The sequence below is a fragment of the Actinomadura fulvescens genome, assembly GCF_039533225.1.
Taxonomy (GTDB): Bacteria; Actinomycetota; Actinomycetes; order Streptosporangiales; family Streptosporangiaceae; genus Spirillospora; species Spirillospora fulvescens.
The window spans coordinates 290,835-521,520 of record NZ_BAAATD010000002.1 but is presented as its reverse complement, the minus strand read 5'-3'; the positions used below and the strand labels follow the sequence as shown (position 1 = coordinate 521,520).

At 71.8% G+C, this 230,686-nt stretch carries 181 protein-coding genes, 1 tRNA gene and 1 other RNA gene (1 of these 183 running past the window's edge); 68 read left to right on the top strand and 115 right to left on the bottom strand.

Features of this window, described 5'->3' with window-relative positions; translation table 11 throughout:
• From ABD333_RS09275 to ABD333_RS09265, 3 genes are all read right to left on the bottom strand, one after another.
• A protein-coding gene (locus ABD333_RS09275) for a 3' terminal RNA ribose 2'-O-methyltransferase Hen1 (protein ID WP_344539646.1) crosses the window boundary here: on the bottom strand, nucleotides 1-466 show its beginning. The gene continues 989 nt to the left of window position 1, outside the view; the window shows 466 of its 1,455 coding nt (coding positions 1-466); its start codon is at nucleotides 464-466; its stop codon lies beyond the left edge, outside the window.
• Between the two features lie 57 nt (nucleotides 467-523).
• Entirely contained in the window at nucleotides 524-1,642 is a 1,119-nt protein-coding gene (locus tag ABD333_RS09270) for a DUF3152 domain-containing protein (RefSeq protein WP_344539645.1), read from the bottom strand.
• Nucleotides 1,643-1,711: 69 nt separating this feature from the next.
• Nucleotides 1,712-2,485, bottom strand: a complete 774-nt coding sequence (locus tag ABD333_RS09265; RefSeq protein ID WP_344539644.1) for a hypothetical protein — start codon at nucleotides 2,483-2,485, stop codon at nucleotides 1,712-1,714.
• A gap of 112 nt (nucleotides 2,486-2,597) precedes the next feature.
• On the opposite strand from ABD333_RS09265, the gene ABD333_RS09260 reads away from it, so the two are divergent.
• Nucleotides 2,598-3,449: a TIGR02452 family protein gene (locus tag ABD333_RS09260; RefSeq protein ID WP_344539642.1), complete on the top strand. Its 852-nt coding sequence runs from the start codon at nucleotides 2,598-2,600 to the stop codon at nucleotides 3,447-3,449.
• A 7-nt stretch (nucleotides 3,450-3,456) separates the two neighbouring features.
• Here the strand turns inward: ABD333_RS09260 and ABD333_RS09255 are convergent, their stop codons facing one another.
• Nucleotides 3,457-4,209, bottom strand: a complete 753-nt coding sequence (locus ABD333_RS09255; protein WP_344539640.1) for a TetR/AcrR family transcriptional regulator — start codon at nucleotides 4,207-4,209, stop codon at nucleotides 3,457-3,459.
• A gap of 120 nt (nucleotides 4,210-4,329) precedes the next feature.
• Here ABD333_RS09255 and ABD333_RS09250 point away from each other — a divergent pair, with 120 nt between their 5' ends.
• Nucleotides 4,330-5,796 (top strand): MFS transporter, encoded by a 1,467-nt coding sequence (locus ABD333_RS09250; RefSeq protein WP_344539638.1) that lies wholly within the window; start codon nucleotides 4,330-4,332, stop codon nucleotides 5,794-5,796.
• A gap of 62 nt (nucleotides 5,797-5,858) precedes the next feature.
• On the opposite strand, the gene ABD333_RS09245 is transcribed toward ABD333_RS09250, so the two are convergent.
• The gene (locus ABD333_RS09245) at nucleotides 5,859-6,785 is read right to left on the bottom strand and encodes an LLM class F420-dependent oxidoreductase (RefSeq protein ID WP_344539636.1); all 927 of its coding nucleotides are present in this window, start codon (nucleotides 6,783-6,785) and stop codon (nucleotides 5,859-5,861) included.
• A gap of 186 nt (nucleotides 6,786-6,971) precedes the next feature.
• On the opposite strand from ABD333_RS09245, the gene ABD333_RS09240 reads away from it, so the two are divergent.
• The gene (locus ABD333_RS09240) at nucleotides 6,972-7,994 is read left to right on the top strand and encodes a DUF1906 domain-containing protein (RefSeq protein WP_344539634.1); all 1,023 of its coding nucleotides are present in this window, start codon (nucleotides 6,972-6,974) and stop codon (nucleotides 7,992-7,994) included.
• A gap of 110 nt (nucleotides 7,995-8,104) precedes the next feature.
• Here ABD333_RS09240 and ABD333_RS09235 read toward each other — a convergent pair whose 3' ends face one another.
• Both ABD333_RS09235 and ABD333_RS09230 read right to left on the bottom strand, forming a co-directional pair.
• The gene (locus ABD333_RS09235) at nucleotides 8,105-8,374 is read right to left on the bottom strand and encodes a hypothetical protein (protein WP_344539632.1); all 270 of its coding nucleotides are present in this window, start codon (nucleotides 8,372-8,374) and stop codon (nucleotides 8,105-8,107) included.
• Between the two features lie 112 nt (nucleotides 8,375-8,486).
• Nucleotides 8,487-8,867, bottom strand: a complete 381-nt coding sequence (locus tag ABD333_RS09230) for a helix-turn-helix domain-containing protein (RefSeq protein WP_344539630.1) — start codon at nucleotides 8,865-8,867, stop codon at nucleotides 8,487-8,489.
• A 152-nt stretch (nucleotides 8,868-9,019) separates the two neighbouring features.
• On the opposite strand from ABD333_RS09230, the gene ABD333_RS09225 reads away from it, so the two are divergent.
• The 3 genes from ABD333_RS09225 (at nucleotide 9,020) to ABD333_RS09215 (ending at nucleotide 10,891) form a co-directional block, all read left to right on the top strand.
• Nucleotides 9,020-9,331 (top strand): hypothetical protein, encoded by a 312-nt coding sequence (locus tag ABD333_RS09225; protein ID WP_344539628.1) that lies wholly within the window; start codon nucleotides 9,020-9,022, stop codon nucleotides 9,329-9,331.
• 132 nt (nucleotides 9,332-9,463) lie between these two features.
• Nucleotides 9,464-10,222: a class I SAM-dependent methyltransferase gene (locus tag ABD333_RS09220; RefSeq protein WP_344539626.1), complete on the top strand. Its 759-nt coding sequence runs from the start codon at nucleotides 9,464-9,466 to the stop codon at nucleotides 10,220-10,222.
• A 108-nt stretch (nucleotides 10,223-10,330) separates the two neighbouring features.
• A complete protein-coding gene (locus ABD333_RS09215) occupies nucleotides 10,331-10,891 on the top strand; it encodes a dihydrofolate reductase family protein (protein ID WP_344539624.1) in 561 nt (186 codons plus the stop codon).
• 5 nt (nucleotides 10,892-10,896) lie between these two features.
• On the opposite strand, the gene ABD333_RS09210 is transcribed toward ABD333_RS09215, so the two are convergent.
• Together ABD333_RS09210 and ABD333_RS09205 are read right to left on the bottom strand one after the other, a co-directional pair.
• On the bottom strand, nucleotides 10,897-12,243 hold the full coding sequence (locus ABD333_RS09210) for a class I SAM-dependent RNA methyltransferase (RefSeq protein ID WP_344539622.1): 1,347 nt from the start codon (nucleotides 12,241-12,243) through the stop codon (nucleotides 10,897-10,899).
• Complete coding sequence (locus ABD333_RS09205) at nucleotides 12,236-14,284, bottom strand: APC family permease (protein ID WP_344539621.1); 2,049 nt, start codon at nucleotides 14,282-14,284, stop codon at nucleotides 12,236-12,238. Before ABD333_RS09205 ends, ABD333_RS09210 begins: the two co-directional genes overlap by 8 nt.
• 248 nt (nucleotides 14,285-14,532) lie before the next feature.
• Between ABD333_RS09205 and ABD333_RS09200 the strand changes: the two genes are divergently transcribed.
• Nucleotides 14,533-15,198 (top strand): potassium channel family protein, encoded by a 666-nt coding sequence (locus tag ABD333_RS09200; RefSeq protein ID WP_344539619.1) that lies wholly within the window; start codon nucleotides 14,533-14,535, stop codon nucleotides 15,196-15,198.
• Nucleotides 15,198-15,857 (top strand): potassium channel family protein, encoded by a 660-nt coding sequence (locus tag ABD333_RS09195; RefSeq protein WP_344539617.1) that lies wholly within the window; start codon nucleotides 15,198-15,200, stop codon nucleotides 15,855-15,857. The genes ABD333_RS09200 and ABD333_RS09195 overlap by 1 nt, the downstream gene beginning before the upstream one ends.
• Nucleotides 15,858-15,880: 23 nt before the next feature.
• On the opposite strand, the gene ABD333_RS09190 is transcribed toward ABD333_RS09195, so the two are convergent.
• The 5 genes from ABD333_RS09190 to ABD333_RS09170 form a co-directional block, all read right to left on the bottom strand.
• Nucleotides 15,881-16,651, bottom strand: coding sequence for a DUF3159 domain-containing protein (locus tag ABD333_RS09190; protein ID WP_410557689.1), 771 nt, complete (start codon nucleotides 16,649-16,651; stop codon nucleotides 15,881-15,883).
• Nucleotides 16,652-16,729: 78 nt separating this feature from the next.
• Nucleotides 16,730-17,152, bottom strand: a complete 423-nt coding sequence (locus ABD333_RS09185) for an OB-fold nucleic acid binding domain-containing protein (RefSeq protein ID WP_425546903.1) — start codon at nucleotides 17,150-17,152, stop codon at nucleotides 16,730-16,732.
• 101 nt (nucleotides 17,153-17,253) lie between these two features.
• Nucleotides 17,254-17,586, bottom strand: coding sequence for a YnfA family protein (locus ABD333_RS09180; RefSeq protein ID WP_344539616.1), 333 nt, complete (start codon nucleotides 17,584-17,586; stop codon nucleotides 17,254-17,256).
• Between the two features lie 23 nt (nucleotides 17,587-17,609).
• Nucleotides 17,610-18,284 carry a response regulator gene (locus tag ABD333_RS09175; RefSeq protein WP_344539614.1) on the bottom strand — a complete coding sequence of 225 codons (675 nt, stop codon included), beginning with the start codon at nucleotides 18,282-18,284 and terminating at the stop codon, nucleotides 17,610-17,612.
• A complete protein-coding gene (locus tag ABD333_RS09170) occupies nucleotides 18,281-20,800 on the bottom strand; it encodes a sensor histidine kinase (protein ID WP_344539612.1) in 2,520 nt (839 codons plus the stop codon). The genes ABD333_RS09175 and ABD333_RS09170 overlap by 4 nt, the downstream gene beginning before the upstream one ends.
• Nucleotides 20,801-20,968: 168 nt before the next feature.
• Between ABD333_RS09170 and ABD333_RS09165 the strand changes: the two genes are divergently transcribed.
• Nucleotides 20,969-22,261, top strand: coding sequence for a L,D-transpeptidase (locus tag ABD333_RS09165; protein WP_344539611.1), 1,293 nt, complete (start codon nucleotides 20,969-20,971; stop codon nucleotides 22,259-22,261).
• Between the two features lie 5 nt (nucleotides 22,262-22,266).
• Here the strand turns inward: ABD333_RS09165 and ABD333_RS09160 are convergent, their stop codons facing one another.
• A complete protein-coding gene (locus ABD333_RS09160; protein ID WP_344539609.1) occupies nucleotides 22,267-23,118 on the bottom strand; it encodes an oxygenase MpaB family protein in 852 nt (283 codons plus the stop codon).
• Nucleotides 23,119-23,295: 177 nt separating this feature from the next.
• Between ABD333_RS09160 and ABD333_RS09155 the strand changes: the two genes are divergently transcribed.
• Nucleotides 23,296-24,198 carry a TIGR03619 family F420-dependent LLM class oxidoreductase gene (locus tag ABD333_RS09155; protein ID WP_344539607.1) on the top strand — a complete coding sequence of 301 codons (903 nt, stop codon included), beginning with the start codon at nucleotides 23,296-23,298 and terminating at the stop codon, nucleotides 24,196-24,198.
• Between the two features lie 204 nt (nucleotides 24,199-24,402).
• Nucleotides 24,403-25,449, top strand: coding sequence for a DUF2637 domain-containing protein (locus ABD333_RS09150; protein ID WP_344539605.1), 1,047 nt, complete (start codon nucleotides 24,403-24,405; stop codon nucleotides 25,447-25,449).
• On the opposite strand, the gene murJ is transcribed toward ABD333_RS09150, so the two are convergent.
• Nucleotides 25,446-27,284: a murein biosynthesis integral membrane protein MurJ gene (gene murJ / locus ABD333_RS09145; RefSeq protein ID WP_410557686.1), complete on the bottom strand. Its 1,839-nt coding sequence runs from the start codon at nucleotides 27,282-27,284 to the stop codon at nucleotides 25,446-25,448. The two genes, ABD333_RS09150 and murJ, sit on opposite strands and share 4 nt — an antisense overlap.
• Before the next feature lie 40 nt (nucleotides 27,285-27,324).
• Nucleotides 27,325-28,092: a TetR/AcrR family transcriptional regulator gene (locus tag ABD333_RS09140; protein ID WP_344539602.1), complete on the bottom strand. Its 768-nt coding sequence runs from the start codon at nucleotides 28,090-28,092 to the stop codon at nucleotides 27,325-27,327.
• A gap of 142 nt (nucleotides 28,093-28,234) precedes the next feature.
• On the opposite strand from ABD333_RS09140, the gene ABD333_RS09135 reads away from it, so the two are divergent.
• Nucleotides 28,235-28,759, top strand: a complete 525-nt coding sequence (locus ABD333_RS09135; protein WP_344539600.1) for a GbsR/MarR family transcriptional regulator — start codon at nucleotides 28,235-28,237, stop codon at nucleotides 28,757-28,759.
• A 52-nt stretch (nucleotides 28,760-28,811) separates the two neighbouring features.
• Here the strand turns inward: ABD333_RS09135 and ABD333_RS09130 are convergent, their stop codons facing one another.
• From ABD333_RS09130 to ABD333_RS09120, 3 genes are all read right to left on the bottom strand, one after another.
• A complete protein-coding gene (locus ABD333_RS09130; RefSeq protein ID WP_344539598.1) occupies nucleotides 28,812-30,170 on the bottom strand; it encodes an FtsX-like permease family protein in 1,359 nt (452 codons plus the stop codon).
• A gap of 1 nt (nucleotide 30,171) precedes the next feature.
• Nucleotides 30,172-30,951, bottom strand: coding sequence for an ABC transporter ATP-binding protein (locus tag ABD333_RS09125; protein ID WP_344539596.1), 780 nt, complete (start codon nucleotides 30,949-30,951; stop codon nucleotides 30,172-30,174).
• A gap of 115 nt (nucleotides 30,952-31,066) precedes the next feature.
• The gene (locus ABD333_RS09120; protein WP_344539594.1) at nucleotides 31,067-31,516 is read right to left on the bottom strand and encodes a hypothetical protein; all 450 of its coding nucleotides are present in this window, start codon (nucleotides 31,514-31,516) and stop codon (nucleotides 31,067-31,069) included.
• Between the two features lie 336 nt (nucleotides 31,517-31,852).
• Here ABD333_RS09120 and ABD333_RS09115 point away from each other — a divergent pair, with 336 nt between their 5' ends.
• Nucleotides 31,853-32,551 carry a PIG-L deacetylase family protein gene (locus tag ABD333_RS09115; RefSeq protein WP_344539592.1) on the top strand — a complete coding sequence of 233 codons (699 nt, stop codon included), beginning with the start codon at nucleotides 31,853-31,855 and terminating at the stop codon, nucleotides 32,549-32,551.
• A 30-nt stretch (nucleotides 32,552-32,581) separates the two neighbouring features.
• Here the strand turns inward: ABD333_RS09115 and ABD333_RS47820 are convergent, their stop codons facing one another.
• The 5 genes from ABD333_RS47820 to dut all read right to left on the bottom strand — a co-directional run bounded on the left by ABD333_RS47820 (nucleotide 32,582) and on the right by dut (nucleotide 35,196).
• Complete coding sequence (locus tag ABD333_RS47820; RefSeq protein ID WP_486303483.1) at nucleotides 32,582-32,662, bottom strand: hypothetical protein; 81 nt, start codon at nucleotides 32,660-32,662, stop codon at nucleotides 32,582-32,584.
• Between the two features lie 60 nt (nucleotides 32,663-32,722).
• The gene (locus ABD333_RS09110; protein ID WP_344539590.1) at nucleotides 32,723-33,031 is read right to left on the bottom strand and encodes an AzlD domain-containing protein; all 309 of its coding nucleotides are present in this window, start codon (nucleotides 33,029-33,031) and stop codon (nucleotides 32,723-32,725) included.
• Complete coding sequence (locus ABD333_RS09105; protein WP_344539588.1) at nucleotides 33,028-33,720, bottom strand: AzlC family ABC transporter permease; 693 nt, start codon at nucleotides 33,718-33,720, stop codon at nucleotides 33,028-33,030. The genes ABD333_RS09110 and ABD333_RS09105 overlap by 4 nt, the downstream gene beginning before the upstream one ends.
• Before the next feature lie 174 nt (nucleotides 33,721-33,894).
• Entirely contained in the window at nucleotides 33,895-34,719 is an 825-nt protein-coding gene (locus tag ABD333_RS09100; RefSeq protein WP_344539587.1) for a DUF3710 domain-containing protein, read from the bottom strand.
• A 3-nt stretch (nucleotides 34,720-34,722) separates the two neighbouring features.
• Nucleotides 34,723-35,196 (bottom strand): dUTP diphosphatase, encoded by a 474-nt coding sequence (gene dut, locus ABD333_RS09095; RefSeq protein WP_344539585.1) that lies wholly within the window; start codon nucleotides 35,194-35,196, stop codon nucleotides 34,723-34,725.
• 261 nt (nucleotides 35,197-35,457) lie between these two features.
• On the opposite strand from dut, the gene ABD333_RS09090 reads away from it, so the two are divergent.
• From ABD333_RS09090 to ABD333_RS09045, 10 genes are all read left to right on the top strand, one after another.
• A complete protein-coding gene (locus ABD333_RS09090; protein WP_344539583.1) occupies nucleotides 35,458-36,150 on the top strand; it encodes a hypothetical protein in 693 nt (230 codons plus the stop codon).
• A complete protein-coding gene (locus ABD333_RS09085) occupies nucleotides 36,150-36,683 on the top strand; it encodes a MauE/DoxX family redox-associated membrane protein (RefSeq protein ID WP_344539581.1) in 534 nt (177 codons plus the stop codon). Before ABD333_RS09090 ends, ABD333_RS09085 begins: the two co-directional genes overlap by 1 nt.
• A complete protein-coding gene (locus ABD333_RS09080) occupies nucleotides 36,680-37,162 on the top strand; it encodes a hypothetical protein (RefSeq protein ID WP_344539579.1) in 483 nt (160 codons plus the stop codon). Before ABD333_RS09085 ends, ABD333_RS09080 begins: the two co-directional genes overlap by 4 nt.
• The gene (locus tag ABD333_RS09075; protein ID WP_344539577.1) at nucleotides 37,159-37,737 is read left to right on the top strand and encodes a hypothetical protein; all 579 of its coding nucleotides are present in this window, start codon (nucleotides 37,159-37,161) and stop codon (nucleotides 37,735-37,737) included. Before ABD333_RS09080 ends, ABD333_RS09075 begins: the two co-directional genes overlap by 4 nt.
• On the top strand, nucleotides 37,725-37,895 hold the full coding sequence (locus ABD333_RS09070) for a hypothetical protein (protein WP_344539575.1): 171 nt from the start codon (nucleotides 37,725-37,727) through the stop codon (nucleotides 37,893-37,895). Before ABD333_RS09075 ends, ABD333_RS09070 begins: the two co-directional genes overlap by 13 nt.
• A gap of 120 nt (nucleotides 37,896-38,015) precedes the next feature.
• Entirely contained in the window at nucleotides 38,016-38,471 is a 456-nt protein-coding gene (locus ABD333_RS09065; RefSeq protein ID WP_344539573.1) for a hypothetical protein, read from the top strand.
• Between the two features lie 131 nt (nucleotides 38,472-38,602).
• A complete protein-coding gene (locus ABD333_RS09060) occupies nucleotides 38,603-38,887 on the top strand; it encodes a DUF6412 domain-containing protein (protein ID WP_344539571.1) in 285 nt (94 codons plus the stop codon).
• A 34-nt stretch (nucleotides 38,888-38,921) separates the two neighbouring features.
• A complete protein-coding gene (locus tag ABD333_RS09055; RefSeq protein ID WP_344539569.1) occupies nucleotides 38,922-39,617 on the top strand; it encodes a YidC/Oxa1 family membrane protein insertase in 696 nt (231 codons plus the stop codon).
• 94 nt (nucleotides 39,618-39,711) lie between these two features.
• The gene (locus ABD333_RS09050; RefSeq protein ID WP_344539567.1) at nucleotides 39,712-40,995 is read left to right on the top strand and encodes a cytochrome P450; all 1,284 of its coding nucleotides are present in this window, start codon (nucleotides 39,712-39,714) and stop codon (nucleotides 40,993-40,995) included.
• A 73-nt stretch (nucleotides 40,996-41,068) separates the two neighbouring features.
• Entirely contained in the window at nucleotides 41,069-42,703 is a 1,635-nt protein-coding gene (locus ABD333_RS09045) for a serine/threonine-protein kinase (protein ID WP_344539565.1), read from the top strand.
• Here ABD333_RS09045 and ABD333_RS09040 read toward each other — a convergent pair.
• Genes ABD333_RS09040 through ABD333_RS09030 form a run of 3 tightly spaced genes read right to left on the bottom strand, consistent with a single transcriptional unit; the run spans nucleotide 42,690 to nucleotide 45,716 of the window.
• Nucleotides 42,690-43,376, bottom strand: a complete 687-nt coding sequence (locus ABD333_RS09040; protein ID WP_344539563.1) for an HAD family hydrolase — start codon at nucleotides 43,374-43,376, stop codon at nucleotides 42,690-42,692. The genes ABD333_RS09045 and ABD333_RS09040 overlap by 14 nt on opposite strands.
• Nucleotides 43,377-43,410: 34 nt before the next feature.
• Nucleotides 43,411-44,532, bottom strand: coding sequence for an acyl-CoA dehydrogenase family protein (locus ABD333_RS09035; RefSeq protein WP_344539561.1), 1,122 nt, complete (start codon nucleotides 44,530-44,532; stop codon nucleotides 43,411-43,413).
• Nucleotides 44,529-45,716, bottom strand: coding sequence for an acyl-CoA dehydrogenase family protein (locus tag ABD333_RS09030; protein WP_344539559.1), 1,188 nt, complete (start codon nucleotides 45,714-45,716; stop codon nucleotides 44,529-44,531). The genes ABD333_RS09035 and ABD333_RS09030 overlap by 4 nt, the downstream gene beginning before the upstream one ends.
• A gap of 362 nt (nucleotides 45,717-46,078) precedes the next feature.
• Here ABD333_RS09030 and ABD333_RS09025 point away from each other — a divergent pair, with 362 nt between their 5' ends.
• Entirely contained in the window at nucleotides 46,079-46,828 is a 750-nt protein-coding gene (locus tag ABD333_RS09025; RefSeq protein WP_344539557.1) for an AfsR/SARP family transcriptional regulator, read from the top strand.
• 119 nt (nucleotides 46,829-46,947) lie between these two features.
• Here the strand turns inward: ABD333_RS09025 and ABD333_RS09020 are convergent, their stop codons facing one another.
• Nucleotides 46,948-48,408 carry an MFS transporter gene (locus tag ABD333_RS09020; RefSeq protein ID WP_344539556.1) on the bottom strand — a complete coding sequence of 487 codons (1,461 nt, stop codon included), beginning with the start codon at nucleotides 48,406-48,408 and terminating at the stop codon, nucleotides 46,948-46,950.
• 136 nt (nucleotides 48,409-48,544) lie between these two features.
• On the opposite strand from ABD333_RS09020, the gene ABD333_RS09015 reads away from it, so the two are divergent.
• From ABD333_RS09015 to ABD333_RS09000, 4 genes are all read left to right on the top strand, one after another.
• Complete coding sequence (locus ABD333_RS09015) at nucleotides 48,545-49,126, top strand: TetR/AcrR family transcriptional regulator (RefSeq protein ID WP_344539554.1); 582 nt, start codon at nucleotides 48,545-48,547, stop codon at nucleotides 49,124-49,126.
• A gap of 176 nt (nucleotides 49,127-49,302) precedes the next feature.
• Nucleotides 49,303-52,068, top strand: a complete 2,766-nt coding sequence (locus ABD333_RS09010) for a LuxR C-terminal-related transcriptional regulator (protein WP_344539552.1) — start codon at nucleotides 49,303-49,305, stop codon at nucleotides 52,066-52,068.
• An 80-nt stretch (nucleotides 52,069-52,148) separates the two neighbouring features.
• Complete coding sequence (locus ABD333_RS09005; RefSeq protein ID WP_344539551.1) at nucleotides 52,149-52,721, top strand: allene oxide cyclase barrel-like domain-containing protein; 573 nt, start codon at nucleotides 52,149-52,151, stop codon at nucleotides 52,719-52,721.
• A 19-nt stretch (nucleotides 52,722-52,740) separates the two neighbouring features.
• Nucleotides 52,741-53,739 carry an aldo/keto reductase gene (locus tag ABD333_RS09000; RefSeq protein WP_344539549.1) on the top strand — a complete coding sequence of 333 codons (999 nt, stop codon included), beginning with the start codon at nucleotides 52,741-52,743 and terminating at the stop codon, nucleotides 53,737-53,739.
• A 76-nt stretch (nucleotides 53,740-53,815) separates the two neighbouring features.
• Here the strand turns inward: ABD333_RS09000 and ABD333_RS08995 are convergent, their stop codons facing one another.
• The 19 genes from ABD333_RS08995 to ABD333_RS08905 form a co-directional block, all read right to left on the bottom strand.
• Nucleotides 53,816-54,034 (bottom strand): ferredoxin, encoded by a 219-nt coding sequence (locus tag ABD333_RS08995; protein WP_344539547.1) that lies wholly within the window; start codon nucleotides 54,032-54,034, stop codon nucleotides 53,816-53,818.
• A gap of 46 nt (nucleotides 54,035-54,080) precedes the next feature.
• Nucleotides 54,081-55,316 (bottom strand): cytochrome P450, encoded by a 1,236-nt coding sequence (locus ABD333_RS08990; RefSeq protein ID WP_344539545.1) that lies wholly within the window; start codon nucleotides 55,314-55,316, stop codon nucleotides 54,081-54,083.
• Between the two features lie 33 nt (nucleotides 55,317-55,349).
• Nucleotides 55,350-56,504, bottom strand: coding sequence for an acyltransferase family protein (locus ABD333_RS08985; RefSeq protein WP_344539543.1), 1,155 nt, complete (start codon nucleotides 56,502-56,504; stop codon nucleotides 55,350-55,352).
• A 19-nt stretch (nucleotides 56,505-56,523) separates the two neighbouring features.
• Nucleotides 56,524-56,730, bottom strand: a complete 207-nt coding sequence (locus ABD333_RS08980; RefSeq protein ID WP_344539542.1) for a ferredoxin — start codon at nucleotides 56,728-56,730, stop codon at nucleotides 56,524-56,526.
• 5 nt (nucleotides 56,731-56,735) lie between these two features.
• Nucleotides 56,736-57,923 carry a cytochrome P450 gene (locus ABD333_RS08975; RefSeq protein WP_344539541.1) on the bottom strand — a complete coding sequence of 396 codons (1,188 nt, stop codon included), beginning with the start codon at nucleotides 57,921-57,923 and terminating at the stop codon, nucleotides 56,736-56,738.
• A 155-nt stretch (nucleotides 57,924-58,078) separates the two neighbouring features.
• Nucleotides 58,079-59,725, bottom strand: a complete 1,647-nt coding sequence (locus ABD333_RS08970; protein WP_344539539.1) for a dipeptide ABC transporter ATP-binding protein — start codon at nucleotides 59,723-59,725, stop codon at nucleotides 58,079-58,081.
• Entirely contained in the window at nucleotides 59,722-60,597 is an 876-nt protein-coding gene (locus tag ABD333_RS08965) for an ABC transporter permease (protein ID WP_344539537.1), read from the bottom strand. The genes ABD333_RS08970 and ABD333_RS08965 overlap by 4 nt, the downstream gene beginning before the upstream one ends.
• A gap of 2 nt (nucleotides 60,598-60,599) precedes the next feature.
• Nucleotides 60,600-61,604 (bottom strand): ABC transporter permease, encoded by a 1,005-nt coding sequence (locus ABD333_RS08960; protein WP_344539535.1) that lies wholly within the window; start codon nucleotides 61,602-61,604, stop codon nucleotides 60,600-60,602.
• A 1-nt stretch (nucleotide 61,605) separates the two neighbouring features.
• A complete protein-coding gene (locus tag ABD333_RS08955; RefSeq protein WP_344539533.1) occupies nucleotides 61,606-63,261 on the bottom strand; it encodes an ABC transporter substrate-binding protein in 1,656 nt (551 codons plus the stop codon).
• Nucleotides 63,262-63,393: 132 nt separating this feature from the next.
• On the bottom strand, nucleotides 63,394-64,380 hold the full coding sequence (locus ABD333_RS08950; RefSeq protein WP_344539531.1) for an LLM class flavin-dependent oxidoreductase: 987 nt from the start codon (nucleotides 64,378-64,380) through the stop codon (nucleotides 63,394-63,396).
• Between the two features lie 66 nt (nucleotides 64,381-64,446).
• Nucleotides 64,447-66,381, bottom strand: coding sequence for an HAD-IIIC family phosphatase (locus ABD333_RS08945; RefSeq protein ID WP_344539529.1), 1,935 nt, complete (start codon nucleotides 66,379-66,381; stop codon nucleotides 64,447-64,449).
• A 16-nt stretch (nucleotides 66,382-66,397) separates the two neighbouring features.
• Nucleotides 66,398-69,646, bottom strand: coding sequence for a type I polyketide synthase (locus ABD333_RS08940; protein WP_344539527.1), 3,249 nt, complete (start codon nucleotides 69,644-69,646; stop codon nucleotides 66,398-66,400).
• A 7-nt stretch (nucleotides 69,647-69,653) separates the two neighbouring features.
• Complete coding sequence (locus ABD333_RS08935; protein WP_344539525.1) at nucleotides 69,654-79,988, bottom strand: SDR family NAD(P)-dependent oxidoreductase; 10,335 nt, start codon at nucleotides 79,986-79,988, stop codon at nucleotides 69,654-69,656.
• Nucleotides 79,989-80,005: 17 nt separating this feature from the next.
• Entirely contained in the window at nucleotides 80,006-93,337 is a 13,332-nt protein-coding gene (locus tag ABD333_RS08930) for an SDR family NAD(P)-dependent oxidoreductase (RefSeq protein WP_344539523.1), read from the bottom strand.
• A complete protein-coding gene (locus ABD333_RS08925) occupies nucleotides 93,334-94,119 on the bottom strand; it encodes a thioesterase II family protein (protein WP_344539521.1) in 786 nt (261 codons plus the stop codon). Before ABD333_RS08925 ends, ABD333_RS08930 begins: the two co-directional genes overlap by 4 nt.
• Entirely contained in the window at nucleotides 94,116-95,201 is a 1,086-nt protein-coding gene (locus ABD333_RS08920; RefSeq protein WP_344539520.1) for an alpha/beta fold hydrolase, read from the bottom strand. Before ABD333_RS08920 ends, ABD333_RS08925 begins: the two co-directional genes overlap by 4 nt.
• Complete coding sequence (locus ABD333_RS08915; protein ID WP_344539519.1) at nucleotides 95,198-95,959, bottom strand: 2-oxo acid dehydrogenase subunit E2; 762 nt, start codon at nucleotides 95,957-95,959, stop codon at nucleotides 95,198-95,200. The genes ABD333_RS08920 and ABD333_RS08915 overlap by 4 nt, the downstream gene beginning before the upstream one ends.
• Nucleotides 95,956-96,189 carry a phosphopantetheine-binding protein gene (locus tag ABD333_RS08910; protein WP_344539517.1) on the bottom strand — a complete coding sequence of 78 codons (234 nt, stop codon included), beginning with the start codon at nucleotides 96,187-96,189 and terminating at the stop codon, nucleotides 95,956-95,958. The genes ABD333_RS08915 and ABD333_RS08910 overlap by 4 nt, the downstream gene beginning before the upstream one ends.
• Nucleotides 96,179-97,228 carry a 3-oxoacyl-ACP synthase III family protein gene (locus tag ABD333_RS08905; RefSeq protein WP_344539515.1) on the bottom strand — a complete coding sequence of 350 codons (1,050 nt, stop codon included), beginning with the start codon at nucleotides 97,226-97,228 and terminating at the stop codon, nucleotides 96,179-96,181. Before ABD333_RS08905 ends, ABD333_RS08910 begins: the two co-directional genes overlap by 11 nt.
• Before the next feature lie 168 nt (nucleotides 97,229-97,396).
• On the opposite strand from ABD333_RS08905, the gene ABD333_RS08900 reads away from it, so the two are divergent.
• Nucleotides 97,397-97,921, top strand: coding sequence for a flavin reductase family protein (locus ABD333_RS08900; protein WP_344539513.1), 525 nt, complete (start codon nucleotides 97,397-97,399; stop codon nucleotides 97,919-97,921).
• 53 nt (nucleotides 97,922-97,974) lie between these two features.
• Here the strand turns inward: ABD333_RS08900 and ABD333_RS08895 are convergent, their stop codons facing one another.
• Nucleotides 97,975-98,874, bottom strand: coding sequence for a metal-dependent hydrolase (locus tag ABD333_RS08895; protein WP_344539511.1), 900 nt, complete (start codon nucleotides 98,872-98,874; stop codon nucleotides 97,975-97,977).
• 25 nt (nucleotides 98,875-98,899) lie between these two features.
• Nucleotides 98,900-99,847, bottom strand: a complete 948-nt coding sequence (locus ABD333_RS08890) for an alpha/beta fold hydrolase (RefSeq protein WP_344539510.1) — start codon at nucleotides 99,845-99,847, stop codon at nucleotides 98,900-98,902.
• Between the two features lie 195 nt (nucleotides 99,848-100,042).
• On the opposite strand from ABD333_RS08890, the gene ABD333_RS08885 reads away from it, so the two are divergent.
• A complete protein-coding gene (locus ABD333_RS08885) occupies nucleotides 100,043-100,690 on the top strand; it encodes a TetR/AcrR family transcriptional regulator (RefSeq protein WP_344539509.1) in 648 nt (215 codons plus the stop codon).
• 4 nt (nucleotides 100,691-100,694) lie between these two features.
• Here the strand turns inward: ABD333_RS08885 and valS are convergent, their stop codons facing one another.
• A complete protein-coding gene (gene valS, locus ABD333_RS08880; RefSeq protein WP_344539507.1) occupies nucleotides 100,695-103,220 on the bottom strand; it encodes a valine--tRNA ligase in 2,526 nt (841 codons plus the stop codon).
• Nucleotides 103,221-103,320: 100 nt separating this feature from the next.
• On the opposite strand from valS, the gene ABD333_RS08875 reads away from it, so the two are divergent.
• Together ABD333_RS08875 and ABD333_RS08870 are read left to right on the top strand one after the other, a co-directional pair.
• Nucleotides 103,321-103,608 carry a DUF4235 domain-containing protein gene (locus ABD333_RS08875; RefSeq protein ID WP_344539505.1) on the top strand — a complete coding sequence of 96 codons (288 nt, stop codon included), beginning with the start codon at nucleotides 103,321-103,323 and terminating at the stop codon, nucleotides 103,606-103,608.
• Between the two features lie 90 nt (nucleotides 103,609-103,698).
• Nucleotides 103,699-104,295 (top strand): maleylpyruvate isomerase family mycothiol-dependent enzyme, encoded by a 597-nt coding sequence (locus tag ABD333_RS08870; protein WP_344539503.1) that lies wholly within the window; start codon nucleotides 103,699-103,701, stop codon nucleotides 104,293-104,295.
• A gap of 156 nt (nucleotides 104,296-104,451) precedes the next feature.
• Here ABD333_RS08870 and ABD333_RS08865 read toward each other — a convergent pair whose 3' ends face one another.
• Together ABD333_RS08865 and ABD333_RS08860 are read right to left on the bottom strand one after the other, a co-directional pair.
• Nucleotides 104,452-105,264, bottom strand: a complete 813-nt coding sequence (locus tag ABD333_RS08865) for a hypothetical protein (protein WP_344539501.1) — start codon at nucleotides 105,262-105,264, stop codon at nucleotides 104,452-104,454.
• Nucleotides 105,265-105,277: 13 nt separating this feature from the next.
• Entirely contained in the window at nucleotides 105,278-105,574 is a 297-nt protein-coding gene (locus tag ABD333_RS08860) for a DUF4193 domain-containing protein (protein ID WP_131740700.1), read from the bottom strand.
• Between the two features lie 647 nt (nucleotides 105,575-106,221).
• Between ABD333_RS08860 and ABD333_RS08855 the strand changes: the two genes are divergently transcribed.
• Nucleotides 106,222-107,895: a serine/threonine-protein kinase gene (locus tag ABD333_RS08855; RefSeq protein ID WP_344539496.1), complete on the top strand. Its 1,674-nt coding sequence runs from the start codon at nucleotides 106,222-106,224 to the stop codon at nucleotides 107,893-107,895.
• Nucleotides 107,896-107,913: 18 nt separating this feature from the next.
• The gene (locus ABD333_RS08850; RefSeq protein ID WP_344539494.1) at nucleotides 107,914-110,760 is read left to right on the top strand and encodes an ABC transporter substrate-binding protein; all 2,847 of its coding nucleotides are present in this window, start codon (nucleotides 107,914-107,916) and stop codon (nucleotides 110,758-110,760) included.
• 61 nt (nucleotides 110,761-110,821) lie between these two features.
• Here ABD333_RS08850 and ABD333_RS08845 read toward each other — a convergent pair whose 3' ends face one another.
• Complete coding sequence (locus ABD333_RS08845; protein ID WP_410555878.1) at nucleotides 110,822-112,069, bottom strand: sensor histidine kinase; 1,248 nt, start codon at nucleotides 112,067-112,069, stop codon at nucleotides 110,822-110,824.
• Between the two features lie 224 nt (nucleotides 112,070-112,293).
• A complete protein-coding gene (locus tag ABD333_RS08840; protein WP_344539490.1) occupies nucleotides 112,294-112,947 on the bottom strand; it encodes a response regulator transcription factor in 654 nt (217 codons plus the stop codon).
• 280 nt (nucleotides 112,948-113,227) lie between these two features.
• On the opposite strand from ABD333_RS08840, the gene ABD333_RS08835 reads away from it, so the two are divergent.
• Nucleotides 113,228-113,404, top strand: coding sequence for a hypothetical protein (locus ABD333_RS08835; protein WP_344539489.1), 177 nt, complete (start codon nucleotides 113,228-113,230; stop codon nucleotides 113,402-113,404).
• Nucleotides 113,405-113,518: 114 nt separating this feature from the next.
• On the opposite strand, the gene ABD333_RS08830 is transcribed toward ABD333_RS08835, so the two are convergent.
• The 3 genes from ABD333_RS08830 to ABD333_RS08820 all read right to left on the bottom strand — a co-directional run bounded on the left by ABD333_RS08830 (nucleotide 113,519) and on the right by ABD333_RS08820 (nucleotide 116,778).
• Complete coding sequence (locus ABD333_RS08830) at nucleotides 113,519-114,328, bottom strand: inositol monophosphatase family protein (protein ID WP_344539488.1); 810 nt, start codon at nucleotides 114,326-114,328, stop codon at nucleotides 113,519-113,521.
• Nucleotides 114,325-115,254, bottom strand: a complete 930-nt coding sequence (locus tag ABD333_RS08825; protein WP_344539487.1) for a ferrochelatase — start codon at nucleotides 115,252-115,254, stop codon at nucleotides 114,325-114,327. Before ABD333_RS08825 ends, ABD333_RS08830 begins: the two co-directional genes overlap by 4 nt.
• Before the next feature lie 81 nt (nucleotides 115,255-115,335).
• Entirely contained in the window at nucleotides 115,336-116,778 is a 1,443-nt protein-coding gene (locus ABD333_RS08820) for a lytic transglycosylase domain-containing protein (RefSeq protein WP_344539486.1), read from the bottom strand.
• A 183-nt stretch (nucleotides 116,779-116,961) separates the two neighbouring features.
• Here ABD333_RS08820 and ABD333_RS08815 point away from each other — a divergent pair, with 183 nt between their 5' ends.
• Both ABD333_RS08815 and ABD333_RS08810 read left to right on the top strand, forming a co-directional pair.
• Nucleotides 116,962-118,140, top strand: coding sequence for an MFS transporter (locus ABD333_RS08815; protein WP_344539485.1), 1,179 nt, complete (start codon nucleotides 116,962-116,964; stop codon nucleotides 118,138-118,140).
• Between the two features lie 44 nt (nucleotides 118,141-118,184).
• Nucleotides 118,185-119,495, top strand: coding sequence for a D-arabinono-1,4-lactone oxidase (locus tag ABD333_RS08810; RefSeq protein WP_344539483.1), 1,311 nt, complete (start codon nucleotides 118,185-118,187; stop codon nucleotides 119,493-119,495).
• Nucleotides 119,496-119,502: 7 nt separating this feature from the next.
• On the opposite strand, the gene ABD333_RS08805 is transcribed toward ABD333_RS08810, so the two are convergent.
• Entirely contained in the window at nucleotides 119,503-120,420 is a 918-nt protein-coding gene (locus ABD333_RS08805; RefSeq protein WP_344539481.1) for a hypothetical protein, read from the bottom strand.
• A 444-nt stretch (nucleotides 120,421-120,864) separates the two neighbouring features.
• Between ABD333_RS08805 and sepH the strand changes: the two genes are divergently transcribed.
• Nucleotides 120,865-123,516 (top strand): septation protein SepH, encoded by a 2,652-nt coding sequence (gene sepH, locus ABD333_RS47470; protein ID WP_410555816.1) that lies wholly within the window; start codon nucleotides 120,865-120,867, stop codon nucleotides 123,514-123,516.
• A 21-nt stretch (nucleotides 123,517-123,537) separates the two neighbouring features.
• On the opposite strand, the gene ABD333_RS08795 is transcribed toward sepH, so the two are convergent.
• The 3 genes from ABD333_RS08795 to ABD333_RS08785 are packed head-to-tail and all read right to left on the bottom strand — an operon-like array spanning nucleotide 123,538 to nucleotide 127,014.
• Nucleotides 123,538-125,073, bottom strand: a complete 1,536-nt coding sequence (locus ABD333_RS08795; RefSeq protein ID WP_344539479.1) for a PH domain-containing protein — start codon at nucleotides 125,071-125,073, stop codon at nucleotides 123,538-123,540.
• Nucleotides 125,070-125,621, bottom strand: a complete 552-nt coding sequence (locus ABD333_RS08790) for a PH domain-containing protein (protein ID WP_344539477.1) — start codon at nucleotides 125,619-125,621, stop codon at nucleotides 125,070-125,072. The genes ABD333_RS08795 and ABD333_RS08790 overlap by 4 nt, the downstream gene beginning before the upstream one ends.
• Before the next feature lie 10 nt (nucleotides 125,622-125,631).
• On the bottom strand, nucleotides 125,632-127,014 hold the full coding sequence (locus ABD333_RS08785; protein WP_344539475.1) for a cytochrome P450: 1,383 nt from the start codon (nucleotides 127,012-127,014) through the stop codon (nucleotides 125,632-125,634).
• 216 nt (nucleotides 127,015-127,230) lie between these two features.
• On the opposite strand from ABD333_RS08785, the gene ABD333_RS08780 reads away from it, so the two are divergent.
• Both ABD333_RS08780 and ABD333_RS08775 read left to right on the top strand, forming a co-directional pair.
• Nucleotides 127,231-128,214 carry an ATP-binding cassette domain-containing protein gene (locus ABD333_RS08780; protein WP_344539473.1) on the top strand — a complete coding sequence of 328 codons (984 nt, stop codon included), beginning with the start codon at nucleotides 127,231-127,233 and terminating at the stop codon, nucleotides 128,212-128,214.
• The gene (locus ABD333_RS08775; RefSeq protein WP_344539471.1) at nucleotides 128,211-129,044 is read left to right on the top strand and encodes an ABC transporter permease; all 834 of its coding nucleotides are present in this window, start codon (nucleotides 128,211-128,213) and stop codon (nucleotides 129,042-129,044) included. Before ABD333_RS08780 ends, ABD333_RS08775 begins: the two co-directional genes overlap by 4 nt.
• A 778-nt stretch (nucleotides 129,045-129,822) precedes the next feature.
• On the opposite strand, the gene ABD333_RS08770 is transcribed toward ABD333_RS08775, so the two are convergent.
• Together ABD333_RS08770 and ABD333_RS08765 are read right to left on the bottom strand one after the other, a co-directional pair.
• Nucleotides 129,823-130,959 carry an MFS transporter gene (locus tag ABD333_RS08770; protein WP_344540452.1) on the bottom strand — a complete coding sequence of 379 codons (1,137 nt, stop codon included), beginning with the start codon at nucleotides 130,957-130,959 and terminating at the stop codon, nucleotides 129,823-129,825.
• 75 nt (nucleotides 130,960-131,034) lie between these two features.
• Nucleotides 131,035-131,637: a LysE family translocator gene (locus tag ABD333_RS08765; protein WP_344539469.1), complete on the bottom strand. Its 603-nt coding sequence runs from the start codon at nucleotides 131,635-131,637 to the stop codon at nucleotides 131,035-131,037.
• A 106-nt stretch (nucleotides 131,638-131,743) separates the two neighbouring features.
• On the opposite strand from ABD333_RS08765, the gene ABD333_RS08760 reads away from it, so the two are divergent.
• Nucleotides 131,744-132,196, top strand: a complete 453-nt coding sequence (locus ABD333_RS08760) for an Lrp/AsnC family transcriptional regulator (RefSeq protein WP_344539467.1) — start codon at nucleotides 131,744-131,746, stop codon at nucleotides 132,194-132,196.
• Nucleotides 132,197-132,267: 71 nt separating this feature from the next.
• Nucleotides 132,268-132,921: an RICIN domain-containing protein gene (locus ABD333_RS08755; protein WP_344539465.1), complete on the top strand. Its 654-nt coding sequence runs from the start codon at nucleotides 132,268-132,270 to the stop codon at nucleotides 132,919-132,921.
• Here ABD333_RS08755 and ABD333_RS08750 read toward each other — a convergent pair.
• Both ABD333_RS08750 and ABD333_RS08745 read right to left on the bottom strand, forming a co-directional pair.
• Nucleotides 132,914-136,288 carry an AfsR/SARP family transcriptional regulator gene (locus ABD333_RS08750; protein WP_344539463.1) on the bottom strand — a complete coding sequence of 1,125 codons (3,375 nt, stop codon included), beginning with the start codon at nucleotides 136,286-136,288 and terminating at the stop codon, nucleotides 132,914-132,916. The genes ABD333_RS08755 and ABD333_RS08750 overlap by 8 nt on opposite strands.
• 88 nt (nucleotides 136,289-136,376) lie before the next feature.
• Nucleotides 136,377-137,747, bottom strand: a complete 1,371-nt coding sequence (locus tag ABD333_RS08745; RefSeq protein ID WP_344539461.1) for an NAD(P)/FAD-dependent oxidoreductase — start codon at nucleotides 137,745-137,747, stop codon at nucleotides 136,377-136,379.
• Between the two features lie 549 nt (nucleotides 137,748-138,296).
• Here ABD333_RS08745 and ABD333_RS08740 point away from each other — a divergent pair.
• The 3 genes from ABD333_RS08740 (at nucleotide 138,297) to ABD333_RS08730 (ending at nucleotide 143,859) form a co-directional block, all read left to right on the top strand.
• Nucleotides 138,297-138,878, top strand: coding sequence for a YbhB/YbcL family Raf kinase inhibitor-like protein (locus tag ABD333_RS08740; RefSeq protein WP_344539460.1), 582 nt, complete (start codon nucleotides 138,297-138,299; stop codon nucleotides 138,876-138,878).
• Nucleotides 138,879-139,128: 250 nt separating this feature from the next.
• Nucleotides 139,129-141,399, top strand: a complete 2,271-nt coding sequence (locus ABD333_RS08735; RefSeq protein WP_344539459.1) for a hypothetical protein — start codon at nucleotides 139,129-139,131, stop codon at nucleotides 141,397-141,399.
• A 153-nt stretch (nucleotides 141,400-141,552) separates the two neighbouring features.
• Nucleotides 141,553-143,859, top strand: coding sequence for a SulP family inorganic anion transporter (locus ABD333_RS08730; RefSeq protein WP_344539458.1), 2,307 nt, complete (start codon nucleotides 141,553-141,555; stop codon nucleotides 143,857-143,859).
• Nucleotides 143,860-144,108: 249 nt separating this feature from the next.
• On the opposite strand, the gene ABD333_RS08725 is transcribed toward ABD333_RS08730, so the two are convergent.
• From ABD333_RS08725 to ABD333_RS08705, 5 genes are all read right to left on the bottom strand, one after another.
• Nucleotides 144,109-144,366: a hypothetical protein gene (locus ABD333_RS08725; protein WP_344539456.1), complete on the bottom strand. Its 258-nt coding sequence runs from the start codon at nucleotides 144,364-144,366 to the stop codon at nucleotides 144,109-144,111.
• Nucleotides 144,367-144,553: 187 nt separating this feature from the next.
• An RNA gene (gene rnpB / locus ABD333_RS08720) (RNase P RNA component class A) lies at nucleotides 144,554-144,942 on the bottom strand.
• A 48-nt stretch (nucleotides 144,943-144,990) separates the two neighbouring features.
• The gene (locus ABD333_RS08715; protein ID WP_344539455.1) at nucleotides 144,991-146,106 is read right to left on the bottom strand and encodes a bifunctional RNase H/acid phosphatase; all 1,116 of its coding nucleotides are present in this window, start codon (nucleotides 146,104-146,106) and stop codon (nucleotides 144,991-144,993) included.
• Nucleotides 146,107-146,108: 2 nt separating this feature from the next.
• On the bottom strand, nucleotides 146,109-146,852 hold the full coding sequence (locus tag ABD333_RS08710) for a zinc ribbon domain-containing protein (protein ID WP_344539453.1): 744 nt from the start codon (nucleotides 146,850-146,852) through the stop codon (nucleotides 146,109-146,111).
• Nucleotides 146,849-147,742, bottom strand: a complete 894-nt coding sequence (locus ABD333_RS08705; RefSeq protein WP_344539451.1) for a Nif3-like dinuclear metal center hexameric protein — start codon at nucleotides 147,740-147,742, stop codon at nucleotides 146,849-146,851. The genes ABD333_RS08710 and ABD333_RS08705 overlap by 4 nt, the downstream gene beginning before the upstream one ends.
• 109 nt (nucleotides 147,743-147,851) lie before the next feature.
• Between ABD333_RS08705 and ABD333_RS08700 the strand changes: the two genes are divergently transcribed.
• The 3 genes from ABD333_RS08700 (at nucleotide 147,852) to ABD333_RS08690 (ending at nucleotide 149,260) form a co-directional block, all read left to right on the top strand.
• Entirely contained in the window at nucleotides 147,852-148,376 is a 525-nt protein-coding gene (locus tag ABD333_RS08700; RefSeq protein ID WP_344539449.1) for a pyridoxamine 5'-phosphate oxidase family protein, read from the top strand.
• A 46-nt stretch (nucleotides 148,377-148,422) separates the two neighbouring features.
• Entirely contained in the window at nucleotides 148,423-148,779 is a 357-nt protein-coding gene (locus ABD333_RS08695; protein ID WP_344539448.1) for a DUF6191 domain-containing protein, read from the top strand.
• Nucleotides 148,780-148,861: 82 nt separating this feature from the next.
• Entirely contained in the window at nucleotides 148,862-149,260 is a 399-nt protein-coding gene (locus tag ABD333_RS08690) for a hypothetical protein (RefSeq protein WP_344539446.1), read from the top strand.
• An 88-nt stretch (nucleotides 149,261-149,348) separates the two neighbouring features.
• Here ABD333_RS08690 and ABD333_RS08685 read toward each other — a convergent pair whose 3' ends face one another.
• The 9 genes from ABD333_RS08685 to ABD333_RS08645 all read right to left on the bottom strand — a co-directional run bounded on the left by ABD333_RS08685 (nucleotide 149,349) and on the right by ABD333_RS08645 (nucleotide 168,733).
• Nucleotides 149,349-150,281 carry a hypothetical protein gene (locus ABD333_RS08685; protein WP_344539444.1) on the bottom strand — a complete coding sequence of 311 codons (933 nt, stop codon included), beginning with the start codon at nucleotides 150,279-150,281 and terminating at the stop codon, nucleotides 149,349-149,351.
• On the bottom strand, nucleotides 150,278-152,146 hold the full coding sequence (locus ABD333_RS08680) for a class I SAM-dependent methyltransferase (protein ID WP_344540450.1): 1,869 nt from the start codon (nucleotides 152,144-152,146) through the stop codon (nucleotides 150,278-150,280). The genes ABD333_RS08685 and ABD333_RS08680 overlap by 4 nt, the downstream gene beginning before the upstream one ends.
• On the bottom strand, nucleotides 152,146-153,420 hold the full coding sequence (locus ABD333_RS08675; protein WP_344539442.1) for a glycosyltransferase: 1,275 nt from the start codon (nucleotides 153,418-153,420) through the stop codon (nucleotides 152,146-152,148). The genes ABD333_RS08680 and ABD333_RS08675 overlap by 1 nt, the downstream gene beginning before the upstream one ends.
• Nucleotides 153,417-154,271, bottom strand: a complete 855-nt coding sequence (locus tag ABD333_RS08670; RefSeq protein WP_344539441.1) for an alpha/beta fold hydrolase — start codon at nucleotides 154,269-154,271, stop codon at nucleotides 153,417-153,419. The genes ABD333_RS08675 and ABD333_RS08670 overlap by 4 nt, the downstream gene beginning before the upstream one ends.
• Before the next feature lie 4 nt (nucleotides 154,272-154,275).
• The gene (locus tag ABD333_RS08665; RefSeq protein WP_344539439.1) at nucleotides 154,276-154,596 is read right to left on the bottom strand and encodes an acyl carrier protein; all 321 of its coding nucleotides are present in this window, start codon (nucleotides 154,594-154,596) and stop codon (nucleotides 154,276-154,278) included.
• Nucleotides 154,593-159,185 (bottom strand): beta-ketoacyl synthase N-terminal-like domain-containing protein, encoded by a 4,593-nt coding sequence (locus ABD333_RS08660; RefSeq protein ID WP_344539437.1) that lies wholly within the window; start codon nucleotides 159,183-159,185, stop codon nucleotides 154,593-154,595. The genes ABD333_RS08665 and ABD333_RS08660 overlap by 4 nt, the downstream gene beginning before the upstream one ends.
• A gap of 112 nt (nucleotides 159,186-159,297) precedes the next feature.
• Nucleotides 159,298-166,500: an SDR family NAD(P)-dependent oxidoreductase gene (locus ABD333_RS08655; protein ID WP_344539436.1), complete on the bottom strand. Its 7,203-nt coding sequence runs from the start codon at nucleotides 166,498-166,500 to the stop codon at nucleotides 159,298-159,300.
• Between the two features lie 271 nt (nucleotides 166,501-166,771).
• Nucleotides 166,772-167,791: an alpha/beta fold hydrolase gene (locus ABD333_RS08650; protein ID WP_344539434.1), complete on the bottom strand. Its 1,020-nt coding sequence runs from the start codon at nucleotides 167,789-167,791 to the stop codon at nucleotides 166,772-166,774.
• A 453-nt stretch (nucleotides 167,792-168,244) separates the two neighbouring features.
• Nucleotides 168,245-168,733: a hypothetical protein gene (locus tag ABD333_RS08645; RefSeq protein WP_344539432.1), complete on the bottom strand. Its 489-nt coding sequence runs from the start codon at nucleotides 168,731-168,733 to the stop codon at nucleotides 168,245-168,247.
• 339 nt (nucleotides 168,734-169,072) lie between these two features.
• Between ABD333_RS08645 and ABD333_RS08640 the strand changes: the two genes are divergently transcribed.
• On the top strand, nucleotides 169,073-169,909 hold the full coding sequence (locus ABD333_RS08640) for a hypothetical protein (RefSeq protein ID WP_344539430.1): 837 nt from the start codon (nucleotides 169,073-169,075) through the stop codon (nucleotides 169,907-169,909).
• Nucleotides 169,910-169,917: 8 nt separating this feature from the next.
• Here ABD333_RS08640 and ABD333_RS08635 read toward each other — a convergent pair whose 3' ends face one another.
• Nucleotides 169,918-170,586: a hypothetical protein gene (locus ABD333_RS08635; RefSeq protein ID WP_344539429.1), complete on the bottom strand. Its 669-nt coding sequence runs from the start codon at nucleotides 170,584-170,586 to the stop codon at nucleotides 169,918-169,920.
• 141 nt (nucleotides 170,587-170,727) lie between these two features.
• Between ABD333_RS08635 and ABD333_RS08630 the strand changes: the two genes are divergently transcribed.
• The gene (locus ABD333_RS08630) at nucleotides 170,728-171,210 is read left to right on the top strand and encodes an ArsR/SmtB family transcription factor (protein WP_344539427.1); all 483 of its coding nucleotides are present in this window, start codon (nucleotides 170,728-170,730) and stop codon (nucleotides 171,208-171,210) included.
• 70 nt (nucleotides 171,211-171,280) lie between these two features.
• On the opposite strand, the gene ABD333_RS08625 is transcribed toward ABD333_RS08630, so the two are convergent.
• From ABD333_RS08625 to ABD333_RS08615, 3 genes are all read right to left on the bottom strand, one after another.
• Complete coding sequence (locus ABD333_RS08625) at nucleotides 171,281-172,027, bottom strand: hypothetical protein (protein ID WP_344539426.1); 747 nt, start codon at nucleotides 172,025-172,027, stop codon at nucleotides 171,281-171,283.
• A gap of 165 nt (nucleotides 172,028-172,192) precedes the next feature.
• On the bottom strand, nucleotides 172,193-173,212 hold the full coding sequence (gene glnII / locus ABD333_RS08620) for a glutamine synthetase GlnII (protein WP_344539424.1): 1,020 nt from the start codon (nucleotides 173,210-173,212) through the stop codon (nucleotides 172,193-172,195).
• A gap of 687 nt (nucleotides 173,213-173,899) precedes the next feature.
• Nucleotides 173,900-173,971: transfer RNA gene (locus ABD333_RS08615), tRNA-Val, on the bottom strand.
• A 368-nt stretch (nucleotides 173,972-174,339) separates the two neighbouring features.
• On the opposite strand from ABD333_RS08615, the gene ABD333_RS08610 reads away from it, so the two are divergent.
• Nucleotides 174,340-175,251, top strand: coding sequence for an alpha/beta fold hydrolase (locus tag ABD333_RS08610; protein WP_344539422.1), 912 nt, complete (start codon nucleotides 174,340-174,342; stop codon nucleotides 175,249-175,251).
• A gap of 17 nt (nucleotides 175,252-175,268) precedes the next feature.
• On the opposite strand, the gene fxsT is transcribed toward ABD333_RS08610, so the two are convergent.
• The 9 genes from fxsT to ABD333_RS08565 form a co-directional block, all read right to left on the bottom strand.
• Nucleotides 175,269-179,126 carry an FxSxx-COOH system tetratricopeptide repeat protein gene (gene fxsT, locus ABD333_RS08605; protein WP_344539420.1) on the bottom strand — a complete coding sequence of 1,286 codons (3,858 nt, stop codon included), beginning with the start codon at nucleotides 179,124-179,126 and terminating at the stop codon, nucleotides 175,269-175,271.
• Nucleotides 179,113-180,423: a TIR-like protein FxsC gene (locus ABD333_RS08600; protein WP_344539418.1), complete on the bottom strand. Its 1,311-nt coding sequence runs from the start codon at nucleotides 180,421-180,423 to the stop codon at nucleotides 179,113-179,115. Before ABD333_RS08600 ends, fxsT begins: the two co-directional genes overlap by 14 nt.
• Nucleotides 180,420-181,031: a TIR-like protein FxsC gene (locus ABD333_RS08595; protein WP_344539416.1), complete on the bottom strand. Its 612-nt coding sequence runs from the start codon at nucleotides 181,029-181,031 to the stop codon at nucleotides 180,420-180,422. Before ABD333_RS08595 ends, ABD333_RS08600 begins: the two co-directional genes overlap by 4 nt.
• Nucleotides 181,032-181,113: 82 nt before the next feature.
• Nucleotides 181,114-183,375 carry an FxsB family cyclophane-forming radical SAM/SPASM peptide maturase gene (locus ABD333_RS08590; RefSeq protein WP_344540448.1) on the bottom strand — a complete coding sequence of 754 codons (2,262 nt, stop codon included), beginning with the start codon at nucleotides 183,373-183,375 and terminating at the stop codon, nucleotides 181,114-181,116.
• A gap of 329 nt (nucleotides 183,376-183,704) precedes the next feature.
• Nucleotides 183,705-184,595, bottom strand: coding sequence for a DUF4231 domain-containing protein (locus ABD333_RS08585; protein WP_344539415.1), 891 nt, complete (start codon nucleotides 184,593-184,595; stop codon nucleotides 183,705-183,707).
• A 92-nt stretch (nucleotides 184,596-184,687) separates the two neighbouring features.
• Nucleotides 184,688-185,596 (bottom strand): proteasome assembly chaperone family protein, encoded by a 909-nt coding sequence (locus ABD333_RS08580; RefSeq protein WP_344539414.1) that lies wholly within the window; start codon nucleotides 185,594-185,596, stop codon nucleotides 184,688-184,690.
• 73 nt (nucleotides 185,597-185,669) lie between these two features.
• Complete coding sequence (cbbX, locus tag ABD333_RS08575) at nucleotides 185,670-186,659, bottom strand: CbbX protein (protein WP_344539412.1); 990 nt, start codon at nucleotides 186,657-186,659, stop codon at nucleotides 185,670-185,672.
• Nucleotides 186,660-186,756: 97 nt separating this feature from the next.
• Nucleotides 186,757-187,176, bottom strand: coding sequence for a ribulose bisphosphate carboxylase small subunit (locus ABD333_RS08570; protein ID WP_344539410.1), 420 nt, complete (start codon nucleotides 187,174-187,176; stop codon nucleotides 186,757-186,759).
• A complete protein-coding gene (locus tag ABD333_RS08565; protein ID WP_344539408.1) occupies nucleotides 187,176-188,609 on the bottom strand; it encodes a form I ribulose bisphosphate carboxylase large subunit in 1,434 nt (477 codons plus the stop codon). The genes ABD333_RS08570 and ABD333_RS08565 overlap by 1 nt, the downstream gene beginning before the upstream one ends.
• Before the next feature lie 171 nt (nucleotides 188,610-188,780).
• Between ABD333_RS08565 and ABD333_RS08560 the strand changes: the two genes are divergently transcribed.
• Both ABD333_RS08560 and ABD333_RS08555 read left to right on the top strand, forming a co-directional pair.
• Complete coding sequence (locus ABD333_RS08560; RefSeq protein WP_344539406.1) at nucleotides 188,781-189,746, top strand: LysR family transcriptional regulator; 966 nt, start codon at nucleotides 188,781-188,783, stop codon at nucleotides 189,744-189,746.
• 96 nt (nucleotides 189,747-189,842) lie between these two features.
• Nucleotides 189,843-191,024, top strand: a complete 1,182-nt coding sequence (locus ABD333_RS08555; protein ID WP_344539404.1) for a saccharopine dehydrogenase family protein — start codon at nucleotides 189,843-189,845, stop codon at nucleotides 191,022-191,024.
• On the opposite strand, the gene ABD333_RS08550 is transcribed toward ABD333_RS08555, so the two are convergent.
• Nucleotides 190,990-192,126, bottom strand: a complete 1,137-nt coding sequence (locus tag ABD333_RS08550) for a GAF domain-containing sensor histidine kinase (RefSeq protein WP_344539403.1) — start codon at nucleotides 192,124-192,126, stop codon at nucleotides 190,990-190,992. The genes ABD333_RS08555 and ABD333_RS08550 overlap by 35 nt on opposite strands.
• Nucleotides 192,123-192,779, bottom strand: a complete 657-nt coding sequence (locus ABD333_RS08545) for a response regulator (RefSeq protein WP_344539402.1) — start codon at nucleotides 192,777-192,779, stop codon at nucleotides 192,123-192,125. Before ABD333_RS08545 ends, ABD333_RS08550 begins: the two co-directional genes overlap by 4 nt.
• A gap of 172 nt (nucleotides 192,780-192,951) precedes the next feature.
• On the opposite strand from ABD333_RS08545, the gene ABD333_RS08540 reads away from it, so the two are divergent.
• On the top strand, nucleotides 192,952-193,926 hold the full coding sequence (locus tag ABD333_RS08540) for a phosphoribulokinase (RefSeq protein ID WP_344539400.1): 975 nt from the start codon (nucleotides 192,952-192,954) through the stop codon (nucleotides 193,924-193,926).
• A gap of 273 nt (nucleotides 193,927-194,199) precedes the next feature.
• Here ABD333_RS08540 and ABD333_RS08535 read toward each other — a convergent pair whose 3' ends face one another.
• The 6 genes from ABD333_RS08535 to ABD333_RS08510 all read right to left on the bottom strand — a co-directional run bounded on the left by ABD333_RS08535 (nucleotide 194,200) and on the right by ABD333_RS08510 (nucleotide 197,828).
• Nucleotides 194,200-195,279, bottom strand: a complete 1,080-nt coding sequence (locus tag ABD333_RS08535) for a potassium channel family protein (protein ID WP_344539399.1) — start codon at nucleotides 195,277-195,279, stop codon at nucleotides 194,200-194,202.
• Nucleotides 195,280-195,389: 110 nt separating this feature from the next.
• Nucleotides 195,390-195,749, bottom strand: a complete 360-nt coding sequence (locus ABD333_RS08530) for a hypothetical protein (RefSeq protein WP_344539398.1) — start codon at nucleotides 195,747-195,749, stop codon at nucleotides 195,390-195,392.
• A complete protein-coding gene (locus ABD333_RS08525; protein ID WP_344539397.1) occupies nucleotides 195,749-196,273 on the bottom strand; it encodes a peroxiredoxin in 525 nt (174 codons plus the stop codon). Before ABD333_RS08525 ends, ABD333_RS08530 begins: the two co-directional genes overlap by 1 nt.
• 213 nt (nucleotides 196,274-196,486) lie before the next feature.
• Nucleotides 196,487-196,915: a DUF3052 domain-containing protein gene (locus ABD333_RS08520; RefSeq protein ID WP_344539396.1), complete on the bottom strand. Its 429-nt coding sequence runs from the start codon at nucleotides 196,913-196,915 to the stop codon at nucleotides 196,487-196,489.
• A gap of 201 nt (nucleotides 196,916-197,116) precedes the next feature.
• Complete coding sequence (locus ABD333_RS08515; RefSeq protein WP_344539395.1) at nucleotides 197,117-197,524, bottom strand: secondary thiamine-phosphate synthase enzyme YjbQ; 408 nt, start codon at nucleotides 197,522-197,524, stop codon at nucleotides 197,117-197,119.
• A gap of 121 nt (nucleotides 197,525-197,645) precedes the next feature.
• Nucleotides 197,646-197,828, bottom strand: a complete 183-nt coding sequence (locus tag ABD333_RS08510; RefSeq protein ID WP_344539393.1) for a DUF1918 domain-containing protein — start codon at nucleotides 197,826-197,828, stop codon at nucleotides 197,646-197,648.
• Nucleotides 197,829-198,043: 215 nt separating this feature from the next.
• On the opposite strand from ABD333_RS08510, the gene aceE reads away from it, so the two are divergent.
• Entirely contained in the window at nucleotides 198,044-200,821 is a 2,778-nt protein-coding gene (gene aceE, locus ABD333_RS08505) for a pyruvate dehydrogenase (acetyl-transferring), homodimeric type (protein WP_344539391.1), read from the top strand.
• 178 nt (nucleotides 200,822-200,999) lie between these two features.
• Nucleotides 201,000-201,542: a G5 domain-containing protein gene (locus ABD333_RS08500; protein WP_344539389.1), complete on the top strand. Its 543-nt coding sequence runs from the start codon at nucleotides 201,000-201,002 to the stop codon at nucleotides 201,540-201,542.
• A gap of 130 nt (nucleotides 201,543-201,672) precedes the next feature.
• Here the strand turns inward: ABD333_RS08500 and ABD333_RS08495 are convergent, their stop codons facing one another.
• Nucleotides 201,673-202,122 carry a MarR family winged helix-turn-helix transcriptional regulator gene (locus ABD333_RS08495; protein WP_344539387.1) on the bottom strand — a complete coding sequence of 150 codons (450 nt, stop codon included), beginning with the start codon at nucleotides 202,120-202,122 and terminating at the stop codon, nucleotides 201,673-201,675.
• An 86-nt stretch (nucleotides 202,123-202,208) separates the two neighbouring features.
• Between ABD333_RS08495 and ABD333_RS08490 the strand changes: the two genes are divergently transcribed.
• Nucleotides 202,209-202,580, top strand: a complete 372-nt coding sequence (locus ABD333_RS08490; RefSeq protein WP_344539385.1) for a hypothetical protein — start codon at nucleotides 202,209-202,211, stop codon at nucleotides 202,578-202,580.
• Here ABD333_RS08490 and ABD333_RS08485 read toward each other — a convergent pair.
• The 9 genes from ABD333_RS08485 to ABD333_RS08445 all read right to left on the bottom strand — a co-directional run bounded on the left by ABD333_RS08485 (nucleotide 202,577) and on the right by ABD333_RS08445 (nucleotide 211,109).
• Nucleotides 202,577-204,445, bottom strand: a complete 1,869-nt coding sequence (locus tag ABD333_RS08485; protein WP_344539383.1) for a helix-turn-helix domain-containing protein — start codon at nucleotides 204,443-204,445, stop codon at nucleotides 202,577-202,579. The two genes, ABD333_RS08490 and ABD333_RS08485, sit on opposite strands and share 4 nt — an antisense overlap.
• 13 nt (nucleotides 204,446-204,458) lie before the next feature.
• Nucleotides 204,459-205,241 (bottom strand): 3-hydroxybutyrate dehydrogenase, encoded by a 783-nt coding sequence (locus ABD333_RS08480; protein ID WP_344539381.1) that lies wholly within the window; start codon nucleotides 205,239-205,241, stop codon nucleotides 204,459-204,461.
• On the bottom strand, nucleotides 205,238-206,257 hold the full coding sequence (locus ABD333_RS08475) for a branched-chain amino acid ABC transporter permease (protein WP_344539379.1): 1,020 nt from the start codon (nucleotides 206,255-206,257) through the stop codon (nucleotides 205,238-205,240). The genes ABD333_RS08480 and ABD333_RS08475 overlap by 4 nt, the downstream gene beginning before the upstream one ends.
• On the bottom strand, nucleotides 206,254-207,117 hold the full coding sequence (locus tag ABD333_RS08470; protein WP_344539377.1) for a branched-chain amino acid ABC transporter permease: 864 nt from the start codon (nucleotides 207,115-207,117) through the stop codon (nucleotides 206,254-206,256). Before ABD333_RS08470 ends, ABD333_RS08475 begins: the two co-directional genes overlap by 4 nt.
• An 18-nt stretch (nucleotides 207,118-207,135) precedes the next feature.
• Entirely contained in the window at nucleotides 207,136-208,383 is a 1,248-nt protein-coding gene (locus ABD333_RS08465; RefSeq protein WP_344539376.1) for an ABC transporter substrate-binding protein, read from the bottom strand.
• 11 nt (nucleotides 208,384-208,394) lie between these two features.
• The gene (locus ABD333_RS08460) at nucleotides 208,395-209,087 is read right to left on the bottom strand and encodes an ABC transporter ATP-binding protein (RefSeq protein WP_344539374.1); all 693 of its coding nucleotides are present in this window, start codon (nucleotides 209,085-209,087) and stop codon (nucleotides 208,395-208,397) included.
• The gene (locus tag ABD333_RS08455) at nucleotides 209,074-209,967 is read right to left on the bottom strand and encodes an ABC transporter ATP-binding protein (protein ID WP_344539372.1); all 894 of its coding nucleotides are present in this window, start codon (nucleotides 209,965-209,967) and stop codon (nucleotides 209,074-209,076) included. Before ABD333_RS08455 ends, ABD333_RS08460 begins: the two co-directional genes overlap by 14 nt.
• Nucleotides 209,968-210,249: 282 nt before the next feature.
• Nucleotides 210,250-210,594, bottom strand: a complete 345-nt coding sequence (locus ABD333_RS08450) for a VOC family protein (protein ID WP_344539370.1) — start codon at nucleotides 210,592-210,594, stop codon at nucleotides 210,250-210,252.
• Between the two features lie 119 nt (nucleotides 210,595-210,713).
• Nucleotides 210,714-211,109, bottom strand: a complete 396-nt coding sequence (locus ABD333_RS08445) for a VOC family protein (RefSeq protein ID WP_344539368.1) — start codon at nucleotides 211,107-211,109, stop codon at nucleotides 210,714-210,716.
• 261 nt (nucleotides 211,110-211,370) lie between these two features.
• Here ABD333_RS08445 and ABD333_RS08440 point away from each other — a divergent pair, with 261 nt between their 5' ends.
• A complete protein-coding gene (locus ABD333_RS08440) occupies nucleotides 211,371-214,469 on the top strand; it encodes a M14 family metallopeptidase (RefSeq protein WP_344539366.1) in 3,099 nt (1,032 codons plus the stop codon).
• 256 nt (nucleotides 214,470-214,725) lie between these two features.
• Here the strand turns inward: ABD333_RS08440 and ABD333_RS08435 are convergent, their stop codons facing one another.
• From ABD333_RS08435 to ABD333_RS08420, 4 genes are all read right to left on the bottom strand, one after another.
• On the bottom strand, nucleotides 214,726-215,430 hold the full coding sequence (locus tag ABD333_RS08435) for a helix-turn-helix transcriptional regulator (RefSeq protein ID WP_344539365.1): 705 nt from the start codon (nucleotides 215,428-215,430) through the stop codon (nucleotides 214,726-214,728).
• 30 nt (nucleotides 215,431-215,460) lie between these two features.
• Nucleotides 215,461-216,417: an alpha/beta fold hydrolase gene (locus ABD333_RS08430; RefSeq protein ID WP_344539364.1), complete on the bottom strand. Its 957-nt coding sequence runs from the start codon at nucleotides 216,415-216,417 to the stop codon at nucleotides 215,461-215,463.
• A gap of 112 nt (nucleotides 216,418-216,529) precedes the next feature.
• The gene (locus tag ABD333_RS08425; RefSeq protein ID WP_344539363.1) at nucleotides 216,530-218,479 is read right to left on the bottom strand and encodes a PhoX family protein; all 1,950 of its coding nucleotides are present in this window, start codon (nucleotides 218,477-218,479) and stop codon (nucleotides 216,530-216,532) included.
• Between the two features lie 158 nt (nucleotides 218,480-218,637).
• Nucleotides 218,638-219,660: a PHP domain-containing protein gene (locus ABD333_RS08420; protein WP_344539361.1), complete on the bottom strand. Its 1,023-nt coding sequence runs from the start codon at nucleotides 219,658-219,660 to the stop codon at nucleotides 218,638-218,640.
• 83 nt (nucleotides 219,661-219,743) lie between these two features.
• On the opposite strand from ABD333_RS08420, the gene ABD333_RS08415 reads away from it, so the two are divergent.
• The 10 genes from ABD333_RS08415 (at nucleotide 219,744) to ABD333_RS08370 (ending at nucleotide 230,382) form a co-directional block, all read left to right on the top strand.
• A complete protein-coding gene (locus ABD333_RS08415) occupies nucleotides 219,744-221,069 on the top strand; it encodes a sensor histidine kinase (protein WP_344539358.1) in 1,326 nt (441 codons plus the stop codon).
• Between the two features lie 36 nt (nucleotides 221,070-221,105).
• Nucleotides 221,106-221,783: a response regulator gene (locus ABD333_RS08410; RefSeq protein WP_344539356.1), complete on the top strand. Its 678-nt coding sequence runs from the start codon at nucleotides 221,106-221,108 to the stop codon at nucleotides 221,781-221,783.
• Between the two features lie 143 nt (nucleotides 221,784-221,926).
• Nucleotides 221,927-222,919, top strand: coding sequence for an alpha/beta hydrolase (locus ABD333_RS08405; protein ID WP_344539354.1), 993 nt, complete (start codon nucleotides 221,927-221,929; stop codon nucleotides 222,917-222,919).
• A complete protein-coding gene (locus tag ABD333_RS08400; RefSeq protein ID WP_344539353.1) occupies nucleotides 222,897-224,111 on the top strand; it encodes an acyltransferase family protein in 1,215 nt (404 codons plus the stop codon). The genes ABD333_RS08405 and ABD333_RS08400 overlap by 23 nt, the downstream gene beginning before the upstream one ends.
• 127 nt (nucleotides 224,112-224,238) lie before the next feature.
• Nucleotides 224,239-225,267, top strand: coding sequence for an alpha/beta hydrolase (locus ABD333_RS08395; protein WP_344539352.1), 1,029 nt, complete (start codon nucleotides 224,239-224,241; stop codon nucleotides 225,265-225,267).
• A 230-nt stretch (nucleotides 225,268-225,497) separates the two neighbouring features.
• Nucleotides 225,498-226,679, top strand: coding sequence for a PucR family transcriptional regulator (locus ABD333_RS08390; protein WP_344539350.1), 1,182 nt, complete (start codon nucleotides 225,498-225,500; stop codon nucleotides 226,677-226,679).
• Between the two features lie 120 nt (nucleotides 226,680-226,799).
• The gene (locus tag ABD333_RS08385; RefSeq protein ID WP_344539349.1) at nucleotides 226,800-227,723 is read left to right on the top strand and encodes an ACP S-malonyltransferase; all 924 of its coding nucleotides are present in this window, start codon (nucleotides 226,800-226,802) and stop codon (nucleotides 227,721-227,723) included.
• Nucleotides 227,720-228,703 (top strand): beta-ketoacyl-ACP synthase III, encoded by a 984-nt coding sequence (locus tag ABD333_RS08380; RefSeq protein WP_344539348.1) that lies wholly within the window; start codon nucleotides 227,720-227,722, stop codon nucleotides 228,701-228,703. The genes ABD333_RS08385 and ABD333_RS08380 overlap by 4 nt, the downstream gene beginning before the upstream one ends.
• 55 nt (nucleotides 228,704-228,758) lie before the next feature.
• A complete protein-coding gene (locus tag ABD333_RS08375; protein ID WP_344539346.1) occupies nucleotides 228,759-229,010 on the top strand; it encodes an acyl carrier protein in 252 nt (83 codons plus the stop codon).
• A gap of 79 nt (nucleotides 229,011-229,089) precedes the next feature.
• The gene (locus ABD333_RS08370) at nucleotides 229,090-230,382 is read left to right on the top strand and encodes a beta-ketoacyl-[acyl-carrier-protein] synthase family protein (protein ID WP_344539344.1); all 1,293 of its coding nucleotides are present in this window, start codon (nucleotides 229,090-229,092) and stop codon (nucleotides 230,380-230,382) included.
• Nucleotides 230,383-230,686 lie beyond the last annotated feature (304 nt).

Below are 230,686 nucleotides of genomic sequence, written 5' to 3'. Positions count from 1 at the left end.
ACTCCGGGTCGAGCGGCACCCGGGTCGCCGTGACCTGCCAGCCGAGCGGCGCGAAGTAGCGTTCGGCGCGGGCCGGGCCGCCCCGGCAGGGCAGCGCGGGCAGCGTGATCTCCAAGGGCAGCGCCGTCTCCGCGAGCTCGGGCCGCAGGTCGCAGCGGCCGCGCATCGCGGTGCGGAAGACGCCCGCCATCGCCGACGCCAGCAGCGACGACGCGGCGTAGGGCCGGTCGTTCACGTACTGGCCGAGCGAGAAGTCGGGCGTGCCCCTGCCACGCGTGCGCACCAGCTTGACCGGGTCGACGTCGAGGAGCAGCGCGGCCGTGCAGCGGTCGGCGTCCGCGTCCGGGTAGAAGACGTGCGCGGTGCCGAAGGCCTGCTCGAACGGCTGCACCCGATCGGGATGCTTGTGCAGCAGAAAGCCCAGGTCGGTGGCAGGGGACAAGGTCGTCGTGATGGTAAGCAGCACGCCTCAAGGATGGCGGACCGGGCCGCCGCGTTCCCAGCGCATTTCCGCTGGAACGATCTAGGGAACGGCCGGGCCGGTGACGAACCGGCCTCGCCGGTCGTACGGCCAGCCGTTGATCCGGCACCCCTTCAGCCCGAAGATCTGCTGCTGCATGACCGGCGCGAGACGGCCCTTCCCGGCGCAGGTCATGTGGTCGTAACCCAGCCTGTGGCCGACCTCGTGGTTGATGACGAGCGCGTGGTAGTGGTCCGGCTGGCCCTTGTAGTAGGTGGTCAGCAGGAGCCAGCGCCGGAGGTTGACCACGACCTGCTTGCCGCCGCTGCAGTTGACCTGCCCCTTGGTCTCCAGGCCGTACGCGCCGCACAGCTTGTCGACCGTTCCAGGCGAGGCCAGCCGCACCACGAAGTCGTACTGGCCGGAGGACACCCGCTGGAACCCCCATTTGCCCCCGGAGGTCCAGCCGCGCGGGTCGGCGAGGATCCTGTCGACGCTCTGCGCGAAGACCACGGGCCGCTGGCGGATGCCGCCCTCCACCTCGACCATGTAGCGCAGCACCTTGCCGCGGCCGTGGACGCGGCCCGTCCCCACCGCCGGGCGGAGGAAACGACCGGTCCCGCGCACCGGGATGTAGAGCGGGCGCCGCGGGGTGATGACGGGCGGGGCGTCGGGAGCCGAGTCGACGTGCCCTTTCGGGCTGTTCTTCGGTCCGGGGTCGGTGCGCGGCGCGGCCAGGCCGCCCGAGCCGCCGGGCGACCCGAAGATGAGGAACCCGAACGCGCCGATCCCGGCCAGCAGGATCAGCCCGACGACGATCACCACCATGATGCGGAACAGCCGGCGGCTGCGCGACGCGCCCACGAACGCCCGGTCCAGGTCCTGTCCCATCCCGCTGGAGCCCTGGTAGGGATCGCGCCGGCGGGGCGGGCCGCCGTAGGTGTCGGTGCCGTAGACATCCGGCCCGTAGGTGTCGGGCCCGTACGTGCTGGACCCGTAACTGTCGGACCCGTACGGCTCGGACCCATACGGGTCGGGTCCGTACGGGTCGGGCCCAGAGGGCTCGGGGCCGCTCTGCTGCCGGCCGGGCCCGGGGGGCGCGGGGTGCCGCCGTGGGGGTTCGGGTCGGCGCCGGCGCCGGCCCGGGCGGGAACGTGGGGGCTGCATGACGCTGGAAAGCATGCCAGAAAGACGCGCCCATTTGATCATTTCGCAACATGCACCCGCCCCCGGGTGCCGGAAATCTACCCGTTAGGGGCGCGACACCACGTTCATCGGCCTCGTGATCGTGACCGGTACGTCGAACCGGTCGAAGTCCAGGAACTGCCGCCCGCCCCGCTCCTGGACGCGCAGCGGGTACGGCTTGCCGGTCGCGGCGACGAAGAGCACCGAGCGGTCGGACATGTCCATCAGCCGGATCACCCGCTGTCCGCGCAGCGTCGCGGGCGCGAGCTTGACCACCCGCCCGCCCGGCTTGAGCGCCCTGGCGAACCCCTTCAGGCTGAGGTTTCCGCCGGCCGGCTGCCGCTTGCCGGGCACGACCATCCACTTGGAGCCCATGCGCCGTGCCGCGGCCTGCCCGCCCGCCGCCAGCCAGAACTGACGGCCCCGCAGGTAGGCCTTGCCGTTGAGGACGATGACCTCAAGGGTGATGTTCTTGCCCCGGATCGGCCCGCGGATCCTGCCCTTGGCGGCGCCCTGCCGGGTGAACGCCATGTCGAAGGCGATCAGGTCACGGCCGTCCTTCATGCTGCCCTTGGCGTGCAGGGCGGTGGCGCCGCGCAGCGCGGCGGAGACCCGGGCGAGGATCACGTTCGGCGGCTTGTTCGCCAGGCCGTTGTCGGCCTCGGCCGGCGTGGTCGTCGCGGGCGTGGCCGCGGGCGACTGCGTGGTCGCGATCCCGTGGGAGCTGGACTTGCGCTTCTTCTTCCCTGCCTTGCAGGCCCCCGTTCCGAGCGACGACACGACGAGGACGACGGCGAGGCCCAGGTACTGAACGCGGCGTACGGATGAGTATTCAGGCATTTCCCGGTATCTACACCACTCCATCCCGCCCGTGCAGGCATATCCGGCATTTCTACTTGAAGGTGATATTGCGTTGTCGCCGGTCGCGGGACGGCGAGACACTCTGCGGGAAATGAGCAGACATCCCAGGCGGCAGACCGCCCAAGAGACCGTGGCCATCCTCGATCGCGGCGGCTACGTCGCGCCGTCGGGCCGCACGGTGACCGTCGCCGGCGCCGTGGACGCGACCGTGCGCGGCACCGTCCTGCACCGGCCTGAAGAGCTGGACGCCCTGCTCGCCGGGCTCCCCGCGTCACCGGGCCTGGAGACCCGTGTCGAGGTCACCGGCGAGACGACCCTGGCCGCGGCGCGGCGGCTGCGCGGTCCGTGCGGCATGCCGGGAAGTGCTCCGGAGGGTGTGCCGCTGGCGCTCAACTTCGCGTCCGCGAAGAACCCGGGCGGCGGCTTCCTGAACGGCGCGCACGCCCAGGAGGAGGGGCTGGCCCGGTCGTCGGCCCTGTACGCGTCGCTGCGCGCGGCCCGCGAGTTCTACGACTTCCACCGCGCGCAGGGCGACCTGCTCTACAGCGACCACATGATCTACTCCCCCGCCGTCCCGGTGTTCCGCGACGACGCGGGGCGGTTGCTGGAGGAGCCGTACGACGTGGCCTTCCTGACCTCGCCGGCGCCCAACCGGGGGGCGATCCGCGACGAGGCCCGGGCCGCCCGGATTCCCGAAGTGCTGCGGCTGCGTGCGCGCAAGGTGCTCGCCGCGGCCGTCGGGCACGGGCACCGGCGGCTGGTGCTGGGCGCGTGGGGGTGCGGCGTCTTCCGCAACGATCCCGCCGAGGTCGCTGAGGCCTTCGCCGAGCCGCTGCGCCCCGGCGGCGAGTTCGCCGGTCGGTTCGAGCACGTCGTCTTCGCGGTCTGGGACACCGCCAAGGGTGCCCCGCGCCACGCCGCGTTCGACCGCGTCCTGGGCTAGCGGGCCGTCAGTCCTTCCCAGCACCCCGCACGTACGACTCCAGGCCGCGCACGAGCAGTTCCAGGCCGAACTCGAACCGGTCCTCGCCGTCGCCGGACATGAGCTCGGGCGCGTGCCGCACGGTCGCCGGGAAACGGTCGGCGGGCAGGCTCGTGAAGAACTCGCGGACCTGGCCGAGGAATCCCGCCATGTACTCCGCGGGCTCCAGGCCACTGGCGCGCTGCTTGGTCACGTGGATGGAGCCCTCGTAGGCGTCGGAGTTGACGTAGAGGTAGATGCGGTCCACCGCCCACGCCGCGATCTGAGGCGGAACCCCGCCCGCCAGCAGGACGCCGAGCAGCCGCTCGTTGAGGCGCAGCGCGTTGGGGCCGGTGGGGATCATGCCGAGCGGCACCCGGGCGATGTCGGCGTGGGCGCTCAGCACCTGGTGGATCTCGTGAGCGACCTCCTTGACCTGCTCGCGCCAGCGCGCGGGGTCAGGCTCGGGCAGGCTCACCTCACCTGACACCCGGTCGAGCAGGAGCTCCAGGAGCTCCTCCTTGTTGGAGACGTGCGCGTACAGCGACGCGGGACCGGTGCCGAGCTCCTGGGCGACCCGGCGCATGCTGACCGCGTCGAGCCCCTCGGCGTCCAGCACCCGCAGCGCGGTGTCGACGATCAGATCCTGGCTGAGCGGCTGCCTGGCCTTCGCCGGGGGGCGGCGGCGCTTCCACGGGGGCGCGGGGATCTCCGCGTCCGGGCCCTGATCGACCGTTGCCATGCGCCCTCCGGCTTCTCTCGTCGTCCTGCGGCACGAACATCGTACTTGACACGAACGCTGTTCGTCCGTAGAACGGTGTTCGTAGCGACGAATGCCGTTCCCTCCCCCTTGGAGCCTCCGATGACCGCCACCGCCGACGCGAACCCCGGAGCCGGGGCCGCGCAGACGCTCTACCGCTGGCGCTGGGCCGCGCTTTTCGTGATCCTGGCCGGCGAGATCCTCGACCTGCTGGACGCGCTGATCACCACGATCGCCGCGCCGACCATCCGCGCCGACATCGGCGGCTCGGCGGGCATGATCCAGTGGCTGGCCGCCGGATACACCCTCGCCATGGCGGTCGGCCTCATCACCGGCGGCCGGCTCGGCGATCTCTACGGCCGCAAACGCATGTTCCTGATCGGCGCGGCCGGCTTCACGGCCGGCTCGCTGCTGTGCGGGCTCGCGGTGTCGCCCGGGATGCTGGTCGGCGCGCGGGTGCTGCAGGGCCTGTTCGGCGCCGTGATGCTGCCCCAGGGCATCGGCATGATCAAGGAGATGTTCCCGCCCAAGGAGATGGGTGCCGCGTTCGGCGCGTTCGGCCCGGTCATGGGCCTGTCGTCGGTCGGCGGCCCGGTGCTGGCGGGCTGGCTCATCGACGCCGACCTCTTCGGCACCGGCTGGCGCATGATCTTTCTGATCAACCTGCCGGTCGGGATCGCCGCCCTGCTGGCCGGGCTGAAGTTCCTGCCCGAGTCGAAGGCGCGGCGCGCCGACCGCCTGGACGTCGTCGGCGCCGCGCTGGCCGCGATCGGCGCCGGCCTGCTGGTCTACCCGCTCGTACAGGGCCGCGAGCTGGGCTGGCCGGCCTGGATGTTCGCCCTGTTCGCCAGCTCGGCCGCGGTGTTCGCCGTCTTCGTCTGGTACGAGCTGCGCAAGCAGCGCGCCGGGGGCGACCCGCTGATCATGCCGAGCCTCTTCCGCAAGCGCGGCTTCAGCGGCGGCCTGGCCGTCGGCATCGTGTTCTTCTCCGGCATGGCCGGCTTCGCCCTCGTCTTCGGGCTCTACACCCAGCTGGGGCTCGGCTACTCGCCCTTCAAGGCGGGTATGGCGCAGATCCCCTGGTCACTGGGCATCGTGGTCGGCTTCGGCCTCGCCCAGGCGGTGACCCGGTTCGGCCGCAAGGTCATCCACGGCGGCACCGTCATCATGGCCGGCGGCGTCCTCGGCGTCGCCGCGACCCTTCAGGCGGCCGGGGTGGGCGTCACCCCGTGGCAGCTCGCCCCCGCCCTCGTCGTCACCGGGATCGGCATGGGCCTGCTGATGGCCCCGTTCTTCGACACCGTCCTCGCCGGGGTCGAGCCGCACGAGACCGGCGCCGCGGGCGGCACGCTCACCGCCGTCCAGCAGCTCGGCAGCGCCCTCGGCGCCGCCGTGCTGGGCACGATCTTCTTCCAGCTGCTCGGCGATCACCTCGCGGCGTCCGGCGCGAACTTCGAGCACGCCATGGACGTGACGCTCTGGGTGGTGGCCGGCATGCTCGCGCTGAGCTTCGCCGTCACGTTCCTGCTGCCGAAACACCCCCGCCCCGATCAGGAGCCCGTCCACTAGCGACGGGCCTGCACGCGGACGAGTCCCGCTCCCGGAGCTCCGGGAGCGGGACTCGTCCGTGGTCAGAGCCGGTTGAGCACCTCGAAGGCCAGCAGCTCCAGGTGGTTGAGGTCGTCCAGGTCGAGCACCTGGAGGTAGACGCACTCGGTCCCGAGCTCGGCGAATCGGCCGATCTTGTCGACCAGCTCGGCGGGCGAACCGGCCAGGCCGTTCTCGCGCAGCTCCGCCACGTCCCGCCCGATGGCGTCGGCGCGGCGTTTGAGCTCCGCCTCGTCGCGGCCGCAGCACACCACCTGGGCGGCGGAGTAGACCATGGGCTTGGTGCGGCCGGCCTCCTCGCAGGCCTTGCGGACCCGCCCGAACGCCGCCTCCGTGTCCTCGATCTTGTGGAACGGCAGGTTGTACTCGTCGGCGAACCGGGCCGCCAGCCGTGGCGTGCGCTTCGCGCCGAAACCGCCGATGATCACCGGCGGGCCGCCGGGCCGTGCCGGCTTGGGCAGCGCGGGCGAACCGGCCAGCCGGTAGTGCGTGCCCTCGAAGTCGTACGTCGCGCCCTGCGGTGTCCCCCAGAGCCCGGTGAGGATCTCCAGCTGCTCCTCCAGCCGTTCGAACCGCTCGTTCAGGCTCGGGAACGGGATGCCGTACGCGGCGTGCTCCTCCTCGAACCAGCCGGTGCCGATGCCGAAGTCGACGCGGCCACCGCTCATCCGGTCCACCTGCGCCACCGAGACGGCGAGCGGGCCGGGCAGCCGGAACGTGGCCGCCGTCATCAGCGTGCCGAGCCGGATGCGGCTGGTCTCGCGGGCCAGCGCGGCCAGCGTGATCCAGGCGTCCGTCGGGCCGGGCTCGCCGGACACGTCGCCCATCTTCAGGTAGTGATCGGACCGGAAGAACCCGTCGAACCCCAGGTCCTCCGTGGCTCTGGCCACTGACGACAATGTCTCGTAACTCGCCCCCTGCTGGGGCTCGGTGAAGATCCGAAGACGCATGGCCCCATCCTCGTACGCGCGTCCGGACGGCGCGACGACGGGTCCCCCGCAGGGACATGAACACCTCCCTGTGGGGCATGCCGTGTGGGCACATATCCCCTACGACTCGAAAATCAGCATCTGTTGCGAATCGGCTGCGTCAGAGCGGACGCACGTGTTGAATCGTCCAGACGAACGGAGCCCGAGATGGCAGTTTTCGGCGTCGACTACGCGTGGGGACGGCCCGGTCCGGCCGCCCTGAAGCGCGCCGGCGCGAAGTTCGTGTGCCGCTATCTCTCGCACGACACCACCGGAAAGAACCTCACCAGGGCCGAAGCCGACCAGCTCTCCGACGCCGGCCTGTGGCTGGTCGTCGTGTGGGAGACCACGGCGTCCCGCGCGCTGTCCGGCAGGACGGGCGGGATCGCCGACGCCCGCGACGCCGACCGGCAGGCCCTCGCGGTCGGCATGCCGTCCGGGCGGCCGATCTACTTCGCCGTCGACTTCGACGCCTCCGCCTCCCAGCAGGCCGCGATCAACGCCTATCTCGACGGCGCGGCGAGCGTCATCGGCCGCGGGCGCGTGGGCGTCTACGCCGGATACGGCCCGCTCAAGCGCGCGTTCGACGCGAAGAAGGTCACCTACGGCTGGCAGACCTACGCCTGGTCGGGTGGCCGCTGGGACGCGCGGGCCCAGCTCCAGCAGTACTCCAACGACCATCAGCTCAACGGCGTGACCGTCGACTACGACCGCGCCGTGAAAGCCGACTACGGGCAGTGGCGCGTCGGCGTCTCACCCGTGGAGGACGATATGCCCGAGTACGTGTCCGTCGGAGCCACCGAGCAGGACCTTCCCCCCGGGGTGTGGACCACCGTCAGGTGGAACGTCGAATACTCCGACACCGAGCACCAGCACGCCGATGAAGGCGGCCCCAGCGTCCTGAACGGGCCGGCCTACTACTCCCTCAGCGCGAACATCAAGCTGCGGGGCGTCCCCTCCGGTACCCGTATCCAGGCACGCGCCATCGAGGTCGAGAACGCCGACCCCGCCAAGTTCGAGAGCGGCGCCGTCCAGGACTTCGCCTCCGTGGGCGACGAGACCAACCTGCTCTACGGCGCCTCGGCCGACTGGATCGGCAAGGATCGCCGGGTCCGCTTCCAGCTCATCCAGCACGGGGCCGCTCCCGCGACCGTCGCCAGCGGGACCGCCAAGCTCCTCTACTGGAGATAGCCGGGCGCGCCGGGGCCGCCCACACCGCGCCGGCAAGACCGGGCGGCCCCGGCCCGCCCACCCGTTCGGTCCTTGGTCTCGCCGAGGCGTTCAGTCCTCAGCCGGGACGTTCAGTCCTTGGTCTCGTCGAGGCGTTCGGCGGCCAGGCGGGCGGCGTTGTGCACGACCCGTGTCTGGATCTCCAGTTGCCGGATGATGCGGCGCTGCTGCTCGCGGATCTCCCGGGACACCCGCACGGCACCGAGGCCGAACACCACGACGGTGAGGACCAGCGCCGCGTCGACGGCGATCGCGAGAACGCCGGTCCGGCCGTGGACGGCGTAGGCCAGCCCGGCGGCCGCCACAAGCAGGAGACACGCCGCGCGTCGCACTGCGCGCATGTGCCGTCCCTCCTTCGCGAACGCTCTTGACCTGGACGGGCACAACCAGTGTGCCCGTTAGTCAGCAGCCGCAACAACCAGTCAGACCCGGAAATCTTTCAGACTTCGACAATCAGCGTCCGTCGGGCTCGCCGTACAGGGCGCGCAGGAAGGCCAGCGCCATCCGGCGCTTGTCGCCCGAGTCGGCCTGCAGGTCGGCGAAGTAGGCGTTGAGCTCCTCCAGCTCGCGCAGCACCACGGTCATGTCGGTCTCCTGCCGCGCCGGCTCCAGCCCCTCGCCCACGCGCACGAGATCACCGGACCGCCACTCCAGCGCGGTCTCGATCGCGCTGCGCGTGCGAGCCTGCGGCCACCGCTCGCCCGCCTCCAGGTTGTAGATCGTCTTGACCGTGACCCCGGCCCGCTCGGCCAGCTGCTCCTGGGTGAGCCCGAGCGATCCACGACGGGCCACCACGTACTTGGCGATCCGTTCCCTGTCCAGCTCTCCAGCCATGCGACCAGCATGACGGAAACATTAAGGAACATCCAGTAACCGGAGGTCGGTGATTTCCTTCAAGCGCGTTACCTGCTCTTACCGCTTAGTCCTTGAAGTATTACCGATACGTACCTATTGTGAGAAACGCACACGTAAGGATGTGGTTCCCCGTGACCGAGGACGGCGCGTTCACCCTGGAGCTCGCCATCTCCGAGCTCCGCCGCGGCATCGATGTCCGGTTGGCGACCCAGGAGGGACAGCTCGCGCTGCTGTGCCAGCGCGACGAATCGCACGAACGCCGGGCCGACGAGCAGGCCAGGCTCATCGAGGACATCGACGCCCGGCTCAGCGCCGCCGAACGCGAGCAGGTGACCCGGGCGCACCTCGACAACCGCTTCCGGCACACCATCGCCCTGCTCTCCCTCCTCGCCGCCACCGCCTCCGTCGCGGCTGGAATCCTCATCGCCCTTCTGGGACGCTGAAACGAGCCGCTCCCGTGGGAACGGCGGGCATTTCACGATCTTGATCTGAGAATTCCGAACGAACACGGTGTTCAGAACGATCTTTAAGAACGAAGGCTTGCCTGCCGGAGGCGGGAGGTCTTCACTGGGGCGATGGTTTCCAAGAATCGTGCGAGCCTCGCGCACAAGGTCCGTTATGCGGCGCGCAATCCGCGGAAGGTCGCGCCGTACGCCCGCCGTCTCGCCCGGGACGCGTGGCTGCGGGTGAAGACGCGTGACCATGTGGGTTACTACCGCGCGGTCATGCGTTCGGACGCCTCGCGCACGCCGTTCGGCGCGGTCGGGACGCCGTCGGAGAGGCGCTGGCTGGCGCTGGGCGAGCTGCAGTTCGAGTACCTGGTCAAACACGGGCTCAAGCCCGGCGACCGGATGCTGGAGATCGGCTGCGGCAACCTGCGGGCGGGCCGGCTGTTCATCGACCATCTGAACCCCGGCGACTACTACGGGATCGACATCTCGCCCGACATTCTGTTCGCGGCCGAGGAGACGATCGTCCGTTTCGACCTTCAGGCGAAGGTGCCGCACCTGACGCCCGTGCGCGATCTGCGGCTGGAGTTCCTGCCGGCGGAGCATTTCAACGTCGTGCACGCGCACAGTGTCTTCTCGCATTCGCCGCTGGACGTCATCGACGAATGTTTCGCCCATATCGGGCGCGTGCTCGCGCCGGGCGGGTTTTTCGACTTCACGTTCAACCGCACCGAGGGCAAAGAGCATCAGGTGCTGCGGGAGGACTTCTACTATCGGACCGAGACGCTCGTCGCCCTGGCCGCCAAGCACAAGCTCGACGCCACGTTCATGGACGACTGGGAGACGGGCGCCCACAAGCAGTCTAAAATCCGCATCACCGCCTGAGGCGCCGCACGACTTTGTCACTGGCGACCAAGGCTCTGGCGCGCACGTACAAGACCGGGCGCGTCCCCGGCTCCCAGACTGAGATCACGCACTCGTCAGGGAGCATCCATGGGCAAGCTCGTCGTCTCCGTCTTCGTCACCATCGACGGCGTCATCGAGCGGCCGGACCGCTGGGCGTTCCAGTACGTCAGCGGCGACTCGGTGGAGCACAGCCTGAAGCAGATCCGGCAAGCCGAGGCGTTACTGCTGGGCCGCTTCACCTACGAGGGTTTCGCTGCGGCGTGGCCATACCTGTCCGACGACGCCGGCTACGCCGACAAGCTGAACGCGATGCCCAAGTACGCCGTCTCGGCCACGCTGGAGCGGGCCGAGTGGAACAACACCACCGTCATCCGCGAGAACGTGCTGCACGAGATCGGCAAGCTCAAGGCCGAGCTGTCCGGTGACCTGCTCGTCTTCGGCAGCGGCGAGCTGGTGCGCCGGCTGCTGCCGCACGACGTCATCGACGAGATCCGCCTGATCACCTGTCCCGTCGTGATGGGCGAGGGCGAGCGCCTCTTCGACGGCGGGATGCCGACGACGTTCGACCTGGTCGACGTCACGGCGTTCCGGTCGGGCGCGATCGTCCTCACCTACGCGCCGACCGGCCACGACCCAGCGCTCCCCTAGCCGCCCTAGCCGCGGACGAGGGTCGCGAGGCACTCCACATGGTGAGTTTGCGGGAAGGCGTCGAAGGCGCGCAGCGACTCCAGCGTCCAGCCGCGCTCGCTGAAGTAGGCCAGGTCGCGGGCCAGCGTGGCGGGGTCGCACGAGACGTAGGCGATCTTGCGGCCCGCCAGCTTGGCGACGCGGTCGACGACCTCCTTGCCCGCGCCCGCCCTGGGCGGGTCGAGGACGACGATGTCGGCGCCGCGGGCGCGGGCGCCGCCGCGGTGGCCCGTGGTGCGCTTGTTCTGGGAACGCTCGGAGCCGTCGGCGCGACCGAACTCCAGGTCGCCGAGGACCTCCTCGACCGGGCCGCGCTCGATGGCGACATTGGGCAGGTCGCGCAGGTTGAACTTGGCGTCGCGGACGGCCTGGGCGTCGGACTCGATGCCGACGACGAGGCCCTCGCGGCCGACCCGTTCGGCGAGACCGGCGGCGAAGAGGCCGACGCCGCAGTAGAGGTCGAGCGCGATCTCGCCCGGCTTGGGTTCGAGGGCTTCGAGAACGGCGTCGAACAGGAGCCGGGCGGCGCCCGGGTGCACCTGCCAGAAGCCGCTGCCGCTGACCTGGAACAACCGGCCCGCGACCTCTTCGCGGACGTAGGGCAGCGACTTGCCGGGCTCGGGCTTGCCGCGCACCAGGCGGACGGGCACCTCCAGGCGGGGCACGCGGGCCCGCTTGCGGCCGCGTTCGCGCAGGACGACGAGGCGGTCGCCGGTGGAGGCCGACACGATGCCCTCGACCGAGGACGCGCCGGGCCAGCGGTGCCGCTCGATGCCCATCAGCTCCACGCCGGGGTGGGCGATCAGGCACTCGTCGACCGGCTCGATGTCGTGGGAGCGGTGCTTGCGGAGCCCGACGACCCCTTCCGACACCGTGAACTGGACGCGGGTGCGCCAGCCGAGGCCCGGGCCGCGGACGTACGCCTCGTCCTCGACCGGCTGCGGCACCTCCTCGACCACGACCGAACGGGTGATCCCGGCGACGCGTTCGAGCTGCTCGGCGACCACCGCCGCCTTCAGCCGGCGCTGGGCGGGCAGGGAGGCGTGCTGCCAGTCGCAGCCGCCGCAGCGGCCGGGACCGGCGAACGGGCAGGGCGCCAGGACCCGGTCCGCGGACGGCTCGATGATCTCGATCGCGTCGGCGCGCAGGAAGTTCTTGGTGCGGTCGGTGACCCAGGCCCGCACCCGCTCGCCCGGCAGGGCGTGCCGCACGAACACCACCCGGCCCTCGTGGCGGGCCACGCAGAAGCCGCCGTTGGCGACGTTGCCGACCTCCAGCTCGAGGTACTCGTCTTCAGATCCGGGATCAGTCACGTTCCGAAACGATACCGCCACCAGCGCGTGCTCCCTCATCTTCGGGGGCCAGCCGCGGCGGGCGGCGGGACGCGCCGGGGCCGAGCGGCTCCGCCCGGCCCTTGAGCCGGTCGGAGGAGTGCAGCTGCCAGGCCACGCTGGTGACCATCACGCCGGGCTGGAAGAGCAGCCGGCCCTTGAGCCGCAGGGCGCTCTGGTTGTGCAGCAGATGCTCCCACCAGTGCCCCACCACGTACTCGGGGATGAAGACGGTGACCACGTCACGCGGGCTCCTGCGGCGCACGCCCTTGACGTAGTCGAGCACCGGCCGCGTGATCTCCCGGTACGGCGAGTCGAGGATCTTGAGCGGCACCGGCACGTCCAGCGCGTCCCACTCGTCCTGGAGCCGCTGGGACTCCTCGGCGTCCACCGCGACCGTGACCGCCTCCAGGGTCGACGGCCGGGTGGCGCGGGCGTAGGCGAGGGCCCGGAGGGTGGGCTTGTGGATCTTGGAGACGAGGACGATGCCGTGGTTGCGGGCGGGCAGCGCCACGTCCTCGCCGGAGGGCACCAGCTCCTCGGCGACCCGGTCGTAGTGCCGCCGGATGCCCTTCATCAGCAGGAAGAGGATCGGCATCGCGATGCAGACGATGTACGCGCCGTGCGTGAACTTGGTGATCAGCACGACGATCAGGACGGTGCCGGTCATGAACAGGCCGAAGGTGTTGATCGCCCGGGCGCGGTGCATCTCGCGCCGCCGCGCCGGGTCGTCCTCGGTCCGCAGCAGCCGGTTCCAGTGCCGGACCATGCCGGTCTGGCTGACGGTGAACGAGACGAACACGCCCACGATGTAGAGCTGGATCAGCTTGGAGACGTCCGCCCCGTACGCGTAGATCAGTAGCCCGGCCGCCGTGGCGAGGATGATGATGCCGTTGCTGAACGCCAGCCGGTCGCCCCGGGTGTGCAGCTGGCGGGGCAGGTAGCGGTTCTGTGCCAGCACCGAGCCGAGCACCGGGAAGCCGTTGTAGGCGGTGTTGGCGGCCAGCACCAGGATCAGGGCCGTCATCAGCGTCACGAAGCCGAACATCGGCGTGAAGTTGCTGAACACCGTGTGCGCGACCTGGGCCACCACCGGATCCTGCTCGGACACGTCCTGGCCGGTCTTGGGGTCGATCAGCGCGCTGCCGTGCGTCGGGTCGGCGAACTTGGCGTCGGTGATGTAGGCCATGGCGGTGACGCCGGCGAACATCGTCATCGCGATCACGCCCAGCGCCAGCAGCGTGGTCGCCGCGTTCTGCCCCTTGGGCTTCTTGAACGCCGGCACGCCGTTGCTGATCGCCTCGACACCGGTCAGCGCGGCGCAGCCGGAGGCGAACGCGCGCATCAGCAGGAACGCCAGCGCGATGCCGCCGACCCCCATGTCCTCGCCGTGCACCTGGAGGTGGGCGGTGTCGGCGCGGAGCTCGGTGCCGAAGGCCATCCGGGTGAAGCCCCAGATCAGCATGCTGAAGATGCCGAACATGAACAGGTAGGTCGGGATCGCGAAGGCGACGCCCGACTCCTTCAGGCCGCGCAGGTTCAGCACGGTCAGGATGGTGACGATGATGATGGCCGAGGCGACCTTGTGGTCGCCCACGAAGCCGACGAAGGCCCCCAGGTTGTCGACGGCCGACGAGACCGACACCGCCACGGTGAGGACGTAGTCGACCAGCAGGGCGCTGGCCACGACCACGCCCCAGTTGCCGCCCAGGTTCTCGGTGGCGACCTCGAAGTCGCCACCGCCGCTCTGGTAGGCGCGGACGTTCTGCCGGTACGAGGCGACGACGGTCAGCAGGATCACCACGACGGCGGCGGCGACCCACGGCGTGTACTGGTAGGCGGCCAGCCCGGCGATGCCGAGCGTGATCAGGATCTCCTGCGGCGCGTACGCGACCGAGGACAGTGCGTCGCTGGCGAAGACCGGGAGCGCGATCCTCTTGGGGAGCAGTTGCTCGTGCTGCTGGGCGCTGCGCAGCGCCCGGCCGAGCAGCAGCCGTTTGACAAGGTCCGAAGCCTTCGACACGGAAGGAGACTCTAGCCCTTCGGTGTGACGGGCCATCGACGCCCCCGGCCGCCTCGCGCGCCGTCGCCGCCCCACGGCCGCTCCAGCAGGTTGATCTTCTGGCCGGAGAAATCTGGGGACCTGCCGGAAACCTCCCCGGGGCTGGACTCGTTGCCGCTTGGGTAGTACTTGCCTGGGCGGATGTGTAGTTTTGCAGCCCGGCAAGGATCTTTCGCAGACGATCCTCGGGCCCCGGGGAAGGATTGGCCGTGCATATCGTGATCATGGGCTGTGGGCGGGTCGGCTCGACACTCGCCCACATCCTTGAGGACAAAGGACATTCGGTGGCCATCATCGACCAGAGCCCCGAAGCCTTCCGCCGGCTCCGGGGCGGGTTCAGGGGCCGCCGCATCACCGGGTTCGGGTTCGACCGCGACGTCATCGCCGAGGCGGGCATCGAGCAGGCGTCCGCCTTCGTGGCCGTGAGCAGCGGCGACAACTCCAACATCATCTCGGCCCGGGTCGCCCGCGAGACGTTCGGCGTCGACAACGTCGTCGCCCGCATCTACGACCCCCGCCGTGCCGAGGTCTACCAGCGCCTGGGCATCCCCACGGTGGCCACCGTGCGCTGGACGGCCGACCAGATCCTGCGGCGCCTGCTTCCCGAGGGCGCCGAGCCGCTGTGGCGCGACCCCACCGGCGAGGTCGTGCTCGCCGAGCTGGAGACGGGCTCGATCTGGGTGGGCGAGAAGGTCGCCCGCCTGGAGGAGGCCGCCGCCACGCGCGTGGCGTTCCTGTCGCGCATGGGCGAGGCGCTCGTGCCGCAGCCCGACACGGTCGTCCAGGACGGCGACATCGTGCACATCATGGCCCGCGCCGACGACCTGGAGCGCATCCACGACGCCGTGGCCACCAGGATCGAGGAGAACCACTGATGCGGGTCGCGATCGCTGGAGCCGGCGCGGTCGGCCGCTCCATCGCGCAGGAACTGCTGGAGAACGGCCACGAGGTGCTCCTCATCGACAAGAGCCCCAAGGCCATCAAGGTCGAGATGGTCCCCCGCGCGGAGTGGCTGCTGGCCGACGCCTGCGAGATCTCCTCACTGGACGACGCCGCGCTCGAACGCTGCCAGGTCGTCGTCGCCTCCTCCGGCGACGACAAGGTCAACCTGGTGGTCTCCCTGCTGGCCAAGACCGAGTACGGCGTGCCGCGCGTGGTCGCCCGCATCAACCACCCCAAGAACGAGTGGCTGTTCAACGAGTCGTGGGGCGTCGACGTGGCCGTGTCGACGCCGCGCCTGCTGTCGGCCCTGGTCGAGGAGGCCGTCAGCGTCGGTGACCTGGTGCGGCTGATGACGTTCCGCCAGGGCGAGGCCAACCTGGTCGAGCTCACGCTCCCCGAGGACGCCCCGCTGGGCGGCGAACGGGTGGGATCGGTCAGCTGGCCCCGCGACACCGCGCTCGTGGCCATCCTGCGCGAGGGCCGGGTGCTGGTGCCCGCCGACGACGACACCCTGGAGCCCGGCGACGAGCTCATGTTCGTGGCCAGCCAGGACGTGGAGGACGAGCTGGCCGAGCTCCTCAGCGCCCGCTGACGGGCCGCGGCGGGCCGGGTGCCTTACGAGGCGGGGGCGGACGATCTCGCGGTGGCGATGGGCGTCCGGCCCCGGGCGAGCAGCCAGGCCATCCCGGCGAACGCGGCGACCTGGAGCGGCCAGCCCATGAAGATCTTGCTCGCGCCGAGCCAGCCGACCTGGCCCGCCAGGTAGAGCGGGTACTGGACCACCACGCGCACGATGCACGGCAGGACCAGCAGCCAGGTGAGGCGCGAGCAGAGCTTGACGATCCCGGGGTCGGCGCGCCACGCGGTGGGGTCGCCGGTGACCGAGCCGATGATGAAGCCCACCACCGGCCAGCGGACCACGATCGAGAAGATCATGGCGACCGCGTAGCCGGAGTTGTAGAGGATGCCGGGCAGGAAGGCGTCCTCGGCCTTGCCCGAGCGCATGGCGAAGAACGCGGCGATCGCGATGCCGAACAGGCTGTTGAGCACGAACTGCGGGTTGGACTTCTGCGCCACCCGGACGATCAGCAGCACCACGGCGGCGGCGACGGCGATGACCAGCGAGAGCTTGAGCTGGTCGGTCAGCAGGTAGGCGAGCGTGAACCCCGCCGTGGGCACGGCGGCCTCGATCACGCCGCGCACGCCGCCCAGCGCCTTGGACAGCTGCTCCCGGACCGCGGCCTCGACGGTCTCGTGAGCGCCCGCGGCGCCGTCCGCGGCCTCGGCGCCGTCGGCGGCGCCCTCTGCGGCATCCGCGGCGTCCGCGGCACCGTCGGGCTTGAGCGCGGCGTCGCCGGCCGCCGATCGGTTCGTCTCAGCGCCCACGCCGTTCGTCTCCAGTTCTCTCACCTGAGGCCTTTCGCCCGCGCCGCATCGGTCCCCGCCGCCGCGAAGGCGTCCGCGTCAGGAGCCACGCAGCTCGTAGCGGGGATTGAACATGACCTTGCGCCCGTCCTGCACGCTCACCAGGCCCTCGGCGCGCAACCGGCGGCCCGGGTCGATCCCGGCGATCTTGCGCCGGCCCAGCCACACCAGGTTGATCACGTCGGTGCCGTCGGAGAGCTCGGCCTCCAGAGCCGGCGCTCCACCACGGGGGCGCAGCGTCACGGTCCGTAGCGTACCCGCGACGCAGTGCCGCTTGCGAGCGGCGCAGGCGGTGATGGGGGTCGCCCCCTCCTCGCCGGAGGTCTTCTGGAGATCCTCGGCCTCCAGCTCGGCCTTGCTCGACGCCATGCGGCGCAGGAAACGCCGCAGGCCACCGCGCTCTTGATGGGGCTCGGAACCGTCACCGCTCTCCGGTGACGCGCCGGCCTGCACCTCGTCCATGATTCGAAGACTAAGGCATCCCGAAGCGAAACGAACCGCCCGGGAATGAACCAATCAGCCCAAGTCCCATCACTTCAGGCGATCACGGGATGTGAGGGATGTCAGCCGCGCGGCGCGTACATGATCAGGAGTACCCCGAGCAGGCATACGGCGGCGCCGGCGACGTCCCACCGGTCCGGCCGGAAGCCGTCCACTAGCATCCCCCACGCCAGCGAACCCGCGACGAAGACGCCACCGTAAGCGGCGAGGACGCGGCCGAAGTTCGGGTCCGGCTGGAAGGTGGCCACGAAGCCGTACGCGCCGAGCGCCAGCACCCCCGCGCCGATGAAGATCACGCCGCGGTGCTCGCGCAGCCCCTGCCAGACGAGCCAGGCGCCACCGATCTCGGCCAGCGCGGCCAGCGCGAACAGCAGGAGCGAACGGAGCACGGTCATGGCCGTGACCGTACCGGCCCGGATCAGACCTCGAACCGGTAGCCCATGCCCGGCTCGGTGATCAGGTGGCGGGGGTGCGCCGGGTCCGGCTCCAGCTTGCGGCGCAGCTGTGCGAGGTAGACGCGCAGGTAGTTGGTCTCCTTCTCGTACGAGGGCCCCCAGACCTCCCGCAGCAGCTGCCGTTGCCCGACCAGGCGCCCGGCCTCGCGGACGAGCACCTCCAGGACGTGCCACTCGGTCGGGGTGAGCCGCACGTCGCGGCCGTCGCGGACCACCTTCCTGGCGGCCAGGTCCACCGAGAACGCCGCCGTCTCGACCACCGCCGCCTCCTCGGCGGGCGTGGCGCGACGGACGGCGGCGCGCAGCCGGGCGAGCAGCTCGTCCATGCCGAACGGCTTGGTCACGTAGTCGTCGGCGCCCTCGTCCAGCGCCTGGACCTTCTCGGCGGAGGCGTGGCGGGCGGACAGGACGATGATCGGCACGCTGAGCCAGCCGCGCAGGCCCCGGATGACGTCGGTGCCGTCCATGTCGGGCAGGCCGAGGTCCAGCAGCACCACGTCGGGACGGTGCCGGGCCGCCAGGTCGAGGGCGGTGCGGCCGTCCGCCGCCGCGTCCACGTCGTAGCCGCGGGCCCGCAGGTTGACCCGCAGTGCCCGCACGAGCTGCGGCTCGTCGTCGACGACCAGGACGCGCGTCACGCCTTCTCCTCGCACGGCAGCGCGAAGACCATCGTCAGCCCTCCCCCGGGTGTGTCCTCGGGCGTCAGCGTCCCGCCCATGGCGTCGGCGAAGCCGCGGGCCACCGCGAGGCCGAGGCCGACCCCGGCGCCCTTCGGCGCGTCGCCGAGCCGCTGGAACGGGGCGAACATGTGATCCTTCATAGTGTCCGGCACGCCGGGCCCTTGATCGACCACCCGGATCTCCACCCGTCCCGGCTCCGCCGCCGGGCGGACCACGCCCGCGGTGACGACGACCTCCGCGCCGCCATGCCGCACCGCGTTCTCGATCACGTTGGCGAGCGCGCGCTCCAGCAGCCCGGCGTCCGCCAGCACCGGCGGCAGCGACTCGGGCACCTCGATCCTGACCTTCGCGCCGGGCACCCCGGCGAGCGCGCCCGGCAGCACCTCCGGCACCGCGACCGCCCGGATCAGCGGCGTGACCACGCCGGTCCGCAGGCGGCTCATGTCGAGCAGGTCGCCGATGAGGCCGTCGAGCCGGTCGGCCGACTCCTCGATGGTGGCCAGCAGCTCGGCCTCGTCCTCGGGCGCCCACGTCACGTCGGTGGCGCGCAGGCCGCTGACCCCGGCCTTGATCGAGGCCAGCGGCGTGCGCAGGTCGTGCGAGACGGCGGCGAGCAGCGCGGTCCGGACCCGGTCGCCCTCGGCCAGGCGCCGCGCCTGCGCGGCCTCCTCGGCGAGCCGCCGCCACTCCAGGACCGTCCCGGCGTGTGAGGCGAAGGCCGAGAGCATGCGGCGGTCGGCGGCCGGCAGGACCCGGCCGCTCAGCGCCAGCACCGAGTTGTCCCCGGCGGGCGCGGTGACCTCGGCGTCGCCCGGGTGCCCGGCCGGCTCGGCGCCGGTCTCGCCGACCGTGCGCCAGCCCTCGCCGGTACGTTCCAGCAGCGCCACCGCCCGTACCCCGAAGGTCTCCCGGACGCGGGCGAGCAGCGCGGGCAGCGCCTGCTCGCCGCGCAGCACGCTGGTCGCGAGCATGCTGAGCGTCTCGGCCTCGGCGTTGCCGCGCGCCGCCTGCCTGCTGCGCCGCGCGGCGAGGTCCACCACCGAGGAGACGGCGACCGCCACCGCGACGAACACCGCCAAGGTGAGGGCGTTCTCCGGCTCAGCGATCGTGAACGTGTGGAGCGGCGGGGTGAAGAACCAGTTGAGCAGCAGGAATCCCGCGACCGCCGCGGCCACCGCGGGCCAGAGCCCGCCGACGAGCGCGACGGCGACCGTGAGCGCCAGGAAGAGCAGCACGTCGGTGCTCAGCCCGGGGTGCGCGCCGCCGGCCTTGAGGGCGAACGTGGCGAGCGTGGGCGCGAGCAGCGCCAGGGCCCAGCCGCACGCACGGCGCCGGACGCTCAGAGGGCTGCCCGCGACCTGGACGAGCCCGCGCCCCTTGCCCGCCCGTTCGTGCGTGACGAGGTGAACGTCGATGTCGCCGGCCTCGCGGGCCACGGTGGCGCCGACGCCCGGCCCGAGGACGAACTGCCGGCCGCGCCGCCGGCTGGAGCCGAGCACGAGCTGGCTCGCGTTGACGCCCCGGGCGAACTCCAGGAGCGCGGTGGCCACATCGTCGCCGATCACCTGGTGGTAGCTGCCGCCGACGCTCTCCACGAGGGTCCGCTGTCGCGCCTGCTCGTGCGGTGAGGTGCCGTCGGCCAGGCCGTCGCTCCTGGCGACGTGGACCGCGAGCAGGTCGGCGTGCCCGGCGCGGGCGGCGATACGGGCGGCGCGCCGGATCAGTGTCTCGCCTTCGGGACCCCCGGTGAGCGCCACGACGACGCGTTCGCGGGCCTCCCAGGGCTCGGTGATGCCGTGCTGCTCGCGGTACTGGGCGAGCCCCTCGTCCACCCGGTCGGCCACCCACAGCAGGGCCAGCTCGCGCAGCGCGGTGAGGTTGCCGACGCGGAAGTAGTCGGCCAGGGCGGCGTCGGTCTTCTCGGGGCCGTAGACGTTGCCGTGCGCCATCCGGCGGCGCAGCGCCTCCGGCGTCATGTCGACGAGCTCGACCTGCTCGGCGCGGCGCACCACCTCGTCGGGGACGGTCTCGCGCTGCGGGACGCCCGCGATCCGTTCGACGACGTCGTTCAGCGACTCCAGGTGCTGGATGTTGACGGTGGAGACGACGTCGATGCCCGCGTCGAGGATCTCCTCGACGTCCTGCCAGCGCTTCTCGTTGCGGCTGCCCGGCACGTTGGTGTGCGCCAGCTCGTCCACCAGCGCCACCCGCGGACGGCGCGCGATCACCTCGTCGACGTCCATCTCCGTGAAGTCGCGGTCCCGGTACGTCAGCGCGCGGCGCGGGACGATCTCCAGTCCCTCCGCCTGCTCGGCGGTCCGGACCCGGCCGTGGGTCTCGACGTAGCCGATGACCACGTCGGTGCCCCGGCCGGCGCGGCGGCGGCCCTCGGCGAGCATCGCGTAGGTCTTGCCCACGCCGGGCGCCGCGCCCAGGTAGACGCGCAGCCTGCCGCGTGCCCCCACAGTGATCATCCTCCTCCGTCATGGACGATGCCCTTCCCGCGCCGCCCGGAATCGCTCGTGACGCCCAATCGAGACATCTCAATTTTCCAAGCCCGGCCCGCGCCGACCGGCGGGCGTCTACTTTGCCGAAGACGAGTCACCGTCCGTAGGCGATCGCTTACGCAGGGAAGGACCACCATGCGGCGCAAGCACAGCGCACAGAACTCCGGAGGGCGGCGCCTCGCCGCGGTCGCCGCGGCGGGGACCGTGGCGCTCACCGCCGCGGGCGCCGCGCTGGTGGCCTGCGGGACCGGCCGCGCGCGTCCCGGCGCCGCACCGGGGCTCGGCGCCGGCGACCAGCCCGGCCCGACGCGGCGGCCCGACGCGATCAGGATCGCGCCGGTCGACGGCGCGGGGCGGGCCCGGCCGGACCGGGGCGTGACCGTCGTCGCCACGCGCGGCACGCTCACCAGGGTCGTCGTCCGCGCGAAGGGCGACGCGACCGCCGAGCCCGGCCGGTTCTCTCCCGACCGGCGGAGCTGGCGGACGCGCTGGCCGCTCCGTCCGGCCACCGCCTACACCGTCGTCGGCACCGGGACGGGCGACGCGGGCGAGCCCACGACGGCGGTCAGCCGGTTCCGGACGCTGAGCCCCGCCGCCACGTTCGCGATCACCGAGGTCACGCCGCGGCCCGGCGAGCGGGTCGGCGTCGGCATGCCGCTCATCGTCACATTCGACCGGGCGATCACCGATCGGGCCGCCGTCGAACGGTCCCTCCGGCTCCGCATGAGCAGGCGCGTGACGGGCGCCTGGAACTGGACCAGCGGACGGCAGGTCGTCTTCAGGCCGCGCCGCTACTGGCCGGCGGGCCATCGGGTCACCCTCGTCGCGCGCACCACCGGCGTACGGGCCGCACCCGGTGTGTACGGGGCCGCCACGGGCACCGGCGACGCGTACACCAGCGAGTTCAGCGTCGGAGCCGCCCGCGTCAGCACCGTCGACGTACGCCGCCACCGCATGTCCGTCCGCGTCAACGGAGTGCTCGTGCGCAAGGCGGGCATCAGCGCGGGCAAGGGTGGGAAGCGCGCCTACACCACCACCAGCGGCGTGCACCTGGCGATGGGGAAGGGCGACCCGGTCGTCATGACATCGGGGTGGATGGGCGTCACCGACCGCAGCGACCCGCGCTACTACAAGCTCAAGGTGCGCCACGCGGTGCAGATCTCCGGCAGCGGCGAGTACGTGCACTCGGCGCCGTGGTCAATCCGCTCGCAGGGACGCGAGAACGTGAGCCACGGCTGCGTGAACGCGCCGCCGTCGTTCGCCCGGTGGTTCTACGATCAGTCACTTCGCGGCGACGTCATCAGCGTGAGCGGCACCGACCGCCCGCTGGAGCCGACGAACGGCTGGGGTTTCTGGCAGGTTCCCTGGAGCCGCTGGGTCGCGGGCAGCGCGCTCAAACGCCCGGCGCCCGTCGAGCGGTCGCGCTGAGGCTGTCAGACGATCGGGCGGCCCGTGCGGATGCGGCGACGCACGTCCCAGCGGTAGACGTTCCAGGGAAACTCGCGCACCGGGCGCGGAAGCACCCGGTTGACCCGGGCGGTCGTACGGACGTACCGGTCGAAACGGGCCTGGTCGCGGGCCGTCCACGGCGCGCCGAGCTCGTCGCGGAACACCTGCGGCAGGAACCCCAGGGTCAGGAGCCGGTTGAGCGGCCCGAGCACCGTCCGCACCGGAGCCGGGAGGAACGCCATGTCGGTGAGGTCCAGCAGATACCGGCGGGTGACCTCGTCCATCCGCACCCGCGCGAGCCCCTCTTGCCAGTACTCCTCGAACGCGGCGCGGTCGGCCGGCCACATGTCCTCGGTGACCTGGAGCGTGGTGCCGAACCGGGCGCCGTGCCGGTAGAACTCGTCCCTCATCCGGGCGCTCGGCTGGCCGTACAGCTTGATGTAGACGTCCTCGGTGCCCCAGTACAGGCAGGCGGCGACCCACAGCTGCAGGTCACGGCTGAACGCGTTGTACTTGACCGGGGCGCCCGGCTCCGACCGCACCTGCCGGTGGGCCTTGTCGACCTCCAGGCGCATCGCCTCGCGCTCGGCCTCGGTGCCCTGCATCGCGATCATGATGTAGCTGAGGGTGGTGCGCAGGCGCTTGACCGGATGCTTGTCCACCCGCCCGCTGTCGACCTTGCTCTCGGCCACGCCGCGGCCGACCGGCAACCGCGACAGCTGCATGATCACATTGGCGTTGGCCGCCGCGAGCGCGAAGCCGTTGACGGCCTCGCGGGCGATCTCCGGGATCTCGGGCACCGCGTGGCGGTGGGTCGCCGCGCCGGTCACTGCCATCGGGCCCTCACTTCCGTTGGGTTGGACGGGCCCACTCTTCCAAAGTAAGTGCTTGCTTGCAAGTCGCCCCGCCGATCGTCTTTCCTCGCCGCGGTCGATGAGTTTCGCTGTCCGGGGAGGTCCACCCCAAGGAAACTCTCCACGCGTCTCCACGCGTCTCTCGCCAAGGAGTGCGACATGAAGCTGGGCCTGCATCTGCCGATCTACGGGAACGACACGTCCCCCGAGGTCATCGCGCATACCGCCGAAGAAGCCGAACGGATCGGGCTCGACTCGGTCTGGACCTGGGAGCGCCTGCTACGGCCGACCGTGCCGATCGCCATGGGCGGCCCGGGCGGCCCCGTGATGGACCCGCCCGAAGCGTTCGGCAGCGTCTACGACGCCCTGGACACGCTCGCGTACGTCGCGGCACGCACCACGCGCGTCACCCTCGGCACCAGCGTGCTGGTCTCGCTCTTCCAGAACCCCGTCATCCTCGCCCGCCGGATCGCCACGATCGACCGGCTCAGCGGCGGCCGCCTCCTGCCCGGCATCGGCCAGGGCTGGATGGAGCAGGAGTTCACGGCCTCCGGCGTGCCGATGAGCCGGCGCGGCGCGGGCTTCGAGGAGCACGTCGCGGCCATGCGCGCCGTCTGGGGTCCGAACCCGGTCCGCTTCGACGGCCGCCGGTACCAGATCCCCGAGTCCGAGATCGGCCCGAAGCCGGTGCGGCCCGGCGGCCCGACGCTGCTGTTCGGAGCCGCCGTGCCGGCCTCGGTCGAACGCGCCGCGCGGCTCGGCGCCGGACTGACCCTCGTGATCTTCGACTGGGACACCATCCGCGAGACGATCGCCGCGTTCCGCCGCGCCGCGGAGGCCGCCGGCCACGATCCGGCCGCACTGCCCATCGCCATCCAGGTGAACGGCAGCATCTCGGCGCGGCCCGTCGACGAACGCGCGCCGGTCACCGGATCGCCCGAACAGGTCGCGACCGACCTGGCGGAGCTGGAAGCGCTGAACGTCGACCATGTCTTCTGGAACGACCCCGTGCAGTCCACGGAGGAACAACTCCACAATCTCCAACAATTGATAGCAAAATAGACAATTCAGACGGCCAACGCGCACATTTTCCGCGATCCGGATAACCGTGTGCAGGTCGTAATAGCGAAAGGCCACGAGACGGCACAGGAATAGGTAGTCTCCCCCATCGATCGCCCAGGCTTGAGTGAGGCAATGAGGGGGAAACGCCGCATGACCGCCGCCAGCCGAGCACAGTCCATCACGCGTTGGTCAGCCATAGCGTTCATGGCCGCCGCCGTCCTGACCGCCACCGCCGGAGGCTTCGCCCAGTCCTACGCCGGCCTCTACCACTGGGCGCTGGAGCACGGGCTGAGCGGCTGGAAGGCCGAGTCCTTCCCCCTGCTCGTCGACCTGTTCATCATCGTCGGCGAGCTGGGGCTGTTCCTGCTGGCAATCGACGCCTTCGTGCTCCACCGCCGCCGGTTCCTGAGCTGGCTCGACTTCGGCCTCCCGCTGTCGATCGCCCTCGCGGGCTGGACGGCCAGCCTGATCTTCAACGTCGGCCACGTCGGCGAGCGGGCGTTCTCGTACCAGGCCACCGCCGCCGTCCCGCCCATCGTCTCGATGCTCGGCCTCTTCGTCCTTCTGCGGACGCTCCATCGCTACGTCGCCGACGAGGACGGTGACGCCGAGCCGAAGCGCGACACTCCCGACATCCGCGCGGTGGCCCTGCACCAGGTCACCCTCACCCCGATCCGCAACACCGGCCCGTTCCTCCAGGTGCGCGCCCGTCCAGAACCCGCTCTGGAGCCAGGTACCTCCAGGCCGGACCAGAACGGCGCCACCGAAGCGAGCACGCCGGAAGAGCCGACCGGACCGGCAGCAACCGCCTCGACCGCAACGACCGCAGCGCCGGCCGCCGCACCGGAGAAGATCACGCCCACGGCCGAGAGTGCCCCGGCCCGGCCGGTCAACGGCACGGGCGCGGCCGTCCTGGCCCCGTCCGTCGTCATGAGCAGCACGAACGGTACGCCCGACGTGGCCGCCCCACAGGTCGATCAGGATGCGCTGCGCGGGGTCGTGATCGAGTCGCTGGAGCGCCACGACGGCGATGTCCCGAGCACGCTGGCCGAGGTCACGGGCAAGGGTTACCGCTGCGACGAGGCCGACGTACGCCGGATCAGCGCGAACCACTGGTTCCCCTACACCGTCTACCGGCTGCTCGCCCGGCACGATGGCGACGGCGACCTTGTCGCAGGCGTGCTCGCCGAGCGCGGTGTCGACTTCGACAAGGCCGCGCTCGACGAACTCGTCCGTTCCTGGCGGGTCTAGGGCGTGCCGCCTTGGCCGCGGCCGGGGAGGCGGGCGCGCGCCAGGTCGTAGAAGTAGCCGAGCTCGGCGATCCTCATGAGCCGGGCGGTGAGGACGTAGAGGAGCCCGCCGCCGATCCCGCCGATGAGCAGGGCCAGGAGCGCCGGCAACTGCTCGCCCGGGAGCCGGCTTGCGGCGAGGACGGTGGCGCCCGCGAACGCCAGGGCGGGCAGGGCCGCCAGGTGCAGCCGGACCAGGGCGCGCATGATCCGGCGGCCGTCCATGCCGCCCAGTCTCCGGCGCAGCACCAGGGCCGCACCCAGGCCTGCGACCAGGTAGAAGAGGCCGTACGACAGAGGCAGGCCGATCACCACCTGGTGGGGCGGGACGAACGCCAGGAGGGCGAAGGCGGTGGCGATCTGGGCGATGCCGGCCGGGACGGCGATCAGGCCGGGCGTCCGGGTGTCGCCGAGCGCGTAGAAGACGCGCATCAGCAGCTGGTGGAACGTGAACGGCAGCACCATCACCGCGAACACCATGAGGATCACGCCGATCCGGCGGGCGCCGTCCGGGGTGGTGCTGCCGTGCGAGAAGATCGCGACCGCGCCCGGGATGCCGAAGGCGAGCATGCCGAGCGACAGCGGCACCAGCAGCGCGCAGGCGAGGCGGAAGCCGCGTGACAGGTCGGCGCGCACGAGGTCGCGGCGCCCGTCGGTCACGTGGGAGCTCATCCGCGGCAGCAGCGCCGTGATCACCGAGACCGCGATGACCGCGTACGGCAGCTGGAAGACGACCAGGGCGAACTTGTAGACCGCCAGGCCGCTGCCCTCCACCTGATGCCCGGCCTCCGCGGCGGCACGTTTGCCGGCCCGCGTCGCCACGTTCGCCGTCACGAGCACCCCGGCCTGCACGACGGCCACGTACACCATCATCCAGACGGCGGTGCGCGCCGCCTCGCCGAAGCCCGACCCTCGCAGGTCCAGCCGGGGCCGCCAGCGGAATCCGGCGGTCCAGAGCGTCCAGCCGAGGATCGCGCTCTGCGCCATCGTGCCGAAGGCCGAGCCCAGCGCCAGCACGGTCAGCTGGCCGTCGGTGACGGTCGCCGCGGTCCGGCCCGCCCCGGCGAGCCACAGGTAGAACAGCGCCGCCGCCATCGTGAGGAGGTTGTTGGCGACCGGCGCCCACATCGCCGCGCCGAACCGGTGCCGGACGTTCAGCATCGTGCCGCTGACGCCGCTCACGCCGATGAAGAAGACCTGGATCAGCAGCAGCCGCGTGAGCAGCACCGTGACCTCGCGCTGGCGCCCCTCGTACTCGCCCGCGTACAACGAGATCAGCCAGTCGGCGGCGAGCACGGCGGCCACCGTCAGCACGAGCAGCGCGAGCAGGACGGCCGTGAAAAGCCGCTGCTCGGTGGCGTCGCCGCCGTCCTGGTCGAGCTTGCGCCGTTTGACGAGGAACGGAACGAAGACGCTGGCCAGCATGCCGCCGAGCAGCAGTTCGTAGACCGTGTAGGGGATCATCTCGGCGGCCTGGTAGGCGTCGCCCAGCAGCGTCGTGCCCAGCGCCGCGCCGATCGTGACCGTGCGCAGGAAGCCGGTGGCGCGGGAGAAGACCGTGCCGATCGCCATGACGGCGCCGGAGTGGGCGACGCCGGGCGGGGGCCGCTGGGCGACGGTGCCGATCTCGTCGCCCTCGGAGCCGGGCCGGTCCGCGGTGCCCGGATCGCCGACGTCGGCGGGATCGTGGACGGTGGTCAGGCCGGACTCGGGCTCGGTGGGAGGCTCCGCGCGTTCGGCCGCGTCCAGGATCTCCGGCATCCGCTGCCGATCGCCGTTCGCACCCCGCACCGGCATCACCCCATAAGCCCGAAAAGCTGAAGTATGCCGGACCGGGTCAGGACTCGGGGGGCAGCGGGGCCGCCAGTATCCCGAGCAGGATCTCGGTGAGCGGGTCCTGAAGTGCCGGGAGGCTCGCGGCGTCGCCCCTGCTCACGTACGAGAGGATCACCTCCGCGACGGCACCGACGGCGGCCAGATAGGTCTGTCGCGGGACGTCCGGCCATTCGGGGTGGCTCTTGGCGGCGTGCTCGCGCCAGCCGCGCATCAGGTCGGCGACCATGCCGTACCCCCGGTTGCGTCCCTTCAGCGCCTTCGAGCCGACGGCGGGCAGCTCGACCAGGATGCAGCGTGCGTACTCGGGCTCCTGCGCGCACAATTCCAGATAGCCGCCCACGCTCCTGCGGAGCAGCTCGCGCGGGGACGAGGCTCCCGGGAGCTTGCCCCGGGGCGACGTCATCAACTCGCGGACGATCGCCTTCTGGGCCTCGGCCATGGCGGCGAGGAAACAGTCCTGCAGATCGGTGAAGTGGTCGTAGAACGCCTTGCGGGACACCCGGGCGCGCGCGACGACCTGTGCGACGGTCGTGTTGGCGTATCCCTTCTCGGCGACCGCGGCGATCACCGCGCGAAGTAGCCGCTGCCGCTGCGCCTCCCGGACGACCGGGGCGGGCAGGCTGCTGCGGCCACGCGGGAGGCCGGGCCGGTTCGGGCCGTAGACCTCGGCGAGGCGCAGCCCGCCGGGTTCCGGTCCGTTAGAAGACGAACCCAGGTCGTCCACCCCCGCACTCAGCTCCCCGCGCTCGCGGCGCCTCCGGTCGGCCATGGCCCATGTCAGGAAAATCCTAGTCGGGCGCGCTCCGCCGGGCCGGTCCGCGATCTTCAGACTGTCGTGAAGCTCCTGAATTTCATTGAGTTGATAGGGTTTTGTAACTTCGCTCGACTCGACCGGCCTTCGGAGGCGCCGCGTGACGACGCCGTCAGATCCGTACGACGAGGCGCTGCTGCGGTTCGTCGAACGGTTCGCGATCGTGCTGGGCGAGAGCGGGATACCGCGCATGCCCGCCCGCGTCTTCGCCTTCGTGCTCGCCGACGACGCCGAGACCTACACCGCCGCCGAACTGGCCGCCGGCCTGCGGGTCAGCTCGGCCGCGATCTCCAGCGCCGTCCGCTACCTGGTGCAGACGGGGCTGCTCGGCCGCGAACGCCGCCCCGGGGAACGCGTCGACCACTACCGGGTCTACGACGACGATGTCTGGTCCGCGATCCTCCGGCAGCGCGAGCCCCTGCTCCGCCGGCACGAGGAGTTCCTGACCGAGGGCGCCGAGATGCTCGATCCGCAACGGCCGGGCGGGCAGCGGGTCCGCGAGACGCTGGAGTTCTACCGGTTCATGCGGGCCGAGTCGCCGCGCATGATCGAGCGCTGGCAGGAGCACCGGCGGCGGCACCGGCTGGGTCCCGAACACCACCACGACCGGCAGGACTCCGCCTGAGCGCATGGCGAGGGCGGGGCGGCCACGGCCGCCCCGCCCTCGTCAGCTCCGCTCAGGTCGCCACCGCCGCGACCGCGGGGGTACGCACCGCGCGGCGGGCGGCGCCGAGGGCCGTCCCCAAGGTCAGTGCCACCGCCAGCGCGACCACCCCGGCGTACACGGCGGGGCCGCCGTCGGGCAGCGCGGAGCCGAGCCGCACACTGGCGTACGGGAGGATCGTGAAGAGCGAGGCCACCGTTCCCAGCAGCACGCCCGTCACCGTCAGCACCGCGCCCTCCAGCGCCACCATGCCCAGCACCTGCCCCGGCGTGGCGCCCGCCAGCCGCTGCTGGCCGAACTCCCGGCCGCGGTACGCGGTGGCCGCGAGCAGCGTGTTGACCAGCATGATCGCGGCGAAGACCACGATCATCCCGATGACCACGAGGTTGAGCGTCTCGATGTTCTTCTGCTCGACGCTCTTGGCCAGGCCCGCGGCCTCCAGCGCGGCGTTCTCGGTGCTCTGCATGTAGAGCGTGCCCGTCGCGATGGCCGTGAACAGGACGATCGGCGTGAGCGCACCGGCCAGCCGGCCCGTCTGGCCGCGCAGGTTGCACACCGCGAGCTGGCCCGTCACCCCGCCCACCCGTTCGACCGTCCCCGCCAGCAGGGCGACGACCCGGCGGATCATGAACGGGCCGAGCAGCGCCAAGCCGACGGCGGCGTAGATGCTGGCCTGCCCGGCGGTGGACATCGCGTCGCTGCCCGCGCCGCGCATCACGGTCGCGGTCACGATCGCCAGGTCGAGCCCGAGGAGCAGGAACACCACCGCGCCGGCGACGCGCTTCCTGCTCATCCGGCCCGGGTCGACTGCCGCGTCCGCCAGCGACTCGGTCACCCGGACCCGGGCCGCCCGCCGCACCGCGACCAGTGCCGCGCCGACGGCCGCGACGAACGTGATGACCAGCCCCATCGGGACCGCGATCGGGCCGTACACGTACGAGACGTCCGCGTTCACCTGACCGGTCGACATCAGCAGCTCCAGCAGGCCGCGGCCCGCCAGCGCGCCCGGCACGACCGCGCACGCGACCGCCGCCACCGCCAGCAGCGCCGCCTCGCCGACGATCATCCGGCGCAGCTGCCCCGGCGTGGCGCCGACGCTCTTCAGCAGGGCGATCTCCTCGGCCCGCTGCCGGACCGACAGCGTCAGCGTGGAGGCGACGGCGAAGACGACCAGCAGCAGGCCCCACCCGCCGACCACGCTCGCCATCGTGACCATCGTCTCCCGCCCGGTCCCCGACGCCCCGCCGAGCAGCGCGGTGTCGTACATCGAGCCGAACGTCATGAGGATCGACGCGCCGAGGAACATCGACAGGAAGGCGGCGGCGAAACCGCCCGCGCGGAACCGCAGCGTCCGCAAGGCCAGTCCGAACATGTCACGCCACCGCCGGAACGAGCCGGTCGGACAGGTGGGTCATGCTCTCGGCGACCGCCTCGGCGGTAGGCGCGGTCATCCGGCCGACGATCCGGCCGTCTGCGAGGAACACCACGGAGTCGGCGTACGAGGCGGCCACCGGGTCGTGGGTCACCATCACCACGGTCTGCCCGTACATGTGCACGGCCTCCCGCAGCAGCGCCAGCACGTCCCGCGCGCTCCGCGTGTCGAGCGCCCCGGTCGGCTCGTCACCGAAGAGCACGCTCGGCCGCGTCACCAGGGCCCGCGCGATCGCCACCCGCTGCTGCTGACCGCCCGACAACTCCGATGGCCGATGGTGCAGCCGCTCCCCCAGCCCCACCCGCGTCAGTACGGCACGGGCCTGCTCAGGGTCGGCCTTGCGCCCGGCCAGTTTCAGCGGCAATGTCACGTTCTGCATGACCGTCAGCGCGGGCAAAAGGTTGAACTGCTGGAAGACGAAGCCGATCCGTGCCCGCCGGAACTTGGTCAGCGCCGCCTCGTTCCGCCCGGCCAGTTCCTCGCCGTCCACGAACACCCGGCCCGCGGTCGGCTGGTCCAGCCCCGCCGCGCAGTGCAGGAACGTGCTCTTGCCCGAGCCGGACGGGCCCATGACCGCCGTGAACGAACCCTTTGGCAGGGCCAGCGAAACGCCGTCGAGCGCGTTCACCCGGTTGCCCTCGGTGCCGTAGACCTTGCGCACCGACTCCAGCCGGAGCGCCTCCGGCGATCCGGTGCGCTCCTCTCCCTTTTGCCTGAACATCCCATACCTCCGAGCCGTCCCGCGCGCCTCTCGCGCCGTCAGGTACGAAGCTATGAGCGGGACAAGCCCGGGCACATGGACCCACCACGCCAATCGGGGTAGGCAAAACCCCACCTCAGGAAAGCACGCGCATCCGGCTCGGGAGCCGCTCGGCCGCACGGCCCGCCCGGCGCCGGTCTTCGGCGAAACGGTGGGCGTTGAGCACCGACAGCACGATGATCGTCGTGTTGCGGAGGGCGTCGCGCGTGGTGGCGCACGCGGCGCTGCCGCAGGTGCCGGGACTCCGGGCCGCGGTGCAGGTCCCGCAGCCCTCGGCCGTGTATTCGATGTTGAGGGCGAGCCTCAGGGCCATCTCGGCGAGAAGGTGCCGGCGTTCCCAGGCCAGCGGCGGCGTTCCGGCGCTGTGCAGGATGACGCGCTGAGCGATCTCACGGCACTCATGAGCGATCTCCAGCAGCTGCCGCGCCGCGACGGCCGAGGTCGCTCCGGTCGGGTGCCCGTCCACGCAGGCCAGCAGCGCCTGTCCAAGATCAGCAAGAGCGAGGGCCTGAGCTTGCTCGTTCATGGCGCCGTCTCCGAATCCTCCCGACACGGCCTGCGAGAGCAGCCTTCCCCGAAAGGTTCTCACACAACCCCGCACCGCGCGGCCCCCAATCATGAACGCTCCGATCGCCCAGCGCCCGGCGCCCGCCGCCCCGGTGAACGCCGACCTGCATGATTGCTGGATACCGGTGGTCATCCCGGAACTCCCCGGTATCGCCGCCGCCACGAAAATGGCGCCGCCCACTCCGCCATTGGCCGGTTCCCAACCGCCCAACGACGGGGACCCGCTGGTCCAAGACGAGGCCGAACCCCAAGACGTCGGCGCTCAAGCCTTCGCAAGATCGGGGAGAATGGGGGCATGGAGGCGGTACCGGAGGACTGGCAGCGGGCGCTGGCGATCGTGGCGCATCCCGACGATCTGGAGTACGGGGCGTCGGCGGCGGTCGCCAGATGGACCGCGCAGGGCAAGACCGTGGCGGAGGTGCTGGCCACGCGCGGCGAGGCCGGGATCGACTCCATGGACGCCGATGACGTGCGCGCCGTACGGACCGAGGAGCAGATCGAGGCGGCCCGGCGGGTCGGCGTCGACACGGTGGAGTTCCTCGATCTGGCCGACGGCATGCTGGAGTACGGGTTGCCGCTGCGGCGCGAGGTCGCCCGCGCGATCCGGCGCCACCGGCCGGACGTGGTGGTCTCGATGAACTTCCGCGAGACCTGGTCCGGCGGCGAGGGCTTCAACATGGCCGACCACCGGGCGCTCGGCCTGGCCGTGGCCGACGGCGTGCGGGACGCGGCCAACCGATGGGTGTTCCGCGACCTCGGCCTGGAGCCCTGGCAGGGGGTGCGCTTCGCGCTGTTCGGCGGTTCGCCGCAGGCCACGCACTACGTGGACGTCACCGGCCATCTCGAGGCGGGCATCGCCTCACTCCAGGCCCACAAGGTCTACTTCGACAACCTGGGCGCCGAGTTCGACGCGGCGGCGTTCCTCACCGAGATGGCCTCGGATCAGGTGGACGGCGTGACCCACGCGATCAGATTCGAGCTCATCGAGCTGTGAGGTCAGTGCCGGGCCATCGGCCCGGCACGGTCAGTGCCGGGCCGTCGGCCGCCGGCCCTTGTTGGACTTGTTGCGCTTGCGGCCACGGCGTTTGCGGGTGCGCTTCGACATGGCTCGATTGAGCACCTGTGCGGCCCGTCCGGCAAGACCCAAATGTGAGGTGGATCACTCTCAGGCCGCGACCAGCCGGGTCAGGGCGGTGACCGCGGCCGCGGCCACCAGCACGACGATCATCGGTGCCCGGAGCGCGACCGCGGCGAGGGCTGCTCCCACGCCGGCCAGCTTGGCGTCGACGTGAAAGCCCTCGGCGCCGCCGAACGTGTCATAGGCCACCAGGGCCGACAACAGCACCGCCGGCAGCAGCGCGATCACCGGCAGGGCCCACCGCGGCAGGTCGTGGCGGCCCAGCGCGGCGGGTCCCGCGCCCTTGATGACGAACGTGCCCACGGTCAGCAGCGCGATGGTCAGCCACACGGTCATCTGGCCGTCTCCTCCTTCTTCTTCCGTGCTCCGGAGTCCTCGCCGGGGATGAGGCCGATCAACGCGACGGCGGACGCCGCGATCACCGGCACGCCGGGCGGCAGGAACGACGCGCCCGCGAGGACGATCCCCACGGCCAGCAGGGCGGCGATCCGCGCCCGGCCGTCGCGCAGTTCCCCGCCGAGCAGCGCGATGTAGAACGCGGGGAAGATCGCGTCGATCCCGAACGCGTCCGGGTCGGGCAGCGCGCTCCCCGCGAGCACGCCCACCGCCGTGCCGCCGACCCAGGCCACGAACTGGACCGCCGTGGAGCCGAAGAGCAGGTTCCGGTCGTAGGTGCCGTCGTCGGCGCGGGCCAGCACGAGCCCCGCGTCCACGATCGCCTGGCCCTGCGCCGCCCGCCACAGCCGTCCGCCCCGGAACGCGGGCGCGAAGCCGAAGCCCATCGGCAGGAACCGGGCGTTCATCAGCAGTCCGGCGCCCGTCGCGGCCAGCGCCCCGCCGCCGCCCGCCAGCACCCCGAGCGCGGCGAACTGCGATCCGCCCGCGAAGACGATCGCGGACATCGCCACGGCGGCGACGCCTCCGATGATGGGCGCGGCCAGCACGCCGAACGAGACCCCGAGCGCCAGGGTCGCCGGGAACACCGGAACGGCGCGGCATGCCCCGCCTCGCAGCGTCGCGGACATGGAAGAGACCTCCGTAACCGGTCATCGCCGATAGGCGGTTATGGTCCCATACTTCCCGCTACGCCCAGAACATGCAAAAAGACCGCCCCCTTTCCGGCGGGCGGTCCGACATCACAAAACGTCACGGCCCGCCACGGGAACGCGGCGGGCCGTGCGAGTCAAGCGGTCGTGCGGTCAGCGCACCTCGGTGATCTCCGGGCCGCGCTCGAAGGGGTTGAAGGTCTCGACGGCCCCCTCGTCCTCATCCTCGCCCGCCTCGGAGAACTCCTTGGGGATCTCCAGCGGCAGCAGGTCACGGGGCGGCATCGGCGACTCGCCGCGGACCACGACGATGTTGCGGAACACGTCCTCCAGGACCTGCCACTGCTCCTCGTCCTCGACCGCGGCGCCCTGCACCACGGCCTGGAGGAACCAGCGGGGGCCGTCCACCCCGATGAAGCGGATCAGCTGCGGGGCCCAGCCCTGCTCGATGAACTCGGCCGGGATCTGTTCCTTGACCTCGTCCGGCATCTCCGCCAGGACCTCTTCGGTCAGCGCCGCGGGGACCATGGCGACGAGCTCGGGACCGAACGGCCCCTCGCCCTCCTGGGTCTGCCCCTGCGCCTCCTCCTCGATGTCCTTGGCGGTCTCGCGCCGGACGTCCTCCCAGATCCCGCTGCGCTTGGGAGCGGCGAACGCCTGCAGCTGCATGGCGCTCTCCTCGTACTGCACCAGGACCGCGACGGGCCGGCCGTCGAGGGGGTTGCCCTCCTCGTCGACCTCGGTGGCCTCGAAGTTGACCTGGAAACCGAGGCCGGGCGCGACCGGGACCTGCATGCACCCGAAGTCCAGGCGCTGCAGCTCGGGGAAGGACTCCTCGGAGTCCCACGGGCCGCCGTCACCCGGCGCGGTGCTCTCGGAAGCCTCAGCCTCGGCCTCGGCGGTCTCGTCCGCCTGCTCGTCGGTCAGCTCGGGCTCCTTAGCGGGCTCCTCAGCCTGCCGGCGACGTCCAAAAGCCACGACTCACGCTCCTTCTTCCCTGTGCTCATTATCCGCGAATCCCCCCGTGGAGCCGAACCCGTCGACTCCGCGGGCCGATCCGGGAAGCTCGGTGACCTCGTGGAACACCGCCTGCTCCACACGCTGCACGACCATCTGCGCGATGCGGTCGCCGCGCCGCAGCCTGACCGTGACGCGGGGGTCGGTGTTCAGCAGGGTCACCTTGATCTCACCCCGATAGCCGGCATCGACCGTACCGGGTGCATTGACAATGGTCACCCCAAACTTAGCGCCCAAACCGGACCGGGGGTGAATGAAAGCGGCATAGCCGTCCGGCAGCGCGATCGAGACCCCGGTCGGGACCACCGCGCGCTCTCCCGGCGGGAGCTCGACGTCGACGGCGGCGACCAGATCCGCGCCCGCGTCACCGGCGTGCGCGTACGACGGTACCGGCAATTCCGGATCGAGGCGCTTGATCAGCACATCCACCTTGCTCACGGTTCACCTCACGGGCTGACTGCAGGGTTGGAGCCGTTGACTGCACGGGCTGCCCGACCCTACCGAGAGCCTGGTGCTTCGCCGGGCCAAAACCGCCGCCGTGGGCGAGTCCGGGCGCCGCCCGGCGCACGTCTTCCTCGCCGTGACCCTACCTTGTCGTCGCAGGTGACCGGATGCGGCATGTTTAGCTGTGCGCAGGCACCGAAGCGCGTAGCGTCACTAGTGTCACTGCTCGTACATCCTGTACGAAGGGGCGCCGCGATGCCGCGTCAGGTCACCCATCGGTCCCTCGACGGCATCCGGGTTCGAATGTCCGGTTCGCACGATCTATCCCGCCCGTACACGTCGGTGGCCAGGATCGCCGTCGGCGACCGCCTGCACGAGATCTCCAGTGGCGGGCGCGCGGACGCCCGCGCGTGGGCGGCGGACCTCGGGGTCCGCGCGTTCGACCAGGAGTTCACGATCCACGGCGGCGTGCTCCGGGTCGGCCGGACCAGCGTCGCCGATCCCGACACCCGGGTCGCCGACGAGATGCTCGCGGCCGTCTGGGAAGGCCGCCGCCACGCGGTCTTCACGCACCTCTACCACGCGCGCCCGGCCGACGCGGTGGTGTTCTTCGCCGGACTGCGCCTGACCGAGCACGCCGACGGCGTCGTGGCGGTGCCGCGCGGGCGGCGCGTGCGCCGGCCCGAGCCCGCCGAGCTGGTCAAGGAGGTCCCGGGCGTGGGCCTCCTGGAGATCACCGCGCTGACCGCGCGGACCCGCGGGCGGCTGCCCAAGTGGCGCGGCGCGCAGGTGGCGAGCGGTGAGCTCTTCCGCGACGACATCGACGGCCAGGGGCCCTACTTCCTGCTGGCCACGCGCTCCCTGCTGGTGACCGTGCTGCCCGACGACGAGCGGGCCCCCGAGGTGCCCCGGCGGCTGGCCGGGCTGTCGATCGAGGCGATCCGCTGATGGGCGATCTGCTGGCCGTCATCGCGCTGGTCGCCGTTCCGCTCGTGCTGCTCGGCTCGCTGGCCGGGCACGTCGCGCGACCCGGCGTGCTCGCCGCCGCGCTGCGCGCGCACCGCACCGTGCCCGGTGCCATGGTCGTCGCGGTCGCGGGGCTGGTGGGGTTGACCGAGGCCCTCCTGCTCGGCGAGGTGGTCGTCGCCCTGGTCTGGTGGGAACCGGCGCTCCTGCGCGCCGGGATGGTGTCGGCAGCGGCGCTGCTGGCCGTCTACGGGTCGTATTCGGCCTTCGTGACGCGCAGAAGGCCCCCCGGGGTGCCGTGCGGCTGTGCGGGGAAAGAGACGCCGATGACGGGCTGGGTCACGGCACGCGCGGTGATGCTGGGTCTCATCGCGGTGGCCGGGGCCGTCTTCGGGCCGCCACAGGAGCTCCAGCCCTACCAGGTCGTCATCGGCTGCTTCGCGGGCCTGGCGTTCACAGTGATCGCGTCGGTCGTGTCGGAGGCCATGATCTACGAAGGAGGCACGGGCCGGTGAGCTTCCAGGACAGCGCCCTGCTGCTCTCGTGGGTGGCGATCGTGCTGCTCGCGCTCGTCGTCGCCGGGCTCGTCCGGCAGGTGCACGCGCTCGGCCAGGCCCGGCCCGTGCCGGGCGGCCGGAGCCCGCTCGGCCTCGCGGCCGGCACCCGGGCGTCCGGCTTCGACCGGCTCGGCCCCGGGCTGATGCTCTTCCTCGACACCGGCTGCGGGGTCTGCGCGAAGGTGCTCGACGCGGCCGGGGCGCTGGACCGCCCCGTACACGCGGTCTTCGCGGGTGCCGCGCCGGCGCCGGCGGCGCCCGGGATCACGGTGCTCACGGACGAACGGGACGGGCTCTTCCTCGACCACGCCGTCCCGGCCACGCCGTTCGCCGTGCTCGTCGACGCGGGCGGCCGGGTGCGCGCCGCGGAGCCGGTCGGCTCCGCCGAGGCGCTGTGCGAGCTGCTGAGCGACAGCGACACGGAGGTGCCACGATGACCGTCGCCGACCTCGACACGTTGCGGCTGGAAGACATCCCGCCGCTGCGCGGGCCGCGGCCGGAGGGCGCCGAACGGGTCCGCCGCCGCGCGCCGCGCGCCGCCGGCGCCGACACCGCCGGGCCGGGCCGTCGCGCCATCCTGCGCGGGCTGGCCGCCACGGGCGCGTCGCTGGGACTGGCCGTGCTCGGGATCTTCCCGCAGGCGCGGCAGGCGATCGCCGCCGGATTCAGCCTCGGCGGCGGCTACCACATCTACGGCCGCTGCCCCTCCTACGCGGCCAACCACAACTGTTCCCCCGGCTGCGGCCCGAGCGTCGTGTGCCCGACCTGCTGCCGTACGTCCGGGCGATACAAGGGCTACCACAAGTCCGGCAAGTCCCACCCCGGCTACTACCGGCTCCGCCCCAACCAGTGTTACCGGGGAACCTGGGACGGCTGGCTCTGGTCGTACTCCAGGCGCTGCGGCAACTGCCGCCGGGGCGTCACCTGGCGCTGCCACGACGGGTGGAAGAAGTCCCGGCGCGGCGCCTGGTACAAGACGATCTGCCGTAAGGCCACGAGTTGCCGCAACTGACGGGCACCCGCCGCGTCCGCGCCGCGTTCACCGACCCGCTGCCGGCCGTCGCGGCACTGGCGCTGCTCGCGGTCGCGGCCGCCGCCCTGCAGGCCACGGTGCTGTGCTGGGCCTCGGTCGGCGCGCTGGCGGGCTTCGCGCTGTCCGGCTCGGTTTGAACCCGCAACTCGGAGGCCGTCCTCTTCTCGCCAGGTTGGCGGGGTCCGGCACGGCAGGGCGAGGTCCTTGCCGTCTTCACCCTCGGGCTGCTGCTCGGGGGCACCGTCAGCGCCCTGGTCGTGTGGCTGCTGTCCGGTCTGGCCGCGCCGTTGCCGCCGCCGGCCCGGACGGCGCTGATCATCATGGTCGCCGCCGTCGGCGCCGCGCGCGAACTCGGCCTGGTGTCCGTCCCGCTGCCGCAGAACGCCCGGCAGATCCCGCAGGAGGTGCTCCGGCTCCGGCTGCGGCGCGGCTCGCTGCGCTTCGGCTTCGAGCTGGGCACCGGCATCCGTACCTACGTCTCGGCGAGCACGCCGTACGTCCTGGCCCTCGGCCTGCTGCTCAGCCGGCAGGACCCGCTCCCGACCGTCCTGGCCGGAACGGCGTTCGGAGCCGGCCGGGCGCTCAGCGCGGCGCTCACGCTCTGGTCGGGCGACCCCGAGCGCGCCGCCACGATCGCCGCCCGGATGCCCTGGATCAAGAACACCGCCGCCCTGACCACCGTGGCCGCCCTCGCCGTCCTTCTGCTCACCTGACGTTCAGCACCGCCTGACGTTCAGCACCGCCTGATGTTCAGCACCGCCTGACGTCCGGCATCGCCTGACGGGAACCTCTGGGCGCTCCCGCCCGTCAACAGAGCGAGAAGGCCGCCGAGAGAGGTCCGCCCGTGTTCTGGTCGCTGCTGGTCGCCGTGCTGCCGCGGCTCCTCGGCATGGCCGACACCGGCGGCGGGCTGCTCACGCTGGCGACGGTCACCGTCGCGGCGTTGCTCCTGCTGGCCGCGGCGCAGATCCCGGCGGCCCGCCGCCACTCCCGCGCGTCCCTGGCCAGGGTCCGTACGACGCTGCGCGAACGTACCCTGCGCACGGCCTTTCTGCCCCAGCGCGACCCCGACGCGGCGGGCCGTCCCCGCCCCCGAGCCCCCGGCTTGAAGATCACTCTCGCTCGTTGATCTTCATTTCTTTCCTGCCGGAGGGTCTTCTCCCATGTTCCTGCTCGACGTACCCGTCTCCGTCGCCTACGACCTCGTCACCGGGCTGGCCGACGCCCTGTCCCCCGTCACCGGCGACCTCGCGACCGTCGCCGCGATCGTCGTCTTCACCGCCGCCGTACGGCTCGTCCTGCTGCCCCTCGCGGTCGCGGCGGCACGCGGCGAACGCACCCGGATGCGCCTCATGCCCGAGCTCCAGGCACTCCAGAAGAAACACTCCCGAGACCCGCAGCGCCTGCGGCGCGAGACCGCCACCCTCTACGAAAAGGAAGGCGCCACGCCGCTGGCCGGATGCCTGCCGATGTTCGCCCAGCTGCCGTTCTTCTTCGTCATGTACCGGCTCTTCATGTCAGCCACGGTCGCCGGCCACCAGAACATCCTGCTCTCGCACACCCTCCTGGCCGCGCCGCTCGGCCAGAACTGGATGAGTGTCCTCGGCGCCGGTCTGTTCTCTCCCGCCTCGCTGGTGTTCCTCGGCCTGTTCGCGCTGCTCGCCGCCGTGGCGTGGTGGTCGTCCCGCCGGGTCATGGCCGAGGGGCCGATGGCGAACGTGGCCAGGCTGCTGCCGTTCGGTACCGTCGTGACGGCGGCGTTCGTGCCGCTCGCCGCCGGGATCTACCTCCTCACTACGACGGTGTGGACGGCCGCCGAACGCGCCGTTCTGCACCGCCGCGTCATCGCCCCCGTTTGAACGGACGTCACCGCTTCCTTGACGGCGGGGCGGCAAGCCGGATTCGATGGAAACCGAACGATATTCGGGCACAACGGCACGAGGACGGTGCGGCGTGGCGACCGAGACACTCGATCCGACCATCGACCTTTCGGACCTGCAGTTCTGGGGCCGGCCGCAACGAGAGCGGCTGGCGGCGTTCGCGGCCCTGCGCGCGCTCGACCGGCCGGCGTTCTTTCCCGAGCTCAAGCTGCCGTTCATCAAGCACGGAGCGGGTTACCACGCCCTCGTCCGGCACGCCGACGTCGTCGAGGCCAGCCGCAACCCGGAGATCTTCAGCAGCGAGCCGTGCTCCAACAGCATCGCCGACCTGCCCCGCTACATGGCCCGCTACTTCGGCTCGATGATCAATATGGACGACCCGCGGCACGCCAAGATCCGGCGGATCGTGTCGCGGGCGTTCACCCCGCGCGTGCTGGCCAAGCTGGAGACCGACCTGCAGGCCAGCGCGACCCGCATCGTCGACGACCTGCTGGCCGGCGGGCCGTGCGACTTCGTGACCGAGGTGGCGGCGCGCCTGCCGGTGCAGGTCATCTGCGACATGATGGGCATCCCCGAACGCGAGCGCCCGATGGTGTACGAGCGGACCAACGTCATCCTGGGCCTGGGCGACCCGGAGTACACCGGCGGCCGGGAGTTCGTCAGCACGGGCATCACCCGCAGCGGCGTCCTCTTCGGCCTGACCAAGGCCATGACCGCGGGATACGAGCTCAACCACCTGGCCATGAAGCTGGCGCGCAGGCGCCGCCGCGAACCCGGCGACGACCTGGTCTCCGCCCTGGTCACCGCCAACGTTGACGGCGAGTCCCTCACCGACCAGGAGATCGGCTCGTTCTTCATCCTGCTCGTCGTGGCGGGCAACGAGACCACGCGCAACGCGATGTCGCACGGCCTCAAGCTGCTGACCGACAACCCCGAGCAGCGCGCGCTGCTCCTGGGGGACTTCGACGCGCACATCGCCGGCGCGATCGAGGAGATCCTGCGGATGGCGACCCCCGTCATCCAGTTCCGCCGGACCGTGACGCGCGACCACGTGATGAACGGGCAGCGATACCGGGCCGGCGACAAGGTCCTGCTCTTCTACAACTCGGCCAACCGTGACGAGGCCGTCTTCGCGGACCCGGACACGTTCGACATCACCCGCTCGCCGAACCCGCACGTCGCCTTCGGCGGCCCCGGCCCGCACTTCTGCCTGGGCGCCAATCTCGCCCGGCGCGAGATCACCGTCATGTTCCGCGAGCTCTTCACCCGCGTGCCCGAGATCCGCGTCGGCGGGCGTCCCGACCGGCTGTTCTCCAACTTCATCAACGGGATCAAGCATCTGCCCTGCACGTGGTGAATCACTGACGGTGGACGATCACATGCACTAAGGTGCAAGTCGCCCCCGTCGTGATCATCAGGAGTCGTCCCCCATGTCCGATCCGCTGCGCCCCGAGGACCCTCAGGCAGTGGGACCGTACCGGCTCTCCGGACGGCTCGGCATGGGTGGTCAGGGCGTGGTCTACCTCGGTGCGGGCGCCGACGGGACGCCGGTCGCCGTGAAGCTCCTGCGCGAGGAGCTCGCCGCCGACGCGCGCGTGCGCGAGCGCTTCATGAAGGAGATCGCCGCGGCGCGCCGGGTCGATCCGTTCTGCATCGCGCAGGTCCTCGACGCCTCGCTCGACGGCCCGCGCCCGTACATCGTCACCGAGTACGTCGAGGGGCCGTCCCTGCAGCAGGCCGGTCCCCGCGCGAACGCGGCGGCCCTCCAGCGGCTCGCCGTCGCCACCGCCACGGCCCTCGCCGCGATCCACCAGGCGGGCATCGTCCACCGCGACTTCAAGCCGTCCAACGTCCTGCTCGGCCCGGACGGCCCGCGCGTCATCGACTTCGGCATCGCCCGCGCGAGCGAGGCGCCGCTGACGATGACCAGCAGCATCATCGGCACCCCCGCGTACATGGCACCGGAGCAGTTCGAGGGCAAGACCGTCGGAGCTCCCGCCGACGTGTTCGCCTGGGGCGTGGTGATGGTCTTCGCCGCGACCGGCGAACCCGCGTTCGGCGCGGACACCCTCCCGGCCGTCATGAAGCGCGTCCTGTCGGACACCCCCGACCTCAGCGGCCTTCCCGAACCGCTGCGCACGACCGTCGGCGCCTGCCTGGCCAAAGACCCCGCCCAGCGGCCGAGCATGCAGGACGTCCTCCTCCGGCTCCTCGGCTCCGCGCAGCAGACGGCCGCTCCTGCGGACGCCGACGCCACTGTCGTCGACCGGCCACGCACCCCCGCTCCCCAAGGACAGCACTTCCAGCAGCCAGGCCCCGGGCAGCAGCCACAGCGGCAGCAGCGGCAGCGCCCGCGGCGGCGGCCCGCGCTCGTCCTCGGCGCCGGCATCGGCGGCGGTCTCCTGGCGGCGGCCGCCGCGGTGGTGCTCGTCGTCACCCAGCTGACCGGCGGCTCCGGCTCCAAGGACCCCGAATCCACCGACGCGGCCGGCGTCTCCGGGAACAACCCCCAGCAGAACGGCGGCGCGCCGAACTCGGCGACCGGCGCCGGCAAGACGGGGAACGGCTCCGGAAAGGCCTCTCCCGGTGCCGGCAACGATCCGAAGGCGGGCGGAGGACGCACCAACCCCTCCCAATCCCCCGGCGCGGGAGGCGGCGGTTCCAACCCGGGAGGCGGCTCGGACGGCGGCGGCAACCCGGACGGCGGCTCCGGGGGGGGCGGTGACGGCGGCGATGGCGGAGGCGGAGGCGGAGGCTCACAGCCCCCGCCGACGGCGAGCGCACGGATCGCGTACTTCAAGGTCGGCAAGTCGGGCTGCAACCCGAAGGGCTACCCCATGGACTTCAAGTACAGCATCGCGACGGACAAGAACCCGACGAAGGTCGAGTACGCCCTCTACTTCGACGGCCGTCTCGGAGTGGGCCACCCCATCAGGACCACCGCCGACCCCAACTGGACCATCTCCAACTCCCAGACCGAGGACACGGCGGGCACCCACACCTACCGGATGGTGCTCCTGAGCCCGGTCCGCGCCGAGCGGACCGTCACCGTCAAGGTGTGCTGACCAGGTCGAGGACCTCCGAGAGGGACGCGATCCGCGGACCGCTCCATTCGACGGGCTCGAAGCGGTGGTGCTCGGTGCCCTCGTCGAGGACGCGCACGGCGGTCATGCCCGCGGCGGTCGCGCCGGCCAGTTCGTCGCTGCCGCCGTCACCGACGAAGAGGCAGTCGGCGGGCTCGACGCCGAGGCCCTCGCAGGCGAGCGCGAAGATGCGCGGGTCGGGCTTCTTGAGCCGGGCGGTGAAGCTGAAGACGGGCACCTGGACGTAGGGCGCGACCTCGACCGTGGACCATTCGTCGGGGAGTTCGTCGGTGCAGTCGCTGATGAGCGCGGTGTTCACGTTCCACTCGCGCAGCGTCCGGAGCGTGCTGACCGCGTCATGGCGCAGGCCGCGGAACGTGCGTTCGCCGGTGCGGCGGATCTCGGTGGCGGCGGCGATCTGCGCGGCGGACGCGGGGACGCCGAGGCGCCCGGCGACGTCCGCGAGGGCGGTGGCGAAGTCGCCCATGGCGCCGACGCAGCGCTCGGGCCAGGTCTGCCACCACAAGGTGCGGAACTCCTCCGGCGGCGCGCCGATCGCCTCGGCGACCGCCGTGATCGCCGCGACGCGCTCCGCGGGCGGGCTGGCCACGGTCAAAGTACCGAAAAAGTCGAAGACCACCGCTTTGTAACGCACGACCGCAGCGTACCGGGGTCTCAGGTCACCGCGACTAGGGCATCAGTCCCAGGCGTTCGGCCAGACGGGCTCGGTGATGGCGCGGCGGGCCGAGAAGGAGCTCACTGCTCTTGGCACGCTTGTAGTAGAGGTGCGCGTCATGCTCCCACGTGAAGCCGATACCGCCGTGGAGCAGCAGGTGGTCCTTGGCCACCTGGAAGTAGGCACGGCCCAGATAGGACTGCGCGAGAGCGGCGGCGACGGGCAGCTCGTCCGGGTTCTCGTCGGCGGCCCAGGCCGCGTGGCGCACGATCGACTCGGCCTGTTCGAGGGTGCAGTGCATGTCCGCGAGCTTGTGCTTCACGCCTTGGAACGAGCCGACGAAACGGCCGAACTGCACCCGCAGCTTCGCGTACTCCACGATCACCTCCAGGCAGCGGCGGAGACCGCCCAGCTGCTCGGCGGCGAGGGCGACCGAGACGAGGTCCAATGCACGGGTGACGGCGTCGTTCGCGTCGTCCGGGCCGAACCGGCGCGCCGGCGTGGCGTCGAACGTCAGCGTCGCCTGCGGGCGCGTCAGGTCGAGGGTGGTGAGGGGCGTACGGGTGAGCCCGGGGGCGCCCGACTCGACCGCGAAGAGCCCGATGGGCGCGAGACCGTCGCGCACCTCGTCGGCGAGCGGGGCGGCGACGAGCACGAGATCGGCGTCCGCCCCGTTCACGACGCGGGGCGCCGGGCCGCTGAGCTCGTGACCGCCGGGGGTCGCGCGGGCGCCCGGCATCGGGTCGCCGAGGACCGGGACGGCGAACGTGGCGACGGCCTGGCCGGCGGCGATGCCGGGAAGGAGATCCTTGATCGCCTCCTCGTCGCCCGACTCCAGGAGGACGTTCGCGGCGAGGACGGCCGAGGCCAGGTAAGGGCTCGGGGTGAGCGCCGCGCCCAGTTCCTCCATGACGACCGCGACCTCGGCATGGCCGGCGCCGGCGCCGCCGAGGGACTCGGGCACCGCGAGCGCGGCGAGGTCGAGCTCGCCCGTCATGCGGGTCCAGACGTCCGGGTCGTACGGGACGGGCGACTCGGCGATCTCGCGCACCCTGGACATCGGAGCGGTGTCGGCGAGGAAGGCCCGCACGGAGGCGGCCAGTTCCTTCTGGTCATCGGTGAGGATCAGCTTCATTCGCCCGCCTCCTTCGCCTGGGTGCCGACCTTGAGCTCGCGGAACGGCAGCGCGCGATCGACCTGCGGCTCGCGCGGCAGCCCGAGGACCCGGTCCCCGATGATGTTGCGCATGATCTCGTTGGTGCCGCCGCCGAGCGCCATGCCGGGAGCCCAGGCGAGCGCGCGGGCGATCTTGCCCTCGTCGTCGTAGGCGACCGCTCCGGGACCGAGGATCTCGCTCGCGACGTCCGCACCGGCCAGCGTCAGGTCGGCGAGCAGCAGCTTGGCGATCGAGCCGCGCGCGCCGGGGAAGATCCCGGCCTTGACCTCCTGGGTGAGGCGGGCGTTGAAAAGCTCGAACGCCCGTTCCTGCGAATACAGGTCGAGCAGCTGGTCCACCACCGCGGGATCGGCGAGCAGCCCGCGATCGCGCGCGGCGGCCGACAGCGCCTCGAACGAGGCGGGACGCTCGGTGCGGGCGGCGCCCATGCCGATCGACACCCGCTCGTGGAGCAGGGTGGTGACGGCGGCGGACCAGCCCTCGTTCACGGTGCCGACCACCTGGTCGGGGGCGACGCGGACGTCATCGAAGAAGATCTCGTTGAAGTGCGACTCGCCGGTCATGTCGCGCAGCGGGCGGACGGTGACGCCCGGGTCGTGCATGTCGATGATGAACATCGTGATGCCCTTGTGCTTGGGCACGTCCACGTCCGTACGGGCGATGAGCAGGCCGTAGTCGGCCTGGCGGGCCACCGAGGTCCACAGCTTCTGCCCGTTGACCACCCAGGCGTCGCCGTCGAGGACGGCCCGCGTCTGCAGCGACGCCACGTCCGACCCGGCGCCGGGCTCGGAGAACATCTGGCACCAGATCTCCTCGCCGCGCAACAGCGGCCGCAGGTAGCGCCTCTTCTGCTCCTCGGTGCCGATCGACACCAGCGTCGGGCCGCACATGCCGAGCCCGATCCCGAAGACCCCGACCGGGAGCGTGACGTCGCGCGCGGCCTGCTGGAACACCCGCTCCTCGGCGGCCGACAGACCCTGCCCGCCGTACTCGGCGGGCCAGGTGATGCCTGAGTATCCGGCGTCGTACAGCTCGGCCATGAACGCGCGGGCGGTGGGCAGATCGGGCTCGCGGGGCAGGTCGCCGGCGTTGGCGTCGAGCCAGGCTCGGGCGCGGCGGCCGTACTCGTCCAGATCCGTCACGGGCGGCTCCTCGATGAGACGCTGTCAGCGGACACTTACGCTAACGCCTGCCCGCGGAAAATGGAATGACGTTCGGTCCCCGCGTACGCCCGGAACCGAGGCGGGAACGCGCAGTGTGACGGGCCCTGGACAAGCAGAAGATGTCGGACGTGTTGCGCCAGCGATTGGTCAACCGGTGGAAATCCCGTGATCCCGGCAGTCCGAAAACGGCCCCGCTAGGGCCACTACGCGGTGGCGGCCGCAGCCCGTACGCACTTCCGCTGATGTGGAGGACACCGGCCCCTGACAAGAATGTCGTCATCGAAGTAAATCGGGCACCATCCGCCCATCCCGGTCATGCCCAGGCTCCCGTGAGGAGGCTCATGAAGTACGAATTGCTCGGGCCACTGCGGCTGGTGGACTGCGAAACGCACACCATCACCGCCCCGAAGATGGAGACGCTGCTCGCCACCCTGCTGATCCGCGCCAACCAGCCGGTTTCCACCGGAGAACTGATCAACGAGCTCTGGGGCGACCGGCCGCCCCGGCGGGCCCGTGCCGCTCTGCACGTGTACGTGTCGCAGCTGCGCAAGAACTTCGTCCGAGGTGACGCGTCGATCAAGACCCACGCCCAGGGCTATCTCATGGAGATCGACGATTCCACCGTCGACGTGTTCCATCTCCAGCGCTTGCACACCGCAGGGCGTGCCGTGCTGGAGGCCGAGCCGGAGAGCGCGCTGGCCTCCCTCCAGGCGGCTGCCCGGCTGTACCGCGGGCCGGTGCTGGCCGGGATCGGCGACGGCTTGATCGTCGGCGCGTTCGCCCGCTGGGCGGAGGAGGTGCGTCTGGAATGCCTGGAAGGGATCGCCGACTGCGCGTTGCGAGTCGGCAGGCACCGGGAACTGGTGGGCGCGTTGTCGGCCTGGGTGAACGAGTACCCGCTGAACGAGACGTTGCGGGAGCATCTGATGCTCGCGCTGCACCGGTCCGGGAGGCGGGCGGAGGCGCTGGAGGCCTATCACTCCGCACGACGCGTCCTGCAGGAGGAGCTCGGGCTGGATCCGCGGGACACCATGCGCAGACTCCAGCTGGCCATCCTCGAAGCCGATACCGACTACGCCATCGCGAGCTGAACCCACAAGAACCGAACCAGCAAGAACCGAACCCGCACCGGGCCGGAAGGGGCGGAGCCGCCACGCGGCTTCGCCCCTTCCGGGTTGCGGGGTCTCGGTGGACCCGGGGATTCCGGGCCTCAGCCCTCCTCGGCCGGGGAAGTCTGGGGCGCGGACGGCCGGGCCGCGGGGGCGGGCTTCCTGGCTCCCGGTCCGTACCAGAAGAGCAGCGTGACGGCGAGAGCGGCGACCGTGATCCCCGACGCCCACACGAACACGTCGGAGATGTTGCCGGCGATGCCGCCGCTGCCGCCGGTGAACGGGATGAGCAGGACCGCCAGCCCCAGGGAACCGCCGATGGTCAGCGCCGTCTGCAGCACACCCGCGGTGACGCCGGCGTGCTCCGGCGGCGCGGTGGTCAGGATGATCATGTTGAACGGGATGATCGCGACGCCCACCCCGAGACCGATCACCACGATGGGCGGCAGGACGTCGGCGGCGTAGCCGCTGCCGCCGTCCAGGCGGGTGAGCCAGGCCACGCCCGCCAGGACGACGACGAGACCCAGGACCGCGCGGGCCTTCAGGTCGATCTTCGAGAGGTACTTGGTGAGAAGCTGCGTGGTGACCAGCAACGCCAGGCCGAAGGGCAGGATGGCGAGCCCGCTCTCCAGCGCGTTCAGCCTGAGCACTCCCTGGAGGTACTGGACCAGGTAGATGAGGAAGCTCGTCAGGACCGCGGCCAGCAGCAGGAGGTTGAGGAAGGCCCCGGCGCGCTCCCTGCTGGCGAAGATCGACAACGGCAGGAGCGGCTCGGCGCTGCGGCCGTCCAGCATCAGCAGCGCCAGCACCAGCACGGCGGACGCCGCCAGCGGGATCACCGTCCAGACGTCGCTCCAGCCTTCTTCGGCGGCGTGCACCAGACCGTAGACGGCGGCGGTGATGGCGGCGGTGACCAGCACCGCGCTGGGCACCCCGAGCGCACGCGACCGAGTGCCGTCGTTCTTCAGCCCGAGCGTCTTGACGGCGACGGCGATGATGAGCAGTCCGATCGGCACGTTCACCAGGAGGCTCCAGCGCCAGTCCCCGGCCCAGGTCAGCACGCCGCCCAGCACCATCCCCGCGGACGCGCCGAGCCCGGTGACGGTGGAGTACAGGCCGAAGGCGCGTTGCTGGCGTTCCCCGTCGAAGACAATCGCCAGCAGCGCCAGCCCGGTGGGCCCGGCGATCGCCGCGCCCGCACCTTGCAGGACCCGGCCGACCAGCAGTGTCTCCAGGTTCTGTGCCAGGCCGGCCACCAGGGAGGCCACGACGACCAGCGCGATCCCGGCGATGAAGACCTTGCGATGCCCCACCACGTCGCCCAGCCGGCCCGCGAACAGCAGCAGGCCGCCGAACGCGAGGAAGAAGCCGTTCGGCACCCACGACCCGGTGGCCACGGAGAGGCCGAGGTCGGATTGCAGCGTCGGCAACGCGACGTTCACGATCGTGCCGTCGAGCTGCAGCATGAACTCGGCGCCGACGATGGCGGCGAGAACGAGGGCCCACGCCCTGGACGAGCCACCCTTCATGGGGACGTCACCGGAGACGGTGTCGGTGCTCATGGAACCTCCGCGGTCAGAGCCTGGGTACTATGCTGAGACAGCCTCAGGTTAAGGGTGTCAGCTAACCTGAGGGTGGCTCGACTTAACTGCCGTCAGTTAACCTGAGGCAGCCTCAGGCAGTCAAGCGGGAGGCCCGATGACCGACGCCAAGCCCTATATCGCCCAACGCCCCAAGCGAGCCGACGGCCGGCGCAACTACGACGCGATCCTGGCCGCCGCCAGGAAGGCCTTCGAGGCGTCGGGCGCTGAGGCCTCACTGGAGGACATCGCCGGACAGGCGGGCGTGGCCATCGGCACCCTCTATCGCCACTTCCCCACTCGCGCCTCGCTCGTCGAGGCGGCGACACGGGACGGCCTGGCCGATCTCGTCGCCCGTGCCGAACGCCTGGCCGAGGAGTCGGAACCGCTGGAGGCGCTGGCGGAGTGGATGCGCCAGGCGGTCCGGCACTTCAGCACGTTCCGCGGACTCGTGGGGATCCTGACCCAGAGCATGTACGACGAGGGCACTTCCTCCCACACGATGTGCAGTGCGATGCACAGCAGCGGCGCGGACCTTCTGCTGGCCGCGCAGACCGCCGGGCGGATCCGGCCGGACCTCACCGCCGACGAACTCTTCGACCTGCTCAGCGGGGCCGCATGGGTCCGCGAGAACTCGACCGCCGACCGCGATGGCAGCCCGCGCTTCCTGGAGCTCATACTGGAAGGGATCAAAGAGTGACCCACTTCACTTGATCACTTCTGGTTCGGTGGGATGTCCTTGTTAATCCCACCAGTTTAGTATGGATTCAGATTCAGTCAGGCCACCCCGCCTGGACCGACGATGCCGTCGGGCCCCAGGGCCTTCGCATCTCTGTCACGCTTGTCCGGTACGAACGCCTGGGGGCCGGTAGAGAAATGAATCCCTACCTGGACAGAATCGACGACTCCGCACCCGTCTCGGTGGTGCGGACACGGGAACTCGACGCACTGCGCAACCTGACCGCCCAGCCGGGCGCCCGCGGACACCTCGTCACGGTGCTCGGCGAACCCGGCTCCGGCAAGACCCATCTGCTCTCCGCCCTGGTCCGGGAACGCCAGTGGACGGCCCTGCCCGCGACCGTCTACCAGTGCTCACGCAACAACCCGGAGCGCGCGATCACCGCCGCGCGGCGGTTGCTCCGCCGCGCCCGGCAGTTCGACGCCGCCCCGGGCTGCGCGCCGGCCGTCACCACGCTGCCGCGGCGCCAGCGGCGGCCCGCGCGTGAGCTGGTGGTCCTTGAGGACGTGCATCTCGCGGACGAGCAGACCATCCACGAGCTGGTCGACATCGCCGACGGGTCGGTGCCCCCGCTGGTCGACGTGGTCGTGTCGCTCCGGCCTCGCCAGACCCCCGCCGAGCTCACCGAGGCGATCGCGCTCGCTGGCTCCTTCCGGCACACCGAGCACATCGAACTGCGGCCGCTGGACGACGAGCAGATGCTCGGCATGTCGGCGACCCCGCCCTCGTACGAGCTGCGCCGCCGCAGCGGCGGCAACCCCTTCAACCTGCGTGCGTTGCAGGCTCTCGACCAGAGCGCGCGTTCGGGCAGCGACGCCGCGGTGGCCCCGTTCGAGTTCGCCGTGCTGCACGAGACCCGCGACCTCACCCAGAACGAACGGCACGTGCTGCACGCCGCCGCCATCCTGCGCAGCAGGTTCGACGTCGAACTGCTCGCGGAGATCGCCGATCTCGACGCGCTCGTGGTCTCGGCGGTGCTGCGCAGCCTGGTGCGGAGCGACCTGATCAGGGTCGAGCCCATCAGCACGCTGTTCTCGATCCGCGACGAGGTCTTCGGCAACCTCCTCCGCCGCACGATCGACCCGTGCTGGGCGACCCGCGCGCACCAGCGCACGATCCACCGCCTCTCCGCCCGCGGCATGGACGGACCCCAGCTCGGCTTCCACCTCGTCAGCTCACTGTCGCGGGCCCGGGCCGGCGAGCTGGCGAAGATCATAGACGCGTCGTACGAGATCATGGAGACCGACGTCACGGAGAGCATCTTCTGGCTCACCCCGGTGCTGGCCGAGGCACCGGTCACCGACGAACTGGGAGTGCGCGCACGGCTGGCACTGAGCACGGCGTTCGCCCGCGTCGGGAGGCTGGCCGAGAGCCGGGAACTGCTCTTCGTCGTTCACGAGTCCGAAGGCGCGGCGGACGAACTCGCGCTCGCCGAACAGATCGCCTTCGTTTCGGTGGCCGAGGGTGTGCTGAGCCAGGACGTGCAGACCATCGACCTGCTGAACGAGCAGCTCACCAAGCCCAGCCTGCGCTCGACGCCGGCCTGGCCGCTGCTGGTGTTCGCCCGCGGCTTCCGGGTGACCATGCTCGGGCGCATCGCCGACCTGGCCGAGATCACCGCGGCGCTCGAAGCCGCCCGCGGCGGCCGGAACGGCCGGGACGGTCTGATCGCCGCGGGCCTGCTCGCGCTGCGCTCCCTGCATCTGACCGCCACCGGAGAGGTGGAGCGCGCCGTCGCCGCGCTGGACGAGGCGGGCGCGATGCTGGACCGCGTGCCCGAGCACCAGGTCGCACGGCACCTGTCCGGCCTCTTCGTGACCGCACTCGCCAACGTCTACCTCGGCCGCTACGTCGAGGCGGAACATCAGATCAAGCGGGCGGTCGATATCGCCCGGCGTGGCCAGCGCCCCTTTCTGCTCCCCACCCTCCTGGTGCTCCTCAGTGAGGTCGAACGCCACCTCGGCCTGCTCAAGCAGGCCCGCGACGCCGCCGACGCCGCCATCGTCGAGTCGAGCTCCGGCAACGCGCTGCGGCACGCGCAAGCGGTGGCGATGAAGTCCGCGGCCGAAGTGTGGGCGCAGCCGGTGAACAGCGGACGGGCCAGGGCGCTGGCGCAACAGGCGCTGGCCAACCAGTCGCCCTCCCGGGCCAACGTCAACGGCAGCGCATCGATCGCCGCCTTCACCATCGCGCAGTGCGCCTGGCTCGACGGCGATCCCAGCCACTGCGTGACCCTCCTGCTGAACGATGGCCAGGGCTCCGATCTCCAGGCCGTTCCCGCGGCGCACCGGCCCACGGTGTGGGAGTTGTTGTGCGCCGCCGGAATGGACGCCGGGATGCCGCTGGAGGAATGGGTCCGCAACAGCCAGGAACACGCCCGCCTGGTGCCGATGCCGCACAACCTGGCGTTCGCCGAGCTCGCGTGCGGCCACCTCGCCCGTGTCGAGGGCAGGTTGGCCGAAGCGGCGCAGTCCTACCAGCGGGCGGCCGAGCGGTTCGCGTCGGTCAGCATGCGGATGGACCAGTGCTACGCGCTCGGCCAGGCCGCGCGCGCCCTCGCCGAGCTGGGCCGGGCCGGGCCCGCGTCCGACGCCCGCGATCTCGCCGGCGAGATCGCCCGCCGCTGCCAGGCGGAGACCATGATCGACTGGCTCGGCCGGCAGCCGCCCGAGCCGACGCCCGTTCCGCTCGGTGCGGCAGGCGGTGAACTGGCGGTGTTCGACCAGCTCACCCATCGCGAGCAGGAGATCGCGCAGTTGGTGTGCGCCGGCATGAAGCGGCGGGACATCGCCGACCGCCTGGCCATCAGCACCCGTACGGTCGACGTCCATCTCACGCGCATCTACCGAAAGGCCGGAGTCAGATCGCGGATGGAGCTCGCACTCGCTTTTAGGACCGCTTGAGCACGGCCTCATAACCTCACCGCACATGAGGCGCCACGATCCGGGTTGGCGGCTCCGTGCGTTCCGTCGAGGAGGCGATCGTGGTTTTTCGTGCGCTGTCGGATCGGCTTTCACCATTCGTCGACCCGCTGCTCGACCCGCTGTTCGACGAGGCGGCCGCGCGGGCGGTGTCGCTGCTCGCGGCGCCGCCGCGGACCACGTCCGACCGGGTCGGCGCGCTGCGCCGCCAGGACCGGGCGCTCATCCTGCACGACCTGACCGAGAAGGTCGTCGCCTACCAGTCCAACAATCCCGATCCCACCGGCAAGACCCCGACCGAGAAGGACTTCGCCACCGTCAAGCTCGAAATCTTCAGCCCCGGCGGCGAACCTCTCGGGCAGACCGAGGGCGCCGGCCGCATGCTCTTCAAACGGGAGGACGACGGGCATTTCATCGCCTACTTCGGCGAGGAGATCCGGCTGCTCGACGGGCACGTCATCAGGTCCGGCGGGCTGGTCGACGACGCCCGGCTGACCGAAGGGGAGGCGGCGTCGTTCCCGGCCGTCGCCGTGGCCGGTCCACTGCGCGGCGCCATCGGCTACCGGCAGTTCCGGCCCTTGGTCAAGGAGGCGCATGACACCTACGTGTCCTCGATCGTCCTGTACAAGAAGTAGCGGAACGGGAGAGCGGGGCATGACCTTGACGCGACTTCCCACGCGCCGGATCGGGTCCCTGACAGTGGGCGCACAGGGCCTCGGCTGCCTCGGCATGTCGGAGTTCTACGGCAGCACGAGCGAGACCGAGGCGGTCGCGACGATCCACCGTGCCCTGGACCTGGGCGCAACACTGCTGGACACCGCGGACGTCTACGGCCACGGCGCCAACGAGGAGCTGATCGGAAAGGCCGTCGCCGGTCGCCGGGACGACGCCGTTCTGGCGACCAAGTTCGGCGTCGTCCGCCCGGGGTCCGGCGTCGGTGCCGCCGTCCGCGGGGACGCCGCCTACGTCCGGCAGGCCTGTGACGACTCGCTGCGGCGGCTCGGCGTGGACCACATCGACCTGTTCTATCTCACCCGGGTCGACACCACGGTTCCCATCGAGGAGACCATGGGCGCGATGGCCGACCTGGTGAAGGCCGGGAAGGTGCGCGAGCTCGGGCTCTGCGAGGCCGCACCGGCCACGATCCGGCGAGCCCACGCGGTCGCCCCGGTCGCGGCCCTGCAGACCGAGTGGTCGCTCTGGTCACGGGACATCGAACGGGAGACCGTCGCGGTGTGCCGGGATCTCGGCGTGGCCGTCGTCCCGTACGCTCCGCTCGGCCGGGGTTTCCTGAGCGGCGAGATCCGTTCGGCGGACCATTTCGATGAGGGTGACTTCCGCCGGTTCGGCCTGCCCAGGTTCACGCCCTCCAACCTGGCCCGCAACCTCGTCCTGGTCGACCGGCTGGTCGGCCTCGCGGAGGGTCTGGGGATCCCGGCGGCGCAGCTCGCCCTCGCCTGGCTGCACCACCGCGGCGGCGACGTGATCCCCATTCCGGGAACCCGGCGGCGGACTCACCTGGAGGAGAACGTGGACGCGGTCTTCCTGAGCCTCGGGCCGGCCGAGCTCGCCGCCGTGGAGGCCGCGCTGCCGCCCGAGGAGGTGCACGGAGCCCGCTGGAACGAACAGAGCATGGAGTACATCGACCGCTGAGACGAACGACGAGGTCGTCCCTGGCCCGGTTGCCGGGGACGACCTCGTCGTTCGTCCTGCTCCGCCGTCGCTCGTCCTACTCTGCGCCGGCCACCTCGGCGCGTTCGGCGGCGACGACGATGGCACGGGACGGACAGAGATCCTCGGCGGTCTCGACGGCCGTACGCAGTTCCTCGCCCGGCTCCGGTTCCAGGAGGACCACCAGGCCGTCCTCGCCGTGGTCGAACACCGCAGGCGCGGTGACCACGCAGTGGCCGGCGGCCATGCACCGGTCACGGTCGGCGGTGACCTTCATGGTGTGTCCCCTCTCCTCGATGGTGTGGTGGACCGGCGGGTTCCGGTCACCATTCGACGGGCAGCCGGTGCACGCCCTGCATCGTGCCGCCGCTGCGGCTGGGCAGCTCACCGGCCGGAACGGCCAGGCGCAGCGTCGGAATGCGCTCGAAGAGCGTCGCGAACGCCACCTCCAGCTCCATCCGCGCCAGGTTCTGGCCGAGACACTGGTGGATGCCGAAGCCGAACGTGAGGTGCTGACGCCCCGAGGCCGTGTTCCGCGTGCTCGTCCGGTGGATGTCGAAGGTGAACGGGTCGTCGTACACGGCCGGGTCACGGTTGACCATGGACGAGGACACCAGCACCCCCTCCCCCGCCCTGATCTCGTATCCGTCGATCTCGATGTCCTCGGTCGCCACCCGCACACCGGAGACGTCGGTGACCGACACCATCCGGAGCAGCTCGTCCACGGCGGCGGGCAGCACGTCCGGTTCCGCGCGCAGCGCGGCCAGCTGGCCGGGGTGCTCCAGCAGGGTGACCACGCCGAGCGCGATCATCTGCGAGGTGGTGTCGTGCCCGCCGATCAGCAGTGCGAGCGCGATGCGGACCAGGTCCACCCGGCTCAGGTCGCGACCGTCGATCCGCCCGGCCAGCCTGCTGAGCACGCCCTCACCGCCCGGCTCGCGCTCCTTGACGGCCAGGAGCCCGTCCAGGTAGTCCCACAGCGCCTGGCCGGCCGCCTCGGCCTCCTCCGGAGTCCTGGCCTGCAGCAGTCCCACCGTCTTGGCTTCGAAGAACTCGTGGTCGTCGTACGGCACGCCGAGCAGCTCAGAGATGACCATGGACGGGATCGGCAGCGCGTAGTCCACGATCAGGTCCGCGGGCGGTCCCTTGGCCAGCATGGCGTCCACGAGCGACCTCGACAGTTCCTCGACGTGCGGCCGCATCTCCCGGACCTGCTTGAGGCTGAAGTCCGGTGCGAGCATCCGCCGGTGCACGTCGTGCACCGGCGGGTCGAACCCGATGATCGCGATGGGCTTGAAGATGGGCGCCTCGAACCGCGGCAGCACCACGGGGAAATCGTCTCTGGACCGGTCGGCGGACAGACGCGGATCAGCGAGCAGCCGGCGAGCCTGCGCGTGCCCGGTCACCATCCAGATCGACCGGCCGTCCCAGAGGGCCACGCGGTGCAGGGGACCCTGCTCGCCGAGGGCCTGGTATCCGAGCGACGGCTGGTAGGGACACTGACGGTCTTGCGGATAACGAAAGAGCTGCTCGGACTCGGCCGAGACCTCAGCGGTCATGGTGTGCCTTCCTTCCACGGGCGGCTCAGATGATCAGCCGGTCCGCTCGGGCGAGCGGACCTGTGGTCGCGGTGTGCTGCCGGAGTCCCGGCGGCGGGGCGCGGCCCAGCGGCGCATGGACGGCAGCTCCACGAACCGGAACAGCGCCCAGGCCAGCACCGTCGTGATGGCGAAGAGCACGGCGAGGAGGCCGACGGCCGGCAGAACGTTCCAGCTACGGTCGGCGCCCAGTGCCACGTGCGCATAACGGAGGACCAGGTAATGCACCAGGTACGAAGCGAACGAGACCGCCCCGAGCCATTGCAGGGTCCGCCCGCGGAACGGGGAGACGGTGTCCCGGACGTCCGCCACCGCCACGGCCGATATCAGGAGCGCGAGGGGCACCACCACCGTGGCCGTGAGCCCGTACACGCTGGGCCACAGGTAAACCTGGAACGCGTACCCCACAGCCAGCAGGCCCAGCCCCTGGCCGATTCCGAGGCCGATCCACCGGCCCTCCCAGACGATGCGCGCCATGATGATCCCGAGCGTGAAGTCCAGAGCCCGGATCGGCGGGAACGACACCAGGAACCAGTTCTGTACCACGGACATGTTCTGACCAGGCAGTTGCGGGGTTCCCGGTAGCGCGAAGTACGCGACCGCGGGGAGCAGCACGATGGTGCCGGCGACGACGGCCGCCGATGTCCACAGGAGGCGTGCCGGGATCTTCCGGACGGCCGCGTACAGGAACGGGAAGGCCAGGTAGAAGAACACGTCGCAGGCGAGCGACCAGGTCACCACATTGATCGGAACGAGGACGTCCAGACGCGGGTACCAGGTGTGCGCCAGCAACAGGTTCGGCAGGAGTTCGACCAGCCCCACGGTCTCGCCCGCCCACACCGCGAGCCCCACGGCGGCCAGCCAGACCAGGACGTGGTTCGGGTAGACCTTCACCAGGCGGCGGCGCCAGAAGCGCACGCGCGTCTGGCCCTCCCGTGCCGACCAGGTCAGCACGAAGCCGCTGAGGATGAAGAAGAACTCCACCCCCATCCAGCCGGAGGTGAAAGCGAGATCACGGAGCGAGGCCTCGGTCTGCTGGTCGAAGAAGCCCAGCACACAGGCGTGGCACAGAAAAACCAGGAATGCCGCGAAGAATCGCATTCCGGTCAGCGAGGGGAGTCTCATGGACCCCGATGACGAACTGGTCATGGTCGCTCCTCTGCGGCGGTCAGCCCGCCGGCGGTCCGGCATCGATCTGGATCGCCCGCGCCGGACACAGGAAGGCCGCCTTACGGGCGCGTTCCTCCTGGTCCGGAGCCGGCCGCGGGGTGAGCACGACAACGAGGCCCTCGTCGTCCTGGTCGAAGACCTCCGAGGTGGCGGCCATGCAACGGCCGCCGCTGATACAGCTCTCGCGATCAGCGGTGACCCACATCGGGGTCACCACTCGACGGGGAGTTCGAGCACCCGCTGCACCGTCCCCGCACCGAGGATGGGCAGCTCGTCCATGCCCACGGCGAGCCGCATCCCCGGAATCCGGGTGAGCAGCTCGTGCAGGGCGACTTCCAGCTCCAGCCGGGCGAGGTTCTGGCCGAGGCACTGGTGGATTCCGAATCCGAACGTCACGTGGTGCGTGTCGTCGCGCAGGATGTCGAAGTCGTCGGCCCGCTGGTGCACCGCGTCGTCCCGGTTCGCCAGCGTGCCCGAGACCAGGACGCCTTCGCCCGCCCGGATGTGATGCCCGGCGATCTCGATGTCGCCCTTGGCCACGCGGGTGGCGACCAGGTCGGTGGTGGCGATGAAGCGCAGGAGCTCCTCGATCGCCCCGGGCAGGCGGGTGATGTCCTCGTGCAGCCTCGCCAGCTCTCGCGGATGTTCCAACAGCGTGATGATCCCGAGGGCCAGTGAGGAGGACGTGGTCTCGTGCGCGGCGATGAGCAGCACCAACGCGATGGACACCAGTTCCTCGTGGCCGATGTCGCCCGGGATCACCCGCTCGCGCACCAGCGTGGCCAGCAGCCCTTCGGTGGGCTCCTTGATCTGCGCGGTGACCAGCCGGTCGATGTAGTCGACCAGATCCTGGGCGGCCGTGCCGGACTCCTCCTCGGTGCCCAGCATCACCTTTCCGCTGGCGTCCTGGAAGAAGTCGTGATCCTCGTACGGGACGCCGAGATGGCGGCAGATCACCAGCGACGGGAGCGGCACCGCGAGCAGCGGCACCAGGTCGGCCGGCGGTCCGTGCTCGATGATCCGGTCGACGTGGCCGGACACGATCGCCTCGATCTCCGGGCGCATCCGGCGGACCTGTTTGAGGCTGAAATGCGGGTTGAGATAACGGCGATAGACGTCGTGTTCGGGCGGATCCATGGCGATGAGAGCCAGACTGCGCGCGATCTGCGACCGAAACCGCGGGGCGACGATCGGAAAATCGGGATGGGTGCGCTGTGACGACAGGTTCGGATGGGTCAGGATCTCGCGCGACTCCTGGTACCCCGTGACCATCCACGCCTCGCGCCCGTCGAAGAGCGTCACCTTGAGCACCGGCCCCCGGTCGCCGATCTCCTTGTACCCCGGCGGCGGCGCGTACGGGCAGGTGCGCTTCTGCGGATACGGCGGAGCTTCCGTCATTGTTCTCGTCCTTTGGCGAAGGAAATCTGCACGCCATCGGCAGCCGAGGCTGAATTCCTTGATGGCGCCAATTGAAGATGGCAATGACGTTAAGCACTTACCAAACGATGAGCAAGGGCGGTTTAGCGTGACTTCAGAGAGGCTTACGAATTGACTTAGAAGCTCGCTATTCCGTCAGTGAGGAAACCGGGTATGGCGTCGAGAAGATCCTTTGTATAGGCGTGTTCCGGCGCCGCGAACACCTTCTCCGTCCCGCCCTCTTCGACCACCCTGCCGTCCTTCATCACCGCGACCCGGTCGCTCAGCCGGCGGACGACACCGAGGTCATGGGAGATGAACACCAGAGCGACACCGAGCCGCCGCTGCACGTCGGCGAGGACGTCGAGGACCTGCGCCTGGATCGAGGCGTCCAGCGCGGACACCGGCTCGTCGCAGACGATGACGTCCGGCCCTGGCGCGAGGGCCCGCGCGATGGCCAGCCGCTGCCGCTGGCCGCCGGACAGCTCGCGGGCCCGCCGCGCGGCGATCTCGGGCGCGAGCCCGACATCGGCCAGCAGCCCGGCCAGCCGTTCCGCGCGTTCACCGCGCCGCGCGCCGACCGCGCGCATCGGCTCCTCCAGGAGCTGTCGCGCGGTGTAGCGGGGGTCGAACGAGCCGAGCGGGTCCTGATAGATCATCTGGACCCGGCGCCGGGCCGCCCGCCGCGCGGCGCCGCTCAGCTCGGTCCACGACCGCCCGTCCAGCTCGACCCGGCCCGCGTCCGGCTCGACCAGCCCCATGAGCATCCGGCCCACGGTGGTCTTCCCGGAGCCGGACTCCCCCACGATGCCGAGTGTCTCCCCCGCCCGGAGCTCCAGCGACACGCCGTCCACGGCCGCGAGCACCCGCTTGCCGGCGAGCCGATAGTGCTTGAACAGTCCCTCGGCCCTGAGCACCACGCCGCCGAGCGGCTCCCCGCCACCGGCCGGAGCCGCCGTGGCCACCGCCTCCGCCGCGGCGGAGGCCGCCGCCGGGACCGCGGCGAGGAGGGTCCTCGTGTACGGATGGGAGGGCGATCGCAGGACCTCACGCGCCGGTCCCTGTTCGACGAAGCGGCCCTCCTTCATCACGTACAGATAGTCGGCGATCTCCGCCACCACGCCGAGGTCGTGGCTGATGAGCAGCACGGCGGTGCCGTTCTCGGCTCGCTCGCGCAGCAGCCGGAGCACCTGGCGTTGCACGGTCGCGTCGAGGGCCGTCGTGGGCTCGTCGGCGATCAGCAGCTCGGGGCGCGCCGCCAGCGCGGACGCGATCAGTGCGCGCTGCCGCAACCCGCCCGACAACTGGTGCGGATACTGCCGCGTCCTGCTCGCCGCGGCGGGGATCCCGGCCTCGCCCAGCAGCCGGACGACCTCGGCGCCGAGCTCGTCCGCCGGCACGATCCGGTGTTCGCGCAGCGGCTCGGCCACCTCGGCGCCGACACGGCGCAACGGATCCAGCGAGCCGAGGGCGTCCTGCAGGACGAAGCCGATCCGCCTGCCCCGCAGGGCACGCCACCGGCGCCCTTGGAACCCCCTCAGATCCGTGCCGGCGAAAAGGAACTCGCTCGCCGACACCTGCGCGCCTTCTCCGGCCAATCCGACCAGGCTGCGCGCCGTGACGCTCTTGCCCGATCCCGACTCGCCCACGATCGCCACCACCTGGCCGGGCCGGATCCGGAACGAGACGCCGCGGACGGCCTCGACCCGCCGCCGGCCCGCGGTGAACACCACCGTGAGGTCCTCGACCGCGACCAGTGGCGCCGCGCCGTCGTCCGGGCTCATCGCCGCCCCCGCTCGATCCGCGCCTGAAGATGCTGACCCACCACCGTGACCGCCAGCACCGCGATGGTGATCGCCGCGCCCGGGAACGCGGCGGTCCACCAGGCCAGCCCGAGGAACTCCCGGCTGCCGGCCAGCATCGCCCCCCACTCCGCCGTGGGCGGGCGCGGCCCGAGGCCCACGAAGCTCAGTGACGAGCCAGCGACGATCATCGCGCCCAGGGTCATCGTGGCCAGCGCGAAGATCGGCCCGAACGCGTTGGGCAGGATGTGCCGGACGATCACCTGGCTCCGTGACCAGCCGAACCCATAGGCGGCCTCCACATAGGGCGAGCCGCGGAGCCTGATCACCTCGGCGCGGGTCACCCGGGCGAAGCCCGGCATCGCCACTACGGCGAGCCCCACGGTCGCGGTGGCGCTCCCGGGTCCCACCACCGCGACGACCAGGAACACCAGCAGCAGCCCGGGCACTGACAGCACGACGTCCAGCGCCCTGCTGAGCACCTGGTCCACCAGCCGGCCGCCCTGTGCGGCCGCGACGCCGATCAGGACGCCCGCGGCGAGCGCCAGCGCGACCGCGCCGGCGCCGATCAGCAGCGAAGGCCGGGCGCCGTGCACGATCCGGGCGTACAGGTCCCGGCCGTTCTGGTCGGTGCCGAGCCAGTGCTCACCATCGGGCGGCCGGAACGTGGCCTCCAGATCGGCTGCGTCGGGATCGGTGCCCGTGAACAACGACGGGACGGCCACCATCGCCGCCAGCAGGATCAGCACGGCGATCCCGAGCCACAGGCCGAAGCCGCGGCGGCCGTACCACCCGGAGCCGGGATTCTTCCACCCGGTGACGGGATCCTCCGGCCGGACGGTGTCGAAGGCCATCTCTACCTCCCCGTGTCCCGCGTCCTGGGATCGATGAGCCAGGTGAGCAAGTCGACCGCGATCGTCACCACCACGAAGACCAGCGCGGCGAGCAGCACGATCGCGACCACCATCGGCATGTCCTTGTTCTCCACCGCCGACAGCGCCAGCCTGCCGATGCCCTGCCGGGAGAACACGATCTCGATGATCACCGCGCCGCCGATCAGCGAGCCGGCGATCCAGCCCAGCAGCGTGGTGGCGGGGAGCAGCGCGTGCCGCAGCACGTGGCGCAGCCGCAGCGCCACTTCACCGATTCCGCGCGCCCGGGCGGTCACGACGAACGGCTCGTCCAGCGCGCGCAGCAGGCCGTCTCGCAGGACCCGCGTCACCACCGCCGTGGGCGCGGCGGCGAGCGCGACGGTGGGGAGCACAAGCCCGGAGAACGACGAGGAGCCGATGGCCGGGAACCAGTGCAGATTGAACGAGAAGACCGTCAGCAACAGCAGCCCCAGCCAGAACGGCGGAAGCGCGACCACCAGCGACTCCACCGCCGCGAACGCCGACCGGACCCACCGCCTCCGGTTGGCGCTCACCACCGCGAGCACGACCGAGGCGACCACGGTGAGCACCAGTGTCGCCGCTATCAGCAGCAGGGTGGCGGGCAGCTGTGACCCGATCGCGTCCCAGACCGGACGGCGCAACACGTACGAGTAGCCGAACTCGCCACGCCCGATCCTGCCCAGGTAGGCCAGGTACTGCACCACGACGGGGTCATCGAAGCGGTATTCGGCGACGAGCCGGTCGCGCACCTCAGGGCTCACCGCCGACCGGGCGAGCAGGACGTCGACCGTGCTGCCCGGCATCAGCTGCAGCAGGAAGAACGTCAAGGTCACCGCGCCCCACAGGACCACCAGCGAGGCCGCCGCACGCACCAGCACGAGGCGGAGCAGCCGCGTGCGCCGCGCGCCGGCGGCGGCCGCGACCACCGCCTCCCCGGCCGCCGGCGGTGACTTCAGCTGGCCCGCCACGTCAGGACGCCAGCCACAGGCCGTAGAAGCTCGGTGACCCGTCGGCGGCGAACTCCACGGCGCGGACCGTGGAGCGCGCCGACAACGTGGAGAGCGGCGCGTAGATCGGGAACACCGCGGCGTCCTCGGTGACGCGCCTCTGCACCTCGGCGTAGACGCGGAACTGCGCCGCCTGGTCGCGGGCCTTGAGCGCGCGATCGAAGGCGGCCTGCACGGCCGGGCTGTCGTAGCGCGCCATGTTGTTGCTGACCCCGCGTTCGGGCGTGGGGATGTTCTCGGCGCCGAACAGCACCCGGAGCACCTCCGGGCCGGGCTGGGAGAAGCTGGTGTCGATCAGCTCGTAGTCGCCGGCGAGCAGGCGCTTGACGAACGTGCCGCCGTCGACGTTCTGCTCGACGAACTCCACGCCCAGCTGCTTGGCGGCCGACTGGACCTGCACGGCGAGATTCGCGATCGACCCGTCGGACCACAGGTGCCGGACGGTGAGCCGCTTGCCGTTCTTGGTGCGGAAGCCCGCGGCGTCCCGGGCCGTCCAGCCGGCCTTGTCCAGGAGCCGTCCGGCGGCGGCCTGGTCGTGGGCGTACGCCCCGGCCAGGGAGGGGTCGCTGCCGGGCGTGGCCGGGGACAGCACGCCGCGTGCCCCCTCGTACACCCCGAAGTAGACGTTCTTGACGATCTGCGCCCAGTTGATGCCGGTGCGCACCGCCTTGCGCACGACCGGGTCGGCGAGCGGACCGTTGGCGGTATTGGGCCAGTAGCTGTAGTTGACGCCGGGATAGGGCACCGAGTGCAAGGTGAACCCGGCCATGTTCTTCATCGTGCGGACGTTGGTCGGCGAGAGCGCGGTGACCGCGTCGACCTGACCGCTGGTGAGCGCCCCGAAGCGGGCCGCGTTGTCCGGCGCGACCTTGACCTCCACCCGGTCCAGCCGGGCCGGGCCGGTATGCGACGACGACCCCGGCGCCCAGTCGTAGGCCGGGTTCTTGACGTACTCGATGCCCTGCTGCGGCACCAGCCCGCGCTCGGTGCGGAACGGCCCGGTACCGACGATCTTGGCGCACAGCGACGCAGCGGAATCCTTGAGCGTCTTCGGCGACTCGATGCCCAGGTTGGGCAGGGCCAGCGCGCCGAGGAAACCCGAGTCCGGCTTCTTCAGGGTGACCTCGACCGTGTGCGCGTCGGCCGCCCGGGCCGAGCGGTAGGAGGAGATCAGGCCGGCGGCCAGCAACGACTTGGTCTCCGGGGCCACGACATGGTCGAGGTTGGCGACGACGGCCGCGGCGTCGAACCTGGTCCCGTCGGTGAACGTGACGTCCCGGCGCAGGTGGAAGGTGTAGGTCAGCTGGTCGGGCGAGACCGTCCACCTGGTCGCGAGCCAGGGGTGGAAGCGGCCCCGGCGGTCCTGGTACACCAGCGAGTCGACCACCGGACGGGCGAGCATCCGCCCAGACTCGGTGGGACTCTGGTGGGGATCCAGGCACTCGGGTTCCTTGTCGATCGCGAGCCGGAGCGTGCCCCCGTTCCGCGGCGGGCCGCCCGCCGCGGCCCCGCCCGTCTCCGCCGAGCACGCGGCGGAGGCCAGCAGCAGCGCGGCCCCCATCGCGACCGCCGTCGTGTTCCAGGCGGGCCTGCCTCGGAAGCTCGTACCTGAACCCATCCTCATCCTCATCGCCTCGGCGTGGCCGTCGAACGGACGCATGGTCCGGCGCCCCGGGCAGGCGCTCGGCCCTCGGCCTGAACACTGCATGGAGGGTCTAAAGCCAGGCTGAAGGTCGCAGGCGGGCGCGGCTCAGAGCGAGGAAACGATCTTGGCGGTCAGCTCGTACGAGCGGACTCTGGCCTCGTGGTCGGGCACCTGGGTCAGCACGAAGAGTTCGTCGGCGCGGGTCTGCCGCAGCAGCCCGCCCAGCCGGGGCGCGATCTCCTCCGGCGTGCCCACGAACTGCGGATCGATCCGTTCCTTGAGGAAACGTTCCTCGGCCGAGCTGAAGCGGTGTGCGGCCGTTTCCTCCTCGGTCGGCAGCACCGTCTCCGGATCCACCGTGCGCATCAGGATCTGACCGTAGACGAACGACCGGGCCAGCCGGTGCGCCCGCTGCCCGCTGTCGGACGCCACGACGATGACCGCCACGCCCGCGTACGGCTCGGTCAGCTGCGAAGAGGGCCGGAAGGCCTTTCGGTAGGCCTCCAGCGCCGCCGGTGCGCCACCGCCCACGATCGCGTGCGCGTAGACGTACGGCAACCCCAGCCTGCCCGCGTTCGCGGCGCTTCCGGGACTCGACCCCACGATCCAGAACTCGGGCGGCTCGACCGGCTCGGGGATCGCCCGGACACCGGCGCTGCCACCGGCGAAGTAATCCCGGAGCTCTGCCAGGGCGTCACCGAAGTCGAGCCTGCGCGGGTCGCCCAGCCGGGCCGCCGACTCGGGCGAGCCGCCCGTCGCGCGCCCGAGCCCGAGGTCGACCCGGCCGGGGAAGAGCCCGCCCAGCACGCCGAACTGTTCGGCGACCACCAGCGGCGAGTGATTGGGCAGCAGCACCGCGCCCGAGCCCACCCGGATCGTTTCGGTGGCGGCCAGGATGGGCCCCGCGAGGACCGCCGGGCTGGAGGTGGCCAAGGCAGGCGTGTTGTGGTGTTCGGCCACCCAGTAGCGCCGATAGCCGAAGCCCTCGACGGCCCTGGCAAGGTCCACCGACCGGCGCAGCGCCTCGCCGGCGGTGTCGCCGCGCCAGACCGGCGCCGTGTCGTGCACGGAGATCGCGATTCCCGCAGCCACAGTCTCTCCTCATTATCCTGAGGTTGCCTCATGTTAATGTTCGTGGACAGTTAAATTGAGGCACCCTCAGGTTGTCAATGCGTTCTCCGCCTCGATCGGGCGGGGCACCAGGTCGGCCGCGGCGTCCAGGGACAGATGGCCGGGCACGTCGACGATCTCCGCCAGTGTGTGGGTGAAGGCCACCTGCTGCGGCGCCGCCTCCACGGTGGTGGCTCCCGCCTCCACGGTGGTGAATCCGTAGTGCGGATACAGGTCCCGTACCTTGGGGTTCTTGGGGGTCGCCCGGTATTCGCCCCGCACGGCGCGGAAACCCGCGTCACGTGCGCCCCGCAGCACCGCGGAGAGCGCGGCCTGCTCGATACCGCGGGCGAAGACCCGGCAACTGAGCAGGAAATTGTCGATGAGCAGAACCTCGCCCTCCGCCCTCAGGAAGAGTGCGCCCACCATCCCGTTGCCGCCGAAGCGGTCGCCGGACGAGATCGCCAGCACGCGCGCCTCCGGGCGCCCGGCACGTGCCCGCACCTCCTCGGCCGTGAGCCGTTCGGTGGTGAGGTTGAACTGGTTCGTGCGCAACGTCAGCTGCGACACCCGGGCGACGTCGGCGGCGGCCACCGGAGCGAGCCGCACCGACACGCGCAGGCCGGCCAGGAACTCCGCGGCCGACCCCGCCGCGGACAGGAAGTCCGTGCGGGCCGTCTCCTCGTGATAGCGCCGGGTCCGCACCCGATCCTCGGCGGTCACCTCCGTGGTCGCGAACCAGCCGTCGGCCAGCAGCCGGGTGGCGTGCAAGGCGGGGTCGCCGTCCAGATGGAGCACGGTGGTCTCCGGCAGCTCCGCCGCCACCGCCGCGCACTCGTGCGCGCTGTCATCGGCGAACACGACGCTGTCGGCGCCGAGGTTCAGATCCCGGACGAGGGCGCGGAGGTGCACCGGCTTGGGCTGCCAGTCGGCCATGATCCGCACGAAGTCCGGCACCCGCAGCCGCATGTGGGGATGTCCGTCCAGCGCCGTGAGCACGGCGTCCTCGTCGTTCTTGCTGACCGCCGCCAGCAGCACGCCCTGCGACTGCAACTGCTTCACCACACCCTGGAAACGCCGGAACGCCTCGCCTTGGCGGCCGTACGCCACCTCGATGCCCTCGAGCCCGTCGTCGCCCAGGACGCCGCCCCACAACGTCTGGTCGAGATCGACGGCGAGCACCTTCTTGGCCTTGCCGGTTCGGGCGCGCACCAGATGGCCCAGCTCGCGCGCGTAAGCGCTCAGCAGTCCGTCGGACAAATGTGTCCCGGCATAGGTCTCCAGGCGCGGATCGACCGGCTCCGCCCCCGCCGCGACAAGCGGATCGAGATCCATCACCACGACAGGTCCCGCGGCCTCCCCGAGCCGCAGCAGCTCGGCGTTGGCCGACCGCCACGCGGCCCCGAGCCGCGCCCTGGCCGGGTAGTCCAGCAGCTGTGCCTGCCACAGCCGGGGCAGCACGATCGTGTTCAGCACGAGCGTCCCCGACCCGGTCTCGCCGAACTGGCCGACCAGCCGCCGCCACAGCGCCAGCTTCTCCTGCAGCACCCGTTCCACGTCCTCGGCCGCGAACGGCACGCCGACCTCGTCGAACACCGTGGCGTGGTCGAGCACGCACACCGTCAGGGCCGGCCGCTCGGCATAGAGCTCGCTGCCCGGATCGCCCAGCTCGAAGACGTACGACCCGAACTCCGCGAGCCGGATGCGCGGCAGATAGCCGTGCCGGGCCAGTGTGCCGGTCAGCGCGGTCCGCAGCGCCTCCAGCGTGCCGTGCCCGGTGATGGTCACCGTGATCTCGGGCAGGCCGGGATGGTGCTCGCGGACCGCCGTCAGGTCCGCCCGGGCGAGGATCCGCGCCGAGCGCGCGGCGTCCTGCTCGGTCATGGCGGCCAGCAGCGGAGCGACCTCGTCGAAACGGCGGGCCAGCACCCCCTCGCGATGCAACGACCGCAGCCTGTCGCGTGCCTCGTCGCTGTTCATCATCGTCCCTTCCGGCGGCCTAGCCGGCCCGGCCCGCGGCGGCGGGCGCAGGCTCGGGTCGCACCGTGGCCGCCACCAGGCCCTGCAGGTGAAGGGCGAGGTCGTGCGCCGTGCGGTGATCGAGCACCACGCCCGGCGACACCTCGACGCCGGTCTGCCGGGACAGCCGCGAGGCGATCTCCAGCGCGCCGAAGGACGTGATGCCGACCTGGGTCAGGTCGTCACCGGGAGCGAGGGAGCCGCGCACGTGGCCCAGCGCGTCCGCCACCGCCTCCAGCACCATCGACGCGAGCAGGCCCGGACGCTCCTCGTCGGGCACGTCCTGCAACGGCGACCCGAGCTCGGAGAGGTCGTCCTCCGGGGGTGGCTGCGGCCGGGCCGAGCGCCATCGCCGCAGCGCGTTGAGCACCTCCCGGACCGCCTCGGGCGGCGCGTCCATATCGCCGACGAGGGCACCGAACCGATCCGGATCGAGGCTGTCCACCGCCTCCCACAGCGCGCGATCCTGCGCCGAACCGCCGGCGCCGCGGACGTCGGCCGCAGCAAGCCAGTAGTGCTCGTGCTGGAACGGGTAGACGGGCACCGTGGCGGGATCCGCAAGCGGTCCCCCACCGAGGACCCTGGCCCAGTCGACGGCCACCCCGCGCGCGTACGCCTGCGCCACCCCGAGCAGGACCGACCGGCCCTCGGCGCTCGGATGGCGCACCAGCGGGACGGCGGCGACCGTGTCCCGGACGTCGGCGAGGCAGTCGCCGATCATGGCGGTCATCGTGGCGTCCGGCCCGATCTCGATGAACGTATCGACGCCCAGCTCGTGGAGAGACCGGACGCCGTCATGGAAGCGGACGGTGCCGCGAACCTGTGCGGCCCAGTAATCCGGTGCGGCGAGCTCCTCCCGGGTGACCGGACGCCCGCTCCGGTTGGAGACCAGCGGGACGGCCGGCGGCGCGACGCCGAGCGAGCCGGCGGCCTCGACGAGCGCCGGGAGGGCGGCGTCCATGTGGGACGCGTGGAACGCATGGCCGACCCGGAGCGCCTTGGTGCGCACGCCATCGGCCCGCCACCGGGCGGCCAGCGCGCGGACGTCCGCCGCGTCACCGGAGATCACCGTCGACCGGGGCCCGTTCACCGCCGCCACCGACACCCGTCCCGCCAGGTCGTGGAGGGCGGCGGTCACCTCGGCCTCCGGCGCCCGAACCGACACCATGCTCCCTCCTCCGGGCGCGGCCTGCATGGCGAGAGCCCGCGAGACGACCAGGCCCGCCGCGTCCTCCAGCGACAACACCCCGGCCACATGCGCCGCGGTGAGCTCCCCGATGGAGTGCCCGAGCAGCGCGTCGGCGACCAGGCCGAAATCCTGGGCGAGCCGGCACAACGCCAGCTGTACCGCGAACAACGCGGGCTGGGTGAACTCGGTGCGCTGCAACAGTTCGGCCTCCGGGCCGCCCGGCGGGGCGAACACGACGTCGCGCAGGCTCGGGCCCGCGGCGCGAGCCCGCCGCGCTCGGTCGAGGGCGGCGCAGGCGGCGTCGAACGTCTCGGCGTAGACCCGATGGTGGTCGTAGAGCTCTCGTCCCATCTCCGGCCGCTGTGTCCCCTGGCCGCTGAAGACGAACGCCACCTTCGGCGCGGCCCGGGCGACCGTGATCGCGCTCGACGGTGAGGTGAGCAGGTCGAGCCTGCGGGCGAGCTCGGTGGCGTCCGCGCCCACGGCGACCGCGCGATGCCGGAACGCCGACCGCCGGGTGACGAGCGTGCGCGCGACGGCGGCCACGTCGACCTCGGCGTCGCCCCGCAGCAGGGCGGCCAGCCGGGCGGCCTGCGCCCGCACCGCGGCGGGCGTCTTGCCGGACACCACCCAGGGCACCGCCACGGGTGGCGGGGCGGCCGGGCCGGCGGTCTCGACCGGGGACATGGCGGGTGGCTCTTCGAGGATGAGGTGGGCGTTGGTCCCGCTGATCCCGAACGACGAGACACCGGCCAGCCGCGGGGTGGCGTCCGTGGCGGGCCAGGGCCGCCGCTCGCTGAGCACCTCGACCCGGCCCTCGTCCCAGTCGACCAGGCCGGACCGTTCGGCCGCGTGCAGGGTCGCCGGGAGCACGCCGTTGCGCATCGCCTGCACCATCTTGATCACACCGGCCACGCCCGCGGCGGCCTGCGTGTGCCCGAGGTTCGACTTGACCGAGCCGAGATAGAGCGGCTCCGAGCGGCCGGCGTCGGCGCCGTACACGGCCAGCAGGGCACCGGCCTCGATCGGATCGCCGAGCACGGTGCCGGTGCCGTGCGCCTCGACCGCGCCGACCTGCGCGGCCGACAGCCCGCCGCCGCGCAGCGCCGCCTCGATGACCTTCCGCTGCGCGATCCCGCTCGGTGCGGTGAGTCCGTTGCTGGCCCCGTCCGAGTTGATCGCCGAGCCGCGCACCACGGCGAGCACCGGATGCCCGTTGCGCACGGCGTCCCCGAGCCGTTCCAGCACGAGCACGCCACCGCCCTCCCCGAACCCGGTGCCGTCGGCCCCGGCGGCGAAGGCCTTGCATCGGCCATCGGCGGCGAGCCCGCCCTGCAGGCCGAACTCGATGAAGACCCGGGGCGTCGACATCACCGTCACCCCGCCCGCGAGCGCGAGGTCGCACTCCGACCGCCGCAGTGATTCGCATGCGAGGTGCAGGGCGACGAGCGAGGAGGAGCACGCGGTGTCGACCGTCAGTGCGGGGCCCTCGAAGCCGAAGGTGTAGGCCAGCCGGCCGGACGCGACACTCACCGCGTTGCCGGTCATGAAATAGCCCTCGAGGTCGGATGGGACCGCGTCGGCCGGCGGTGCGTAGTCCTGGTAGATCACACCGGCGAACACGCCGGTGCGGCTGCCGCGCAGCGACGCCGGCACCAGACCCGCGCGTTCCATGGCCTCCCAGGCGAGTTCCAGCAGGTGCCGTTGCTGCGGGTCCATGGCCAGCGCCTCCTTCGGCGCGATCCCGAAGAAGGCCGCGTCGAACCCCGCTGCGTCGTCCAGGAAAGCACCGGCCTTGGCGTACTCCAGTGCTGTCGGGTCCCAGCCGCGGTCACCTGGCGGTCCGGATACCGTGTCCACGCCCTCGTTCACCACGCGCCAGAGGTCCTCGGGCGTGCGTATCCCGCCGGGGTACCGGCAGGCCATGGAGACGACGGCGATCGGTTCGGGAGCCGACCGCGCGGCCAGTTCCCTCTTCACCTTGGCGAGCTCGCTGGTCGTCCAGTGGAGGTACTCGACCAGCTTCTTCTCGTCAGCCATATGTCCCTCACGTCTGAGTTCTGAGCTCGGAGTCGATGAACCGGAACAGCTCTTCGGCGGTCGGCGGCGCCCCGTCGTGCGCCGGTGTCACGGCGGGTGGTGTCACGGTGGCCGGTGTCACGGCGGCCGGTGCGGCGGCCGTAACGAGCCGGTCGAGCAGGTAACCGGTCAGCGCGGCCGGCGTCGGATGGTCGAACACGATCGTGGCGGGCAGCCGCAGCCCGGCCGCCTTGCCGAGCCGGTTACGCAGTTCCACCGCGGTCAGCGAGTCGAATCCGAGTTCCTTGAAGCTGCGTCCGTCCTGGTCCGCCTCGCCCGGGGGCCGGCCGAGGACCGCCTCCACGTACCGGATGACGGTCCTGTGCACGATCTCCCGCCGGCGCTCCGGGTCCGAGCCGGCGAGCAGGCCCGCCAGGTCGGGGCCGGTGGCCGCCGCCGCCGGCCCGCCCGGGGCGCGAGCGGCCGGCCGGTCCCGCACCAGCGAACGCAATGGCGGCGCGAGGTCCGGGGCGCCGGCCAGCCTGTCCGTGTCCAGCCGTACCGCGACGAGCGCGGGATCCGCGGCCCCGATCGCGGCGTCGAACAGCGCGAGGCTCCGCCCGGCGGACAGGGCCAGCATGCCCGAGCGCGCCAGTCTGGCCCTGTCGGCGCCGGCCAGCGACCCGGTCATCGTGCTGTCTGACTGCCACAGCCCCCAGGCGATCGAGGTGCCGGGCAGTCCGGCGCGGGACCGAACGGTGGCGAGGCCGTCCAGGACCACGTTGGCCGCCGCGTACGCCGCCTGGCCGGGGTTCCCGACGATCCCGGCGGCGGACGAGAACAGCACGAACGCGCTCAGGTCGGCACCTTCGGTGAGGCGGTGCAGGTTCCAGGCACCGTCGACCTTGGGCCGCAGCACCGCCGCCAGCCGTTCCGGCGTGAGGTTCGCGATCGTCGCGTCGTCCAGGACGCCCGCGGCGTGGACCACCGCGGTCAGCGGCCGGGAGCCCGGGATGTCCGCGAGTGCCCGCCCCAGCGCGTCGGCATCGGCGACGTCGACGGCGGCGAACGTCACCGCGGCGCCCAGTCCGGCGAGTTCGTCGCGCAGCGGACCGGCCGCCGCCGCGCGGTCCCCCTGCCGGCTCACCAGCAGGAGGTGACGCACCCCGTGCGCCGCCGCGAGGTGGCGGGCGACGAGCCTGCCCACGCCGCCCGTCGCGCCCGTGACCAGGACCGTGCCGTCCGGATCCAGCGGCCGCGGAATGCGCAGGGCGACCTTGCCGACGTGGCGCGCGAGGCTGAGGTGCCGCATCGCGTCGGGCGCCTTGCCCGCCGGCCAGGCCGTGACCGGCAGCGGTGCGAGGACTCCGGCCTCCAGCAGCCCGACGATGTCGGCGAGCATGTGCCCGAGCCGGTCGGGTCCGGCCTCGACCAGGTCGAACGCCCGGTAGAAGATCCCATGGTCGGCATGGACCGCGGCGGCGTCCCGGACATCGGTCTTGCCCATCTCCACGAACCGCCCGCCGGAGGCCAGCAGCCCGAGCGAGGCGTCCACGAACTCGCGGGCCAGGGAATTCAGCACGATGTCGACACCGCGTCCGCCCGTCGCGTCCCGCACTGCCTCCACGAAGGACAGGTCGCGGGAACCGGCGATGCGGTCGGCAGGCAACCCGGCCTCCACCAGCGCAGGCCACTTGCCCGGGCTGGCCGTACCGAAGACGTTCAGGCCCCAGTGCCGGGCCAGCTGAATCGCCGCACCACCGACGCCGCCCGCGGCGGAGTGGACCAGCAGCCACTCCCCTGGACGCGCCCCGGCCAGATCGTGCAGGGCGTAGTACGCCGTGAGGAACACCGCGGGGACCGTCGCGGCCTGGGCGAACGACATCCCGGTCGGGATCCGGGCGAGGAGGCGATGATCGGTCACGGCCACCGGCCCGATGCCCCCGGTGATGAGGCCCAGCACCCGATCGCCCGGCTCGACGCCGGTGACGCCCGCGCCGACCGCGAGCACCACCCCGGCGCCCTCCGTGCCCAGGTGGGCCTCGCCCGGATACATGGCCAAGGCCAGCATGGCGTCGCGGAAGTTCAAGCCGGCGGCTCTGACGGCGACGCGCACCTCGCCGGGGGCGAGAGCGGACTCCTCGACCGACCGGCAGACCAGATCCTCGATCACCCCTGTCGAACCGGCTTCCAGCCTCCACGGGGAATCCTTCGGGACGGCCAGACCCTGCCTGCGGCGGAGCCTGGGAACGAGGAGGCCGCCGTCCCTCAACGCGACCTGTGGTTCTGCCGCCGCCACGGCGTCCAGCACCTGCTCGACGGGCGGATCGGGGCTCTCGGTGTCGACGATGACCACCCGGCCGGGGTCTTCGGTCTGGATGCTGCGCGTCAGCCCCCAGACGCCCGCCCCGCCGAGTTCGCGGACGCCGTCGCCGGGCAGGGCCTCGACGGCCCGGCAGGTGCGCACGACGAAGAGCGTGTCGCCCAGCCTGGGCTCCGCCAGTCCTTGCCGGAGCGTGTCGAGCACCCGCGACACGGCGTTCCGGACCGCGAGTGGCACCGGCTCACCGGCTGGTCCGTCCACCGGAACGATGAGCACCTCGGGAGGCTCTCCTCCGGCGTCCAGGGAGGCGATCAGACCGGCGAGGTCCTCGTGCCCGCCGCTCCCCAGCGTCCCGACCCGCTCAGGCCGGGGTCCGGTTCCGGGAGCCTTGGGTTCCCAGACGAGCTCGTACAGCAGGTCGTGGCCGGCGCCGTCGGCGACCCGGAACACGACCTCGTCGATCGTCGCGACCGGAGTCCCGTCGACCGCGGCCAGCTCGGCGGACACCGCCTCGGCCCCCGAGCGGCGCAGGCGCACCCGTACCGTGGCGGGCGCCTCGGCGTGCCGCACGAATCCCCGCCAGGCGAACGGCAGGCGGATCATGCCGTCGTCGGGGAAGAGTCCCGCCAAGCCGACCGCGTGCAGCGCCGCATCGAGGACCGTGGGCGCGACGCGGAAACCCCCGACGCCCTCGAGTGACACTTCGGCGAGCACGGTGTCCCCGGAACGGTACGCGCCGCGCAGCCCGCGGAACGCCGGGCCGTACTGGTAACCCTTCGCCGCGAGGTCTTCGTAAAGGTCTTCCGGCTCGACCGGCTCGACCGTGTCCCCAGGCCAACCGGCGTCCCCGGACCAACCGGCCGCGGGCACCGGGGGCGGCGCACCCGCCGGGTCGAGCGAACCGAGGGCATGCACGGTCCAGGGCGCGCCGAGCGGGTCGTCGGTCTCGGCGGCCCGAGCGTGCACGCCCAGCGAACGGAAGCCGTGCGCGTCGGGCTCGCCGACCGACACCTGGATCTCCACCGCGCCGTCCGGATCGAGGACGAGCGGTCGCCGCAGGGCCAGTTCGTCGACCCGCGCCGCGCCGAGCAGCTCCCCGGCGAAGGCCGCCATCTCGGCGAACACCGCGCCGGGGACCAGCACGGCGCCGTCCACCACGTGGTCGGCGAGCCAGGGCTGGTCGGCCAGGGTGAGACGGCCGAGGAGCAGGAGGCCGTCCTCGCCGCCCGGGCGGATCACGGTGGTGAGCAGTGGGTGCCGCACCATGCGGGTACCGGCGGCGGCGGTCTGGCGGGGGGCCGCTTCGAGCCAGTACCGGCGCCGATCGAACGCGTACGTCGGCAGGCGTGGCACGTCCCGCGGCCGTGGCCCGAGATGCGCGGCCCAGTCGACCGGGACGCCGGCCGCCCAGGCCTCGGCCACGGACGCGAGCAGCCGTGCCAGGCCACCGTCGTCCCGGCGGAGAGTGCGCAGGACCGCGGGCCGCTCCAGCCCATCCAGCGAGTCGAGCACGTCCTGGACCCCGATCCCGATCACCGGGTGCGGGCTCACTTCGAGGAACACCTCGTGGCCCGCGTCAACGGCCGCCACCACCGCGTCCTTCAGCAGCACGGGGTTGCGCAGGTTGCGGTACCAGTACGCGGGCCGCCCGAAGCCGACGTCGCCCGCCGGATCGATCCTGGTCCCGGTGACGGTGGAGAAGACGTCGGCGGTGTAGGCGGTGTCCGCCGGGCCTTCCGCGAGCTGCGGCAGGGTGCGCAGCAACTCGGCTTCGAGCGCCTCGACCTGGGGCGAGTGCGAGGCGTAGTCGACCTCGACCAGCCGGACACGCACGCCCTGCTCCTCGAACCGCCGCTGGACCCGGCGCACGGCCTCGACCTCGCCCGCGACGACGGTCGAGGACGGCCCGTTGATCGCGGCGATGCCCGCCGCGTCATCTCCTTCACCGGCGAGCACCGTCCGGACCCGGTCCGCGCCCGCCGCGATCGACACCATCGCGCCGGTCCCGGCCAGCGCCCGCAACGCCTTGGCACGCAGCGCGACGACCCCCGCCGCGTCCGCCGCCGGGAGGGCTCCCGCCGCCACCGCCGCGGCGATCTCGCCCTGGGAGTGCCCGATCACCGCCGCGGGCCGCACGCCGAACGACTCCCAGACCGCGGTCAGCCCGGTCATCATCGCCCAGAGGACCGGCTGCACCACGTCCACCCGTTCCAAATCGGCGTCGCCGCGCAACGCGTCCAGGAGCGACCAGCCGGTGACCGGGTCGAGCACGGCCGCGCACTCTTCGATCCGGGCGGCGAAGATCGGTGACTCGGCGAGAAGCCGCCGGGCCATGCCCTCCCACTGCGAACCCTGACCCGGATAGAGGAACACGGGTGCGCGCGCATCGGTCGTGTGCCCTGTGATCACGATGGGCGAGGGCGTGCCGCCCGCGAGCGCCGCGAGCCCCGCCAGCGCCGCGTCCCGGTCACCGGCGACGACCACCGCACGGTGGTCGAACTCGGCCCTGGTGTGGACCAGTTCCGCCGCGACCCCGGCGAGCGCGACATCCGGATGCCGCCGGAGATGGTCGTGCAGGCGCCGTGCCTCGCCCTGAAGCGCGTTCGCCGACTTGGCCGACAGGACGAGCGGGACCGGGACGGGGGCGGCCGCGGGCGCGGCGTCCTGGGCGGGCACCGGAGCCGGCGGCGAAGCGGACGCCGGAGCGGGCGGCGCCTCCTCGATGACGACGTGCGCGTTGGTGCCGCTCATCCCGAAGGCCGAAACCCCGAACCGTCGAGGCCGGTCCCCGGCGGGCCAGGGCGTGTTCTCGGTGAGCAGGGCGAGGCCGCCGCGGTCCCAGTCGATATGCCGTGACGGTGCGTCGATGTGGAGGGTGCGCGGAAGCGTCCCGTGTTCCAGCGCCAGCACCATTTTGATGATCCCGCCCACGCCCGCGGCGGCCTGCGCGTGCCCGATGTTGGACTTGAGCGAGCCGAGCCACAGCGGCGGCCGATCCGCGCGGGCCACCCCATAGGTGCCCAGGAGCGCCTCCGCCTCCACCGGATCTCCCAGGGTGGTGCCGGTGCCGTGCGCCTCCACCACGTCGACGTCCGAGGGGGAGAGCCCGGCGCTGCGCAGCGCCTCCAGGATCACTCGTTCCTGGGAGGGGCCGTTCGGCGCGGTGAGCCCGTTGCTGGCGCCGTCCTGGTTCACGGCCGCGCCCTTGACCATGGCCAGCACCGGATGACCGTTGCGCCGCGCGTCCGACAACCGCTCCACCAGCAGCAGCCCGACGCCTTCGCTGAACCCGGTGCCGTCGGCCGAGTCCGCGAACGCCCGGCACCGGCCGTCCGGAGAGAGCCCCCGCTGGCGGCTGAACTCCACGAACGTCGAGGGCGTCGCCATGAGCGTCGCCCCACCCGCCAGAGCCAGGTCGCATTCGCCGTTGCGCAGCCCCTGGGCGGCGAGATGGAGCGCCACCAGCGAGGACGAGCACGCGGTGTCGACCGTGACCGCGGGTCCCTCCAGCCCGTAGGTGTAGGCGATCCGGCCGGAGGCGACGCTGCCCGCGCTGCCCGTGCCGAGGTAGCCGCCGTGTTCCCGCGGGTCGTGTTGCGCCCGTCCGCCGTACTCGGTGTAGATGAGACCGACGTAGACGCCGGTGCGCGAGCCCCGCAGCCGGGTGGGATCGATGCCAGCGCGCTGGAACGCCTCCCACGAGGTCTCCAGGAGGAGCCGCTGCTGCGGATCGGTGGCCCGCGCCTCGCGCGGGTTCATCTCGAAGAAGCCGGCGTCGAAGTCGGCGGCGTCATGGACGAAGCCGCCATGGCGGGCGTACGACGTGCCCGGGTTGTCCGGATCATTGTCGAAGAGCGCGTCGAGGTCCCAGCCTCGGTCGGCGGGGAAGGCCCCGATGGCGTCCGTGCCCGATTCGAGCAGCTCCCACAGCTGCTCGGGCGTGCTGACGCCGCCGGGGTAGCGGCAGCTCATGGCCACGATGGCGATCGGCTCGTCGGCCGTCCGCGGCCTGGCCGCCGCGAGCGCCGTCGCACCGGAGGAGCCGCGGGCGAGAAACTCCGCGAGCGAACGCGGGTCGGGATGGTCGAAGACGAGGGTGCTCGGCAGGCGCCGCCCCACGACCCGGCTCAGGTGGTCGCGCAGCTGCACCGCCGTCATGGAGTCGAGGCCGAGCTCCCGGAACGGCCGGTCGGGCCGGATCGTACGCACGGAGTCGTGCCCGAGGATGCCCGCGACCGCCCGGCCGACCACTTCCAGAAGGCGGTCCGCACGTTCGTCCTCGGACGCCCCGGCGAGAGAGTCCGCGAGCCCCGCGTCACCGGCGTCCAGCCGCGCCGGCCCGCGTACCGTCCTTCTGACGCGGCGAGCTCCGGTGGCGGGCTCCACCGCGGGAGCCTCGGCCAGCTCATCGACCGCGTGCACGCGCAGTTCATCGACGGACAGAACGGCCCGGCCGTCATCATCGGCGACGGTCAGCGCCAGCACGTCTTCGGCCGTCCACGTCAGCCGGACGTGGAGCGGCCCGGTCGCCAGGCCGGTGTGCGAACGAGCGCCGCTCCAGGCGAAGGGGACTTTGACCGCGGGAGGCTCGCTCCGGCCGGCAGCGCGGGTCAGCCGGTCGAGGAAGGCCGCTTGCACCAGCCCGTCCAGGACGGCGGGATGCAGCACGAACCCATCGTCACCCCCGGTCGGCGGCGCCACTTCGGCGAACATCTCGTTCTCCCGCCGCCACGCGGCCCGGACGGTGCGCAGCCGCGGGCCGTAGTGCACGCCCAGCTCGGCCAGGGCGGTGTACCCGGCGGCCACGTCCAGCGGCTCCGCGTCCGGCGGCGGCCACTCAGGCGAGGCCGGGAGCCCTGCCGCCGGGAGCCCTGCCGCCGGGAGCCCGGCCGTCGCGCGCTCGGCCGCCGGGCCGGCGGCACCGAGCGCTCCGGTGGCGTGCGACCGCCACGGATCGTCGGTGTCCCCGTCCCCCAGCCTGCTGTGAACGGTGAACGTCGCGCCCGAGCCATCCTCGGCAGGCGAGGCCTCCACCTGGATCTGCACCGGCCCGTCCGGCACGTCCACCGGAGCGAGCAGCGTCAGCTCTTCCACCACGGGCAGTCCCAGCCGCTCGCCGCAAGCCAGGGCCAGCTCAAGCAGGGCGCTCCCTGGCAGCACCGGCCGCTCACCGAGACGATGCTCGCGGGCCCAGCCGCCGGGAAGGGCACCGGTGAACACCACACCGCGACCGTCCGCGGGCTCCACGACCACGCTGAGCACGGGGTGCCCGGCCCGGACCTGCCCGGGCAGCGTCCGGCCGCCCTCGACGTTGGTCTCCAGCCAGAACCGGCGCTCCTGGAACGCGAACGTGGGGAGATCGACGTGGCGCCCGTCGGTCACCGGCCGCCAGTCGACCGCGGCGCCCGTCACGAACAGGCTGCCGGCCGACGTCAGGAACTGGTCCAGCCCGCCGTTGTCGCGACGCAGCGTGGCCACCACATGCCCATGTCCCGGCGGCCCGGCGCTCTCCAAGGTGTCGCGCAGCGCGGCGCCGAGCACCGGATGCGGGCTGACCTCAAGCAGGCGGTGGTGCCCGGCCGCGGCTAGCGCGGTGACGGTCTCGGCCAGGCGCACGGGTTCGCGCAGGTTGGCGTACCAGTAGGCGGCGTCGAGCGAGGTGGTGTCGATCTCGCCCGCGGTGACCGTGGAGAAGAAGCCGACACGCCCGGCCCTCGGCTCGATCGCCGCGAACTCCGCCAGCAGCGGATCCCGCAGAACCTCGACCGCACGCGAGTGGGAGGCGTAGTCCACCGGGATGAGGCGTGCGCGCGCGCCCTCCGTCTCGCATCTGCCGACGAACTCCGCGACGGCCGCGGCTTCGCCGGACACGACGGTGGCGCGCGGCCCGTTGATCGCCGCGACGCCGACGTCCTCCCTGCCCGCGAGCCGGTCCCGTACGTCGTCGGCGGGCAGTTCGATCGATGCCATCGCGCCCGTGCCCGCGATGGCCAGGATCGCACGGCTGCGCCGCGCCACCAGCGCGGCGGCGTCGGCGAGGTCCAGGGCACCCGCGACGTAGGCCGCGGCGATCTCCCCCTGTGAGTGGCCCACGACGGCGGCGGGCTCCACTCCGAACGACCGCCAGACGGCCACCAGCGACACCATCATCGCGAAGAGGGCCGGCTGGACGACGTCGACGCGGCTCAGCATGCTCTCGTCAGCGGCGGAGACCACGTCGATGAGATCCCAGGAGACGTGCGGGGCGAGCGCTTCGGCGCACCGTTCCATCTCAGCGCGGAACGCCGCGGAGGATGCCATCATGTCGCGGCCCATGCCGGCCCACTGGGAGCCCTGCCCGGGGAAGACGAAGACCGGGCCACCGGTCGCTCCCGCCTCGCCCCAGACGGCGCGCTGGGAGGGCAGCCCCTCCTCTACCGCCGCGAGCTCCCGGGTGAGCTGGTCGAGGGTCGATCCGACCGCGACGGCCCGGTGCGCCAGGGTGGCCCGGCCGGTGCGCAGGCTGTAGGCGACGTCCTCAGGTGCCAGGTCAGGGTCGCCCGACACCTGCTTCCTGAGCCTGCCGATCTGGTCGCGCAAGGCGTGTTCTGTGTGCCCGGACACCACCCATGCCACAGGACCGCGTTCGTCCCGTTCCGGCTCGGGCCCGTCCGGCTCGGGCGGTGCCTCGATGATCGCGTGTGCGTTCGTGCCGCTGATGCCGAACGACGAGACCGCGGCACGGCGCGGGCGATCGCGGTCCGGCCACGACCGCGGCTCGGTGAGCAGGGCCAGCCCGCCCGTGTCCCAGTCCACGTGCGGCGTCGGCTCGTCAATGTGAAGGCTGGCGGGCAGCGTGCCGTGCCGCATCGCCAGGGCCATCTTCATCAGGCCGCCGATGCCCGCCGCCGCCTGGGTGTGCCCGAGGTTGGACTTGAGCGAGCCCAGCCAGACCGGGTCCGCCGGCGTGCGGCCACGGCCGTAGACCGCCATGAGCGCACCGGCCTCGATGGGGTCGCCGAGGCCGGTCCCGGTGCCGTGCCCCTCGACGGCGTCCACGTCGGCGGGTCCGATCCCGGCGTCGGCCAGCGCGGCGCGGATCACCCGCTGCTGCGCGGACCCGTTCGGCGCGGACAACTGGCTGCTCGCGCCGTCGGAGTTGACCGCGCTGCCGCGCAGCACGGCGACGATCGGATGGCCGAGCCGCTGGGCGTCCGACAGGCGTTCGACCAGGACCAGGCCGACGCCCTCCGCCCACCCGGTGCCGTCCGCTGCCGCGGCGTAGGCCTTGCACCGGCCGTCCTTGGCGAGCCCGCGCTGCCTGCTGAACTCCACGAAGGTCGCCGGGGTGGCCATGACGGTCGCGCCACCGGCGATCGCCATCTCGCAGTCACCGCGGCGCACCGCCTGGGCGGCATAGTGCAGGGCCACCAGGGAGGACGAGCAGGCGGTGTCGACCGTGACCGCCGGGCCCTGGAGGCCGAAGGTGTAGGCGATGCGTCCCGAGGCGATGCTCCCCGCGCTGCCGGTGCCGATGAATCCCTCGAAACCCTCGGGCGCGCGGGTGTGGCGGGAGCCATAGTCGCTGTACATCACGCCGACGAAGACGCCGACCGGCTTCCCGGCGAGGCCGCGCGGATCCAGTCCGGCACGTTCGAACGTCTCCCACGCGGTCTGGAGGAGCAACCGCTGCTGCGGGTCGATCGTCAGAGCCTCCCGGGGACTGATCCCGAACAGCTCGGCGTCGAAGTCCGCCGCCGCGTGCAGGAAACCGCCCTCGGCCGCGTAGGTGGTGCCCTCCCGTGCCGGATCGGGGTCGACCAGGTCGTCGAGGGGCCACCCCCGGTCGGCCGGGAACGGGGTGATCGCGTCGACCCGCGCCGCGACGAGCCGCCACAGGTCCTCCGGTGACCGCACGTCCCCCGGGTACCGGCAACCCATGGCGACGACCGCCAGCGGTTCCCGCGCCGCCTGCTTCAGCCGTTCCACGGAGGCGCGGGCGCGCAGCAGGTCGGCGGTGGTCCGCCTGAGGTAGTCGCGCAGCCTGTCTTCGTTCGCCATGGATGAACCGCCCCGCATCATTCGCTCAGTTCTCGGTCCAGCAGTCCGAACAGCTCATCATCGGACGCTGAATCCATTCCAAAGGTCGGTCCCCCATCGGCCGCGCCGTCGCGGCCCAGCGCGTCGAGGGCCTCCTTGAGCGCGCGCACCAGCCCGGCCCTGCGTTCCTCGTCACGGCCGGCGTCCGACACCCAGCCCGCCAGCACCGCGGTGTCGAACCCCGGTCCGCCGAGCTCGCACCGGTCCAGCAGGTGCTCGGTCAGCGCCCGCACGGTCGGGTGGTCGAACAACACGGTCGCGGGCAGCCGCTCGCCGAGATCGGAGCTCAGCCGGTTGCGCAGCTCGATCGCGGTGAGCGAGTCCAGGCCCGCGTCGAAGAGGCCGCGGTCGTCGGGCACCGCCGCCGCGCTCGCGAGCCCGAGCACCTCCGCCACCCGGCCGGTGACCACCTCGTGCACCAGCGTGCGCGCACCCGCCTCCGGCATCCCGGCGACCCGCTGCGGCAACGGCACGGCCGCCGCCACCGGAGCCGGCCGGGCCGGGACCAGGTCCGCGAGCACCGCGGGCGGCGTACCCGACCGGCGGGCGAGTGCCGCCTGGTCGAACCAGGCCGGCACCAGCAGCGCCCGGCCGCTCGCGAGCGACCGGTCCAGCAGCTCCAGCCCCGCCGCCACCGGCAGCGCGCGGACGCCGAGACGGTCCAGCCTGGCCCGGGACGCGCCGTCCAGCTCGGCGGCCATGCCGGCGTCGGGACCCGTCTCCCACAGTCCCCACGCCAGCGAGGTCCCCGGCAGGCCCTCGGCACGCCGCCGCTGGGCGAGCGCGTCCAGGAAGGCGTTGCCGGCCGCGTACCCCGCCTGCCCGGCGTTGCCCAGCACACCGGCCACCGACGAGTAGAGCACGAACGCCGTCAGTGGCAGGCCGGAGGTGAGGCGGTGCAGATTCCAGGCCGCGTCGACCTTGGGCCGCAGCACCCGGTCGAGCCGGTCGGACGTGAGGTTCTCCAGCACCGCGTCGTCGAGGGCGCCCGCCGCATGGAACACGGCGGTGAGCGGATGCCTGGAGCCGATGCCCGAGATCAGAGTCTCGACCGCGGCGGCGTCGGCGAGGTCACAGGCGGCGACCTCCACCTCCGCGTCGCCGGCGAGCAGTTCGGCGAGAGCCGGCAGCGCCGGGTCCGCGGCGCCGCGCCGGCTGACCAGCAGGAGCCTGCGGGCGCCGTGCACGGCGACCAGCCGCTGGGCCGTCGCGGCCCCGAGCGCGCCGCCGGCCCCGGTGACCAGGACCGTCCCCGTGCCGAGGTCCGGTGGCCCGGCGGGGGCACCGGTCACGACCCGCAGGCGCGGCCGGAAAACCTTGCCCGCGCGGACGGCGGCCTGGCCGGGTCGCGTGGCGGCCAGCCCCGGCAGCAGCGCCGCGGACTCGGCGTGGCCGTCGACGTCCACGATGCTGACGCGTTCGGGCTGTTCGTGCTGCGCGGTCCTGACCAGGCCCCACAGCGCCGCCTCGGCGAGCCCGGGGAGCCGGTCGGTGTCATCGACCGCGACCGCGCCGCGCGTGACCACGACCAGGTGGGCCCGTTCGGGGAGCGTGAGGATCAGGTCCCGGACCACCTCGATCCCGGCGCGGACGGCGGCTGCCGGCTCGTGGTCCGGGCCGGACGCGACCGTGGCGACGACAAGGTCTTCGGAGCCGTCCAGCGCGCGTACGACCGGGAACGGCAGTGCCAGATCATCGGTGCCCGGCGTCCGGGTGCCGGCGCCGAGAACGAGCGACACCGCGTGCCCTGCCCATGGACCGTCCGCGTGCGCCGCTGCGACCCAGCCCAGCTCGTACGGCTCCACCTTGACCGCACGCCTGGCCGTCAGCTCCGACAGCGCGGCGGCCTCCACGGCACGCAGCCGTACCTCGTCCACCGAGAACACCGGCAGACCGCCGGCATCGATCGCCTCCAGCGCGAACGCCCGTTCTCCGGTGAGGCGGATCTTGACCCGCAACGGCCCGGTGGGCGTGCCGTGCAGGCGTATGCCCTGCCAGCCGTACGGGACGTCGATCCCGGCCTGCTGTGGCGCATCGAGCACACCCGTGAGCCACGAATGAAGCGTCGCGTCGAGCAGGCCGGGGACGAGGTCGCCGCCCGTGTCCACTTCGGCGAACAGCTCGTCCTCCGAGCGCCAGAGCTCGCGCACTCCCTGGAACGCGGGGCCATAGTCGTACCCGCGGTCGGCCAAGCGCGCGTAGAGATCCGCGACGTCGACCGCTTCGGCGCTGGAGGGCCGCGAGCCATGCCAGGTGGGCGCCGGCCCGGGATCGGTTCCGAGCGTGGCCTCGGCGTGCAGTGCCCACTCGCCGGCGCCCGCCGGCCGGACGTGCACCCGCACCGCCGTGCCGGCCACGGTCACCCGCAGCCGAACGTCCTCGTCCTCTGGCACCGGGACGGGCGCGTGGAGCGTCAGTTCCGCCACGGTCTCGCCGCCGTGCCGGGCGGCGAGCCACCCCAGCAGGTCGACCAGCGCGGTGGCGGGCAGCACGGGCACGCCCCGCAGCGCGTGGTCGGCGAGCCACGGCGAACGCCGGTGCGACAGCACGCCGGTGTAGACCGTGCTCGCCTCGCCCGGGACGTCGATCGAGGCGGCCAGCAGCGGATGGTCAGGCTCGTCCGCCCCGATGCCCGCCGCGGTCGCGTCCCCGGCCGGGGGCGGCAGCCACAGCCGTTCGCGATGGAAGGGGTAGGTGGGAAGCGGGACGATGCGAGAGCCGCCGCCGATGAGTTCCCGCCAGTCCCATCCGACGCCGGCGAGGAAGGCCCGCGCCACGAAGGCCCAGAGCGCCGCCAGATCGTCGCGCCTGCGGTCGAGCGCCGCCATCGCGACGCCGTCGTCACCGAGGTCGCACTGCCGCACCATCGCGGTCAGCGCGGCGTCCGGGCCGACCTCCAGGAAGCGGACCGCGCCGAGCTCGCGCAGCCGTCCGACCGCATCGGCGAACCGCACACCGCCGCGCACCTGCTCGACCCAGTGCGCCGCCGAGCCCAGGCTCTCCGCGCCGGCCTCGCGCCCGGTCAGCGTGGACACCACGGTCCGGCTCGGATCGGCGGCGGCGAGCTCGCCGAGTTCGGCACGGAAGGCGTCGAGCATCGGGTCCATGTGCGCCGAGTGGAACGCGTGGCTCACCGTGAGGCGGCGCACGCGGTGCCCGCGCCCGGCGAGGACGGCCAGCAGTTCCTCGACGGCGTCGGCGTCCCCGGAGAGCACCACGGAGCCGGGCGCGTTCACCGCGGCGATGTCCACGCCCTTCCCGGTCTCGGCGACGAGCCGCGCCACCGTCTCCGCGTCGGCCTGGACGGCGGCCATGAGGCCGCCTTCCGGCAGTTCCTGCATCAACCGCCCGCGAGTGGCGACCAGCGCCGCCGCGTCGCCGAGGCTCAGCGCGCCGCTGAGGTGAGCGGCGGCGATCTCGCCGATCGAGTGGCCCGCGAGCAGCTCCGCGGCCAGGCCCCACGACTCCAGCAGGCGGAAGAGCGCCACCTCCACCGCGAAGAGCGCGGCCTGGGTGCCGCGCGTCCGGTCGATCGCGCCCTCCGGCGCCGCACCCGACGCGATCGCCGCGACGTCGGGTCCCGCCACCGCGCGGAACTGCGCGCAGACCTCGTCGAACGCCCTCGCGTACACCGGGAACGCCTCGTACAGCCGGATGCCCATCCCCACGCGCTGGCTGCCCTGTCCGGTGAACAACACCGCGGTCTTCCCGCGCACCGGTGAACCGGTGAACACCGCGGGGAAGGAGCCCGCCGGCGTGGAGGTGCCCTCGATCAGGTGGTCGAGCCCGTCGAGAAGCTCGGCCCGGTCGCGACCGAGGACGACGCCCCGCCGGTCGAACGCGGTCCGCGTGGTCGCCAGCGACAGGGCGACGTCGCCTACCCGGAGCCGGGGGTCGGCGAGCACATGCTCCTTGAGCCGAATGGCCTGCTCCCGGAGCGCGGCCGGGGTGCGGGCGCTGAGCACCCACGGCACCACCCGATCACCGGCGGACCCGGCGTCGGCCTCGGGCGCCGGGTCCGATTCGGGCGCCGGGTCCAGTTCGGGCACCGGGTCCGGATCGGGCGCCGGACCGACCTGCTCCAGAATCACGTGGGCGTTGGTGCCGCTGATGCCGAACGAGGACACGGCCGCGCGCCTCGGCCCGGGCGTGTCCGGCCACGGGCTGAGCCCGGTGGGCACCGCGACGGACCCGGCAGACCAGTCCACATGGCCGGAGAGCCGCTCGGCGTGGAGCGTGCCGGGCACCTGACCGTGCCGCATCGCGAGCACCATCTTGATGATCCCGGCGGCGCCCGCGGCCGCCTGGGTGTGTCCCAGGTTGGATTTCACCGATCCCATCAGCAGCGGGGCACGGTCGTCGCGGTCGGCGCCATAGGTGTTCAGCACCGCCCCCGCCTCGATGGGGTCGCCGAGCGTCGTTCCGGTGCCGTGGGCCTCCAGCACGTCCACGTCGGCGGCGCGCAGCCCCGCGCCGCGCAGGGCACCGCGGATGACCCGTTCCTGGGCCGGGCCGTTGGGCGCGGTGAGCCCGTTGCTCGCACCGTCCTGGTTGACCGCGGAGCCGCGGACGACCGCCAGCACGCGGTGCCCGTTGCGGCGGGCGTCCGACAGCCGTTCCAGCACCAGCAGTCCCGCCCCCTCGGCCCAGGCGGTGCCGTCCGCGGCGGCGGAGAACGGCTTGCAACGGCCGTCCGGCGCCAGCCCGCGCTGGCGGCTGAACTCGATGAACGTGGCCGGGCTCGCCATGACGGTCGCGCCGCCCGCCAGGGCGAGCGAGCACTCGCCGAGCCGCAGCGACTGCGCCGCCTGGTGCACGGCGACGAGCGAGGACGAGCACGCCGTGTCCACGGTGACGGCCGGCCCCTCCAGGCCGAGGCTGTAGGAGATCCGGCCGGAGGCGACGCTGCCCGCGCTGCCGCTGACCAGGTAACCCTCCAGTTCCCCGGCCGCGCCGCGGCGCTGGTGCAGCCGGGCGCCGTAGTCGGAGTACATGACGCCGACGAAGACGCCGGTCTGGCTGCCGCGCAACGTGGCCGGGTCGATGTACGCGTCCTCGGCGGCCTCCCACGCGGTCTGCAGGAGCAGGCGCTGCTGCGGGTCGATCGCCAGCGCCTCGCGCGGGCTGATGCCGAAGAACTCGGGGTCGAACTCCGCGGCGTCGTGCAGGAAGCCGCCATGACGAGTGGAGGAGGTACCGGACCGCTCGGGGTCCGGATCGAACAGATCCAGGTCCCAGCCACGGTCGGCGGGAAACTCGGAGATGGCGTCGGAGCCCTCGGCGAGCAGCTCCCAGAGTGCGGCGGGAGTACGGACTCCGCCGGGGAAGCGACACGCCATTCCCACGATGGCGATCGGATCGTCCGCAGCGCCGGCCGGCTCCTGTTCCGCGTCCTGATCCGCGCCCGGGTCCGTGATCTCCGCCGCGCGCGTCCGGCCCCCCGCCCGGTCCTCGACGAAGCGGATCAGTGCGGCCGGGTTGGGATGATCGAAGACGACCGTGCCGGGCAGCCGGACGCCGAGCCGGTCACTCAGCAGGTTGCGCAGCTCCACCGCGGTCAGCGAGTCGAAGCCGATCTCGCTGAACGCCCGCTCCGGGTCGATCTCGGTCGCGCTCGCATGGCCCAGCACCGCCGCGATCGATTCGAGCACGAGCCCGCTCGTGTCGGCCGGGGAGACGGGCACGGGCGCGGGCACGGGCCGTGCCGTGGGGCGGGGGCGGCGACGGCGTTCCGCGGCACGCAGGTCCAGGCGCGCCGCCACCAACGCCGTCGCGTCGGACCGGATCGCCCGGTCGAACAGCGCGAGCCCGTCGGTGCCGCTCATCGGCCTGATCCCGGCCTGGCCGAGCCTGGCGATGTCACGGTCGGTCAGCTCGGCGGCCAGACCCGCGCCGATGTCCCACAGCCCCCAGTGGACGGTCAGCGCGGGCCGCCCGGACAGCCGCCGGCCGTGCGCGATCGCCTCAAGGGCGGCGTTGGCGGCACAGTAGTTGCCCTGCCCGGCGGTGCCGACGACCGCGGCGACCGAGCCGAACAGCACGAACGCGTCCAGCCCGTGGTCACGGGTCAGCTCGTCCAGGTTGCGCGCGGCGACCGCCTTGGTCGCGACCACCCGGCGCAGCGCCTCGGCGGAGAGCCGCTCGACGACCGCGTCGTCGGTCACGCCGGCGGCGTGCACCACCCCGGTGAGCGGCCCGTCGAGCTCCGCCAGGAGGTCGGCGAGCGCGGTCCTGACGACCGGATCACAGGCACGGACGGTGACTCGTGCGCCGAGGGCGGTCAGCTCCGCCACGGTGCGCGCGGCCTCGGGGTGCCGGTCGCCCCGGCGGCCGGCCAGCAGCAGGTTCCGCACGCCGTGCCGCGTGACGAGATGACGGGCGATCTCCCGGCCGAGCGCGCCGGTGCCACCGGTGATCAGGACCGTGCCGCCCGCGGCGCTGCGCGGCCAGGACGGCTCTTCGGCCACCGGCTCGGCCTCGTTCACCAGGCGGGGAACCCGGAGCGTGTCACCGCGCACCATCGCCTCGGGCAGCCGGGCGCCGATCGCCGCCAGGAGTTCGGCCTGCGCGCCGCCGTCCGCGTCCAGGAGCGAGAACCGCCCGGGGTGCTCAGCCTGTGCCGCCCGCACCAGGCCCCACACCGCGGCGGCCGACGATCGCATGGGCTCGTGCTCGTCGACGGCGAGGCCGTGTGTGACGATCACCAGGCGGTCTCCCGCGCCGTCCTCGCCCTCCGTGCCGGCCAGCCATTCCTGAACGGCGCGGCGCGCGGCCTCGGCCCCGGCCAGCGGGTCGTCGGCGTCCGCGCGGAGGTCGAGCAGCGTGGCACCGGCCGCCTTCGAGCCGGGGACAGGGGCGGGCACGGTCTCCCAGCGCAGCCGGTAGAGCCCGGCGGCGGAGGGCAGCGGGCGCAGCCGCAGACGCTCGATGGTCAGCACCGGGTGCCCGTCGTCGCCGATCACGTCGGCGCGGTAGGCGTCGGCTCCGGCGGGTGTGAGCCGCGCCCTGACGCGGGTGGCGCCCGCGGCGTGCAGCCGCACCCCGTCCAGGGAGTACGGTACGCGGCGCGGGCCGTCGATCCCGTCCAGCGACAACACGTGCAGGACGGCGTCGAGCAGCGCCGGGTGCAGGCCGTATCGCGTGACCTCGGGTTGCAGGTCGGCGGGCAGTTCGGCCTCGGCGAAGAGCGTCTCGCCCTCACGCCAGGCGATGGCCAGGGCCTGGAAGGCGGGACCGTACTCATAACCGTGGTCGGCCAGCAGCCGGTAGGTCTCCTCGACGCCTCCCGCGTCGACCCTTGCCGCCGCTCGTGCGGGCGGCGTGGTCGTCGCCGGCGCGATCTCGCTCGTGGCGAGAACGGCGGTGACATGGACGGTCCACTGCTCGCCGGCGGCGTTGCTCCGTACGGTGAGCTCCCCGTCGCCGGACACCGTCGCCTGCAGCCTGACCTCGGCCGTCTCATCGAGCTCCACGGGCACGTGCACGACGAAGTCGGTCAGCGTGGGACGGCCGGCGGCCACGCCGACCGCGAGCGCGAGATCGACCAACGCGGCCGCCGGGACGAGCACGCGGCCGTCGATGCGGTGGTCGCCGAGCCACGGGTGCCGCCGTACCGACAGCACGCCGGTGTAGAGGCGGCCTCCGGCATCCGGCAGCTCGGCAGCGGCGGCGAGCAGCGGATGCGGCGAGCCGTCCAGCCCGTAGGAGTCCGGCCGTCCGCCGTCGTCGGGTTGCCGGAGCCAGTACCGCCGCGTCTCGAAGGGATAGGTGGGCAGGTCGACGAGGCGGGCGGACGGGAACAGCGGTTCGAAGTCGACCGGTACACCGGCCACGTGCAGCCGGGACAGCGCGTGCCGGACGGTGCCCCGCTCGTCCTTGCCCGGCCGCAGCAACGGCACTGCGAGCACCCCGTCGGCGGTCTCCTGCGCCATCGCGGCGAGCGAGCCGTCCGGTCCCAGCTCGGCGAACCGCGTCACCCCGGCGTCGTGGGCGGCGCGGACCGCGCCTGCGAACCGGACCGGACCGCGCAGCTGCGCGACCCAGTACTCGGGTGTGGACATCTCCAGCTCGCCGGACAGCGCTCCGGTCGCCGTCGAGATGATCGGGATTTCGGGCGCGGCGAAGGTCAGACCGGACACGACGGCGCGGAACTCGTCCAGGACCTCGTCCATGTGCGGGGAATGGAACGCGTGGCTGACCTTCAACCGGGTCGCCCGGTGTCCGGCCTTCTTCCAATCGGCGACGAGGGCGTCGATCGTTTCCGCGTCACCGGAGAGGACGGCGGCCGCGGGGCCGTTGATCGCGGCGATCTCCACGGCGCCGTCGGTGGGCGCGACCAGTTCGGCCGCCTGTGACTCGGTGGCGGCGAAGGCGGCCATCGCGCCGCCCGTCCGTGCGGACTGCATCAGCCTGCCCCGCGCGGCGACCAGCGTACAGGCGTCCTCCAGATCGAAGATTCCCGCGATGTGCGCGGCGGCCAGCTCACCGATGGAGTGGCCGATGAGAAAGTCGGGCCGCAGACCATGGGCCGTCGCGAGCCGGTGGAGGGCCACTTCGACCGCGAACAGCGCGGGCTGGGCGTATCGGGTCTCCCGCAGCCGTTCCGGCGCCTCCGCGAGCAACTCGCGAAGGCCGATGCCGAGCAGGGGTTCCAGGTGGATCCCGACCTCGGCGAAGGCATCGGTGTAGGCGCCCCCGGCCGCCAGCAGCTCCGTGCCCATCCCGATCCGCTGGGCGCCCTGCCCGGAGAACAGGAACGCGAGCCGCTGGTCGGAAGCCGCGCGCCCAGTCAGCACACCAGGATGCCCTTCACCGTCCCGCAGCGCCGCCAGCGCGGCGGGGAGCTCGGCGTCGGCGTCGATGACGGCCCGGTACTCGAATGGTGTTCGCCGGGCGAGGGTGCAGGCGATGTCGCGCGTGTCGGGTGCCGCGTCCGAAGCGAGGACCTTGTGCAACGCCGCGGCCTGCGACCGCAGCGCGGTCTCGGTCTTCGCCGACAGCACCAGTGGTGCCGGGCCGCCCTGGTCACTGGGACGGTCTGGCTCGGCGGGGGGTTGCTGGAGGATGACGTGGGTGTTGGTGCCACTGATCCCGAACGAGGACACCGCCGCCCGCCGCGGCCTGCCACGATCAGGCCACACCCGCCGCCGATCCAGCAACCGCACCCCCGACCCCTCCCACCGCACATGCGGCGACGGCGTCTCAGCATGCAACGTCCGCGGCAACACCCCATGCCGCAGCGCCATCACCATCTTGATGACCCCACCCACCCCCGCAGCCGCCTGAGCATGCCCCAAATTGGACTTCAACGACCCCAACCACAATGGCTCCCCCCGCCCACCCCCATACACATTGATCAACGCCTGCGCCTCGATCGGATCACCCAACCGCGTCCCCGTCCCATGCCCCTCCACCACATCCACATCACCCGCCACCAACCCCGCATCACCCAACGCCCGCACCATCACCCGCTCCTGCGCCCGCCCACTCGGCGCCGTCAACCCATTACTCGCCCCGTCCTGATTCACCGCCGAACCCGCCACCACCGCCAACACCCGATGCCCCAACCCACGAGCCCGCGACAACCGCTCAACCACCACCACCCCCACACCCTCAGCCCACCCCGTCCCATCAGCCCCAGCCCCAAACGCCCGACACCGCCCATCCACCGACAACCCACGCTGCCGCGAAAACTCCACAAACATCCCCGGCGACGCCATCACCGCCACCCCACCCGCCAACGCCAGCGAACACTCCCCCGAACGCACCGCACGCACCGCCAAATCCAACGCCACCAACGACGACGAACACGCCGTATCCACCGTCAACGCCGGACCACCCAAACCCAACACATAAGCAATCCGACCCGACGCCACACTGATGCTGCCGCCCGTGAGGAGATAGCCGTCGGCGCCACCGCCGCCTTCGTGCAACCGGGGTGTGTAGTCCGATGCCGTCGCCCCGATGAAGACACCGGTGTCACTGCCCCTCAGCGAGAGCGGATCGATCCCGGCTCGTTCCAACGCCTCCCAGGAGGTCTGCAGGAGCAGCCGCTGCTGCGGATCGATGGCCAGGGCCTCACGGGGGCTGATGCCGAAGAACTCGGCGTCGAACTCGGCGGCGTCGTGGAGGAAGCCGCCGTACCGCGTGTAGGAGGTCCCCGGACGTTCAGGGTCCGGGTCGAACAACGCGTCCAGATCCCAGCCCCGGTCGCCCGGGAACTCCCCGATCGCGTCGGCGCCCGACGCGACCAGGTCCCACAGGTCGTCCGGCGAGGCCACCCCGCCCGGGTACCGGCAGCCCATGCCCACGATCACCACCGGATCACCGTCGTCGCGGCGCACCACGACCTCGGTCTCCGTGGTCGCCCCCCGTAGGTGGCCGGTGAGCGCGGCGGTGCTCGGGTGGCTGAACAACGTGGCGGTCGGCAGGTCGACGCCCACCGCGGCACCGAGGCGGTCGCGCAGCTCGACCATGCCGAGCGAGTCGAGGCCGAGGTCCTTGAACGTGGCGTCCCGGTCGACGCGTGCCGGGTCGGCGAACCCGAGCACGGCCGCCACCTCGTCGAGGACGAGGCGTTCCACGTCGATATCGGAGGCGGCGGGTGCGAGCGCGGCCGAGGTCGTGCCGGCGCGACCGGACGCGGAGGGAGCGGGGGCGCTTGTGACCGGCTGGGCGCCGACCTGCCCGCTTTCCACCGGCGTGGTGTCCAGCCAGTACCGTTCCCGCTGGAACGGATAGGTGGGCAGAGCGACACGAGGGCCACCGGGCGGGAACACCGTGTCCCAGTCGAGCTCCGTGCCCGCCGTGAAGAGACCGCCGACCGCACGTGCGACGTCGTCGTCCTTGCCGAGCAGGGGAACGAACGACGCGGACCGTCCGAGCATCTCCCGGCCGAGGCCGCTCAGAGCGGCGCCTGGGCCCGCCTCCACGAACGTGCCCGCACCGAGATCGGACAACCGCCGCAGCCCGTCGGCGAACCGTACCGGCTGCCGGGCGTGCGCGACCCAGTAGTCCGGGTCGGTGGTCTCGACGGCCTGGCCGGTGACGGTGGACACGAACGGGATCCGGGCTCTCCCGAACGACAGCCCTTCCAGTACCGATCGGAATTCGGCCAGCATCGGATCCATCAGCGGGGAGTGGAACGCGTGGCTCACCACCAGCCGCCGGCTCCGGAGCCCGCGTTCGGCGGCGCGCGCCGCGATGCCGTCCAGGGCGCGGCTCTCCCCGGAGACGACCACCGCGGCCGGCCCGTTGACGGCGGCGATCGCGGCGACGCCCCCGGCTCCGGCGACCAGCTCCGCGACCTCGTGTTCTCCCGCGGCGACCGCCAGCATGTGACCGCCCTCGGCCAGGTCCCCCATCAGCCGGCCCCGTGCCACGATCAGCTCCGCCGCGGCCGGCAGGTCCAGGATGCCCGCCACGTGCGCGGCGGCGACCTCACCGATGGAGTGGCCGGCCACGAAGGACGGCTTCACGCCCAGCGCCGAGAGCAGCCGGAAGCAGGCCACCTCGATCGCGAAGAGCGCGGGCTGCGTGAAGGCCGTCCGGTCGAGCAGTGCCGGCCGGCCCGCTTGCTCGCCGGCCCAGACGACCTCGCGGACCGGGCGTGGCAGGCGGGCGTCGAGCGCCTCCGCCACCTCGTCGAACGCCGCGCGCCAGGCGGCGAACTCCTGGTAGGCCCGCAGGCCCATGCCAGGACGCTGGCTGCCCTGCCCCGGGAAGAGCACCGCCAGCGGCGCGGCGGCGGCTCGTCCCCTGGCGACACCGGCGGCCGGACGCCCGTCCGCCAGCGCCTCCAGACCCGTGCGCACATCTCCGGTGACGGCCGCGCGCTCGGCGAACGCGGCGCGGTCCGTGGCCAGCGCACGGGCGAGGCCGTCGGGAACATCACCGTGTTCGGCCAGGAGGTCGCGGAGCGCCGCCGCCTGGTCCCGCAGCGCGGGTTCGGTCCTGGCACTGAGCACCAGCGGTGTCGCCGGACCCGGCGCCGGCGGTGGGTCGCCCGGCTCCGGCGGTCCGGGAGGTTCCGCGACCACCAGATGGCAGTTGGTGCCGCCCATGCCGAACGAGCTGACCCCGGCGACCAGACGCCGGTCCCCGCGTGGCCACGCCCCACCCCGGTCCCGTACCGAGAGCCGCCATCCGTCCAGGTCGATGGCCGGATTGGGCTCGGCGTAGTTCAGGCTGGCGGGTAGCGCGCGTTCGGCGACGCTGAGCACGGTCTTCAGCAGGCCCGTGATCCCGGCCGCGCCTTCCAGGTGCCCGACGTTGGTCTTGACGGACCCGACCTCCAGGACCGGACCGGTGTCCCGCGCGAGCCCGAGTGCGCGCGCCTCCACCGGGTCGCCGACCGGCGTCCCGGTGCCGTGCAGCTCGACGTACTGAACGTCGGCGGGTGTCACCCCGGCCGCCCGCCAGGCGCGCCGGAGCACCGCGGCCTGCGCCTCCGCGCTGGGCACGGTGAGGCCATCGGTCGTGCCGTCGTTGTTGACCGCGCCGCCGAGCAGAACGGCGTAGACGGGGTCACCGTCCTCGACCGCCGCGTCCAGCGGCTTGAGCAGGACCAGCCCGGCTCCTTCGCCACGGACGTATCCGTTGGCCCGGCTGTCGAAGGTATGGCATCGCCCGTCCGGGGACAGCCCGCCGAAGCGCGCGACGGCGGTGGTGCCGTGGGGGTCGACGATCAGGTTCACGCCGCCCGCCACCGCGAGCCCGGACTCGCCGCGCCGCAGGCTTTCGCACGCGAGGTGCACGGCGACCAGCGACGAGGACTGGGCGGTGTCGACCGCGATGCTCGGCCCGCGCAGGCCGAGGGTGTAGGAGACGCGGTTGGCGATCATGCCCCGGGTCGTCCCGGTGAGCGTGTGCCGCCCGATCCCGGCGGGCCGCGACAGCGCGGCGTACTCGTCGGCGATGGAGCCGACGAACACGCCGGTCGCGGTGCCGTGCAGCGAGGCCGGCACCACCCCGGCGTCCTCCAGAACCTCCCAGGCCAGCTCCAGGACGAGCCGCTGCTGCGGGTCCATGGCCGCCGCCTCACGCGGCGAGATCCCGAAGAACTCCGGATCGAACGTGTCGATGGCCTCCAGGTAACCGCCGTACCGGATGCCCGGTTCGTCCCGCACGGCGGCCGCCGTGGCGTGCCGTTCGGCGGGCGGCTCGCCCACGGCACTGCGTCCTTCGCTCAGCAGCCGCCACAACGCCCGCGGACTCGGTGCTCCGGGGAGGCGGCACGCCAGCCCGATCACCGCGATCGGCCACGCCGCCCGCTCGTCCTCGCCGTTCAACCGTGCCTCACTCTCGTTCACGAGATGCCGAGCCCCGCCCGTACGGCGTCCGCCACGTCGGCCAGCCGGGGTGTCAGGTAGAAGTGGTCACCGGGAAAGACCCGGAACCGGAACCGGCCGGCGGTGTGATCGCGCCACCGCGCCACCTCGACCGGGTTCGCCACCGGATCGTCCGACCCGGCCAGCGCGATGATCGGACAGCCGATCCGGGTCCCGGGCACGGCCGTATACGCCCGCAGCGCCCGGTAGTCGGCCCGCAGCGCCGGCATGACCAGCTCGCGCAGGTCCGCGCTCTCCAGCAGCGCACGAGAGGTCCCGCCGAGCCGGAGCACCGTCTCGATCAGCGACTCGTCGCTGCGGAGGACGGCCGGATCGACCCGCGACGACCCCGGGGTGCGGCCTCCCGAGACGAACAGCACGTCCGGGGTGTGACCCAGGCCCCGCTCGCCCAGCAGCGCCGCCTCGTAGGCCACCAGCGAGCCCATGCTGTGACCGAAGAACGCCAGCGGCGCGATCCCGGGCCCGTCCTCGGCGATCGCCGCCGCCGTCCGTCGGGCGAGCTCCCGCAGGTCCTCCAGAGGTGGTTCCCCGCGCCGGTCGAGCCGCCCGGGATACTGCACCGCCAGCACCCGTACCGCCGGGGCGAGGGCTTCGGCCAAGGGCGCGAAGAAGCCCGCGGACCCACCCGCGTGCGGAAAGCAGACCACCGTCGGCGCACCGGCGTCGGCCGGGAAGCCCTGCCGCAGCCAGTCGCTGCGGATCGAGACGGCCGGCCCGGCGGTGGATGTCCCGGTCCAGGTCATCGGACCTTCTCCGCCCTGGCCGCCGCCAGCGCACCGGTGAGCGCGGCCTTCACGCGCAGGTCGGCGCCCGGCCGCATCTCCTGCACCGCGAGCAGGCTCCACACGCGGGTCTCGGTCAGGTGCGCGGGGGCGCCGTGCACGTCGTCGTGTTCGAGCAGCCGCAGGTCGCGAACACAGCGCTTGAGGAGGGCGGTGTCCCCCGGTGGGATGATCTCGTCCCGGCGCGCCGTCACGGCGGCGAACGGCACGTCCAGCGCCCGCAGCCGCTCCTCGTCCAGCGCCCAGTCCCGGACGTGGTCGAACACTCCGTCGGACGGCACGCCGGTGAGGTGCGCCAGCGTGTCCCGGGTGACCTTCGGCACCCGCCGCTGCCACGCGGCGTCGACGAAGAAGTCACGGATCGGCGGGCCGTTGCCGACCAGCCCGCGGATCCGCGGGTCGTGCAGCGCGGCCGTGATCGCCAGATGCCCGCTGAAGCTCAGCGCGAGCAGGTAGGTCTCGGCCACCCGTGCCCGGTCCGCGACCGCGTCGAGGATCGCCGGGAACAACCGCCAGGAGTCCCGGTCGTACAGCAGCGGGTTCTCGCCGACGCCGGGCAGTTCGGCCACCACGCTGGCCATCCCGAAGGCCGCGATCTGCGGCAGCACCGGCCCCCACTGCTCCTTGGGGCTCACGATGCCGCCGGTCATCACCAGCAGCGGGCGCGGCTCGGCGGCCGACAGGCCGGCGGACCACACCTTGACCTCAACGCCGCCGACCCGGACCCGCACCGCCTCGATTCCGGGCTGCTCGGCCTGCCGCCACCGGTCGAAAGCGTCGGTGCAACGGGCCAGCGCCCGCTTGCGGCCGGGTCCGTCCACGAACGGGAACCGGCCCATGTTGTAGAACTGGCAGGCCGCGAGCACCTCGCCCGCGGCGTCCAGCTCGGTCCCCGCCCGGACCCACTCGTACGCCCACGATCCCGGCTCGTCGCCCGTGTCGGTGCTGATCCGATCCAGCAGCGGAGCGTAGTGGTCGGCAGGCAGGGACTGCGAGATCGCATGCGCCATCACGAAGCGCTTCAGTTCATCCAGCTCGTTCATGGGGCGGTCTCCTCGTTCTCCAGCGCGTCCTTGATCTCGGTGAGCACATCGGCGGCCTCCGCCCCGTCGATCACCCGGTGGTCGAACGCCAGCGACAGGCGGAGCACCGGCGCGACCGCGACCGCACCGTGCCGGACGACCGGGCGGTCGGCGATGCGGCCGACGCCCAGGGTCACCGTGGTGCCGCCGACCGAGTGGAAGCCGTCCACCGCCCGGTGACCGAGTGAGGTGACGCTGAACGTGCCCGTGACGGCCGGCCTGAGTTCGAGCCGCCCGGCCGCCTCCCGGAACCGGTCCAGCGCCTGCTGCCAGGGGAGCCGCCGGAGGTTCCGAATCGCGGCGAACTCCTCCGCGGTGTCGGGGTCGGCGGCGATCGCCCGGTCGAGGTGGGCCTGGATGTCGTCCAGAGTCGCGCCGCCCAGCTCCGGGATCACGGTGGCGAGCACGACCCTGCGGCCGTCGAGGGTCTTGTCGAGGGTGACCTTCGCCGCGACGGTGTCATAGGCCGCGACGACCGGGTTCAGCCGTCCGTGGATGGCCGCGTTCGCCTCGGGATGCTTGGCCAGCACGCCCGCGGCGGCGTGCACGACATAGGACACGACCGACCGCCGGCGGCCCGCCGCCCGGGCCCGCTCCCGCCCGGCGGTGATCGCCGTCGCGTCGACTTCGGTGTCGAGGTACACCGGCGCGAAGTCGCGGATCTGGTCGAGGAAGAACAATGTGTGGCGGCGCTGTGTGGGAAAGGGTCGTGCGGTCAACGGGTCACCATTTCGTAAATCGTCTCCAAATCCGCCGCGTCCAGGAAGTCGGGCAATGACAACGCGCGGTCCACGCGCTTTTCGAGGAGCACGAGGATCGCCAGCAGCTGCACCGAATCCCAGCCGGGTAGTTCGTCGAGACCACGGGCCAGATCGGCCGTCTCGAGATCGAGTCCGATCTCGTCCCGGAGCAGCTCGACGAAACCGGCCCGGGTGAGCTCAGCGGCCAACGGGCTCACCCCCGCGCTCCAGGGCGATGCCCGCCTTGATCCACTTGCTCGACTCGATGGCCACCGCGATGGCCCGCGCGGACACCGCCATGTCGGCCAGCAGCCGGTCGAGCTGGAAGAAGAGCAGCGCGTTGCCGTTGTTGCCGGTCTCGCCGACGCAGGAGATCTCCTTGGCCGACGTGAAGTCCAGCCGTTTGGCGATCTTTTCGGTCATGGTGACCGACAGCTGGGGCGGCAGCAGATGGTCGACCTCATCGCGGGTCCAGCCGAGATCGTCCAGCAGCTCGTCGGCGGCCTCCTCGGCAAGGACGGGCACCAGCTCCTCGATGGCCTTGTAGTCCTCGCTGGCGGGCGGCCGCGCCGAGCCGCGGTCGGCCAGGCCGTACCACTCCAGAACCTGGCCCGGAGCCCGGTCGAGTCCCGTCAACCGGGTCAGCACCGCGCGGACCACCGGCGCCTCGGGCCGGTCCTCGGTGGTGAGGACGGCCGCTCCGGCACCATCACCGAACAGCACGTAGTTGACCAGTTCGCCGGACGGGAGCGCGCTCAGGTCCGCCGTCACGTCGTAGTGCTTGGCGATCACGTCCCCGCCGATCACCAGCGCACTCCGGTAGCGGCCGGTGCGCAGCAGCGAGACCGCCACGTCGAACGTCTGCACCGCGCCCGAGCACCCGGACTGGAGCTGGAAGGTGGGCACGCCGTCGATCCGCAGCCGGTCGGCGATCACGTTGACCGTGGCCGGCATCAGCTGGTCCGGAGTCGCAGTGCCGAGCACCACGACATCGACGTCCGCGGCCGAGACGCCCGCCCGCGCGAGCGCCACGTTCGCGGCGACGGCGCCGAGATCGGCCAGCGACTCGCGCGGGCGCCCCGACGCCAGATCGACAGCGAGATGGCGTGTTCTGGTACCGATGAAGGTCTCGACCCATTGCCGCCACAGCGTGTCCATCCCGAACCGGTCGGCCAGCGCGGCCGTGTCGATGGGAGGCCCGGGAAGTGCCGTCCCCACAGAGATGAGTCGGATCTGGCGATCCCGCACTGACGCACTCCTTTTCCGGCTGTTGCACCGGGTCGCGTTTTCGGCTTGCGGCGTTGTTCACCCGCATTGAAACGCTAAGGAATCCGTCTAAAGCAGGGCTAAGCCAAGCATCGGCGAATATGTCTGCGCCTTCAGCCTGGCTTTAGCGCGATGCAAAAGACTGGACCGATGCACCGGCCACAGGGAACGCTCACCGGCACCGACGCCGCCACGTTCCGCGCCGTCCTCGGCCACTTCGCCACCGGCGTCGTCGCGGTCACGGGGCTGGCGCGCGGCGAGCCGGCCGGGTTCGCGGTCAACTCGTTCACGTCGGTGTCGCTGGTACCGCCCCTGGTCGCATTCTGCGTCGCCCATACGAGCACCACTTGGCCGGACCTGCGCGGCTCCGGCCGGATCTGCCTCAACATCTTGAGCGAGCACCAGCAGGCCGTCTCCGCCCGGCTGTCCGCCAGCGGCGGGGACAAGTTCCGGGACCTGGACTGGTCGGGGTCACCGGCCGGCCTCCCGGTCCTCGCCGGGTCGCTGGCCTGGCTGGAGTGCTCGGTCGTCGCGGAACATCCCGCCGGAGACCACGACATCACGGTCGCGCACGTCCATCACCTCGGCGCCCATCCCGGCGTACCACAGACGGCCGGGCCGCTCGTCTTCTTCCGGGGCGGCTACGGGAGCTTCACGCCCTCGCCGAACGTGTGAGGCGGTGGACGGGCCCGCAGCGGCGCGGAATGCTGCGGGGCCGCCCACCACGTTCAGGAGGCGGGTTCGTCCGCCCGATAGCCCGCGGCCAGGGCGGCGGGGGAGGTGGCCAGGTAGTCGAGGGCCTTCCGCGTCGAGCACTCCTGCGACGGGTGGAAGTCGCGGCGCAGATAGGTGCGGGCGGCTGAGATCATGAAGCGGTTGCTCGGGAAGATGCCGCGGCGGACCGCCCGGCGGTAGTCGCGGATCCGCGGCCGCACGCCCTTGAGCGTGGGGTCCTTGCGGCACAGGTACGCGGCGCCGAAGTAGACCATCAGCGGCATCGCCAGCACCCCGACGAAGAACGAGACGAAACGGCGCCAGTACGCGCCGGACACGTGCTGGTACACGTCGAACGCGACCGACCGGTGCTCGACCTCCTCCGCGCCGTGCCAGCGCAGCAGGTCCATCATCGTCGGATCCGCGCCCGCGTCGTCCAGCTCGTGGGCGTCCAGGATCCACTGGCCGAGCACCGCCGTGTAGTGCTCGATGCCGGCGATGACGCCGACGCGCAGGTTGAGCCACTGGCGTGCGGGGATCAGCCGGAGCGGCGACCGGTCGCCCAGCAGGTGCCGGAACGTCCACTCGATCGTGGTGGTGAGCGGCCGCGGATCCAGGCCCTGGGCGAGCATCTGGCGGTCGAGCACACCCTGGTGGGAGTAGGCGTGCACGGCCTCCTGGCCCATGAAGCCCTTGACCTCCCTGCGTAGCCGCTCGTCGTCCTCCACCAGCGGCAGCGTCTGCTTGTAGACACGCACGAACCATCGTTCACCGGCGGGGAGGAGCAGGTGCAGCACGTTGATGAAGTGCGTGGCGACCGGCTCGTCCGGGATCCAGTGCAGCGGGGTGTCCGACCAGTCGAAGCTGACCCGCCGCGGCGTGATGACCGGGTGCCGTTCGTCGATCTCGTTCATCGGGTGGTCCTCCGTTCCGGCGCCGTCAGCCGCACAGCGCCCGCTCCTGCGCGGCCTGGAGCCCGGCCGACTCCGGCTCGCCCTCGATGTGGTCGACGAACTCGCCCAGCCAGGCCGCGACGACGGCGGGGTCCTTGCGGACGGCGCCCCAGTGGCCGACGGGCAGTTCCCTCCGCCAGCAGCGGTCCACATAGCGTCCGACGTCCTTGGACTGGTGGGGCGAGACGAACGCGTCCCTGGTCGGGGCGATGACCTGGACGGGCACCCGCGTTCGGCAGAGCTCGCCGGGACGCAGGAACCGCAGGGCGTTGGCCCGGTAGAGCTTCATCCCGTACAGCGCGTCCTGGCGGAACGTGGGCCCCGGCTTGCGCTCGATGCCCTCCATCCGTTCGATGATCACCGGGAACAGCCGTGCTCCGCCGAGCCGCCAGCCGAGCTGCGGGAGCCCGGGGACGGCGCCGAACATCAGGTACCAGGAGCGCGCGAACTGCCCCGCCAGCTCGGCCAGATGCCGCGGCGTGGGCCTGCGCAGCCGGTCCCTGACCCACTGCCCGAAGTGCTCGATGCAGGGGCCCGAGATCGAGGTGAACGAGGCGATCCGCCCGGCCTGCCGCTCGCCGCCCGCCCCGGTGATCGCACCCCAGCCCTGCACCGAACCCCAGTCGTGCCCCACCAGATGCACCGGCCGGTCCGGTGAGACGGCGTCGATCACCGCGCGGAGGTCGCCGCCGAGGTTGTCCATGACGTACGCCTTGGTACGGCGCGGCCTGCCGGACTCGCCGGCGCCCCGCACGTCGTAGGTCACCACGTGGAACCGGGCGGCGAGGATCTCCGCGATCGGCTCCCAGATGGCCTGGTTGTCCGGGTAGCCGTGCACGAGGACGACCGTCGGGGCGTCCCGGGGCCCGTACTGCCGGACGGCCAGCTTGATGCCGTCGCCCTTCACCTTGCGGGTCGTGGGGGTGAGCGTCACGCCTCGCTCCCGTCCGTCGCACCAATTGGAATCGGCCTCTAATATGGAGAACGAGTTGAACGAGAGTCAAGAGCGATCCGGACCCTAATTGGACTTCAGTCGAATATGCTGGCCGCCCGAACCCGAACCCGGGCCCGAACCGAGCCCGGACCCCGAGCCCGAGCCCCGACCCCAACTCAAGCGACAGGGAGCACGATGACCGCCGCGGCCGGTTCCGAGAAGACCGTCCCCGCCTCCACGGGACGCGGGGAGGCCCGGCGCGCCGCGATCCTCGACGTGGCGGCCCGGCTCTTCGCCGACCGCCCGTACGACCTGCTGTCCATCGACGAGATCGCGCGCGCGGCGGGCGTCGCCAAGGGCCTGATCTACTACTACTTCGGCAGCAAGCGCGGGCTGTTCCTGGCGTTGATCGAACGCGCCGCCGGCACGCTCAACGAGCTCGCCGAATCGTTCGACGGCCTGTCCCCCACCGAACGCCTCATCCGGACCCTCGACGGCTTCCTGTGGTGGGCGGACGCGCACCGGTCGGCCTTCCAGACCGTGACCAGCGGCGGCGTCGGCGTGGACGCCGAGGTGATCGCGCTCTACCGGACGGCCCGCAGGCGCCTCCTCGCCGCGATGTCCGAGAGCCTGACCGGCTCACCCACACCGCGCCCGACCCTGCGCGTCGCCCTCGACGGCTGGCTGTCGTTCGTCGAGGGCGCCACGTACTCCTGGCTGGAGGGCCACGACCTCGGCCGCGAGGACGTGCGCGACCTGGCCGTCCGCGTCCTCGGCGGCACCCTCCAGGCCGTGGGCGTCGCGGACCCGGACAGCGACCGGCCCGGCCAGAGCCCGCCCTGACGCGTCAGCCGGCCGGGGCGAGGGTGACGTCGACGACGAGCTCGGCGGGCGCCTCTTCGAGCTCCAGGTCGGCGATGCGGCCCGCCGCGACCAGATCGGGGCCGGCCACACGCCGCACCTCGGCGCCCCGGACGACGGCGCGGGACACGTCGGCGCGCATCGAGGCCTTGGCCTCCGACTTGGCCTTGCGGATCTGGCGCAGCGCCTCGGCGGTCGCCGTCAGCACGACCGGGTCACCGCCGGACGGCAGCTCGGCGGGCTCGGGCCAGGAGGCGCGGTGCACCGAGCCCTCCCGCCACCACGACCAGACCTCCTCGGTGACGTACGGCAGGATCGGCGCGAAGAGCCGCAGCATCACCGAGAGCGCCGTACGGAGCGCGGCCCGGGCCGACTGGGCCTCGGCGCCCTCACCGTAGGCACGGGTCTTGACCAGCTCCAGGTAGTCGTCGCAGAACTCCCAGAAGAAACGTTCCGTCCGTTCCAGCGCCCGCGTGTAGTCGTAGCCCTCGAACGCCCTGGTCGCCTCCTCCACGCCGCCGGAGAGCGCGGCGAGCACCGCCAGGTCGAGCGGCTCGGTGACGGAGGCGCCCGAGTCGACCTCACCGAAGCCGAGCACGAACTTCGACGCGTTCAGGATCTTGATGGCGAGGCGGCGGCCGACCTTGATCTGGCCGGTGTCGAAGGCGGTGTCGGTGCCGGGCCGGCCGTTGGCCGCCCAGTAGCGGACCGCGTCCGAGCCGTACTCCTCCAGCAGCGCGATCGGCGTGACGACGTTGCCCTTGGACTTGGACATCTTCTTGCGGTCCGGGTCGAGGATCCAGCCGGACAGCGCGGTGTCGGTCCACGGCAGCGAGCCGTGCTCCAGGTGCGCGCGGACCACGGTGGAGAACAGCCAGGTCCGGATGATGTCGTGTGCCTGCGGACGCAGGTCGAACGGGAAGACGCGGGCGAACAGGTCGGGGTCGCGTTCCCAGCCGCCGGCGATCTGCGGGCTGAGCGACGACGTGGCCCAGGTGTCCATCACGTCGGGATCGGCCATGAAGCCGTTGGCCTTGCCTCGCTGGTCCTCGTTGTAACCGGGCGGGACGTCGGACGACGGGTCGACCGGAAGGCTGCTCTCGGCCGGGACGATCGGGTCGTCGTAGATGGGCTCGCCCGCGTCGTCCAGCCGGTACCAGACCGGGATCGGCACGCCGAAGAACCGCTGCCGCGAGATCAGCCAGTCGCCCGCCAGCCCCTCGACCCAGTTCTCGTAGCGGGCCCGCATGTAGGGCGGATGCCAGACCAGCTCGCGCCCTCGCGCGAGGAGCTCCGCGCGCGTCTCCGGGTCGCGGCCGCCGTTGCGGATGTACCACTGGCGGGTCGTGACGATCTCCAGCGGCTTGCTGCCCTTCTCGTAGAACTTGACCGGCCGGGTGACCTTGCGCGGCTCACCGTCCAGGTCACTGGACCCGCGCAGCAGCTCGACGATCCGTTCCTTGGCGGAGAAGACGGTCTTGCCCGCGAGCTCGTCGTACGGGTGCGCCGGAACGCCCTGCGGCGGCTCGCTGACCAGCCGCCCGTCCCAGTCGATGATCGCGCGCGTGGGCAGGTCGAGCTCGCGCCACCAGGTGACGTCGTTGACATCGCCGAAGGTGCAGATCATCGCGATGCCCGACCCCTTGTCTGGCTCGGCCAGCCGGTGCGCGACGACCGGGACCTCGACGCCGAACAACGGCGTCCGCACGGTCGTGCCGAACAGCTCCTGGTAACGCTCGTCGTCGGGATGCGCGACCACCGCGACGCACGCGGGCAGCAGCTCCGGACGCGTCGTCTCAATGTAAACCGGACGTTCCTCACCCCGAAAACGCAGCCTGTAGAAGGCACCGGGGTGGTCACGGTCCTCCAGCTCGGCCTGCGCGACCGCCGTCCGGAACGTGACGTCCCAGAGGGTCGGCGCTTCCGAGACGTAGGCCTCACCGCGCGCCAGGTTGCGCAGGAACGCCCGCTGCGACGCAGTGCGCGACTCGTCGCCGATGGTCGTGTAGAGGTGGTTCCAGTCGACCGACAGGCCGACGCGGCGCCACATCTCCTCGAACGCCTTCTCGTCGAGCCGCGTCAGCCGTTCGCACAGCTCGATGAAGTTGCGGCGGCTGACCGGCACCTGCCGCTTGGGGTCGGGCTTGTCCGGAGGCTCGAAGGACGGGTCGTACGAGAGCGACGGATCACACCGGACACCGAAGTAGTTCTGCACGCGACGTTCGGTCGGGAGCCCGTTGTCGTCCCACCCCATCGGGTAGAAGACCTCCCGGCCGCGCATCCGCTGGAAGCGCGCGACGGTGTCGGTGTGGGTGTAGGAGAAGACGTGGCCGACGTGCAGCGAGCCGCTGACCGTGGGGGGCGGCGTGTCGATCGAGTAGACGTCGGCGCGCGGCCGGGTGCGGTCGAACCTGTACGTGCCGGCGTCCTCCCAGGCGCGTACCCACTTGTCCTCCAAGCCGTCCAGAGAGGGCTTGGCGGGGACGTTCGGCGTACGCGGCTGTTCTGTCATGCGCCAATGGTATTGACATCGGGGCGTTCCGCATGCCAATTAACCCGCCGCGGGCCGGTCCGGTAGCGTCGGCGGCAGATTCGGAGTAGTGGAGGACACGATGGCGGACAAGGGTGACATCGGCTGGCGTCTGGTGGCGGGCGCCGCGGCCTTCGCCGGCGGCTTCGTCGCGAAGAAGGCGATCACCATGGCCTGGAAGAAGAGCACCGGCAAGGAGCCGCCGACCAACCCCGAGTCCCCCGACGTCGCGCTGCGCGAGGCGATCGGCTGGGCCGTGATCATGGGTGTGGGCATGGAGGTGGCGCGGCTCCTGGCCACGCGGGCGGCCGCCCGGCAGTGGGCCAAGGGCACGGGCAAGTCGCCCTACGAGCTCAAGTCCGAGGTCTGAGCGCGGTTATTGGATAGGGGGTCCAGTGCCGCCCCCCGTACGACAGGTGCGTATCGTGGTCGATCCCGGCGCGAGAAGGGATCGACCGCGATGCCAGCCTTCCGGCTCCCGTACGAGGACGAGCTCCGAGCCGAACGTTCCCGCCTGATCGACACCGTCGAAGGCCTCTCTGACGACGACTTCGACGCCGGCACGACCCTGTGCACCGAATGGGCTCCGCGCGACGTCCTCGGCCATGTCATCGGCCTGGACTACCTGACGTCCTACCTCCCGTACGGCATCCGCATCAACGCCGCCAACCAGGCACAGGCCGACCGCGCCCGCGCGGTCTCCCGCGAACGCCTCATGGAATGGGCCCGTCACTGGGCGGCCAGCCCCAGCACCACGAGCCGCCTCGGCGCCACCATCCTCCTCGGTGACCTCGGCGTGCACCACCAGGACATCGTCCGCGGCCTCAACCTCAAGCGCGAAGTCCCTGACCCCGTCGCGACGGCCATCTTCCGCGAGGGCCTCCAGCTGAGCCTCTGGCTCAACCGCCGCGTCCTCCGCTACCGGCTCGTCCCGACCGACGGCCACCGCCCCGTCGCCCTTCCCGGCGCCAAGCAGGAGGTCCGGGGCACCCGCGAGGCACTGGGCCTTTGGCTGACCGGCCGTGACTCGGTGAAGTCCGAACTCGACTTCGCCTGACCCGGCGGAAGTCAGGACATCGCCCGCTCGATGCGGCGGGCGCGGTCCATCGCGTCCCGGGCCGCCCGGAGCATGCGGCGGTCGGTGTCTTCCGCGGCACGGCCCGCGTGGTCGTTCCAGGTGGATGAAGGGGATGAGGTTCGGTTTCGGGGACGGTCAGCCGGAGGGAGGCAGGCGGGGTGGCTCGCCCGGGAGCGGAGCCGGGGTGGTGGCTCGCAGATCCTTGCGGATCTCTTCGGCGAGGCGTTTGGTGGCGGTGCGGTTGAGGGCGGCACCGGCGGCTGCGCCGGTCAGGAAGGGACCCATCGTGCTGAGGCTGCGGCCCATGGTGCGCAGCAGCCGCTTGCGGAGGGCGACCTTGGCCGCCGAGCCGAGCGCGCTGGTGAACGTTCCGGTCTCCAGCGGGTTGATGCCGCGCCGCTTGGCCCAGGACGTGAGGAACGCGGCGCCGCGCGTGGCGCCCGAGCCCTCGACGCGGACCTCGTACACCTCGTGCAGCTCAGCGATCATTTTGACCTCGATCGCCGCCACCACGAGAGTCTCGGCGGCGAGCTGGGCCGGAGCGGTGAGCAGCAGCGGCGGCGTGGCGAACTGCACCGCCGCCAGCGCGCCTCCGGCCGCTCCCACGGCGGTCGTGCCGTTGGTCGCCACCCGGACCACGTTCTCGGCGAGCTCCTCGCCCGCCAGCCCGTGATGATGGTCGCGCAGGGTCTCCAGATCACGGATCGGGATGTGCGGCGCGGCGGCGGCCATCAGGTCGGCCAGCCAGCGACCGCGCGCGATGCCCGCGGCGCCTGCCCTGCGTGCACTGTGGCCCAGCAGCCGGGCGAGTCGCCCGAGCAGGCGGCCGCGGGTCTCGCGGTCCATGTCGTCGTCGCCGGAAAGCCGGCCGATCAGCTGGCCGATCTCCGCGTCCTCCGGTACGGCGACCGCAGTGTTCTCCTCGTCGTCGCGTTTGTCTCCTGCCACCGCGCGCCTCCCGTTAGGCGGCGCACTCGCGGCAGATGGGCTGGCCGTTCTTCTCGGTGGCCAGCTGGCTGCGGTGGTGCACCAGGAAGCACCGCGTGCAGGTGAACTCGTCCGCCTGGCGGGGAACCACCCGGAAGGTGAGCTCCTCGTTGGACAGGTCCGCGCCCGGAAGTTCGGCGACCTCGCCGGCGTCCAGGTCCTCGTCGATGATGCTCGCGGCCTTGTCGGCCCGCCGAGCCTGAAGCTCCTGGAGGCTGTCCTCGTTGAGATCGTCGTCTGTCTTACGTGGGCTGTCGTAGTCGGTCGCCATTTTCTATCTCCATCCCCCTCAGTCCTTTATGCGCCCCGTCGCGCGGATCTAACGCTCGGGAGACCGTTCTTGTGCCCGATCCGGGCGGGAAATTCTGTCACGGGCCGTGGCCTGCGACACACAAGGCGCGACTGATCCCACCGGTGACACCGATCACCCCAGATCACTCCCCCGATATGTGTCGTACATCACACGCCCGTGCGGGTATCCCGGAGCGAATCAGGGCCGGAACGCCCCGCCGGGCTTCCCGCGGCGGCGGGATCATATCGGTCCCGGCGGCATTGTGCGCGCCGACCGGCGGGAGCGCGCCCGCCGATCACCAAGTGGGAATCAGCGGGGGGAATCAGCGGGGCTGCGGGATGGCGAGCCAAGCGAAGCTTGTCCGTTGGCAGGGTGGTTGGGTGGGGGCTGCGGGATGGCGAGCCAAGCGAAGCTTGTCCGTTGGCAGGGTGGTTGGGTGGGGGCTGCGGGATGGCGAACCAGACGCTCCGGTGAAACGTCTGAACTAACGCGATATCGTGCCCGCCTAGGTTGGGGCGGGTTCCCTGACAGGGTGTCCCCGCATCGTCATGGTCCGGGGGTGTCCGACGACGGGGGCCGGCGACCGACACTCGCGGCACATTACTGACGGGTCACTGGAGGGTCAGATGCCGGATGCCGCTCCCCTGGAGCCAGGCGATCCCCGCGTATTGGGGCAGTACGAAGTCGTCGGGCGGCTCGGCGCGGGCGGGCAGGGCGCGGTCTTTCTCGGCAAGTCGCCTAGCGGCGAGTACGTCGCCGTCAAGCTGCTGCACGCCCAGATGGCGAGCGACCCGGCCGCGCGGGCCAGGTTCACGCGTGAGGTGAGCGCGGCGCAGAAGGTCGAGCCGTTCTGTACCGCGCGGGTGCTGGAGGCCGACGTCCACGGCGACCAGCCGTACGTCGTCAGCGAGTTCATCGACGGCCCCTCACTGCACGACGTGGTCGCGCACAACGGGCCGCGCGGCGCCGCCGAGCTGGAACGGCTGGCGATCGGCACCGTGACGGCCCTCGCGGCCATCCACGAGGCCGGGATCGTGCACCGCGACTTCAAGCCCAACAACGTCATGCTGGCGTCCGACGGCCCGCGCGTGGTCGACTTCGGCATCGCCCGCACCGTCAACTCCCAGGAGAGCGCGGTCACCGCCACCGGCATGGTGGTCGGCACGCCCGGTTACCTGGCGCCGGAGCAGCTCACCGGGGCGCCGCTCACCCCCGCGGTCGACATCTTCGCGTGGGGCGCGACCATGGTGTTCGCCGCCACCGGGCAGTCGCCGTTCGAGGCCGACACGCTGCCGGTGATCATCAACAAGATCCTGAACGAGGACCCCGACCTGTCGGCGCTCCCCGCCGGGCCGCTGCGCGACCTGGTCGGCCGCTGCCTGTCCAAGGACGCCGGGCTCCGGCCGCCCGCGGCGACGCTGCTGCTGCAGTTGCTCGGCCACGTCGGCGCGGCGCCGTCCAACCCCGGCGCGGGCCAGGAGGACCTGCTCAACCAGGGCACCCGGATCGCCGCGCAGATGCAGGCTCCGCCGCCCGTTCCCCCGGCGCGGCACACGCCTCCGCCGCAGCCGCTCACGCCGCCCCCGATGCCCATGCACCAGGCCGGCGTCGGCCCCAGCACGCCGCCACCGCAGTCGATCACCCCGCCGCCCATGCCCATGTACCAGGGCCAGGGCATGCCGCAGGGGCCGGCCGCGCCGGCGCCGCCCATGCACATGCATCAGGGTCCCGGCGGTCCGCCGCCGCCCGGCTACGGGCCGCCGCCGCGTACGGGCGGCTCGTCCAACGCGCCCGCCATCATCGGCATCGGCTGCGGCGCGCTCCTGCTGGTCGCGATCATTCTCGTGGTCGTGCTGGCGGCCGTCGGCGACGATGACAACGACCCGCCGCCGTTCCGGTCGACCTACACCCCGCCGACCTACAGCCTGCCGTCGCGCACCCCGACCTACGGCACCAGCGGCGGCGAGCTGATGGGCACCTGGGAGGGACCGGCCAGCCAGCCGAGGGCGAAGGAGGCCGACACCCGGAGCTTCACGGCGCGGTTCACGATCTTCCGGAGCAGCGGCGTCGCGCGCTACACCTACAGCAACATCGCCAACAACTGCTACACCAAGCTGTCGTACATCGGCGGAGACAGCACCAAGGCGACGTACCGAGAGGAGGCCCTCGGCAGCAAGGACCGCTGCGCCGACGGCTACCTCACGTTCTTCCTCAGCTCGGGTTCCCTCATGCGCTGGGAATGGCGCCAGTATCAGTCGACGGCCGCCGCCGACGCCTATGGGACAGCCCGCAAGCAATAGCCCGGAGGACCCCCGCACATGGACGTTCTCCCGCTGCGCCCCGGCGACCCCGACCGGCTGAGCGGCTACCGCCTCGTCGGCCTGGTCGGCGAGGGCGGCCAGGGTTCGGTCTTCCTGGGCGAGGGCGACGACGGCGCGAGGGTGGCCGTGAAGCTGCTGCACGCGCGCTTCAGCGGCCACCCGAAGGCCCGTTCCCGGTTCGCCGCCGAGCTGGAGGTGGCCCAACGGGTGGCCGCCTTCTGCACGGCGCGCATCCTGGACGCCGACGTGGAGGGCGACCGGCCGTACATCGTCAGCGAGTACATCGACGGCCCGCCGCTGGCGCGGGTGCTCGCCACCGAGGGACCGCGCGCCGGAGCGGCCCTGGACCGGATCGCGATCGGCACGATCACCGCGCTCGCCGCGATCCACCAGGCCGGCGTCGTGCACCGCGACTTCAAGCCCGCGAACGTGCTGCTGCCGCCGGACGGGCCGCGGGTGATCGACTTCGGTATCGCGCGGGCGCTGGACGCCACCGGCACGCTGTCCAGCACGGCCGTGGGCACGCCCGCCTACATGGCACCCGAGCAGATCTCCGGGGCGCGGGTCGGCCCCGAGGCCGACGTGTTCGCGTGGGGCACCACGATGGTCTACGCGGCCACCGGGCGGCCCGCGTTCGGCCAGGACTCCATCCCGGCGGTCATGCACCGCATCCTGAACCTGCCGCCGGAGCTGGGCGGGCTGACCGAGCCGCTGCGCGACCTCGTCCTCCAGTGCCTGAGCAAGGACCCCGCGGCCCGGCCGTCCTCGCAGCAGGTCCTCGTACGTCTTCTCACTCTGGCGGGCAGCCTTCCGCAGGCGGGCTCCGGGTCCCAGGCGCAACCCGCCGCCGTGCTCACGCAGGGAGCCGCGGCGGCAGAGGCGGATGAGGTACGGCTCCTGCCACCGCCCGTTACTCCGCCCGCCCTCCCGCCAGGCTTCGCCCAGCCCGGCGGCTCCTACCCGCCTCACAGTCCGTACGCGGCGCCAGGACAGCCGTACAACACCCCTCCCCCATCTCCCTATGCGCCCGGTGGCAACGTAGGCGGCGCTTCATGGCCGCACGGGGCCGCCAACCCACCGCCGCACGGGGCCGCCTCACCGCCGCACGGGGCCACCTCACCGGGGAGCCCGCAGGTCACCTCACCTTCCAGCGGGCGCCCTGGGGTTAACGGCTCTGGTGGCCCGCGCAAGCGACCGAACGTCGGCGTGCTCGCCGGGGTGGGCAGCGCCGCGCTCGTGGCGCTCGTCCTGGCGGGCTCGGTGATCGCCGTGAACGTCTTCGGGGACGAGAAGGGCGGCAAGGACGAGACGCCCAAGACCGGCGGCCAGATGAAGATGGTCCTGAGCCGGTTCTACAGCGGTGAGGAGCTCAACCCCTCGCAGGCGGGGTACGGCAGCAGCCGGTTCGTGACCAAGCAGCTGTTCACCGGGTTGACCGAGATCACCCCCGCCGGGGCCGTGCGCAATCTCCTGGCCACCCGCGTCGCCCCGGCCGACTCCATCTGCACGACGTGGCAGATCGACGTCAAGGGCGGCACCACGTTCAGCGACGGCCAGCCGGTGACCGCCGAGGCGTTCGTGCGGGGCTGGATCCGCGCCGCGCAGAACCCCTCCGGCGCGGCGGCTCTCCTGATGTCCAACATCAAGGGCTACGCCGAGGTCAGCGGCGGCCGGGCGACCGCGTTCTCCGGCGTGCAGACCTCCGCCGCGCGGAACAGGATCGACGTCGCCCTCGACAAGCCGGACTGCGAGTTCGACCAGCGGCTGGCCGACCCCGTCTTCTTCCCGGTGCCCCCGAGCGCCCTCAAGATCGACAACAAGCCCTACAACGCCATGCCGGTCGGCAACGGCCCGTTCAAGATCGGCTCCTATGCCCGGGACAAGGAGCTCACCCTGGTCCGCAACGACGCGTGGGGGCTCGGCAAGGCCCGCCTCGACCGCGTCGCCATCGGCTTCGCGGCCGACGCGCCGACCGTGGGCCGCACCGGTTTCGTCGCGGGCGCGTACGACTGGGCGGAGATCGGAGCGGACCGGCTGCCGTCGGCCAGGTCGGAGCGCGGCCTGCTGACCCGGCAGTCGTCGAGCATGAACTACCTCGTCCCGATCACCACGCGCGGCCCGCTCAAGTCCAAGGAGGCCCGGCTGGCCGTCTCGTACGCGCTCGACCGGCGGGCGATGAGCGAGGCGGTGTTCGGCGGTCTGTACGCCCCCGCTGCGGGCCTGGTCTCCTCCGCGGTCCCCGGCTTCGGGCGGCCCGGCGCGTGCCCGTCCTGCGAGAAGCCCGACCCGGCCAAGGCCCGGCAGCTGGCCGAGCAGGCGGGGCTCAGGGCGGGGACCCGGCTGACGATCTACGCTCGCGAACTGCCCGCGTACCAGCGCTGGGCCCAGCTGGTCCGCGAGCGGCTCCAGCAGGTCCTCGGCTGGTCGGTCGAGATCAAGACGGTCGAGATCAGCAAGGACGAGCAGCTGCGCAAGGCCGTGCTCGGCAAGGACTCGCCGGGTGGCCTCCTCACGTACGGCTGGGCTCCCGACATCCCCTCCGGATACGGTGTCCTCCAGCCGCTGCTAGGCGGTGACCAGGTCGCTACAGAGAGCAACCAGATGCTCAACTTCAGCGGCTGGCGCAACCAGCAGTTCGACGAGGCGCTCGCCAACGCGTTGAAGGACCCCCGGCCCGCCACACGGCTCAACAGCCTGCAGCAGGCCGAGAAGCTGGCCCTCGACGACATGGCGCTCATCCCGTTGTGGAGTTACGTCAAGGCGTCGCTGGCGAGCGACAAGTTCACCGGCCTGCAGATGGACTACGACGGTGACCCCACCCTGGCCACGGCGGCCCGCAAGTGACAACGGCCTCAAGTAACAACGGCCTCAAGTAACACGGCCGCGGGTAAGCGGCGAAGCTCGCTCAGGCCAGGGGGAGGCGGACGGTGACGACGAGGCCGCCGCCGGCCCGGGGCGTCGCGTAGACCGTGCCACGGTGCGCCAGCACCACCGAGCGCACGATGGACAGCCCCAGGCCGGCGCCCTTGGCGGACTCGATGCGGTCGGAGTTCAGGCGGCGGAACGGTTCGAAGAGCCGGTCCACCTCGTAGTGGGGCACGACAGGGCCGGTGTTCTCCACCTGGACGGTCGCGAAGCCGTCCAGGACCCCCGTCCGGACCCAGACGTCGCCGCCGTCGTCGTTGTGCTTGATCGCGTTGTCGACCAGGTTGGACACCAGGTGCTCCAGCAGCACCGGGTCGCCGGTCGCGGTGCCGGGGGTCAGCTCCCGGTGGACGGTGACCTCGTTGTCGTGCTCGCGGCGGGCGGCCAGGTCGAGCACGGTCTCCGCCACCTCACCGAGGTCCACCGTCGCCCGCGCCGTCAGCTCCCGCTCGCTGCGGGCGAGGAGCAGGAGGCCCTCGATGAGCCGTTCGTGGCGCGCGTTGGTGGCCAGCAGGGTCTTGCCGACGGTCTTGAGATCGGGGGACACGTCCGGGTCGCCGAGCGCGACCTCCAGCAGCGTCCGGTTGATCGCCAGCGGGGTCCGCAGCTCGTGCGAGGCATTGGCGACGAAGCGGCGCTGGGAGTCGAAGGCCTGGCCGAGCCGCTCCAGCATCGCGTCGAACGTGTCGGCCAGCTCCTTGATCTCGTCGTCCGGGCCTTCGAGCGCGATGCGTTCGTGCAGGGTGCTCTCCGAGAGCCGCCGTGCCGTGGCCGTCACCCGCTGCAACGGGCTCAGCGCCCGGTCGGCGACGAAGTAGCCCAGCACCAGCGCGATGACCCCGACACCGACCAGCGCGAGCAGCGACCGGCCCACGAGCTGCCGCATCGTCTCCTGGACGAACTTGCGCCGCACCTCTTCGAGGACCGCGGGGTTGGTCAGCGGGTCGTTGACGTCGTAGACGGTGATGCCGCTCAGGATGTTGGCCATCAGGACGGACATGACCAGGAGGAGCAGGCCGCCGGCCATGAAGAACAGCAGCCCGTACAGCAGCGTGAGCCGCAGCCGCACGCTCACCCGGCCCGGCAGCGCCTTGAGGTCCTCGGCCAGGGACGATCTGTCCCGCCGGCCTCCCTTGCGCCCGCCGCCGTTCTTGGGCTGGATGACCGGCTGCGTGCCGGGCGACCTGAACGACCCGCGCCGCGGCCCGCCCGGCGGCTCGGACTGCACGATGTCGGCGGACGGCTCCAGGCGGGCGGCGGTGGCGGCCTTCGCCGACGCGCTCGCCTGGTCGGCACCGGACTCGGGTCCGGGCTTGGGGCCTGGCTCAGGGCCGGGACCGGGCGTCGGGCCGGGGCCGGGACCGGGACCGGGCGTCGGGCCGGGGCCGGGGCCGGGCGTCGGGCCGGAGTCGGGCGTGGAGCCGGGGCGGGGGTCGCGGGCGGGCGGGGGGCTCACAGCCGGTACCCCACGCCCGGCACGGTCTCGATCACCGGTGGGTCGCCGAGCTTCTTGCGCAACGTCATCATCGTGACGCGCACCACGTTCGTGAACGGGTCGATGTGCTCGTCCCAGGCCTTCTCCAGCAGCTGCTCCGAGCTCACCACGGCGCCCTCCGCGCCCAGCAGCACCTCCAGGACCGCGAACTCCTTGCGGGTGAGGTCGACCGGACGGCCGTCGCGCAGCACCTCGCGGCGCGACGGGTCGAGGGCGATCCCCGCGCGTTCCAGCACCGGCGGGAGCGGCGCGGCGGCGCGGCGGCCCAGCGCGCGCACCCGGGCGATCAGCTCGGCGAACGCGAACGGCTTGGCCAGGTAGTCGTCGGCCCCGATGGACAGCCCCTCGACCTTGTCGTCCAGCTCGCCGGCCGCCGTCAGCATGATGATCCGCGCGGGATAGCGCTGCGCGACCAGCTGCCTGCAGACGTCGTCGCCGTGGATCCTCGGCAGGTCGCGGTCGAGCACGATCACGTCGTAGTCGTTGACGCCCGCCCGTTCCAGGGCGCCCGCCCCGTCGTAGGCGACGTCCACGGCCAGCGCCTCCCGGCGCAGTCCGGTGGCGATCGCGTCGGCGAGCACCCGCTCGTCCTCGACGACTAGAACACGCACTCCACGTTCCCCTCGTTCAGGATGCTCGCGCGCCGGCGGCACCACCGTCCCGCCGCTCTTGGGGGCCGCCCCCGCAGACCCCCGAGACGGCTCCGACGATCATCCTCGCCTCGCCGCGGTCACCGCTTCCAGATATGACATGGGCCTCGTAAGACGCCCGTAAGGCCCCGTTCAGAATGGCGCCGCACAGCCCTCCGCCGGCCCTGTGAATTGCCGCTTTGGAACAGGTTTACCTTCAGCGTAGGTGTGGGTAGGAGCGGCTCGATCCGGAAGGAGGCCCATGGGCGAGTTGTCACGAACGATCAGACAACGACTCGATGACGCGTACGAGTCGCTGCGCCACGCCCACGCCGACGGCGACACCTACCTGGCGGACATCCGTCAGGAGGAGATCAAGGAACTGCGCCGGATCGCAGCGAACCACGACATCGGCGTCGAACTACCCCGCTGCGACTGAGGACGCCGCCGCGATACCAACGGGGAGACCGGGGCCCACCGGCCCCGGTCTCCCCGCGTTCGCCGTCCTCCAGGCCCTTGAGCCGCGTCCGCGGCCCTGCCAGGCCAGGGGTGTTCAGTCGTGGCCCGGGTCCAGCGGGCGCAGCAGGTCGTGGAGGGCCTCGAAGGTGCCGGGTCCCGCGGCGATGGTGAGTTCCGGGCTCGCGGGCGCGCCGTCCAGGCCGCCGACGAGGCCTCCGGCCTCCTGCACGATCAGGGCCCCGGCGGCGACGTCCCATGCCTGGACGCCGCGTTCGTAGTAGGCGTCCACCCGGCCCGCGGCGAGCGAGCACAGATCAACGCAGCACGACCCGCCCCGCCTGATGTCACGGACCTTGGGCAGCACGCCGGTGAGGACCCGGGCCTGGTGCGCGCGGCGCTGCGCCGCGTACCCGAAACCGGTGGCCACCAGGGCGCGATCGAGTGGCACGCCGGCGTTGACCTGGAGCTCGCGGGCGCCGTGGGGCGTCCGCAGCAGCGCGCCGCCGCCCCGGACGGCGGTGTACGTCTCGCCGCGCCGCGGCATGTCGATCACCCCGGCCACCGCGACGCCGTCCACCTCGGCGGCGACGCTCACCGCCCAGTCGGGCAGGTCGTACAGGTAGTTGACCGTCCCGTCGATCGGGTCGATCACCCATCGCACGTCGCTGTCGCCGGCGTGGGTGCCGCCCTCCTCGCCCAGGAAGCCGTCGCCCGGACGGGCGGCCCGGACACGCTCGACGATCAGGCGTTCGGCGGCCTGGTCCATCTGGGTGACGACGTCGGTCGGGCTCGACTTGGTGTGCACCACGTCCGGCCCGCCCACCGGCCGCTTGTCGACCAGCATGCGGCCCGCCTCGCGGGCGGTCTCCAGGGCCAGTTCCAGCAGGTCTTCGGCCAGGCTCACGCTCGTCCCCCCGTTGTCCGCGCCTCGGTCAGCAGCTCGCGGGCGAGCGCCGCGAACCGCGGGTCCGTCCCCGGCGTCGGGACCCGGACGAACCGCATCCCGAGCTTGTCGGCCTTGGCGGCCGCCTCGTGGTCGAGGTCGTACTTGACCTCCATGTGGTCGGAGACGAATCCGATCGGGACCGTCACCACCGACCGGACGCCCGCGTCGTGCAGCGTCTCCAGGTGATCGCACACGTCCGGCTCCAGCCACGGCTGACTCGGCGGGCCGCTCCGGCTCTGATAGACGAGCGCCCACGGAACGCCCGGCGCCGCCTCGTCCGCCACGGTCGCCGCGACCTCCTCCAGCTCCGCCACGTAGAGCTCGCGATTGGGCTGCGCTAGCGGCACGCTGTGGGCGGTGAAGACGAGGTGGGTGTCCTGCGGCGCGGCGCTTAGGGCCGCCCGGGTGGCGTCGACGAACGGGGCGACGAAACCGGCGCGGCGGCAGTACACGGGCAGCTTGTCGATCTCGGGGGCGCCCGGGACCTCGGCGCGGGCGCGCGCGATGTCCTCCACGTACTGGTCGTTGGTCGAGTAGCCGCTGTAGGCGGAGGTGACGAACGCGGCGGCGTGCCGGACGCCGTCCTGCGTCATCTCCCGGACCGTGTCGGCGAGGTAGGGGGTCCAGTTGCGGTTGCCCCAGTAGACGGGGAGGTCGATCGAGTGGTCTTTGAGGTCCTTCTCGATGGCCGCCTTGAGGTCGCGGCACTGCTGGTTGATCGGGCTGACGCCGCCGAAGAGGTGATAGTGCTCCCCTACGGCCGCCAGGCGCTCACGTGGGATGCCCCTCCCCCGGGTGACGTTCTCCAAGAACGGGAGCACGTCGTCGGGTCCCTCAGGCCCCCCGAAAGACAACAGAAGCAGCGCGTCGTACTGCGTCGTCATGCTTCCATCCAACCAGCCGTCCGCGAGTGACAGGGGCCACCCCCGGACGGCAGGCGGGTTACCGGATGAGCGGATTAGCGATTAGCGGAAGCGGGCGGCGTAGGCCTTCGCCAGCGCCAGCACCTTCTGGACGTACCAGTCGGCATGGTTGTAGTGCCAGATCGCACGGTAGAGCTGCTTGCCGCCCTTGCCGGCCCCGTTGGCGCAGAGGTACTTGGCGGCGGCGGGAACGGCGTCGTAGGGGTTCATGATGTCCGCCTTGCCGTCGCGGTCGCCGTCCACGCCGTACGCCTTCCATGTGGCGGGCATGAACTGCATCGGGCCGAGGGCGCCCGCGCTGGAACGGCCTGCGTTGCGCCCGTGGTCGCTCTCCACCTGGCCGATCGCGGCGAGGACCGTCCACGACAGGCCGGGGCAGGTGGTGGCCGCCTGCCGGTAAAGGTCCATGTAGCTGCCGGGACGGCCGCCGTCGGTGGGTGCCTGGTACTTCCGCTCGTGCAGGTTCACCACGTTCGCGCCCACTCCGAGGATCTTGCCGACGCCCCTGACGACCTTGACGGGATCGGCGCCCGGCGCGTTCACCATCACCGCGACGTTGGGCACCAGGCCGAGGTCGGTGCCGGTCTTGCGGCTGACCAGCATGTCGATGCCGGGAAGGCCGAGGGCGCCGGAGCCGCCCATGGTGAGGCTGGGCATCGTGCGGGCCACGATCGGGTACTGGAAACCGCGGCTGAGCTGCAGCTGCTCGGCCGCCGACGAGGAGACGACGAACTGGTCGGCGGCGAGCGCCGCCCACAGCTCGGTCTTCTTCGCGGTGCCGGGCGGTGTCCAGGAGCGGAACGAGGACGGGTCGACGGCGAACGTGTTGATCGCGCGTCCCTGGAGCTGGACGGCGCCGCCCGCGACCGCCACCACGTCCCGGACCTTGCCCAGCTTGGAGATCTTGGCGATCTGAGCCGTGGTGATCGAGCCGCCTCCGCCGCTCACCGCGAGGACGTCCGGCGGTACGACCCGGCGCAGCGGAGCGACCTGGCCCGCGTCCGCCACGTTCGTCACCGGCCCCTGGGGCGGCGCGGTGGGCGGTGCCTCCGACGCCTTGCCCGAGGTGGTCTTGCCCGAGTCCTTATGGGTGTCGATGGCCGCGTACACGCCTGCGGCGAGGCTGCCCGCGACCAGGAGGGCGATCCCGGTCGTCGCTACCGGCGCCAGCCGTCGCTTGGTCTTGGGCTTGGCCTTGGCTTTGGCCTTGGGCGGCTTCTGCTGCTCTCCCTGCTGACTGCTCGGGGGCAGCGGGCTTTGGACGCCTCCGCCCTGCGGCGGCGTGTCCTGGGGCAGCGGGTCCTGGGGTAGCGGGTCCTGGGGTAGCGGGTCCTGGGCGCGTCCACCCGGGCCTTGGGCACGTCCGCCCGAGGCCGCTGGGGCCGCCGCGTCCGCCACCACGCCGCCGGGGGCCGGGGGCTTCGCAGGGAACGCGGGAGTGCCGTTCAGCTTCCGGCCGTTAGGGCCGGGCTCGGGGTTCGGCATGCCGGAACCGGACGCGCGGGGCGGTGAAGGAGGGGCCACAACCAATCCCAACGAGGGTCGCTACGGGTGGGTTACTTGTCTTTGCAGTTGTTTCGCCCAGGTAACGTGATCTTGGGGGTCTGGGGTCTGAGGTCTGGGTTCGATGACGAGACCGGAGGCCGTCTCCGGGGTGGGGAGACAGATTTGGCCAATCCGTACCGGGAACTGCTGGCCGTTCCCGGGACCCGGACCTTCGTCGCCGCGGGCTTCGTGGGGCGCATGTCGATGTCCATGGTGGGGATCGCCATCGTCCTACTCGTGTCCGCGGTTACCGGATCGTACGGTATCGCCGGTGCGGTGTCGGCGACCCTCTCCCTGGCCTACGCGGTGGGCGCCCCGCTCAGCGCCCGCTTCGCCGACCGGCACGGGCAGCGCCGGGTCCTCGTCCCGCTGGCCCTGGCCAACGCGTCGAGCTTCGCCACACTGATCACCTTCACGCTGCTGCGGTTGCCGACGTGGACGCTGTTCCCCATGGCGGCGCTGGCGGGGCTGACGCAGCCGTCGCTGGGCGCGTGGGTACGGGCCCGCTGGAAGTACGCGCTGCGCGACGCCCCCGCGCGGCTGCACACCGCGTTCTCCTTCGAGTCGGTGGTGGACGAGATGATCTTCGTCTGCGGTCCGATGATCGTCACGGCGGTGGCCACCGGCGTGCATCCGGCCGCGGGCCTGGCCGTCGCCGCCTCGTTCACCCTGGTCGGGTGCCTGGCCCTGGCCGCGCAGCGCGGCACCGAACCGCCGCCCGTGCCGCGCGTGGCGGGCGCGCCGACGAGCGTGCTGCGCAACCCCGCGATCCTGGTCATGGCGCCGGTCTTCCTGATGCTCGGCGCGGTCTTCGGGGCGATCGACGTCAGCGGCATCGCGTTCGCCGAGGAGAAGGGCCATAAGGTGCTCGCCGGCCTGCTCCTCGGCTGCTACGCGCTGGGGAGCGGGAGCGCCGCGCTCTGGTACGGGGCGCGGCGCTGGCGCAGTCCCCTCGGCCGGCGGTTCCGGATCGGGCTGATCCTGCTCGCCGCCGGGCTGGTGCCGCCGCTGCTGATCACCAATCTCTATCTGATGATGTTCGTGGTCTTCTTCTCCGGGCTGGCGATCTCGCCGACGATCATCCCGGGGTACGGGCTGGTCGAGCAGTCCGTACCGGGGCACCAGCTGACGGAGGGCCTCGCGCTGGTGTCGACCACGGTCGGCCTCGGGGTGGCGCTCGGCGCCTCCAGCGCCGGGCGGGTGGTCGACGCCTACGGCGCGCGGGCCGCGTTCTGGCTGCCGCTGGGCGCCGCACTGATCGCGGCGGGCATCGGCTTGGCCGGCACCCGGAAAAATAAGTAAACATGAACTTTCTTCACGTCCACCCGTCCGGGTAGAGTCACCGCATGTCCCCCGCAAGCTCACCAAAGTGGCAGAACTGGGCCGGAAACCAGCAGGCCACGCCACGGCGCGTCACGACTCCCCGGACCACCGACGAGGTGGCCGGAGCGGTGCGCTCGGCCGCCGCCGACGGCCTCACGGTCCGCATGATCGGGACCGGTCACTCGTTCACCGGAGCCGCCGTCGCCGAGGGGACCCTGCTGCGCCCCACCGGCCTGACCGCGGTCCGCTCGGTCGACACCGTCAGCGGGCTCGTCACGGTCGAGGCGGGGTTGCCGCTGCACGCGCTCAACCGCGTCCTGGGCGAGCACGGCCTCGCGCTCGCCAACATGGGTGACATCCAGGAGCAGACGGTCGCGGGCGCGCTCCAGACCGCGACGCACGGCACCGGCCGCGACGCCGCCGGACTCGCGTCCCAGGTCGCCGCGCTCGAACTCGTCCTCGCCGACGGCAGCGTGGTGACCTGCTCACGCGACGAACGGCCGGAACTGTTCGACGCGGCGCGGGCCGGTCTCGGCGCCCTCGGCGTCGTCACCGCGATCACCTGGCGGACCGTGCCCGCCTTCGTCCTGGAGGCGCGCGAGGAGCCGATGAAGTGGGACGAGGTGCTGGCGCGGATCGACGAGTTCGAGGCGGCCAACGAGCACTTCGAGTTCTACTGGTTCCCGCATACGGAGGGCTGCCTCACCAAGCGCAACAACCGCGTCGAGGGCCCGGCCAAGCCGCTCTCCGCGTTCAAGGGCTGGCTGGACGACCGGTTCCTGTCCAACACCGTCTTCGGAGCGTTGCAGCGCGTCACCCACCACGCCCAGGGCACCGTGCCGTTCATCAACGGCGTGTCGGCCAGGGTGCTGGGCGCGCGTACGTTCAGCGACACGTCCTACAAGGTCTTCACCAGCCCGCGTACGGTGCGCTTCAAGGAGCAGGAGTACGCGATCCCGCGTGAGCAGCTCGTTCCTACGCTGCGCGACCTGCGGACGCTGTTCGACAAGCGCGGCTGGCGGATCAGCTTCCCGATCGAGGTGCGGCTCCTGCCGGCCGAGGACGCGTGGCTGTCGATGGCCTACGACCGCCCGACCGCGTTCATCGCGATCCACGTCTACCACCGTGACACCCATGAGGAGTACTTCGAGGGCGTCGAAGAGCTCATGACCGCCGCCGGAGGCCGTCCGCACTGGGGCAAGATGCACACGCGCGACGCCACGTACCTCGAAACGGTCTATCCCCGCTTCAACGACTTTCTGGCGCTGCGGGACCAACTGGACCCAGAACGTCGTTTCCTCAACCCGTACACCCGCCAGGTCTTCGGCGGCTAACCCGTCGTTAGCCGGACCCGTGACCGGTGTTCGGATCGTTCTCCTGCGCGGGAGGCGTTCTCGGGCCGCCACCCTGCTCTCCCCCGCCCGGAGTGGAATTCGACGGGGCAGGGGCGGGGCTCTGCGTCGAAGGCGTAGGACTAGGCGCGGGAGAAGTTGGTGTAGTGGACGGCGTCGACGTGCTGGGCGACGGCTGCGTAGGCTCGCCCGACGGGGTGCCGGACGGGGTGGTGCTGGGCTTGGTGCTCGGCTCGTTCGACTTCCGGGTAGGCCGCTCGCTCGGCTTACCACTGTCGTCACCACCGGTGAACGCCTTGTAGACCCTGCCGTCGCTGTTGCCGAACGCGTCGCCGGTACGCCACTCGAAGACCGTGATGCCGCCGAGCACCAGCGCGAAGACGGCCGCCGAGGAGACGGCGAGCACCATCCAGCGCTGCCGGAGCCACACCTTGGTGTTGCCGAACGCGGCGCGCCAGGCGGCCTCCTTGACCGCCTGGTCGCCTGCCTGGGTGGCGAGCGTGTTCGCCACCGTCTCCGCGGGCGGCCGGTCGACGCGCGTGACGTTCGGATCACCGTCACCGAACGTGGGCAGGCCGTCCACGCGCGTGGCGTTCGGGTCGGCGTCACCGGGCCAGATCATGGTCCGTGTCGGGTCGGCGCTGGTCGCGCGGGCGGCCGCCCCGCGTGCCGCCTCCTGCCCGCGTACCTCGTCCTGGAGGTGCGTCATGTCCTGCAACTGCTGCTTGCCCTGGTCCAGGTAGTGCTTGCAGACCGCCGCCCCGGCCGTGGACGCCACGCTCATGAACGCGGCGCCCAGGATTGTCCCGTACACGCCCAGGTAGGACGCCCCCCAAGCTGCGGCCAGGGTCGCCAGTCCACTCGCGACCACCTGCGTCGTACTGAGATCCGGCAGCCTGCGCCGCATCAACCAATCCCCCTTTTCGGTCCGTCCGTATGTTGCACCGCAATGGAAACTAGTCGGGCCTCTCGGGTGTTCCAGTCCCCGAAGGTGACGTCGGCAACCCAAAACAGTGGAGCTTCCCCTGCCCCTTCAGGCACAGTGTGGAAAAGGATCCACAAGAATCAGGCAGGGCGACCCCAGCCGGACCGCGGCACGGGCAAGCTTGGTCAGGTGCCCTCTTCAGCCTCGTGAGGAGGGCTTCGAGAGCGGCGATGTTCGGACATGCCGGGTACGGTGCTGGCAGCAAGGCGTGTCCGGAAGAGAGACTCAGGAGTCCGGGGGAAGGGCACGCATGCGCCCTCGGTGGGCGCCGAACGACCGATCGTCACGAGCACGAGTGAGGCGGGCTCGCGACCGGACGGTTTTTCGGCACCCTCCGTGCCGTCAGGAAGGGCAGGAAGGACACGCATGCAGGAGCTGCGCCTCGTCGCGGTCAGCGAGGACGGTACGTACCTCGTCCTGGCGACCGCGGGCCGGGGCACCCGGTTCACCCTGCCCGTCGACGACCGGCTGCGTGCAGCGGTACGTGGGCATTTCTCCCGCCTCGGCCAGTTCGAGATCGAAGTGGAGAGTCCCTTGCGTCCCAAGGAGATCCAGGCCCGCATCCGGTCCGGTGAGACGGCGGAGGAAATCGCCGAGTCGGCGGGCATTCCGGTCGAGCGCGTCCGCTGGTTCGAGGGCCCGGTCCTGCAGGAGCGCGAGTACATGGCGCAGCAGGCGCAGCGTGTGGCCGTCCGCCGTCCCGGGGAGTCGACGCCCGGGCCGCCCCTCGGCGAAACGGTCGAAGAACGCCTAGGCCGTGGCGGCGTGGACCTCGAAGAGGTCGAATGGGACTCCTGGAAGTGCGAGGACAGCACCTGGCGGGTGCGCCTGTCGTTCTTCGACAACGGGCGCCCGCACGCGGCGGAGTGGGTCTTCGACCCCCGCCGCCGCCACGTCTCCCCCCTTGACGAGGTCGCCGCCCGCCTCACCGCCGTCGAATGGGACGACTCGCTGAACGACACGGTCACGCCGCTGGTGCCCCGCCGTCCCGCCATGAAGGTGGTCTCCGACCGCGAGCAGCAGCGCCCCGCCGAAGGCCGCCGCGAGTACATCGTCGAACGCGGCCGCATGGTCGACCCCCGCCCGCAACCGACCCCACCCGGCGAGACCCCCGTCACCGCACGTCTCGACCCTCCCACCGTCCGTGTCGCCGACACCTGGGACGACGAACCCCCAGCCATCCACGAGGAACGCCCCACCCGAGAAGACCGCCCGTTCCCCTCCGCACGAGACGAACGCCCAACCACCACACGCGACGAGCGCCCGTCTGCCACGCGCGACGAGCGCTCCTCCGCCGCCGCACAGGATGACCGCCCCACCGCCGCGCGAGACGAACGGCCTTCCGCCGCCGCGCGCGACGAACGACCGTTCCCCTCTGCGCGAGACGACCGCCCAGCCACCACGCGCGACGAGCGCCCCTCCGCCGCCGCACGGGATGACCGCCCCACCGCCGCGCGAGACGAACGGCCTTCTGCCGCCGCGCGAGACGAGCGGCCAACCGCCACGCGCGAGGAGCGGCCTTCCTCCGCTGCACGAGACGAACGACCGTCCGCCGCCGCGCGGGACGAGCGCCCGGCCGCCACGCGCGAGGAGCGGCCCTCCGCCGCCGCGCGGGATGAACGGCCAACCGCCGCGCGGGATGAGCGCCCGTTCCCCTCTGCGCGAGACGAACGCCCAGCCGCTACGCGCGAGGAGCGGACTTCCGCCGCTGCACGAGACGAACGCCTAACCGTCACGCGCGACGAACGACCGTTCCCCTCTGCGCGGGACGAACAGCCAGCCGCCACGCGCGACGAACGACCGTCCGCCGCCGCGCGGGACGAGCGCCCGGCCGCCACGCGCGAGGAGCGGCCTTCCGCCGCCGCACGAGGCGAACGCCCAGCCACCGCGCGAGACGAGCGACCTTCCGCCACCACGCGGGACGAACGCCTAACCGCCGCGCGCGACGAGCGCCCCACCGCCGCTGCACGGGATGACCGCCCAGCCACCGCGGGCGATGAACAACCGTCCGCCACCGCGCGGGACGAGCACCAAACCGCCACGCGCGACGAGCGCCCGGCCGCCGCGCGCGAGGAGCGGCCTTCCGCCGCCGCGCGAGACGAGCGGCCAACCGCCGCGCGGGATGAGCGGCCTTCCGCCGCTGCGCGGGATGAGCGCCCGGCCACCGCACGGGACGGGCGACCGCTCGCCTCTGCGGGGGATGAGCGGTCTTCCCTCTCCGCGCGCGATGAACGACCGTCCGGCTCTGTGCCCGAAGAGCGTCCAGCCGCTACGCGGGACGGCGGGACATCCGCGTCCAGCTCCGCGCGCGACGACGCGACGGTCGGGTCTGCCTCTACGGCACGTGAGGAGCGTCCGGCCTCGTCTGAGCCGGTGTCCGACGAGCGGCCCGGGGCCTCGGCGCGTGACGAACGCCACGAGGCGGCTGCGGCACGCGAAGGCGAGCGCTCGGATGGTGACGAGGAGCGCGCGGCCACAGTTCGTGAGGAGCGCGCTACTGCGGCCCAGGAGGAGCGCGCCACTGTGTTCGCTCGCCCGGAGGAGCCCGCGCCGGCGGACGATGTCGCCGTCCAGGAGGAAGAGCCCTCCCGGGACGTGGATGCCGTTCACGAGGGCCAGGACGAACGCGACGTTCCGTCGGCCGCTGCCGAGACCGCGGAGCAGGAGCCGACCACGGCCGCACCGGCGCAGGAGGCGGCCTCCACGGACGAGCCGGAGAGCTCGGCCGAAGTCGACGAGGCCGCTCCCAAGCCCGCCGAGCCCAAGCCCAAGCAGCAGGCCTCGAAGCCGCAGCGTCACCGCGAGCCCGCGCGTACGCCCGCCAAGAAGAAGCCGGCGGGACGCCCCGCGATGCCCGGTCCCGACAAGCCGGTCACCGAGCCCGCCGCGGCGGCCAACGCCGAGCCACCGGCGGCACCGCAGCGTCCAGCGGCGCGTAACCGCCGCAAGGCCAAGGGCAAGCGCGCCTCCGTCCCGTCGTGGGACGAGATCATGTTCGGCGCCCGCCGACCCGAATAGCGAGCGTAAGTGTCCCTCCGGCTAGCGGAGGGTGAAGGGATCCAGCCAGTCGGGCGTGATCTCGGCGGCGAAGGCGGCGGCGTCCTCCTCGGCCATGTCCACGGCGGGGTAGCCGCCATCGCCCGCGCCTACGGCGACGATGAGCGTGGCCAGGCCGAGGCGGCGCTGGAAGAGCGTCTGGCGGATGCGCCAGCCGACGACGGCGCCGTGTTCCACCACGGCCTGGCGGCGGCGTAGCGATCCGGACCGCACGGTCAGGCGTTCGCCGTCGGAGGCGTGGCCCAGCTGGCGGTAACGGTCGATGCCTAGCGGAACGGCGAGCAGGGCTGCCACCGCGCATCCGTACGCTACCCACGGCTGGCCCGCCACGACGGCCAGCACCCCCACTCCTATCGGCGGCGCGACGGCGCGCGTGATGCGGCGGCTGCGGGCGCCCCGCGGATGCATGGTGAGCGGCGCGGGCAGCGGCCCGAGCACTCCCCGCCCCAGGCTCTCCACGGCGGTACGCGGCGCGGCGGGCAGCAGGCGGCCCCGGTGGGCGGCGTCGCCCAGGCCGGTGACGAGTGCGCCGAGGCGGACGACCCCGGCGAGCCGTTCGAACGGGTTGTCCGCGAGCTCCACGCCCCGGATGCGGCGTCGTTCGAGCGAGACACTGCGCCTGGCCATCAGGCCGCGCTCGGCCACCACTGAGCCGTCCCGCTCGTACACGGTGAAGTCCCAGTTGAACAGCGTGAACACGATCACCGACATCACCGGCATGGCGATCAGGAACAGGATCGCCAGGATGATCACGATGAGGGTCGGGAGGCCGACCACCTCGTGGCCGAGGTTTTCCAGCCGTTCCTGGGTGACCAGGCCGAAGTCGTCGCTCAGGTTGTAGAGCGTGCCGAGGAGACTGCCGGCGAGGGCGAACGGGGTGAGGAGGTAGGCGCCGCTGAGTGGTGCGTACACGTACCAGCGCGACCTCATACGGCCGAGGACGCGCCGCTGGGGATCGGGCTCGTCTCGTTCGGCGACCGGGGCACGGGCTAGCAGCACCTTGCGGAGCCGTTCGGCTTCCTGTAGCGAGACCGCGTTGAGCTCGCCCTCCCCACCGTCCGCCCCGGCGTCGATGTGAACGATCGCCAACCTGAGCAACCGGTGGGCCAGTGTCGCGTTGATGTCCACACCCCGGATGCGGTCACGCGGGATGGTCTTCACCGACCGCGCTATGAGCGCCCGGCGAAGCTCGATGCGGTCCTCCTGGACGGTGTAGGTGAACGTCGCCCAGGTCGCCATGTGGAAAAGGAAGCCGATGCCCAGCCCGACCAACGTGAAGTAGAACGCCGTGGACAGGCCGCCGACCGCCAGCCCCGCCGCACCGGCGGCGAGGAGCGCGATCAGCTCCCGCGCCGCCCCCACGACGAACGTCAGCGGATGCAGTCGCAACGCCACCGGTTCGGTGTCTTTAGGCTCGGCGCCACCGGGGCTTGGCGTCGTCTCCGCTTCCACGTCCGGGACGGGAAGTTCACCTGGGTCGTCCGAGGGCGGCGAGCTCTGGCCCTCCTGCACGTTCACGTCGCGTCGTCTCTGAGGTCGTGGGCACGGCGGGCGAGGTCCTCGGCCAGGCGCGTCGCCACGTCCACCGGAAGGCCTGCGACCTCCGACGATCCGGCGTGCGAGGCGGTGTTGACCTCGATGGTGGCCAGGCCCAGCATGCGCTCGATCCAGCCCTGCTCGGTGTCGACGGTCTGGATACGGCTCACCGGGACCAGCAGCCATTCGCGGCTGAACCATCCCGTACGCGTGTAGACGACGTCCGAGCTGACCTCCCACCGGTGCACTCTGTAGCGCCATACCGGCGCGACCGTCACCATGAGGACTCCGGCAGCGCCGACGAGGAACGGCAGCCACCAGACCCGGCCGATCATCCATCCGGGCAGGCCGTCCCAGTCGGCGTCGTCGATCCAGGCGGCCACGCCCCAGGACAGGCCGAATCCGAGGCCCCAGAGCAGGAAGTACTCGATCGCCCAGTGGGCGATGGCGCGCGGAGAGACCCGATGGGCGGGCGGCCGCAGGCGCGTGCTCCCGCCGTCGGGCTGGTGGGCGCGCCGCACCGACGTCACGGGCACGAGTCTAGATCCCCGGGGGCTCCCGCCAGTGGAGCGTCATCGGCAAGCCATCACGTGGTCGCAGCGTGACGGTGGCCTCGGGCCTGATCCGCGCGCCCGGGAGGAGGTCGAACGTGCAGCGCTGCGCGATCATGGCGGTGAGCAGCACGGCTTCCAGCCGGGCGAAACCCGCGCCGACGCAGATGCGGCGGCCGGCGCCGAACGGGATGTACGCGAGGCGGTGCCGGCCCTCGTCCGCCCCGGGCATGAAACGTTCGGGATCGAAGCCCTCGGGGTTGGGCCAGACGTCGGGATGCCTGTGCACCAGATACGGCGGGACCGTCACAAGGCTGCCCGCGGGTACGTGATGGCCGTCGATCTCGTCGTCCTCGGTGGCCTGGCGTTGCAGGATCCACGCCGGTGGATAGAGCCGCATGGCCTCGCTTACGACCGCGTTCGTCCAGACCAGTCGTTCGACGTCTCCGGCAGTGGGAATCCGCCCGTCCGGTACCTCGGTCACCTCCGCCAAGAGCCGTCGTCTGGCCTCGACATGGAGGGAGAGCAGATACCACGTCCAGTTGAGGGCGTTCGCGGTGGTCTCGTGCCCGGCGAGCAGGAACGTCATCAGCTCGTCACGAATCTGGCAACGGCTCATTCCCCGGCCCGTTTCCGGGTCGCGCGCCGTCAGGAGCAGGCCGAGCAGGTCGTCCCCTGGCTCTGCCGCGCCATGCCGTACGTCGATGAGCTCGGCCACCACGGCGTCGAGTTCTCCTAGCGAATCCCGCAACCGCTTGAACCAGCGGCCTGGCATACGTTCCATCAGCGGCGTCCCGTACGACAGGACGCCGGGCGCTAGCACGACGAGACGCGCGGCCTGGATGGCGCCACGCAGGACCACGGTGAGCGCGGGCCCGATCCGTACAGCCGCCTCTGTCAGGTCCGCGCCGAACAGTGCCCTGCCCACCACGTCGAGGGTCATTTTGTTCATGGCGGCCGCGACGTCCAGCCGTCCGCCGTCCGGAACGTTCTTCCAGCCGGCCAGAGCGTCGGTGGCCGCCGCCGTCATGGGGCCCGCGAAGACGTCCAGATGCCGCTTGGCGAACATCGGCTGGATGAGGCGCCGCTGCCGCGCCCACCGTTCTCCCCCGCTGGTCAGCAGGCCCTCGCCCAGCCCTATCGCCAACAGACGGTATTGAAATGACTTTGCGTATTTGCCCTGATTTGACACGAAGATGTGCTCAACATGCTCAGGACGGCGCAGGATATAGAAGTCGTGCCCGGCGAGCCGGTAACGCACCACGTCACCATAGGTGGCCACCAGGCCCGAGAACAGGCGAAGGGGGTCCTGGCGCTGCCGGACGATCCGCCGGGCGAGTTGCCGCGCGGGCGGCCCGGGAGTCCTCTCCATACCTCTCAATACTGACATTTCGTCCAGCACTGTCCAGCGTCTCAGCGTTTTGTCCGAGGCGGGTGCGAGAGTGGTCTGGACCTCGGCGGGCTGCCAGCGATCTGCCAGAACCGCCGGAAAAACTGGATGCGTTCCCCGACCGGGCGGCTGTAAGTTTGCACGCCGCCGCATCCGGGGCCGCGAGATGTCCGGCGAACACAGTACCTAGGAGATCAGATGTCACACGCCATCCAGGCCGACGGCCTGGTGAAGCACTTCGGTGAGACCAAGGCGTTGTGCGGAGTATCGCTGCAGGTCGATGCCGGGACGGTGCTCGGCGTCCTTGGTCCGAACGGGGCGGGCAAGACGACGACCACGCGGATCCTCGCCACGCTTCTGCGCCCCACAGCCGGCACGGCCCAGGTGGGCGGCTACGACGTGGTCAAGGACGCGCACCGGGTCCGCCAGCTGATCGGCCTGACCGGGCAGTACGCGGGCGTCGACGAGATGCTCACCGGCACCGAGAACCTCGTTCTCATCGGGCGCCTGGTCGGCCTGTCGCGCAGCTCGGCCAAGGCGCGCGCCGCCGAGCTACTCCAACGCTTCGAGCTCACCGAGGCCGCCGAACGCGCCGCCAAGACCTACTCGGGCGGCATGCGCCGCCGCCTCGACCTCGCCGCCAGCCTCGTCGGCCGGCCCGAGATCCTGTTCCTGGACGAGCCCACCACGGGCCTCGACCCCCGCAGCCGCAACGGCCTGTGGGACATCGTCCGGGGCCTCACCGCCGAGGGCGTCACCGTCCTGCTCACCACCCAGTACCTCGAAGAGGCCGACAACCTCGCCGACGACATCATCGTCATCGACCACGGCACCGTGATCGCGCACGGCACGTCCGACCAGCTCAAGGCCCAGGCCGGCGGCCAGGTCCTGCAGCTGCGCCCGGTCAACGCCGCCGACCAGGTGACGGTCACCCGCGTCGTCGCCGACCTCCTCGACGCCACCCCCGAGCAGCGCGACGGCCTGATCTCGGCCCCGGTCACCGACCCGGCCGTGATGGCCGCCGTCGTGCGCAAGCTGGACGACGCGGGCGTCGTCCTCAGCGAGCTCGCCCTGCGCAAGTCGACCCTCGACGAGGTCTTCTTCGCGCTGACCGGACACCACACCGACGACTTCGAGGCCGAAGCCGAGGAGCTCATGTCCCAGGAAGGGGCCAAGGCATGACCACCGCCACCGTCACGCGAGAGCTGCCCCGCCAGGTCGGCCTGCCCACCGGGCTCCGCAACACCATGACGCTGACCTGGCGCAACCTGGTGCAGATCAAGCACAACCCGATGGAACTGGTCGACCTGAGCGTCCAGCCCATCATGTTCGTGCTGCTCTTCGCCTTCGTCTTCGGCCCAGCGATGGCCGGAAGCGTCCAGGACTACCTGCCGATCCTCATCCCGGGGATCATCGTCCAGAACGCCCTGTTCGCCTCGATGACCACGGGCGTCGGCCTCAACAACGACGTCACCAAGGGCGTCTTCGACCGCTTCCGAAGCCTCCCCATCGCCCGTTCCGCCCCCCTGGCCGGCCGGATCATCGCCGACACGGTCAAGCAGGCCTGGTCGATGTTCATCGTCATGGTCGTCGGCTTGATCATCGGCTTCCGCGTCGAGACCAACTGGATCAACCTGCTCCCCGCGTTCCTCCTCCTGCTGGCGTTCTCCCTCCTGTTCGCCTGGGTCTCGGTCTTCGTGGGCCTGGCCGTCGACGAGCCGGAAAAGGTCCAGATCTTCGGCTTCACCATCATTTTCCCGGTCTCGTTCCTCAGCAACGCCTTCATCCCGGTCACCGACAAGTACCCGGGCTGGATCCGCGCCATCATGGAGAACAACCCGGTCTCCCTCCTGGGCGACGCGATCCGCGGCCTCCTGATCGGCCACGACGTCACCAACCCGAGCGTGTCCCAGCCGGTCCTGAGCCCCGCGATCCAAGCCATGATCTGGGGCGTGGCGATCGCCGCGGTCTTCATCCCCCTGTCCATGCGGGCCTTCAAGCGCAAGGTCTAACACCCTCCAGCGGCGGCGCCGCAAAGGCGCCGCCGCCCAGCAAACCCACCACAGCGCGACACCCGCCCCCCACGCGGCAACCAACCGCTGACCACACAGCGAACGCGACATACTCCCGCTGAGCGCGGCCGCACGGCTCTCAGATCTGCCGGGCGCGGCGAACGCGCACGCGAGCGCGCAAGGATGCGCGATCATGACCACAGCCACGCCATCAGCAGCGAGAACGCAGACCCGCGCAGCAGACGACCACCGCGCCTGCGCGCGGGCGGTTCCACACGCACGCGCACGCCCTGCCGGACGCGGCACACGCGCAGAACCAGCACATGCGGGCAGCGCATAGAGGCTGGTGAGCACGGGGACCAGCACGCGCGATAAGACCAGCAGACACGACAGCCCGCCGCCGAACGCAGCACAGGCGCGGAGATCGGCACGTGGGTCGGACCAGCATGCGCGATGAGACCGGCAGGAGTGGCACGTCCGCTGTAGTCGGCAAGTGACACACGCACAGGCGACAAGCGGGTACAGCACGCTTGGAGGCCGGAAGGCGCCGGTGTGGGAACGACACGCGCGATGTGGGTGGGTGCGCAGGAGGCTGGTGGCGCGACGAGACCGGCAGGCGCGACACGCCCGCCACCGAACGTGCACGCGCGCGGAGATTGGGCGCGTGCGGGCGGGCAGTAGGCATGGATCGGCGGGGATCGGCGGGGCGGTGTGGGATTGCGGGTGGATTGTGGCAGGTATGTGGGAGTGGTGGGGGTGTGGGTGTGATTGGTGGGGGTTAGGGGCCTCGGGTTGTTACTGCGGCGATTAGGGCGAAGGCGGATACGGCCAGGAGGGCTGTGGTCGTGCCTGTGGGGTCCTGGTCGAAGAGGCGGCCGATTACCAGGTCGCCCGCGCAGGCGAACATGCCCGAGAAGAACGCCAGGACTCCGTAGTACGAGCCGAAGCGGCCGGCTGGGGCGTGGCGGGCGGCGCGTTGGAAGATCGCGGGCTGGATCAGGCCGTTCGCGATGCCGTTGAGGACGGCGGCGAGCATCAGGAGGTTGGTCTCCGTGCCGTCCAGGGAAGTCAGGATCAGGAAGGTGGCCGCAGCACACAAGAGGCCCAGGCGGAGGACCCAGGGGCGTTCGCCACGGTGGTGCGCGGCTACGAACGGTTGGGCGGCCGCGGCTACCGCGGCCAGTACGGAGAAGGAGAGCGTCGCTGTGCCGCGGGAGAAGCCCAGGAGCGGCACGGCGGTCATGATGTGGTTGGCCAGCAGCGTTGTGGGGGCGGTCGCCAAGGCGAAGAGCACGAAGGTGCGGTCCCGGAGGACCGTTCGGATTCCTGCGATGAGATTGCGCGGGGCCGAGTTCGGGTCGTGGCGGGGCAGGAGGAAGAAGAGGGCCCCGGCGGCCGCCCACAGGACGGCGGCCGTGCCGGCGACAAAGGCGAAGCCGAACGTGAGTAGGGCCAGGCCGATCGGCGGGCCCACCACCGTTCCGATGTGCTGGGTGGCCACGTACGCGGCGAAGCCGGCGGAGCGGCGGGATGGGGTGACGCCCGCCAGCATGGTCTGGGCCGCAGGGTGAAGGAGGGCGCCGCCCGCTCCTACGAGGACGGCTGCGCAGAGCAAGGTCGTCAGGCCTTCGGCGGTGCCGAGGAGGGCGAAGCCCAGTGCGCGGGTGGTGCAGGCGATCGCCCCGGTACGGCGCGCGCCGAGCGTGTCGGTGATCGCCCCGACCGGCAGGAGCAGCGCGTACTGCACGCCGAGCCGGACGCCGAGGACCAGCCCGATCGTTCCGGCCAGCAGTCCCAGGTCGTGCCGCAGGTGCGCGACCAGGTGCGTCATCACGGAGAAGTAGCCCAGGGAGGCGGCGACCTGGAGCGCGACCATGGTCACGATCACCCGGCGGGCGGAGTGGCGGGCGGTCATGAGCACGGGACAGAGCACACCAGAGGGACATCCGGTCGGTCCAATATGGATATGGATGCGGCCCTATAGGCGGATTCATATCGGTAGGAGGAGCCAGGCGCCGAGGGCGACCATGGCGGCTCCGGCGACGCGGCTCGTCAGGCGGGCGGCGGAGGGCCGGGTGTGGAGCGTCGTGCGGGTGAGGGTTCCCAGGCAGAGGTAGAAGAGGCCGCAGGAGACCATGAACGCCAGGCCGAGAATGCCGATCTGCCCGGCGACCGGCCAGGTGCCGTCGGGGTCGGTGAACTGCGGCAGGAGGGCCACGAAGATCAGGAGGCCCTTGGGGTTGAGGCCGCTGACGCCGATCCCGCGGCGGAAGGTCTTCCAGTCGGTGCCGGGTGGCGCGTCGGCGTGCGGTGTGGCCGGGCGGGCGAACGTCATCGCACCGTGCCACATCAGGTAGGCCCCGCCCACGAGGGTGATGGTGTTCAGAAGCGCCGGGGATCCGGCCACTAGCGCACCGACGCCGGCGGCGACGATGAGGGTGACCGCTGCGTAGCCCACTACTAGGCCGCTTACGGCCGGGATGACGGAACGGCCATTGAGGCTCGCGCTGATGGTGAAAGCCCAATCTGCGCCCGGTACGACGATGAGCAGCAGGGCGACCGTCCAGAATGCGAGCACGGAGCTGAGGGCCACGTTTTCCTCTCCCTGGTGGTAGGTGATGGGGAGAGTACGTTCGAATTGCCCGAAAGTGCTTCTAAGTTTGGGCGGGTGAACGGTTGTTTGTGGAAGGATTTTCTCTATGGACGCCGTTGACCGGAAGATCCTTGCTGTCCTCCAGGAGGAGGGGCGGTTGACGATCACAGAGCTGGCGGCGCGGGTGGGGTTGAGCGTGTCCCCGTGTCACCGCCGGCTCCGGGAGCTGGAACGCAGTAAAACGATCACGGGCTACCGGGCGTTCGTGGACCCCGCCGCTCTCGGGTTGACCTTCCAGGCCCTCGTGTTCGTCACCATGCGCCAGGAGGACCGGGAGACCCTGCTCGGTTTCGAGGAGGCGGTCGCGCGGGTGCCGGAGGTCGTACAGGCCCAGCGTCTCTTCGGTGATCCGGACTACCTGTTGCGCATCGTCACCGCTGATCTCACCGCCTACCAGGAACTGGAGGACGACGTGCTGTCCGCGTTGCCGGGCGTACAGCGGCTCAACTCCACCCTGGTCATGAAGCACGTCGTGAACGACCGCCCCCTGCCCACCTGAGCTGGACGAGAGACGGACCGGAGACGCCGGTGGGGTTGGGTCTGGGACGTCACCGAACTCGGGAGAGGCAGATGTCCCATCACCTTCGCGCGCTCGCCGTGATCGGCTCGGCCTGCGCGGTTTCGGCCACGTTGTTCTCTTCGGCGGCTTCGGCTACGCCCGGCCCGGCTACGCCCGGCCCGGCTACGCCCGGCTCGGTTACGCCTAGCCCTGCTACGTCCGGCTCGGCTACGCCTGGCCCGGCTGCCGCAGCAGAGGGTGCCGGTGCTCTTAAGCGCCCCGCGTGGACGCGCCTCCGCGCAGAGCATTCCAAGAAGTGTATTGAGATCCCTGGCTGGTCCAAGCGCCAAGGGGTGCGCGCCGACCAATGGTCTTGCCTGAGGCAGGCCAACATGCAGTGGGCGCTCTGGCTCGTCCAGGCCCCGGGGTCGGGAGGTGTCCGCCACTACATCTACGCGATCCAGAACCGGTACAGCGGGCTGTGCCTGACCGTGGACGGCACGCGCAATGGTTCCGCCGTAACCCAGCGGCAGTGCCGTAACAAGAAGTACGGCGACAACTACACCAGGCAGTTGTTCTGGTACACGCCCGACCACCGGTTGTTCAGCCGGTACGCCAGAGGCAAGTGCCTGGACATCGCGGGTGCCAGCAAGCGCAACAAGGCCCTCACCACCATCTGGAAGTGCAGCACCAAGAAGAACCAGCGGTTCAGAAGCGTCAAATGATCAACGGGGCCGGGCGGTCCAGGGCGAAGGCGCTCAGGACGTCGTCCAGGGTCGCGGCGAGACCTCGTTCGTAAGCGGCTGTGAACGCGGTCTCGCCGAGGACCTTGCGCGTGGCGTCCTCGACCAGCAGGACATCGCGCAACGACTGGTCGCGGCTGCCGCGCAGGCCGTCCGCCGTGCCGAGACAGTAGGCGGAACGTTCCGCGTCGCCTTCGCGGAGGGCCAGCGCGGCCTGCGCCACCAGGACGTGCGCGATGATCGGGTGATCCATCGTGTGGACGGCGGTCTGCACCGACGTGAGCAGCAGCGTCCGGCTTGAGGCGAGCTCGCCGTGCGCGAGGCCGAGGTGTCCCTGCGCGCACAGGACCAGGGCGCGCAGGTGCGGCGGGCCGGCGTTCGCCGAGATCAGTTCGTACGCGCGGTCGAGGTGCCGGGCGGCTCCGGTGAGATCGCCGTCGTGGCGCGCGATCTCGCCGAGCTGGTAGTGCAGAGCCGCCATCCCCTCGGGGCTGCCGGTCCGTTCCGCCTCGCGGAGCGCGACGTTGAGCATCTTGACGGCGCGGTCCTGCTCGCCGAGGAGCGCCAGCTCGTTCGCCAGCTTCACGTGGCTCTGCATGATCGGGACCGGTCCGCAGCCCAGGGCCTCGTTGAGCCGGATCGACTCCTCGTAGAGGGTGACGGCCTCGCGGTGGTCGCCGCGCCGGCCGGCGAGTTCGGCCTGCGCGGTGAGGGTGAACGCGAGCCCCCAGCGGTCGCCGACGAGGCGGAAGTCCTCCAGCGCGCGGGCGAAGTCCACGGCCCCGGCGTCGCCGTGCCCGAAATTGAGCGCGAACTGGCCGCAGATGAAACGGCCCACGCCGCGTACCCACGGATCGTGGTCGCGCAGAAGCGGGTCCATGAGGGTGACGGCCTCCTTGTCCCATCCCCTCTGGTAGATCCTCAGCGCGACGTTCGTCACCCGCAGTACGGGCTGCAGGTCCTCCTCGTCGAACGCATCGCAGATCCGGCGTGCGCGCGACAGCAGGGCGGTGGTGTGCTCGCCCTCGTACTGCGTGTCCATCATGGTCATCGCGCCGAGCGCCAGGGCGACCGCGGTCGTCTGGTCTTCGGGGAGGCCGGGCAGGTTGAGCACCCACATGATGCTGTCGGCGCTCTCCTTGAGCTGCCCGCGCAGGAACCAGTACCAGCCGAGCCCCGCGCAGAATCGCACGGCCAGTGGCGCGTCGCCGGTCGAGATCGCCCACCGCAGCGCGGCGTGCAGGTTGTCGTGCTCGGCGGTGAGCCTGGCGAGCCAGTCCACCTGCTCGGCGCGGTAGAGGTGGGGTTCCGCCGTCTCGGCCAGTTCGACGAAGTACGTGGCGTACGCGCGTCTTGTCTGTTCTTCCTCGCCCGCCTCGGCCAGCCGTTCCAGCCCGTACGCGCGGATCGTCTCCAGCATCCGGTAGCGCGGCCCCTCCTCGCCGTCATCGCCGGCCGTCACGAGCGACTTGTCGACCAAGGCGATCAGCACGTCGAAGACCCGGTGGCGCGGGAGCTCCGGACCGGCGCACACCTCCTCGGCGCTCGCCGTCGTGACGCCGCCGGTGAACACCGCGAGCCGCCGCCACAACGCCCGTTCGGCCGGATCGAGCAGATCCCAGCTCCATTCGACGACGGCGCGCAGCGTCTGGTGGCGCGGCAGCGCGGTCCGGCTGCCCGCCGCCAGGAGACCGAACCGGTCGCTCAGGCGGCCCGCGACCTGGGCGGGCGTCATCGCGCGCAGGCGGGCGGCGGCGAGTTCGATCGCCAGCGGCATCCCGTCCAGCGCCCGGCAGATCTGGACGAGGTCGGCGACGTTGCCCTCGGTCACCGCGAAGCCCCGGGAGACCGCCGCCGCGCGGTCCGCGAGGAGCCGCACCGCGGGATGGTTCAGCGCCTCGACGGCCCGTACGTCGGGTGGCGGCGGCGGAAGCGGGTCGACCGGCCACAGCGACTCCCCCGTGATGCCGAGCGGCTCGCGGCTCGTCGCGAGGATCCGTACCCCCGGGCAGTCCGCCAGCAGCCGGTCCGCCAGGTGCGCGGCGGCGTCGACGAGGTGTTCGCAGTTGTCGAGAACGAGCAGCAGCCGCTTGCGCGCGAGCGCGGCGGCCAGCCGGTCCAGCGGATCGGAGATCTCAAGCTTCACGCGCGCCGTGCCCGCCGCCTGCCAGACCGTCTCCCGCAGGCCCAGCGCCGTGAGAACGGCCTGCGGCACCTCCGCCGGGTCGGTGATCGGCGCGAACTCCACCACCCACACGCCGTCACGCGCCCGGCCCAGCCAGCGTTCGCCCGTCTCCAGCGACAACCGCGTCTTCCCGGCGCCACCGGGCCCGGTCAACGTCACGAGCCGCTGCCCGACGAGCAACTCGCTTACCTGGGCCAGATCGTCATCCCGTCCCACAAAGCTCGTGATCCGCGCCCGCAGGTTCCCGATCCGCCGCTCCTCGCCCGCCGCGTCCGTTCCGGTCGCCGCCGCACCATCGCCGCGAGCGTCAACACCCGCCCTCGCCGTCGTACTGACAGCCTCCGAAGCGTCCGCTGCCTCAGCACCGCCCACGGCACCCGTGGCGAACGTGCCATTCACAGCACCCACACCGTCAGTGGGATTCACGTCACCGATAGCGAGGGCCGGGTCTTGGCGGAGGACGGCTAGGTAGATGTTCTCCAGGTCGGGGGCGGGGTCTACGCCCAATGTCTCGGCCAGGGCGTGCTTCGCGGAGTGGTATTCGGCCAGGGCGTCGGCTTGGTGGCCCGCCGCGTACAGGGCTCGCATCAGTTTGCCGCGGAGCGGCTCACGGAGGGGATCGGCCGCGGTCAGTGCCTTCAGCTCGGGGATGAGGGAGGCGTGACGGCCTAGTGCGAGGTCGGCTTCGATGCGTTCGTCCAGGGCTGTGCGCCGAAGACCTTCGAGTCGTGCTGCGGGGCCCTCGGCGAACGGCATGCCCGCCACGTCTTCCAGTGCGGGGCCGCGCCAGAGCGCGAGGGCCTCTCGCAGGGCGGACGCGCGTTCGGTGGCGTCATCGGTACGGAGGGCACGGGCGACCCTGGTCTCGAAGTCGTACGCGTCCACGGCCGCCGGTGGAACGAGGAGCCGGTAGGTGCCCGGTCTCGACTCCAGACGTTCGCGGCCGATCAGGGGCCGCAGCCGTGACACCAGGGACTGCAGGGCGTTGGCGGCGGCGTTCGGCGGGCGATCCTCCCAGAGGTCGCCGATCAGCCGGTCGGCCGAGACCGTGCGGTCCGCGTGCAGGGCCAGCAGGATCAGCAGGGCACGCAGCCGCGCGCCGCCCACCTCGACCGGGCGGCCGTTGGCGGCCACCTCCAAGGGGCCGAGGATGCCGATCCGCACCCGTCGATTCTCTCCCAAACCCGGCCCGGTTCGCCTATGACGAAAAACCCCGCCGATCCTGGTGGGGATCGGCGGGGCTTGTTCGTCGTCAGGCGACTCGTTCGGTGGCCTCGATCTGCTTGGCGTCGTCGGTCGCCGCCAGCTCGAAGTCGGCCCGCGGCTGCTCGATCGTGCCGAGCGAGATCGTCTCGCGCTTGAAGAACAGCGCGAGCGTCCAGTCGGCGAGCACCCGCATCTTGCGGTTGAACGTCGGCACCATCATCCCGTGGTAGGTGCGGTGGAACCACCAGGCCGGCAGGCCCTTGAGCTTGAAGCCCATCGGGTTGGCCACGCCCTTGTGCAGGCCGAGGCCCGCCACCGCGCCCAGGTTGTTGTGGGCGTACGGCTTGAGCGACTTGCCGCGGAGGGCGCGGATGATGTTGTCACCGAGGACCTTCGACTGCCGCAGCGCGTGCTGGGCGTTCGGCGGGCAGAACATGCCCTCCTGGGTGAGGTCGGGCACCGCGGCGTTGTCGCCCGCGGTCCAGGCGCCCACCACGCCCTCGATGGTGAGGTACTCGGTGGCCTTGATCCGGCCGCGGTCGTCGAGCGGGAGGTCGCTCGCCTTGACGACCGGCGAGGGCTTGACGCCCGCGTTCCAGACCAGCGTGCCCGCAGGGAACGCGCTGCCGTCCGACAGCTCGATGTCGCCGCCGACCGCCGACCGCAGGAACGTCTTCATCTTGACGTCGATGCCCCGGCCGCGCAGCTGCTCGGCGGTCCACTTGCCCATGTCCGGGCCGACCTCGGGCAGGATCCGGTCGGCCGCCTCGACCAGGTAGAAGCGAAGGTCGCGCGGAGTGACCTTGCGCATGTACTTGGTGGCGTCGCGCGTCATGTCCTCGATCTCCGCGACCGCCTCGACGCCCGCGAACCCGCCGCCGACGAAGACGAACGTGAGGGCCTTGCGGCGGATCTCCTCGTCGTCGGTCGACTCGGCGATCTCCAGCTGCGCGAGAACGTGGTTGCGGAGGTGGATGGCCTCGCCGACGGTCTTGAGGCTGATGCCGTTCTCGGCCAGGCCCGGGATCGGCAGGATCCGCGGCACCGCGCCGGCGGCCATGACGATGTAGTCGTAGGAGATCCGCTCCGGCGGCCCGGCCAGCGGCTGCACGATCGCCCAGCGTTCTTCGTGGTTGATCTCGGTGACCCGGGCGTTGCGCACGTTGCAGAGGGGCAGCGTGCGGCGCAGCGGCACCACCACGTGCCGCGGGGAGATGTTCCCTGCGGCGGCTTCGGGGAGGAACGGCTGGTACGTCATGTACGCGTTCGGGTCAACGACGGTGACCTTGACCTCGCCTCGCTTGAGCTCGCGCTTGAGCTTCTTCTGCAGGCGAAGCGCGGTGTACATGCCCACATAGCCGCCACCCACGATCAGGATGTGGGGAGCGCCAGGGGTTCCCTCGGCGGTCCTGGCCATCGCGGCCCTCCAATGTTCACGGTCGGCTTGTGAAGACATTCACAAACTAGCTCATGGAGCAGGTCGAGCGCCAACCAAGAGCCACAAAAGAATCCAAAAAGTTTCCGGATCAGCAATCTGGAACGTTACGAGCCAGCGAACTTCTGCACTCCTTCGCCGCATAACGGACACAGAAGGATAAAGATCCCATGATGAACGTCACAGTGGGACGCTCCGGGAGCGCCGTCGTCCCCGGGGAGAAAAGGCCCGTTCCACCCCCGTCGACCGCCTATGGTTGTGGCCGACGAGGAAGGGTGCACCACCGGCGCGGTGCGCCCACCGCCGAGATGGACCGGATCCGCGGGAGCGCGGCGTACGATCTCGCCCAGGAAAGTCGGCCACGGTCTGTCCCTGACAGGGTGGCCGGGCGTGAGCCGTCTCCGAGGGGTCGGTCGGAGTACGGTTCGCCCTTTTGGCAGGGTGGGCCGGACGAGGACAGTCCCGAAGGTTCAGTCAAGCGCGGCCGGTCCCTGGCGGGGCGGGCGGCGGGGGCTGTGGGAAGGCGTATCGATGATGAGCAGGAAGCGGCGTCCAGGCCTGGCCGCGACCGGCGTTGCACTGCTCGGCGGGGCGCTGAGCGGGTGCGGGCTGATCGGGCTGCCCCAGAACAAGAGCGCCGAGCTCTCCGAGTGGTTCCCCGTGAACAGCCAGGTCTTCCGTGATGGGCAGGACTTGCCCACACGTTACGGCTGCGCGGCGTACTCTGGCGGACAGGGCAAGACCCCTCCGCTGGGATGGCGGGGCAAGCCCGCCGGCACCCGCTCGTACGCGATCGTGGTGGACGACCCGGATGCCGAAAACGGGGCGTACGTGCACTGGGTGATCGCGGGCATCGGCGAGAACACGCAGGACCTCGTCGAGGGCACCCGTATCGACAAGACCTGGGTTCAGGGTCAGAACACCGGCAAGAAGGTGGGATATGAACCGCCTTGCCCGCCACGGGGCGAGAAGCACCGATACCGGTTCACGATCTATGCGCTCGACGACCTGGCGCCGTTCCGGCCCGGCGCGACGCTGAAGGACTCGCTCGGCGCCATCGCCAAGCACACGGTGGGCCGGGGCAGGATCATCGGGAACTTCGGGACAGAGTAGGCGCGTTCAACCCTGAGGCCGTTGGGAAACAGGGACGGACCAGGTCCTGGAGGGGCAGAACAGCCGGGGGTGTACTGGTCGGCCGAATTGGCTGATCGGGGCACGCCGTGTGAGGGTAGATGTGCGCGAAAGGTGTGACAACGGTCATAGCGGTCGGTCAGAATCGGTCTAGGCCCCCATCGGGGACCCGGCCGCTAGCGATAATCAGGACGAACCCGCGGGCCGCAGGGCCAAGGCATTGGGTGGTGGCATGACTTCTTACATCGTGGTCTTCGGCCTCATAGTGGTCGTGGTCCTGGTGGTCGTCCTGGTGGCCTTGGGCATGCGGGCCAGCAGGGCGGCCCGCGAGGACGACGACTGGATGGCCGACGAGCAGCAGCCGTCCCGGGGCTACCGCTCCGCACCGGCCGACGAACAGGCCGAGGACGGTTACGGCACCGGCTACGACAACGCGTCCTACGGGCCCGGCCAGCCCGAGCCGGCGTTCGACCGCCGGGTCGCGGGCGGCCAGCAGGGCGGCGGCCAGCACGCCGCCGGTGCGCAGCTTGCGGGTGGCCAGCACGGTGGCGGTCAGCACGGCGGTGGCCAGCATGGCGGTGCTCAGCACGGTGGCGCGCCGCTCGCCGCCGGTCCGCTCGCCGCGCCCACGCCCGCTCCCGCCCAGGCGGCCCCCGCGCCACCGCCGCCCAGCGGCCAGGCCAGCGACGAGATGGCCGACGACGACTATTGGGCGACCATCACCTTCGACAAGCCCAAATTCCCCTGGCAGCACGACTCCTCCCCGGAGAAGACCGAGGCCGAGCTCGCCGCCGACCCGCTCAAGGCCCAGGGCGGCCCGCAGGGCGCCGTCCCCGAGCCGCAGGTTCCGGCCGAGCGGCCCGCCGCCGGTCTCACCCAGCCGGTCTCCATGAACGACGCGCTCGGTCATGGCCAGGGCGGGCACGGTCCGGGCGCCCCAGGTGCCGGTGCGATCGGGGGGCTCCTCGGCTCCCGCAACGGCACCGACGCGCAGCCGGTACCCACGCCCCCGGCGTCCTTCACCCCGGCCGCCGCGCACTACGCCGCAGACCCCAGTTCCACGGCCGCCGACCTCCAGGCACTCGGCTCGGGCACCGGCCCGCAGGGCACGTTCAGCGTGGGCGACCCGTCGTTCGGCGGCGCGGGCTCCGGCGCGGGTTCCGACCAGCCTTCCTACGGCTCGCCTGAGCACACTCCCTACGGCTCCCCTGAGCAGACTCCCTACGGCTCCTCCGACCAGCCTTCTTACGGCTCCTCCGACCAGCCTTCTTACGGCTCCCCTGAGCAGCCCGCCGCCTACGGCGTCCCCGACCAGTCTCCCTATGGCGCCCCTGAGCAGCAGCAGCCCTTCGGCTCGGGTGCCGAGCAGTCCCCGTACGGGGCGCCCGACCAGCAGCCTGCCTACGGCAACGGCTCCCAGAGCCCGTTCGGCGCGGGCGACCCGCTGGGCACCGCGCTGCCGGCCGCTTCGGCAGGCCCGGCGCGCCAAGACGCCTTCGACCGTTCGCTGTCCTCGGCGCCGCTCTCGGCCGACCCGCGTACCTCCGACCCGCTGGGCCTGCCCCTCGGCCGCGCCGACGAACAGACCGTACGCGGCTACGGCGAGACCCCGCCGCTCCCCTCGGCTCCGGCGATTCCGGCCGTTCCGGCCGCTCCGGCGGCCCACGCCGAGCCCGCGGGCCACGGCGGCTGGGACGGCGGCGGCTCCTCCGGCGGCGACACCGACAGCAACAAGCTCCCCACCGTGGACGAGCTGCTCCAGCGCATCCAGACCGACCGGGCACGTTCCGCGGGCGGCGCCGGTGCTCTCGGCGGCGGACGCTCTGCCGAGCCGGAGACCCCCACGTACGGCAGCGGTCTGAGTGATCCGCTCGGCGACCCGCTCAACACAAGCGGCGGCTCGTCCTCGTACGGCTCCACCGGTCCCTGGTCGACGCCGGCCTCGGCGGGTGGCGGATACGACAGCGACCAGTCCGGCACACCCGGCGGCTTCTCCGGCCTGTCCGGCGGCGGTACGGGCGGCGGCGCCGGCGCGGGTGCGGGTAGTAGCGGTGGCGGTTACGGCCAGAACGAGGGTTATCCGTCTGCACCCGCCTACGGTGAGGCGCCCCGCTACGACGACCCGCTGGGCGGTGGCGGCCGCGAGTCGTACGGCTCGTACGGCACCGGCTCGCCCTCGGGTTCCGGCAATGGCGCGGGCGACACCGCAGAGCCCGGCCGCTACAGCGACTTCAGCGGCAGCAGCTACAACGGCGCGTCCGACCCGCTGTCGGCTCCGACTCCGCCCGACACCGGTTCCCAGGGCGGCGGCTACGGCGATCCGGGTTCCACCCAGCAGTTCGGCAGCGGCTACTTCGGGTCGCAGCAGGGCTACGGCAACTCTGGCCAGGCCGGGGGTTCCGGTAGCGGCGAGACGGGCGGCCAGTACGGCTCTTCCTACGGCACAGGCAACCCGCGCCAGCAGCCGGACGACTGGGAAAGCCACCGAGACTACCGGCGCTGACCGGTCGAGCACCAACGAAACGGAGGGCGCCCCGCCGGGCGACCCTCCGTTTCACTTTTTTGAGGGACGAATCCACCAAGATCTACGGAAACCGGATCTCTCGTTTGTGTCATCCCGGGCGGACATGATCCAGCTCGTGATTGCATACGAGGCGTGACGTTCAAGACACTCAACGTATCCATGATGCGGCGGGACCTGCCCGCCTCGTTCGTCGTCTTCCTCGTCGCGATCCCGTTGTCCTTGGGCATCGCGGTGGCCTCCGGGGCACCGATCGCCGCCGGGCTGATCGCCGCGACCGTCGGCGGCGTCGTGGCCGGGCTGCTGGGCGGCTCGCCACTGCAGGTCAGTGGGCCCGCGGCGGGACTCACGGTGATCGTGGCCTCGCTCGTGCAGACCTATGGCTGGCGGGCGACCTGCACGATCACGGCGCTGGCGGGGCTGCTCCAGCTGGCCCTCGGCGCCGCCCGGGTGGCCCGTACCGCGCTCGCCGTCTCCCCCGCCGTCGTGCACGGGATGCTCGCCGGAGTCGGCGTCGTGCTCGTCCTGGCGCAGGTGCACGTCGTGCTGGGCGGGAGCCCGCAGCATTCGCCGCTGAGCAACGTACGCGAGCTCCCGGGGCAGCTGATCTCGTCCCACTCCCACGCGGTCATGCTCGGCGTGCTCACCATCGCCGTCCTCTTCGTCTGGGACCGGCTTCCCCGGGCCGGGACCGACGCGGGCACGGTGCTGCGCTGGATCCCCGCGCCGCTTCCCGCCGTCGCCCTCGCCACCCTGACGGCCTGGCTGCTCGGCTGGGAGGTCGCGCGCGTCGACCTGCCGGACACGCTGCTGGGCGACTGGCAGCCGCCCGCGCTGCCCCACGGCCCGCTCCCCGGGCTCGTCGGAGCGGTCGCCTCGGTCGCCGTGGTCGCGGCCGTGGAATCGCTGCTGTGCAGCGTCGCCATCGACCGGAAGCGGCCCCAGGGCGTGCCGCGAGCCGACCTCGACCGCGAACTCCTCGGGCAGGGCGCGGCGAACGCGGCGTCGGGCCTGCTGGGCGGCCTGCCCATCGCCGGTGTGATCGTACGGAGCTCCGCGAACGTGGCGGCGGGCGCCCGCTCCCGCGCCTCCACCGTGATGCACGGGGTCTGGGTGCTCGTGCTGGCCCTGTCGTGCGGGCCGGTGATCGAGCAGGTGCCCCTCGCCGCCCTCGCCGCGCTCCTCGTCGTCCTCGGCCTGAAGATGATCGACACCGCCCGGGTCCGTGATCTTCGCCACCACCGCGAGGCGCCCGTCTACTTCGCGACCCTGGTCGGCGTCGTGCTGCTGGGGCTCGGCGAGGGCGTGCTCCTCGGCATCGGCATCACGGCCCTGATGGCGCTGCGGCGGCTCACGAGCCTGTCGGTCCGGGTCGAGCAGGCGCTGCCCGTACCGGCCCAGGCGTCGCCCGACGACCAGCCCGCCGCGGAGCGCTGGCACGTGATCGTCGAGGGCACGCTGACGTTCCTCGGCGTGCCCAAGCTGACCAAGGTGCTGCAGCAGATCCCGGCCGGATCGAGCGTCGATCTGGACCTGAACGTGGACTTCATGGATCACGCCGCGTTCGAGGCGATCCACGAGTGGCGGGTCGCCCACGAACGCCAGGGCGGGAGGGTCGACATCGATGAAGTCCACGAGGGTTGGTATGAAAGAGCTGTGACTGGGGATATGTCGCCGCCGCGTAAATCGTCCCCCAGTGCCCGCTGGTGGGCACCCTGGGCGAATCGACGGCGCCGCACCGAAACACCGGAACTCGACGCGCCGGACGTGTCGCCGAGCGCCCTCCTGCTCGCCGGCGTCCGGGAATACCACGGCCGGACGGCGCGGCTCGTCCGGCCGATCATGGCCGAGCTGGCGTTCGAGCAGAAACCCGAACACCTGTTCATCACCTGCGTGGACTCGCGTGTGGTGCCCAACATCATCACCGCGAGCGGTCCCGGCGACCTGTTCATCAACCGGAACGTCGGCAACCTCGTCCCGCGCTTCGGGTCGCGCACCCACGACGACTCCGTGGCCGCGACGGTCGAGTACGCCACCAACGTGCTCGACATCAGGACCATCACGATCTGCGGCCACTCCAACTGCGGCGCCATGGCGGCGCTGCTGGCGGGCGGCACCGAGGTCGACCATCTGCCGGCCCTGTCGCGCTGGCTGAAGCACGGCAACCACAGCCTCGCCAGGTTCCTGGCCGCCGAGCCCGAGGACGGCGTGCCGCCGCTCACCCGGCTGTGCCAGATCAACGTGATCCAGCAGCTCGACAACCTGCTGACCTATCCCTGGCTGCGCAACCGCGTGGAGGCCGGGAAACTCGAACTGGTCGGCCTCTACCTCGACCTGGAGACCGCCGAGGTCAACGTCCTCGACCGCTCCACCGAGGCCTTCGTCCCCGTTCCGGACGAGGCCCCGGACGACGACACCGACGGCGCCGCGGCCCTCACCTGACCGGAAAGCGATCATGGGTCGTCCCCCGACAGGACGACCCATGATCCACCCGGCCCACGGCACCCGCCTCCGTGGAACCGTGCTCACCCGCGCTCAGTCTCCATAGCTCCGTGACCCCGCCACCACCGCGACCAACCCTTACTGCTTACGGCGACCGGGTTTTGTGTGTGGTCGCTTGTGGCGGTTGGGTTTTGTCTTTGGCCGGTCTTTTGTCTTTGGCCGGTCGCGGTGGGGTCGTGTGTCGGGCTTTCAGCGGCCGACGAGTTCGTCCTCGCCGGTCCGGTTCGGTCGCTCGATCAAGCGGGCGTTGTAGCCCGTGTACTCATCTCTGCGTTCGGTGTAGTCGTCGCGGATGTACATTCCCGCGACCCGGCGCGCCCAGCGCGCCCGGGCACCGGACGCCGGAGCGTAGAGGGCGTCCCGCCGGCTGGCCCGCGAGAACGCTGCCATCATGATCAGTGCCACCAGCAACCCGGTGAGCGCACCGACCGCGATCACGATGAACATCGGCGCTCCTCTCCGCGGGGCGTTTCTTCCGGGGAGCCCCGCCGTTACCGCCGATCTCCCCCAAGGCGATCAGCTGTACCTTGGACGTTAGAGGCGCTCTTTCGGATCCTTTGTGTCGTGTGACCCGAAGCGGCTGAGATGAGACACACTTTCCGTTTCCGTGTGAACGGAAGGGATCGGGGGAAGGCGGACGAGCCGGCCTGTAAGCCGGGTTCTGTGCCCCGCCGTGTGGCGGGCGACGGCCATCCATCTCGGACCGCCGTTGCCGGCGGCCTCCAGCGGCCTACCCGCAGGCTCGGGCGGGCAGCCCTCGAACGCCTGCGCGAAGAGCCTGTCGGCCCTTCTTCTTGACCTTGCTCCAGGTGGGGTTTACCTAGCCGCCCACGTCACCGTGGGCGCTGGTGAGCTCTTACCTCACCGTTTCACCCTTGCCACCGGCGGACCGGTGGCGGTCTGTTTTCTGTGGCACTGTCCCGCGGGTCGCCCCGGGTCGGCGTTACCGACCACCTTGCCCTGTGGAGCCCGGACTTTCCTCGGCGGGAGGCGTGCTCCCGACGCGGCCGTCCGGCCGGCTCGTCCGCCGTACCCAAAGGCTACCGCTCCGGCAGGTACGGCCGGAACCGGTCAGTCCAGCAGGTGGTGGGTGTCGTTGAACGCGCGGAGGCTGGCGGGCCCGTCGTCGTACCAGTGGACGGACGACAGCGACGCCACGTCGAGCTGCATCCGGAACAGCGACGCCATCGGGGCGCCCAGCGCCTCCTTCACGAGGAGCTTGATGGGGGTCACGTGCGACACGATGAGCACGGTCCGGTGCCGATAGCGCACCTTCAGCTTGTCCAGGGCCGTTCGGACGCGGCGTTCGGCCTCCGCGAAGCTCTCACCGCCGGGCGGCGCCACGGACGGGTCGGCCAGCCAGGCTTTGAGCTCGGCGGGCCAGCGTTCGCCGACCTCCCGGAACGTCAGCCCCTCCCACGAGCCGAAGCCGGTCTCACGAAAGCCTTCCTCGACCCGTACGTCGGCCCCGGTCACGGCGGCGACCTCGGCGGCGGTGTCGCGGCACCGGCTCAGCGGCGAGGTCACGATCGCGTCGATGCCCTGATCCTTGAGCGCCACGGCCGTCGCCCGTGCCTGGGCCAGACCGTGGTCTGTGAGGGGAAAGTCGCCCAGTCCGGCGAAGCGCTTCTCGACCGACAACGGCGTCTCGCCGTGCCGCAGCAGCAGCGTCCTGGTCGGCGTGGCCGTGGCCCCCGACCACGCGGGGGCCGCCGGTTCAGGGGCGGGCGGCTCCTCCGTGACCTCGCGGACCCAGTGCTCGCCGCGCGCCGCCGCGTCCATCGCCTCGTTGGCCAGGCGGTCGGCGTGCGCGTTGCGGTTGCGCGGGATCCAGCCGTAGGAGACCGCGCCCAGGCCCTTCGCCGCCTCCCGCGCCTCCAGGGCCAGCGGGATCATGTCCGGGTGCTTGATCTTCCAGCGGCCGGACATCTGCTCGACGACGAGCTTGGAGTCCATCCGCACCTCGACCCGGGCGCCCGGGTCGAGGTCCGCGGCGGCGCGCAGGCCCGCGATCAGCCCGCGGTACTCGGCCACGTTGTTGGTGGCGTGGCCGATCGACTCGGCGACCTCGGCCAGCACCTCGCCCGTGACCGCGTCGCGGACCAGCGCGCCGTAGCCCGCCGGGCCGGGATTGCCGCGCGACCCGCCGTCCGCCTCGACGACCAGCTTCCGCCCCGTGGACGCCACGCCTACAGACCCGATTCGGGCGTACGGATGAGGATGCGGCGGCACTCCTCACAGCGGATGACCTCGTCGGCGTCGGCGGCGCGCATCCGGTTGAGGTCGACGGTGTTGAGCGCCAGGTGGCAGCCCTGGCAGGCGCCCCGGTAGAGCTTGGCGGCGCCCACCCCGCGCAGCTGCCCGCGCAGCTTCTCGTAGAGCGCCAGCAGATCGTCCGGTACGTCCTTGGCCACGGCGGTACGGGCCGTGCTGGTCATGCCGGTCTCTTCGTCGATCTTCTGCTGCGCCTCGTCGCGGCGAGCGCCCGCGGCGGCGAGCTCCTCCTGGGCGGCGGTCTGCTCGGCCCGCAGCGCCGAGACCTTCCCCTCGGCCTCCTCGCGGCGCTCCATGATCTCCAGCACGACCTCCTCCAGGTCGGACTGGCGGCGCTGCAGCGAGGCGATCTCCGCCTGCAGGCTGCTCAGGTCCTTGGCCGAGCCGACCTGCCCGGAGTCGAGCCGCTTCTGGTCGCGGTCCGCCCGGGTCCGGACCTGGTCGACGTCCTGTTCGGCCTTCTTCTGCTCCCGGTCCAGGTCGCCGACCTCGGTCTCGGCCGCCACGATGGCGTCGCGCACCTCGGTCAGACGGGCCTCGAGCCGCTCGATGTCGGCCAGCTCGGGCAGGGTCCGGCGGCGGTGCGCCAGCCGGTCGAGCGAGGTGTCGAGCTCCTGCAGGTCGATCAGGCGCTGCTGGGCTTCGGGTGCGGCTTTCACTTTGCTCCTTCGTAATGCAGGCTCCACGCGTCGGTGACGAGCGTGGACACCCGGGTCTTCACGTCCGGTGCCCGCCGCGTGCGGGGCGACTCCCCGGGTCCCCCGGCGACCGCCTCCCGCAGGCGCCGTTCGGCATCGGCCAGCCAGGGCCACTCGGTCGCCCAGTGCGCCGCGTCGACGAGCGCCGGGCCGTCGTGCTCGGCGAACTCCGACGCGGGATGGTGCCGCAGGTCGGCGGTGAGGTAGACGTCGACGCCCGCCGCGCGGGCGGTGCCGAGCAGCGAGTCCCCCGCGCCGCCGCAGACGGCGACGGTACGGATCGTACGGCCGGGATCGCCCGCGGCGCGCACGCCCCACGCCGTGGCGGGGAGCCCGTCGGCCGCGCGGGCGGTGAACTCGGCCAGCGTGATCGGCTCGGCGAGGTCGCCGATGCGGCCGAGGCCGCGGCCTCCCGCGCGGGGGACGGCCTCGCCCATCGGGTCGGCGGGCGACCCGGCGTCGGCCGCCGGGACCATCGGGCGCAGGGGTCCGGTCAGGCCCACGGCCCGCGCCAGGGCGTCGGACACGCCCGGGTCGGCCACGTCGGCGTTGGTGTGGGCGGTGTAGAGCGCCACCCCGTTCGTGATCAGCCGGTGGATCAGGCGGCCCTTGGGCGTCGTGGCCGCGACGCTGCTGACCCCGCGCAGCAGCAGCGGATGATGGGTGACGACGAGATCGGCGCCCCATTCCAGGGCCTCGTCCACCACGGCGGCCACGGGGTCCACCGCGAACAGCACGCGGCCGACCTCCTGGTCCGGGTCCCCGCAGACCAGCCCGACGGCGTCCCATGACTCGGCCCAGGCCGGGGGGTAGAACTCCTCGAGGACCGCGATGACTTCGGAGAGACGCACGCCCGCAGGCTACCGCCCCGCGACGCCCCAGCCGAGTCACGGACGGCGACCGGCCGTGTCCGCGTCTGGAACGATAGGAAGGGGAGAGCAAGACCGAGGGGAGATCGTCATGCCGGCTTCCGGCGCCGTACCGGGAGTGGTTCCCACCATCAGCCGTCCGTACATGCCCGGTTACGGAATCAGCGGCCCGACGGAGGGCACCGGCCTGCTGCCGTGGTCGTGGGCCGTCGAACGGCTGAACGCCTCGCGCAACTTCTGGCTCAGCACGGTGTGGCCGGACGGGCGCCCGCACACCATGCCCGTGTGGGGGGCCTGGTCGGGCGAGGCGCTGTGGTTCAGCAGCAGCCTGTCGTCCCGCAAGATCGGCAACATCCGGGCCAACACGAACGTCACGATGGCCACCGAGGACGCCGAGAATCCGGTGGTCGTCGAGGGCCGCGCCGAGATCGTCACCGAGCCGGACCGGCTGCAGCGGTTCATCGACATGGTCAACGCCAAGTACGGCACCGGCTATCGTGTGGACTTCCTGGACCCCGCCGTCAACGCGACGGTCGCCGTCTGGCCACAATGGGCGTTCGGGCTGCAACAGGGAGACTTCAGCGGTTCTCCCACCCGCTGGTCGTTCGCACAATGAGCGGCCGGACGGGATCAATTCGGAGACTCATCGCGTTGGAGAGTGTGTGAAGTCACCCTTTCGCCGCCGCAAGCGTGTCAAGGGCCGCCCCATGGGGACGGCTCCCAAGCCGGCCGAGCACGAGCCCGTGGACTGGCCCCAGGAGGGCACCGGCAAGTCGTCCCTGATGGGAGCGATCCGTGGTGACGGCGAGACGGGCGCCGGTTTCGGCGGCGGCATGTTCGAGGATCTGGCCTCGGCCTTCGAGGGCTCCAAGAAGGTCAAGATCGAGGAGCAGGAGCAGCAGAAGCTGCGCAAGGCCGACGACATGCTCCAGGCGGGCGCGGGCGGCCGCGACAACCTCGACTCGGGCAAGATCCGCATCCGCCGCACGTCCGGCGAGTCCGACTCCCGGCCGGAGTAGGACCGGCCCGGAACGGCGGGGATAGAGCTTTGTGGCCGATCTGTATCGAACATAGGTTCGAATATCGGGTTATCGTAGGCGCGTGAGCACGTACGTCCCGCCCGGCTGGCCCGCGCAGGTGCACCCCCCGGGCACCGAACGCTTCGAGGACACGGCGATGACCTGGCTGCTCGAGCTCGTCCCGCCGGAGTATCGCCGTTACGGGGTGCTGCGCCGCTATCCGATCGCGCTGGCCCGCATGGCCCGCCATCACGTCAACGCCTCCGTCGAGGCCGCCCGGGAGGGCTTCCGCACCGCCCGGGTCGAGCTCGCCGAGGCGGTCCCGCCGCACGGCATCGAGGCCGTCCTGGAGACCTACCGCCGCGAGGGCGGCCGCCTGGTCGCCTTGGCGTCGGCGATCGAGCTCGTCGAGTCCGCCCTGCGCAGCCAGGAGCTCCCCGACGACCCCGAATACCGCCGCCCCTTCACCCCCAAACTCTGAGGCCTACCACCGCGCCGGGCTAGCGCCAGGGCGGCCTGCTGCCGGTTTGCCCGGCGCGCGGTTGGCGCGGTGGGGTGGTGGGGGTTGGTCAGTGGGCGCGGGTGGCGTTCTGGGCGGCGGCGACCGCGGTCAGGAAGCGCGGTGGGCGGCGGGCGTGGCCTGCCAGCCTGCCGGTGACGGCCGCCCGGATTCGCGGGACGGCGGCCATCGGCACCAGCGCCACCCCGCAACGGCCGATGACCAGGCCGCCGAGCGCGCCCGCGTCTCGTGCCGCGTCGAGGGCCGCGTCGAGCAGGGGTTCGCCGCGTACGTGTGCCTCGGTGAGCAGCGGACCGAGCGCGGAGAAGTTCCCGGCGCGCAGGGCCGACGCGGCGCGTTCGGCGAGGTTCCCCGCCGGGCGCACGGGCGCCGCCGCCGCGCTGCCGACGTCCATGATGAGGATCCGCAGGCCCACGGCCGCCAGGTCGAACGGCAGATACTCGATCCCGTCCGAGACCAGGAGCGCTTGCTTGGGGCGGGCGTTCTGCGCGGCGGCGTAGCACGGGGACCGGTCGCACGGCCGTACGCCCGTCGCGTACAGCTCCCGGAGGCCCAGCTCGACGGCGCAGGCCGTCTCGGCGCCCGTGAGGAGCCCCATGGCGGCCGGGAGCTCGCGGTTGATCAGCACCCGGGTGCCCGGCCGGCCGTGCGTGAGGAGCGCGCTCGCGGCGGTGCGCGCCCACTCGGGCACGGTGCCCGAGGCGAGCGCCGACCGCAGCGTCCCGGGGCCGGTCGAGAAGCTTTCGGTGTGATGGTTCGTCGAATAGAACGCGGCGGAGCCGTCATCGGTGGCGCCGAGGGCCACGACGACGCCCCAGGGAAGCGCGACCGCCAGCGCGGCCGGCGACGCCGGATTCCCGCCCAGCAGCGTCAGCCCGCCGGGCGCCCGCCACACTCCCCCGGGCGCGGTCCCGTAGGCCCGAGTGAAGACATGCGCGGTGATCCGTACCTCTGGATGGACGGCGGGCTCGGTTTGGATCACCCTTCGTCCTTTCGCGCCAGCACCCGGTAGGTGTTGCTCGTGCCCGGGACCAGCGGCAGCACCATCAGGTCGAGGACCACGGCCACACCGAACAGCGGACCGGCGAAGGCCGCCGCCAGCCCCCGCCTCGCCCAGGCCGCGGCCGTCGGCCGGCCCGGTGCCCAGGGTCGCCGGGGGTCGGGGCCGAACGTCCGGAGCATGCCCAGCACGGCCAGCCGCAGGTCGTTCCGCCGATGCGCGCGGCGCCGCCGGCGGGCCACGATCCGCAGCCCGCGCGCCGTCAGCGCCTCCTCCAGGTTGCCGATCGGGATCAGGTGCCGGTGCCGGGGCTGCGTCCACGGTGACCACCAGCGGCCGCACACCATGCCGAGCGACGACTCGGGATCGGCCAGCTCGATCAGCAGATGCCCGCCCGGCGCGAGGACCTTCGCCGCGGCGTCCAGCTCGGCGAGCGGGTCGGCGGCGTGTTCGAGGTAACGGTGCATGCTGATGACGTCGTACCGCCCGGACAGCTCTCCCATCAGCTCCGTGAACCGCCCTCGGTAGGCCACGCGCAGCCAGCCGCGCCGTACACCTTCCTCGGCCCCGCCCCGGGTGTCCAACCCGTCGAACTCAGTGCCGGGCAGCACCGTGCGAGCCGTACGGCAGAAGTGTCCCTGTCCGCTGCCGACGTCCAGCCACATACGCGGCCGAGGTTCGACGTGGGCGGCCGCAAGCTTCGCGCGTGCCCGGTAGATCCTGCTGCGGCCGGTCAGAGCCCGTCCTCCGGCGCCGTCCGGGACGTCGCGGGTGTAGAAGTGCAGCCCCGCCGCATTCAGCGCGGGGTTCTGGAAGACGTGGCCGCAGTCGCCGCACCGCTCCAGCCTGAACGTGCCCGGCTTGGCCTGCGGCACATCGCCGCTGGTCAGGAGTTTCCGGAACGCGAGCGAGCCGCACCACGGGCAGTCGTCGCGGACCGGTTCAAGGAAGCGCGCCACGCCTCGCGCGATCTGGTTCCCGAACCACTCGCGCTCTTCCCGCGCGTGCTCGGCGGCCCGCCGCTCCCAGCCCGTCTGCGGGCCCGTGAGCGTCTTCCAGCACTGCCAGGGTGTCCGCACGACGCGCAGGAACGCCGACCGGTGCAGGTCGCGGGGCGAGAGCGCCGATCCGATGAACACGACGTAGGGCACCGCGCTGTACGCGGCCACGGCGAGCAAGCCCCACCACAGATCGGCCACCAGCGCCAGCCCGACCGCGCCGTACCCCAGCAGCGCGCCGGTGATCCGCCGTCGTACCGAGATCCCGAGCCCGCGCAGCCAGGCGCGCCGCCCGTCGCACGCCGGCAGCCGGGGCGTCGTGCGGCACGGCGCGACGACCATGGCCGCGCCCGCACCGGCGCCTTCCTGCGGCGGCAGCGCGTACCGCCGCAAGCGGGCGGTGGCGGCGCCGAAGTCGCCGGGCTCCATCGATCCGGCGCGGACCTCCGCCCGGCCGAGCACGTCGCCGGAGACGAGCGTCGCGAACCCGGCACCGCGTCCCGGCGCGCCGGGATCGTTCCGGTACCGGCGAAGGTCGGCGTTCTGGGCGAGGTCGAGCGCCCGCACGACCGGCAGGTCGGCCGGGACCAGGTCGAGAACCTGCACGTCGCGTGCGAAGGCGTGGTCGAACGCGGCGCGGCGCAGCCGTCCCGAGACGATGGCGCCTTCCGCCGTTATCAGCTCGTACGCGTCGGCCGCCCTAAACGCGTCGCCCGGCCCGCACGCGTCGTCCGGCTTGTACGCGTCGTTCTCGATGGGGACGTCGAGGCGGCGGAGCGGGCCCAGCCGTCGCCGCAGGCGGACCGCGTTGGCGGTCACCCCGGCGGCGACCAGCAGGGAGACGAGCATCACGCGAGCTTCTCCAGACGTTCGGCCGCCTGGGCCGCGCCCCCGGCGGCGGTGAAGGAATCCCTGATTCGCCCGGCCGCGATCCGGTAGGCCTCGTCGGTGAGCACCGCCTCCAGCGCGGCGCGCAGTTCCGCCGCCCGCACCCGGGCGAACCGGACCGCCACCCCGGCGCCGGCCGTCTCGACCTGGCGGGCGATCACCGGCTGGTCGTCCCGGATCGGCGCGACGACCAGCGGCAGGCCGTGTGCGAGCGCCTCGCAGACCGTGTTGTGGCCGCCGTGCGACACGACCGCCGACATCCGCTCCAGGAGCGGGAGCTGCGGCACGTGCTCGCGGACCAGCACGTTCGGCGGCGGGTCCGTGACCAGGCCCGCAGGCGCGACGAAGACCGCCTGCAGGTCCAGATCTCGTACGGCCTCGGCCGCGACCTGGAAGAACCGTTCCCCCGCCGGGCCGTTGACCGTCCCCAGCGAGACGAGCACGGCGGGGCGGCGGCCGGTCTCCAGCCAGTCCCAGGGGAAGTCGCCGCCCGGCGGGCGCCCGAGAGCGGGCCCCACGAACGCGAAGTGATCCGGGAAGAACGAGACGTCCCCCATCAGCGCGTCCGTGGAGAACACCAGCACCAGGTGGTCGGAGAACCGCAGGTCGAGCAGGTCCTCGATGCCGTGGTCCAGCTGGAACTCGCCGATCTTGTCGCGCACCCACTCCTCGACCAGCGGCATGCCCGCCAGCGGCCGGGTGAGCTCGGCGGACGTGGTCGCCGACGTCGCCCATGGCAGCCCGCTCAGCCGCGCCGCGACCGGAGCCGCCAGCACCTGCTGGTCGGAGACCACCACGTCCGGGCGGAACCGGGCGATCGCCGTCTCGACGCCCGGCATCATCGCGTGCCCGAGCGGGACGAGGAACTGCTCCCACAGGAACTTCAACGCCGCCGGGCCGCGCAACCCCAGCCACTCCTGCCGGCCGGCCTCCAGCCGTGCCGTGAACGCTTCGTTCCCCGCCGCGTAGACACGCGAACCCGGGCGCAGGAGCGGTTGGAGGCTGCCCGGGTGCCCTGTCCAGGCGACGCGGTGCCCGCGCCGTACGAGCTCGTCCGCCACCGCGACGGTCGGGTTGATGTGCCCGGCCAGCGGCGGTACGGCGAACAGAAACCGGCGCGGAGCCTGCTCCGCCCGTTTCCCTTCGTCGCCGCCGACGGCCTCCTTACCGAGCAGCGGCGGCACCTGTACGCGGCGCGACGCGGCCGAACGTCCCCGGCGCGGCCCCCTCCTCACAGCGCACCTCCGGCCATCGCCATGACCGGAACGCGCGTGCCGGCGTGATGGGCGAGCCAGCGCAACATGACAGCGAGCAATTGCTCGGTCCCTTCTCTGAGCACGGTGTGCGCGTGACCGGACATGATGTGGAGCGTGCATTCGGGTACGGAACGCAGGAGCAGCCTTCCGGCGTCCACGATGTCCGAGTGCTCCCCGTAGACGGCCAGCACCGGGCACGTCACGGCGGCCAGGTCGGCGGGCCGGACGGGTTCGATGGCGGCCAGGTCGTCGAGCAGGCTGGTGCCGTTGACGAGCGCGTCGGCGGTCCGCGCCTGCCTGCCGCGCTGCCGCCAGCCGATCGCGAGCAGCTGATCGGCGAGCCGCTCGTACTCCAGTACGAGCGCCGACTTGCCGAGCGTGTTGAGCATGTTCTCGGTCCATTCGCCCGCGCGCTCGGCCGGGCCGTACGACTCGATCATGACGAGCCCGGCCACCCGCTCCGGCCGGGCGAGCGCCGCGTTCAGCGCGACGACGCCGCCGAAGCTGTTGGCGACCAGGTAGACCGGCCGCCGGTGGCCGAGCGCGTCCAGGACGCCGAAGAGGTCCGCGACGGCGTCGGCCGCGCTGTAGCCGGCCGGGGTGCGCTCCGAGCGGCCGTGGCCGCGCAGGTCGTACAGCACCGCGCGGGCCCCGGCCGCCGAGACCGGTCCGGCCAGCGTGTAGTAGAAGCTCGACAGGTCGTCCACCACCAGCCCGTGGACGAACACCACCACGGGCGGATCGGACGCCGCGCCCCGCGCCGGGTCCGCCGGTGGAGGGTCCATCGTCTGGACGTGGAACCGGATGCCGCGTGCGGTCACCTCGGGCATGCGTTCAGACGCCCGCGGGGTGCAGGCGCGACTCGATGTGCCGCACGAGGTCGCCGACCGTCATCCGCATGATCTGGTCGAGGTCCATTCCCGCGATGAACGCCGGGAGGTCGACGCGCTCCCCGTAGTGCCGCCGCAGCCGCTCGGCGAGCACGACGAACTCGATGCTCTCCAGCGCGAGATCCTCGTTGAACGTGGTGTCCGGCCCCACCTCCAGCTCCAGCAGGAAGTCCTCACCGACCACGTCGACCAGCATCCTGACGACCTCCGCGAGAACGTCTGTGCCGGTGCCCATGTCCATGCTCACGTTCGTGCCCCCGTTCATGTCTGCTTGGCGTCTCTGCTCTGCGACCTGACCGTCCAGGTCACGACGTGTCCGTCCACGAGGCGGGTCTCCACCGCCGTCAGCGAGTCCGGCGCGGCCACCAGTAGCCGGTCGGCGGCGGCCGCGGTGACGACGAAGTCGCGGGGCCGGACGGTGCCGCCGGGCCGGCCGGCCACGGCGGCCTTGGCGGCGGCCTCGCGCGCCGCCGCGCGCTTCGCCGCCAGCAACCGCGCGGTCTCCGTCGTGGGATCGCCGGGCAGCCGCTTGAGCAGCGCCAGCTCGCTCTCGCGTAGCGTGACGCCCTCAGCCGAGTCCCGCTGCGGCATGCCCGCCGAGCCGCCTGCCAACTCGCCCGCTGACGCGCCTGCTGACTCGCCCGCCGACTCGACCGGCGACTCGTGTGCCGGGTTGTCGGCGATCCGCGCGATGTCGATGCCCGCCGGTTCGGCGGCGGGCCGGATGAGCGCCACCCCCAGTTCCGCGGTCTGCGCGATCGACACCGCCACCGGCTGGTCGAAGGGGCCCGCAGCCTCGGGCCGCCCTGACCCGTCCACCCGTACGGTCACCTCCGCGGGGAACAGCGGCCCGTGGCCCTTGCCCCACAGCCAGTGCCGCACGGCGTCCTTGGCCGCGATCCGGCCCAGCAGCCACGGCTCCTGCTCGCGCGGCGTGAGGGCCTGGTACTCGACCCGTTCCGCGGCGCACAGGTACTGGCGCATCAGCAGGTCGCGCGACGCCGTGCCGTCCCAGCGCCTGCGCGCCAGGCACCAGTCGCCGGACTGCGGCTCGCCGATCGCCGAGAACTCGGGCGTGAGCCTCATCCGCCACACCGGCTCGTCGGTGAAGAAGCGGTGCGTGGTCCAGCCGTCGACGCGGCCCCACACCGTGCCGTCCGGGCGGACCAGCTCGGCGTCGCACCTGATCGTCGTGTCGGAGACCGTCCTGTTCCAGACGGTGACGTCGAGCCGTGCTCCTGCGGGCGGCAGCGGCGCGTACCAGGTCACCCGTTCGATGCCGACCGGGAAGACGGTCTGGTCCCTGTCCCCGTACACCTGGATCCAGTGGCCGCACAGGTGCCCGGCGCTGTCCATGAGCGCGCCCGGCGTGGGCAGTGAGGTCAGGGCGGCGCGCAGGCCGTCGCGAGCGAGCGCCGAAATCTCGGTGACGCCCTGGTAGAGCGGGCCGTGGAACATCCAGCGCTCGGCGTAGAACCGCTCGGCCGACACCACCGGCGGTTCCTCGCCGGTGAGCGGCGTACGGTCCGGAGGGGGCGGTTTCGGGTGGCCCGCGGCGAGCAGGGCGGTGCCCTCGGTGTGTCCCTTGATGACCACCCGCACCTTCCGGACGTCCGGCACGTCGCCGGGGCCGACGAGGGCCGCCTCGATGTCGGCGGTGGTCGGCGGGTCGGCGATGACCCACCGGACGGCCCGTACGTCCTCGAAGCCGATCACCACCAGCTCCGGGAAGAGCTCACGGGCGGCCTCGGCCATCACTTCGAGCAGCGTGGTCAGCGGCACGACCGGGAACCGGTCCGACGCCTCCGGCCAGTCGGCGGGCTGCGGGATCACGCAGTGGTCGATGAGGTACGGCATGGCTTCGAGCGAGAACACCCGCGAGGTGGTCAGCTCGGTCACCCGGGGCCTGGGTTCGGCCGGCGGCCGTCCGGTGCCGGTGTGCAGCGCGTCGAGGACGACCTGGGCGCTCTCGGTGGCGTCCCGGAGCAGCGCGTCCAGCTCGGCCATGACCGGACCGGCGTCGGCCAGCGGTGACGCGCCCGGCGGGAAGAGTCCCGTGCCGAGGCCCGTGCCGACGCTCGCGCTGACGTTCAGCGGCGGCACGGCGCCGTCCAGCCGGACGAGCGGAGTGCCGAGGTCGAGGCGCATCCCAGTGCCGTGCGCGGAGCCCTGCCCGAGCGTGCCCTCGTCCTGCGGCGCGGTTCCGTAGCCCTCCGCCCACAACGACGCGACCACGCGTTCGAGCTGGGCGAGGCCGGTCCGTTTGGGAACGTTGGCCGCCATGGCGAGGTGGTCGCGGTCACCGAGGCGGTCGCCCACGAATCCGGTCAGGCTTCCCGGGCCGACCTGGACGAACGCGCGCACGCCCGCGCCGTACAGCTCCTCGATGAGCTCGCTGAACCGGACCGGCTCCAGCAGGTGGCGCACCACCAGCCCGCGGATCTCGTCCACGCCGGACGGGAACGGCGCGACCGTGGTGCCCGACCACAGCGGCACGCGCGGCGGCCGGATCGGCAGCACCTCGAACGAACGGTGCACCGACCCGAGGTAGGCCTCGGCCATCGGGGTGTGGAACCCGGACCGGAACGGCAGCTCCTGGCCCAGCACTCCCTCGGCGCCGAGCCGCGCCAGCACCTCGCGCACGGCGCCCGGCGGCCCGCAGATCACCGACTGGTGCGGGCAGTTGTCGTGGCTGACCACGACCTCGTGCCTCGTGCCGATGGCGTCCAGGGCACGGTCGGCGCCGCAGCCCAGCGCGGCGTACGCGACGTCCGGCACGTCGAGCGTCCCGTGCTCCAGGGCCGCCAGGTACGCCTCGGCCGCTCCCGGCGGGTACATGCCCGAGATGATCATCGCGGTCCACTCGCCGAGGCTGTGCCCTGCGGCCACGTCCGGCTCGATGCCGAGCTCGCCCAGCGCGTCCGCCAGCAAGCGGCCGACGGCGATGACGTCGGCCGCGTGCCCGGGCAGGTCGGTCCGCCCGGTGAGCTCGGGGCGCGCCATCCCGAAGTGGTCGGCGACGTCGTCGACGCGCGGCTCGAAGGCCGGCTCGAACCCCGGGAAGAGGAACGCCGTCTTGCCGCCCGCAGCGAGCAGCGGCCGCGGCGTGAACCAGATGTCGCTCCGGCCGCGCCACGGCGTGCCCCGCAGCACGATGGCCCGGGCCAGGTCCAGCCGCCGGGCGGTCGGTTCCACGATCGCCAGGCGGCAGGGCAGGTCCGGGGGCTGCTCGCTCTTCGCCGCGATGGCGAGCAGTTCGCCGTCCGGCCGGTCGAGCAGCCGGGCCAGTTCCTCGTCCGTCCGTGCCGCCAGCCGCAGCACCCCGGTGCCGCTGCCTATGCCTGTGCCCATGCCTATGCCGGTGCCACAGCCGCCGTCCCCGGCACGCGGCGGGCCGATCATGCGCGGCAGCTCCGGCACACGCGCACGGCCGGCGGGCCGAACGTGTTCGGGCGGCTCTTCGAGGATCACGTGGGCGTTGGTGCCGCCGAACCCGAAGGCGTTGACGACGGCACGGCGCGGCGCGCCCCCGGCCGGCCGTTCCCACGTGGCCGACTCGCGGACGGGCCGCAGCCGGGTGCCCGCGAGCGCCGGATGCGGCTCCTCGACGTGCAGGGTCGGCGGCAGCACGCCGTCGCGCAGCGCGCAGGCCGCCTTGATCAGACCGGCGATGCCCGCCGCGGGCATGGCATGACCGATCATCGACTTCACCGCGCCGAGCGCCAGCGGCGGCCCGCTCGCGCCGAAGACCCGGCGCAACGTCTCCAGCTCCGCCGCGTCGCCCGCCGGGGTCGCGGTGCCGTGCGCCTCGACCAGGCCGAGCGCCTCAGGTGCCGCCGGATCGAGCCCGGCGTCCTGCCAGGCGCGCTCCACGGCGAGCACCTGGCCTTCCACGAGCGGGCTCATGATGCCACCGGCCCGGCCGTCGCTGGACGAGCCGACGCCGCGGATGACCGCGTGGACGCGGTCGCCCGCGCGTTCGGCGTCCGACAGCCGCTTGAGCAGCACGACGCCGGTGCCCTCCGACAACAGCGTGCCGTCGGCGGACCGGTCGAACGGGCGGATGCGCTCGGTCGGGCTCAGCGCCCGCAGCTGGCTGAAGACGCTCCACACCGTCGCGTGGTGCGCGTGGTGCACCGCCCCGGCGAGCATCGCGTCGCACTGCCTCGAACGCAGCGCCCGGACGGCGTGCTCCACCGCCAGCAGCGAGGACGCGCAGGCGGCGTCCAGCGTGTACGCGGGACCGCGCAGGTCGAAACGGTTGGCGATCCGGGACGCCGCGAAGTTGGGCACCAGCCCGACCGAGGCGTCCGGGCCGTCCGGGCCGAGCCGTTCACAGAACGCGTGCCGTATCCGCGCCAGCCGGTCGGCGCCGAGACCGGGGACCAGCTCCATCAGCACGGACGTGAGCTGGTGCGCGGTGCGCACCCGCTGGTCGAAGCGGGCCACCCCCGGCGTGATGTAGCCGCCGCGGCCGATGACGACCCCGATCCGGGTCCGGTCCGGCAGCCGCCCGTCGCCGCCCGCGTCCGCGATCGCCTCGGCCGCGGTGCGCAGCGCGAGCAGCTGGTCGGGCTCCATGCCCGCCACCGCGGCGGGCATGATGCCGAACCGGACCGGGTCGAACGTGGCCAGATCGTCCACGAACCCGCCGCGCCTGCAGTAGAACCGGTCGCTCTCCGGGGGCCGCCCGTACGCCTCCGGGTCGTAGTACAGCGCCGGGTCCCAGCGGTGCGCCGGGACGTCGGTGATCGCGTCGATCCCGGCACGGATGTTGCGCCACAGCTCCGCCGCCGACCCGGCACCGGGGAAGATCGCCCCTACGCCGACGATCGCGATCGGCTCCCCGCTCATGGGCTCGCTCCGCTCACCGGCTCACGGCCGCCTTCACGTGGCGGCTTCCCTCGTCGCTCTGGTCGCAAGCTCCCGACGCTCCTCAGTCCAGCCGCCACGCGGCCGCTCGCGCTCATCGGCCGGTCGTCCCGGTGAAGACCACCTGCACCTCGTCGCCGTAGGCGATCTCACGGAGCAGCGCCGCCACCCCGGCGTCCGGATCGATCAGCGCGAGGCCGCGCCGCGCGTACTCGCGGGCGAGCCCGGCCGAGACCATGCCGCCGCCCGCCCACGGACCCCAGTCGGCGACCAGCACCCTGCCGCGCAGCTCGGTGCGCCATACCCGGGCGAGAGTGCCGCAGGCGTCGTTGGCGGCCGCGTAGTCGGCCTGGCCGCGGTTGCCGTGAACACCGGAGACGCTGCCGAAGACCACGAAGAAGCGCAGGTCCGGCCGCACCGCGGCGGCCAGCGCGGCGGCGCCGTCCACCTTGGTGCGGTAGACCCGGGCGAACGACTCGGGCTCCTTGTCGCGCACGAGCCGGTCCTCCAGGAGGCCCGCCCCGTGGATCACCCCGTCGAGGCGGCCGTGCCGGGCGTAGACGTCCTCGACGATGGCGCGCACGGCCTGCGGATCACGCACGTCCAGCGCGTGGTAGCGGACGGACGCGGCGGGGCCGCGCATCGTCTCCAGGACGGCCCGCACCTCGCGCTCGGCGAGGATCTCGCGGATCGCCGCCTCGATCTGCGCGAGCGTGCGGCCGCCGCGCGCGACCAGCGCGTGGCGCAGCGACACCTCGTCGGGAGCGGCGGCGATCGCCGGGTCCTCCACCGGGCGCGGCTCCAGCGTCCGGCCGATCAGCTCCAGATGGCAGCCGGTGGTGCGGGCGAGTTCGAGGGCGACCCGCGCGGTGATCCCGCGGGCGCCGCCAGTCAGCAGGACCACGCTGCCCGGGCCGAGGTTCAGGCCGTGCGCCGCCGGGCCGGCCGATCCCTCCAGCGCGGGAACGGGAAGCTCGGCCGTCGTCACCGACAGCGTCCGGCGATGGTCGCCCTCGTGGCCGACGTCGACCGGCGACTCGGCGACGAGCATTTCGGCGAGAATCCGCTGCGCCACCGCGCGCGGGCTGTCCTTGGCGTCGACGTCCACGGCGCGGACGAGGACGTCCGGGTACTCCTGCGCGAGCGTGCGGGCGAGGCCGCGCAGACCCGCCCCCGCGGTCGGGTCACCGATGCCGCCGCCCTCGAAGCGGTGCCCGAACGTCCCGTTCGAACCGCTCGCCAGCACGAGCCAGCGCAGGTCGCCGCCGAGCAGCGCGTCGCGGATGCCGCCGTACGCGCCGGGCAGCACCGGGCCGCAGCCGGGCCGCAACGCGGCGAGGTGAACGAGGCCGTCGCAGGGGCCGTCGGGCTCCAGCGGGGTCCGGACCTGGGCTCCCCGCCGTTCCAGCAGGTCGGCCAGCTCCAGCGCGATCCCGCAGCCGTCATCGACGATCACGAACCGCTTCCCGTCGAACGACCCCGGCATCGAAGGGGGCAACGGAGGCAGGTCCACCATCCGGACGAGCTGCCGGACCGGCGGGCTCACGATCGGGACGGCCGGCGCGGCCGCCGCCTTGATCGGGGCGGCGGGCGCGGGTACGAGCACCTCGGCGGTGCGCGGACCGCTGGACGGCGTGCCCCCGGGAACGTCCGCGGCCTCCGGGACCGCGTCGGCGTCGGCGGCGTTCGGAGGCACGTCGGCGGCGTTCGAGGGCGCGTCCATGGCATCAGGAGCCGGGCCAGTGGCCTCGCGCGTCGAGTCCGTGACCTCGGCAGATGCGTCAGTGGCCTCGGCGGACGCGTCCGTGGGCTCAGGGGTCACGTCGTCGGCCCTTGAACGTGCTTCGGGGGCCGGCGCGCCGTCACCGAGGCCCAGCCGGCCGCAGATCCACGAGACGATCTCCCCGATCGTCCTGATCCGGGCGAGCTCCTCGACGACCGGCTCGTCCAGGCGTACCCCGGCGGCGGTCAGGCCGGTCCGCTCCGCCAGCTCCCCGATGATCTCGGTGCGCTTGATGGAGTCGATGGACAGGTCGGCCTCCAGGTCCAGACCGGCGCCGAGCATCTCCTCGGGGTAGCCGGTGCGGGCGCCGATGGCCGCGAGCACGGCGGCGTGGATCTCGTCCGGTCCGGGCCGGACGGCCTCCGGTCCGGCGGGCCGCGCTGGCGCGGGGTCCGCGGTGTCGGCCCCGGCCGTTCCCGTGACGGACGAGGGGCCGGGTGCCGGCAGCACCTCGCCCGCGTCCACCGCTCGCGGAGCGGGGATCGGCGCCGGCGCGGACCTCGGGGGCGCCGCGGCCGGCGGTGCCGCGCCGAGGAAGCCGAGTACGACGTCGCGCTGCGCGGCGACGAGCTCGCGGCTGGTACGCAGGTACTCCAGGACCGCGGCCTCGGACACGCTCGGCGCGGGCCGGGGGTCGGCACCCATGGTTCCTCCTGAGGGCAGCGCGACCCGCTCGGCGGGACGCAGCGCGTTGGTGAGATAGCCGCCGTCGGCGGTGCGGACCAGATGCCCGTTGACGATCCAGCTCGGTGTCCCGCGGCCGTCGGCGGCCGACACCGGGCGTGCGTCGCGTCCGGCGAACAGCGGCAGCGGGTCGACCGGGACGCCCGCCACGGCGAGGCGGGCCAGGGCCTCCAGCAGCCGTTCGAGACCGGCCTCGCCGGGCGTGTCCACGTTGACGGCGGTGTGCGGCCGGTCGCCCAGGATCGCGCCGACGAGCCGGGTCAGCACCCGGCCCGGTCCGGCCTCGACGAAAACGCGCGCGCCCGCCGCGTACATCGCCTCGATCTGCTCGACGAACCGGACCGGCGCGGCGACCTGGCCCGCGAGCGTGGCGCGCAGTTCGACCGGGTCGGTGCCGTACGGCGCGGCGGTGGCGTTGGACCACACCGGGAACGCGGGCGAACGCAGGTCGCGCCCGGCCAGTTCGGCGCGCAGCATGGCCGCCGCCCCGGCGACGAGCGGACTGTGGAACGCGCACGCGACCGGAATCCGCTCGGCGGCGATGCCGCGGTCCGCCAGCGCACCCAGCGCGGTCTGGAGCGCCGCGGTGGAACCTGAGATCACCACCTGGCGTGGCGCGTTGTGACCCGCGACCACGACCTCGGAGACGTCCGCGAGCGCCGTCCGTACCTCCGCCAGGCTCGCGGTCACGGCCGCCATGGCACCCGGGTCTCCGTGGCCGCCGCCGTCCTTGTCCGACGCGGCGGCGAGGATCGCCTCGGCGCGCGCCGCGCTCAGCGCGATCAGGTCGTCGTCGGCGCAGACCCCGGCGGCGCAGAGCGCGACCAGCTCGCCGTAGCTGTGCCCGCCCGCGAGGTCGGGCCGCACGCCCAGCTCGGTGAGGAGCCGGTGCGCGGCCAGTCCGGCGATCCCCAGCGCGGGCTGCGCGACCCTGGTGTCGGTGATCGCCGCGCGCTGCCGCTCGTCCTCCTCCGGGGTGAACGCGGCGGGCGGGAACATCGCCCGCGCGTAGCGGCCGTCCGCCGCCCGCAGCAGCCGCTGCAGCCGCGGGAACGCCACGAAGAGATCGGCGAGCATGCCCGGCCGCTGGCTGCCCTGCCCGGGATAGAGGAACGCGACCTTGCCCGGCTCAGGCCCGTCCTGCCCGGCCACGTGGACGCCGGACGCCGAGCGGAGGCCGAGCGCCGCGTCGAGCTTGCCGCGCAGATCGTCCAGGCTCGTCGCGACCAGCGCCATCTGCACCGGCCCGGACCCCTCGGCGAACGTGCGGGCGAGATCGCGCAGCCGCACTCCGGGGGTGTCGAGCAGGGCGCCGAGGCGGTCCAGCTCGGCGCGGGCGGCGGTGCGGTCGGCGCCGCGGATCAGGAACAGCTCGGCGGGCCACTCGTCGAGCCCGGTCACCGGCTCGGGAGCGCCGTCGTACCCCGCGAGAACGGCGTGGAAGTTGGAGCCGCCGAAGCCGAAGCCGCTCAGCCCCGCGTACCGTTGCGCGGGTGCGGCGGCCCACGGCCGGGCGCCGCCGCCGAAGACGAACGGGCTGGTGGCCGCGTCCCAGGCAGCCGACGGTCTCCTGAGGTGCAGGGTTCCGGGCAGCACTCCGGTGTGCAGCGCGTACGCGGTCTTGATGAGCCCGGCCAGCCCGGCGGCGCACTTGGTGTGGCCGATCTGCGACTTGACCGAGCCGAGCGTGACGCCGCCCGGCTCGGCGCCGGCCCGGGTGAACGTCTCGGTCAGCGTGGTGAGCTCGGTGCGGTCGCCGACCTCGGTACCGGTTCCGTGCGCCTCGACGAGGCCCACGGCGGCGGGCGAGATCCCGGCGCGCTCGTACGCGCGTTCCAGCGCGAGCCGCTGCCCCTCGGCACGCGGCGCGGTGAGGCCGAGCGAACGGCCGTCGCTGGAGGCCGCCACGGACTTGATGACGGCGTAGATCCGGTCGCCGTCGCGTTCGGCGTCCGCGAGCCGTTTGAGCACCACGCAGGCGACGCCCTCGCCCAGCGCGATGCCGTCGGCGCCCGCGTCGAACGAGGCGCACCGGCCGCTCGGCGACAGCGTGTGCACCGACGAGAAGAGCAGGTAGTCGTAGATCCCGTTGTGCAGGTCGGCGCCGCCGCACAGCACCATGTCGCTCGTTCCGGCGACGAGCTCCTTGCAGGCGGAGTCGAGCGCGGCCAGGGACGCGGCGCAGGCGGCGTCGACGGTGTAGGTGGCGCCGCCGAGGTTCAGCCGGTTGGCGATGCGGCCGGCGATCACGTTCGTGAGCACGCCGGGGAACGAGTCCTCGGTCAGCCGCGGTAGTTGCGCGTCCAGTTCCTCGGGGACCTCGCCGAAGTACTTGGGCAGGATCGCCCGGGCGCTGTAGGCGGAGCCCAGATCGGTGCCCGCCTCCGCCCCGAAGAACACCGAGGTCCGGGAGCGATCGAACGCCCTCTCGGCGTAGCCCGCGTCGGCCAGCGCCCGCGCCGCGACCTCCAGCGACAGCAGCTGCATCGGCTCGACGCTGGCGAGCGAGCTGGGCGGGATGCCGTAGGCGTACGCGTCGAACGGGATGTCGGGCAGGAAACCACCCCATTTCGAGGGGGTCTTGGCTCCCGAGTCGTGCCGTGCCGCCGCCGGGTCGTAGTAGACCTCCGGGTCCCAGCGGTCGGCGGGCACCTCGGTGACCGCGTCCACGCCGCCCACGACGTTGGCCCAGTACTCGCCGAGGTCGCGGGCCCCGGGGAAGACACAGGCCATGCCGACGATCGCGATGTCGGCGGGTGCCGCCGCCGCGGGCTCCGCCCGCTCGGCGTCGGCGGCGTCGATGCCGAGCGTGGCGGCCCGCGCCGACAGGAAGGAGGTCGCACCGGTCGTCACCTGCTCGTGCAGGCCGGTGATGCTGGTGGTGGCCGACCTCAGCGCCGCGACCTGGCCGATCATGTACATGCCGTCGCGATGCTGCTCACCGGCCCCGACCACCTCCAGACCACCCGCACCACCCGGGTTGCCCGGGCTCGCTGCTCGGCGCAGGCCCCTGGCGGCGATGCGCAGCCGCCCGAGGTTGAGCTGCTCCAGGCGGGCCCACATCTCCTTGCGTCCGGTGCCGGCGGCCTCCAGCTCCCGCCGGGCCTCCTCGAACTCCCGCACGTAGGGCGTACGCGCGCACCGGGTCGCGTGGCCGGGCGACGTCTCCAGCAGCGTGGTCCGGTCGCAGTCGAGGGCGGCGCGCTGGAACCCCGGCACGATCGCCTCCGCCGCGACGGCCTCGTAGGTGAACAGGTACGCGGTGCCCATCAGGACCCGGATGTCGGCGCCGCGTTCGGCCAGCGGCCCCGCCAGCGCGGAGACCATGGCGGCCGAACGTTCGTCGTGGATGCCGCCCGCGAACAACACCGACAGCCCGGCGGCCGCTCCGGGGTTCTCGTCGGCGAACGTCAGCAGCCGGTCGACCTGCGCGTCCCACAGAGGGAAACTGGCGCGCGGCCCCACATGGCCGCCGCACTCCATCCCCTCGAAGACGAACTTGCGAGCGCCCTCGCTCAGGAAACGTTCCAGCAGTCCCGGCGACGGGACGTGCAGGTAGGTGCTGATCCCGGCCTCCTCCAGCGGGGCCGCCTGGGGAGGCCGCCCGCCCGCGATCAGCGCGTACGGCGGCTTGACCTCGTGCACCGCGGCGAGCTGCGCCTCCCGCAGCCCGGGCGGCGCGAAGCCGAGGACGCCCACGCCCCACGGCCGGTCCCCGAGCCGCTCGGCGGTCTCCAGGAGCAGCTCCCGCACCTCGTCGCCGCTCATCAGGGCGAGCGCGAGGAACGGCAGCCCGCCGTCCTGCGCGATCGCGGCGGCGAACGCGGACCGGTCGCTGACCCGCGTCATCGGCCCCTGCACCACCGGGTAGTCGCGGCTGATGGGGGCGCCCGGCGGGTTGTCACTCGGCGCCAGCGGCTCGGCCCGGACGGCGGCGCGGATGTGCGCGGTGATCTGCTCGCGTACGGCCTGCACGACGCCGCCCGCCGTCTTGTGCCGCTCGGCGAGCGACGCGGCCAGGGCGCCGTCCTGGCCCACCGGGAGCAGCCGCCGCCGCAGTCCGGTGGCGCCCAGGCGGGCGTTGATCCCGGCGAGGTCGAGCCCTTCCAGCGCGATGTCGGGCAGGTCCGGCCGCGTGTAGACCCGGTGCCCGCGGACGACCCTGGTCTCGCTGCCGTCCATCGCGGCCAGCGCGCCGGCGACGTCCGCCGGGAGCTCCATCTCCCGTACGAGCGCGAGCTGGACGTCGAGCACGACGCCCGCCGCGCCGCCGGCCACGGCCGCCGCCGCCGTGTGCGGCCCGATCCCCCCTGCCGCGTGGACCGGCACGGTGACCCGCGCGTCGGCGAGCAGCCGCTGAAGCAGCACGAACGTGGTCAGTTCGCCGACCCGCCCCCCGGCCTCGCAGCCGCGGGCGATGAGCCCCGACAAGCCGGGGAGCCGCGTGGCCGTGGCCACCTCCTCGGGGTCCACGACCTCGACCAGCAGCCTGCGCCGCCCGGCGAACGCCGCCGCCTGCCATTCCGCCGTGTACGGCACCGCCGCGTCCATCACGACCGTGTCGACGGCGTCCGGAAGGTCATCGGGGTGCGCCCCGCAACCGGCGGGTACCCGGACCCCGAACGTGCCCTTCCACCAGCGGCCGACATCGGCGAGGGCGGACCGGGCCCGATCGCGGTCCATGCCGAGGTCGAGCACGCCGAGGCCTCCGGCCCGGGCCACGGCGGCCGTCAGCTGGGGTGCCGGCAGGCCGAACGGGCCGATCCCGATGATCTCTGTCCGCGCACGGTCCCGCACGTCCGGTCCGGTCTGGCCCTTGTCAGCCGTCATCCACTGCCCCCCGACGTCCGCGCGGCCGGATGACCCTTCCGAGCCGCGCGGCTAGAAACCCTGCCGTGCCCCCTCTGCCGAGGGGTCGCGTCGCTGTCGCTGGGTCGCGGGCATGCGTCCCGCGACGCCGGGCAACACTACGGTCGGTGACCATACGATCACCTGGACGACACACCTCGGAGCGCGCCGATTGCGGGCTTCAAAGGCTCCCTTGGACGTTCGTTGACCCGGCGTCACGCGCACCGGCGGACCGGGCGGGCCGAAGGCCAGGTCAGACCGGGAGGAACTCCTTGCGGGACGGGCGGATGCCGTGCCGGACGATGCCTTCGTCCAGCCAGCGGTCCAGGTACGACCAGGTGGAGGAACGGGCCGATCGTCCGGTCAGGACGCCGAGGTGGCCGCCAGGGGCGAGCTCGAAGCGCACCCGCTCCGCGCCGGTGAGCACGCGGGTCAGAGGATGGACCGACGCGGCGGGCGCCAGGGTGTCGCCGCGCCCGGCGATGGCCAGCACCGGTACCCGGACGTCGCTCAGCCGGACGCGGCGACCGCCGATCTCGATCCCCTCCGCCACGGAACCCTCCCGTGACAGGACCGAGTAGAGCTGCCGGGTCGTACGGCCCGGATGGGCGAGCATGGTGGTGGTGAACTGGTCCACCGCTTCGATCTGGGCCAGAAACTCAGCATTGTTGAGATTGGTCAATATCGAGTAAGGGCGCGCCACGTACTTGTCGAGGCCAACGCCCCGGTAAGCGCGTTTGGCCAGGGGCCCGAACCCGCCCGCCGGCCGCGGGCCGGCCGGCGTGGCGATCGCCGCCACCGAGGCGATCGGCAGGCCGGGATCAGCGGCGGCCGTCAGCAACGAGACCATGCCCCCCAGGCACCAGCCCACGAGCTGGACGGGCTGCCCGCCGGCGTCCTCGCTGACCGCGCGGACCGCGCGCGGCACGATCCGCCCGACCCACTCCGCGAGCCCCGGTTCCCGGCCGGTGTAGCCCGCCGGACCGCAATCCAGCAGGTAGCTCCGCCTGCCCGTGGTGACCACGTGCTCGGCGAGGCTGCATCCGCGGCGAAGGTCGTAACAGCGGGCGGGCGCGCCCGGCGGCGGCACGAACAGGACCGGCGGCCCGGCGGCGATGAGCCCCTCGGGTCCCCGGTAGCGGTGGACGGCGTGCTCCGGCCCGTCCTCGATCATGACCGTGGGCATCGGGCGCAGGTCGGCGACGTGCCCGTACACGAGCTTGTGGGTGACGTTGGACGCGGCGGCCCGTAGGCTCCGGGGAGAGAGGATCATCTGCTTTCGTGCACCTCCATTCGAGGGCTGAAGCAAGGGATTCCGACTCGTTCACGTATTTTGTACACCCACTTCGCCGAGACTCATATCACGCGGCCGTGAAGCGTGTGTTAAATCGCCCGGCGACGCCGACCGAAAAACCACGATCGAACGACCGCCCGGTCATTGCTGACGGTCATTGGACGATCGCGGCGCGAGGTTCACCGACGGGTGGTGCCGCGGTCACGTTCCGGGACGTCGATCACGACCCGGGTCAGTCGTGGGCCGGCGGGGCGCCGGGCCGAGCGGCGGCCGTATCGGCCTCGCTCCAGATGAGGGAGGCTCACCGCCGCCCCGCCCCGGCGCCCCGCACTCGGCGCTCATGACACCCCGGCTACCTCACGTTCCAAACGAGAGTCCTCCCGCGAACCGTTATCGACCGTGAAACCACAGGCATCGTTCTTTGAAAGAACGTCAGTACCGGAACACCAGCGACACGGAAGGGATGTCCTGGCCCGCCGCGGCGAGGGTGGCCGCCCGCCACTCCTGACGGCCCTTCGGATTCTTGACCCGCTTGGAAACGATGTGGGCGTCGCCGGCAGCCAGCCATCCGCTCTTCTTGACCGTGCCCCACCTGGGCGAGGTGAGCTTGACCCACGCCCAGGTCCGCTTGCGGCAGGTGACCGAGCCGGTGAACAGAAGCTCGTTGCGCTTGTAGGGAATGGCGTCGATGTAGGTGCGGCACTTCTGCCCGCCGGGGAGCGACTTCCACCGCCCCCACTTCTGCCAGTAGACCTTCTTGCCGACGGTGGTCTTGGCCGCCGGAGCGGCGGCGGACGTGGCCGACGTGGTCGCCGTGGTCGCCGGTGCGTCGGCGGCGCGGGCCGGCGAGCCGAGCGCCGCCAGGCTGCTCGCCGCGAGGGCCAGCACCGCGAGTGATTCCAGCGTTTTACGCATTTTCACAAATCGCTCCTTGCCAGAAAGCCGGCCAGCGTGGCCGGCCACCGAAAACGGTCAGCCGAGCTTGCTGCAGTCGCGCTGGAAGCCGGAGCCGTCATTGACGGTTCCCTTCGTCGCGGCCGGTGCGTTAGTGCGCTCGCGAACGAAAAGGTACGAGGAACCGCGATACGGCACATCGAACGAGCGGTTGAATCGCCCTACCGCGATTGGCTGATCGAAATGCCGGGCGTGCAACCAGTGCCGTACGGCCGTACTCCACGGGGTGGAAGGGGCCGTGGTGCCCTGATTCCCGGGGCGGGATCGCGGGTAGTCGTCAGATGGGCGACGGTTCGGGGGGATGCCGTGCGTGATCCTTTCTTGACGGAGGCCTGCTGGGCGGGTGAGACCGTACGGCTGGCCGGGTGGCTCAAGCGCGAGCCCGCGGCGCCGCGGCACCTCGACCTCCTGCTCCGCGAACGGGACAAGGGCCGGGTCCTCACGTTCCCGGCCATCACCGGGCCGCCGGAGGCCGAACCCGCCGCCGGCGCCGAACGGGTCCGCTTCGAGGCGAGCGTCCACGTGCCGTCCGCCGCGGACGGCGGGCCGCTGCCGAGCGGCCTCTGGGACCTCGAACTCGCCGGCGGTGAGGGCGCCACGACCCCGCTCGGACGCGACCGCGATCCGGCGATCGACGTCTCCCCGCAGCGGCGTTTCCTCGCCGACTCCACGACGGCGACCCTCTACTTCACCGTCAACGGCACCCTCGCGATCGACGTCGGCGGCCAGGCCCACACCGCCGGGACCGCCACCGCACGCGCCGTCGAGTGGAACGCGCGGGACGAGGAGATCACGGTCACCGGCCACCTGGCGTTCCACACCGCCACCATGCCGATCTCGGCGACGCTGACGCTCCGGGAGCACGGCACCGGCCGCGTGTACGAGGTCATCGCCATGCTCGACGCCGACTCCGAGGGGCTCTCCTACAAGGCCGACATCCCCATGACGCGGGCCCTCATCGACGACCCGCTGCCCCGCGGCACCTGGGACGCGTACCTCATCCTGGGGTTCGCGGGCATGCACCGCGAGCTGCGCGTCATGGCTCCCGACCGGTCGGCGGCGACGCAGGTCTGGCGGCGGCTACGGCACGTCCGCGTCAGCACGACCCAGGCCCCCGCCCCGTTGACGATCCAGGTCGGCTGAGACCCGCGTCACCAGCCGCGTGGCAGGCGGGGCGGCCAGGCTGAGGGCGGTGACGGGGGCGGCTCACGACGGCGCAGCGAGATGGCGGTGACGGTGGCCAGCAGGGTGACGATGACCGATCCGCCGACGAGGTTGAGCCCGCCGGTGGCCGCGGCGATGCCGAGCGGACCGCGGAACGTGAGCGGCAGGAGCGACACGACGAGGACGGCGAGACCGGCCATGGCGCAGAACGCGCGGAGGGGACGGGCCGCGACCATGATCATGAGATGCAGGAGGGCGGTCGCCTGGAACGTCGCCACAATGGCGCACACCGCGTAGGCGGCCGCCGCGTGTTCGGGTCCGAGGTCGCTTCCGCCGACCGGGACGGGGACGCCGAAGAGGCCGCGCAGGATGATCGTCCAGGTGAACACCATCGCGGCGGCGATGAACGCCACGCCGAGGCCGCAGGCCCACAGGCGGCGGGGTTCGACGTCCGGCCGGGCGGTCAGCGACTCGTGCAGCGCGACGAACTCGTCGAATCTGCTCATCGGGGCGATGTCGACGGGCGGTGGGATCGAGGTCCGGCACCGGAAGGACCGCTGCCAGGAACGTGAACGAGCGCGGGGCGTCCGGCGGTCGCCGCCGCCCTTCCGGGGCAGGCGGCCATCGAAGAACGGCCCGAACGGCGTCTCGCCCATGTCCCCTCCCCCGGTGCGACGAGAGAGTGCTACCCGGGACCGTTCGGGAAAACTCCCCCTAGTTCATCAATTTGTCGTCATTCGGCAACGTTGTGTGGACGCCTTCTTCGCAATTACGGAATTGCTGGCTACCGTGGGGGCATGTCCACGGCAGACGATCGGCTGAGCGCGCTCGAAGCGCGGGTGGCGGAGCTGGAAGCACGCCTGTCCACCCGGCCGCACCGCGCGGCATCCGGTACCCCCGAAGACACCGGACAGCTGCGGTACGGCGGCGACGCCCGGCTGGGCGGGTACGAGTGGACCTGGGACGTCGTGCGCAGCCCGGGCGAGCTGCTCAAGCTCCCGGCGGGCCCGCTGGCCGCCGTGTTGCAGGCCGCCGGGCACCCCGCCCGCTTCGAGGTGCTGAGGTCACTGCTGACCGGGCCGCGCACCGTGACCGAACTGCAGTCGGAACTGGAGCTCAAGTCGACCGGCCAGCTCTACCACCATCTCAAGGCGCTCTCCGGCGCCGGGCTGGTCGAGCAGACCGAACGGGCGGTCTACCGGCTTCCCGCGCAGGTCGTCTTCCCGGTACTGGCCCTGGCCGCCGCCGCGTACGACGTCACCCAGGCCCGCCGTTCATGAAGCCGCCCCAGCGCGCTCGGCCCGTAGGGCGGCGTGCGCGCTGGAGCGGCCGGATGGGAACGCGTCGTCGTCAGTCCTGCTCGGCGCCGGAGTCGGCCGGGGCGGCCTGCGAGCCGCTGTCGGGCTTGGCCGGGACGGGCTGCGAACCGCTGTCGGGCTTGGCCGGAGCGTCGGCGTCGGGCTGGCCCGGGTCGGCCTGGAGCCCCGCGTCGGGCTGGGCGGAGTCGACCTGAAGGCCGCCCTCGGAGTTGGCCGGGTAGTCCTCGAGTCCGGTGCCCGACTCTGCGGGTTCGAGTTCGAGCAGGCCGTCCGGTCCGAAGACCGCCCGCGTGACGCCGCCCACGAGGCAGAAGAACTCGCCGAAGAGGCCGCCGAGCAGGCCGCTGCCCGCCTCCTCCTTCTCCGGCCCGCAGCCGTTGGCCGCGGCCTCGCCACCCGGGGCCGCGTCCGTCAGCGGAATCGTGTCGGTCAGCGCGGTCGCGCCGCCCTGCGGAGCCGTGTCCGTCAGCGGAGCCGCCGGCTCCGGCCGGTAGGCGATGGGAGCGACCCTGCTGTGCGCGTCGTAGATGACGCCCCCGTTGACCGTCCAGCCGGTGGGCAGTTCCACGGCCTCGTTCTTGCCGTTGTAGAGCGTCGATCCTTGGATGTGATAACCCGGTGGGAGTTTCTGTACGCCACCTTGCGCCGGCGCCGCCTCGGAGACCGCGGCATTGGGCACAGTGGGCGTCTCATCCGCGACCGCCGCGACGGCCGGTGAGAACGACACGGCGCCGGCACCCACGATGATGACGGCCCGCTGCCATCCCTTTATGGTCATGCTTTTCTCCAGTGATCAGGTCCCGCCAAATTGTTCGGAGATTATGTCCGGGCGACCCTGATGGCATAGGCATGACGAGGTAAAGTTACGGCTTTCAAAAACTGGAAGAGGGGACCCCCGAAAGCGCCCCGCTCCGGGAATCCCCTCTGTCTCAGGAGGTCTGGATCAGACCTGGCCCGCCTTCTCCAGCGCGGAGCAGCAGGTGTTGACCAGCAGCCTGGTCACGTTGTACGGGTCGATGTTGGCGTTCGGGCGCCGGTCCTCGATGTAGCCCTTCTTGTCGACCTCGACCTGCCACGGGATGCGCACCGAGGCGCCGCGGTCGGAGACGCCGTAGCTGTAGACGTCGTGCGGGGCGGTCTCGTGCTGGCCGGTGAGGCGCTCCTCGATGCCGTGGCCGTAGCCGGCGATGTGCTCCTCGACCTTGCCCTCGGCGCCGAGCGACTCGCAGGCGGTGACGATCGCGTCGTAGCCCTCGCGCATGGCCTTGGTGGAGAAGTTGGTGTGCGCGCCGGCGCCGTTCCAGTCGCCCTTGGCCGGCTTGGCGTCCAGGGTGGCGGCGACGTCGTACTCCTCGGCGATGCGGTAGAGCAGCCACCGGGCCACCCACAGGTGGTCGGCGGCCTCGATCGGGCCGGCCGGGCCGATCTGGAACTCCCACTGGCCGGGCATGACCTCGGCGTTGATCCCGGAGAGCTTCAGGCCGGCCTCGATGCAGGCGTCCATGTGCTTCTCGACGATCTCGCGGCCGAACACCTCGTCCGCGCCGACGCCGCAGTAGTACGGGCCCTGCGGGGCGGGGAAGCCGACGGCCGGGAAGCCGAGCGGGCGGCCCTCCTGGAAGAAGGTGTACTCCTGCTCGATGCCGAACCAGGAGTCGTGGGCGGCGTACTTCTCGGCGATCGGCCGCAGCTTGGCCCGGTTGTTGGTCGGGTGCGGGGTGCCGTCGACGAGGTAGACCTCGCACAGCACCAGCTTGTGGTCGCCGCCGCGGATCGGGTCGGGACACGAGAAGACCGGCTTGAGGACGCAGTCCGAGTTGTCACCGGGCGCCTGATTGGTGCTGGAGCCGTCGAAGCCCCAGTCCGGCAGCTCGGCGCCGTCGGCGAGGATCTTCGTCTTCGAGCGGAGCCGGGCGCTGGGCTCGGTGCCGTCGATCCAGATGTACTCGGCCTTGTAGGTCAACGTCTGTCCCTTCGTCGCAGCCGACCTGCGTGAGTGTTCCGGCCTCCCTGAGTCGGCCATGAAGAGAGTGACAATTGGGCATTTCGGACCTGTTGCCCACATGTGAACGCCGTGTTACACGCTACCTGAGCTGGGCGAACAGCGATGAGAGACCGGACACACCACCCGCCTTCCGGCCACTCCCAGAGCACGGGAAGCCCGCGGGGGCGGCCCGTGACCGCCGAACGCCAGGGCCCCGTCCTGTGGCCTTCCAGGCTCCCACGCGAACCCTCGCCCACCGGCGCAGCGCCCGCCAACGCGCAAGCACCTCGCGGGTCTAGGGCTCGCCCATCAGCGCAGCGCGCGCCAGCGCGCAAGCACCTCGGAGGTCCGGGGCTCGCCCCATCGGCGCAGCGCGCGCCAGCACCGCAGAGGTCTAGGCCTCGCCCATCAGCGCAGCGCGCGAGCACCTCGCGAGTCTCGAGCTCACCCCATCGCCGCAGCCGCGCGCTAGCGTGAGCACCGCGGGTCTAGGCCTCGCCCCATCGCCGCAGCGCGCGCTAGCACCCCAGGGGTCTAGGGCCCGCCCATTGGCGCAGCGCGCGCTAGCGCGCGAGCACCTCGGGGGTCTGGGGGTCGCCCCCCAGGTAAACACTGCGGCCCTTGGGGAAGCCGACCGAAGGTCGGCGACCACCAAAGACCGGCTCGTGGGCGCGGACGGTTTCGAACCGCCGACCGCTCGGTTGTAAGCCGAGAGCTCTACCCCTGAGCTACGCGCCCTGAACCGGGGATTCGTCCCCGGCGACCGGGCAAGCGTACCCGGTCGGAGGGGGCGTACGCGAAACGGTTAGGGCCGCTGCCCTGCCCCGGCGGGGCGCTTCCGCCTTAGCGCAGGCTTCGGGCCAATTCAAGAGATCATCGTGTCCGATTTGGGACTCGGCGCCAGTACTCCCGACATCGTCCAAATGGATGAGTTCATTCGAATAGGGGAGGACGTAGGGTCGTGAACCTAGAGTCAAACCGGCCCACGGGCAGGTCCGGTGCGGGCTAGGCTGAACTCCGGCACGAGGTATGACCGTTCTACTCTTGGAGACAGCTGCCACACCTGCCACCCGAATTCGCTCGGCTCATCCGCCTGGGAGGTGCACGTGTCCGAGGTGCGAGCTCCCAAGAGGCCGGGCGGGCTGGTGGCCGAGGAGTGGGGCAGCCCCAGCGGCACCCCGGTCATCCTCATTCACGGGACCCCGGGCAGCCGCAACGGTCCCCGGCCGCGTTTCGGTGTGCTCTACCGCCTCGGCATCAAGCTGGTCAGCTATGACCGGCCCGGCTACGGCGGTTCCACGCGAAGCAAGGGACGGACGGTGGCGGACGCCGCCGCCGACGTCGCGGCCGTCGCCGACCATTTCAAGATGGAGCGGTTCTCGGTCGTGGGCCGTTCCGGCGGCGGTCCCCACGCGCTCGCGTGCGCGACGCTGCTGAAGGACCGGGTCGACCGCGTGGCCGCGCTGGTGAGCCTCGCTCCGCCGGACGCCGAGGGGCTCCACTGGTACTCGGAGATGACCGGCACGAACGTCCGGGAGTACAGCCAGGTCGACGACGACCGGAGCAGCATGATCGCACGGATCGTCCGGCAGACGGCGGAGATCCAGGATCATCCCGAGCGCATGCTCAAGATGTTGCAGGCGGAGCTCACCAAGCCCGACCAGCGGGTCGTCGAGGACGTCGCCATCCGCAAGCTGCTGCTGGAAACTTACCGGGAGGCGCTCCGCGCGGGCCCGACCGGCTGGATCGACGACATCCTGGCGCTCAGCTCTCCCTGGGGCTTCGACCCGGCCGACATCACGGTCCCCACCCTCCTCTGGCACGGTGCCGACGACCGGTTCTCCCCTCCCGGGCACACACGATGGCTCGCCGGCAGGATCCCGCACGCCGAGCTCCACGTCATGCCGGGCACCTCGCACTTCAACGCAGTGGAGGTCCTGCCCGACATCCTGGCCTGGATCAAGACGGGCTCCTACCGGCCCCACGCGCTCGAACCGTCCGGCGCCGGTTCGCGCTGACGGCGGGAGCCGCCGGGTCAGAAGGGGTGGGGGTCCACGGCCCGCACCAGGCGCCGGCCGGCGCGCAGCGTCGCGATGTGCGGGTGCCCCTCGTCCAGGAGCTCCGACAGTTCGGCGATGACCTCCGCACGCTCCTGTTCGGCGCGCGCGTCGCCCAGCTCCATCCTCGTCAGCAGCAGGTTGGCGCGGCAGCGCAGAGTATCGGGATGCCGGGGCCCGAGCGCGCTGGCCATCCGCCGTGCCGACAACTCCTCGTACTGCCTGGCCTGGTCCTCCTCGCCCATGTCTGCCAGCAGTACGGCGAGCACCATCGTGGCGGCCAGGGCATAGGGATGCTCGTCGCCGAGGTACTTCTCCAGCGCCTCGTTCGCGGGCCAGACGAGATCCAGCGCCGCCCGCATCTCCTCCTTCAGCCGCAGGGCGCTGGCGAGGTTGACCTGGCAGGACAGCGTGTGCGGATGGGTGTCGCCCAGCCTTGTCCGGTAGACGGCGAGCACCTGCCTGATCTGGCGTTCACCGTCCTCCAGCTGTTCCAGCGCGAGCAGGTTGGCGGCGTTGCTGAGCCGCGCCGACAGGGCGTCGCTGCTGTCGCGGCCGAACCGCAGGGTCAGGCCGTCGAGGGCCTCCTCGAAATACCGCTGCGCGGTCCGCAGGTCGCCGGTGCCCCGGTAGGCCACCCCGAGCAACGCGGTGGCGTTCAGTGTGATCCGGTGTTCGGCGCCGAGCACGTGCTCGGCCTTCTCCCGTACGCCGCGGGCCTGGGACACCGCGTCGGCGTACAGGCCCACCTCCAGCAGGTCACGGGCCACGGCGGCCTCCGAGTCGAGCGTCCGGGGATGGACGGGGCCGAGCCGGACCCGCCGGCGCTCGTAGGTGTCCCTGTCCAGCCGCAGCGACTCGGTGAAGTCCCCGTTGATCCGATAGGACACCGCGAGGTTGTTCGCCGCCGCGAGCGTCTCGGGCATGTCCTCGCCGTACTGCCGCCAGGCCGCGTAGGTCTCGCGGTCCATGTCGAGGGCACGCCGGTAGCGGCCGAGCGCCCGGAGGCTCGCGGCGAGCCCGCCGGCGGTCATCAGGGTCTTCGGATGCTCGGGGCCGAGCAGTTCGCGTTGCGCGGCGAGCACCCGTTCGTCCAGCGCCCGGGACTCCTCGAAATGCGCCATGTCCCGCAGGATGTTGGACAGGTTGGTCTGGAGCCGCAGCAGCTGGCCGGCCAACTGGGGATCGGGTCGCTTCTCCAGCATGTCCTGCCAGACCGCCTCGACCCGGCCGGCCAGCTCCCGGCCTCCCTCCAGGTCACCGCGCTGCCACAGGAACCGCACCCCTTCGATGAACAGATCCCGAACCTTCTCGTTCGGTGAGGTCATCGCCTGGGACCGGTCCAGGTGCGGCCAGATCATGCGGAACTCGGCCTCGTGGCGCGGGTCGTCGATGTCGGCGCCCGGATACTCGGCCAGCAGCACCTGGTGGACGTCGCGCCGGATCTCTTGTTCGGCCTCCGGTGTCAGGCGCGCCCGGACGACGGCCTGGACCAGGCGGTGCATCTCGACCTGCCGCGCGTTGGTGTCGAGCTTGAACAGCCCGAGGTTGTTGATCGCCTGGATCAGCTTGCCGATGACCATCGGCTCGGCGAGGGCGGGATCGAGGGGTTCGAGGACGGCCGCCATCGCCGGGCTGTTGACCAGCTTCAGATGGACCTCCGGGGCGAGGACGGAGCACATCTCCAGCATCCGGGCCGCCGCCGGTGAACGTTCCGCGAGACGGGCCAGGGACAGGTCCCAGGTGCGCGCCACCGTCGCCGGGTAACCGTCCAGCGGGCTGGCCGACAACGCCTCGGGACCCTGCTCCTCCAGCGCGACCAGGTAGTCGTCCACGACCGCGCCCGTCTCGGCGAGCCAGGCGCCCGCCGCCACGACGGCGAGCGGAAGCCGCCCGACCACCTCGGCCACCCGCAGAGCGTCGTCCTCGTCGATGGAGGGAAGCCGCATCCGCAGGTGCGCCACGCTCTCCTCGGGAGTGAACAGGTCCACGGCCAGCGTCGCCGCCCGGCCCTCCCAGCCGCGGTCGGGCGAGGTGATCAGCTTGTGGCCGCGCCCCGCCGGGATGTACCGCTCGATGCGTTCGACGTCCACGGCGTTATCGAAGACGAGCAGCCAGTCGCCCACCGGCTCGTGCCGCGCGAGCGTCCGCAGGACCAGCCCGACCCGCTCGGTCACGTTGGCCCCGGCGGGAGCGATGAGACCGAAGGTCCTCTCGATGTGGTCGGCGAGATCGCTCAGGGTCGCGTCGACGAGCTCGACCTCACCCGCGTTGATCCACCAGACGAGGTCGTAGTCGCAGCGGAACCGGTGCGCGTACTCCAGTGCCAGCTGGCTCTTGCCCATGCCGCCAAGACCTTGCAGGGCGACCGGGAGCACCACGGCCGTGCCCGTTTCGCGCAGGCGCTTGCGGAGCTCGGACAGGTCCCGTTCGCGACCGGTGAACCTGGCGTTGCGCGCGAGCGCCCTGAAGATGCGCGGCTCGGTGCCGGGGAATCCGGTGCCGTCGGGCAACGGCTCGACATCAAGGTTGAGCGCGCGCAGCAGCGCGCCCACCGCTTCCCGCGGCGACACCCCGGCCAGCGGAACGTGTGCCGTGGCGTCGGCGAAGTACGGGGCCAGCCGGGCGTCGGCCACGTAGACCGCGGTGTAGGGCAGGGTCGCCGTCTCGGCGCCCGGCGCCGGCGCCGAGTACGGACTTGAGATGAGCCTGAGCACGCGAGGTCGCGGCTCGTCCGGTCCGGCCGGAGTGGGCACGCTGTCGAGCACCCGCGCACCCGCGCTCTCCAGCAGCCGTCTGATCCAGTCGGCCCACACCTGGTCCTGCGGCGCGTGCTCGATGACCACCGGCGGGCCACCGGCCTGCGAGCGCGAGCCGAACCGGCTGAGGACCTTCTCGCGCACGTCGTCGTCCATGACCGGCAACGAGGTGACCTCGCCATGGGTGATCTCCGCCGTGAGCCGTTCGAACGAGGCGAGCAGCGAGGTGGGCGAACCCGGTGCGTCACCGAAGACCGCCAGAGTCTCCTCGTAGGCGTAGAAGGCCCGGTAGGGGACCTCGACAGCGCTCCAGTACGCGCGTCGTTCCGGCTCCGTCAAGCCCACCGGCAGACCGCTGAACCTGCGCCGCGCGTAGGCGAGCCCCGCCTGCGCCCGCTTCAGCTCCGCCGGGTCGATGCGCATGGGCACCGGGAGGACGCGGATCTCGCGCTCGTGGGAGGTGTGCACGTCCTTGGCGACCTTGGCCGCGCCCTCGATGCCCTGCGTGCTCAACGTGAAGCAGTCGACGAGGACGTCGGGCAGGTGCAACGTGCAGATGTCGGCGACATCGCTGAGGCCGGTACGACTGTCGATCAGCACATAGTTGTAGTTGGCCTTCATGTTGGCGCGCAACTCGTCGAGGAACTGCCCGCCTCCGAGGCGTTCGTAGAAGTTGTCCCAGTCGAGGGCCGCCAGCGTCGCCGCGTAGTAGAAGTTCTGGCGTCCCGCCGGCAGCAGTTGCAGGCTGCCGCCGTCGGCGAAGTCCCAGGAGATCGGCAGCGCGTGCGGCCGTACCTCGGCACTCGCTGACAGCAGCTCCGGTGAGTCGCCGAATTCCTTGGCCTGGTACTCGTAGGTGCGGACCATGTCGATGATGCCTTCGGACCCGTAGACGTCGTCGCGCATGAACGGCTCGAAGAACCGGTGCAGTCCCGGCGACTCCAGGTCCCAGTCGACCGCCAGCACGCGCTTGCCGTTCGCCGCCAGGATCCACGCGACGTTGGCCAGCGCCATCGTCCGGCCCGTGCCGCCCTTGTAGGAGTAGAACGTCACGACCGTGCCCTCAGGCTCCGTCATCGTTCTCCCTCCCGGACGCGGGGGCCTCAGGAGGCATGCCGCCGGACTCAGGGGGCGTGCCGCCGGACTCTGGGGGCATGCCGCCGGGCTCGGGAGGCATGCCGCGAGTGAGCTTCGGCCGGGGCCGTCGTTTCGTGATGGGACGCCGCAGCGGGCTTTTGCGCAGATACTCGCGCTCCGCATCGGCGATCAGAAAGGGCATGAGGGAGACGAACTCCTCGAAAGAACGGATCGTGCGCAATGCCCGCACCGCACGTTCACCGCTCGGCGTACGCGCGCCCCTGAGAATATCCTCGGCCCGCCTGGCGAACTCGATACTCCGCGCATCCGCGGCCGGGTCGACAAGAATGATCGGCAGCACCCACGGCGACAGGCCGCGCGCGAACTCGGCGAGCCTGCCGGCGTCCCGCTCGTTCGCGACGAACCAGGGGTCGACGAGCATGACCCCCGGCTTGCCGGCGAGGTCGTCACCGGCCTTCTCCACTCCGGTCACCAGCACGGCGAAGTCGAGCCGCTCCGCGACCGCCGTGGCGTACGAGACGAGCGACAGTTCCTGGTCGGCGGGGAAGGCACGCCATTGCGCGCTGTCCGCGCCGTACCCGTCGGGCCGCCTGCCGGCGGGAAGCGCGGCGGCGGTCGGCGCCGCGACCGTGACCACGAACTGCTTGGCGGCGGCCTCCGCCCGGAACGGGCTCTCCAGCCGGTCGACGTCGTCCACGCTGGAGGGGCCGATCAGTCCGCTCGCGGAGATGGCGACGATACGTGCCGCCAAACGCTCCAGCGTCGCCAGGTAGGCATCCTGATAGACGGCCAGCCTGCTGAGAGCCTTGAGCCCGTTCTCGGCATAAGCAGGCACGTCGGCCTCGAACAAGGGGGCGTCCTGGGCCCAGGCCCGGTGTTGCTCCTCCATGAGCGGCGTCCACAACACGGGCACGAAACGGCTCATCGGATTGGCCACCCCCGCGCGCTGGACGCGCCGGTGGAAGCACTCCCATTCGCGTCCGCTCTGAGAACGGGAGAAATAGGCCGCCGAGTAGAGGGGAACGAAGACCTCGGCGGTTTCGAGCCCGGCGGTGATGGCCTGCTTCCAGTCCGATCCGAGCGGAACGAGCTGGTCGCAGAAGCCCCGGTCGAGCCGGTGGCCATCGGGAGCGATCTCGGCGACCGCCGCGTCGAGACGCTGGAAGAAGCTTCCCACCCAGCGATCGAGGTCTCCCGGGCGCTGGCCGCTGAGCGGCGGCGAATGGGCGTAGCTGAGCATGAAATACCTGCCGCGGCCGGTCGCGACGCCGGTCATGTGGACTCCTGGAAGATGTCGCGCAGGTGCTCTCGCCGTAGGACGCGGGGCTCGACCGGATGGGTGTAGGCGATGTCGGCGACGCGTCTCGCCAGCCGCCAGACGACCGACTCGTACGCGTCGGGCCGGATGCGTTGCAGGCCGAGCAGTCCCTCGTCCCGGTACAAGGTGGTGATCTCGGCGTCGGGGAGGCCTTCCGGCGAGAAGCGCTGCACCTCGCTGACCGCCGCCGGTATCCGCACGTGGCCCGGCCAGGGCGCCCAGATCACCGGAAGGATCGCGGTCCGGCGCGGGGAGCCGCCCTCCTTGTCGACGACACGGCGCCGCGCGAACGCGTACCACTCCATGCCGCACCACGTGCTGTTCAGGAAGGGCATCGAGAGCAGCGCGACGAAGACATGGCAGCTGCCGACCGCGTGGAGCAGCTCGTCGGTCCAGCGGCCGCCGCCCGGAATGGACTTGTCCATGAATCCCGGCTCCGCGCCCACCTCCGGGTCGACGAGGTCCGCGATGTTGGTGGAGAGGTCGTTGAAGAAGTCGACCACGCGCCGGGAGCCCGCCGTACGCGCGTAGCTGAGGAAGAAGACCGGTTCCCCGTTGCTCGGCACCGCAGTACCCCTCCGGCCGCCCGGATGATGCGCATATCGTACCGGCGAGGTCACCGCCCGGAACAGATTCCTACTCCCGCGGTCAGTCGACGGCCGTGGCCATCTGGCGTACGAACCGTTCGCCGTCCGGGGTGAGCGCGCCGGAGCCCAGCAGTGCGTCGACGCGCCGCGCCAGCCCGTCCCGCTCGTCGCGCGCCCGCCGCGGTGATCCACGTGCTCGCCAGAGTTCGGCGAGCGCGAGCCGGACGTAGGCGTCATGCAGCACATCGTCCGCGCGTTGTGGCTCGGCGCACCATGGCACTCGCAACACTTCACCGTTTCCGCACAGCTCAAGCAGTTCGGAGAGCGCCTGCGACTTGGCTCGCTGGAACGCGCCGACGACGCGTTCGCCGAGAACCAGCGGGTCAGGGTGCGGCCCGACCGCCACCGCACCGTAGGCGTCCTGCGCCGCACCGTAGGCGTCCTGCGCCGCGCCGTAGGTGTCCTGCGCCGTCGCCTCGCGCACCGGCCGCGCCAGCGGAACGACGACGCGGACACCGGCCGCGAGACCCTGGAGGTAGTCCGGCAGTTGTGCCCGCAGGACGCGCATCGCCGCCGCGAACGTCCCGCGCCAGGCGTGCCAGTCCGGACCGCTGAGCCGCCCGGAAGGCACCCATTCCCCGGCGTCCCGGAACGGATCGAGATCGTCCACCGGAAACCGGAGCCCGCCCGCCCTCACCGTGCGAACGGTCTGGCGGACGCCGCCGTGTTCGCAGGTGACGGCATCCGGGGAGATCCGCACCAGCGCGCAGCCGGCCGAGCCGCCGACGTCGATCGCGCCGAGTGCCGGCAGGTGCAGCCGGCCGTCACGGACCGGCAGCCGCAGCTCGGCCGAGATCCCCGCCCGGATCGCCGCCGCTGCCGCCAGCCCGGCCAGATGCGCCTGGTCGAGGCTCGTCCGCGCGCCCGCAGCGGGCCGCAGGCGGCGCACGGCCCAGGTCCGGACGAACGGATGCGACATGACCTTCTGGACGGCGCCCGGATGCGACTCGTCGAGCTCGCACAGAAGGGCCCAGCCCGCGGCGGCGACCCGGGCGAGTTCCCGGTCGTCGCGCCCGCGCCCGCGGGCGCGTTGCGCGGCGGCGACCTCGGCGACGAGGGCGCGGGTGATGGAGAGCTGGGACGCGGCCAGCAGGGCGAGGGCCGCGTCGTCGCCCGGTCCGCGGCCCAGCGAGTCCAGCGCCGCGGCCGGCACCCGGTGCACGGCCTCGTCCGGGGACGCACCGGAACGCGGCGGGGCGGGCACGATCTGCCGGATCAGCGCCTTGAGATCGGCGCAGTAGACCGACGGGTTGTCGAACCCGGAGCCGGCGCGGTAGCGGTGCGCGTACAGGCCTCCGCCGCAGATGCCGACCACCTCGCAGGAACGGCACTGGGCGCACAGATCGTCACGCCCGTTCGACCTGGCGGCGACGCCCGGATGCGCCGCGGCCTCGTCCACCGAGTGCGAGAAGACCGTCATCCCGGTCGACGGCGCGCCGTCGAAGGCGACCTTGAGCGAGTCGGCCTGCTCCCACTGGCCGTCGGTGTCGATGACCAGCAGGTCCACCGGCTCAAGCCCGACGGCCTCGGTCCAGCTCGCGCCGCCGCGGGCCGCCGAGAGGACCGAGTCGAACAGCCGGATCGGCACGGGCCGGCCGTCGGCGTTCCAGCGCCTGTAGATCTCTCCGAGCCAGGCCGCGTACGGAGCGGGGACACCGGCGGGCCGCAGCGGCGGGACCTCCCACGTGGCGTGGGGCAGCAACAGCTCCACCATGGGCGGATCCTCGGCGAGCAGCGCCTCGTACACGGCGATCGGGTCGTTGCCGAGGTCGATCGTGCACAGGATTCCCGCGTACAGGTGCCGCCGCTCGCGCAGGAGCGCCACGGCGCGCAGGACTCCCGCGTGGCTGCTGCGCCCGTCCCGGTATCTGCGGTGGCGGTCGTTCGCGGCGCGGTCGCCGTCCAGCGAGACGCCGACCTTCACGCCGTACTCGGTGAACAACGCGCAGAACCGCTCGTCGAGGCGCATCCCGTTGGTGTGCACCCGCAGGTCGAGGCCGACGACCGGATCGAGCCGGGCACGCAGCGCGTCCAGCACCGCGCGCATGCCGTCGACGCCGAGCAGCAGGGGTTCGCCTCCGTGCAGGATCAGCACCACTCCGCGCTGCCCGTGCGCGCCGGCGTGCTCGGCGATGCGGTCGGCCGCGCGGGCCACGACGTCGGCACCGACCCGGGCCGGCTTGGCCGACCAGCTCTGGTCGGCGTGCTCGTACACGTAACAGTGATCGCAACTCAGATCGCATCGACCGTGCACCTTGAGCACGTACTGGCCGATGGGCCTGGGCGCCGCGCCGGACACCGGTCGCCGGGTCAGTACGAGTTGAAACCGCGGGGCAGGGGGTAAACGGACCTCTCGCCGTCGCCGGGGCCGTCGCCGACAATCCTGCGGATCACTTCTCGGGTGCGGCCGTCGTGGACGAGCGAGGCGAAGGAAAGGTCACGTGTGTCGGGGATGTGCGTACGCTCTGCTTGCCGATCTTCGGGAATTACCGGCATTTCATGCTCCGTTCCAGAACTGCATAATGCTTTGGCTGATAGGAGCTTTCTCCCGCGTCAGAGTAAGCGACGGTCAAGTTCTTGTCATCATCGTCGTCAGTGTGCGCGGACCCGCCACATGGTGTGCTCGCGGGAGACCGCGTACTCGGCGTGTTCACAGAAGGCCCGCCACTCCCCCGGATCGTCTGGGACCTCGCCCGCCTGCTGCTCGATCACGTTCAGTTCGCGCAGCGTGAGCCGGTAGGCGGCGGCATTGGGCCAGTACTGGCGCAGCTCCGACCAGGCCGCGATCGAGGCCAGAAAGGCCGCCGCGAGTCCGAGCGCGTCGACCTCCACCATCCCGCGTGACCGCGCCAGTGCCCCGCAGACTCCCGCGGTGCCGATCACCGCGGTCAGGAGCTGCCAGGCGCGCGCCCTGCGCTCGGCCTGCCCCGCCTTGCCCGAATACCATTCGATCTGATCACGAATGCGTTGTTCGAGGTAGACGGCCCGCCGGACGGTCAGCGGGGCGGCGCGCAGCCGCCGCATCGCCGGGGTGAGCATGGCCGCGGGGGCGAGCGACCGCCGGTCGGCCCGGCCGAGCTGCTCGATCTCGGCACGGACCTGCGTCAGCCGCAGGCAGAACAGCGCGTCGGCCGCCGAGTCGTCGCCCAGCGACCCCGCGCGCATGGTGTACTTCCAGCTCAGCGTCTTGATCGACTCGGCTGCCGCGCGCCCGTCGTACCAGCGGCGGTGCGCCTTGCCGCTGCTCAGCAGCGCCCCGCCGACGGCGGCCGTCGCGAACAACGCCGCGGCCATCGTGTCGGCCCAGGCGTGCCACGACGGCCCGGACCGCCCGCCGAACAGCGCCAGGACGCCCGAGGCGAGCCCCGAGCACAGCAGCACCATCGTCAGCCGCACGACCCGGCGTTGTCCCGTGTGAGCCATCGCGGACGCGACCCGGTAGAGCTCGGGCAGGTCGGCACGGGTCAGACGGATCGGCTCCACGGTGCTCCCCTTCGTCCCGTACACCGATTGTCATCGGGCCCCGGAACGGAGGCAACACGCAGCGCCAGGCACACGGCGTCGTGCACGCAGGGTCAGGTCTGCTGGTCGGGGCCGTCCTGCTCGGCCAGGAACCGTTCGAACTGCGCGCCGAGCTCCTCGGCGGTGGGCATGTCCTGGTCTTCGGCGAGGAGGTTCTCGCGTTCGGCGGCGCCGGCGAACGCGTCGTACTGCTGCTCCAGGGCCTTGACGACCTTCTCGACCTCGTCGTTGCCGGTGACCTGCTCGGCGATCTCGGCGTCGGTCTTGACCGCGGCCTCGCGCAGGGCGTCGGAGGGCAGCACGAGCCCCGTCGTGTTGACGACGGCCTCCATGGCGGCGACGGCCGCCGCCGGGTAGGCCGCCTGCGCCAGGTAGTGCGGCACGTGAACGGCGAAGCCGACGGCGTCGAGGCCCGCCTCGCCCAGCCGTAGCTCCAGCAGCCCGGCGGCGCTCCCCGGCACCTGGACCTTGTCGAACCAGGACGACCGGGTGATCAGCTCGGGCCGGGTGGCGTGCGAGGTCAGGCCGACGGGGCGGGTGTGCGGCACGCCCATCGGGATGCCGTGGAAACCGACCACCAGGCTGATGCCCAGCTTTTCCACCAGCGACCGCACCGCGGCGGTGAAGCCCTCCCAGAGGCGGTCGGGCTCGGGGCCGGTCAGCAGCAGGAACGGGCTGCCGGCCTCGTCCTCCATCAGATGGACGACCAGCTCGGGGGCCTCGTAGGAGGCCCAGTGGTCCCGGTCGTAGGTCATCATCGGCCGGCGGGCCCGGTAGTCGATCAGCGAGTCCACGTCGAACCGGGCGACCACACGGTGTTCGAGAGAGTCGAGCAGGTGCTCACGCACGAGCTGTCCCGTGGACCCCGCGTCCACGAAGCCGTCGAGGCTGTGGAGGAGCACCGGGCCGGAGAGCTCCGGCAGATCGGTGTCCAGTTCGTACAGGTCCTCAGGGTTTCGCACCGTCTCCCCCACATCTTCACGTCGATGTCTCAACACTAGGACATGGGAGTGACCATCCCTCGTTCGAGTGTGATCACCGTCGCAGTCCGAAGACCCGGCTGGCGAGGAAGTCGTCCGGCCGCAGCGTGGTCAGCTCGGGGCGGCCGACGGACGCGCCTCCGGCGAGGAGCCGGTTGGCGTGCCGGAGCCGGGCCCGTTCGATCGCGTTGCGGACGGACCGGGCGTTGGCGAAACGCGGCTGCTCGCGGCGGCGTTCCAGGTACTCGCGGAAGACCGGGACGGCGTCGGGGGCCAGGGCGTAGCCCTCGCGCTCGATCATCAGCCGGCCGATCGCCTCCAGCTCGCCGGCCGAGTAGTCGGGGAAGTCGATGTGGTGCGCGATGCGGGAGCTCATACCGGGATTGGACGCGAAGAACGAATCCATGCGGTCCTTGTAGCCGGCGAGGACGACGACCAGGTCGTCACGCTGGTTCTCCATCACCTGGAGGAGGATCTCGATGGCCTCCTGGCCGTAGTCGCGTTCGTTCTCGGCGCGGTAGAGGTAGTACGCCTCGTCGATGAAGAGCACGCCTCCCATCGCCCTCTTGAGGACCTCCTTGGTCTTGGGCGCCGTGTGGCCCACGTACTGCCCCACCAGGTCGTCCCGGGTCACCGAGACCAGATGGCCGCGCCGGATGTAGCCGAGGCGGTGCAGCAGCTCGGCCAGGCGCACCGCGACCGTCGTCTTGCCGGTGCCGGGGCTGCCGGTGAAGCACATGTGCAGGTTGGGCCGGCCGGAGGCGATGCCGAAACGCGAACGCAGGCGGTCGATGAGCAGCAGCGCGGCGATCTCCCTGATCCGCGTCTTGACGGGAAGCAGGCCGACGAGGTCGTCGTCGAGCGCGTCCAGGACCTCGTCGGCCTGCGAGTCCTTGCGTTCCCGGGCCAGGTCGACGAGCGCGTCCGCCCGAAGGGGTTCCCCGGCGTCGGCCTCAGCGGAAGGGGACGCCGGGGAACCGTCCTTGGACGATTCGTCTGAACCGTTCCCAGCTGGCCGCATGCCGAACCCGGGTCGCTCGTTCATCGAAATTCCTCCTAGGAGCGATTGCCTAAGAACGACTGCTAACGACTGCTCACGAACGACTGCGAGGCCCGGGCCCCGCAGTCGTTCACCCCCCTCGCTAGGCGTAACGCTCGCCTTGGGGGCGGTCGAGTGCGTACGGATGGATGCGGACGCGGACGCGGCGGTCGCTGGTCTCCTCGCGGTCCAGCCGGAAGCCCGGCTCCTCCGGCGGCCGCTGGACGAGGAACGACAGGGCCGTGGTCTGCCGGCCGTAGCGGGCGTCGTAGGCGGTCAACCGGACATAGTGGCCGGGGTAGGCGCGGCGGCACTCGTTGATCTCGTACAGGACCCCGGCGGGGTCGGTCATGTCGAACATCGGCAGGCCCCACATCTCCCAGTACGAGTTGCGCGGGTGCGGGTCGTCGGTGAACTCGACCGAGCAGGGCCAGGCGTTCTCCAGCGCGTACGCGATCTGCGCGGAGATCTCGTCGTCGGTCAGATCCGGCAGGTACGAGAAGGTTCCCTGGGTGATTCTCATCAGATGCTCACAGGTGTCTCGACGACGTCGGGGGTGTCGGTGGACTCGTAGGTGAAGGTGATGTCGCCCCAGGTGGACAGGGCGACGTCCAGCTCGCGGCTCTTCTTGGCGGCGGCGCGCAGGATGTCGGTGCCCTCGGCCAGGAAGTCGCGGCCCTCGTTGCGCGCCTTGATCATCGCCTCCAGGGCGACGCGGTTGGCGGCGGCGCCGGCGGCGATGCCCATCGGGTGGCCGATCGTCCCGCCGCCGAACTGCAGGATCACGTCCTCGCCCAGGTAGTGCAGGAGCTGGTGCATCTGCCCCGCGTGGATGCCGCCCGAGGCCACCGGCATGCAGCCGGGCATGGACGCCCATTCCTGGTCGAAGTACAGCCCCTTGACCGGATCGGCCGCGATCTTGTCCAGGCGCAGCGTGTCGTAGAAGCCGGCCACGCTGTTGGGGTCGCCCTCCAGCTTGCCGACGACCGTGCCCGCGTGGATGTGGTCGACCCCGGCGAGCCGCATCCACTTGGCGATGACGCGGAAGCTGACGCCGTGGGTCTTCTGGCGGGTGTACGTGGAGTGCCCGGCGCGGTGCAGGTGCAGCAGCATCCCGTTGGCCCGCGCCCACCTGGACATCGACTGGATCGCGGTGTAGCCGACGGTCAGGTCGATCATGACGATGACGCTGCCGAGCTCCTTGGCGAACTCGGCCCGCTCGTACATGTCCTCCATCGTCCCGGCGGTGACGTTGAGGTAGTGGCCCTTGATCTCGCCGGTGGCCGCCTGCGCCTTGGCCACCCCCTCCATGCAGAACAGGAAGCGGTCACGCCAGCGCATGAACGGCTGGGAGTTGATGTTCTCGTCGTCCTTGGTGAAGTCGAGCCCGCCGCGCAGCGCCTCGTACACGACCCGGCCGTAGTTGCGCGCCGACAACCCCAGCTTGGGCTTCACCGTCGCGCCGAGCAGCGGCCGGCCGTACTTGTTGAGGTACTCGCGTTCCATGACGATGCCGTGCGCCGGCCCCTGGAACGTCTTCACGTAGTGCGAGGAGATGCGCATGTCCTCCAGGCGCAGGGCCTTCAGCGCCTTGAACCCGAAGACGTTCCCGATGATGGACGAGGTCAGGTTCGCGATCGACCCCTCCTCGAAGAGATCGAGGTCGTAGGCGATGTAGGCGATGAACTCGCCTTCCTTCCCGGGCACGGGCTCCACCCGGTAGCACTTGGCCTGGTAGTTCTCGTACGAGGTCAGCCGGTCGGTCCACACCACCGTCCAGGTGGCGGTGGACGACTCGCCCGCCACGGCCGCGCCGGCCTCCTCCGGCGGCACGCCCGGCTGCGGCGTGATCCGGAAGGCGGCGAGGATGTCGCTGTCCTTCGGCTCGTAGTCCGGCCGCCAGTAACCCATCTCCGCGTACGGGATCACGCCCGCCGACCATCTGCCCGCGCTCATCGCCTGCTCCGCTCCTGTCGTCCGGCGGCGCGGCGGACCGCCCCGAAGGGCGACACCCCAGGGGAACGGGACGGCCCGCCGCACGTCGTCCAGGTGTGTCCGTGGACGTTTCGAGCGTGCCCCGGCGATACTTGCCATGTCCATCAAGTGTTTTGCGGTAAGGCTTGAGCGATGACTGAATCCAGACTGCGGTCGTTCCTGGCGCTGGCGGAGACCGGGTCGGTCCGGGCGGCGGCGCAGCGGCTGTACGTGACCGAGTCGGCGGTGTCGTCGGCGATCACGGCACTGGCGCGTGACCTGGGCGTTCCCCTCGTCCAGCGGGTCGGGCGCGGGGTGGCGCTGACCCCGGCGGGCACCGTGTACGCGGGCTACGCGCGCCAGGTGCTCGGGCTCCTCGAACAGGGCCGGGCGGCGGCGCGCGGCGAGGCCGATCCGGCGCGCGGCACGCTGCGGCTCGCCGCCGTCACCACCGCCGCCGACCAGATCCTGCCCGAGCTCCTCGCGGGGTTCCGCGACCGCTGGCCGGACGTCGAGCTGACCCTGGAGGTCGGCCCGAGCCGCCGGCTGTGGCGGCGGCTCGCCGACCATGACGCCGATCTCGTGCTGGGCGGCCGCCCGCCCGCGGGGGTGCCCTCGCGGGTGCTGGCGACCCGGCCGAACGACCTGGTGATCGTGGCCGCGCCCGCCCTCGCGGCGACGTTCTCGCTCGACACGACGCCGTGGGTCATGCGCGAGCCGGGCTCCGGTACGCGTGCCACGGCCGAGGCCTACCTGGCCGAGCACGCCGGTGAGCCGCCGCAGCTCATGCTCGGCTCGAACGGCGCGGTCATCGCGGGCGCGGCGGCGGGGCTCGGTGCCGCGCTCGTCTCGCGCGACGCGATCAACGACGAGCTCGCCGCCGGGCGGCTCGCCATCATCGACGCGCCCGACACGCCGCTCGACCGGCCGTGGCACGCGACCACCGCGCCCACGCCCACCGCGACCACCCGGCTCTTCGTGGCGCATCTGCTGGACGCCCCGGGCTGGCGCGCCGCCACCCCCGCCGCCACCCCCGCCGCCGCCTCACCCGCTGCCGCACTCGCCGCCGCCCAAACCCGTGCCGCATCCGAACCCGCGCCCGGACCCGCCGTCCGGTGAGGCACGTCACTGTTATCGGATCGGCGGTCTGGTCGACGGCAGGCCGGGCACAGGGACAGAATCGAGTTCGGAATCCGTGATGTGGAGGCGTGGCAAATGGCCGGTGAACGTCCGTACGACATCGTTCTGTTCGGCGCGACAGGCTTCACCGGCGGGCTGACCGCCGAGTATCTGGCCGAGCACGCTCCACCGGCGACCCGCTGGGCCCTCGCCGGGCGCAACCAGGCCAAGCTGGCCGCGGTACGCGACCGGCTGGCGGCGATCAACCCCGCCTGCAAGGAGCTGCCGCTCCTGCACGCCGACACCACCGACGTCCCGTCCATCGAGGCGGTCGCGCGGGCCGCCCGCGTCGTCATCACCACCGTCGGCCCGTACGTCAGGTACGGCGAGCCGCTGGTCGCCGCGTGTGCCCGGTCGGGCACCGACTACCTGGACCTGACCGGCGAGCCGACGTTCGTCGACCGCATGTACGTGCGCCACCACGCCGAGGCGGTCCGCAGCGGCGCCCGGATCGTGCACGCGGCGGGCTTCGACTCCATCCCGCACGACCTGGGCGTCCACTTCACGGTCAGGCGGCTTCCCGAGGGTGTGCCGCTGCGCGTCGAGGGATTCGTGCGGGCCAGCGCCGACGCCTCGGGCGGGACGTGGCACTCGGCGATCGGCATCTTCGCCGACCTGCGCGGGATGGCCCGCGCCGAACGCGACCGCCGCCGGCTGGAGGGGCCGGGACCCGAGGGCCGGAAGGTACGGATCTCGCGGCGGCCCACGCCCCGGGCGCGGGCCCGCTGGACGCTGCCGTTCCCGGCCATCGACGCGCAGATCGTGACGCGTTCGGCCGCCGCGGACGAACGCTACGGGCCCGACTTCTCCTACGGCCACTACATCGCGGTCAAGCGCCTGCCGATCGCGGTCGGGATGGCCCTCGGCGCCGGCGCCGCCGTGGCGCTGGCGCAGCTCCCGCCCACCCGTTCGCTCCTGCTCCGCATGCGCACGCCGGGCGAGGGGCCGTCGGCCGAGCAGCGGGCCAAGCACTGGTTCAGCGTGACGTTCGTCGGCGAGGGCGGCGGCAAGCGCGTCGTCACCGAGGTCAAGGGCGGCGACCCGGGGTACGGGGAGACCGCCAAGATGCTCGCCGAGTCGGCGCTGTGCCTGGCGTTCGACGACCTCCCGGAGACGGCCGGCCAGGTCACGACCGCGACCGCGATGGGCGACGCGCTGATCACCCGGCTCGACCGGGCGGGCGTCACCTTCCGCGTGGTGTCCGAGGACGCGGGATGACGGCCTCGACCGTCGTGCCGACGCCCGGGCGGCTGGTCACCGAGACCCTGCCGCCGAGCAGCTCGGCGCGTTCGGCCATGCCCCGCAACCCGTAGGAGTCCGGGCGGCGGCCGGGCGCGAAGACGTCGTGGATCGAGAAGCCGCTGCCGTCGTCGATCACGCGCAGCCGCACCCGGTCCCGGTCGTGCTCCAGCACCAGGTCCACGCACGACGCCGACGCGTGCCGCAGGCAGTTGCCGACCGCCTCCTGGGCGATCCGGTAGAGCGCCGTCTGCACGTGGTCGGGCAGCGCGGCCTCCAGCTCGCCCTCGACGGTGACCGTGATGTCGAGGGACGACCCGGGCACGTCGGCCTCGCGTGCGAGGGTGGCCAGCGCCGCCGAGAGCCCGAGATCGTCCAGTACGGGCGGCCGGAGACCGCCGATGGCCGCACGCGACTCGGCGGCGGCCAGGTCGCACAGTTCGCGGGCCGCCGCGATCTGGGCGGCGGCCTCGGGATGATGGTCGGGCAGCGCCCGTTGCGCCGCCGAAAGATGGAAGCCGAGCCCGGCCAGGCGCTGCGCGATGCCGTCATGGATCTCCCGGCTCAGGCGTGAACGTTCGGCCTCCTGGGCCTCGACGGCCCGTTCGGCGAACCGTTCGGCCGCGTGCTCGCGTTCCTGCGCGGTCCGCAGCCTGCGGCAGGAGCAGAGCACCGGGGCGAACAGCTCGGCCAGCGCCGCCACCAGCGTGGCGTCCTCGGGCAGTACGGGCCCGGCCGCGCGGACGTCGACCACGGCGATGGTCGCGTTGCCACTGCGCACGGGCACGGCGAGGCCGCGGCCGTCGGCGTGGGCGCGGGGACGGCCGTGCGCGGCGACCCAGCCCGCGTCGCCCTCGCCCAGCGGTACGGCGGGCCCCGACCATTCGAGGGCGCGCTCGTCCTCGTCCAGGACGTACACGTCGCAGAACGTCAGCGCCTTGGCCGACCGGACCACGAGCCCGGCCAGCTCCTCGGCCATCTCCGGCAGTGCCCGGTCCGAGCACGCCACCGTCACGACGCGGATCAGCAGGTCCTGCCCGCGCCCGGCCAGCAGTTCGAGCGGGCTCAGTGCCGCGGTCATCGAAAGAGGCCTTCGCGGAGGGCCACGGCGATGGCCGCGGACCGGTCGGTCACTTCGAGCTTGCGGTACAGGGCCCGCAGGTGGCTCTTGACCGTCTCCTCGCTGAGGACCAGCCGCGCGGCGATCGCCTTGTTGGAGAGCCCGCCGACCAGCAGCGACAGGACCTCGCTCTCTCGCTGGGTGAGGCCGCGCTGGGCGCCCGGCCAGAACTCGCCGCGTGTCAGTCGTGCCGCGGTGACCGCCATCCGGCCCGCCAGCGTCGGGTCGACGACCGTCTCACCCTGGGTGACCTCCTCCAGGCGCCGGACGAGTTCGGGACCGTCGACCCGTTTGAGGAGATAGCCGCCCGCGCCGGCGCGGAGGGCCTCGAAGACGTACTGCTCGTCGTCGTACACCGACAGGAACACCACGCGTGCCTCCGGCACCTGGCGGCACAGCGCCCGGCAGAGGTCGAGCCCGCTCTCCGGGCCGAGCCGTACGTCCAGCAGCACGACGTCAGGACGCAGCGTGGTGACGAGCCGCGTCGCCTCGGCCGAGCTTCCGGCCTGGCCGACGACGCGTACGCGCCCGGTGAATCCCGCCAGCATGGCCTGCAGCCCGGCAAGGATCATCTCGTGGTCGTCGACGAGGACGACGCGTACGGGAGCGCCCATCCCGGCACGATAACAACCGAAGCTACTCACCAGTAGCCCTACCTTCGCGACCCCGGACGGACGTTTCACCCCCATCTCCCCCGAGGTCTCCCCCACTCGGGGGAAGAGCACTCCGCGTACCGGGCCTACCGTCCGTACGGACAACTGAATGCCGCCGGACGGAGGAGCCAGAGTGCCCCATCGGATCGTGCATATGCTCCGGGCGCGCGGATCGGGCCGCCGCCCCGTCATGCTCGCCATCGCCGGGGACAGCGCAGCGGGCAAGACGACCCTGACCAGGGGGCTCGTACGGTGTCTGGGGGCGGACCGGATGACCGCGGTCTGCGTGGACGACTATCACCGCTACGACCGCGGGGAACGCGCCGGGAAACCGTTCACGGCGCTGCATCCCGACTGCAACCACATCGACATCATGGAGCAGCACCTGCAACTGCTGTCGATGGGCGAACCGATCCTCAAGCCGGTGTACGACCACGCCACCGGTGAGCTCGTGCGGCCGGAACTGGTCGAACCACGGGACTTCGTGATCGTCGAAGGCCTGCTGCCGCTGCACACCCGGCTCGCCCGGGCCTGTTTCGACATCACCGTCTACCTCGACCCGCCCGAGCCGCTCCGGCACGGCTGGAAGGTCCAGCGCGATTGCCAGAAGCGCGGCTACACCACCGAGCAGGTGATGGCCGAGCTCGAACGGCGCGAGCAGGAGAGCGCGGCCTACATCCGGCCGCAGCGGCGCTGGGCCGACATCGTGGTGCGCTTCGCGCCCGTCGCCGCGCGGCACGACCCGCCGGACACGCCCCTGTCCGCCGAACTGCTGCTGCGGCCGACGATCGACCATCCGGAGCTCGGTCCGGTCATCGACGAGGCCGCGCCCGCCGGCGGCGAGACGGCGATGCACCTGCGCCTGCACCGCGACACCGACGGGCGCCCGGTGGACGCCCTGCACGTTCACGGATACGTGTCACCGGAGGAGTCGCAGGTCGTCAAGAAGGCGATCTGGGAACGCCTCGGCCCGCGGGCCGGGAACGGCGCCCTCGACCAGGAGGCGCTCGGCCGCTTCGGTGAGGGAGGCATGAGCGACCCGCTGGCGATCACCCAGTTGCTCCTGCTCTACCACCTGCTGGACGCCGACCACCGCCAGGCCGCCTGAGATCGAGACTCCGCGGATCGTGCGGGGAGGCCCCGGAACACCCCTTTCGGGCCGCGCGATACCGCGGCTGCCAGGAGGACACCCCAATTGGGAGCGTGGGTGTCCTCCTGGTCCTGTTTCAGGATCCCGGCCCACGGCGCTCGCCTAGCGGCTCGCACCTAACCGGGATCGGGCGAGCGCGACATCGCTTCGCGATCTGCCCGGCGAAGCTCGCCTTCGGCATCGCTCCACCGGCCAGGTAACGCGCTCGCGCGGTGGCCGAGGCCACGGGCCCTAGGCCTTGGCTTCGGCCAGGGCCAGCTCGTGCCAGGGGATCTCTGGACGGTCGGGGGCCACGATGGCGAGCGACTGCCCGCCCTTGACGACCTCGTCCGGGCGCGGGGTGAGCCGGAACCGCGCGTTCGGGCGATGCGACTCGCCGACGGCCAGCAGCGTGCTGCCCCGCCGCAGCAGGAAGATCGCGATGTCCAGACGTGGCCACTCCCCCACGCCCTCGGGGATGTCCACGCGGAACAGCGACGAGTCGGCGTCGAGCGTGCTGGCCAGATTGTGGTAGATCCCCGCGATTCCCGGGTTGCGGATCGCGACCGCCACCACGGCCGGGTCGTCGATGTCCACCGGCTCGATGTCGCCGCCGATGAGGCCGAGCGCCCGCTCGATCTCGGCCCGGCTGCCGCCGTCGTGCACCCCGGCCAGCTTGTGAATCTGTGGCCGGTCGTGGTCAAGGAGGTAGGCGCTCACGCCGAGCATCACCCGTACCGTCTCGTCGTCCGTCCGCCCCGCCACCAGGACGGTCCGCGCGTCCTCCAGGCAGGCCCGCCGGAACGCGGTCTCGTCGTAGGCGATGACGTCGTACAGTCCGGGATCGGGGTTCTCCCCGCTGAGCTGGTCCTCCCAGAAGACGGTGACCACCGGGGTCTTGACGAACTCGGAGTCGGCGCGCAGCTGCTGGATGATGGCGCGCAGCCCGTTCCGCTCGTACCCGATGATGACGATGTGCCCCTTGTGGTGCAGCCGCGCCTGGCCGTTGGCCTTCAATGTCCTGCCCTTCGCCATCCAGAGCGTCAGCTCCGCGAACAACATCAGACCCGCGGTGAGCCCGGAGATGACGACGATGACGCCGCCCAGCCTCCCGCCGGCCGTGGTGGGGAAGAGATCGCCGTAGCCGACCGTGGTACCGCTGACGAAGAAGTACCAGACGTAGTTCAGCGGTTGCTTGATCTTGGCGCCGGGCTCCTCGAACACCGCGATGAGCACCCAGCCGAGCACCGCGGCACCGAGCAGCACGAGCGCAGGCGCACGCCATGCCCGGGTGCCGATCCGGTGGACCAGGCGCATGAACAACAACGGCATCGGCGGCTTCTCCGTCTCGGCTTACAGATGTTCGACGCAGAGTCGCAGGCCGTAAGGGTGTCGTCAAGCCTCATAAGCCGAGGTCAGGCGCGGATCCCGGCCGGACGTGGTCAGTCCGGGGTGGGGCCGCGCCTGAGCACCCGGCTCAGTGCCGCGGCGACCTCCTCCGACAGGCCGGAGTCGCGGGACTGGGCGCCGGAGCGCACGAGGTCCCGGTCATCGGCCGGGCCGTCCTGGTCGCGTACGGCCTCGCGGGTGTGGCCGCAGTCGCGGCACTCCACCTCGCCGAGCCGGCAGACGAGCGAGGCCGAACCGCAGGCGGCGCAGCGGTCGAGGCCGGCCGTCCAGTCGTGCTCGGTCTGGCAGCGGGGGCAGACCAGCACCTGCCGATCCGCCCGGACCCCACGCCGCCAGGGGCTGGCGCCACGGGCGGGGTCGGTCTGCCGCGCCCCGCACATGAAGCAGGGCATCACACCTCCAGCGGTGCGGGGACCGGACCCGCCCATGTCGCGGGCGGACCCGGCCCGGGAAAGTAGATCTCGGCGAGCGCCTCGCGGTACGCGCCGAAGTCGCGCGCCTCGGCCGGGGAATGCACGACCTTCCAGCGCACGACGCCCTCGGTGTCGATGATGAAGGTACCGCGAACCGCGATGCCCTTGGCGTCGTCGAAGACGCCGTACGACTGTGCCACGCCGCCGTGCGGCCAGAAGTCCGACAGCAGCGGGAACTGGTACTTCTCCTGGTCGGCCCAGGTGCGCAGGGCCCACACCGAGTCGACGGACACGGCGAGGACCTGGACGTCGTCCTCCTCGCCGAGCGTCGGAAGCTCGTCTCGGATGGTGCACAGCTCTCCCGTGCACACACCGCTGAAGGCCAGTGGGTAGAAGACCAGGACGACCTTCTTCTTCCCACGGAAGTCCGACAGCTTCACCGGGGTGCCGTGCTGGTCCTTCAGCTCGAAGTCCGGTGCAGCGTCGCCTACCTCGACCGCCAATGCCTCTCCCGCGGATCATCCCCGCGCGCCGGCGGGGGGAACGTCCGTCCCCCACGGCCGTGAGGAACGCGTGCGCGACCGAGCGCGCAGCGGCGGACCGGGTCCGCCTCGGCCCAGTCTGCCATCACCCGGCGGGGGCGCGACGCGCGCGGGGGCACCGGCGGCGGGCCGCCCTCGGGACGGGCGGCGCCCGGGTGGTCGCGGCGGCCGCCGCTACTTGCGGACCTTGGGCGCGACCAGCAGCGTGCCCGACCACTCCTTGGCGGCGCTGATGCTCTTGGTCTGGCTCAGTCCGGCGGACGTGGCGGCCTCGTCGATGTCGCTCGGCTCGACGTGTCCCTCGCGACCCGCCTTCGGCGTGAGGAGCCAGATGCGACCGGCGTCGTCGAGCGGCACCAACGCGTTGGTGAGCTCGTCGAACAGGTCCCCGTCGTCCTCTCTCCACCAGAGCAGCACGACGTCGACGACGTCCTCGTATTCCTCGTCGGCCAGTTCGGCGCCCATCGCGGCCTCGACGGAGTCGCGGAGCTCCTCGTCGACGTCGTCGTCGTAGCCGATCTCCTGCACCACCAAGCCCGGCTTGATGCCGAGCCGTTCGGCCAGGCTGCGCTCAGACTGCGCCTGACCCGCGGTCGCGCTCACGAAAGTCCTCCCATGATCGAAAATCCGGTGTCGCGGTGTCGGCCCCAGTGGGAGCCTCGATCACAACCCGTCGGTGTTTGCGGGACAGTCCACACAAGTGATGGGCACTCGCGCAAGTGTCTTCCCGGCTTTTGGTGGGCTCATTGGCCCGAATACGGCGATCCTCGTAACAGGACACACGCAGAGCGTAACAACCCACGTTCATCCCGCAAGGAAGGACAATCGGACCTGACGTTCCGGATTGTCGATATTGAGGTCGACGAGCGCCACCGACTGCCAGGTGCCGAGGGCGAGCCTGCCGTTCAGCACGGGGATCGTGGCGTACGGGGGGATCAGGGCGGGCATGACGTGCGAACGCCCGTGCCCGCGCGAACCATGGGCGTGGCGCCAGCGGTCGTCGGCCGGCAGCAGGTCGCGCAGCGCGGCCAGCAGATCGTCGTCGCTGCCGGCGCCGAGCTCGATGATCGCCAGCCCGGCGGTGGCGTGCGGCACGAAGACGTGCAGCAGCCCGTCACCTCCCGCGTCCGCGGCGAATCGTTCGCATTCGCCTGTGATGTCGTGCACGATCTCGCGGGAACCGGTGGTCACCTGAACCACGGTGCTGTTCATGATCCGTGTTTACCCGATCACCGGCCCCGAACGCGCGCCCGGGCACGGAAACCCACTCTCGCGAACGCCGCGGCCGGGCGTTTTCGGACGCTCGAAAAGTGGTCGCGTCATCGAGCCAGGGTCACTGAGGCTCGATGACGGCGTCAGGCCCCGGGTAGCACAGTGTCTCGTGGCCGTCCTCGAAACGTACGACGTACGGAGGCGCGCCATCCGGCCCGCGGACCTCGATGATCTCGCCCTGCTTGTCCGGCTGTCCCACGACATTGCCGTGAACGTGGAGCCGGTCTCCGACGGTAGCCTGCATGATGCCCCCTGCGGTCGGCAGCGGTCGTTGTGCAGTATCACCATCGTACGTCTTCGCCTCCTCGTCGAGAGGCTCGCGCCGTACTCGGCGCTCTGACCGGCCGAAATAGTTACTGGCAAGTAGAGATGCGTTAGCCGTCATTACCGACGACGATGGATCACGTAGACCACGACGAACAGTCGTACAGAAAAGACGGTAAGCACAGAGGGGACCCCGTGGCTTCCGGACGTCAACGCTTTTCGATCATCAGCGACGGGCTGCCGAGCCAGCTCCCGGACATCAATCCGGACGAGACCCGGGAATGGCTGGAATCGCTCGACACGGTCATCAAGACCGAGGGGCGCGGCCGGGCACGCTACGTGATGCTCCGGCTCCTGGAGCGCGCCCGCGAGCTCCAGGTCGGGGTGCCCGGCCTGCGCAGCACCGACTTCATCAACAGCATCCCGCCGGAACACGAACCCTGGTTCCCCGGTGACGAGCACATCGAGCGCCGCATCCGCGCCTACATCCGCTGGAACGCGGCGATCATGGTGTCCCGGGCCAACCGGCCCGAGCTCGGGGTCGGCGGCCACATCGCCACCTACGCCTCGGCGGCGTCGCTCTACGAGGTCGGCTTCAACCACTTCTTCCGCGGCAAGGACCACGGCGAGTCGGGCGACCAGGTCTTCATCCAGGGCCACGCCGCGCCGGGCATCTACGCCCGCGCGTTCCTTGAGGGCAGGCTGCCCGAGGACAAGCTGGACGGCTTCCGGCAGGAGATCTCGCACCCGGGCGGCGGCCTCTCGTCCTACCCGCACCCGCGGCTGATGCCGGACTTCTGGGAGTTCCCCACCGTCTCGATGGGCCTGACGGCGATCGACTCGATCTACCAGGCCCGGTTCAACCGGTACCTCTACAACCGCAAGATCAAGGACACGTCCCGCTCGCACGTGTGGGCGTTCCTCGGCGACGGCGAGATGGGCGAGCCCGAGTCGCTCGGCGCGATCGGGCTGGCCGCGCGCGAGGAGCTCGACAACCTCACCTTCGTGATCAACTGCAACCTGCAGCAGCTGGACGGCCCGGTCCGCGGCAACGGCAAGATCATCCAGGAGCTGGAGTCGTTCTTCCGCGGCGCCGGCTGGAACGTCATCAAGGTGATCTGGGGCCGCGACTGGGACCCCCTGCTCGCGCAGGACGTCGACGGCGTGCTGGTCAACAAGATGAACACCACGCCCGACGGGCAGTTCCAGACGTTCACCGTCGAGTCCGGCGAGTACATCCGCGACAAGTTCTTCGGCGACGACCCGCGGCTGCGCAAGATCGTCCAGCACCTCTCCGACGACGACCTGCGCAAGCTGTCGCGCGGCGGCCACGACTACCGCAAGGTGTACGCCGCGTTCAAGGCGGCCCGCGAGCACGTCGGCCAGCCGACGGTCATCCTCGCCCACACCATCAAGGGCTGGACGCTCGGCACCGACTTCGAGGCCCGCAACGCCACCCACCAGATGAAGAAGCTCACCAAGGCCGAGCTCAAGGAGTTCCGGGACCGCCTCTACCTGGACATCCCCGACTCCGCACTCGAAGCGGACCTGCCGCCCTACTACCACCCGGGCGAGGACTCCGAGGAGATCGAGTACATGCGCGAGCGCCGCGCGGCCCTCGGCGGCTTCCTGCCCAGGCGGATCGTCCGGGCCAAGCCGCTCAAGCTGCCCGGCGACGCGGTCTACGCCGAGCTCAAGAAGGGCTCGGGCAAGCAGAACGTCGCCACCACCATGGCGTTCGTCCGGCTCCTCAAGGACCTGATCAAGGACGAGAACATCGGCTCGCGCTTCGTGCCGATCGCCCCGGACGAGTACCGCACGTTCGGCATGGACTCGCTGTTCCCGACCGCCAAGATCTACTCGCCGCACGGCCAGACCTACGACGCGGTCGACCGCAAGCTGCTGCTCTCCTACAAGGAGTCCGAGCAGGGCCAGATGCTGCACGAGGGCATCAGCGAGGCCGGTTCCATGGCGAGCACGATCGCCGCCGGCAGCTCGTACGCCACGCACGGCGAGCACATGATCCCGATCTACATCTTCTACTCGATGTTCGGGTTCCAGCGGACCGGCGACCAGATGTGGGCGCTCGGCGACCAGATGGGCCGCGGCTTCCTCCTCGGGGCCACCGCCGGCCGCACCACGCTCACCGGTGAGGGCCTCCAGCACGCCGACGGCCACTCGCCCCTGCTCGCCGCGGCCAACCCCGCCTGCGTCCACTACGACCCGACGTGGGCGTTCGAGCTCGCGCACATCACGCAGGACGCCCTGCGCCGGATGTACGGCTCGACCTCCGAGCACCCGCACGGCGAGGACGTCTTCTACTACCTCACGATCTACAACGAGCCCTACCAGCAGCCCGTCGAGCCCGAAGGCCTCGACGTCGACGGCCTCCTCAAGGGCCTCTACCGCTACAAGGAGGCCCCGGCCCTCGACGACGCCCCGCGCGCCAACATCCTCGCCTCCGGCGTGGGCGGCCGCTGGGCCCTCGAAGCCCAGCGCCTCCTGGCCGAGGAGTGGAACGTGGCCGCCGACGTCTGGTCGGCCACCTCGTGGAACGAGCTCACCCGCGAGGCCCAGAAGTGCGACGAGTGGAACCTGCTGCACCCCGACCAGGAGCAGCGCGTCCCCTACGTCACACGAAAACTCCAGGACGCCTCGGGCCCGGTCGTGGCGGTCTCGGACTTCATGCGCGCCGTACCCGACCAGATCGCGCCGTGGGTCCCGGGCGACTACTCGTCCCTGGGCACCGACGGGTTCGGCTTCTCCGACACCCGCGCCGCCGCGCGCCGCTTCTTCCACGTCGACTCGGCGTCCATCGTGCTGGCGGTCCTCACCCGCCTCGTCCGCCAGGGCGAGCTCAAGCCCGAGACCCTCCAGCAGGCGATCGAGCGCTACCAGCTCAACGCCGACGTGAGCACCGTCTTCGCAGGCGGCGTCGGCAGCGCCGAAAGCAACACCGGCGGCGACGCCTAACAGCCCGCCAGAGGCCCCGGGATCGCGAAGGCGCAGGCCGCGACCCGGGGCCTCCGCACGCCCTCCCACGCCCGATGACGACCCGGCTCCTGTCCCGTCAGCGCCCCGAGAGCCGGGACCCGTGCCCCTGTTGGTGTGTTACGCCCGGGATTAGCGTGACTCGCCCGGAAGGGGAATTATGAAACGTGCGACTGTGGCCATATTGGCGGTCAGCGGCCTGTTCACCCTCGGCGCCAAATGCGGAGCGGCCACGGAAGTGGCGAGCACCACGCCTCCCACCGCGGCGAGCGCGACGCCGAAAGCGACGCCGAGCACCGAAACGCGAACCGTCACTGAGACCGAGCCCATCTCCTTCAAGACGAGAAGAGTCCAAGATCCCACGTTGGCCGAGGGCGTGACCAAAGTGAGGACCCGCGGCATCCCAGGCGTCAAGAAGCTCACCTTCCACGTCACTTTCGCCAACGGCGCGCAGGTGACCAAGAAGCTCATCGGTGCGGCGGTCACGAAAAGGCCGGTCACCAAGGTCCTGATCGTCGGAACCAAGCAGGCCTCGCAGTGCGATCCGAACTACAGCGGCGCCTGCGTTCCGATCGCGAGTGACGTCGACTGCGCGGGCGGCAGCGGCGACGGACCCGCATATGTGGACGGGCCCGTGCGCGTCATCGGCACGGATGTCTACGACCTGGATCGCGACGGCGACGGCGTCGCCTGCGACACCTGAGCCTCACGCCGCGGGCCGCCGCGGGCCGCCGCAGAGTCAGAGCGACCGGGCGGCGAAGGCGACGCTTCCCCCTAGCCACCTCCGCGGCGGCGAGGGTGAGGGGTTGTCGTTTGGCGGGGTTGGCGGCCGTTCATGTTGGCGGTAGTGGGGCGCACGGGTCGGGTGGTTGGGCGTACAGGCGGATCAGCAGGGCGTGGAGGCGGTCTCGTTCGGCGGCGGAGAGGGGCGCCAGCAGCTCGTCCTGGGCCTGGGTCAGGAGCACGGCCGACTCGCCGAGGGCGGTGCCGCCGCGTTCGGTCATGGAGACGACGTGCTTGCGCCGGTCGGTGAGGCTGCGCTCGCGCCGCACGCAGCCGAGACGTTCCAGCTCGTCGATCACCGCCACCATCGTCGTGCGGTCCATGCCGGTCTCCTGGCACAGCTCGCTCTGCGATCTGGGGTCGTTCCGCAGGATTTCGAGCACGCGCACATGCCTGCCCTTCATCCCGAGCGGAGCGAGGGCGCGCTCGAAGCGCGCGCCCGCGGAGCCGCCGAGTTTCACCAGGAGATAGCCGGTCTGGCCGTCGATGCGATCGTGCATGCACCAAATCTAGGCGTAGCGGGAACTCCATCATGCAGACTGATCGTCAGTACTGCTGATAGTCCGTATCGCTGAAAGGTACTGGCATGCCCGTTCGTCTGATCCTGATCGGCCTCGGAGCCATCACCGCCACGCCCGTCCTCGCTCTGGTCTGGCCCGGCATGCTCGACCTCGCGTACGGCATCGAGGAGCCGTCCGACCCGATGGTCGCCGCGCTGCTGCAGCACCGAGGGATGCTGCAGGCGGCCCTGGGGGCCGCCCTGGTGTGGGCCGCGCTGCGGCCGTCCTTCCGCGTTCCCGCCGCCGTGGCGGCCATCGTCACCAAGTCGACGTTCATCGTGCTGATGATCTCCCTGCCGGACTCCGGCTGGCGCGACGCGGCGAGCGGGGTGATTTTCGACCTCGTGACCATCGTGATCCTGGCCGCGATCGCCGTCCGCGAAGCGCGGGCGGATTAGAGGGCCTTGCGGAGGCGGTTCAGGCGCAGGGCCAGCTGGAGTTCCAGGGCGCGGTCCGGGGCCTGCCAGTCTTCGCCCAGGAGCTGGGCCACCCGGTCCAGGCGCTGGGTGACGGTGTTGACGTGGATGTGCAGGCGTTCGGCGGCTCTGGCGAGGCTGCAGCCCATGGCGAAATAGGTTTCGAGCGTCTGGATCAGGGCGGTGCCGCGACGTTCGTCATAGGCGAGGACGGGGCCCAGGGCGGAGGAGAGGAAGGCCGGTACGTCGCGGCCGTCGCCGACCAGGAGGCCCACGAAACCGAGCTCGTCGGAGCTGGCGCCGTCGCCGGAGCGGCCCAGGGAGAGGAGCGCTTCAGCGCAGCGTTCGGCTTCGCGGTGGGCGGGGGCGATGTCGGTGGGAGTGCTGAGCGGCCCGGCGGCGCCGGCGGTGGCGGGTCCGCCCAGGGCCGCCGACAGGTCACGGGCCACCTGGCGGGCCTCGGGGCCGGGTGTGGTCCCGGGCAGGAGCAGGATCACCTCGTCTCCCCGGGTGGCCACCAGGCCGTGGCGCAGGGCGGCGTGGGACGTGGCCCAGAACGCCGCGCGCTGGCGGTCGCCGTCGTGGCGCGCCACGACCAGGATGTGCGGGGCGGTGAGGTCCACGCCGACGAGCTTGGCGCGGTCGCGGAGGGCCTCCTGGTCGGCGCGGCTGGTCAGCAGGTCGTTGAGGAGTTCGCCGCGCACCCGGCCCTCGGCCTCGGCGACGCTGCGGCGGAAGAGCAGGAGCAGGGCGGTCACGAGGGCGGCGCGTTCGAGGATGCGCTGGTCGGGGTCGGGCATGTCGTCGGACGTGCGGTGGACGAGGGTGCCCAGGACCTCGGCGCCCGCGGCCATGGACGTCACCCAGAGGCCGCCGCGCTGGACCGTACGGCCGAGGCTCCGGGACGCCGTGGCCGCCGCCTCGACCTCCGCCTCGTTCAGGTCGCCGGCGTCGCCGAGAGCGGCCAGGCGGCGTCCTTCGGCGTCCATGACGACCAGGGCGCCGCCGAGGACGTCGGTGACCACGGCCGCCACGTCCTCGACGCCGCCGCCTCGTACCACCAGCGCCGTCATGCGGTCGTGGGCCTGGGCGGCCCGTTCCACCGCGGCGCTGCGGGCCTGGATGAGCTTGTTGGCCGAGGAGAGCTCCTCCAGGGCGGCCCGGGTCTCCTCCAGGAGGCGCGCGTTGTCGATGGCGATGGCGGCGTGGGCCGCCAGGGAACCCAGGAGGGTGACCTCTTCCTGGACGAAGGGACGCGCGCTGCGGTTGGCCGCGTACAGAACCCCGATGACCTGGGCGCCCAGGCGCATGGGCACGCCAAGGATGGCCACGAGGCCTTCCTCGCCGACGGCGCTGTCGATGAACGACAGGTGGTGGAACCGTTCGTCGGAGGTGTAGTTGCCGCTGGTGTAGGGCGTCGCGGTCTGCGCCACCAGGCCGCCGAGCCCGGCGCCCATGGGGAGGCGGAGGGTCCGGAACGCCGCCGACACCGAGCCGTCGGTCACGCGCATGTACGTGTCGCCGCGTTCGTCGTCGTTCAGCGTCATGTACGAGATGTCGGCGTGCAGCAGACGGCGGGCACGCCGGACGATGGCCTCCAGGACCGCGTCGAGGTCGCGCAGCCCGGCGAGATCGCCCGCGGTGTCGAAGAGGGCCGACAGCTCCGCCTCCCGGCGGGCACGGCGCTCCAGCAGCGTCCGTACCCGCAGGGCGGCGAGCTTGGTGCGTTCGAGCTCGGCCAGGCTCTCCGGCGGCGCGCCGGCGGCCCGGGCCTCCAGCAGGGGTGCCTCGAACTCGACCGCGGAGGCCTCGCGGGCGAGCAGTTCGAGGAAGATGGCGCAGGTCATGGTCCGGCCATTGTCAGTGCGCCGTCCAGCCGCCGTCGATGGCGAACGAGGCGCCGGTCACCATCGCCGCGGCCGGGGAGCACAGGTAGGCGACCATCGCGGCGACCTCGTCCGGCTCGATGAGGCGCCGGACGGCCGCGCGGGCGAGCATGATCGTCTCCAGCACCTCGGCGGGCGGCAGGCCGTGCGCGGCCGCCTGGTCGGCGATCTGGGCCTCGACCAGCGGGGTGCGCACGTACGCCGGGTTCACGCAGTTGGAGGTCACGCCGTGGGCCGCGCCCTCCAGGGCGAAGACCTTGGAGAGCCCTTCGAGGGCGTGCTTGGCGGTCACGTACGCGGCCTTGTAGGGCGAGGCGCGCAGGCCGTGGATCGACGAGATGTTGACGATCCGCCCCCAGCCGCGCGCGTACATGCCGGGGAGCGTCCGGCGGGCCAGCCGGAACGGTGTCTCCACCATGATCCGCATCATCTCGGCGAACGTGTCGGGCGGGAACTCGGTCACCGGCGCCACGTGCTGGAACCCGGCGTTGTTGACCACGATGTCCGCGTCGCCGAAGTCCAGCGCGTCGACCGCCGCCATGTCCGCCAGGTCGGCGGCCAGTGCCGCCGCGCCGATCTCGGCGGCCGTCGCGCGGGCCACGTCGGCCCGGACGTCGACGATGGTCACCCGGGCGCCGGCGGCGGCGAGCCGGGCGGCGCAGGCGCGCCCGATCCCGCTCGCCCCGCCGGTCACCAGCGCCCGCCGTCCGGACAGGTCCAGGCCCTCCGTGGCACGCGCCGTGCTCGTCTCGGTCACCGCGCGGTCACTTCCTGCCGGTCGGGTGCCTGGGCCGGGCCGGCCTCGTCCGTCTCCGCCGCCGCCGGGTCGCCGCGGCGGGCGGTGCGGGCGGCGAGGAGGTCGCGGGCCGTACCCCAGACGCCGCGCCGGAAGACCAGCACGATCACCACGAAGATGCCGCCGGTGACCAGCCCGGTCTCGGTGAAGCCCGCGGTGGCCAGGTAGTCGTTCAGCTCGACGATCAGCGCCGCGCCGATCGCGCCGCCCCACAGCGTGCCGATGCCGCCGAGGACGACCGCCATCACGGCCTGGCCGGACGTCGTCCAGTACACCTCGTGCAACGAGGCGAAGCCGTGGCTGATGGCATAGAGCCCGCCGGCCAGTCCGGACAGCCCTGCCGACAGGACGAACGCCAGCAGCTTGTAGCGTTCGACCGGATAGCCGAGCGCCTGCGCGCGCGCCGGATTGTCGCGGATCGACACCAGAACGCGGCCGAACGGCGAACGCACGACCCGCCATACCGCGAACAAGCCGAGCAGAACGAACGGCAGGCCCGCGTAGTAGAAGAAGAACGGGTCCGACAGATCCACCCCGAAGAACTCCCGGGGCACGCCCTGCAGACCGTTCTCCCCTCCGGTCAGGTCACGCCATTGGTTGACCACGAAATAGACCATCTGGGCGAACGCGAGCGTCACCATGGCGAAGTAGATGCCGCGCAGCCGTACCGACAGGTAGCCGATGGGTACGGCGAGCACCGCCGCGAAAAGCGCACCGCCCAGCACCGCCACCGGGAACGGGACGCCCCAGTGCACCGCCATCAGACCCGCGGCGTACGCGGCGCCGCCCCAGAACGCGGCGTGCCCGAACGACAGCAGCCCGGTGAAGCCGAGCAGCAGGTCGAGCGCCGCCGCGAACAACGCCCAGCAGGCGATGTCCATCGCGACCGGCGGATAGATCACCCACGGCAGCGCGAACGCGGCGAGCAGCCCGAGCAGCAGCAGGACCGGCCGCGCGGCCAGCTTGGAGAGGATCACGACATGGCCTCCTCGCGGCCGAAGAGGCCGGCCGGGCGCCACAGGAGCACGGCGGCCATCAGGATGAAGACGAGCGTCTGCGACAGCGCGGGCACGTACAGGTTGCCGAGCGCCGAGACCAGCCCGATCGCGAAGCCCGCCGTGACCGAGCCGAAGATCGAGCCCAGCCCGCCGATCACGACCACCGCGAACACCGTGATGATCAGGTCGGCGCCCATCAGCGGATTGACCGCGCGCATCGGCGCCGCGAGCACGCCCGCGAGCCCGGCCAGCGCGATGCCGAAGCCGAACACCGGCGTGACCCAGCGGCCGACGTCGATGCCGAGGGCCCGGGTGAGCTCGGGCTTCTCGGTCGCGGCGCGCACGATCATGCCGACCCGGGTGCGGGTGAGCGCGAGCCAGACCAGCGCGCAGACCGCCAGCGACACCGCCAGCACGAAGACCTGGTACGCCGGGTAGGTGAAGAGCCCGAGGTCGAGCGAGCCCGACAGCGCCGACGGACGCGGGTAGGGCTGGGACTGCACCCCGTACCGGCTCTTGATCAGGTCTTGCAGGATCAGCGTGAGGCCGAACGTGAACAGGAAGTTGTAGAGCGGATCGAGCGGTGCGAGGCGCCGGACGAACAGCCGTTCCAGCACGACGCCCACCAGTCCGAGCCCCACCGGCACCGCGACCAGCGCGACCCAGAAGTTCACGCCGAACGAGTCGAGCAGGACGAAGGCGCCGAACGCGCCGAGCATGTAGAACGCGCCGTGGGCGAAGTTGACGACGCCCAGCATCCCGAAGATGACGGCGAGCCCCAGGGCGAGCAGGGCGAAGAACGCCCCGCCCACCAGGCCGTTGAAGGCCTGTTCGAGCATGATGACCTCCCGGACGGGCTAGAGCTTGCAGGCGGGGTCGGGCTTCTGGAACGCCTGGTCGGCCGGGATGGTCTTGAGGATCTTCTCGTAGTCCCAGGGCTCCTTGACCTCGCTGGACGGCTTGACCTGCGCGAGCGCCACGTCGTGCAGGAGCAGGTGGTCCTGGGCGCGGATGGTGGCGTTCTTGGCGAAGACGTCCTGGAATTTGTGGCCTTCGAGCTGTTCGACCACGTCGTCGGCCTTGTCGGTGCCGGCGCGCTGCACGGCGTCGAGGTACTGCAGCGCCGCGCTGTAGTTGGCGGCGTGCGCGAACGTCGGCCGCTTGCCCGTCTTGGCGAGGAACCTGTCGGCCCAGGCGCGGTTGCCCTGGTCGGCGTTCCAGTACCAGGGGTCGGTGAACTTCGTCCCGGCCAGCGCGTCGGCGCCCAGCGAGTGGATGTCGGTGAGGAACATCAGCCCCACCGCGAGCCCGATGCCCTTGTCGCGCAGCTTGTACTCGTTGTACTGCTTCACCAGGTTGACCAGGTCGCCTCCGGCCTGCATGGTGCCGAGCACCTGCGGCTTGGGCTTCAGGCCCGGGGCCTTGAGGAGGAACGTGGAGAAGTTGTCGTTCGGGAACGGCGCCGGGTCGCTCTTGACGATCGTGCCGCCCGCGCCCTTGACCGCCGCGGAGAAGCTCTTGTTCATGTCCTGGCCGAACGCGTAGTCCGGGTAGACGACGTACCAGTTCTTGGCGCCGTCCTTGGTCACCGTGTCGCCGGTGCCGTGCGCCAGCATGTAGGTGTTGTAGCCGTAGTGGAACGTGTACTTGTTGCAGTTGGCGCCCTCCAGCGCGGTGGTCGCGGCGCCGATGTCGAGGAAGACCTTCTTCTTGGTCTTGGCGATGTTGGCCACGGCCAGGGCCGCCGAGGACGTCGGGACGTCCAGGATCGCGTCGGCCTTCTGCCGGTCGTAGAGCTCCTGCGCCTTGGAGTTGGCGATGTCCGGCTTGTTCTGGTGGTCGGCCGCGATCACCTCGATCTTCTCGGCGACCGCCTTGCCGCCGTACTTGGCCTTGTGGTCGGCGACGGCCATCTTGACCGCCTCGACGCTGTTCTTGCCCGACAGGTCGGCGTAGACGGCCGACTGGTCGTTGAGGACGGCGAGCACCACCCTGCCGTCGCTGATCTTGCCGCCGCCCCCGCCCGGCCCGCCCCCGCAGCCGGCCAGCATCGTGCCCGCCGTGGCCACGGCGGCCACGCTGACCACATGTCCCAGCACCTTCATCCGCGTTTCTCCTAAATTCCGAGGTGTTCGAGGAGCTCGCCCTCGCGGGCCTTCATCTCGTCGTTGTCGAGCGATTCGACGATCCGGCCCTCGGCGAGCAGGTAGTGACGGTCGGCGACGGTCGCGGCGAAGTGCACGTTCTGCTCGATGAGCAGCACGGTCACGCCCTGCGCCTTGACCTCGCGGAGGATGTCGCCGATCTGCGAGACGATCAGCGGTGACAGGCCCTCGGTGGGCTCGTCGCACAGCAGCAGCCGCGCGCCCATGCGCAGCACCCGGGCGAGCGCCAGCATCTGCTGCTCGCCGCCGGAGAGCTTGGTGCCGGGGAAGCCGCGACGGTCCTTCAGGGCCGGGAACGTCTCGTACACCCGCTCCAGAGACCAGGGATCAGGCCCGACGCGGGGCGGGAGGGTGAGGTTCTCCTCGACGCTGAGCGTGGCGTAGACGCCGCGGTCGTCCGGCACGTACCCGAGCCCGCGCCGTACCCGCCGGTGCGGCGGCAGCCGCGTGACGTCCTCGCCGAGGAACGAGACGCGGCCCTCGGCGCGCCCGTGCAGTCCCATCACGCACCGCAGCAGCGTGGTCTTGCCCGCGCCGTTGCGCCCGACCAGCGTGACGATCTCGCCTTCGCGCACCTCCAGGCCGGCCTCGCGCAGGACCTGCGCCTCGCCGTACCAAGCCGACAACCCCTCAACCCGCAGCATGGGCGTCCCCTCCCAGGGCCTCGCCTCGCCCGGCCTTGGCTTTCCCGGACCTGGCGTCCCCGGCCCCGACGTCCCCGGCCCTGGCTTCCCCGGCCTTGGCTTCCCCGGCCCTGGCGGCTCCTCCGGCCTGCGCCGGTGCCTCGCCGAGGTAGGCCGCGATGACACGCGGGTCGTCGCGGATCTCGGTGTACGGCCCCTCGGCCAGCACGCGCCCGTTCTGCAGGACGGTGACCCGGTCGGCGAGCCGCGAGACGACGCTCATGTTGTGCTCGACGAGGACGACCGTCCGGCCTTCCCGGACGCGCTGGACGAGGTCCACGGTCCGGTCGATGTCCTCGACGCCCATGCCCGCGGTGGGCTCGTCGAGGAGCAGCACCCGCGGGTCGAGCGCCAGTGCGAGCGCGAGCTCCAGGGCGCGCTTGCGCCCGTACGCCAGCGTGCCCGCCGGAAGATGCCCGTGCGCGGCGAGGCCCACCTGGTCGAGCAGTTCGGCGGCGCGCGCCGAGAAGCGGTCCAGCGCACGCTCCGAACGCCAGAAGCGCCAGGTCAGGCCGGTGCCGCCGGCGAGCGCGAGCTGCAGGTGCTCGCACGGGGTGAGCTGCGCGAACAGGCTGGTGATCTGGAACGAGCGGGCCACGCCGAGCCGCGCCACCTGCTCGGGCCGCCGCCCGGTGAGGTCACGGTCGCCGAGCCGGATCCGGCCCGCGCTCGGTTTGAGAAATCCGGTGAGCAGGTTGAACAGCGTGGTCTTGCCCGCGCCGTTCGGCCCGACCAGCGCGTGCACGCTGCCGTCGGCCACGTCGAGGTCCACGCCGTCCACTGCGCGGAACCCGCGGAATTCCTTGACCAGGCCCTGTGCACGCAGAACAGGACCGTCCATGCGGCCTCCTCCGGGTAGCGGGTGCCCCGGAGCCGGAACGCCGGGGTGGTGTGACGCAGGACACTAAGTCCGCTCCCCGGACCGTTCCATGTGGACGGTCCACACAATCGCGCGGCGCGATGCGGGTGTGACCCACACCACACCCAGGTCAGAACGCGATCCACACCTCGCGCACTCCGGATATGTGGATCAACCACGTATCAGCGGAGCCGCTCGTCTGAGGCCTGGACGTCTCCCACACCCGGACGCGCCGTCTTATGGTGATCGGCCACGTGGCCGGTGTCAGTGGTCTGACGAGACGCAGAACTGGTTACCGTCCGGGTCGGTCAGGACCGTCCAGGTGAGACCGGGGACGGTGTGGGTGCCGACCTCCCGGGCGCCCAAGGCGGTCAGCCGCTCGATCTCCGCGGCACGGTCGGCGGCCTTGAAGTCGGCGTGCCAGCGGTTCTTGCCGGGCGTCGGGTCGTCCACCCGCTGGAAGCCCATGGTCAGACCGCCCGGAGTCGACAGCGCGACATAGAACTCGTAGTCGGCGGCGATCTCGCCGCCGGTCGCCGTCGCCCACCACTCCGCGAGCGTGCGCGGGTCCTGGCAGTCGACCGTCACGGCCACGATGGACATCGGCATCGGGGGTCCCCCGTTCGTCGGTGTTCGCCGGTGTTTCCCCTGGTGACACGATACTCAGCCGGGCCGCGGGGCCTCCGCGCGGGCGGAGGCCCCGTGCCGCGGCGGGTGACCGACTGTGGTCAGGCGGTCGGCAGCGGCGGCGTGAACAAGCCGAACCGGTTGCCCGCCGGATCGACCACGTACGCGTATCTGAGGCCGGAACCGGTCGCGGTGACCGGCCGTTCGACCTTGCCGCCGAGACGCTCAGTGCGTTCGCACATCGCCGCCACGTCCTCGACGAGCACCAGGAACAACGCCTGGTCGTCGACGCCGTCGGCGTACGCCGCCGAGCCGCCGTACGCGAGACCGCCGCTCGGGCCGTCGGCGCCGGGGTAGCTGATCAGGTCATACCCGTCCTCGTCCGGGTCGATCTGGAACCGCCAGCCGAACAGGTCGCCGTAGAACCGCCGGGCGTCCTCGGGCGCGTCGGCCCCCATCTGAAACCACGCGACGGTGTTGAACGTGGGAACTGTCATTGGTCTCCTCCACAACGAGTGACATCGCCGTTCGCGGGACCCACCCTCCAACGCCGTCGCGACAACCCCCTGTCGGTGTTTCTGTCAACGTCTGGCCGTCATGCGAACCACCACCTCGACACTGGCAGATTTGAACAAACCACCCATAAGGCATTGACCACACTTACCGCCTCTAGCACGCTGACGTCGTCTGAGGAGAGCCACGTGCGCCCCCGCTCGGCCAGCGACTCCTCAATCCCCTTGAGTGCCAATGGAGGCGCGATGAGGCGCAGAGTCACCTCATTCTTCGCCGCGTTGACCCTCGGAGCCGGAATGGTGGCGGCCGTGCCCGCCGCCACCGCCGCGCCCGCGGGTCCGACGCGTGCCAACGACCGGATCGAGGTGTTCACCGGCCAGCTGACGGTGGACCATGTCAAGAAGCTGCGCGAACTCGGGCTCGACCACGAGGACATCTCCCTGGGCAAGGCCCAGGGCGGCAAGGTCCCGGTCGAGGTCGTCATGAGCAAGGCGCAGGGCGAGGCCCTGCGCGCCAAGGGCGTGCCGCTCCAGCTGAAGAAGGTCAAGGGCAAGACGGCGAGCGAACGCTCCAGGACCCTGGCCGCCCAGGCCAAGGTGTTCCGGCCGTACTCGGGAGCCGGCAACCTCCGCGAGGAGATCGTCAAGGCGGCGGCCGACCACCCGAACATCGCCAGGTCCGTGGACATCGGCAAGTCCCTCAAGGGCCAGCCGATCACCGCGGTACGGGTCACCAAGGGCGCCCGCACCTACCCGATGCGCGGCAGCCGCCCCTCGGTGGTCTTCCAGGCCGCCCAGCACGCCCGTGAGTGGATCACGCCGGAGCAGGTGCGCCGGACGATGCACCACTTCCTGAACAGCTACGGCACGGACGCCGAGATCACCAAGCTGGTCAACACGACCGACATCTGGTTCATCCCGGTGGTCAACGTCGACGGCTACGACCTCACGTTCAACCCCGACTACCGGATGTGGCGCAAGAACGTGCGCGACAACGACGGGGACGGCCAGATCACCAACGCCGACGGCGTCGACCCCAACCGCAACTTCCCCTACAAGTGGGGCTACGACAACGAGGGCTCGTCGCCGCAGATCGACAGCCAGACCTACCGGGGCAAGGCGCCGGGCTCCGAGCCCGAGACGAAGACGCAGGACGCCTTCATCCGCAAGCTCAAGCCCAAGCTGATGGTCAACTACCACTCGGCCGCGGAGCTGCTGCTCTACGGCGTCGGCTGGCAGCAGCAGACGCCCAGCCCGGACGACAAGGTCTTCGAGGCGCTGCTCGGTGACGACGCGAACCCGGCGGTGCCGGGCTACGACCCCGACCTCGGGGCCGAGCTCTACATCACCAACGGCGACACCGACGGTCACATGGGCGAGCGCCACGGCGTGCTGACCTACACCCCGGAGATGTCGACCTGCCAGACGATCAGCGCCATCGACCCGAACGACCCGTGGCGGCCCGAGGACTGCGCCAGCGTCTTCCACTTCCCGGACGACGAGAAGCTGATCCAGCAGGAGTTCACCAAGAACCTGCCGCTGGCGATCGCGACGGCCAAGTCGTCGCACAGCCCCGACAAGCCGGTGTCCGTGGTCGGCAAGACCACGCCGGACCTGGTCGCCGACGCGTTCCCGGTCTCGCACGGCCGCAACCAGCCGGTCGCGGTCACCGCACGCAAGTCGCTCAGCGCGAAGACCATGCGCTACAGCGTCAACGGCGGCCGCACCGTGACCACCGGGGTCCGCGAGTGGAAGGGCGGCGAACGGTACGGAGACGAAGGCCGCCACTACTACGGCGAGTACCGCGGCACCGTGCGCGGCACCAAGGCCGGTGACAAGGTCGAGGTCTGGTTCGAGGCCCGCAACAAGGGCACGAAGGTGAGCAGCCAGAAGTTCACCTACACGGTCGCCTCCGACATCGGCGGCAAGGTGCTCGTGCTCGCGGCCGAGGACGTCACGGGCGCCAGCCCGGCCCAGGGCGTCACCCAGGCCAAGTACACCGGCGCCTACACCTCCTCGTTGACGGCGGCGGGCCACAGCTCCGACGTCTACGACATCGACAAGAACGGCCGCAAGGCGCCGCACCACCTCGGCGTCCTCAGCCACTACAAGGCGGTCGTCTGGGAGACCGGCGACGACATCATCCCGCGCAACGTCGGCCAGCCGGGCGGCACCGCGGCGAAGCTCGCCTTCGACCTGGAACTCAGCGTCCGCGACTACCTCAACGAGGGCGGCAAGCTCCTGCTCACCGGCAAGTACGCGGGCTTCGCGCAGGGCGCGGACGGCTCGTACTACTACGAGCCGGACGTCCCGGCCCAGCCCGAGTGCGGCACGCCCAGCGACCCGCCGTGCCTGCCGATGTTCAACGACTTCCTGCAGTACTACCTCGGTGCCTACAGCTACATCAGCGACGGCGGCACCGGGCAGGACGGCAAGCCGTACCCGGTCAAGGGAACGGCAGGGAAGTTCAACGGCTTCGCGGCCCCGCTCAACGGCGGCGACTCGGCGAACAACCAGGACCACACCGGGTCGTTCCTGAGCACGTCGAGCTTCCTGCCGAAGAAGCAGTTCCCGCAGTTCGCCTCAAGCGCCCCGATCAAGTGGGAGCGTCCGGGCGGCGCCCCGTACGACCCGCGCACCGGCTCCTGGTACGTCTACAGCGGCCAGGCCGACGTGTCGTACAAGCGGCTCACCCGCACCGTCGACCTGACGGGCAAGACGGACGGGAAGCTGACCTTCCACTCCTCCTACGAGACCGAGCCGAACTGGGACTACCTGTTCGTCGAGGCCCACACCGAGGGCCAGGACGACTGGACGACCCTTCCGGACGCCAACGGCAACACCCAGCAGGGCACGGGTGAGAGCTGCGCCGGCGGCTGGCGCGCGATCCACCCGCACCTGAACCACTACCAGGGCCAGGACTGCTCGCCGACCGGCACCACCGGCACGTGGCACGCCGCCACCGGCAAGTCCAACGGCTACAAGGAATGGTCGATCGACCTGACGCCCTACGCGGGCAAGAAGGTCGAGATCTCCATCTCCTACGTCAGCGACTGGGGCACCCAGGGCCTCGGCGTGTTCCTCGACGACGCCAAGATCACCTCAGGCGGCGCGACCCTCGCGGAGACGTCCTTCGAGTCCGACCTCGGCGGCTGGACCGTCGCGGGACCGCCCACCGGCTCGGCCCCGGCCTCCAACGACTGGGCCCGCAGCCAGCGGGCGTTCGAAGAGGGCGCCGGCGTCACCACCAGGGACAGCGTCTACCTCGGCTTCGGCGCCGAAGGCCTGTCCACCGAAGCCCGCAACGACTTCGTAAAGCGGGCCATGAAGCACCTACTCGGCTGACCTGATAGCCCCAAAGCGGCCCGTCCAGCATCCGGCTGGGCGGGTCGCTTGGCAATGACCGGCTCAGCCGACGCGCGAGCGCGTTACCTGAGCCGGAGCGAGCCGCCAGGCGAAGCTTCGCGCGAAGATCGCGAAGCGATGTCGCGCTCGCCTGCTTTGCGGTTCGGGGACCGAGCCGCCAGGCGAGGTCCCCGAGGCCGCGGAGCCGTGAACACAGCGGCCCGTCCAACAACCAGTTGGGCGGGCCGTTCGACGTTCAGATGAATTCCAGGGCTCTTACTACGGCGTTGGGTGGGGTTTCGGTGATGTCTTCGAAGCTGCGTTCGGGGGCGGTCTCCTCCAGGAGGGCGGCGCGGCGTACGCGGTCGATGCGGAAGACGCGGGCGTCGCCGCGCAGGCGGCACCAGCCGATCAGGTACCAGGCGTGGGTGCCGCCGGTGAAGGCCACCGGCTCGACGTCGCGTTCGGTCTCGGTGCCGTCCTTGTCGATGTAGGCGAGCCGCACCACGCGCCGGGTGGACACCGCCTCCTCCAGGACCGCCGGGACCGAGGCGGGCTCGTCGTCCTCCAGCGGGGCGAGCAGGCGGATGCGTCCGGCGAGCTCGCGCGCGGACGCGCCGTCGGCCGCCGACATGGCGGCGACGATCTTTTGCAGGGCGGTGCGGGCGGAACGCGAGAACGGCGAGCCCTCCGCGCGGCCCAGGCTGATCGCGACCGCCACGGCCTCGGCGGGCGTGAAGTTGAGCGGCGGCAGCGTGCGACTCTTGTCGAGCGTGTAGCCACCCGCCCGGCCCACGTCGGCGTAGATCGGCACGCCGCCCTGCTGGAGAGCGGCGAGGTCGCGTTCGATCGTGCGCACGCTCACCTCGAACCGCGCCGCGAGCGCTCGCGCGCTGACCCGGCGCGGGGCACAGGCTCGCAGGTGTTCCACCAGTGCGTACAGGCGGTCGGTCCGGTTCACCCCGCGACAGTACACCGGGGGTCTGACAGTTCAGAGCGAGCGCAGGAAGCCGATCAGGGCCTCGTTCACCTCGGTGGGGCGTTCCTGCTGGGTCCAGTGGCCGCACCCGGGCAGCCAGATGGTCTCGCGCAGGTTGGGCACGAAGTCGGACATCCGGTCGATGGTCTCGCGTGCGCCCGGCCCGGCCGCGACCATGTCGCGGTCCCCGACGATGTAGAGGGCGGGCGGCGTGATGGGCGCGCGGTGCCAGGCGGCGGTGAGCTCCCAGTTGCGGTCGAGGTTGCGGTACCAGTTGACCGGCCCGGTGAAGCCCGTCCCCTCGTACTCGCGGACGAACGTGTCGACGTCCTCGGCGGTCAGCCAGTCCGGGTACTCCTCCGGTTCCGGGCACACATCGATGAAGCCGCCGCCCTCGGGGACGATCGGGACGAGGGGCGGCGCGTCGCCGGACGCCGCGTACAACATCCGCCGGAACGTCGCGGCGGGGTCGCGCTCGAACTCCACCTCGGGCACCTTGGGCTGCTGGAAGTAGACCATGTAGAAGCCGTCGCCGAGGAGCTTGCGCATGGTGGCGACCGGCGGCTTCGAACCGCGCGGCCGGTGCGGCACCGACAGGCACGCCACGCCTCGTACGAGATCGGGCCGGAGCTGCGCCGTGGCCCAGGCGACCGGGGCGCCCCAGTCGTGGCCGATGACGCCCGCTTGATCCTCGCCCAGCGCCTCGATGAGGCCGACCGCGTCGCCCACCAGGTGCAGGAGCGAATACTTGTCGGTCTCCTCGGGGCCGCCCGTGCGGGCGTAGCCGCGCTGGTCCGGAGCGACCGCGTGGAAACCCGCCTCAGCCAGGGCGGTCAGCTGGTGCCGCCACGAATACCAGCACTCGGGGAAGCCGTGCAGCAGCAGGACCAGCGGCCCTTCACCGGCCTCTGCGACGTGCATCCGCAGGCCGCTGCTCGACTCGACGAACCGGTGGGTGATCTCGGTCATCCGCGCCGTCCTTCCGTACCGGGTGCGACGGTGCCGACGCTACTCCGGCCTGGTGAACGAACCGCGGGCCGGGCGGCTGAACGCTGCCCGGCCCGCGGTGGAACGGCGGGGATCAGGTGCCGATGACCCCGCCGTCCTTCTTGCGGATCACGACGGTGGCGGCGCGGGGACGGCCCTGCGGGTCGTACTCCGGCCAGTTGCTGACCGCCCGCGGGTTCTCGGGGGTCGGCGTGCCCCAGGCGGCGGTGCTCTCACCGGGGTGCTGGACGTTGATGAACAGCGACCGCTGGTCGGGCGAGATCGTCCAGCCGGTGATCTCGGCGCCGCGCGGGCCGACGAGGAAGCGGCGGATCTCGCCGGTCCTCGGGTCGGAGGCCAGCATCATGTTGTTGCCGATGTTGTCGTAGCCCTTGGCGGCGAGGTTCTGCGACGAGTTGGAGATGTCGGTCTGGATCCACAGCCGGCCGGACCGGTCGAAGCCGATGCCGTCCGGGGAGCCGTGGATGGCGTCCGGGCCGAGCTTGACCGTCTTGTCGTACGCCGGGTCGCCCGCGAGCTCGAAGATGTCCCAGTGGAACGTCAGCGCGGTGTTGTCGCCGTGCTTCTCGCGCCAGCGGACGATGCTGCCGTACGGATTGGGCTTGCGCGGATTGACCTTGCCGCCGTTGCCCGAGCCGTTGGTCAGCGTGAGGTAGACGTCCTTGTTGTGCGGGTGGACCGCGACCCATTCGGGCCGGTCGAGCTTGGTGGCGCCCACGGCGTCGGCGGCGGTACGGGTGCGGATCAGGACGTCGGCCTGGTCCTTCCAGCCGTTCGCCGCGGTCAGCGGGCCCTTGCCGAAGACGAGGGGCAGCCAGGTGCCGGTGCCGTCGTCGTTGAACTTGGCGACGTAGAGCGTGCCGTGGTCCAGCGGGCTCTTGCGGCGCGCGCGCAGGCGGCGCCAGGGCTCGCTGCTCACGAACTTGTAGACGTACTCGCCGTCCTGGTCGTCACCGGTGTAGACGACGACGCGGCCGCGCGACTCGGTGACGGTGGCGCTCTCGTGCTTCACACGGCCGAGCGCGGTGCGCTTCACCGGAGTGCTCTTCGGGTCGAACGGGTCGATCTCGACGACCCAGCCGAACCGGTTGGCCTCCTTGGGGTTGGCCGCGATGTCGAAGCGCGGGTCGGCCTTGTGCCAGTTGTACGGCGCGCTGCTCGCCTGCACGCCGTAGCGCTTCTGCTCGGCGTCCGGCGTCCATCCGGCCTTGTCGGTGCCGAAGTAGCTGTTCCAGTTCTCCTCGCAGGTGACGTACGTCCCCCACGGGGTGTAGCCGCTGGAGCAGTTGTTGAGGGTGCCGCGAACCGGCCCGTTGGCGGCCAGCTCGGGGTGGTTGGCCTTGACGGGGCCGGAGAAGGTCATCGGGGTGTTGCCGTGGATGCGGCGGTTGTACTTGGAGTCGCGCAGCCGCCAGCCGCCCCTGTGCCGGGAGACCTTCACGACGCTGACGCCGTGCGCGTGGAGCGCCTTGTCGACCTTCTCCTTGCTGACGGTGGCGCCGCCGTCCTTGTAGAGCAGGGTGGTGTCGACGTATTCGTGGTTGAGCACGAGCAAGCCGCTGTCGCCGCCGCGCGACATCGGGAAGTAGTGCATGCCGTCGTGGTGCATGCCGATCTGCTGCGCCTGGTCGGCCGCGGTGTTGGACGCGTCCTTCTTGAACGCGGGGCCGCCGGCGCGGATCGGGGTGCCCCACGGGATGAGCACCTGGGCGGTGTAGCCCTCCGGCACCGTCAGGGTGTCGGCGGAGTGGGGCGGCACCGCCTTGAAGCGCAGCAGCCCACGGCCCCGGCCGGAGGCGCCGGCGGCGGTCACGGCCTGCGCGCTCTTGCCTCCCGTGGCCTGTGCGACGCCGGCCACGGCACCGGTGCCGAGGAATCCGGCCGCGGCCACGATCCCTCCGGTGCGGAGCACCCCGCGACGGGACAGCCGCCGCTCCACGACGTCCTGGAACGCCTCGTTCCCCGAGGGGTTGGAGGGCAGGTCGTCGGGGTCTACAGGGGAGCCGGCGAATGCTTCGGACATGGCATGACCTCGTTCAGAACGTTCTCGCGGTACGGCGGTCGCCGGACCGAACAGCCGACAGTGTGCCGAGGGAAGACCGTCACTTGAGGGACACACAGGTGAATAATCAGGCATTTCACCCAGACAACCGAGAGTGCTCAGAAGGCGTTCACCTTCTGTTAGCTGCGAGTCCAGCCCAGCAGCTCGTCGGCGCTCAGGGTGTTGACGATCAGGTCCGGGGTCACGCCGCAGCGGGCGGCGCGGTCACAGCCGAACGGCTGCCAGTCGAGCTGGCCGGGCGCGTGCGCGTCGGAGTCGATCGAGAAGCGGCAACCCGCCTCGACCGCGAGGCGCAGCAGCTGCTTGGGCGGGTCGAGCCGCTCCGGCCGCGAGTTGATCTCCACCGCGACGTCGTACGCGGCGCACGCGTCGAACACCAGGGCCGCGTCGAACTCCGACTCCGGCCTGAGCCCGCCCCGCTTGCCCCCTGCCTTGACGATGCGGCCGGTGCAGTGGCCGAGCACGTTCACCCGTGGGTTCCCGATCGCCGCGACCATCCGCTTGGTCATGCCCACCCTGTCCATGCGCAGCTTGGAGTGCACGCTCGCCACGACGACGTCGAGGCGGTCGAGGAGCTCGTCCTCCTGGTCGAGCGAGCCGTCCTCCAGGATGTCGACCTCGATGCCCGTCAGGATCCGGAACGGCGCGAGCTCCTCGTTCAGTTCGGCCACCACGTCCAGCTGACGCCGCAGCCGGTCCGGCGACAGGCCGTTGGCCACCTTCAGCCGGGGCGAATGGTCGGTGAGCGCGAGGTACTCGTGCCCCAGCGAACGAGCCGTCTCGGCCATCTCCCGAATGGGCGAACCACCATCGGACCAATCGCTGTGAGTATGCAGATCCCCCTTGAGCGCAGCCCTCAGCGCCCCCGCAGCCTCGTCCACCGGCTCCCCTTCGGTGGCCTCCAGCCGCCTCAGATAGACGGGCACCTCACCACGCAGCGCCTCCTCGATCACCAGCGCGGTCACCTTGCCGATGCCGGTCAGCCCGGTCAGCGTGCCGTTGCGCGCGTGCCCGGCCAGCTCGTCCGGCGGCATCCGCTCAACCAGGTCGGCCGCCTTGCGGAAGGCACGGACGCGGTAGGTCGGCTCGTGGGCGCGTTCGAGGAAGAACGCGATCCGGCGCAGCGCTTCAACGGGCTCCACGACCGAGACCGTACCCAGGTATGACTCCGGTGTCGCACCACGGTGTCATTCGGCCCCGGCCGATCCCCCTCTAGCCTGGGCATATGTCCAGTGAGAAGTCCGAGGAGCACGGCTTGGCGCAGACCGCCTGGCTCGTGGTGCGGCCGGTCATCACGGCCGCGGTGGCCGGCAAGGCCGATCCTCCGCCCGCGAACCCGCCCTGGCCGGTCGGGTTGCGCTGGACCCGGCGGATCGGGATCGGGCGCCTGCCCTTCGGCGTGCTGGCGCAGCTCACCGACCTGGGCATCGCGATCGCCATCTTCTTCGGCTCGTACTCGGTGCTGACGAACGCGGCCCACCAGAAGGACCCGGGCTACACCAACCCGGCGCTCTTCTTCGTCATCGCGCTGACCGCCGCCCTCCCGCTGGCGCTGCGGCAACGCCATCCGCTCGGCGCCTGGCGCATGATCGCGCTCTCGATACTGTTCGGCACCCCGTACGTCGACGACTGGATGACCACGCCGTACCTGCCGGGCGCCGCCATCGCCGCGATCCTGGTCCTCTACTCGGTGGCGGTGCGCTGCGAGCGGCACATCACCGTCGGCGTCGGGCTGATCTCCATCTTCGGGATGTGGGCGCTGTCCGCCCGGACGGCGGGCGGTGCCACGGTGGTGGCCCTGCTGCCGCTGCTGGCCGGGTTCCTCGTACGGCAGCGCGTGATGGCCCGCCGGGAGCTGCAGGAACGCGAGGCCGCCGCCCGGCGTGAGCTGGCCGAGCAGGAACGCCGCCACCAGGCCACCGAGGCGGTGCTGACCGAGCGGCAGCGCATCGCGCGCGAGCTGCACGACGTCGTCGCCCACCACATGTCCATGATCGCCATCCAGGCGGAGGCGGCGCCCTACAAGGTCACCGAGCTGCCCGACGAGACCCGCCGGGACCTCTCGGAGATCCGCGCCACCGCCCTCGACGCGCTCACCGAATTGCGCCGCATCCTCGGCGTGCTCCGCCAGGAGGAGGGCGCCGAGACCGCGCCGCAGCCCAGTCTCGACCGGCTGAACGAGCTGGTCGGCGGCGCCCGCGGCGCGGGCCTCACCGTGACGGTCACCGAGACCGGCGACCGGCGGCACGTGCCCCCGGGTTACGAGCTGACGGTCTACCGGATCGTTCAGGAGGCGCTCAGCAACGCCATGCGGCACGCGCCCGGCTCCACGGTGGCCGTCGCGATCGACTTCGCGGCGGACGCGCTGCGGGTGAGCGTGGTGAACGAACCGCCGCCGGACGGCCGCAGGCCGCAGGAGCCGCCGCCCGGTGGCGGGCACGGGCTGGTCGGCATGCGCGAGCGTGCTGCCATGCTGGGCGGTGAGCTCAGCGCCGGGCCGACGCTGAACGGGGGCTTCGCCGTGGACGCGACGCTGCCGACCTCACGATGAACGAACGAAGGGATTCTGCGGGATGAGGGCGACACCGTGAGCATCAGGGTCGTGATCGTCGACGACCAGGGCATGGTGCGCACCGGCTTCGGCGTGCTGCTGAACGCCCAGCCCGACATCGAGGTCGTCGGCGAGGCGGTGAACGGCGAGGAGGGACTGCGCCGGATCGCCGAGCTGCGGCCCGACGTCGTTCTCATGGACGTGCGGATGCCCGTCATGGACGGCCTGGAGGCGACGCGGCGCCTGCTGTCCGCGGAGGGCACGGCCGATGGCGAGGCGCTGCCCAAGGTGCTCATGCTCACCACGTTCGACCTGGACGACTACGTGTACGAGGCGCTGCGCGCGGGAGCCAGCGGCTTCCTGCTGAAGGACGCCTCCGCCACCGAGCTGTCCGACGCCGTGCGCGTCGTGGCCGCCGGCGACGCGCTGCTGTCCCCGTCGATCACCAAGCGGCTGATCTCGGAGTTCTCCCGGCTGGGCGGGCCGCGCCCGCCCGGCCGCAAACAGCTCGACGAGCTCACCGAACGCGAGACCGAGGTGCTGGCCCTGGTCGCCCGCGGCCTGTCCAACGGCGAGATCGCGGTCGAGCTGGTGGTGGCGGAGCAGACCGTCAAGACCCACTTCGGCCGCATCCTGATGAAGCTCGGCCTCCGCGACCGGCCCCAGGCGATCGTGTACGCGTACGAGGTCGGCCTCGTCACTCCCGGGTCCTAGGGCTCCCCGCCTCCTCCGGTAGCACCCGTCACCCCTCGGTCGTACGGGCGAAGACGGCTCTCCGGGTTGATCTGCGTTACAACGGCCTCTCCCTACCTTCCTGAGCAGTGGGAAATACCCGCTGACCAGGAAGGACGTGGAAGATGGGCCGCCGCTCGACGCGCCAGGAGAGTTCCGCGCGCAGGATTCTGCTCGTCGCCCTGGCGATCCTGACCGCGTCGACGCTGACCAGCGGCGCGAGCACCCCGGAGCCGTACGCGGCGCCCGTCGCCGCCGTGGCAGAGAGCCTCTCCCCGCCCGCGCTCGAAAGGCGCTACCAGGCCGTTCGCGAGGACATCGGCGCGGCGCTCACCACCGCGCGGCGGCTGGGCGACGACCAGCGGGTCCGCGTCCTGTCGGCCTTCCTCGGCTCCGGCCGCCGCTTCCTCACGTTCGACGGGCGCGGCGACGGCAAGGCCGTCGAGGTCCACGGCGACCTGGCCCGCGCCGGCCGGATCGCGGTCGTGGTCCCCGGCGCGGACGGCGAGCTGGACAACTACGACAGCTGGAAGTTCGCGGGCGGCGGGGCCAAGGCGCTGTACGGCGAGATGCGCAGAACGGCCCCGGGCGAGCGCGTCGCCGTGGTCGCCTGGCTCGGCTACGACTCCCCGTCCGTGCTCAGCCCGGTGATCCTCACTGACGGCCGGGCCGGCGACGCCGCCCGCGGGCTGCGCCGGTTCCTCGCCGAGCTGCGCGAGGTGAACCCCGCCGCCCGGTATTCGCTGCTGGCCCACAGCTACGGCTCGGTCGTCGTCGGCAAGGCCGCCGCGAAGGACGAGCTGGCCGTGGACGAGATCGCCGTGTTCGGCAGCCCCGGCACCTCCGTCGACTCGGCCGCCGACCTGCGGACGCGGGCCCGGGTCTGGGCCGGGCGCTCGGCCGGCGACTGGACCGAGTACGTGCCGAACGTCGAGTTCGCGGGCGTGGGCTTCGGCACGGACCCGACGGACGCGCGGTTCGGCGCCCTCCGCTTCGACGCCGGGAGCGGCTCGCACAGCGAGTACCTCAAGCCCGGCAGCCCCTCACTCCGCACCCTCGCGCTCATCGCGCTCGGCCACGACCCGGAGGCAGGCCATGCTCGACACCAGGACGCGTGACCCGCGCGGCGGGCCCGCCACCACCCGGCCCGCCGGCGGCGACGCCACGCCCGCCGGTCACACCGCCCGGCGGGGGCTGGTGGCCCGGATCAACGCCGCCACCCCGCCCGGCCGCGACCGCGCCGTGGACGCGCTGCGGGCGTTCGCCATTCTCGGTGTGATCCTCGGGCACTGGCTCGTCACGGTGTTCGTGCCGAGCGGCGACGGTCAACTGGCCGTGACCAGCCCGCTCGCGTCGATGCCCGCGTTCGCCCCGGTGTCCTGGGTGCTCCAGACGCTGGCGGTCTTCTTCCTGGTCGGCGGCTACACCGCGGCCAAGGGACACCGGTCCGGCGAACCGTACCTGCCGTGGCTGAGGCGCCGCATGGCACGGCTGCTGCGGCCCGTACCGGTGCTCCTGCTCGCCTGGATTCCGGCGACGGCGGCGCTGTGGCGGGCCGGCTATGAGCCCGAGACCCTGCGGTCGCTGGTGAAGCTCGTGCTCAGCCCGCTGTGGTTCCTGGCGGTGTACGGCGCGCTCACCGCGCTCACGCCCGTGATCATGGTTGTCTGGCGGCGCCTGGGCGTCCGGGGCGCCGCGATCCCGGTGGCGGCCACCGCCGCGATCGACCTGGCCAGGTTCGGGCTGGACGGTCCGGCCTGGCTGGGCTGGGCGACCGTGATCACCGGCTGGCTGGTCCCGTTCTACCTCGGCATCGCCTGGGCGAACGGGCAGGCGACCTCCCGGCGCACCGCCGTGGCCCTGCTGGGCGGAGGCGCGGTCGCCACCGCGGGCCTGATCATGTACGCGGGCTACCCGGCGAGCATGGTCGGGGTGCCGGGCGCCGCGATCTCCAACCTCAACCCGCCGACCCTGGCCGCGGTGGCCTTCGGGATCGCCCAGGCCGGACTGGCGCTGCTGCTGCGGCGTCCGCTGGCTCGCTGGATGGAACGGCCCCGGGCCTGGGCGGCGGTCGCGCTGGCGAACCTCTCGGCCATGACCGTCTTCCTCTGGCACCAGACGGCGATGATGACGATCACGGTCGGTGCCGCCCTCGCCGCCGGCACGCTGCCGGGCCTTCACTCCGTGCCCGACACGCCGGAGTGGCTTCTGGCGCGGCTGCCGTGGCTGCTCGCCTTCGCCGCCGCGCTGGCCGGTTTCTGGGCGCTCGCCCACCGGTTCGAACGGGGCGGCCGCAAGACCCGATCTTGATCCCAACTTCGGGGCCTTCGCGTACATCCAACGAGAAGGCCCCTACGCCATGGGGGCGATCCGAGACACGCACGCCGACCCCCGGTTGCGCGGACCATTCGCCGCCATCCGGTAGAAACGACGGACCATGCCGCCTCGTACGACCGCCCCCCGCGGAGTCTCCCCACGCCGACGACGGCTCAGGCGCGCACTGGCCTGCGCGGTCACCATCACCGGCGTCCTCCTGACGACGGCGGGGACCGGCCACGCCGACCCGTACGCCGCGCCTCCGGAGGTGCCCTCGATGGCGCCCTCGACGCTGGACGCACGGTTCGGCATAGAGCGGCAGGCGATCGAGCAGGCGCTGGAGACCGCCCTCTCCGTGGGCGACCGGGAGCGGGCCAAGGCGCTCGGTGATCTTCTGCGGCCGGGCCGGAGATTCCTGTATTTCGATCCGCGCGGCCGCGGCCGCGCCATCGAGGTCGTCGGGGACCTGACCCGTGCCCGCCGGGTGGCGGTGGTGGTCCCGGGCGCCGACTCCACCCTGTCCGACTTCGACTCCAAGGCGGGCAGACCGTGGTCGGCCCCCGGCGGCGGGGCCCGCGCGATCTACGATCAGGCACACAAGATCAATCCAGCGCCCGGGCTGGCCGTGGTCGCCTGGCTGGGCTACGCCTCGCCCCGGACGTTCAGCAGCGACGTGCTCACCGACGACCGGGCAGGGCAGGGCGCCGTCGAGCTCAGGAGGTTCCTGGCGGGGCTCAACCGGGTCAACCGCACCGCCAGGGTCAGCCTGTTGTGCCACAGCTACGGTTCCGTGGTCTGCGGGCGGGCGGCCAAAACCGGGGCGCGAGCGGCCGGCGACGGCTGGCGGCAGGTCACCGACATCGCCGTGTTCGGCAGTCCCGGCACGACGGCCTGGTCCGCCTCCCGGCTCAGCCGCACCGCCCGGGTATGGGCGGGGCGCGGCACCACCGACTGGATGGAGGACGTCCCGCACGTCCGCATCTTCGGCCTCGGGCTGGGTCCCGACCCGGTCTCGGCCCGCTTCGGCGCCCGCGTCTTCGACGCCGGGTCCGGCGGCCACAGCGACTACCTGGCCCCGGGCTCCCGTTCGCTGAGGAACCTCACGTACATCGCGATGGGTGACGCGTCCCACGTCACCAGATCCGCCTGAAAATGCTCACCTCGTGAGCAGAAAAGCCTGGTGTGGCAGGAATTTTCGGTGTCCGGCCGAGCAGATTCCGGACGTCCGGGCTTCCGACCACTACCGGCCGTGAGCTCGGCGGATTTTCGGCAGGCCGCCCCGGCCGCCGGCCGCCGCCACGGCGTTCGTTCCGGCGTCAGGGACGCCGGAAACGTCGGCGATGGGCCGGGGCAGGCGCGCGATGGTGGCACTCTGGGGGTGTGGACAACGCGAGCGAGGCCGCCATCAGGGAGCAGACCACCGCGCGGCTTGAGAAGGCCATGGGCACGTTCGGCACGGCCGCCCTCGCCAGCATGGAGAAGCAGCTGCCCTGGTTCCGGCGCATGCCGGCCGACCAGCGCTCCTGGATCGGGCTGGTCGCCCAGGCCGGCATCGCCGCGTTCGTGGAGTGGTTCAAGAACGCCGAGGAGTCCCGGCCCGCCATCGCCGGCGAGGTGTTCGGCACCGCGCCCCGCGAGCTCATGCGTTCGATCAAGCTGAAGCACACCATCGACATGGTCCGGGTGATCATCGATGTGGTGGAGACCCGGCTCGACGAGCTCGCCGCCCCCGGCGGCGAGGCCCAGCTGCGCGAGGCGATCCTGCGCTACACCAGGGACGTCGCGTTCGGCGCCGCCCAGGTCTACGCGCAGGCCGCCGAGACCCGCGCCGCCTGGGACGCGCGCCTGGAGGCGCTCGTCGTCAACGCCGTGCTGCGCGGCGAGGTCGACGACGGCATGCACTCGTGGGCGGCCGCGCTGGGCTGGACCTCCAAGCCGGTGACGGTGATCGCCGGCTTCACCCCCGAGGACGAGGAGCCCGAGGTCACCATCGACCAGATGCAACTGGCCGCGCGGCGCGCCCGCGTGGACGTGCTCGCCGGGGTCCAGGGCCACCGCGTGATCGTGATCGTGGGCGGCGCCACCGACCCGCTGGAGGCGGCGCGCCCCGTGGCCGCCAAGTGCGGGCCCGGGCCGGTCGTCGTCGGGCCGCCGGTCGGCGATCTCTACGACTCGACCACCTCGGCGCGCGCGGCGCTGGCCGGGCTGCGGGCCGCGGCCGGCTGGCCCGACGCGCCACGGCCGGTGATGGCGGGCGAGCTGCTGCCCGAACGGGCCCTCGACGGGGACGAGGAGGCCCGCCGCTACCTCGTCGAGCAGGTCTACGACCCGATGTGCGCGGCCGGGGCTCCCCTGCTCGACACCCTCGCGACCTACCTGGAGCAGGGCTCCTCGCTGGAGGCCACCGCCCGGCTTTTGTTCGTTCACCCCAACACGGTGCGTTACCGGCTGCGCCGCGTCAGCGAGCTGACCGGGCTCGCACCGACCGACGGGCGCAACGCCTTCACGCTCCGGATCGCCTTGGTGCTCGGCAGATTCGGCACCCGCTCGCCGAGGACGTGAGCTCGCGTCCCGTGCGATGTCCCGTTTTCCCGCCTTGTAGGTGTCGTACAAACCCCTGCGACGAAAGTTCGTGCTGATCCGCATCGGCACCGCCGACCCGCAGCGGGCAGGCTGGGGGTCGTGATTCTCCTCGCATCGCCCGGGCAGGGCGCCCAAACCCCCGGATTCCTCCAGCCATGGCTTGAGGTACCCGGCGTCGCCGACCGCCTGGCGTGGTGGTCCGCCGTGACCGGGCTGGATCTGGTGCGGTACGGCACGACGGCCGACGCCGAGGAGATCCGTGACACCGCCGTGGCCCAGCCGCTGCTGGTCGCCGCCGCCCTGGCCGCCTACGAGGCCCTCTATCCCGGCGGCTCGCGGCCCGACGCGGTCGCGGGCCACAGCGTCGGCGAGCTGGCCGCCGCGGTGATCGCCGGCGTGCTGTCCCCGGAGGCCGCGCTGGTGCTCGTCCGCGAACGGGGCCGCGCCATGGCCGAGGCCGCCGCGGTCACCGAGACCGGCATGACCGCCGTGCTCGGCGGCGACCCCGACGAGGTGCTCGCCTCGATCGACAAGCACGGCCTCACCCCCGCCAACGTCAACGGCGCCGGTCAGATCGTGGCCGCCGGCACGATCGCCCGGCTGGAGGAGTTCGCGAGCGAGCCACCGCCCAGGGCGCGGCTGCGGTCGCTGTCGGTCGCCGGCGCGTTCCACACCGAGCACATGGCCCCCGCCGTCGATACGCTGCGCCGGCTCGCGCCGGGCGCGCCGGTGGCGGACCCCGCGATCACACTGCTGTCCAACCGCGACGGCGCGGCCGTCGGCACCGGACGCGAGTACGTCGGCCGCATCGTCGAGCAGGTCAGCGCCCCGGTGCGCTGGGACGCCTGCATGACGACCATGCGCGAGCTCGGCGTCACCGCGATCATCGAGCTGCCGCCCGCGGGCACGCTCGTCGGCCTCGCCAAGCGCGAGCTCAAGGACGCCGGCGTGGCGACCCTCGCCCTCAAGACCCCCGAGGACCTCGACAAGGCACACGAGCTGATCGAAGCGCACACCTCATGACCACACCGACCCCCGCACCCCGGCTCCGCGTGCCGGCCGTCACTCCGGGTGCGCGCATCCTCTCGTTCGGCGACTACCAGCCGGCCAAGGTCGTCACCAACCACGACCTGGCCAAGACCGTCGACACCAACGACGAGTGGATCCGCAGCCGCGTCGGCATCGCCGAGCGGCGCATCGCCGGAGACGACGAATCGCTCGTCGACATGGCCGTGCACGCGGGCGGCAAGGCCCTGGCCGGCAGCGGCCTCGGCCCCGGCGACATCGACCTCGTCATCGTCGCCACGGCCTCGCACGACGTGCCGATGCCCAACGTGTCGGCGCCCACCGCGCACCGGCTCGGCATCCACGCGCCCGGCGCGTTCGACCTCAACGCCGCGTGCTCCGGGTTCTGCTACGCGCTAGCCACCGCGAGCTCCGCGGTCCGCGCCGGCAGCGCCCGCAACGTGCTGGTGATCGGCGCTGAGAAGACCTCGCAGTGGATCGACTGGACCGACCGTTCGACCTGCATCATCTTCGCCGACGGTGCGGGCGCCGCCGTGGTGGCCGCCGGCGAGGAGCCCGGGATCGGGCCGGTGGTGTGGGGCAGCGCCGGCGACCACGCCGACAAGATCTCCATCGCCGACCGCACCTCGTTCATCACGCAGGAGGGCCAGGCGGTGTTCCGCTGGGCCACCACCGCCATCGCGCCCGTCGCGCTGGAGGCCTGCGAACGGGCCGGCATCAGCCCCGCCGACCTCGGCGCGATCGTTCCGCACCAGGCCAACCTGCGCATCATCGACTCGATCGCGCGCAAGGTCGGCGCGACCAACGCCGTCGTGGCCGACGACATCGTCACCTCCGGCAACACCATGGCCGCGTCGATCCCGCTCGCCCTCGCCCACATGATCGAACGCGGCGACGTCCGGTCCGGTGCCCCCGCCCTGTTGATCGGGTTCGGCGCCGGGTTGGCCTACGCTGCCCAAGTCATCCAGATCCCGTAGGCGACATCGTCCTGCGCGCAGAGCTCTGGACCAACCAAGGAGGAGAAAGCACACCATGGCAGAAGCCACCGAGCAGCAGATTCTGGACGGCCTCGCGGAGATCATCGATGAGATCGTCGGCATCGACAAGGCCGAAGTGACGCCGGAGAAGAACTTCATCGACGATCTCGACATCGACTCGCTGTCAATGGTAGAGATCGCGGTGGCCGCGCAGGACAAGTTCGGCGTCGAGATCCCCGACGACGAGCTTCGCAACCTCAAGACGGTCAAGGACGTCATCGTCTTCGTCCAGAACCTGCAGGCCTGACGTTGCCGGGGCGCGGCGCGCCACCGGCCGGTCCGAGGCGCGCCGCCTTCCAACCCCCAGTTTGCGAGGAGCACTCACGATGAGCACGAGCCAGACCACAGTCGTCGTCACCGGTATGGGGGCGACCACCCCTCTCGGCGGAGACCTGCCGTCGACCTGGTCCGCGTTGCTCGCCGGCAAGTCCGGGGTGCGCAAGCTCGACTGGGAGAACGTCGAAGAGCTGCCGGTGCGGTTCGCGGCCCAGCTCGCCGTCGACCCGTCCGAGGTGATGCCCAAGCAGGCGCTGCGCCGGCTGGACCGCTGCCAGGCGATCGCGCTGATCGCGGCCAAGGAGGCCTGGGCGAACGCCGGCCTCAAGCCGCGCACCAAGAAGGGCTATGAGGAAGGCGCCGAGGGCTTTGAGATCACCGACGGCGACCGGCTCGGTGTCGTCGTCTCCACCGGCATCGGCGGCCTGCACTCGGCCCTCACCAGCTACGAGGTCGAAAAGGAGAAGGGCTGGACCCGGGTCTCGCCGTTCACCGTCCCCATGCTGATGCCGAACGGCTCGGCCGGGCACGTCGGCATCGAGTACGGCGCCATGGCCGGCTCGCACGGCATGGTCAGCGCCTGCGCCTCCTCCGCCGAGGCCGTCGGCTACGCCATCGACATGATCCGCAACGGCCGCGCCGACATCGTGATCTGCGGCGGCACCGAGGCGTGCATCCACCCGTTGCAGATGGCCTCGTTCGGCGCCATGCGCGCGATGTCGACCCGCAACGAGGAGCCCGAGCGCGCCTCCCGCCCGTACGACAAGAACCGCGACGGCTTCGTCCTCGGTGAGGGCTCCGCCGTGATGATCCTGGAGTCCGAGGAGCACGCCCGCGCCCGCGGCGCCACGATCCACGGCATCGCGGCCGGCTGCGGCTACTCAGGCGACGCCTACGACATCGTGCTCCCCGACCCGACCGGCTCCGGCCAGGCCAAGGCCATGCGCCGCGCCCTGGTGAACGCCGGTCTCCAGCCCGAGGACATCGTGCACGTCAACGCGCACGCCACCTCCACACCGGCCGGCGACGTCGCCGAGCTCGCCTCCATCAAGGCCGCCCTCGGCCCGGAGGTCAGCGCCAAGCTGACCGTGACCGGCACCAAGTCGATGACCGGCCACCTCCTGGGCGGCGCCGGAGCCCTCGAGTCGGTCTTCACGATCCTCACCCTCCGAGAAGGTCTGGTCCCCCCCACCGCCAACCTCGAAGACATCGACGACGACGTGGACCTCGACATCGTCCACGGCGAGCCCCGCCCCCTCCCCGACGGCCCCATGGCCGCCCTCAACAACTCCTTCGGCTTCGGCGGCCACAACGTCTCAGTCGTCTTCCAAAGAGCTGTGTAAATCTCTTTCGCGGCTGTGTTTATGGCTTTCGCGGCCTCGGCGGCCTCGCCTAGCGGCTCGGCCGCCGAACCGCAAAAGCGGCGAGCGCGACATCGCTTCGCGATCTCTCGTGAAGCTTCGCCTTCGGCTCGCTTCACGACCCGTTAGCGCGCTCGCGGTGGCTGAGCTCCGTTAGGGGTTTGCTCCACCGGCTGAGGTCGCCGCGCCCGTTTGTAGCGGCACTTGCGCACGCAGCTCAGCCGGGGGGTAGGACCACGCGACGACCTCAACCGGCGCGAGCGCGTCCGGAGGTCTGAGAGCGAAG

Coding starts and splice junctions, on each gene's coding strand:
- ABD333_RS08995 (WP_344539547.1), bottom strand. CDS start 54,034: ATGAAGGTCACCGCCGACCGTGACCGGTGCATGGCCGCCGGCCACTGC.
- ABD333_RS08900 (WP_344539513.1), top strand. CDS start 97,397: ATGCACCGGCCACAGGGAACGCTCACCGGCACCGACGCCGCCACGTTC.
- ABD333_RS09000 (WP_344539549.1), top strand. CDS start 52,741: ATGACCTTGACGCGACTTCCCACGCGCCGGATCGGGTCCCTGACAGTG.
- ABD333_RS08745 (WP_344539461.1), bottom strand. CDS start 137,747: ATGGCCAGGACCGCCGAGGGAACCCCTGGCGCTCCCCACATCCTGATC.
- cbbX (WP_344539412.1), bottom strand. CDS start 186,659: ATGAACGAGCGACCCGGGTTCGGCATGCGGCCAGCTGGGAACGGTTCA.
- ABD333_RS09120 (WP_344539594.1), bottom strand. CDS start 31,516: ATGAACGAGCAAGCTCAGGCCCTCGCTCTTGCTGATCTTGGACAGGCG.
- ABD333_RS08560 (WP_344539406.1), top strand. CDS start 188,781: ATGACTGAATCCAGACTGCGGTCGTTCCTGGCGCTGGCGGAGACCGGG.
- ABD333_RS08445 (WP_344539368.1), bottom strand. CDS start 211,109: ATGACAGTTCCCACGTTCAACACCGTCGCGTGGTTTCAGATGGGGGCC.
- ABD333_RS47820 (WP_486303483.1), bottom strand. CDS start 32,662: ATGTCGAAGCGCACCCGCAAACGCCGTGGCCGCAAGCGCAACAAGTCC.
- ABD333_RS09240 (WP_344539634.1), top strand. CDS start 6,972: ATGGCAGTTTTCGGCGTCGACTACGCGTGGGGACGGCCCGGTCCGGCC.
- ABD333_RS09265 (WP_344539644.1), bottom strand. CDS start 2,485: ATGCCTGAATACTCATCCGTACGCCGCGTTCAGTACCTGGGCCTCGCC.
- ABD333_RS08985 (WP_344539543.1), bottom strand. CDS start 56,504: ATGACCAGTTCGTCATCGGGGTCCATGAGACTCCCCTCGCTGACCGGA.
- ABD333_RS08515 (WP_344539395.1), bottom strand. CDS start 197,524: ATGAACAGCACCGTGGTTCAGGTGACCACCGGTTCCCGCGAGATCGTG.
- ABD333_RS08415 (WP_344539358.1), top strand. CDS start 219,744: ATGTCCAGTGAGAAGTCCGAGGAGCACGGCTTGGCGCAGACCGCCTGG.
- ABD333_RS08660 (WP_344539437.1), bottom strand. CDS start 159,185: ATGAGCGGGGAGCCGATCGCGATCGTCGGCGTAGGGGCGATCTTCCCC.
- ABD333_RS08665 (WP_344539439.1), bottom strand. CDS start 154,596: ATGAACGGGGGCACGAACGTGAGCATGGACATGGGCACCGGCACAGAC.
- ABD333_RS08835 (WP_344539489.1), top strand. CDS start 113,228: ATGGGCGAGTTGTCACGAACGATCAGACAACGACTCGATGACGCGTAC.
- sepH (WP_410555816.1), top strand. CDS start 120,865: ATGCAGGAGCTGCGCCTCGTCGCGGTCAGCGAGGACGGTACGTACCTC.
- ABD333_RS09110 (WP_344539590.1), bottom strand. CDS start 33,031: ATGACCGTGTGGCTGACCATCGCGCTGCTGACCGTGGGCACGTTCGTC.
- ABD333_RS09245 (WP_344539636.1), bottom strand. CDS start 6,785: ATGCGTCTTCGGATCTTCACCGAGCCCCAGCAGGGGGCGAGTTACGAG.
- ABD333_RS09090 (WP_344539583.1), top strand. CDS start 35,458: ATGCCGCGTCAGGTCACCCATCGGTCCCTCGACGGCATCCGGGTTCGA.
- ABD333_RS09195 (WP_344539617.1), top strand. CDS start 15,198: ATGCGGGTCGCGATCGCTGGAGCCGGCGCGGTCGGCCGCTCCATCGCG.
- ABD333_RS09140 (WP_344539602.1), bottom strand. CDS start 28,092: ATGGCCGACCGGAGGCGCCGCGAGCGCGGGGAGCTGAGTGCGGGGGTG.
- ABD333_RS09160 (WP_344539609.1), bottom strand. CDS start 23,118: ATGGCAGTGACCGGCGCGGCGACCCACCGCCACGCGGTGCCCGAGATC.
- ABD333_RS08370 (WP_344539344.1), top strand. CDS start 229,090: ATGAGCACGAGCCAGACCACAGTCGTCGTCACCGGTATGGGGGCGACC.
- valS (WP_344539507.1), bottom strand. CDS start 103,220: ATGACAGAACAGCCGCGTACGCCGAACGTCCCCGCCAAGCCCTCTCTG.
- ABD333_RS09230 (WP_344539630.1), bottom strand. CDS start 8,867: ATGGCTGGAGAGCTGGACAGGGAACGGATCGCCAAGTACGTGGTGGCC.
- ABD333_RS08885 (WP_344539509.1), top strand. CDS start 100,043: ATGACCGCCGCGGCCGGTTCCGAGAAGACCGTCCCCGCCTCCACGGGA.
- ABD333_RS09185 (WP_425546903.1), bottom strand. CDS start 17,152: ATGGACGAGGTGCAGGCCGGCGCGTCACCGGAGAGCGGTGACGGTTCC.
- ABD333_RS08450 (WP_344539370.1), bottom strand. CDS start 210,594: ATGCCGATGTCCATCGTGGCCGTGACGGTCGACTGCCAGGACCCGCGC.
- ABD333_RS09010 (WP_344539552.1), top strand. CDS start 49,303: ATGAATCCCTACCTGGACAGAATCGACGACTCCGCACCCGTCTCGGTG.
- ABD333_RS08670 (WP_344539441.1), bottom strand. CDS start 154,271: ATGCCCGAGGTGACCGCACGCGGCATCCGGTTCCACGTCCAGACGATG.
- ABD333_RS08935 (WP_344539525.1), bottom strand. CDS start 79,988: ATGGCGAACGAAGACAGGCTGCGCGACTACCTCAGGCGGACCACCGCC.
- ABD333_RS09130 (WP_344539598.1), bottom strand. CDS start 30,170: ATGTTCGGACTGGCCTTGCGGACGCTGCGGTTCCGCGCGGGCGGTTTC.
- ABD333_RS08460 (WP_344539374.1), bottom strand. CDS start 209,087: ATGCTGCGGGTTGAGGGGTTGTCGGCTTGGTACGGCGAGGCGCAGGTC.
- ABD333_RS09105 (WP_344539588.1), bottom strand. CDS start 33,720: ATGTCCGCGACGCTGCGAGGCGGGGCATGCCGCGCCGTTCCGGTGTTC.
- ABD333_RS08650 (WP_344539434.1), bottom strand. CDS start 167,791: ATGATCCTCTCTCCCCGGAGCCTACGGGCCGCCGCGTCCAACGTCACC.
- ABD333_RS09025 (WP_344539557.1), top strand. CDS start 46,079: ATGAAGTACGAATTGCTCGGGCCACTGCGGCTGGTGGACTGCGAAACG.
- ABD333_RS08655 (WP_344539436.1), bottom strand. CDS start 166,500: ATGACGGCTGACAAGGGCCAGACCGGACCGGACGTGCGGGACCGTGCG.
- ABD333_RS08495 (WP_344539387.1), bottom strand. CDS start 202,122: ATGCACGATCGCATCGACGGCCAGACCGGCTATCTCCTGGTGAAACTC.
- ABD333_RS09035 (WP_344539561.1), bottom strand. CDS start 44,532: ATGAAGCTGATCCTCACCGATGACCAGAAGGAACTGGCCGCCTCCGTG.
- ABD333_RS08855 (WP_344539496.1), top strand. CDS start 106,222: ATGCCGGATGCCGCTCCCCTGGAGCCAGGCGATCCCCGCGTATTGGGG.
- fxsT (WP_344539420.1), bottom strand. CDS start 179,126: ATGACGGAGCCTGAGGGCACGGTCGTGACGTTCTACTCCTACAAGGGC.
- ABD333_RS08680 (WP_344540450.1), bottom strand. CDS start 152,146: ATGCTCGTCTCCCTGCTGGTCGCCGCCGGGGTGACCGCCAACGCGGTC.
- ABD333_RS08490 (WP_344539385.1), top strand. CDS start 202,209: ATGCCCGTTCGTCTGATCCTGATCGGCCTCGGAGCCATCACCGCCACG.
- ABD333_RS09255 (WP_344539640.1), bottom strand. CDS start 4,209: ATGGCAACGGTCGATCAGGGCCCGGACGCGGAGATCCCCGCGCCCCCG.
- ABD333_RS08925 (WP_344539521.1), bottom strand. CDS start 94,119: ATGACCTGGACCGGGACATCCACCGCCGGGCCGGCCGTCTCGATCCGC.
- ABD333_RS08805 (WP_344539481.1), bottom strand. CDS start 120,420: ATGCGGCGCAGGCTGCCGGATCTCAGTACGACGCAGGTGGTCGCGAGT.
- ABD333_RS08825 (WP_344539487.1), bottom strand. CDS start 115,254: ATGACGACGCAGTACGACGCGCTGCTTCTGTTGTCTTTCGGGGGGCCT.
- ABD333_RS08545 (WP_344539402.1), bottom strand. CDS start 192,779: ATGGGCGCTCCCGTACGCGTCGTCCTCGTCGACGACCACGAGATGATC.
- ABD333_RS09220 (WP_344539626.1), top strand. CDS start 9,464: ATGGTTTCCAAGAATCGTGCGAGCCTCGCGCACAAGGTCCGTTATGCG.
- ABD333_RS08755 (WP_344539465.1), top strand. CDS start 132,268: ATGTCCCATCACCTTCGCGCGCTCGCCGTGATCGGCTCGGCCTGCGCG.
- ABD333_RS08940 (WP_344539527.1), bottom strand. CDS start 69,646: ATGGCTGACGAGAAGAAGCTGGTCGAGTACCTCCACTGGACGACCAGC.
- ABD333_RS09085 (WP_344539581.1), top strand. CDS start 36,150: ATGGGCGATCTGCTGGCCGTCATCGCGCTGGTCGCCGTTCCGCTCGTG.
- ABD333_RS08630 (WP_344539427.1), top strand. CDS start 170,728: ATGTCCACGGCAGACGATCGGCTGAGCGCGCTCGAAGCGCGGGTGGCG.
- ABD333_RS09150 (WP_344539605.1), top strand. CDS start 24,403: ATGGCCGCCGCCGTCCTGACCGCCACCGCCGGAGGCTTCGCCCAGTCC.
- ABD333_RS08975 (WP_344539541.1), bottom strand. CDS start 57,923: ATGACGGAAGCTCCGCCGTATCCGCAGAAGCGCACCTGCCCGTACGCG.
- ABD333_RS09075 (WP_344539577.1), top strand. CDS start 37,159: ATGACCGTCGCCGACCTCGACACGTTGCGGCTGGAAGACATCCCGCCG.
- ABD333_RS08970 (WP_344539539.1), bottom strand. CDS start 59,725: ATGAGCCCGGACGACGGCGCGGCGCCACTGGTCGCGGTCGAGGACCTC.
- ABD333_RS08875 (WP_344539505.1), top strand. CDS start 103,321: ATGGCGGACAAGGGTGACATCGGCTGGCGTCTGGTGGCGGGCGCCGCG.
- ABD333_RS08535 (WP_344539399.1), bottom strand. CDS start 195,279: ATGCCGTTGTTGTTCATGCGCCTGGTCCACCGGATCGGCACCCGGGCA.
- ABD333_RS09020 (WP_344539556.1), bottom strand. CDS start 48,408: ATGAGCACCGACACCGTCTCCGGTGACGTCCCCATGAAGGGTGGCTCG.
- ABD333_RS08860 (WP_131740700.1), bottom strand. CDS start 105,574: ATGGCGACCGACTACGACAGCCCACGTAAGACAGACGACGATCTCAAC.
- ABD333_RS08760 (WP_344539467.1), top strand. CDS start 131,744: ATGGACGCCGTTGACCGGAAGATCCTTGCTGTCCTCCAGGAGGAGGGG.
- ABD333_RS09215 (WP_344539624.1), top strand. CDS start 10,331: ATGGGCAAGCTCGTCGTCTCCGTCTTCGTCACCATCGACGGCGTCATC.
- ABD333_RS08955 (WP_344539533.1), bottom strand. CDS start 63,261: ATGGGTTCAGGTACGAGCTTCCGAGGCAGGCCCGCCTGGAACACGACG.
- ABD333_RS09165 (WP_344539611.1), top strand. CDS start 20,969: ATGCGGCGCAAGCACAGCGCACAGAACTCCGGAGGGCGGCGCCTCGCC.
- ABD333_RS08990 (WP_344539545.1), bottom strand. CDS start 55,316: ATGACCGCTGAGGTCTCGGCCGAGTCCGAGCAGCTCTTTCGTTATCCG.
- ABD333_RS08775 (WP_344539471.1), top strand. CDS start 128,211: ATGACCACCGCCACCGTCACGCGAGAGCTGCCCCGCCAGGTCGGCCTG.
- ABD333_RS08530 (WP_344539398.1), bottom strand. CDS start 195,749: ATGCCCTGCTTCATGTGCGGGGCGCGGCAGACCGACCCCGCCCGTGGC.
- ABD333_RS08600 (WP_344539418.1), bottom strand. CDS start 180,423: ATGACCGGCGTCGCGACCGGCCGCGGCAGGTATTTCATGCTCAGCTAC.
- ABD333_RS08400 (WP_344539353.1), top strand. CDS start 222,897: ATGCTCGACACCAGGACGCGTGACCCGCGCGGCGGGCCCGCCACCACC.
- ABD333_RS08440 (WP_344539366.1), top strand. CDS start 211,371: ATGAGGCGCAGAGTCACCTCATTCTTCGCCGCGTTGACCCTCGGAGCC.
- ABD333_RS08725 (WP_344539456.1), bottom strand. CDS start 144,366: ATGTTCATCGTGATCGCGGTCGGTGCGCTCACCGGGTTGCTGGTGGCA.
- ABD333_RS08810 (WP_344539483.1), top strand. CDS start 118,185: ATGTCCCCCGCAAGCTCACCAAAGTGGCAGAACTGGGCCGGAAACCAG.
- ABD333_RS08740 (WP_344539460.1), top strand. CDS start 138,297: ATGATGAGCAGGAAGCGGCGTCCAGGCCTGGCCGCGACCGGCGTTGCA.
- ABD333_RS09260 (WP_344539642.1), top strand. CDS start 2,598: ATGAGCAGACATCCCAGGCGGCAGACCGCCCAAGAGACCGTGGCCATC.
- ABD333_RS08895 (WP_344539511.1), bottom strand. CDS start 98,874: ATGAACGAGATCGACGAACGGCACCCGGTCATCACGCCGCGGCGGGTC.
- ABD333_RS08820 (WP_344539486.1), bottom strand. CDS start 116,778: ATGCCGAACCCCGAGCCCGGCCCTAACGGCCGGAAGCTGAACGGCACT.
- ABD333_RS08850 (WP_344539494.1), top strand. CDS start 107,914: ATGGACGTTCTCCCGCTGCGCCCCGGCGACCCCGACCGGCTGAGCGGC.
- ABD333_RS08405 (WP_344539354.1), top strand. CDS start 221,927: ATGGGCCGCCGCTCGACGCGCCAGGAGAGTTCCGCGCGCAGGATTCTG.
- ABD333_RS08430 (WP_344539364.1), bottom strand. CDS start 216,417: ATGACCGAGATCACCCACCGGTTCGTCGAGTCGAGCAGCGGCCTGCGG.
- ABD333_RS08570 (WP_344539410.1), bottom strand. CDS start 187,176: ATGAGAATCACCCAGGGAACCTTCTCGTACCTGCCGGATCTGACCGAC.
- ABD333_RS08980 (WP_344539542.1), bottom strand. CDS start 56,730: ATGTGGGTCACCGCTGATCGCGAGAGCTGTATCAGCGGCGGCCGTTGC.
- ABD333_RS09045 (WP_344539565.1), top strand. CDS start 41,069: ATGTCCGATCCGCTGCGCCCCGAGGACCCTCAGGCAGTGGGACCGTAC.
- ABD333_RS08500 (WP_344539389.1), top strand. CDS start 201,000: ATGAAACGTGCGACTGTGGCCATATTGGCGGTCAGCGGCCTGTTCACC.
- ABD333_RS08425 (WP_344539363.1), bottom strand. CDS start 218,479: ATGTCCGAAGCATTCGCCGGCTCCCCTGTAGACCCCGACGACCTGCCC.
- ABD333_RS08380 (WP_344539348.1), top strand. CDS start 227,720: ATGACCACACCGACCCCCGCACCCCGGCTCCGCGTGCCGGCCGTCACT.
- ABD333_RS08870 (WP_344539503.1), top strand. CDS start 103,699: ATGCCAGCCTTCCGGCTCCCGTACGAGGACGAGCTCCGAGCCGAACGT.
- ABD333_RS09125 (WP_344539596.1), bottom strand. CDS start 30,951: ATGTTCAGGCAAAAGGGAGAGGAGCGCACCGGATCGCCGGAGGCGCTC.
- ABD333_RS08485 (WP_344539383.1), bottom strand. CDS start 204,445: ATGACCTGCGCCATCTTCCTCGAACTGCTCGCCCGCGAGGCCTCCGCG.
- ABD333_RS08770 (WP_344540452.1), bottom strand. CDS start 130,959: ATGACCGCCCGCCACTCCGCCCGCCGGGTGATCGTGACCATGGTCGCG.
- ABD333_RS08735 (WP_344539459.1), top strand. CDS start 139,129: ATGACTTCTTACATCGTGGTCTTCGGCCTCATAGTGGTCGTGGTCCTG.
- ABD333_RS08550 (WP_344539403.1), bottom strand. CDS start 192,126: ATGACCGCGGCACTGAGCCCGCTCGAACTGCTGGCCGGGCGCGGGCAG.
- ABD333_RS08785 (WP_344539475.1), bottom strand. CDS start 127,014: ATGGAGAGGACTCCCGGGCCGCCCGCGCGGCAACTCGCCCGGCGGATC.
- ABD333_RS09250 (WP_344539638.1), top strand. CDS start 4,330: ATGACCGCCACCGCCGACGCGAACCCCGGAGCCGGGGCCGCGCAGACG.
- ABD333_RS09235 (WP_344539632.1), bottom strand. CDS start 8,374: ATGCGCGCAGTGCGACGCGCGGCGTGTCTCCTGCTTGTGGCGGCCGCC.
- ABD333_RS09180 (WP_344539616.1), bottom strand. CDS start 17,586: ATGACCGTGCTCCGTTCGCTCCTGCTGTTCGCGCTGGCCGCGCTGGCC.
- ABD333_RS09155 (WP_344539607.1), top strand. CDS start 23,296: ATGAAGCTGGGCCTGCATCTGCCGATCTACGGGAACGACACGTCCCCC.
- ABD333_RS09115 (WP_344539592.1), top strand. CDS start 31,853: ATGGAGGCGGTACCGGAGGACTGGCAGCGGGCGCTGGCGATCGTGGCG.
- ABD333_RS08455 (WP_344539372.1), bottom strand. CDS start 209,967: ATGGACGGTCCTGTTCTGCGTGCACAGGGCCTGGTCAAGGAATTCCGC.
- ABD333_RS08945 (WP_344539529.1), bottom strand. CDS start 66,381: ATGATGAACAGCGACGAGGCACGCGACAGGCTGCGGTCGTTGCATCGC.
- ABD333_RS08965 (WP_344539537.1), bottom strand. CDS start 60,597: ATGGCCTTCGACACCGTCCGGCCGGAGGATCCCGTCACCGGGTGGAAG.
- ABD333_RS08565 (WP_344539408.1), bottom strand. CDS start 188,609: ATGAGCGCGGGCAGATGGTCGGCGGGCGTGATCCCGTACGCGGAGATG.
- ABD333_RS09055 (WP_344539569.1), top strand. CDS start 38,922: ATGTTCCTGCTCGACGTACCCGTCTCCGTCGCCTACGACCTCGTCACC.
- ABD333_RS08625 (WP_344539426.1), bottom strand. CDS start 172,027: ATGACCATAAAGGGATGGCAGCGGGCCGTCATCATCGTGGGTGCCGGC.
- ABD333_RS08395 (WP_344539352.1), top strand. CDS start 224,239: ATGCCGCCTCGTACGACCGCCCCCCGCGGAGTCTCCCCACGCCGACGA.
- ABD333_RS08635 (WP_344539429.1), bottom strand. CDS start 170,586: ATGGGCGAGACGCCGTTCGGGCCGTTCTTCGATGGCCGCCTGCCCCGG.
- ABD333_RS08700 (WP_344539449.1), top strand. CDS start 147,852: ATGCCGGCTTCCGGCGCCGTACCGGGAGTGGTTCCCACCATCAGCCGT.
- ABD333_RS08470 (WP_344539377.1), bottom strand. CDS start 207,117: ATGCTCGAACAGGCCTTCAACGGCCTGGTGGGCGGGGCGTTCTTCGCC.
- ABD333_RS08465 (WP_344539376.1), bottom strand. CDS start 208,383: ATGAAGGTGCTGGGACATGTGGTCAGCGTGGCCGCCGTGGCCACGGCG.
- murJ (WP_410557686.1), bottom strand. CDS start 27,284: ATGCCGGTGCGGGGTGCGAACGGCGATCGGCAGCGGATGCCGGAGATC.
- ABD333_RS09015 (WP_344539554.1), top strand. CDS start 48,545: ATGACCGACGCCAAGCCCTATATCGCCCAACGCCCCAAGCGAGCCGAC.
- ABD333_RS09270 (WP_344539645.1), bottom strand. CDS start 1,642: ATGCTTTCCAGCGTCATGCAGCCCCCACGTTCCCGCCCGGGCCGGCGC.
- ABD333_RS09170 (WP_344539612.1), bottom strand. CDS start 20,800: ATGATCACTGTGGGGGCACGCGGCAGGCTGCGCGTCTACCTGGGCGCG.
- ABD333_RS08920 (WP_344539520.1), bottom strand. CDS start 95,201: ATGAACGAGCTGGATGAACTGAAGCGCTTCGTGATGGCGCATGCGATC.
- ABD333_RS08375 (WP_344539346.1), top strand. CDS start 228,759: ATGGCAGAAGCCACCGAGCAGCAGATTCTGGACGGCCTCGCGGAGATC.
- ABD333_RS08510 (WP_344539393.1), bottom strand. CDS start 197,828: ATGCAGGCTACCGTCGGAGACCGGCTCCACGTTCACGGCAATGTCGTG.
- ABD333_RS08780 (WP_344539473.1), top strand. CDS start 127,231: ATGTCACACGCCATCCAGGCCGACGGCCTGGTGAAGCACTTCGGTGAG.
- ABD333_RS08555 (WP_344539404.1), top strand. CDS start 189,843: ATGGCCGGTGAACGTCCGTACGACATCGTTCTGTTCGGCGCGACAGGC.